Source organism: Hymenobacter tibetensis, from assembly GCF_022827545.1.
GTDB classification, from domain to species: Bacteria; Bacteroidota; Bacteroidia; order Cytophagales; family Hymenobacteraceae; genus Hymenobacter; species Hymenobacter tibetensis.
Map to the genome: position 1 here is coordinate 1690415 of NZ_CP094669.1, position 230686 is coordinate 1921100.

General features: G+C 56.4%; 164 protein-coding genes, 1 tRNA gene and 1 riboswitch (1 of these 166 only partly in view). Of the genes, 84 read left to right on the top strand and 81 right to left on the bottom strand.

Annotated features, from left to right (window positions below; translation table 11 throughout):
• The 9 genes from MTX78_RS06815 to MTX78_RS06855 form a co-directional block, all read left to right on the top strand.
• Positions 1 to 276, top strand: the 3' portion of a protein-coding gene (locus MTX78_RS06815) for a sterol desaturase family protein (protein ID WP_243801099.1). 246 nt of this gene lie to the left of the window's left edge; the window shows 276 of its 522 coding nt (coding positions 247-522); its start codon lies off the left edge, out of view; it ends in the stop codon at positions 274 to 276.
• Positions 277 to 278: 2 nt separating this feature from the next.
• Positions 279 to 1184: a MerR family transcriptional regulator gene (locus MTX78_RS06820; RefSeq protein ID WP_243801101.1), complete on the top strand. Its 906-nt coding sequence runs from the start codon at positions 279 to 281 to the stop codon at positions 1182 to 1184.
• A gap of 300 nt (positions 1185 to 1484) precedes the next feature.
• Positions 1485 to 2000 carry a sigma-70 family RNA polymerase sigma factor gene (locus tag MTX78_RS06825; protein WP_243801102.1) on the top strand — a complete coding sequence of 172 codons (516 nt, stop codon included), beginning with the start codon at positions 1485 to 1487 and terminating at the stop codon, positions 1998 to 2000.
• 278 nt (positions 2001 to 2278) lie between these two features.
• Complete coding sequence (locus tag MTX78_RS06830) at positions 2279 to 3787, top strand: phytoene desaturase family protein (RefSeq protein WP_243801104.1); 1509 nt, start codon at positions 2279 to 2281, stop codon at positions 3785 to 3787.
• Positions 3788 to 3870: 83 nt separating this feature from the next.
• Positions 3871 to 4713, top strand: coding sequence for a phytoene/squalene synthase family protein (locus MTX78_RS06835; protein ID WP_243801105.1), 843 nt, complete (start codon positions 3871 to 3873; stop codon positions 4711 to 4713).
• A gap of 191 nt (positions 4714 to 4904) precedes the next feature.
• The gene (locus tag MTX78_RS06840) at positions 4905 to 5363 is read left to right on the top strand and encodes a hypothetical protein (protein ID WP_243801106.1); all 459 of its coding nucleotides are present in this window, start codon (positions 4905 to 4907) and stop codon (positions 5361 to 5363) included.
• A gap of 166 nt (positions 5364 to 5529) precedes the next feature.
• The gene (locus tag MTX78_RS06845; protein WP_243801107.1) at positions 5530 to 6729 is read left to right on the top strand and encodes a carboxypeptidase-like regulatory domain-containing protein; all 1200 of its coding nucleotides are present in this window, start codon (positions 5530 to 5532) and stop codon (positions 6727 to 6729) included.
• 108 nt (positions 6730 to 6837) lie between these two features.
• Positions 6838 to 7686 carry a 4-hydroxy-3-methylbut-2-enyl diphosphate reductase gene (locus MTX78_RS06850; RefSeq protein WP_243801108.1) on the top strand — a complete coding sequence of 283 codons (849 nt, stop codon included), beginning with the start codon at positions 6838 to 6840 and terminating at the stop codon, positions 7684 to 7686.
• A 127-nt stretch (positions 7687 to 7813) separates the two neighbouring features.
• A complete protein-coding gene (locus MTX78_RS06855; RefSeq protein WP_394805607.1) occupies positions 7814 to 8554 on the top strand; it encodes a fatty acid desaturase in 741 nt (246 codons plus the stop codon).
• 112 nt (positions 8555 to 8666) lie between these two features.
• On the opposite strand, the gene MTX78_RS06860 is transcribed toward MTX78_RS06855, so the two are convergent.
• The 3 genes from MTX78_RS06860 to MTX78_RS06870 form a co-directional block, all read right to left on the bottom strand.
• Complete coding sequence (locus MTX78_RS06860; RefSeq protein ID WP_243801109.1) at positions 8667 to 9059, bottom strand: heavy-metal-associated domain-containing protein; 393 nt, start codon at positions 9057 to 9059, stop codon at positions 8667 to 8669.
• 102 nt (positions 9060 to 9161) lie between these two features.
• Entirely contained in the window at positions 9162 to 11492 is a 2331-nt protein-coding gene (locus MTX78_RS06865) for a TonB-dependent receptor (RefSeq protein WP_243801113.1), read from the bottom strand.
• A gap of 98 nt (positions 11493 to 11590) precedes the next feature.
• Entirely contained in the window at positions 11591 to 12040 is a 450-nt protein-coding gene (locus tag MTX78_RS06870) for an HYC_CC_PP family protein (protein ID WP_243801115.1), read from the bottom strand.
• 455 nt (positions 12041 to 12495) lie between these two features.
• Here MTX78_RS06870 and mraZ point away from each other — a divergent pair, with 455 nt between their 5' ends.
• The 13 genes from mraZ (at position 12496) to ftsZ (ending at position 29147) form a co-directional block, all read left to right on the top strand.
• Positions 12496 to 12969, top strand: a complete 474-nt coding sequence (mraZ, locus tag MTX78_RS06875) for a division/cell wall cluster transcriptional repressor MraZ (RefSeq protein WP_243801121.1) — start codon at positions 12496 to 12498, stop codon at positions 12967 to 12969.
• Positions 12966 to 13904 carry a 16S rRNA (cytosine(1402)-N(4))-methyltransferase RsmH gene (gene rsmH / locus MTX78_RS06880; RefSeq protein WP_243801123.1) on the top strand — a complete coding sequence of 313 codons (939 nt, stop codon included), beginning with the start codon at positions 12966 to 12968 and terminating at the stop codon, positions 13902 to 13904. The genes mraZ and rsmH overlap by 4 nt, the downstream gene beginning before the upstream one ends.
• A 54-nt stretch (positions 13905 to 13958) precedes the next feature.
• On the top strand, positions 13959 to 14717 hold the full coding sequence (locus MTX78_RS06885; protein ID WP_243801125.1) for an FtsL-like putative cell division protein: 759 nt from the start codon (positions 13959 to 13961) through the stop codon (positions 14715 to 14717).
• On the top strand, positions 14701 to 17124 hold the full coding sequence (locus tag MTX78_RS06890) for a penicillin-binding protein (protein ID WP_243801126.1): 2424 nt from the start codon (positions 14701 to 14703) through the stop codon (positions 17122 to 17124). Before MTX78_RS06885 ends, MTX78_RS06890 begins: the two co-directional genes overlap by 17 nt.
• Before the next feature lie 55 nt (positions 17125 to 17179).
• Complete coding sequence (locus tag MTX78_RS06895; protein WP_394805608.1) at positions 17180 to 18667, top strand: UDP-N-acetylmuramoyl-L-alanyl-D-glutamate--2,6-diaminopimelate ligase; 1488 nt, start codon at positions 17180 to 17182, stop codon at positions 18665 to 18667.
• Between the two features lie 108 nt (positions 18668 to 18775).
• Positions 18776 to 19996 carry a phospho-N-acetylmuramoyl-pentapeptide-transferase gene (gene mraY / locus MTX78_RS06900; RefSeq protein ID WP_243801128.1) on the top strand — a complete coding sequence of 407 codons (1221 nt, stop codon included), beginning with the start codon at positions 18776 to 18778 and terminating at the stop codon, positions 19994 to 19996.
• A 62-nt stretch (positions 19997 to 20058) separates the two neighbouring features.
• The gene (gene murD, locus MTX78_RS06905) at positions 20059 to 21429 is read left to right on the top strand and encodes a UDP-N-acetylmuramoyl-L-alanine--D-glutamate ligase (protein WP_243801129.1); all 1371 of its coding nucleotides are present in this window, start codon (positions 20059 to 20061) and stop codon (positions 21427 to 21429) included.
• A gap of 70 nt (positions 21430 to 21499) precedes the next feature.
• Positions 21500 to 22678, top strand: a complete 1179-nt coding sequence (locus MTX78_RS06910; RefSeq protein ID WP_243801130.1) for an FtsW/RodA/SpoVE family cell cycle protein — start codon at positions 21500 to 21502, stop codon at positions 22676 to 22678.
• A 60-nt stretch (positions 22679 to 22738) separates the two neighbouring features.
• Entirely contained in the window at positions 22739 to 23875 is a 1137-nt protein-coding gene (murG, locus tag MTX78_RS06915; RefSeq protein WP_243801131.1) for an undecaprenyldiphospho-muramoylpentapeptide beta-N-acetylglucosaminyltransferase, read from the top strand.
• Between the two features lie 83 nt (positions 23876 to 23958).
• On the top strand, positions 23959 to 25338 hold the full coding sequence (murC, locus tag MTX78_RS06920) for a UDP-N-acetylmuramate--L-alanine ligase (protein WP_243801133.1): 1380 nt from the start codon (positions 23959 to 23961) through the stop codon (positions 25336 to 25338).
• Complete coding sequence (locus tag MTX78_RS06925) at positions 25322 to 26086, top strand: cell division protein FtsQ/DivIB (RefSeq protein ID WP_243801135.1); 765 nt, start codon at positions 25322 to 25324, stop codon at positions 26084 to 26086. Before murC ends, MTX78_RS06925 begins: the two co-directional genes overlap by 17 nt.
• A gap of 94 nt (positions 26087 to 26180) precedes the next feature.
• Positions 26181 to 27575 (top strand): cell division protein FtsA, encoded by a 1395-nt coding sequence (gene ftsA / locus MTX78_RS06930; protein ID WP_243801136.1) that lies wholly within the window; start codon positions 26181 to 26183, stop codon positions 27573 to 27575.
• A gap of 81 nt (positions 27576 to 27656) precedes the next feature.
• Positions 27657 to 29147 (top strand): cell division protein FtsZ, encoded by a 1491-nt coding sequence (ftsZ, locus tag MTX78_RS06935; RefSeq protein WP_243801138.1) that lies wholly within the window; start codon positions 27657 to 27659, stop codon positions 29145 to 29147.
• Between the two features lie 324 nt (positions 29148 to 29471).
• Here ftsZ and MTX78_RS06940 read toward each other — a convergent pair whose 3' ends face one another.
• The 7 genes from MTX78_RS06940 to MTX78_RS06970 form a co-directional block, all read right to left on the bottom strand.
• A complete protein-coding gene (locus MTX78_RS06940; RefSeq protein WP_243801140.1) occupies positions 29472 to 30632 on the bottom strand; it encodes a cytochrome-c peroxidase in 1161 nt (386 codons plus the stop codon).
• A gap of 209 nt (positions 30633 to 30841) precedes the next feature.
• On the bottom strand, positions 30842 to 31906 hold the full coding sequence (locus tag MTX78_RS06945) for a cytochrome-c peroxidase (protein ID WP_243801142.1): 1065 nt from the start codon (positions 31904 to 31906) through the stop codon (positions 30842 to 30844).
• Between the two features lie 17 nt (positions 31907 to 31923).
• Entirely contained in the window at positions 31924 to 32769 is an 846-nt protein-coding gene (locus MTX78_RS06950) for an MbnP family protein (protein ID WP_243801143.1), read from the bottom strand.
• Positions 32770 to 33041: 272 nt separating this feature from the next.
• Complete coding sequence (locus tag MTX78_RS06955; RefSeq protein WP_243801144.1) at positions 33042 to 33569, bottom strand: NADPH-dependent FMN reductase; 528 nt, start codon at positions 33567 to 33569, stop codon at positions 33042 to 33044.
• Between the two features lie 171 nt (positions 33570 to 33740).
• The gene (locus MTX78_RS06960; RefSeq protein ID WP_243801145.1) at positions 33741 to 34496 is read right to left on the bottom strand and encodes a succinate dehydrogenase/fumarate reductase iron-sulfur subunit; all 756 of its coding nucleotides are present in this window, start codon (positions 34494 to 34496) and stop codon (positions 33741 to 33743) included.
• Positions 34497 to 34623: 127 nt separating this feature from the next.
• Positions 34624 to 36558 carry a fumarate reductase/succinate dehydrogenase flavoprotein subunit gene (locus tag MTX78_RS06965; RefSeq protein WP_243801147.1) on the bottom strand — a complete coding sequence of 645 codons (1935 nt, stop codon included), beginning with the start codon at positions 36556 to 36558 and terminating at the stop codon, positions 34624 to 34626.
• Between the two features lie 12 nt (positions 36559 to 36570).
• Entirely contained in the window at positions 36571 to 37248 is a 678-nt protein-coding gene (locus MTX78_RS06970; protein WP_243801149.1) for a succinate dehydrogenase cytochrome b subunit, read from the bottom strand.
• Positions 37249 to 37503: 255 nt separating this feature from the next.
• On the opposite strand from MTX78_RS06970, the gene MTX78_RS06975 reads away from it, so the two are divergent.
• The 3 genes from MTX78_RS06975 (at position 37504) to MTX78_RS06985 (ending at position 42600) form a co-directional block, all read left to right on the top strand.
• On the top strand, positions 37504 to 40392 hold the full coding sequence (locus tag MTX78_RS06975; protein ID WP_243801151.1) for a T9SS type B sorting domain-containing protein: 2889 nt from the start codon (positions 37504 to 37506) through the stop codon (positions 40390 to 40392).
• A 115-nt stretch (positions 40393 to 40507) separates the two neighbouring features.
• Positions 40508 to 41398: an ACP S-malonyltransferase gene (fabD, locus tag MTX78_RS06980; RefSeq protein WP_243801153.1), complete on the top strand. Its 891-nt coding sequence runs from the start codon at positions 40508 to 40510 to the stop codon at positions 41396 to 41398.
• Positions 41395 to 42600 carry a hypothetical protein gene (locus MTX78_RS06985; protein ID WP_243801154.1) on the top strand — a complete coding sequence of 402 codons (1206 nt, stop codon included), beginning with the start codon at positions 41395 to 41397 and terminating at the stop codon, positions 42598 to 42600. The genes fabD and MTX78_RS06985 overlap by 4 nt, the downstream gene beginning before the upstream one ends.
• Before the next feature lie 190 nt (positions 42601 to 42790).
• Here MTX78_RS06985 and folK read toward each other — a convergent pair whose 3' ends face one another.
• On the bottom strand, positions 42791 to 43276 hold the full coding sequence (gene folK / locus MTX78_RS06990) for a 2-amino-4-hydroxy-6-hydroxymethyldihydropteridine diphosphokinase (protein WP_243801155.1): 486 nt from the start codon (positions 43274 to 43276) through the stop codon (positions 42791 to 42793).
• An 82-nt stretch (positions 43277 to 43358) separates the two neighbouring features.
• Positions 43359 to 44231 carry an alpha/beta hydrolase family protein gene (locus MTX78_RS06995; RefSeq protein WP_243801158.1) on the bottom strand — a complete coding sequence of 291 codons (873 nt, stop codon included), beginning with the start codon at positions 44229 to 44231 and terminating at the stop codon, positions 43359 to 43361.
• 205 nt (positions 44232 to 44436) lie between these two features.
• Between MTX78_RS06995 and MTX78_RS07000 the strand changes: the two genes are divergently transcribed.
• Positions 44437 to 45417 carry a polyprenyl synthetase family protein gene (locus tag MTX78_RS07000; protein ID WP_243801160.1) on the top strand — a complete coding sequence of 327 codons (981 nt, stop codon included), beginning with the start codon at positions 44437 to 44439 and terminating at the stop codon, positions 45415 to 45417.
• A gap of 158 nt (positions 45418 to 45575) precedes the next feature.
• Here MTX78_RS07000 and MTX78_RS07005 read toward each other — a convergent pair whose 3' ends face one another.
• Entirely contained in the window at positions 45576 to 45875 is a 300-nt protein-coding gene (locus tag MTX78_RS07005) for a hypothetical protein (RefSeq protein ID WP_243801162.1), read from the bottom strand.
• A gap of 202 nt (positions 45876 to 46077) precedes the next feature.
• Between MTX78_RS07005 and MTX78_RS07010 the strand changes: the two genes are divergently transcribed.
• Positions 46078 to 47481, top strand: a complete 1404-nt coding sequence (locus MTX78_RS07010; RefSeq protein ID WP_243801164.1) for a cytochrome P450 — start codon at positions 46078 to 46080, stop codon at positions 47479 to 47481.
• Positions 47482 to 47584: 103 nt separating this feature from the next.
• Here MTX78_RS07010 and MTX78_RS07015 read toward each other — a convergent pair whose 3' ends face one another.
• Positions 47585 to 48940 (bottom strand): TlpA family protein disulfide reductase, encoded by a 1356-nt coding sequence (locus MTX78_RS07015; protein ID WP_243801165.1) that lies wholly within the window; start codon positions 48938 to 48940, stop codon positions 47585 to 47587.
• Between the two features lie 277 nt (positions 48941 to 49217).
• On the opposite strand from MTX78_RS07015, the gene MTX78_RS07020 reads away from it, so the two are divergent.
• The 6 genes from MTX78_RS07020 to MTX78_RS07045 all read left to right on the top strand — a co-directional run bounded on the left by MTX78_RS07020 (position 49218) and on the right by MTX78_RS07045 (position 57360).
• Positions 49218 to 51512: an aconitate hydratase gene (locus MTX78_RS07020; protein WP_243801168.1), complete on the top strand. Its 2295-nt coding sequence runs from the start codon at positions 49218 to 49220 to the stop codon at positions 51510 to 51512.
• Between the two features lie 81 nt (positions 51513 to 51593).
• Positions 51594 to 52541, top strand: coding sequence for a DMT family transporter (locus tag MTX78_RS07025; RefSeq protein ID WP_243801170.1), 948 nt, complete (start codon positions 51594 to 51596; stop codon positions 52539 to 52541).
• Between the two features lie 191 nt (positions 52542 to 52732).
• Positions 52733 to 54739 (top strand): TonB-dependent receptor, encoded by a 2007-nt coding sequence (locus MTX78_RS07030; RefSeq protein WP_243801172.1) that lies wholly within the window; start codon positions 52733 to 52735, stop codon positions 54737 to 54739.
• Positions 54740 to 54818: 79 nt separating this feature from the next.
• The gene (locus tag MTX78_RS07035) at positions 54819 to 55778 is read left to right on the top strand and encodes an AAA family ATPase (protein WP_243801173.1); all 960 of its coding nucleotides are present in this window, start codon (positions 54819 to 54821) and stop codon (positions 55776 to 55778) included.
• Positions 55779 to 55925: 147 nt separating this feature from the next.
• Positions 55926 to 56612 (top strand): TIGR02117 family protein, encoded by a 687-nt coding sequence (locus MTX78_RS07040; RefSeq protein WP_243801178.1) that lies wholly within the window; start codon positions 55926 to 55928, stop codon positions 56610 to 56612.
• Between the two features lie 49 nt (positions 56613 to 56661).
• Positions 56662 to 57360, top strand: coding sequence for a carbonic anhydrase (locus MTX78_RS07045; protein WP_243801179.1), 699 nt, complete (start codon positions 56662 to 56664; stop codon positions 57358 to 57360).
• A 137-nt stretch (positions 57361 to 57497) separates the two neighbouring features.
• Here MTX78_RS07045 and MTX78_RS07050 read toward each other — a convergent pair whose 3' ends face one another.
• The 11 genes from MTX78_RS07050 to MTX78_RS07100 all read right to left on the bottom strand — a co-directional run bounded on the left by MTX78_RS07050 (position 57498) and on the right by MTX78_RS07100 (position 69468).
• Positions 57498 to 57746: a hypothetical protein gene (locus MTX78_RS07050; RefSeq protein ID WP_243801180.1), complete on the bottom strand. Its 249-nt coding sequence runs from the start codon at positions 57744 to 57746 to the stop codon at positions 57498 to 57500.
• 218 nt (positions 57747 to 57964) lie between these two features.
• Positions 57965 to 58231: an acyl carrier protein gene (locus MTX78_RS07055; protein WP_243801182.1), complete on the bottom strand. Its 267-nt coding sequence runs from the start codon at positions 58229 to 58231 to the stop codon at positions 57965 to 57967.
• Between the two features lie 453 nt (positions 58232 to 58684).
• Positions 58685 to 61414: a S8 family peptidase gene (locus MTX78_RS07060; protein WP_243801183.1), complete on the bottom strand. Its 2730-nt coding sequence runs from the start codon at positions 61412 to 61414 to the stop codon at positions 58685 to 58687.
• Between the two features lie 806 nt (positions 61415 to 62220).
• Positions 62221 to 62967, bottom strand: a complete 747-nt coding sequence (locus MTX78_RS07065) for a LytR/AlgR family response regulator transcription factor (protein WP_243801185.1) — start codon at positions 62965 to 62967, stop codon at positions 62221 to 62223.
• A 94-nt stretch (positions 62968 to 63061) separates the two neighbouring features.
• Entirely contained in the window at positions 63062 to 64153 is a 1092-nt protein-coding gene (locus MTX78_RS07070; RefSeq protein ID WP_243801186.1) for a sensor histidine kinase, read from the bottom strand.
• Between the two features lie 23 nt (positions 64154 to 64176).
• Positions 64177 to 64773, bottom strand: coding sequence for a DUF7010 family protein (locus MTX78_RS07075; RefSeq protein ID WP_243801188.1), 597 nt, complete (start codon positions 64771 to 64773; stop codon positions 64177 to 64179).
• A 110-nt stretch (positions 64774 to 64883) separates the two neighbouring features.
• Positions 64884 to 65846, bottom strand: coding sequence for an alpha/beta fold hydrolase (locus MTX78_RS07080; RefSeq protein WP_243801189.1), 963 nt, complete (start codon positions 65844 to 65846; stop codon positions 64884 to 64886).
• Positions 65847 to 66169: 323 nt separating this feature from the next.
• Entirely contained in the window at positions 66170 to 66484 is a 315-nt protein-coding gene (locus tag MTX78_RS07085; protein WP_243801190.1) for a hypothetical protein, read from the bottom strand.
• Between the two features lie 307 nt (positions 66485 to 66791).
• Positions 66792 to 67343 (bottom strand): hypothetical protein, encoded by a 552-nt coding sequence (locus MTX78_RS07090; protein WP_243801191.1) that lies wholly within the window; start codon positions 67341 to 67343, stop codon positions 66792 to 66794.
• Between the two features lie 105 nt (positions 67344 to 67448).
• Entirely contained in the window at positions 67449 to 68666 is a 1218-nt protein-coding gene (locus MTX78_RS07095) for a PQQ-dependent sugar dehydrogenase (protein WP_243801193.1), read from the bottom strand.
• A gap of 133 nt (positions 68667 to 68799) precedes the next feature.
• Positions 68800 to 69468, bottom strand: coding sequence for a hypothetical protein (locus MTX78_RS07100; RefSeq protein ID WP_243801195.1), 669 nt, complete (start codon positions 69466 to 69468; stop codon positions 68800 to 68802).
• A 128-nt stretch (positions 69469 to 69596) separates the two neighbouring features.
• Between MTX78_RS07100 and MTX78_RS07105 the strand changes: the two genes are divergently transcribed.
• A complete protein-coding gene (locus tag MTX78_RS07105; RefSeq protein WP_243801196.1) occupies positions 69597 to 71741 on the top strand; it encodes a TonB-dependent receptor family protein in 2145 nt (714 codons plus the stop codon).
• 87 nt (positions 71742 to 71828) lie between these two features.
• On the opposite strand, the gene MTX78_RS07110 is transcribed toward MTX78_RS07105, so the two are convergent.
• The 4 genes from MTX78_RS07110 to MTX78_RS07125 all read right to left on the bottom strand — a co-directional run bounded on the left by MTX78_RS07110 (position 71829) and on the right by MTX78_RS07125 (position 74757).
• Positions 71829 to 72989 carry a Gfo/Idh/MocA family protein gene (locus MTX78_RS07110; protein WP_243801198.1) on the bottom strand — a complete coding sequence of 387 codons (1161 nt, stop codon included), beginning with the start codon at positions 72987 to 72989 and terminating at the stop codon, positions 71829 to 71831.
• A gap of 143 nt (positions 72990 to 73132) precedes the next feature.
• Positions 73133 to 73666: a GNAT family N-acetyltransferase gene (locus MTX78_RS07115; RefSeq protein ID WP_243801199.1), complete on the bottom strand. Its 534-nt coding sequence runs from the start codon at positions 73664 to 73666 to the stop codon at positions 73133 to 73135.
• Between the two features lie 198 nt (positions 73667 to 73864).
• Positions 73865 to 74155 (bottom strand): hypothetical protein, encoded by a 291-nt coding sequence (locus tag MTX78_RS07120; protein ID WP_243801200.1) that lies wholly within the window; start codon positions 74153 to 74155, stop codon positions 73865 to 73867.
• A gap of 53 nt (positions 74156 to 74208) precedes the next feature.
• Positions 74209 to 74757 (bottom strand): hypothetical protein, encoded by a 549-nt coding sequence (locus MTX78_RS07125; protein ID WP_243801201.1) that lies wholly within the window; start codon positions 74755 to 74757, stop codon positions 74209 to 74211.
• A gap of 166 nt (positions 74758 to 74923) precedes the next feature.
• Here MTX78_RS07125 and MTX78_RS07130 point away from each other — a divergent pair, with 166 nt between their 5' ends.
• Positions 74924 to 75205 (top strand): GNAT family N-acetyltransferase, encoded by a 282-nt coding sequence (locus tag MTX78_RS07130; protein ID WP_243801202.1) that lies wholly within the window; start codon positions 74924 to 74926, stop codon positions 75203 to 75205.
• Between the two features lie 108 nt (positions 75206 to 75313).
• Here MTX78_RS07130 and MTX78_RS07135 read toward each other — a convergent pair whose 3' ends face one another.
• Both MTX78_RS07135 and MTX78_RS07140 read right to left on the bottom strand, forming a co-directional pair.
• Complete coding sequence (locus tag MTX78_RS07135) at positions 75314 to 77635, bottom strand: endonuclease (protein ID WP_243801203.1); 2322 nt, start codon at positions 77633 to 77635, stop codon at positions 75314 to 75316.
• A 210-nt stretch (positions 77636 to 77845) separates the two neighbouring features.
• Entirely contained in the window at positions 77846 to 78364 is a 519-nt protein-coding gene (locus MTX78_RS07140; protein WP_243802832.1) for a fasciclin domain-containing protein, read from the bottom strand.
• A 516-nt stretch (positions 78365 to 78880) separates the two neighbouring features.
• On the opposite strand from MTX78_RS07140, the gene MTX78_RS07145 reads away from it, so the two are divergent.
• The 8 genes from MTX78_RS07145 (at position 78881) to MTX78_RS07175 (ending at position 90055) form a co-directional block, all read left to right on the top strand.
• The gene (locus tag MTX78_RS07145) at positions 78881 to 80233 is read left to right on the top strand and encodes a sigma-54-dependent transcriptional regulator (RefSeq protein WP_243801223.1); all 1353 of its coding nucleotides are present in this window, start codon (positions 78881 to 78883) and stop codon (positions 80231 to 80233) included.
• Positions 80234 to 80585: 352 nt separating this feature from the next.
• A complete protein-coding gene (gene kdpF, locus MTX78_RS25425) occupies positions 80586 to 80663 on the top strand; it encodes a K(+)-transporting ATPase subunit F (protein ID WP_375379485.1) in 78 nt (25 codons plus the stop codon).
• Between the two features lie 82 nt (positions 80664 to 80745).
• Positions 80746 to 82446: a potassium-transporting ATPase subunit KdpA gene (gene kdpA, locus MTX78_RS07150; protein WP_243801225.1), complete on the top strand. Its 1701-nt coding sequence runs from the start codon at positions 80746 to 80748 to the stop codon at positions 82444 to 82446.
• A 161-nt stretch (positions 82447 to 82607) separates the two neighbouring features.
• On the top strand, positions 82608 to 84653 hold the full coding sequence (gene kdpB, locus MTX78_RS07155) for a potassium-transporting ATPase subunit KdpB (RefSeq protein ID WP_243801227.1): 2046 nt from the start codon (positions 82608 to 82610) through the stop codon (positions 84651 to 84653).
• A 296-nt stretch (positions 84654 to 84949) separates the two neighbouring features.
• On the top strand, positions 84950 to 85525 hold the full coding sequence (gene kdpC, locus MTX78_RS07160) for a potassium-transporting ATPase subunit KdpC (protein ID WP_243801228.1): 576 nt from the start codon (positions 84950 to 84952) through the stop codon (positions 85523 to 85525).
• Positions 85526 to 85649: 124 nt separating this feature from the next.
• A complete protein-coding gene (locus MTX78_RS07165; RefSeq protein WP_243801230.1) occupies positions 85650 to 86795 on the top strand; it encodes a porin in 1146 nt (381 codons plus the stop codon).
• 130 nt (positions 86796 to 86925) lie between these two features.
• Positions 86926 to 88098, top strand: coding sequence for a sensor protein KdpD (locus MTX78_RS07170; protein ID WP_243801232.1), 1173 nt, complete (start codon positions 86926 to 86928; stop codon positions 88096 to 88098).
• Positions 88099 to 88258: 160 nt separating this feature from the next.
• Entirely contained in the window at positions 88259 to 90055 is a 1797-nt protein-coding gene (locus MTX78_RS07175; RefSeq protein ID WP_243801234.1) for a HAMP domain-containing sensor histidine kinase, read from the top strand.
• A 191-nt stretch (positions 90056 to 90246) separates the two neighbouring features.
• Here the strand turns inward: MTX78_RS07175 and MTX78_RS07180 are convergent, their stop codons facing one another.
• The 7 genes from MTX78_RS07180 to MTX78_RS07210 form a co-directional block, all read right to left on the bottom strand.
• The gene (locus MTX78_RS07180; RefSeq protein WP_243801236.1) at positions 90247 to 91878 is read right to left on the bottom strand and encodes a glycoside hydrolase family 32 protein; all 1632 of its coding nucleotides are present in this window, start codon (positions 91876 to 91878) and stop codon (positions 90247 to 90249) included.
• A gap of 66 nt (positions 91879 to 91944) precedes the next feature.
• The gene (locus MTX78_RS07185; protein ID WP_394805613.1) at positions 91945 to 93465 is read right to left on the bottom strand and encodes a glycoside hydrolase family 32 protein; all 1521 of its coding nucleotides are present in this window, start codon (positions 93463 to 93465) and stop codon (positions 91945 to 91947) included.
• 179 nt (positions 93466 to 93644) lie between these two features.
• Positions 93645 to 94535, bottom strand: coding sequence for a carbohydrate kinase family protein (locus MTX78_RS07190; protein ID WP_243801239.1), 891 nt, complete (start codon positions 94533 to 94535; stop codon positions 93645 to 93647).
• A gap of 142 nt (positions 94536 to 94677) precedes the next feature.
• Positions 94678 to 96012, bottom strand: coding sequence for a sugar porter family MFS transporter (locus MTX78_RS07195; protein ID WP_243801241.1), 1335 nt, complete (start codon positions 96010 to 96012; stop codon positions 94678 to 94680).
• A 167-nt stretch (positions 96013 to 96179) separates the two neighbouring features.
• On the bottom strand, positions 96180 to 97904 hold the full coding sequence (locus tag MTX78_RS07200) for a RagB/SusD family nutrient uptake outer membrane protein (RefSeq protein WP_243801243.1): 1725 nt from the start codon (positions 97902 to 97904) through the stop codon (positions 96180 to 96182).
• Between the two features lie 156 nt (positions 97905 to 98060).
• Positions 98061 to 101222 carry a SusC/RagA family TonB-linked outer membrane protein gene (locus MTX78_RS07205; protein ID WP_243801244.1) on the bottom strand — a complete coding sequence of 1054 codons (3162 nt, stop codon included), beginning with the start codon at positions 101220 to 101222 and terminating at the stop codon, positions 98061 to 98063.
• 346 nt (positions 101223 to 101568) lie between these two features.
• Positions 101569 to 104379: a substrate-binding domain-containing protein gene (locus tag MTX78_RS07210; RefSeq protein WP_243801246.1), complete on the bottom strand. Its 2811-nt coding sequence runs from the start codon at positions 104377 to 104379 to the stop codon at positions 101569 to 101571.
• Positions 104380 to 104987: 608 nt separating this feature from the next.
• Between MTX78_RS07210 and MTX78_RS07215 the strand changes: the two genes are divergently transcribed.
• Complete coding sequence (locus MTX78_RS07215; protein ID WP_243801248.1) at positions 104988 to 107564, top strand: beta-mannosidase; 2577 nt, start codon at positions 104988 to 104990, stop codon at positions 107562 to 107564.
• A gap of 381 nt (positions 107565 to 107945) precedes the next feature.
• Positions 107946 to 109118, top strand: a complete 1173-nt coding sequence (locus MTX78_RS07220; RefSeq protein ID WP_243801249.1) for a hypothetical protein — start codon at positions 107946 to 107948, stop codon at positions 109116 to 109118.
• A 178-nt stretch (positions 109119 to 109296) separates the two neighbouring features.
• On the opposite strand, the gene MTX78_RS07225 is transcribed toward MTX78_RS07220, so the two are convergent.
• Entirely contained in the window at positions 109297 to 109782 is a 486-nt protein-coding gene (locus MTX78_RS07225; protein WP_243801251.1) for a hypothetical protein, read from the bottom strand.
• A gap of 226 nt (positions 109783 to 110008) precedes the next feature.
• Here MTX78_RS07225 and MTX78_RS07230 point away from each other — a divergent pair, with 226 nt between their 5' ends.
• Complete coding sequence (locus MTX78_RS07230; RefSeq protein WP_243801253.1) at positions 110009 to 110734, top strand: DUF92 domain-containing protein; 726 nt, start codon at positions 110009 to 110011, stop codon at positions 110732 to 110734.
• A gap of 57 nt (positions 110735 to 110791) precedes the next feature.
• Here MTX78_RS07230 and MTX78_RS07235 read toward each other — a convergent pair whose 3' ends face one another.
• The 3 genes from MTX78_RS07235 to MTX78_RS07245 form a co-directional block, all read right to left on the bottom strand.
• Positions 110792 to 113233: a mechanosensitive ion channel domain-containing protein gene (locus tag MTX78_RS07235; RefSeq protein ID WP_243801255.1), complete on the bottom strand. Its 2442-nt coding sequence runs from the start codon at positions 113231 to 113233 to the stop codon at positions 110792 to 110794.
• A 72-nt stretch (positions 113234 to 113305) separates the two neighbouring features.
• On the bottom strand, positions 113306 to 115816 hold the full coding sequence (locus tag MTX78_RS07240) for a TonB-dependent receptor plug domain-containing protein (RefSeq protein WP_243801257.1): 2511 nt from the start codon (positions 115814 to 115816) through the stop codon (positions 113306 to 113308).
• A 623-nt stretch (positions 115817 to 116439) separates the two neighbouring features.
• Positions 116440 to 116682 (bottom strand): hypothetical protein, encoded by a 243-nt coding sequence (locus MTX78_RS07245; RefSeq protein ID WP_243801258.1) that lies wholly within the window; start codon positions 116680 to 116682, stop codon positions 116440 to 116442.
• Positions 116683 to 117445: 763 nt separating this feature from the next.
• Here MTX78_RS07245 and MTX78_RS07250 point away from each other — a divergent pair.
• Positions 117446 to 118549: a serine hydrolase domain-containing protein gene (locus MTX78_RS07250; RefSeq protein ID WP_243801260.1), complete on the top strand. Its 1104-nt coding sequence runs from the start codon at positions 117446 to 117448 to the stop codon at positions 118547 to 118549.
• A 191-nt stretch (positions 118550 to 118740) separates the two neighbouring features.
• On the opposite strand, the gene MTX78_RS07255 is transcribed toward MTX78_RS07250, so the two are convergent.
• Positions 118741 to 119811, bottom strand: a complete 1071-nt coding sequence (locus MTX78_RS07255; protein ID WP_243801262.1) for a 3-oxoacyl-ACP synthase III family protein — start codon at positions 119809 to 119811, stop codon at positions 118741 to 118743.
• A gap of 679 nt (positions 119812 to 120490) precedes the next feature.
• Between MTX78_RS07255 and MTX78_RS07260 the strand changes: the two genes are divergently transcribed.
• The 7 genes from MTX78_RS07260 (at position 120491) to thiH (ending at position 129615) form a co-directional block, all read left to right on the top strand.
• Positions 120491 to 123799 (top strand): PAS domain-containing sensor histidine kinase, encoded by a 3309-nt coding sequence (locus MTX78_RS07260; RefSeq protein ID WP_243801263.1) that lies wholly within the window; start codon positions 120491 to 120493, stop codon positions 123797 to 123799.
• Between the two features lie 234 nt (positions 123800 to 124033).
• A riboswitch (TPP riboswitch) is annotated at positions 124034 to 124131 on the top strand.
• Positions 124132 to 124208: 77 nt separating this feature from the next.
• Positions 124209 to 124412, top strand: a complete 204-nt coding sequence (thiS, locus tag MTX78_RS07265) for a sulfur carrier protein ThiS (RefSeq protein ID WP_243801265.1) — start codon at positions 124209 to 124211, stop codon at positions 124410 to 124412.
• A 29-nt stretch (positions 124413 to 124441) separates the two neighbouring features.
• Positions 124442 to 126313: a phosphomethylpyrimidine synthase ThiC gene (gene thiC, locus MTX78_RS07270; RefSeq protein ID WP_243801267.1), complete on the top strand. Its 1872-nt coding sequence runs from the start codon at positions 124442 to 124444 to the stop codon at positions 126311 to 126313.
• 9 nt (positions 126314 to 126322) lie between these two features.
• Complete coding sequence (locus MTX78_RS07275; RefSeq protein ID WP_243801269.1) at positions 126323 to 127099, top strand: hydroxymethylpyrimidine/phosphomethylpyrimidine kinase; 777 nt, start codon at positions 126323 to 126325, stop codon at positions 127097 to 127099.
• The gene (locus MTX78_RS07280; protein ID WP_243801271.1) at positions 127086 to 127712 is read left to right on the top strand and encodes a thiamine phosphate synthase; all 627 of its coding nucleotides are present in this window, start codon (positions 127086 to 127088) and stop codon (positions 127710 to 127712) included. Before MTX78_RS07275 ends, MTX78_RS07280 begins: the two co-directional genes overlap by 14 nt.
• Positions 127712 to 128488, top strand: coding sequence for a thiazole synthase (locus MTX78_RS07285; RefSeq protein ID WP_317258946.1), 777 nt, complete (start codon positions 127712 to 127714; stop codon positions 128486 to 128488). The genes MTX78_RS07280 and MTX78_RS07285 overlap by 1 nt, the downstream gene beginning before the upstream one ends.
• On the top strand, positions 128485 to 129615 hold the full coding sequence (gene thiH, locus MTX78_RS07290; RefSeq protein WP_243801274.1) for a 2-iminoacetate synthase ThiH: 1131 nt from the start codon (positions 128485 to 128487) through the stop codon (positions 129613 to 129615). The genes MTX78_RS07285 and thiH overlap by 4 nt, the downstream gene beginning before the upstream one ends.
• Here the strand turns inward: thiH and MTX78_RS07295 are convergent.
• Positions 129608 to 130231, bottom strand: a complete 624-nt coding sequence (locus MTX78_RS07295) for a thiamine phosphate synthase (protein ID WP_243801276.1) — start codon at positions 130229 to 130231, stop codon at positions 129608 to 129610. The two genes, thiH and MTX78_RS07295, sit on opposite strands and share 8 nt — an antisense overlap.
• A 240-nt stretch (positions 130232 to 130471) precedes the next feature.
• On the opposite strand from MTX78_RS07295, the gene MTX78_RS07300 reads away from it, so the two are divergent.
• The 3 genes from MTX78_RS07300 (at position 130472) to MTX78_RS07310 (ending at position 132073) form a co-directional block, all read left to right on the top strand.
• Complete coding sequence (locus MTX78_RS07300; RefSeq protein ID WP_243801277.1) at positions 130472 to 130786, top strand: ArsR/SmtB family transcription factor; 315 nt, start codon at positions 130472 to 130474, stop codon at positions 130784 to 130786.
• A 69-nt stretch (positions 130787 to 130855) separates the two neighbouring features.
• Positions 130856 to 131671, top strand: a complete 816-nt coding sequence (locus tag MTX78_RS07305; RefSeq protein ID WP_243801279.1) for a sulfite exporter TauE/SafE family protein — start codon at positions 130856 to 130858, stop codon at positions 131669 to 131671.
• 69 nt (positions 131672 to 131740) lie between these two features.
• Positions 131741 to 132073, top strand: a complete 333-nt coding sequence (locus MTX78_RS07310; RefSeq protein WP_243801281.1) for a rhodanese-like domain-containing protein — start codon at positions 131741 to 131743, stop codon at positions 132071 to 132073.
• A 121-nt stretch (positions 132074 to 132194) separates the two neighbouring features.
• Here MTX78_RS07310 and MTX78_RS07315 read toward each other — a convergent pair whose 3' ends face one another.
• The 3 genes from MTX78_RS07315 to MTX78_RS07325 all read right to left on the bottom strand — a co-directional run bounded on the left by MTX78_RS07315 (position 132195) and on the right by MTX78_RS07325 (position 135690).
• Positions 132195 to 133340: a PKD domain-containing protein gene (locus MTX78_RS07315; RefSeq protein WP_243801283.1), complete on the bottom strand. Its 1146-nt coding sequence runs from the start codon at positions 133338 to 133340 to the stop codon at positions 132195 to 132197.
• A 274-nt stretch (positions 133341 to 133614) separates the two neighbouring features.
• Complete coding sequence (locus tag MTX78_RS07320; protein ID WP_243801284.1) at positions 133615 to 134292, bottom strand: response regulator transcription factor; 678 nt, start codon at positions 134290 to 134292, stop codon at positions 133615 to 133617.
• A gap of 9 nt (positions 134293 to 134301) precedes the next feature.
• On the bottom strand, positions 134302 to 135690 hold the full coding sequence (locus tag MTX78_RS07325; protein WP_243801286.1) for a sensor histidine kinase: 1389 nt from the start codon (positions 135688 to 135690) through the stop codon (positions 134302 to 134304).
• 165 nt (positions 135691 to 135855) lie between these two features.
• On the opposite strand from MTX78_RS07325, the gene MTX78_RS07330 reads away from it, so the two are divergent.
• Positions 135856 to 138849: a glycosyltransferase family 117 protein gene (locus MTX78_RS07330; protein WP_243801288.1), complete on the top strand. Its 2994-nt coding sequence runs from the start codon at positions 135856 to 135858 to the stop codon at positions 138847 to 138849.
• Between the two features lie 306 nt (positions 138850 to 139155).
• A complete protein-coding gene (locus MTX78_RS07335; RefSeq protein ID WP_243801289.1) occupies positions 139156 to 140046 on the top strand; it encodes an alpha/beta fold hydrolase in 891 nt (296 codons plus the stop codon).
• 140 nt (positions 140047 to 140186) lie between these two features.
• Here the strand turns inward: MTX78_RS07335 and MTX78_RS07340 are convergent, their stop codons facing one another.
• Positions 140187 to 141257, bottom strand: a complete 1071-nt coding sequence (locus MTX78_RS07340) for a UDP-glucose--hexose-1-phosphate uridylyltransferase (RefSeq protein WP_243801291.1) — start codon at positions 141255 to 141257, stop codon at positions 140187 to 140189.
• A 123-nt stretch (positions 141258 to 141380) separates the two neighbouring features.
• Positions 141381 to 142547, bottom strand: a complete 1167-nt coding sequence (locus MTX78_RS07345; RefSeq protein WP_243801293.1) for a galactokinase — start codon at positions 142545 to 142547, stop codon at positions 141381 to 141383.
• Positions 142548 to 143463: 916 nt separating this feature from the next.
• Between MTX78_RS07345 and MTX78_RS07350 the strand changes: the two genes are divergently transcribed.
• From MTX78_RS07350 to glpK, 13 genes are all read left to right on the top strand, one after another.
• Positions 143464 to 146646 carry a SusC/RagA family TonB-linked outer membrane protein gene (locus tag MTX78_RS07350; RefSeq protein WP_243801295.1) on the top strand — a complete coding sequence of 1061 codons (3183 nt, stop codon included), beginning with the start codon at positions 143464 to 143466 and terminating at the stop codon, positions 146644 to 146646.
• Positions 146647 to 146918: 272 nt separating this feature from the next.
• The gene (locus MTX78_RS07355; protein WP_243801297.1) at positions 146919 to 148283 is read left to right on the top strand and encodes a RagB/SusD family nutrient uptake outer membrane protein; all 1365 of its coding nucleotides are present in this window, start codon (positions 146919 to 146921) and stop codon (positions 148281 to 148283) included.
• Positions 148284 to 148486: 203 nt separating this feature from the next.
• A complete protein-coding gene (locus MTX78_RS07360; protein WP_243801299.1) occupies positions 148487 to 150205 on the top strand; it encodes a family 43 glycosylhydrolase in 1719 nt (572 codons plus the stop codon).
• A 549-nt stretch (positions 150206 to 150754) separates the two neighbouring features.
• Complete coding sequence (locus MTX78_RS07365) at positions 150755 to 151807, top strand: aldose epimerase family protein (RefSeq protein WP_243802834.1); 1053 nt, start codon at positions 150755 to 150757, stop codon at positions 151805 to 151807.
• A gap of 154 nt (positions 151808 to 151961) precedes the next feature.
• Positions 151962 to 153698 (top strand): ribulokinase, encoded by a 1737-nt coding sequence (locus MTX78_RS07370; RefSeq protein ID WP_243801300.1) that lies wholly within the window; start codon positions 151962 to 151964, stop codon positions 153696 to 153698.
• Complete coding sequence (locus tag MTX78_RS07375; RefSeq protein WP_243801302.1) at positions 153695 to 154396, top strand: L-ribulose-5-phosphate 4-epimerase; 702 nt, start codon at positions 153695 to 153697, stop codon at positions 154394 to 154396. The genes MTX78_RS07370 and MTX78_RS07375 overlap by 4 nt, the downstream gene beginning before the upstream one ends.
• Before the next feature lie 123 nt (positions 154397 to 154519).
• Complete coding sequence (araA, locus tag MTX78_RS07380) at positions 154520 to 156010, top strand: L-arabinose isomerase (protein WP_243801304.1); 1491 nt, start codon at positions 154520 to 154522, stop codon at positions 156008 to 156010.
• A 156-nt stretch (positions 156011 to 156166) separates the two neighbouring features.
• Positions 156167 to 157867, top strand: coding sequence for a sodium:solute symporter family transporter (locus MTX78_RS07385; protein ID WP_243801305.1), 1701 nt, complete (start codon positions 156167 to 156169; stop codon positions 157865 to 157867).
• A 219-nt stretch (positions 157868 to 158086) separates the two neighbouring features.
• Positions 158087 to 160132, top strand: a complete 2046-nt coding sequence (locus MTX78_RS07390; protein WP_243801307.1) for an alpha-L-arabinofuranosidase C-terminal domain-containing protein — start codon at positions 158087 to 158089, stop codon at positions 160130 to 160132.
• Positions 160133 to 160290: 158 nt separating this feature from the next.
• Entirely contained in the window at positions 160291 to 162135 is a 1845-nt protein-coding gene (locus MTX78_RS07395) for an NPCBM/NEW2 domain-containing protein (RefSeq protein WP_243801309.1), read from the top strand.
• A gap of 144 nt (positions 162136 to 162279) precedes the next feature.
• Positions 162280 to 164322: a glycoside hydrolase family 127 protein gene (locus MTX78_RS07400; RefSeq protein WP_243801311.1), complete on the top strand. Its 2043-nt coding sequence runs from the start codon at positions 162280 to 162282 to the stop codon at positions 164320 to 164322.
• A 256-nt stretch (positions 164323 to 164578) separates the two neighbouring features.
• Positions 164579 to 166195 (top strand): glycerol-3-phosphate dehydrogenase/oxidase, encoded by a 1617-nt coding sequence (locus MTX78_RS07405; RefSeq protein WP_243801312.1) that lies wholly within the window; start codon positions 164579 to 164581, stop codon positions 166193 to 166195.
• Between the two features lie 271 nt (positions 166196 to 166466).
• A complete protein-coding gene (gene glpK / locus MTX78_RS07410) occupies positions 166467 to 167993 on the top strand; it encodes a glycerol kinase GlpK (protein WP_243802836.1) in 1527 nt (508 codons plus the stop codon).
• Between the two features lie 121 nt (positions 167994 to 168114).
• Here glpK and MTX78_RS07415 read toward each other — a convergent pair whose 3' ends face one another.
• From MTX78_RS07415 to MTX78_RS07440, 6 genes are all read right to left on the bottom strand, one after another.
• The gene (locus MTX78_RS07415; RefSeq protein WP_243801314.1) at positions 168115 to 168540 is read right to left on the bottom strand and encodes a VOC family protein; all 426 of its coding nucleotides are present in this window, start codon (positions 168538 to 168540) and stop codon (positions 168115 to 168117) included.
• Positions 168541 to 168697: 157 nt separating this feature from the next.
• Entirely contained in the window at positions 168698 to 169747 is a 1050-nt protein-coding gene (locus MTX78_RS07420) for a DUF6807 domain-containing protein (RefSeq protein ID WP_243801316.1), read from the bottom strand.
• A 19-nt stretch (positions 169748 to 169766) separates the two neighbouring features.
• Positions 169767 to 171122, bottom strand: a complete 1356-nt coding sequence (locus MTX78_RS07425) for a Gfo/Idh/MocA family protein (RefSeq protein WP_243801318.1) — start codon at positions 171120 to 171122, stop codon at positions 169767 to 169769.
• 39 nt (positions 171123 to 171161) lie between these two features.
• Complete coding sequence (locus MTX78_RS07430) at positions 171162 to 172559, bottom strand: 3-keto-disaccharide hydrolase (RefSeq protein ID WP_243801320.1); 1398 nt, start codon at positions 172557 to 172559, stop codon at positions 171162 to 171164.
• Positions 172560 to 172618: 59 nt separating this feature from the next.
• A complete protein-coding gene (locus MTX78_RS07435; RefSeq protein ID WP_243801321.1) occupies positions 172619 to 174277 on the bottom strand; it encodes a RagB/SusD family nutrient uptake outer membrane protein in 1659 nt (552 codons plus the stop codon).
• A 33-nt stretch (positions 174278 to 174310) separates the two neighbouring features.
• On the bottom strand, positions 174311 to 177394 hold the full coding sequence (locus tag MTX78_RS07440) for a SusC/RagA family TonB-linked outer membrane protein (protein ID WP_243801323.1): 3084 nt from the start codon (positions 177392 to 177394) through the stop codon (positions 174311 to 174313).
• A 623-nt stretch (positions 177395 to 178017) separates the two neighbouring features.
• On the opposite strand from MTX78_RS07440, the gene MTX78_RS07445 reads away from it, so the two are divergent.
• From MTX78_RS07445 to MTX78_RS07455, 3 genes are all read left to right on the top strand, one after another.
• Positions 178018 to 179058, top strand: coding sequence for an FAD:protein FMN transferase (locus MTX78_RS07445; protein ID WP_243801325.1), 1041 nt, complete (start codon positions 178018 to 178020; stop codon positions 179056 to 179058).
• Positions 179018 to 180235, top strand: a complete 1218-nt coding sequence (locus MTX78_RS07450) for a Gfo/Idh/MocA family protein (RefSeq protein ID WP_243801326.1) — start codon at positions 179018 to 179020, stop codon at positions 180233 to 180235. Before MTX78_RS07445 ends, MTX78_RS07450 begins: the two co-directional genes overlap by 41 nt.
• A gap of 118 nt (positions 180236 to 180353) precedes the next feature.
• Entirely contained in the window at positions 180354 to 181397 is a 1044-nt protein-coding gene (locus tag MTX78_RS07455) for a LacI family DNA-binding transcriptional regulator (RefSeq protein ID WP_243801328.1), read from the top strand.
• 53 nt (positions 181398 to 181450) lie between these two features.
• On the opposite strand, the gene MTX78_RS07460 is transcribed toward MTX78_RS07455, so the two are convergent.
• Complete coding sequence (locus MTX78_RS07460; RefSeq protein ID WP_243801330.1) at positions 181451 to 182611, bottom strand: MFS transporter; 1161 nt, start codon at positions 182609 to 182611, stop codon at positions 181451 to 181453.
• 109 nt (positions 182612 to 182720) lie between these two features.
• On the opposite strand from MTX78_RS07460, the gene MTX78_RS07465 reads away from it, so the two are divergent.
• The gene (locus tag MTX78_RS07465; RefSeq protein ID WP_317258935.1) at positions 182721 to 184436 is read left to right on the top strand and encodes a GH39 family glycosyl hydrolase; all 1716 of its coding nucleotides are present in this window, start codon (positions 182721 to 182723) and stop codon (positions 184434 to 184436) included.
• 119 nt (positions 184437 to 184555) lie between these two features.
• On the opposite strand, the gene MTX78_RS07470 is transcribed toward MTX78_RS07465, so the two are convergent.
• From MTX78_RS07470 to MTX78_RS07490, 5 genes are all read right to left on the bottom strand, one after another.
• Entirely contained in the window at positions 184556 to 185563 is a 1008-nt protein-coding gene (locus tag MTX78_RS07470; RefSeq protein WP_243801332.1) for a glycoside hydrolase family 43 protein, read from the bottom strand.
• 103 nt (positions 185564 to 185666) lie between these two features.
• The gene (locus MTX78_RS07475; RefSeq protein ID WP_243801333.1) at positions 185667 to 188504 is read right to left on the bottom strand and encodes a bifunctional transaldolase/phosoglucose isomerase; all 2838 of its coding nucleotides are present in this window, start codon (positions 188502 to 188504) and stop codon (positions 185667 to 185669) included.
• A gap of 103 nt (positions 188505 to 188607) precedes the next feature.
• Positions 188608 to 190662 carry a transketolase gene (tkt, locus tag MTX78_RS07480; RefSeq protein ID WP_243801335.1) on the bottom strand — a complete coding sequence of 685 codons (2055 nt, stop codon included), beginning with the start codon at positions 190660 to 190662 and terminating at the stop codon, positions 188608 to 188610.
• 221 nt (positions 190663 to 190883) lie between these two features.
• The gene (locus tag MTX78_RS07485; RefSeq protein WP_243801337.1) at positions 190884 to 191795 is read right to left on the bottom strand and encodes an ABC transporter substrate-binding protein; all 912 of its coding nucleotides are present in this window, start codon (positions 191793 to 191795) and stop codon (positions 190884 to 190886) included.
• A 128-nt stretch (positions 191796 to 191923) separates the two neighbouring features.
• A complete protein-coding gene (locus MTX78_RS07490; RefSeq protein ID WP_243801339.1) occupies positions 191924 to 192904 on the bottom strand; it encodes an arabinan endo-1,5-alpha-L-arabinosidase in 981 nt (326 codons plus the stop codon).
• 898 nt (positions 192905 to 193802) lie between these two features.
• On the opposite strand from MTX78_RS07490, the gene MTX78_RS07495 reads away from it, so the two are divergent.
• The 3 genes from MTX78_RS07495 to MTX78_RS07505 are packed head-to-tail and all read left to right on the top strand — an operon-like array spanning position 193803 to position 197438.
• Positions 193803 to 194777, top strand: a complete 975-nt coding sequence (locus MTX78_RS07495) for a LacI family DNA-binding transcriptional regulator (RefSeq protein ID WP_243801340.1) — start codon at positions 193803 to 193805, stop codon at positions 194775 to 194777.
• A 53-nt stretch (positions 194778 to 194830) separates the two neighbouring features.
• On the top strand, positions 194831 to 195544 hold the full coding sequence (locus MTX78_RS07500; protein WP_243801342.1) for a 3'-5' exonuclease: 714 nt from the start codon (positions 194831 to 194833) through the stop codon (positions 195542 to 195544).
• Positions 195537 to 197438, top strand: coding sequence for a DUF294 nucleotidyltransferase-like domain-containing protein (locus tag MTX78_RS07505; RefSeq protein WP_243801344.1), 1902 nt, complete (start codon positions 195537 to 195539; stop codon positions 197436 to 197438). Before MTX78_RS07500 ends, MTX78_RS07505 begins: the two co-directional genes overlap by 8 nt.
• 68 nt (positions 197439 to 197506) lie before the next feature.
• Here MTX78_RS07505 and MTX78_RS07510 read toward each other — a convergent pair whose 3' ends face one another.
• The 3 genes from MTX78_RS07510 to MTX78_RS07520 all read right to left on the bottom strand — a co-directional run bounded on the left by MTX78_RS07510 (position 197507) and on the right by MTX78_RS07520 (position 203259).
• Positions 197507 to 198796, bottom strand: coding sequence for an OmpA family protein (locus MTX78_RS07510; RefSeq protein ID WP_243801346.1), 1290 nt, complete (start codon positions 198794 to 198796; stop codon positions 197507 to 197509).
• Between the two features lie 176 nt (positions 198797 to 198972).
• Positions 198973 to 201870: a beta-galactosidase GalA gene (gene galA, locus MTX78_RS07515; RefSeq protein ID WP_243801348.1), complete on the bottom strand. Its 2898-nt coding sequence runs from the start codon at positions 201868 to 201870 to the stop codon at positions 198973 to 198975.
• Between the two features lie 360 nt (positions 201871 to 202230).
• Positions 202231 to 203259, bottom strand: coding sequence for a LacI family DNA-binding transcriptional regulator (locus MTX78_RS07520; RefSeq protein ID WP_243801349.1), 1029 nt, complete (start codon positions 203257 to 203259; stop codon positions 202231 to 202233).
• Between the two features lie 1030 nt (positions 203260 to 204289).
• Here MTX78_RS07520 and MTX78_RS07525 point away from each other — a divergent pair.
• Entirely contained in the window at positions 204290 to 207151 is a 2862-nt protein-coding gene (locus MTX78_RS07525; RefSeq protein WP_243801351.1) for a TIM-barrel domain-containing protein, read from the top strand.
• Between the two features lie 141 nt (positions 207152 to 207292).
• Here the strand turns inward: MTX78_RS07525 and MTX78_RS07530 are convergent, their stop codons facing one another.
• From MTX78_RS07530 to MTX78_RS07595, 14 genes are all read right to left on the bottom strand, one after another.
• Positions 207293 to 208273: a Gfo/Idh/MocA family protein gene (locus MTX78_RS07530; protein WP_243801353.1), complete on the bottom strand. Its 981-nt coding sequence runs from the start codon at positions 208271 to 208273 to the stop codon at positions 207293 to 207295.
• Between the two features lie 59 nt (positions 208274 to 208332).
• Complete coding sequence (locus MTX78_RS07535) at positions 208333 to 208947, bottom strand: DNA-3-methyladenine glycosylase I (protein ID WP_243801355.1); 615 nt, start codon at positions 208945 to 208947, stop codon at positions 208333 to 208335.
• A gap of 309 nt (positions 208948 to 209256) precedes the next feature.
• Entirely contained in the window at positions 209257 to 210021 is a 765-nt protein-coding gene (gene map, locus MTX78_RS07540; RefSeq protein ID WP_243801357.1) for a type I methionyl aminopeptidase, read from the bottom strand.
• 460 nt (positions 210022 to 210481) lie between these two features.
• A complete protein-coding gene (locus MTX78_RS07545) occupies positions 210482 to 211126 on the bottom strand; it encodes an FISUMP domain-containing protein (protein ID WP_243801358.1) in 645 nt (214 codons plus the stop codon).
• A 76-nt stretch (positions 211127 to 211202) separates the two neighbouring features.
• A complete protein-coding gene (locus MTX78_RS07550) occupies positions 211203 to 211706 on the bottom strand; it encodes a hypothetical protein (protein ID WP_243801361.1) in 504 nt (167 codons plus the stop codon).
• Between the two features lie 164 nt (positions 211707 to 211870).
• Entirely contained in the window at positions 211871 to 212269 is a 399-nt protein-coding gene (locus MTX78_RS07555; protein WP_243801363.1) for a hypothetical protein, read from the bottom strand.
• Positions 212270 to 212547: 278 nt separating this feature from the next.
• On the bottom strand, positions 212548 to 212880 hold the full coding sequence (locus tag MTX78_RS07560; protein ID WP_243801365.1) for a hypothetical protein: 333 nt from the start codon (positions 212878 to 212880) through the stop codon (positions 212548 to 212550).
• 32 nt (positions 212881 to 212912) lie between these two features.
• A complete protein-coding gene (locus MTX78_RS07565; RefSeq protein WP_243801367.1) occupies positions 212913 to 214877 on the bottom strand; it encodes a PKD domain-containing protein in 1965 nt (654 codons plus the stop codon).
• Positions 214878 to 215006: 129 nt separating this feature from the next.
• Positions 215007 to 215918 (bottom strand): T9SS type A sorting domain-containing protein, encoded by a 912-nt coding sequence (locus MTX78_RS07570; protein ID WP_243801369.1) that lies wholly within the window; start codon positions 215916 to 215918, stop codon positions 215007 to 215009.
• Between the two features lie 168 nt (positions 215919 to 216086).
• Positions 216087 to 217418, bottom strand: a complete 1332-nt coding sequence (locus tag MTX78_RS07575; RefSeq protein WP_243801372.1) for an alpha/beta fold hydrolase — start codon at positions 217416 to 217418, stop codon at positions 216087 to 216089.
• 73 nt (positions 217419 to 217491) lie between these two features.
• Positions 217492 to 217842 (bottom strand): hypothetical protein, encoded by a 351-nt coding sequence (locus MTX78_RS07580; RefSeq protein WP_243801374.1) that lies wholly within the window; start codon positions 217840 to 217842, stop codon positions 217492 to 217494.
• Between the two features lie 69 nt (positions 217843 to 217911).
• A complete protein-coding gene (locus MTX78_RS07585) occupies positions 217912 to 220386 on the bottom strand; it encodes a TonB-dependent receptor domain-containing protein (RefSeq protein ID WP_243801376.1) in 2475 nt (824 codons plus the stop codon).
• A 359-nt stretch (positions 220387 to 220745) separates the two neighbouring features.
• Positions 220746 to 221522, bottom strand: coding sequence for a LytR/AlgR family response regulator transcription factor (locus MTX78_RS07590; protein ID WP_243801379.1), 777 nt, complete (start codon positions 221520 to 221522; stop codon positions 220746 to 220748).
• Between the two features lie 37 nt (positions 221523 to 221559).
• Entirely contained in the window at positions 221560 to 222597 is a 1038-nt protein-coding gene (locus MTX78_RS07595) for a sensor histidine kinase (RefSeq protein ID WP_243801381.1), read from the bottom strand.
• Between the two features lie 414 nt (positions 222598 to 223011).
• On the opposite strand from MTX78_RS07595, the gene MTX78_RS07600 reads away from it, so the two are divergent.
• Both MTX78_RS07600 and MTX78_RS07605 read left to right on the top strand, forming a co-directional pair.
• The gene (locus MTX78_RS07600) at positions 223012 to 223890 is read left to right on the top strand and encodes a nuclear transport factor 2 family protein (RefSeq protein ID WP_243801384.1); all 879 of its coding nucleotides are present in this window, start codon (positions 223012 to 223014) and stop codon (positions 223888 to 223890) included.
• Between the two features lie 1436 nt (positions 223891 to 225326).
• Positions 225327 to 225872 (top strand): carbohydrate binding domain-containing protein, encoded by a 546-nt coding sequence (locus MTX78_RS07605; protein ID WP_243801386.1) that lies wholly within the window; start codon positions 225327 to 225329, stop codon positions 225870 to 225872.
• Between the two features lie 616 nt (positions 225873 to 226488).
• Here the strand turns inward: MTX78_RS07605 and MTX78_RS07610 are convergent.
• A tRNA-Arg gene (locus MTX78_RS07610) sits at positions 226489 to 226560 on the bottom strand.
• A gap of 144 nt (positions 226561 to 226704) precedes the next feature.
• Between MTX78_RS07610 and MTX78_RS07615 the strand changes: the two genes are divergently transcribed.
• The gene (locus MTX78_RS07615; protein WP_243801388.1) at positions 226705 to 227190 is read left to right on the top strand and encodes an organic hydroperoxide resistance protein; all 486 of its coding nucleotides are present in this window, start codon (positions 226705 to 226707) and stop codon (positions 227188 to 227190) included.
• Positions 227191 to 227266: 76 nt separating this feature from the next.
• On the opposite strand, the gene sucC is transcribed toward MTX78_RS07615, so the two are convergent.
• Positions 227267 to 228460 (bottom strand): ADP-forming succinate--CoA ligase subunit beta, encoded by a 1194-nt coding sequence (gene sucC, locus MTX78_RS07620; RefSeq protein WP_243801390.1) that lies wholly within the window; start codon positions 228458 to 228460, stop codon positions 227267 to 227269.
• Between the two features lie 195 nt (positions 228461 to 228655).
• On the bottom strand, positions 228656 to 229792 hold the full coding sequence (locus MTX78_RS07625) for a glycoside hydrolase family 113 (RefSeq protein ID WP_243801392.1): 1137 nt from the start codon (positions 229790 to 229792) through the stop codon (positions 228656 to 228658).
• 178 nt (positions 229793 to 229970) lie between these two features.
• Between MTX78_RS07625 and MTX78_RS07630 the strand changes: the two genes are divergently transcribed.
• Positions 229971 to 230633, top strand: coding sequence for an ABC transporter ATP-binding protein (locus tag MTX78_RS07630; RefSeq protein ID WP_243801393.1), 663 nt, complete (start codon positions 229971 to 229973; stop codon positions 230631 to 230633).
• Positions 230634 to 230686 lie beyond the last annotated feature (53 nt).

Consider the following 230686-nt stretch of genomic DNA (forward strand, 5'->3'; position numbering starts at 1 on the left):
ATTGCCGCCTATGGCACGCTGTACTTTTTCGTGCACGACGTGCTGATTCATGGGCGGATGCGCTTTTGGCGCAAATCACGCAATACGTACTTGCGGGCGTTGAATATGGCCCACAAGATGCACCACAAGGCTACCGGGCGCGACAACTCCGAGGAATTTGGGTTGCTATGGGTATCACCGCGCTACTTTACGCTGGCTATGCGCAAGCCAGCTCCCACGCGTAAGCTGCGGCAGCCAGCCATGAGCGGCAAGCAGTTAGAAGGAGAGGAGAAATAGACGTGGGACAATTTTCAATTAGTGACTTAGAGCAGCTTAGTGGCATCAAAGCCCACACTATTCGGATGTGGGAGCTGCGCTATGGCATTCTTCGGCCCGTGCGTACCGCCACCAACATCCGGACCTATTGCGACGATGATCTGCGCCGGCTTTTGAACGTGGCTACTCTGTGCAGCCAAGGGCACCGCATATCCAAAGTGGCGCAGCTGAGCGAGCAAGAGTTGAGCCAAGCGGTTATTGCCTGTAATGATGCGGCCCACGGGTATTGTCAGCAAGTGAACAGCTTGCTAGCGGCCATGCTGGAGATGAATGAGCCGCAGCTCAACTTCGTCTTAAACCAGACAATCCATCAGCAAGGCTTCGAAAATGCTGTCATGCACGTCGTGTATCCGTTTTTGCAGCGTATCGGCGTGATGTGGCAAGCTGGCAGCGTGAATCCGGCGCAGGAGCACTTGGTAACCAACTTGGTGCGCCAAAAGATGATGGCTGCCATTGACCTGCTGGCGCCGGTAAAGCCCAGTGCTGCGCATCGGTGGGTGTTGTTTCTGCCGGAAGGCGAAATGCACGAGTTGGCCCTGCTGTTCATGAACTACGTGTTACGGTTTCGGGGCCATCATGTGCTGTATCTAGGCCAGAACTTGCCCGTTACGGAGCTAAAAGCGGTGTGCGCTGCTTACGAACCGCATGTGGTGTGCACCGTCATGACCGCCGTGCCGGAGCGCGACCGTGTGCAGGAGTTCGTTGACAAAATTGTGCAACTGTGCCCCAACAAGAAGATATGCTTATATGGCCCGTTGGCTATGATAGAAGGGCTGGAATTGCCGGTCGGCGCAGTTCGTTTTCGGTTGATTACCGAGTTTATTTCCCTGGCAAATGAGCTTCGCAAGAGCGAAAAAGCCTTGGCTTAACAAAAAAATAACCCGGAAAATAAGCATTTCTGTTTTAGGCTTTGTCTTCCAAAAACGGTTGTTTGTCTAGGATAATCGAAGGTTTAACGGGCATTTTAAAGGGTTCATCTTACGAGCAAAAATTAGAGCTCAATCGATTTTTTCAGCGGTTTTTCAGCCTGATTATCAGTGGCTTCGTACTTTGCTTGACGCTATACAAGCAGTTGAGAGAAGGGTAGAAAAATAGTTGACCGAGCGTCACCCGACTTCAAATTTGGCTCGTATATTTGTTTAACCTTTTGCCACGAAAAGCTAAACAGTATGACCTCTTTGGAATTCACCAGTCAAGTACAGAAGATTTCCTACTCTCTAAAGCCCGTGGCGATGAACCTGACCCGCGACGCTGATGATGCGAAGGATCTGGTGCAAGAGACTTTGTTGAAAGCGTTATTAAATAAAGACAAGTTTAAAGCTGGTACCAACCTTAAGGCCTGGTTGTATACCATCATGCGCAATACGTTTATCAACAATTACAATAAGATAACGAAGCGCAACAGTAACATCGACAGCACGGAGTACTTCCAGTACTTCAACACCGACGAAAACTACATTACACACAACGGCGCTAGTTCCGACTTCGTAGTAACTGATATCAACCAAGCTATTGCTGGGTTGTCGGCCGACTATCGGACGCCGTTTATGATGTACTACATAGGCTACAAGTACCTGGAAATTGCGGAGAAGCTGCAAATTCCGATTGGCACCGTCAAGAACCGCATCCACATTGCTCGCAAGGAGCTGAAAGATGCGTTAAAGACATACGCCCCCGGCGAGTAGGGAATAGGGAGAGAGTATACCCCGCCCCGGGCGTATCACGGGCCGCGAACGACGCTGATTTGGCGCTGTTCGCGGCCCGGTTTGTTGTAGGCTATTCCAGAGGCGTTTCCAGCAAGTGCACAGGCTTAGATGCCAGCTTATTTAAAACCTCTGTCGGGCTTGGCGGTATGCATATAGGAGGCCAACAAAGCGCGTGCTGCACGATGCGTTGTAAACTTTCATCTTTGCATTCGCTCACTTCAGCGAAATCTGCTTTCAATCTGCGTAATCTGTGCTTTGTGAGTAAACATGTGATTGTTATCGGCTCCGGTTTTGCGGGCCTTGCGGCGGCTACTTCGCTGGCGCAGCGAGGCTACCGCGTGACGGTGCTTGAAAAGAACGAGGGTCCCGGCGGCCGGGCACGAGTATTCAAGGCCGAGGGCTTCACGTTCGATATGGGCCCGAGCTGGTACTGGATGCCCGATATATTCGAGCAGTACTTTGCCCGGTTCGGTAAGAAAGTGGCCGATTATTACAACTTGGTGCGGCTGGATCCTTCCTATCAAGTGGTGTTCAAAGGACTAGAGGCGGTTGACATACCGGCTGCTATGGACGAGCTGCGGGCGTTGTTTGAGCGGTACGAGCCCGGTAGCGCCGCGCGCCTCGATGAGTTTTTGCGGCAGGCAGCCTATAAATATGAGGTCGGCATCGGCAAATTCGTACACATGCCGGGCCGCTCTTTACTGGAATTCGCTGATCCGCGGCTGCTAGTTGATGCCGTGCGCCTCGACTTGCTGCAAAGCATGCACAAGCATGTGCGTAAGTTTTTCAAAGACTCGCGGCTGCTAGAACTAGTGGAATTCCCCATTCTGTTTCTTGGTGCTACCTCGGAAAACACCCCGGCCCTGTACTCGCTAATGAACTACGCCGACCTGGCGCTGGGCACGTGGTACCCGATGGGCGGTATGCACAAGATTGTGGAGGGAATGGTGCGGTTGGCGCAGGAGCAAGGCGTGACGCTGAAATATAACCAAGAAGTGCAGCAGATAGTGGTGGAAAAAGGCCACGCCACCGGCGTGCAAACCACCACCGGCTTTTATGCGGCCGATATAGTAGTGGCCGGTGCCGACTACCACCACGCCGAGCAGCAGTTGCTGGCCCCTGAATGGCGCAACTACACGGAAAGCTACTGGGACAAGCGTACCATGGCGCCCTCGTCGTTGCTGTTTTATCTGGGTGTCAACAAGCGGCTCGATAAGCTACGCCACCACAATCTGTTCTTTGATGAGGACTTTGCGTTGCATGCCGAGGAAATCTATGAGCAGCCGAAATGGCCGAGCCGCCCGCTGTTCTACGCTTCCACGCCAAGCGTAACGGACTCCAGCGTGGCACCTCCCGGCTGCGAAAACCTGTTTCTGCTGATTCCGGTGGCGCCCAACCTGCCCGACCCGGAGCAAACCCGGGAGCATTATTACCACTTGATCATGGACCGGCTAGAGCGGCATTGTGGCCACAGCATCCGCGACGCGGTGGTGTTTAAGCGCAGCTATGCCCACCAAGATTTCATGCAGGATTACCACAGCTACAAAGGCAACGCCTACGGCCTAGCCAACACGCTCCGCCAGACCGCCATCTTGAAACCCTCGCTGAAAAGCAAAAAGGTACACAACCTGTATTTCACGGGGCAACTCACCGTACCTGGGCCAGGCGTGCCGCCTTCGCTCATATCTGGGCAGGTAGTGGCAGGGGAGGTGGAGAAAGAATTTCCGGTGCTGAAAACGCCTGTTGTTCCGGAGCTAGCTCGCTGAGGAAGTGGTTTTTACTGCTTCCACCCTTACGCAATCAGACTTCTATTTATCTTCACCCGGCCACCCCGTTACCCATTCGCTCCTTGGACCACGTTGCCCTATTCACTGAAACCAGCCGCGCGTGCAGCAAGCTTATCACGCAACGCTACAGCACGTCCTTTACACTAGGCATCCGTACACTCGATGTGCGGTTTCACTTGCCAGTGTATGCCGTGTATGGCTTCGTGCGGTGGGCCGATGAGATTGTGGACACCTTCCACGACCACGACAAGGCTGCGCTGTTCACTGATTTCAAGCGCCAAACCGACGAAGCCCTAGCCCGCCGAATCAGCTTGAACCCGGTGCTACATGCGTTTCAGGATGTGGTGCACGCGTACCATATCGACCGGGAATTTATCGATGCCTTTCTGTACAGCATGGAAATGGACCTCGATGACCGCAGCTACAACCAGTCGTTGTACGAGAAGTACATCTACGGCTCGGCCGAAGTGGTGGGGCTGATGTGTTTGCGAATTTTTTGCGAAGGCGACGAAGCCATGTTTCAGCGGCTGCGGGAGCCCGCGCGGCGGCTCGGCTCGGCGTTTCAGAAGGTGAACTTTCTGCGCGATATCCGCTCCGACTACGATGAACGGGGCCGCGTATACTTCCCAGGCGTAACGTACGAGCGGTTCGACGACAAGGTGAAGCGCGAAATAGAAGCCGATATCCGAGCCGATTTCGACGCGGCCTACGTGGGCATTATGCAGTTGCCACGTTCAGCCAAGCTCGGCGTGTACTTGGCATACGTGTACTATCTCAAGCTATTCCATAAGATTAAACAGCTGCCAGCGGCACGAATTTTGGGAGAGCGGGTGCGCGTCCCAGATAACACCAAGCTGCTTTTGTTGATGGGTTCGTATTTTCGCTATCGCCTACGGGCTATTTGAACCGTTGTCTTGCCTTATACAGTATAAGGGAACGACAGCCTATTCAACCACGAATCCTTTGCCGAGTGAAGCTTTCCTTCCGTCGTTGCCTTTGCGCTTTCGCTTGTCTTGTCCCTTTGTCTGAATTAAAAATCACGCCGGCGCCGGCGCACCAACTACAGATTTTTAATTCTCAACTCTTATTAGATCGAATGCCTTATTCCGTTTCCAACCTGCGCCGTCAGTATCAAGAGGCTGCCACCAGCAAAGAAGCTGGCGAGAAGTTCTATCAGCTCATGGCGGCTTACCATGAGCAGGATGCCGTGGTGTTGGCCTATAAAGCAGCAGCCGAAGCTATTCGGGCCCGCGACGCTTCTATGTTCAACAAGCTGACCTACGTGCAGAACGCCGCCAAGCAGTTTGATGAAGCAGTGAAGCTGAACAGCCACAACGCCGAAATCCGGTTCCTGCGTTTGAGTGTGGAAAGCAACCTGCCTTCCTTCTTGGGCCTTAGCCAGCACGTAGAAGAAGACCGGCAGTTCTTACTGACTACTTTACTACAGCACCCTAAATCTGGCCTCGATGCCGAATCTTTCGGCTTGGTGCGAAACTTTATGGTCGACCGTGGCCACGTATCGGAGTCCGATGCGCAGAAACTCACGCAACTGTAGGATTAACCTCCCCGGCTATGCAACAAAAGAAGCTCCCAATCGGGAGCTTCTTTTGTTTGGTACGAGAAGACGTTTCGCTGTTCATACAACCTAATGGAGTCTGCTGTGCCCTATTGGGTGGGAGTGGCTTCTACAAGCTTTCTAGTGCTTTTTCGTTTCTGATTTTATGAAAGCCTTACTGGTATTCGGGGGCCTGTTCCTGACAGGGAGCGGGGTGGTAGCGCAAGGTATTACCGTCACGGGGCAGGTGCTGGACGGCTTGCAGCGTCCAGTGCCCTATGCCAGCGTGGGCGTGAAAGGCAGCCAGCAAGGCACTGCCACCAACGAGGTAGGAGAATTTAGTTTGCGGGTGGCCACGTTGCCGCAACGAATAGAAGTGCTTAGCATTGGGTATGCGCCCAAGTTGGTGTCGGTTGGTGCCGCCGACGTGCCTCTAGTGGTGGTGCTACAGGCCAGTGCCGTAGCGCTGCCCGAAGTGCGGGTCCGTAACCCTGAGTTGGAAGTGCGGGAGCTTATTCAGCGGGCTTCCGCCAAACTGCTACGGCACGAAAAGCAGACGTACTACGGGAAAGCCTTTTACCGCCAGAAAACCAAGCAAAACGGCACGTACTGCGAATTCTTCGATGCGTTTTACGACGTGAAGTTCAATGACCGGCACATTACCGGGTGGGACTTAGGCGAAAGTCGTTCTGCTGTGCGGCCAGGCGGTTTCACGTTCACCAATCTCTCGGCTATCATTCGAGTGACATTGCCAACGTTCATCAAGAATTCAAGGCGAGCTAAGCTGTTGACGCCCCTTGGGCCGCAAGCCTTGACGCAATTCGATTTTACACTCAAGGAAATTCAAACCAGCCAAGGGCGCGAGTTGGCCGTGATTCACTTTCAGCCCAAGCCTACTATAACCAAACCGGCACCCAGCGGCTTGCTCTACATCGATAGGCAAACGGCCGCGCTGCATCGGCGTGAAATGACGTTTTCGGCCAGTAGCTTATTGAGCTTGAACGGCGTAGCGGACACCAAAATTTTATCTGACGCGTTTCAGGTGGTATCAGACTACACGCCAGTGGCTGACTCTCTTACGCGCCTCGCTGGCACCCGGGCGCAGTGCCGCCTTGTGCTGCAGCAGGGCAATGGCAAGGTGGATAGCACGCACGTAGCAGGAAATTTCTTTTTTTACCAATATACCCCGCGCTTGGCCGGGCATGCTTATGCTGATGTGCCACGCAAAAGCAAAGATTTACAGCAGATTATGGCTCGTCCTTACAATCCGGCTTTCTGGCTGGATAACGCCGTACTCAAGAATAGCCCGCTCGATGAGAAGCTAATTCAAGACTTGGAAGGCCAGCGCGTATTTCGGCGGATGTAGCTGAACTATTAGCTTAACATCCGGTTTCAAGACAGATTCCGTATTTTTTATAGCCAGCTGAACGGCACCTCGTAACCTTCCGACCCTTTCCGCGGTTATTCCTGCGTTATGCCGCAACACCTAAGCGTCCGTATTGACCCCAATTCCGGCTTTTGCTTCGGCGTTATCTATGCCATTCAAATGGCTGAAGACATCCTCGACGAGCAAGGCTACCTATACTGCCTAGGCGACATCGTGCACAACGATGAAGAAGTGCAGCGACTGGAAAAGCGCGGTCTACGCATCATCGACTACGAGCAGTTCGAGCAGCTCCGCAACGAGGCCGTCCTTATTCGGGCCCACGGCGAGCCACCGAGTACCTACCAAATGGCGTTGGAAAACAACCTGACGCTTATTGACGCCTCGTGCCCCGTGGTGCTCAAACTCCAAAACCGCATCAAAACCAGCTACGACAAGCAGGAAAAGATATTTATCTATGGCAAGCACGGCCACGCCGAGGTTCGGGGACTTCTGGGCCAGACCAGCGGCAACGCCGTCGTGTTCGAGAACCTAGACGAGTTGTTGCTCCACGAACTGCCGTCCAACATCACGCTCTACAGCCAGACCACCAAAAGCACCGACTCCTTTTACCGCATCAAAGGAGAGCTAGAGCAGCGCGGTTACCACATCAACGCAAACGATACCATTTGCCGGCAGGTAAGTAACCGCGACAAAGACCTGCGCAAATTCTCCGAGCAGTACGACCAGATTGTATTCGTATCCGGTACAAAAAGCTCTAATGGCAAGGTGCTCTACCAGGTCTGCAAGGAAACTAATCCGGCCACCCACTTCATTTCGAAAGTGGAAGAAATATGCCCAACTTGGTTTCAGCCGGGGCAGTCGGTAGGCATTTGTGGCGCCACCAGCACGCCTATGTGGCTGATGGAGCAAGTGCGTGATGCGTTGCTAGCCCTCTAGCAAGAACATAGGCTTCAGCTACTTGCTCCCGTATTTTTGTGCGTTGCCTCTGAACGTATGTTGCGGCTGCGGCGTAGTGAAGCGGCTACAAGAAGACGATTTCGCTAGTTCACTTGGCTTATACCTTATGGTTCCTGCTACTCAGTTACTTCATCACTCAGCTACTACCCAACGGGTAAAGCCCGCGCCTCTTGGCTACAAGGGTGTGGTAGTAGCGCTGTTGATTATGGGAGCATGGGCAGGCTTGCTAACCTATTTGTTGGCCGCTTACCAGCCCAACTGGACAACTCCCTGGCCTTACTTGTTGCTCTTGCTGCAAACGCACCTCTACACGGGGCTCTTCATCACGGCACACGATGCGATGCACGGTGTAGTAAGCTCCAATAAGCGCCTAAACAACGTGCTGGGCACCATAGCCGCCGGCTTGTTTGCCTTCAACTGGTTTCCCCGGATGCTTCCCAAGCACCACCAGCATCATCGCCACGTAGGCACCGACGACGACCCCGACTTCCACGACGGCCACCACCCCGGCTTCCTGCCATGGTTTGTGCGCTTCGCTTGGAACTACGTGACGGTGTGGCAAGTGCTATTGATGGCGGCTACCTACAATATCTTGAAGCTATATTTTCCGCAAGCCAACGTCATTGCTTTCTGGATGATACCGGCCGTGTTGGCTACGCTGCAACTATTCTTTTTTGGTACGTACCTGCCCCATCGGGGTGAACACGAACCCGACAACCTGCATAAGTCGCGCAGTCAGTTTCGGCACCACCTATGGGCCTTTGTGAGTTGCTACTTTTTCGGTTATCACTATGAGCACCACGACCAGCCGTATCTGCCCTGGTGGCGCCTGTGGGAAACCAAGTAGGCAACGTATTTATGACACAACAAAAAGCCCTTCCTACTACAGGAGGGGCTTTTTGTTGCAAATGCCAATACACAGTTCAGGTGTTCCAATGGCATTCAAGCCAATGGTACGCCTATCTGCTACCTTCCTTGGTGTGGACGGCGTTGGTTTTCTTGCAGCAGTCGGGTAGTTTGTTATAGGCACGCTCGTCGGCAGGTTGGGCGTCGGCGTCGTAGCCGGTCTTCTGCACGGCGGTGCGCAACGCTTCGGGCGTAGTCTTCTCGGGGCGGTACGTGACAGTTAGTACCTGCGTGGGCACATCAAGAACGGCGGCTTGCACGCCTTTTTCATAAGCCATGGCTTTTTCGAGGCGGGTTTTGCACATGTCGCACACCGCAGATGTCTTGAGTTGTACCTGCTCGGTACCGGCCGCTTGGCTTTTCGCTTTGGAGGCCGTTTGCGCTTGGGCCACTTGGGCAGTCAGGAGTGTGAGCAGAGCTAGCAGGAAGATTTTGACGGATTTCATATGAAGAGAGTCTGGCGCCAATGCGCGTAAAAGCAAAAGAAATGCACTGAAAAGTAAGACGAAAATTGTGCCGTTTCAGGGCTGCAACTGATTCACTGCCCCTTACTCTATCCGGAAGCGTAAGCCAGCATACGTCAGGCGTCCATAAGTGGGGCCGTACACCATGGCTGCATCGAAGTTTTGGTCGAAGGGCATAGACGCGCTTTGAATCGGGTTTGCTTGGCGGTAGTTGGTCAGGTTTTCCACGCCGGCATATACTTCGAAGCGCTTAAAGGATCTGGTAAGCTGCGTGTTAAGCAACGCAAAGCGCGGCGAGTAAGGCAGCATTGTTTCGGCGGCGCCGTGCTGATGGCCCTCCTCGCCAGGGTGGGGCGCCAACGGCCGCTGCCCGAAGGCTTGCACAGTCAGATCGGCCCGCCACTTGTCGTAGGCGGTGGCGTATCCCACGTTGAAGAATACTCGGTGGGGCACCGTCATCGGTCGGCGGAGCAGCTGCCCGCTGTAGCTGGTTTTCACGTCCAGGTATTTGTAGGCGGCTTTTGCCGTGAGGCCTTTCACGGGCTCCACCTGTACTTCGGCCTGAAAGCTACGCGAGAAAGAACGGCCGCCAGGCTCCAGGTTGCTCACCAGTAGCAAGCTCGGGGCGGTATACATGTCGGCAATTACCTGGTTCTGAAACTCAGTGTGGTAGTAGTCCACTACGAAGGTGGCATTGCGGCCAGCCAGCGTGAAATACTGTGTGACACTGCCGCCCGCGTTCCAGGCCTTTTCGGGGCGCAGGTTGGGTGCAATTACAAATTCACGGGCACTCAACAAGGAGCCAATGTTGTCGGCAATGGGGTTGGCTATCCGGAAGCCTGTGCCAGCTGCCAATCGTAGCACCGAGTTTTTGGCGGCATCATATTTCAAATTGAAGCGCGGCGTGAGCTGCCAGCCGTAGAGGTTGTGCCGGTCGAGGCGCAGGCCGCCCACCAGCGTGAGATTCCGCAAGTTTTGGTAGGTGTATTCCGCAAAACCACCCGGCACGTTCTCCAGACGGGTGCGGTGCTCCCGCGCGTAGCGCACCTCGGGTGTCTCGTTGAGGTAGCTGATGCCGTTGCGAAACAGCTCCTGATAGTCGTCGTGCAAATAGCTCAGGCCTACGCGGTAGGTATGGGCGGTAGTGCCCAGCACGCTTTGGAACAACAAGGTAGCAAGGCCCGTGCGCTGCGTGCCATCATACTGCCGTGGTTCATACGGGGCCTGCTTATAGGAATAGGTGGAGTTGAAGTCGTGGTGAGTTCCACTGAGCAGCAAGCCCAAGCTTTGGTACGGGCGGCCCGGCCAGGTGTAAGATGTCTTGGCGAAACCCGTGTAGCGGTTGGTGGAGCTAGTGAAGCCGTAGTTCTGCTGGTACGCATCGGCGGCTCCGGTCCGGAAACCAAGCTGGCCGCCTTCCCGGGTTTCGCGTAGCGCGCCCAGCCCTATTTCACTTACTATCCCATTGCCCGACTGGTATTTCCACTTGTTGAACACGTTGTATTGCGTGGCCAGTGGCAGGTCCATAAACCCATCCTTGTTCCGGTCAACGCGGCGGCCCAGATGGTCGGAGTGCAGCAACAGGGCCGTGGATACCTTCTTGCTTAAGGGCGTGGCTAGGTTCAGGTTAAGATCGAATTTGCCGAGGTCGTTGCCGTAAGCGTTGAAAAGCAACCGCTCCGCCTTTTCGGGCTCCTTGAGGCGCACGTTCACCTGGCCCGAAATACTTTCGTAGCCATTCACCACCGAGCCCATGCCCTTGATGATGTCGATGCTCTCAATCCAGGTGCCGGAGAGGTAGTTGAGGCGGTAGGGAGTCGATAGGCCGCGCAGGGCCGGCAGGTTGTCCACGGTCAGCAAAGAATAAGCACCATCGAGCCCGAGCAGTTGAATCTGCTTGGCGCCGGACACCGCATCGGTGGTGGAAACTTCTACGGCCGCATTGGTTTCAAAGCTTTCCGCTAGGTTGCAGCAGGCTGACTTGGTTAGGTCGCGGCTGGTAATCACCTGCGTGTTGGCAGGCGTAAGAGACGAGTAGGAGGGGGCGCGGTCTTCCACGCGTACCTCTCCCAGTTCGGCGCCCGGCCGCAGCGCCACCCGCACATACGGGCTGCCGGTGGTGGCTACGGCAATAGTATCGGGGCGGTAGCCAAGGGCGTTGATGATGAGGCGGCTGGCTTCGGCACGAGCAGGCCGCGGCAGCGCAAAACCACCAGCATTGTCGGTGGTAGCCACATCGGTAGTGCCGAGCCAGCGCACCACGGCGCCTGGTAGTGGCTTGGCTGCCGTAGCGTCCGTTACCTGCCCCCGAACTGGAGCCAGAATATCGGCCGAGGATTGGGCCAGCGCAGCAGGTGAGCTACTCAGCACGAGGCCAAGCGCGGCCGCAAAGCGGGGCCCGAAAGGAAATTCCATAGTGTCAGCAAGTTAGTATTCATTCCGAAGAGAAATAGCCGGACCCTATAGTTCGCGGCGTTTCCAACGCCAGCCGTTCAGACTGGCACGGAACCATACTACACCACCAAGACACCAATAAACGAAAGCAACAGCCGCCCCGCTCGTAAGGGTGGCGAACTGTCGGCGGCGTGCCAAGCTTCGGCCTGCGCAACCAGCAGGGTAGGGGACACCAACGGCCAAGTGGAAGCGGGCCACCACGTAGTCAACAAAGGCGTCGGTAGCAGCTTCGCCCAAGTTATTTCCGGCGTTGGAATATCCAGCTTGTGTAAGTGCGCACTGAACTCGCAACACGCGGCTTTAAGCTGAGCTTGGCTGGAATAAGCTTGCTGTTCGGAGCGAGGCTCCTGAGCTGGACAGCGGTGCTGGGGAGTTGTGAAGACGACCGATGTTGTACGACTCCCGCTTTGGTGGCACGTATGCCGCAGCACGGTCATTCCCACCGAAGCAGTAAGAACCAGCAATGCCAGCAATGCGCTGAAAAACCGATGGGAGATAGGACGCTTCATATGCTACAAAGGTATAAACCCCAGCGCTAGGCAAAAGGTGCAAGAGCCGGCAGGGTACAGCAAACGTTCAGACAAAGACACTACAGTCGTGAATCCAACACTGGATAATTATCTAGTTTGGTTGGCTTTTTAGGTGCTTTGGAAGCAAGCTGCCGCCCTCTCAACCACAGGCATCACTAATACAGCTGCTAGCCTAGTTGGAGAAAGAAAGCACTGGGTAACACAGCTTTTGAGCTGATGCATAGCAGCGGATTTGTTGTACTGACATTCTGTCAAAGCACCTCTTTGAGCTATCAGAATGCTTGGCTAAAATCTTTAGTTATGTGGAAAAAACGGCGTTTGGGAGCTGGAAACCCAGTTTTCTTTAAGTGGTAGAAAATGGTAAATCGTGGTTGCCTTTTCTAAGGCATTGTGTACTTTTGCTAGCATCCCTACCCACTGCCCTGCCTCAACCCATGAACCTGCTCTCCGGCGAATACGAATGCAAGCTGGACCCGAAAGGGCGGCTGGTGCTGCCGGCCAAGGTGAAAGGCAACTTGCCGGAAGCCTCGGGCAACCAACTCGTGTTGGTGCGTGGGTTCGAGCCCTGCTTGGTGTTGTACCCCCGCGAGTCGTGGCGCATCATCCACGACAAGGTGATGGCGCTCGACGAGTTCAACGAAGAGTATCGCCAGTTTCAGCGCAACTTCTTCCGGGGCATGACGGAAGTGGAGCTGGACACCATCGGGCGGTTTATGCTGCCCCGGACCATGGTGCGCTACTCGGGCATCGAGAAGGAGGCCATTATTGTGGGACTTGGCAACCGATGTGAAATCTGGGACCCTACCCGCTATGATGAGTACCTGATTAAAGACCAGCAAAGCTTCTCGAAGCTGGCGCAAAAGTTTCTTACCACCGAAAACGGCCCTGGCGGCCCCCTGGCCGCATGAGCACAAGCAACAACGAGTACGGCAACGATGCCGCCTACCACCGCCCGGTGATGTTGCGCGAGTGCCTGGAAGCACTCCACCTGCAACCCGACGGCCGCTACGTGGACGTAACCTTCGGTGGCGGTGGCCACTCGGCCCGCATCCTGGAGCATCTCACCACGGGCCACCTCTACAGCTTCGACCAGGACGCCGATGCCGAGCAGGAAGCCGCGAAGCTGGCTTGCCCGCAGTTCACCTTCATCCGGGCCAACTTCCGAGACTTGCACACCGAGCTAAAAGCGCGGGGCGTGTTGCCGGTAGATGGGGTGCTGGCTGATTTGGGGGTGTCGTCGCACCAGTTCGATACGCCGGAGCGCGGCTTCAGCACCCGCTTCGATGGGCCATTGGATATGCGCATGAATGCCGAAGACGGCCCCACTGCCGCCGACATCATCAACGAGTATCCGGAAGCAGACTTGCACCGCATTTTCGGGATGTACGGGGAAGTTACCAATGCCCGTACGCTAGCTCAAACGGTGGCCTCAGCCCGGCGCGGGCAAACCATCAGCACCATCGCCGAGCTGAAAAAAGCTATTGCCAGCTGCACCCCGCGCGGCAAAGAAAACAAGTATCTGGCGCAGGTGTTCCAAGCCTTGCGCATCGAGGCCAACGACGAAATGAAGGCCTTACAAGAAATGTTGTCAGCGACGGCGCAGGTGCTGCGGCCCGGTGGCCGATTGGTGGTGATGAGCTACCATTCCTTGGAAGATCGGCTGGTCAAGAATTTCATAGCCAAAGGCAAATTCTTTGGCGAAGCGGAAAAAGACCTGTTCGGCAATACCAACCAGCCTTTCGACGTACTAACCCGCAAACCAGTGGAAGCTTCTGCCGAGGAAGTAGCTGCCAACAGCCGTGCCCGTTCGGCGAAGCTGCGGGTGGCCGTCCGCAAAGACTAACGAACAACTCTACAAACACTCTGCGCTTCTCGCAGCAACCAACCTCGAAACCTAGTGGCAACTAATACAATAAAACCCGTCGCTAAGCAACCCCGCACCAACGCGCCTCGTGCCGTGGTGCCGGAGTTTGTGGTTGCGCCTGAGCCTGTGGTAGCAGCACCGGCTCCCGCACCAGCACCAGCACCAGCACCCAAACCGGAGCCCGAGCAGAAAGCACCCCGGCCAACGCGCCCAGTGGGGCCGCGAAGTTCTTGGAGCGTATTCACGCTGTTGGAGCGCGTTACGCGGATGGATGGCTTGTTCCGGGAAGGGCTGCCCGTGCGCTACCTGCCGCACGTGCTGTTCGTGATGTTTCTGATTCTGGTGTACATCGGCAACACGCACTACGCCACCCGAATGAATCGTGCCATCCAGAAGCTGAAGCTGGAAACCGAAGATTTGCGCGCCGACTACACCACCCTGAAATCCGACTACATGGAGGCCAGCAAGCAAAGTGAGGTAGCCCGCAAGGTGGCCGCCTACGGCTTGGTGGAAAGCTCCTCGCCCCCGTTCCGAATCGAAGTGCCTTCTGGCCGTCTCGATGAAGCGGCGCTGGACTTGGTGCCGATACTCACTGCCGACTCGCTGGCGGCCCGCGCCCTGCGCGACTCGCTACGTCGGGCCGGGCCGGTGGCCCCCCTCGACTCGGTGAACCTAGAGGTGGGGGCGCCGCCCGTACCCATCGGAACTGATGCTACCGGCCAGCCTGCGCTAGAGCAGCCCGCGGCTTCCAAACCTGCTAACAGCACTCGTCGCAATGAAAGGAAGCGTTAAAAAATCCATCGTCACCCGGGTACGGCTGGCGTTCTTGGGCGTGTGCTTGTTCTGTGCGGCTATCATCTGGAAGGTCGGCAACATCCAGTTCAAGGAAGGAGAGAAGTGGCGTGCCTTGGAACAGGAGCGGCGCGTGGTATACCAGCCCGTATTTGCCACGCGGGGTTCTATCATTGCCGATGATGGTAAAAGCATCATGGCGACTTCGCTGCCCTTCTTCCGGGTGGCTTGGGACCCTAGCGTAGTTGATAAACAACTTTTCTACAGCAAAGCTGATTCGCTTGGACTACTACTATCACGCTTTTTCAGTGATAAGAGTCCACAAGAATACAGTCGGAAGCTGAAAAACGCTTACAGCTCGCATGTGCGCTATCTGCGGCTGAACTCGCGGCAAATTAACTTTCAGGAAAAGAAAGAAATTGCCACGTGGCCCATCTTCCGAGCAGGCAAAAACAAAGGCGGCGTCATTTTCGAGAAGGTGGACAAGCGCTTCCGTCCCTTCGGTGGGCTAGCTCAGCGTACGGTCGGCTTCATCAACGAAGACAAAAACGGAGCAGGGCTGGAGTTCACGTTCAACCGCCACTTGGCTGGCAAAGACGGGGAAGCCCTGTTTGAGCGCCTGCCCGGCGGTAATAAGCCTATCTACGACGGCACTGAAATTAAGCCCATCGACGGCTACGACGTGAAGACCACGCTGGATATCAACCTCCAGGACGTGGCCGAAAACGCGCTGTACAAGTCGTTGGTGGATAACAATGCGCAGTATGGCTGCGTGATTTTGATGGAGGTGCAGACCGGCGCCATCAAAGCGGTGGCAAACCTGGGCAAAGTGGCCGAGGGCATCTACCGCGAAGACTACAACTACGCCATTGCCGACCAGGGCCGCACCGAGCCAGGCTCTACGTTCAAGCTAGCTTCCTTGATGGCGGTGCTGGAAGACAACCCCGACATGACGCTGGAAGACATGGTGGACACCGGCAACGGGCGCATGTACATCGGGGGGGCCGTGAAAACCGACTCACACGGCTACGGCAAGATTTCGGTGAAGCAGGTGTTCGAGAAGTCCAGCAACATTGGGGTGGCAGTACTCGTGGACCGGCAGTTCAGCAAAAATCCCAGCAAATACACCGATTATCTGAAGCGCTTTGGGCTGCACAAGCCTCTGGGCTTCCAGATGGCCGGCGAGGCGCGGCCCTACGTGAAAGACCCACTGGACCGTTCCTGGAGCCGGACGTCCCTCACCACCATGAGCATCGGCTACGAGCTGAAATTAGCGCCCCTACAGACCTTGGCGTTCTATAACGCCGTGGCTAACGGCGGCGTGAAGGTGCAGCCGATGATTGTTAAGGAAATCAAGCAGGTAGACAAAGTGCTGGAGCGCTACGAGACGGTGGTGCTCAATCCTAAAATCTGCTCCGACGAAACGCTGGCCAAAGTGAAAGCCATGATGGAAGGCGTAGTGACGGAAGGAACCGCCCGCGGCATCCGCTCCGAAGACTACTCCATTGCTGGCAAAACCGGTACGGCCTGGAAATTCAAAAACGGCGCCTATACCCGCACCTACTCCACCAGCTTCTGTGGCTATTTCCCCGCCGATAAGCCGAAGTACTCGTGCATCGTGGTAGTGGATTCGCCGAAGAAGGGCCGGATCTATGGGGCCGACGTGGCCGCTCCAGTATTCAAGGAAGTGGCCGACAAAGCCATGGCGCGGGATGCCGCTAGCCAGCGCCCAGTGCTGGCGCGCACGCCTACCAACCGGGCCAAAACGCCGGTGGTGCAGGCTGGTATGCAAGACGAATTGCGGCTGGTATTCGAGAAGATCGGTGTCAAGAACGAAACTGTAACGCCTGAGGAAGACTGGGTGCGGGTGCCCGCTGCGTCCGATAGTGGCATTGATGCGCTGGAGCTGCAGCCCCTGGCTGTTCGCCCCGGCCGGGTGCCCGATGTCCGGGGCCTGACCCTGCGCGACGCCCTGTTCTTGCTGGAAAACCGAGGTATACGGGTGCAAACCATGGGAACGGGCCGCGTGAAAGCGCAATCGGTGGACGCCGGAGCCGCCGTGCGGCGCGGCATGGTGGTGGCATTGGCACTGGAACCCATTGGGCAGCGCTCCTCGTCTGCGCCAGTGCCGTTGGCGGCTCCCGCTCCCAGCCAGCTAGCTGAAAACAAGCTCCTGACGCCTGTAGACACTGATTTGGCGGCCAAAACCCGCGAGTTGGCGGCCAAGGCAAAAGCCCGGTTGGCCGCCAAAAACGGCAACACCCCGGCGGTAGAAGCTAAAAAAGCAGAGAAGAAGCCCGAGCAGACCGTAACTCCTGCCAAACCCAAGCAGCCTGAGCGCAAGCAACCCAAAAGACCTACGCAAATAACGCAGCAGTCTGCCCCTGGCAAGCCCAAAAAAGCTTAAGGAATAGCCTCCGGCTTTCTGTAGGCCAACACCCCCAGCACAACCACGAGAAACCTTGTCGACCGATAAAGAAATAACGCCCCCACTCTTTGCCCTGCTGGCCGATGTAACCGTGCAAAATCAGCACGGCCCAACCGATGTGCCGGTGCAGGCCCTCACGCTCGATTCGCGGCAGGCTGCTCCTGGTGTTGTGTTCTTTGCCCTACGCGGCGCGGCCACCGATGGTCACCATTTCATTTCCAACGCAGTGGCCCAAGGCACGTCGGTGGTTGTCTGTGAAGACCTGCCCGCCGTTATGGAGCCCGGCACGGCCTACGTGCAAGTACCCGATTCGGCGGAGGCTATGGCGCACATGGCGGCGGCGTTTTATGGGCATCCGTCGCGCAGCTTGCAGCTGATTGGGGTTACGGGTACCAACGGCAAAACCACGTGCGCCACGCTGCTGCACAAGCTGCTGCGGGAGCTAGGCTACCATGCCGGTCTGCTAAGCACGGTGCAAAACCAAATCGACGAACAAGTAATTCCGGCTACCCACACCACGCCCGATGCTATTCGGCTAAACGAGCTGCTGGCCCGCATGGTGGCGGCAGGCTGCACCCATGCTTGCATGGAGGTTAGCTCGCACGCGGTGGTGCAGCACCGGACCACGGCCTTGCGCTTCGTTGGCGGCATCTTTACCAATCTCACCCACGACCACCTCGATTACCACGGTACCTTCGATAACTATCTGAAAGCTAAGAAGGGCTTTTTCGATAGTCTGCCGAAAACGGCTTTTGCGCTCACCAACGCCGACGACAAGCGCGGCATCGTGATGCTGCAAAACACCGCTGCCCGCCGCGAAACCTACTCGCTACGCGGCGCAGCCACCTTCCGGGGCAAGCTGATTGAAAATGCGGTGCACGGCTTGCACCTCGAAGTGGATGGACGAGAAGTGCAGTTTCGGTTGATTGGCGTGTTCAATGCCTACAACCTGCTAGCCGTGTACGGCGCGGCCGTGCTGCTGGGTGAAGACTCGTCGGAGGTGCTGACGGTGCTTTCGGGGCTGTTGTCGGCGCCGGGCCGTTTCGAGCCGATTGTATCCGAGAAAACCCACGTCACCGGTATCATCGACTATGCGCACACGCCGGACGCGTTGGAGAATGTGCTGGACACCATCGCCGATATTCGCCAGCCAAGCCAGCAAGTCATTACGGTGGTGGGCTGCGGTGGCAACCGCGATGGCGCCAAACGCCCCATCATGGCCAACCTCGCCTGCCAGGGTTCAGACAAGGTGGTGCTCACCGCCGACAATCCGCGCTTTGAAGATCCGCTGGCTATCCTCTCGGAAATGCAAGCCGGTGTAAAGCCGCAGGACCTAGCTAAAGTGGCTACCATCCCCGACCGGCGCGAAGCCATCCGGGCCGCTGTGCTCTTGGCCGGCCCCGGCGACATTGTGCTGGTAGCGGGTAAAGGCCACGAAACCTACCAAGAAGTGAGAGGCGTCCGCGCCGAATTCGATGATAAAAAAGTGCTACAGGAGATGTTTGAACTGCTTGGAAAATAAAGAGCCGTTAATGAAAATCTGCAAAAACACAACGCTTGCCTGACCTGAAAAAACTGGAACCTTTGCAGCTTGCTCCTTCACTGACTGCAACCTGCTAACCCTGCGCTCATGCTGTATTACCTCTTCAACTACCTCTACAAAGTGCATCATATACCCGGAACGGGGGTGTTTCAGTACATCACGTTTCGGGCAGCTATGGCGGTAGTTACTTCTCTCATTATTGCGCAATTCTTCGGCAAGCCGTTGATTCGGGTGCTGCAGCGGGCGCAAATTGGTGAGACAGTGCGCGACTTGGGGTTGCAGGGTCAGTTGGAGAAGAAAGGCACGCCCACCATGGGCGGGCTGATTATTCTGCTGGCTATTCTGGTGCCGGTGCTGCTGTTTGCTAAGCTCGACAACATCTACATTGTGCTGATGCTGCTCAGCACCGTGTGGCTCGGGTTGATTGGCTTTGTCGACGACTATATCAAGGTAGTAAAGAAGGACAAGGAAGGGCTAGCGGGCCGGTTCAAGATTTTAGGTCAGGTAGGACTTGGCTTGACGGTAGGGTGGGTGCTATTCTTCTCCAACGAGGTAACCGTGCGCCAGTACCTGCTGCCCGATGGCCAACTCTCGGCGGTAGATGCCAGCAAGGTGTACCAGGACGTGAAGCTGATGATTACTACAGTGCCCTTCCTTAAGAACAACGAGCTGAACTACGGCGACCTGTTCGCCACGGCCGGCGACTTCTTCAACGAGTATTACGCTTTCTTCTACATCCCCATCGTCATCCTCATCATCACGGCGGTTAGCAACGGTGCCAACCTCACGGACGGCCTCGACGGATTAGCAGCAGGTACTTCGGCCATCATCGGGACCACGCTGGCGGTGTTCTGCTTCGTGAGTGGTAACGCCTTCCTGGCTGATTATCTCGACATCATGTTCATTCCGAACTCCGGCGAGCTGGTTATTTTCTGTACTGCTTTCGTGGGAGCATGCGTGGGGTTCTTGTGGTACAACTCGTATCCGGCGCAGGTGTTCATGGGTGATACCGGCTCGTTGGCCATTGGGGGCATCATTGCGGTGCTGGCCCTGATTGTGCGCAAAGAGTTGCTGATTCCGGTGCTGTGTGGGGTGTTTTTGGTGGAAAGCTTGTCGGTGATGTTGCAGGTGAGCTACTTCAAATACACGCGCAAGAAGTACGGTGAAGGCAAGCGGCTGCTGCGCATGTCGCCGCTACACCACCACTACCAGAAACTCGGTTACCACGAATCCAAAATCGTGTCGCGCTTCTGGATTGTAGGCATCATGCTGGCTGTCCTAACCTTGGTTACTCTGAAACTGCGCTAACCCCTTTCTCGCAAGCCCATATCTAATAAGGTCCGACGAGACATTTCATACGAACATCAACTATGCACATTGTAGTATTAGGAGCGGCCGAAAGTGGAGTAGGGGCTGCGCTGTTAGCGCAGGCCAAAGGCCACTCCGTGTTCGTGTCCGACAAGAGCCCCATTCAGCCTATATATAAGGAGAAGCTGGCCCAAGCCGGTATTCCTTTCGAGGAAAACCAGCACACGCTAGAAGAAATACTCAGGGCCGATGAGGTAGTGAAGAGTCCTGGTATTCCCGAAAAGGCGCCTGTCATTCAGGCTTTGCGTGAGAAAGGAACACCCATTATTTCGGAAATCGAGTTGGCGGGACGCCATACCACGGCCAAATGCATTTGCATCACCGGTACCAATGGTAAGACTACTACCACGCTGCTCACTTATCATTTGCTGAAAGAAGCCGGGTATAGCGTTGGGCTAGCCGGCAATGTGGGGTTCAGCCTTGCCGAGCAGGTGATAGCAGACCAGTTTGAATACTACGTGGTGGAGCTGAGCAGCTTCCAACTCGACGATACCTACCATTTCCGGCCCTGGATTTCGGTGCTGCTCAACATCACCCCCGACCACCTCGACCGGTACAACTACTCCATGGCCAGCTACGCCGAAGCCAAGTTGCGCATCATGCGCAACCAGGACAGCAACGGCCACTTCATCTACAACGCCGACGACGAGAATATCCAGCGGTACTTCCAAGCCGCCTTGCGCTCGGTCCAGCAGTTGCCCTTCAGCCTGCACCACCACCCCGACTACCAGTTGGGTGCATACTACTTGGATGAGGAAAACATTTGCGTGGATTTGCAGCCCGGCTATTTCAGTGAAACCGAAAAAATAAACACCGCCAGTTCGCCGCTCATCGGGCAGCACAACCGCCAGAACATGATGGCTGCCGTATTGTGTGCTCGGCTGGCCGGCATAGAGAAGCCACAGATTGAGGCCGGCCTGGCCACGTTCCACAACGCCGACCACCGCCTGCAACTTGTAGGCGAAAGCAACGGCGTGCGTTTCATCAACGACAGCAAAGCCACCAACGTGGAAGCTGCCTGGTATGCTCTCGACGGTATCAAGGGCCCTATTGTGTGGATTGCAGGCGGTACCGATAAGGGCAACGACTATGCTACGCTCGTGCCGCTAGCGGAGGCCAAGGTGAAAGCCCTGATTTGCCTCGGCGTCGACAACGAAAAGCTGCGCACTGTTTTCAATTCCGTGGTGCCGCAGTTGGAAGAAACGCAAAGCGTGGAAACCGCCGTGCGCCGTGCCGCCGAACTGGCACCGCCTGGCGGCGTGGTGCTGCTGTCGCCAGCCTGTGCCTCGTTCGATTTATTTAAGAACTATGAAGACCGGGGCCGTCAGTTTGCGGCCGCGGTGAAGAAAGTAACCGAGGAGTCGAGCAGGTAAGGCCACCGTTCGGTCGCTCATTGCATGTTTCCATCAGTTTTTACAGTCACTCAGTCATTCAACTACTCTCATGGACATCATCAAAAACTGGCTGCGGCAGAACTTGAAAGGTGACCCGGTGCTGTGGGGCATTGTGATTCTGTTTTCCCTGATCAGTATTGCCGTAGTGTATTCGGCCACCGGCACGCTGGCGTACAAGCAGCGGGCAGGCAACACTGAATACTTCCTGCTCAAGCACACCGGCCTGATCTTCGTGGGGCTAGCCTTCATGTGGCTGGCGCACCGCATCGACTACCGCTACTACTCGCGGCTGTCGTTGTACGCGCTGCTGCTGTCAGTGCCGCTGCTCATGTTCACCTATTTCATGGGTTCGAACATCAACGAAGCCTCTCGCTGGCTGACCATCCCAGTTATCAACCAAACCTTTCAGCCCTCTGACTTAGCCAAGTTGGCATTGATTGCGCACTTGGCGTCCATGCTGAGCCGCCGCCAACAACAGGTGCAAGACTTCAAAACCACGCTGCTCCCCGTCATGCTATGGGTGGGGTTGATTTGCGGTATCATCATTCTAAGTAACGCCTCTACGGCCTTGTTGCTGTTTGCCACTTGCCTGTTGCTGATGTTTATCGGGCGGGTGCCGCTCAAGCAAATGGCCGTGATGGTAGCTATTGGGCTGGTCGTGGGAGGCATTGGTCTTTCCTCGGGTCAGCGCTATAAAACGGTGCTAAGCCGGGTCGAGAACTTCACTGACAAAAGCAAGCCAGTACCATTCCAGCTGGAGCACAGCTACATTGCCATTGCTACGGGCGGTGTAACCGGCAAGGGCCCTGGCAACAGCACGGAGCGCAATATCCTGCCGCACCCGTACTCCGACTTCATTTTTGCCATCATCATCGAAGAGTATGGAATGGTCGGTGGGGCCTTTGTGGTCTTCCTCTACATTGCCTTCCTCTATCGTGGGCTGCTGACGGTAGTGAACAGTTACGGCGCTTTCGGAGGGCTGCTTTCAGCAGGCCTCACCTTTAGTTTGGTGCTGCAAGCTATGGTGAACATGGGCGTAGCGGTGGGCTTAGGCCCGATTACGGGGTTGCCGTTGCCGCTGCTAAGTATGGGTGGTACTTCACTCATCTTTACGGGTATTAGCATCGGCATTATCCTGGCGGTAAGCCGGGGCGAGCGGGAAATCCGCCCAGTAGCCGGCGAACCCGCCGATACGGCCCGCATTCCGAAAGTCTCTTCCTACGCGTAAGCAGCGCAACCCTATACTACCCTGCGGTTTCACGCCGCCCCAACTTGCCAGAAAACAGAAATGCCCGATAAGAAGCCCCACCCTACCTCACATGCACTACGCGTCATCATCAGTGGTGGCGGCACGGGCGGGCATATCTTCCCGGCGGTAGCTATTGCCAACGAAGTGCGCCGCCGCCAACCGGACGCTGAAATCTTGTTTGTGGGTGCCAATGGCCGGATGGAAATGACGCGGGTACCCGAAGCCGGCTACGAAATCGTGGGGCTCGACATTGCGGGCCTACAGCGCCGACTAACGCCGCAGAACCTGCTTTTCCCCATCAAGGTGATGCGGGCGGTACGCAAGGCGGGCAAGCTCATCGAAAAATTCCGGCCCGATGTGGTGGTAGGGGTGGGGGGCTACGCGTCGGCACCGGTGTTGCTAGCGGCTACCTCGCGCGGTATTCCTAGCCTTATTCAAGAGCAGAATTCTTACGCGGGGCTCGTGAACAAGCTGCTGAGCCGCCGGGTCAACAAAATTTGCGTGGCCTATGATGGGATGGAGAAGTTTTTTCCGGAGGAGAAGCTCGTACTGACCGGGAATCCTGTTCGTACCGAAATAGCCAGCGGCAACCGCGCCGAAGCCTTGCAGTTCTTCGGCCTTGCGCCGGATCGGCCCGTGTTGCTCGTCATAGGCGGCAGCCTGGGTGCTCGCACCCTCAACCACGCCACGGCGGCTGCGCTGCCGCGCCTGCAAGCGGCTGGGGTGCAGCTGTTGTGGCAAACGGGTAAGCTCTACTATCCGGAAGCTGCGCAGCAAGCGGCCCCTTTCGCCACCGATAACCTGAAGGCACTGGAATTTGTGCAACGCATGGATCTAGCCTACGCCGCCGCCAACGTGGTGGTGAGCCGCGCCGGGGCATTGTCGGTGTCGGAGTTGTGTTTGACCGGTAAACCCAGCATCCTGGTGCCTTCGCCGAACGTGGCAGAAGACCACCAAACCAAAAACGCCATGGCCTTGGTTCGGAAAAATGCTGCTCTATTGGTAGCCGACAACGAAGCGCCTGCCAAGCTCTACGATACAGCGCTTGCCCTACTACAAGACTCCACGCAGCAACAGCAACTGACAACCCAGGTATTGCAGTTGGCTCGGCCAGCCGCTACCACCACCATCGTCAATGAACTGCTGAAACTGGTGAGCAACAGTTCTAAGTCATAATTCAACATCTAGACTCAAATCTTCCCTTGAACCCTGTCGCAGCATTTCCTTACGTCTACTTCCTTGGCATTGGAGGCATTGGCATGTCCGCACTGGCACGCTGGTTTCAAGCCAATGGCCACACCGTAGCGGGCTACGACAAAACCAGCACGCCCCTTACGGAGGCGCTGGCGGCGGAAGGTATTGCCGTGCACTACGATGATGCAGTAGCCAGTATCCCGGCTGCCGTGCGCGAGAATCCAGCCCAAACCCTCGTTGTGCTGACGCCTGCTATCCCGAAAGACCATCAAGAGTGGGCTTGGCTACGTGAAAAGGGCTATGATATTCGCAAGCGTAGCCAGGTGCTTGGGGTGCTCACGCAGGGCCACCGCACTATTGCCGTGGCCGGCACCCACGGCAAAACCACTACCAGTAGCATGGTAGCGCATTTGCTGCATCATGCAGGCGTACCGTGCGCCGCCTTCTTGGGCGGTATCTCCGTGAACCTGGGCTCAAATCTGCTGTTGCCTCCAATTGGTAACTCTGACGTGCCCATTGTGGTGGAAGCTGATGAGTATGACCGGAGCTTCCTGACGCTACACCCCACCATTGCCATTGTTACGAGCACCGATGCCGACCACCTCGATATCTATGGTAACAAAGAGGCGCTAGTAGAGTCGTTCCGGCAGTTTGTAGGGCAGATTCAACCCGGTGGTACCCTTATCATCAACCACACAGCCGATGCCAGCGTAGCGGCCGCCGTGCCAGCAGGCGTCCGGGTAATTCGCTATGGGCTCAACCCCGAGCAAGGCCCGGAACTGTCTGCTTCTAATATTACGGCCCAGGGCCACCAGTTCCATTTTGCGCTGCATGGCCCTCAGGGTTCAGTGGATGCATTGACGTTGGCGGTGCCCGGCTACCACAATGTGGAAAACATGTTGGCCGCCGCTTGCGTAGCGCAACTAGAGGGCGTGAGCCCCGAGCATCTGCAAGCTGCTGTAGCCGCCTATAAAGGAGTAAAGCGCCGGTTCGAGTTCATCGTAACGGCCGGTACGCCCGAGCAGCCAAAAGTATATGTGGATGATTATGCCCATCATCCACGCGAAATAGAAGCTTTTTTACGTTCTGTGCGGGCGTTGTATCCCGGGCGTCAGCTACGTGTGGTATTCCAACCCCACTTGTTCACCCGCACCCGCGACTTTGCTGCAGGCTTTGCTGAAAGCCTTAGCCTGGCCGATGAGGTTGTCTTGATGGATATTTACCCGGCTCGGGAATTACCCTTGGAAGGCGTCACTTCAGAATTGATTTTGTCCCAAATAACTGCCCCTCAAAAGTCGCTGCAGACCAGTGACAAAATTTTGGCAAATGCGGGTGCTGACTCGAATTTCGACGTACTCGCAACAGTCGGAGCCGGGGATATCGATAAGTTAGTACCTGATTTAAAGAATATTTTAGATATTCGCTGGAATGAAGCTCAAGCGTAAGGTCCACAACATTCTCTTTGCTACTAGCTGCTTGCTGCTGCTAGGGGGCTTGGCTGTGTTTGCCGGTGTTCGGCAAGCTCACCGGCCGGTGGGTCAAGTGATAGTCACGATAAGCAACGAGTTCAACAACTTCTTCATCAGCGAACAGGAAGTAACCAGCCTGCTCACGCGTGGAGGAGAGCAACGCCTAGAGGGCACCACCCCCGATGACCTAGACTTGCCCGCCTTGGAGGCCCGCCTAAAGGCCCATTCCTTTGTTAAGGATGCCCAAGTGTACCGCGACCTATCTGGCAACTTGCACGCCGATGTGCGCCAGAACCGTCCCATAGCCCGCCTTATTCACTCCAACACGCGCCTCGATTCCTACCTGGATGCTGACGGCCACAAGCTGCCACTCTCGTCGTTGTTCACGGCTCGGGTAGTGCCGGTGGCGCGGCAGGGAGGAGCTCCATTGGCTGCTTCCTTCTTCCAAGATTCCACCGGCCAACGCTACCTCGAATTATTGCGCTATATTGATGAAAAACCCTTTTGGCGCGCTCAGATAGCTGAAGTATTCATTGCTCCCAACGGCAAGGTTTCCTTCACGCAACAGGTAGGCGACCAACGGGTAGAATTTGGCTTTCCGGAGAATATTTCGGAAAAATTCGCGAAACTGATGGTATTTTACCGTCAAATTCCGCCGGCGCTTGGTTGGAATACGTACCACCGCGTCAACGTAGAGTTCAAAGATCAAATCATCTGCGAGTAGTTTTTTCTGCTCTCAAGGCCTGAAAAGGCTATTTTTGCCAAGTCACACCGCATCCAATTGCTATTCCCTCGCCAGCTTTACCCGACCCTTCCACATGCAACACGATAAGATTGTAGTCGGCCTCGACATCGGAACCACAAAAATCTGTGCCCTTGTAGGCCGCAAAAACGAGTTTGGCAAACTCGAAATACTGGGCATGGGCAAGGCTGTGTCGGAAGGCGTGGTGCGCGGTATTGTGTCCAACATCGACAAGACGGTAGACGCTATCCGGCGGGCCATTCGGCAAGCCGAAGAAATGTCAGGCATTAATATCGGCGTAGTGAACGTAGGTATTGCCGGGCAGCATATTAAGAGCTTGCAACACAACGGCAGCATCACGCGCGCTTCCGCTGACAGCGAAATCACGCAGGAAGATGTAGAGCGCCTCACCGGCGACATGTACCGCCTCGTAACCCCGCCCGGTTCACAGATCATCCACGTAATGCCCCAAGACTACAAGGTGGATTACGAGGAAGGCATCATGGACCCTGTGGGCATGTCGGGCGTGCGTTTGGAGGGCAACTTCCACATCATCACGGCGCAAAGCACGGCCATCAACAACATCAACAAGTGCGTTACCAAGGCTGGCCTGGAAATCGACAATCTGATTCTGGAGCCGCTGTCTTCTTCTATGTCCGTATTGTCGGACGAGGAGAAGGAGGCGGGTGTAGCACTCATTGACATTGGGGGTGGTACCACCGATTTGGCCATCTTCAAAGACGGTATCATCCGCCACGCGGCAGTATTGCCTTTCGGGGGCAACATCGTAACCTCCGACATCAAGTTGGGCTGCCAGGTGATGCAGAACCAAGCCGAGCAACTGAAGGTGAAGTTCGGTAAAGCCATTGCCGAGGAAGCTTCCGATTATGAAATTGTAAGCATCCCTGGTCTGCGCGACCGGGCACCAAAGGAAATTTCTCTCAAAAACCTGGCCTACATCATCGAGGCCCGGATGGAGGAAATCATCGAGTTGGTATATGCCGAAATCCAGCGCACCGGCCACGCCGACAAGCTGGCCGCCGGCATCGTGCTGACGGGTGGCGGGTCGCAGCTCCAGAACTTGGTGCAGCTTACCGAATACGTAACCGGCCTCGATACCCGTATCGGCTACCCGAACGAGCACTTAGGCAAGAGCAAGATTGAGGCTGTGAAGTCGCCGATGTTTGCCACCACGGTTGGTCTTGTGTTGGCTGGTTACCGTTCGCTCGACGAGCGTCTGAACCGCAATTACGAGCAGGAGCAACAGCACATTCCGCAGCCAGCGCCGTATTACCAAGCACCAGCGCCCGCGCCGACCCCGGCACCCGTGCCGGCCGCTAAGCCTGTAGCGCAAAAGCCAACTGAACCAAAAGAGCCGAAGAAGCCATCTGGCGCTGGTAAGTTTTTCCAGGACATTATCAGCCGTACCAAAGGACTGCTAATTGACGACTTCGACGACACCAAGTACTAATCTGTTAAATGGTTGAATTGCTAAATGGTTGTCGTTGAACGACCAACAATTTAACCACACAACCATTTAGCCACTCACCTCATGAATTATAAATTCGACATCCCGGCGCAATCCAAGTCCATCATCAAGGTGATTGGCGTGGGTGGGGGCGGCTCCAACGCCGTCAACCACATGTTTGGCCAGGGCATAAAGGACGTAGAGTTCGTCATCTGTAACACCGACAAGCAAGCGTTGGCCTCTTCTACGGTGCCCAACCGGTTGCAAATTGGTATGGATTTGACCGAAGGCCTTGGAGCCGGAGCCAATCCGGAACGCGGTAAGCAAGCGGCCATTGAGAGCCGGGAGCAAATCAGGGAGCTGCTTAGCAATGGCACCAAGATGGTATTCATCACGGCTGGTATGGGTGGTGGTACCGGCACGGGTGCGGCACCGGTTATCGCCAAAGTTGCCAAAGAGCTAGGCATTCTTACGGTAGGTATCGTGACGGCGCCCTTCATGTTTGAAGGCAAGAAAAAGCGCCAACAAGCTGAGCTAGGAATCAAAGAGCTGAGCGAGAACTGCGACACCGTACTGGTAATTCTTAACGATAAGCTCCGCGAGATTTACGGTAACCTGCCTATCCGCTCGGCTTTCGCCAAGGCCGACAACGTATTGAGCACCGCCGCCAAGTCTATTGCCGAAATCATAACGGTAACAGCCGATGTGAACGTCGACTTTGAAGACGTTAAAACGGTGATGAAAGACAGTGGTGCGGCCGTAATGGGAAGCAGCATCACGGACGGCGAAAACCGCGCCCGCCGTGCTGCCGAAGAGGCATTGGCCTCGCCGTTGCTCAACAACACCGACATCCACGGGGCCCAGCGCATTCTGCTCAGCATCATGTCCGGCGACCAGGCTGAACTGGAGATGGACGAGTTGACGGAAATCACCGAGTGCATTCAAGACAAAGCCGGTCAAAACGCCGAGGTTATCTTCGGTCACGGTATCGACTCCACCTTGGGACAGAGCATTCGCGTGACGGTAATTGCTACGGGCTTTGCTCGCGAAGCGCACACAATTACAGTCACACCTTCCACGCGCGAGCCGGAGCCTGAGGCACCCCAGCCAGACCCCCAAATCAACATTTTTGATCGGGAGCGTCAGGAGTCAACCCCGGTAATGCCTGTAGTGCCGACCTTCACCAGCACGCCGCCCCCGGCTCCAGAGCCTCAGCCAGTGAAGTTTGACTTGGAAACGTCGCCCTACAATGCGCCGGTACCGCCCGTGGCTGCCCCCTCTTCACCCGCTCCCGATCCAGTGGTGTATCAAGCGCCACAACCTGCGCCACCATTACCCGGTCGGCCGGCTCTTGATGCTCGTGCCGAAGAGCGCCGCCGCCGCTTGCAGGAACTCAGCAACGGTATTTCCAACGAAACGATAAAGGATCAATTGGAGACGCCAGCCTATCTCCGTCGGCAAGTGAAGCTGGAAAATGTGACGCCTTCTTCCGAGCGAAACATTAGCCGCTTCAATCTTTCGGACGATAACGAATTGCTCGGAGACAACCGTTTCCTTCACGACAACGTGGACTAAGCTTCGATTTTACGTAAGAAACAAAGAGGCCCTTGACAGTTCAAGGGCCTCTTTGTTTGTAATAATTCAGTTAAGCTAAAGATTCTGTGAGGAATCTTCGGATAAGGCAGTTGAATCGGAGAGGAGCCTGCCGGGCTCTCGGTCGGGGCTAAGCTGGCGCGTAGAAGACATAGAAGAGCAGGAGGTAGCCATTATCACGCCGATAACGAATACTAGGAGGCGGAGACGATGCCACATAACGCTTGAAATAAAGTGGCTTGGCTTGCGCATGACACTGGTTACAGCTGATTCTATATCCTTAGTGGCTGATATGCCACCACAAGATTAAGGCTTGAACGGGTCGGAGAAGCGTGGATCCTGAATGAAAGTGGAATCGGTAAGCGTTTTCAGAAATGCAACCAACTGTCGTTTTTCGGTGGCTGTGAGGTCGAGTTTCGAGCCGTTGCGGGTGTTGGAAAGCAGTAAAATAGGATCGGCAGTGTTGGTGTCAATGTGCTCGTTGTAGTGGTCAACCACTTCTTCCAGCGTTTGGAAGCGGCCGTCATGCATGTAAGGAGCGGTAAGAGCAATGTTGCGCAACGTCGGGACTCGAAACTTACCCCGGTCGGCAGTTGCACCGGTTACGCCAAACCGGCCTAGGTCAGATGCTACTGTCAGCCCGTTGTTGAAATACTGTGTATTGCCACCAGGGGAAGTGAAGCTGCTAGCAGTAAACAAGTAGTTGTTGCCGTTGTGGCAATGGTCGCAGGAGCCACCCCGTGCCAGTATGTTCCCCCCTTCACCTGGGTGGTTGAAAAACAAGACCCGTCCAGCGCGCTCGTCGGGGCTAAGCCGGGCGCCACCGGGCAGCAGTGACTTTTCGTACCGCGTGTTCGAGGAAATTAGCGTCCGCTCAAATTGCGCTAGTGCCTTCAGCGTGTTCTCTTCGGTGATGGTAGATGAACCGAAAGCTGCCGCAAACAAAGGCGGGTACAAAGTAGTCTGCTGCAGCTTCCGGACGCCATCGGCTAAGCTTTGGTGCAACTCAACGGGATTCTCAATAGGGGTGCGAGCCTGCGTTTCCAGCGCATTAGCCGAGCCGTCCCAGTTCAGGTTCGGTTCCCATAGCAAGTTCACCAACGACATAGCGTTGCGTGAGTGCGGTTTTCCATCGACACCAACGGCCAGCGTCCGGCCATCAGTAAACGCCTTACTCTGTTGATGGCAACTACCACACGACATAGAGTTGTCGCGCGAGAGCCGTACTTCATAGAATAGCTTGCGGCCGAGGTCCACGCCCTCCACTGTCAGCGGATTGTTGGCTGGTAGCACCACCGTCTGAGGGAGTTGCGTTGGTAGCGTCAGATTGTAGGGAGTGGCCGGAACAGTGGGAGTAGGCTCCGGCTCTGGGTCTTTGCCCTCTTTGTCACCACAGCCTGCAACGAATAGCAATACCATTGCTGGTAGCAATAGTGTAACGCGTTGACGGATGAGGTTTGAAATCATATGGAATACAGCGAATAAGCTCTCAAGTTACTGATTTAGTGGTGCCTTCATTCAGGATAAGGCTGTCTTTCCTGCTCTTTGCTGTAACAGTAGCGGAGGACTTTGTGCCTGAGTTTGTAGCTACCTCAAGTGGTGAGTCATCTAGCAAAACACCGATCCTAGCTTGGTATAGATTCAATGCAGCATTCTTCGATTAAAGACAAGTAATGCTAGTGTTTGGCTAGCCTTGGGTCATGCAGGAAGGTTGTGTCGGTGAGGGTTTCCAAGAAGGCCAGTAAATCTTGGCGTTCTTGAGTGGAAAGGGCAACCCCTGGGCCCAAGCCATGGCGCCGGAACTGTGGGTCAAGTGAGGCTGATTCCACCATGCCACGGCTGTAGTGGTCGAGTACGTCGGGGAGCGTAGCGAAGCGGCCGTCGTGCATGTAGGGAGCCGTCAGGGCGACGTTGCGCAGGCTCGGCACTTTGAATCGCCCGGCGTCTTGTCTGCTTCTGGTAATATGGGCTCGGCCTGAGTCCGATGGGAAGGTTCGGTCAAGGCCGTTGTTGCGAAACGACTCGTCGGTGAATAACTCGCCAGCATGACAGTTTCCGCACTTCTGGCGTACTACGGCTAAGCCCCGCAGCTCGCTTGTGCGAAGTGTAGCGCCGGGTTCGTGCCGGGAGTACTGGTCGTACCGAGAGTTGTTGGAAGTGAGAGCCGCTGTGAATTGTGCCATGGCACGCAAAAACTGATACGAGTCGATGGGCCCGGTGCCTCCAAAAACCTGCGCAAACTGGCGTTGATAGCTGGAATCAGCATTAAGCTTGCGTAGTACGTTTTCTATCGTTTCACCCATCTCCAGCGGATGCGTAATAGGAGCGAGTGGCACCGTTTCGATGTGCTTGGGTCCTCCGTCCCAGAAGAAGTTTTTTTTCCAGCGTAGGTTCTGCAGAGCTGGCGCGTTCCGAACGCCCAACTTATCGTTGATTCCCTTGCTTAAACGGTGTCCGGTGTTAGCGAAGGCAGTAGTTTGCTGATGGCAACTGCTACACGATATGTCACCGGTACGAGAGAGCTGCGGATCATAGAATAGTGTGCGGCCCAACTCGAATCCAGCGCGGCTGGGTGGGTTCATTTCGGCGCTATACACCGGCGCAGGAAAGTTGGCTGGTATCGAGATACCAGGTATCTCATCAGTTGATACTACTTGAGTACCAGGTTGGCAACCAGCGAAAAACAGCCCCAGCAAGCTCCATAAAAGCCACACATATACTGGCGGGTTGGGTGTTTTCACTTTGAAGAAAGTTTCACTTAGTTGCTACGTACCCGGTCAACTGTGAACATGCCATCTGCCTGGTTCTTGGCTATCTGGGCCGCCTCTTCGCCGCCCATCACGTTGTTAGTATTTTGAAAAAGGATTGTAGTAGCTCCCGTAAACATTCTAAGCAAGTCTGCACGCAGAAATACCTCAGGCGTTCTGTTTTCGCGTACCTGAATGATTTTTCCATTCATAGCCGGTGAAACAGTCTTGATGTTGTTGTTGCCCCCAATATGGAACACCAGGGCCTTGGTAGGCGACTGATCGGAACGGCCTTCCATCTTTGTAAAGATATATCCAGTGTCCCACACCCAAAACATGTCGCTGACTGCTAAGGCGCCTGTTTGGGCACCTCCCGAGTTACGAGCAGCATCTACGCCAATCGTAAACTCAATGTCGCTGTACTCGCCAGCAGGTACATTTTCGATGGTAAATCTGCGCGAACCTTCCAGCGCCTGGTCTATTAGGTAATAGCTTTCCGGCTGAACGAAATCAGATTCCTGCGGTTTGGTTTGCTGGATAAACTCAGCGGACTTAGTTAGCTTGATATTGGAGATATAGTAGCGAAAGGTAGAGACTGAGAACTGGTCGCCAGAAGGAGTAGCATACAAGCTGCGTCTATTTAATTCGAGCGGGCTGCCACCTACTACATTCTCAAATTCTATGGTCACTTTTCCCACTTTATCGGTGGGTACTGGCGCATCAGTGTCTTTGGTGCATGCGGTTATACATGCCGCAGACGTGGCTAATAAGCTAAGGACACAGGCGGTATATTTTAGGATGTTCATCGTCGAAAACTTTTCACTTGTGAAAGGTAACTGGCGTGGTAAAAGTGCCATTCCAGTTGAAGTATAAGCTACACGCTGGAAAGGCGTGTGCTGCCAAGTAATAGCTCGAGTGAGCTATAGGCAACAACAAGCTGGACAACAAACAAACGTCGGAGGTTGCTAGCAAAGTATAGGAAGGCTTTTAGCCAACACCATAAATCTAGCATATAGATTCTTCAAGCAGCTGACCTTGCCATTGCGCTTTCTTATAAAGCTAACTAGACATCGTTGCGGCAAACCAACCTCGTGCCTGGACTATGTAACAGAACACGAAGTCGTGTCCGTTAAAAGGCTATCAATTGTTCGACTTGCTCTTGCAATAGTTGCATGTATAAGGGGTGGCTCAAATTGCCCTCGGCGTTTAAGTGCTTATCAATAAAAGGCAGCCGTACTCGAGCTGGTAGCACAGCAGTGCCAAGGTACATGAGTACATCGGTGAGGTGGCTCAGAGCGAGTAGGCCACCTTGCCCACCCGACGACAAGCCAATCAGTGCCGCCTTTTTGCCTCGAATCCCACCTGGGTAGGGGAGACCGTCAATGAAGGTTTTGAGTACGCCCGGATACGAGCAGTTGTATTCGGGCACCACCATCACCAATTTATCGGCCGTACTGGCTAGGGCCGCTAGGTCATTGAAGCCATCGTGGTTGCCCACATTGTGGTAGAGGGCTGATACGCTTACGTCATCAGGCAGTAATGCCAGATCCAACAACTGACACTCTACGTTGTGCTGCTGCAACAGGCTGATGTACAGATTCGCAATATGTCGGGCACGGGATGTAGGACGATTGGTACCAGCAATGACAGTTATCATGCAACGAAGAAAGTGAAAGATGGAAAGCGGCATCCGCGGCGAAGCCAGCAACTGAACAAAGAAAACAGCAATCTGGCTTACAGAGAAAGGCGAAAAGCAAGTGAAACAAAAAAGCGAAACGGCTAGCCGTTTCGCTTTTCAAGTTTACCTAGGACAGATAACTAGTACCAACTACACTAGGTTATTGGAAGTAGCTTTAGCTGACAGGAACTCACGGTTCAGGATGGCAATGTTTTCCAGCGAAATACCAACTGGGCATTCTGCTGCGCACGAGCCGATGTTGCTGCACGCTCCAAAGCCTTCTTTGTCCATCTGTGCTACCATGTTCTCAACGCGGGTTTTGCGCTCAACGTGGCCTTGTGGCAACAAGGCAAGCTGGCTAACCTTAGCACTTACAAACAGCATAGCCGACGAGTTCTTGCACGAGGCCACGCAGGCGCCGCAGGCAATGCAAGTAGCTGCCTCGAAGGCCCGGTCCGCAATTTCTTTCGGAATTGGAATCTCGTTGCCATCGGGAGCACCACCGGTGTTTACGCTCACATAGCCACCAGCCTGAATGATTCGGTCGAAGGCTGAGCGGTCTACGCTTAGGTCTTTGTTGATCGGGAACGACTTGGAACGCCAGGGCTCGATGGTGATGGTGTCACCATCCGAGAACTTGCGCATGTGCAACTGACACGTGGTAGTGCCGGCTTCCGGGCCGTGGGCCCGGCCATTGATAAAGAGGTTACACGAACCACAAATACCCTCGCGGCAGTCGTGGTCGAATGCTACTGGCTCATCGCCTTTACGTAGCAAATCCTCGTTTAGCACGTCAAGCATTTCCAGGAACGACATTTCGGGAGAAATATCGCGCACTTGATAATCCACAATATTGCCGGTTGTGTTGCGGTTTTTCTGCCGCCACACTCTCAGCGTGAGGTTCATTGGTTTGGCGTTAGGGTTACTTCCGGCCATTGTATTTCGAGGGTATTGAGTAATGAGTATGGTGTAGTGACCTAGAGCAGGAGAAGAGTTGGGCACCAAGGTCGGTTACCCAACTCCTCAGCCGTCACTACTTATAGCTGCGCTGCGTGAGCTTCACGTTTTCGAACTGTAGCTCTTCCTTGTTCAGGATTTCCGGCTTGTCTTCGCCGGCATACTGCCAAGCAGCTACATAAGCAAAGTTCTCATCGTCGCGCAGGGCTTCACCTTCCGGAGTCTGATATTCCTCGCGGAAGTGGCCACCGCAGCTTTCGTTGCGGTGCAGAGCGTCGTCAACCATCAACTCTCCGAGCTCGATGAAATCTGCTACCCGGCCTGCGCTTTCCAGCATCTGGTTCAACTCTTGGTCGGTGCCAACAAGTTTCAAGTCGCTCCAAAATTCACGACGCAACTTTTGAATCTCTTTCTTGGCGTGCTGCAAGCCTTCGGCGTTGCGCGCCATGCCGCAATACTCCCACATAATGTGGCCTAACGCCTTATGGAACTCACCAGGGCTACGCGTACCATTGATGCTTAGCAGCTTGTTGATACGCTCCCGCACGGCACCTTCTGCCTCAGCAAACGCTGGGTGGTCGGTGGTAACGGGGGTAGGAGGCGTCTGGGCTAGCTGGTCGCCAATAGTGTAAGGAATTACGAAGTACCCATCGGCCAAACCCTGCATGAGGGCCGAAGCTCCCAAGCGGTTAGCACCGTGGTCAGAGAAGTTACACTCCCCAGTGGCATAAAGGCCTGGGATGGTAGTTTGCAGGTTGTAGTCAACCCACAAGCCGCCCATGGTGTAGTGCACCGCTGGATAGATGCGCATCGGCTGCTTGTAGGGGTCTTCGCCGGTAATCTTCTCATACATAGCGAAGAGGTTACCGTACTTCTGGCTTACCGAGTTGGCTCCGGTCCGCTTGATGATATCGGCGAAGTCCAAGTATACAGCTAGGCCCGAAGATCCAACGCCACGACCTTCGTCGCACATTTGCTTGGCGTTGCGAGAAGCTACGTCGCGGGGCACTAAGTTGCCGAAGGCTGGATACTTGCGCTCCAAGAAGTAGTCCCGGTCGTCCTCGGAAATATCACTGACCTTTATTTCGCCTTTGCGCAAACGCTCGGCTATTTCCACCGTCTTAGGTACCCACACCCGACCATCGTTACGCAACGACTCCGACATCAACGTCAGCTTCGACTGGTAGTCGCCCGATACGGGGATACAAGTAGGGTGAATCTGCGTGAAGCAAGGGTTAGCGAAGTATGCTCCTTTCTTGTGCGCACGCCAAGCCGCAGTAGCATTGCAATATTTGGCGTTGGTGCTCAAGTAGAATACGTTGCCGTAACCACCAGTTGCCAATACCACTGCGTGTGCTGCGTGCTGCTCGATTTCGCCGGTAATCAGGTTGCGCGTAATGATACCACGTGCTTGTCCGTCTACCGTCACCAGGTCCAACATCTCGGAGCGGGTGTACATTTTCACTTTGCCGTAAGCAATCTGGCGCGAAAGGGCCGAGTAGGCACCTAGCAACAACTGCTGTCCGGTTTGGCCGCGGGCGTAGAACGTACGGCTTACCTGAGCACCCCCAAACGAACGGTTGGCCAGCAGTCCCCCGTATTCGCGGGCAAACGGTACTCCTTGCGCTACGCACTGGTCGATGATATTCACCGATACCTGAGCTAGCCGGTACACGTTGGCTTCACGGGCCCGATAGTCACCGCCTTTTACCGTATCATAGAATAGGCGGAAGATCGAGTCCCCGTCGTTCTGGTAGTTTTTGGCGGCGTTGATACCTCCCTGCGCAGCAATAGAGTGCGCACGGCGTGGGGAGTCATGATAGGTGAAGGCTTTTACGTTATAGCCTAATTCCGCCAGTGAAGCTGCTGCTGCACCGCCAGCAAGGCCCGTACCCACCACAATGATGTCGTACTTACGCTTGTTGGCTGGGTTAACGAGCTTAACGTTGAACTTGTGCTTCTCCCATTTTTCGGCCAAAGGGCCTTCTGGAATTTTAGAGTCCTGAAACATCAGCTGGGCGGATTAGGATTTGAAGATGAAAAAGTACAGCGGCATAGCAGCGAATCCAGCACAAACGATGATGGAGAATGCATAGCCAACCAGCTTAATAACCGGCGTGTACTTGCGGTGGTTTAAACCAAGCGTTTGAAAACCGCTGGCAAAGCCGTGTAGAAGGTGGTAGCACAGCGCTATTTGAGCCAACACGTAGAGAAGTACATACCACCACGTCTGGAAAGAGTTCATTACCACGCCGTATAGGTTCTTGTTGCCGGCAGAGTCCATGGGAAGAGGCTCGTAGTGGAAGCGGTAGTAAAAGTTGTAAAGGTGCACGATCAGGAACACCAAAATCACGGAGCCAAGCAGGCCCATGTTGCGCGACTTCCAGTCGCTGTTCTGGCCTATGTTGTCAACTACGTAGCTCTGACCACCGCGGGCCGCCTGGTTGCGGCGGGTAAGCATAATCGACTCGTAGATGTGGAAGCCAAATCCTGCCACCAAGATGATTTCCGCCACCCGAATCAGGGGGTTGGTGCTCATGAAGTGGGAGTAAGCATTGAAAGCAAGGCCTCCGTCAGCGCTGAAAAGCTGAAAGTTGCCAATCAGGTGTATAACCAAAAAAGAGCAAAGAAAAAGACCAGTAACAGACATGACGATCTTGCGACCAATGCTACTGGAAACAGTGTTGCTAATCCAACTCATAGAAGCGGCTAAAGGAGTTTGTGGGGGTCATTTAGAGCAGCCAAAGGTACATGCCAACCCACTAGGAAACAATCCAAATAAACTTCATGGTTCACTCGTTGATACTCATGAATCAATCTTCGCGCTGCTCCGTTAGATAAAGCTGGCGTTCTTTCCTTATTACTAACCTATGGGTCTAATTTTTGTTAGATTGTTCCTAGGTTTAATTGACTGGTCTTGCTTCTGAACACACCTCTCTCCTCAAGCTCCCGCTCTATGTTGCGTACGTTACTCTTTCGTTTGGCTCGACGCGGGCCTTTGCTGCTACTGGTAGGGCTCCTTAGCTTGGCATCCCAGGCAAAGGCCACGCACATTCGAGCTGGCGACATTCAGTCCAAAGTTGATACCACGGCAAACTACAACCCACGCCGGATCTTCTTCCGGCTAACCCTCTATTGCCGGGACCCTGTTAACAATGCCGTTCCCGATCAAAATAATGCGCAGATCTACTTTGGAGATGGTAGCTGTGCGGTAGTGAACCGAACTAGTAACGTGCTGGTACAGCCAGATATACGGCGCTACATTTACGACTTCGAGCACACGTATAACGCTGCTAGTACCAGTCCTTACGTTGTTAGCTTTATTGGCGAGAACCGAAATCGGGGAATTCTGAACATGGAAAACTCCGTGAATCAGTCTTTTTATATCTCTACTACAGTCACTATTGACCCTTCTTTATTGCAAAACAGCTCGCCGGTGCTCACAAAACCGGCCATCGACAATGCAACGGTTGCTCAGGTTTTCCGGCATAACCCAGCGGCGTACGACGCCGATGGCGATTCTCTCGCGTACGAACTATTCTACAGCCAACAGGCGGGCCTCGCGTCAGCAGTAATGGGTTGCCGGCCCTCACCTGCCACGGTGCCCGGCTATGTAGCTCCCAACAACCTGACCCCAGCTAGCTTGAATGGCGCCCAGGTGCCTTACAGTGGCCCACCAGTGGGCGTGCCTGGAAGCCAGTCTATTTTCGTGATGGACCCTATTACGGGTGATATCACTTGGAATTCACCTGGCACAGTAGGAGAGTACAATTTTGCTTTCAAGGTAAAAGAGTTTCGACGGATTCCTGGTGGTTTCTACCGCCAGATAAGTGAGGTAATCCGGGATATGCAGGTGACGGTACGCCCGACCACCAACCGGTTGCCCAACCTGATTATCCCGCCTGACTTGTGCGTAGTAGCGGGTACGCCTGTGGTAGGAAACGTAACGGCCACCGACCCCGATGCCAACCGGATCCGGCTGTATGCCAACAGCGGAATTATCCCACCGGCCACCTTCATTCAGAACCTAACGGGGCCACCTACTGCAACCGGCACTTTCCGCTGGACTCCGGATTGCAATGACATTCGGGCTACTCCCATTCAAGTGGTGTTCAACGCCGAAGACCAGCCAACGGGCCTTAACTCGTTGCCTTTAACGGACATCAAAACCTGGAACATTACGGTTATTGGGCCAGCCCCCCAAAACCTACGGGTGGAGCCACTGGGAGCGCCGGTGCGCTCGGCAAGGCTAACCTGGAACAGCTATATCTGCCGTAAACCCGGAGCCCGCATTCTGATCTATCGCCGGGAGGGCTCAAATGGAGGAGACTTCGGCCCCTGCGTGACGGGCATTCCTGCCTCCGCAGGCTACACCCAAATCGGGACGCTCACGTACGCCGGCACCAACGACCTAGTGCAGTTTGTGGACGACCGTGGCGGCCAGGGCTTAGAGCGGGGCAAAACGTATTGCTACCGAATTTATGTGGAGTTCCCATTGCCTGGCCGTGGAGCAAGCTTGGCTTCGGCTGAGGCCTGTGTTGACTTCCCTGGTCGGCCGCTGGTGATGCGCAACGTGACCGTGGATCAGACGGCTACTAGTAGTGGCCGCATCACAGTTCGCTGGACCAAACCTACTAGCACTCCTGCCTTCCCCAACCCCCAGCAGTATCGCTTGCTGCGGGCCACTGGGCAGACCGACGTGGCTGCTTCTTTCACGCAGATAGCGCTTATCAACAACGTCAACGACACCACGTACGTGGACAACGACCCTTCGCTGGACACGCAGAACCGCTCTTACAGCTATAAGGTGGAATTCCTTAGTGCCAATGCCGTAACCGAAACCGCTGTTCGGGCATCTAGCGTGCGGGTTGATGGCACGGCAATTCCGGCAACCACTGCGGGGACGCTAAACGCTATTGCGCTGCGCTGGACCTATGCTGTGCCGTGGGACAATACGCGGCGCCCTACTACCATCTACCGCAAGGGACCCAATCAGCAGGATCCTTTCGTAGCAATTGCTACCGTTACAAGCACCGCAACCGGCGGAACATACCGGGATGAAGGCACAGCCACGCAACGCTTAGTGCGTGGGCAGACCTATTGCTACTATGTGGAAACCAACGGTACCTACAACGCCCCGCGGCTGCCCGACCAGCTAATTAACCTGAGCCAGCAACAGTGCATTGTCTTGCGCAACGTGCCGTGTGCTCCCGTCCTGACTTTGCAGCGGCCTAACTGTGATAGTCTGGCTAGTCGGTTGTTTGATTTGCCGGCAACGCCCATCACTGGTCCCGTGTACACCAACAATCTGAGTTGGACGCTGAGCAACAATCCTACTGACTGCAGCCGCAGCATTGTTTCGTACGACATTTATTATTCGCCGAACAGCGAAGATTCCTTGCGCTTCCTGACCTCGGTGCCGGGCACGCAGCTGTCGTATCAGCATCGGAACCTACAGTCGGAGGTGGGATGCTACGCGGTGCAGGCTGTGGATTCGAGCGGGATTCGCAGTGTGCGTAGCAACCGCGAGTGCAAAGAAGATTGCCAGCTGTTTTTGCTGCCTAACATCTTCACGCCCAACGGCGACGGCAAAAACGACACCTTCCGACCCAAGGTGTTCACGCCTATTCGCCGGACGCATTTCATGGCCTTCAACCGCTGGGGCGTCAAGATCTACGACAGCAGCTCCGACCCGCTCATCAACTGGACTGGCGGTAGTCGTGCTGAAGGTGGCAGCGCATCTTCTGTAGTGGAAGGCATGTACTACTACCAGGCCGAGGTGGAGTTCAACAACGTCAGTCAAACCAAACGCACTTACAAAGGCTGGGTGCAAATCACGCGCTAAGAGAGTAGGACTGCGTTGCGTTTTACCTTCAAGAAGCCCGCTACCCATTGGTAGCGGGCTTTTTTATTCCTGCTATCTTGCCACCCCATCCTCTTTTTCCTCCGACTTCCTCTTTATGAAAGCAGTTGTTTTTCCCGGCCAAGGTAGCCAGTTCAGCGGCATGGGCCGAGACTTATACGAGCATCATCCCGCCGCAAAAACCTTGATGGACCAAGCCAACGATATTCTCGGGTTTTCGCTCACGGATATCATGTTCACAGGCACTGAGGACGACCTGCGCCGCACTGACGTAACGCAGCCAGCTATCTTCCTGCACTCTGTAGCTCTGGCCGCGGTGTTGCCCGATCTGGCGCCCGACATGGTGGCTGGTCATTCGTTAGGTGAGTTTTCGGCGCTGGTGGCCGCTAAGGTGCTACGTTTCGAAGATGCCCTTCGGCTAGTAGCTCAGCGGGCCCAAGCCATGCAGGCCGCCTGCCAAGAACAACCCGGTACCATGGCTGCTATCCTGGCCCTCGATGATGATACCACGGCCCGCATCTGCCAGGAAATAACCGATGGTGGCAACGTGGTAGTAGCGGCCAATTACAACTGTCCCGGTCAGCTGGTGGTATCAGGTTCGCAGCGCGGTATCGAGCTTGCCTGCGAGCAGTTGAAAGCGGCTGGTGCCAAGCGCGCCCTGCCGCTGCCCGTAGGAGGCGCGTTTCATTCGCCCCTCATGCAGTCAGCAGAAGCCGCTTTGGCAGCTGCTATTGCTGAAACCACCTTCTCGGTAGGCATCTGCCCGGTGTATCAGAACGTGGACGCTGCGCCGCACACCGACCCGGAGGAGATTCGCGCCAACTTGGTGCGCCAGCTTACGGCTCCTGTGCGTTGGACCCAAAGCGTGCAGCGTATGGTGCAGGATGGTGCTACCGAGTTTGTGGAATGTGGTCCAGGCAAAGTGTTGCAAGGCTTGGTGAAGAAGATTGCGCCCGAAATAACAGTTAGCTCGGCCTCGGTTGCATGACTAACCGACGCTTCGCGTGGGTAAGCAAAGCGGCTTGGTTGGACCGCCAGGGCCTCGAGATGGCCTTGGCGGCTATTGTGTTGTTGAGCCTGTACACTTACGCTTGGGGCACCGGCCCAGCTACCACGCCTGATTCGTGGCACTACTTGGAGGCAGCTCGTAGCTGGGAAGCAGCCGGCAAGTTGGTGAGCCCAACGGGGACACCGTACGTGTTCTGGGGGCCGCTTTACCCAGTGTTGCTTGCTTGGTTTGGAGCAGCGCAGTATCCAGCACAGGCCGTAGCGTGGCTCCACACTCTGGGGCTGTTAGGAAGCTGGCTAAGCTGGACCTGGCTTGGTGCACAGGTTCTGGGTTCAGAAACAACCTGGAAGCGGCTGTATCCTTGGGTGTTAGCGCTGAGTACTCCGTGGTTGGTTACTGCTAAGTTTGTGTGGTCGGAAACAGTATTTCTACTGCTGTTTTCGATATACATAATTGCCCTGTATCAGTACCTGATATCTAGCCGATTGAAGTGGTTGTTCACAGCTACTGGGGTTGGTATGTTGCTGCCTTTGCAGCGTACAGCGGGCTTGTTTTTGCTGGCTGGAGTAGCAATAGGGTTGGTAGCCGGATACGGCCGGTTGCTATGGGCATACGGCTGGTGGCTACCATTGCATCTGGCGTTAAGTGTAGCAGGCGGCGTAGTATGGCAACTGCACGTGCAGCGCACGGGCCTCGACGATCCACTCATTGTCTACAGCAAGGCTGCCTGGGGAATTCAGCCGCTCAGTGACTTTAGCTTTGTGCTGTTGCGGTGGGTGCTCCCGTTACCGTTCCCGGTAGGAGCTGTGTCGTGGCTGTACTTGGTAGGCGGCGCGTTGCTGGTAGTGGTGCTGACTGCAGGAGCCACTGAGTTGGGTCGGTTTAGTAGGATGCTGTCCGTAGTAATTGCTGTGTACATCGGCTGGCACGTGCTAAGCCATATACTAAGCCGAGGAGCGGCTGGACCTCATGATAGTGAGCGGTATGCTGCCGTATTGTTTGGGCCCGTTGCGCTGCTCCTGTTTGGGGCATTGCGCCGTGGTTTGGCAAAAAGGCCGCGAGTAGTGTATGGAATAGTAGCACTAGTACTTATCTATTCCGCTGTACGGGTGTGGCATAATGCAGTATTCTGTCACCAACTGCAAACACCGGTACTTACTGTGCAGCATGTGATTCACTAATTGGTTACGGTTGCTAGAGTATCTGTCATCTTAGGGTAATAGCTGAATAAAGCGTTAACACACCTGCTATTCACTAATTTGTAAGATCATTTAGTGCTGTTATACAAAACATAGGGGTGAGACAATAAACGAGTTTGTTTTAATAGCGGGAGTATGCAGTATACTCGCTGACCCTCAGTCGGGAGGTTTCTTATTGATTTATCCTCTTAACTTCTAGCTCGTCTGGGCAAGTTGCCAGCACCTCGGCCAAAGTACGGCCCAAACTCGGATGCACTACATCAGCGGCAATTTCGGCTAGTGGTACCAAAGCGAAACGACGTTCTGGCAAGCGGGGGTGGGGCACGGTAAGGCGAGGCGTGTCAAGCACGAGGGTATCGTACAAGAGAATATCCACGTCCAGGGTGCGGGCGCCCCACCGAACACGTCGTTGCCGGCCAGCTAACTGCTCGGTTTGCAAGCAGGCGTCCAGCAACGCTTCCGGTAGGAGAGAGGTATGCACGCGCACTGCCTGGTTCAGAAAAGCAGGCTGATCCTTTAGCCCCCAGGCCGCCGTCTCGTACGTGCCCGATACAGCCTCTACGGTGCCAGCGGTAGCTGCTAGCTGCTGCACCGCTTCGCGCAAAAGAACGGCCCGGTCGCCGAGGTTAGAGCCGAGCAAGAGATAAGCAACAGGCATAATAGACTAGATTCTGGAAGGGGGGGGCTGGGCAGCAACGCCGGTGTACGAGCTAGCAAGCGGCATCTGGTTGGTGAACTGCTTATTTCAAGGTGCGGCGCAAAAAATCAAGTGTAGCCGCGGCAGCTTGCTGCGCCTCAGCTGGCAAGTGCTTGGACTGCCACGGATGGCTCCCACCGAAGTTATGCGTGACGGCGGGGAGAAGTAGCAGTTCTGCGTCGGGTTTCCAGTCCTTCAATTCATGGGCACGCTGTACGGGCACGGTTTCATCTTGGTCGCCGTGGAGTATTAGCAGCGGTTGGTGCAGCTTGCGCCGTACGATATGCGGAATGTCGAGGCGGAGGCGGTTGGCGTGGTAGTCCTCTACAATCTGATAGTAGAGCGGAAGCTGCTGCTTGGTGCGGCTGTTCTCCACGTAATATACACCTTGCTGCTCCCACTGCTGCATGAGTTCCTGCGGCCAGTTGGGGTTGATGTTGTTGACGGCAGCCCACGTAACCACTGCCTGTATGCGCGGATCTTCAGCCGCTTTGAGCAGCACCAAGCCCCCACCGCGGCTATGCCCAATCAGGGCTAAGCGGGTCAGGTCGGTTTCAGCGGCCGGAATGCCAGTAGCAGTTGGTTGTTCCAGGCAATCAAGCAACGTACCGATATCGTCGAGCTCCAAGGAGAAGTTGTTTTGCCCGAAAGCTTCCAGGTCTTCTAAGTCGCCGGTGCCGCCTACCACCAAGCCGTTGTGCGACAAGTTGAGCTTCACGAAGACAACGGCTTGCTGCGCAAAATAATCGGCCAGTAAGTTGAAGTGTCCCCAGTCTTTGAAGCCCTTGAAGCCGTGCACAAACACCACTACGGGCTTGGGTTGGCCATCGGGCACGTAGCGGGCATCAGCCGCGAAAGACCGACTGTGGCGGGTACTGGACAGGTGAAAATCGAGGCGAATAGGTGCTACAGGCATGCGACGAAGATACGTAGTGGTGAGTAGTGCAATAGTGAACTGGTGAGTTGATGAGTTTAACGTTCCAGCAGCGCGTGTTTGCGCAAGTGACGCAAATTGAACATCAAACTCACCCGTTCACCCGTTCACTATCGCACTACTTACCATCTCGCCACTCACTATTTCACCACTTTCCCCGTATCATTGCAGCGCTCAAAGCCGCTGCATGAACGTTACGCTGGACCAGATACAGGCACCTATTGCCACCGAAATGGCGGAATTCGAACAGAAATTCCGGGCGTCCATGCAAACCAAGGTGTTGCTCCTCGATAAAATCATGGGCTACATCGTGAAGCGCAAGGGCAAGCAGATACGGCCCATGTTCGTGTTTTTTACGGCCAAAATCAGCGGCGGCGACCCGCTGCCCGAAGCCACCTACCGCGGGGCGGCCCTCATCGAACTGCTGCATACGGCCACGCTCGTGCACGACGATGTGGTAGATGAAAGTAATTACCGGCGGGGCTTCTTTTCCATCAACGCCCTCTGGAAAAACAAGATTGCCGTACTCGTAGGCGACTATCTGCTAAGCAAAGGGTTGCTGCTGAGCCTCGAGAACGACGATTACGCGCTGCTCAAACTTGTAAGCAATGCCGTGCGCGAACTAAGCGAAGGCGAGCTGCTACAAATCGAAAAAGCCCGCCGCCTCGACATCACCGAGGACGTATACTTCGACATCATTCGCCAGAAAACGGCTTCCCTAATTGCCTCTTGCTGCGCCGTTGGGGCGGCGTCCGCCGGTGCCGACGCCGAAACCATTGAGCGGGCCCGGCTCTTCGGCGAGAAAGTAGGCATGGCCTTTCAAATCAAGGACGACTTGTTTGACTTCGGTACTGCCGAAATCGGCAAGCCAGTGGGTATCGACATCAAAGAAAAGAAGATGACGCTGCCCCTAATTTACTCGTTGCAGCAAACCGACTGGCTCACCAAGCGCCGAGTTATCTACAACGTGAAAAACAACGACGGCCGCAAAGACCGGGTGCAGTCCGTTATCGAGTTTGTGAAGAAGACCGGCGGGCTGGAGTACGCCATTGGTGTGATGGAGAAATACCGCAACGAAGCTCTGAATATCCTGCGCACCTTCCCGGCTTCGCCATCTCGTGATTCTTTGGAACAACTGATCAATTATACCATCGAGCGGAGCCATTAAGGGCTGTAGTACGGTGTTGCTTTGCTAATACTGCCTCGAAAGTCAACAACTGTTATACACCAAAACGGCTTGCTATGAGGCAAGCCGTTTTGGTTTTGCTGGCTAACATCTATGTGGAGCCGGCTTCAAATTTCGTGTGCTCAAGAAAGCGCAGTATGCTACTGGGCTATCTGGTATTCCACGCTTTCAGGCTTCACTTCCGATACTTCGAACGTGACACCATCGAAGGTGCTTTTTACGGTGATTTCGTGGATCATTTCGCAGCCGGGGCACTTAATTTCTTCTGTTTCAAACTGCCCGTCGTCTTCGGTGGAGTTGGCCAAGTGGTCGGGGGCGGGTACGCCTAAGAGGTCGGTGAAGACTTCTGTATGGCAGTGGTTGCACTCGAACTTCAAGCCCACGGTGCGGCCCTGTAACTCATCGAGGGGGGCGGGGGTGTTTTTCTGCTGAATCCACATAAGGACGATGATTTGGTTTTGGAAAGGAAGAGTAGACCGGGACACTAGCAACACCTCGTTGCAGCAGCCCGTTGGGTGTGTACGCACTACTCGGTCGTTTGTGTTGTGTTGGACGCAGATATATACGGGGGCGTGCTGGTCGTATGCAGGCTAGCTGCTACACTTGCTGTTACTTCCCACTTCCCTTTCAGCCTGTTTCTATATGCCTGCTTCTCTGCCCGAATTTGCCGCAAAACCGATTGTCGCGCCAGTACCGTGGGTGCCGCGCTGGCGGACGCTACTGGGCTCCGTAGCCTTCACCCGCGACCCTATTGGTCGGCTCAACAACATTCTGACGGAATACGGCGACACGGTAGGGGTACACCTCGGTGGTATCCGGCCCGGCATGGTCACGCGCGACCCCGCCTTGGTGCAACACATCCTGCAGAAAAACCACCGGCGCTACCTAAAGTCCGACCTCACGCATGGTCTGATTCGCTACCTCGGCCGGGGGCTGCTCACCAACGAAGGCGCCGACTGGTTGCGGCAGCGGCGCCTGATTCAGCCGGGCTTTCATCGGCAGCGGCTGGCCGGCCTAACGCGCCTGATGCAAACGGCCGCTGCCGAGTGGACCACTGAACTAACGGCCCGCACCACTGACGGCGCAGCCATAGTAGACACCCACGAAGCCATGACTCGAGTAGCATTCCGAATTGTGGCGCGGGCCACGTTTAGCGCCAGCCTTTCCGAGGCGGAAGGAGAACGGCTGGCCGCTATCCTGACCGAGATTCAGGCGTTCTACGTGCGCACCATTCGGCAGCCCTACCTGCGGCCGTGGTTTCGGGCGCGGGGCACCTACCGCCGCAACGACCTCCTTAGCCAGGAGCTGCGCGAGCTGGTGCGGGGCTACATCCGGCAGCGCCGCCAGCACCCGCCCGCCACCCCCGCCGAAGCTCCCGACGATCTGTTACAAATGCTGCTCGACACGCGCTACGAGGATACGGGCGAGCCCATGCAAGAAGAACAACTCCTTGATGAGGTAAACATCCTGCTGGTAGCCGGCCACGAAACGTCTGCCAATGCCTTGAGCTGGTTGTTTTATCTGCTAGCCCAGAACCCGGCTGTAGCCGATAAGGTGCGAGCTGAAATGGAAGCTGTGCTAGCTGGCCGCACGCCCGAGTTCAACGACCTGCCGCAGCTACCGTACTCGCTACAAGTGGTGCAAGAAGCCCTCCGCCTGTACCCACCGGCCTGGATTCTGGACCGCGTAGCACTGGAAGACGACGAGTTTCAGGGGCAGCGCATCCCGAAAGGCACGCTTTTTTCACTTTACCTTTATGGCGTACACCACCATCCGGCCCTGTGGCCCGATGCCGAAGTATTCCGACCCGAGCGGTTTGCGCCCGGCGCCGTTCCCGCACCGCCACCCTACGGCTACTTGCCCTTCGGAGGCGGTCCACGCTTGTGCGTCGGTAGCCATTTTGCCCTCACCGAGATTCAACTAGTGCTGCTCGAAACGCTGCGCTACTTCAGTGTTGAGCCCGCCCAAGAGTCGCCGCCAGTCCTCATGCCCCTCGTGACGCTACGGCCACAAGGAGAGTTGCTCCTACGGTTTCGGCGGCTTTAGTTTTACGTAGCTAACTATGCTACAGCTACAAAGCCAGTGTTCCTTGCCTGAGGAGCACTGGCTTTGTAGTTCTGTCTATCAGAAGGCAAGCAGGAAAATAGGTTTACTCCGCTAGCAATCCAGCAACGGTTTTCTCGAACTCGTCGACTTCCTGCTGGTAGTACTTGCCGGTGCCGGGACCCGAGAAGCCGGTGTGAATCTTCCGCACTTCGCCTTTCTTATCCAGGAAGATGGTGGTGGGAAAAGCCAGCACCTTGGCCAACTGTGGTAGAGAAGAACTAGCCGAATCCTTATTGGCCACGCCGGCCACGGCCAAGTCGTACCCCACGTTGAGGCGCTGTTTCATCTTAAGCAGCTTCTGCGAGGCTAGAGCTTGGTCGGGTGTGCGCTCGTAGCCCAGCCCAATGATTTCGACGCCGCGCTGCTTGTTCTTCTCGTACCAGGGCGCGAGGAAGTTGGTCTCATCCATGCAGTTGGGGCACCACGAGCCCAGAATTTGCAGCACTACTACTTTGCCCTTGTACTTGGGGTCGGTGGGGGAGATGCTGGCACCTTCATAAATGCTCGGAAACTTGAAGTCGAGACGTTTTTGACCAGCCTTCATGCCGGTGAGAGCATTAGCATCGGGCAGTTTAGCATTGGCGTCGAGCGTGGCCGTCCAGGTTTCGTGGCCGCTCTTACCACTGTAGAAGTCGCCACTAATGGCGTTTATATTTCCTGGCTTTGCTAGTTTGCCATCAAAGAGAAATCCATGACTACCGTCGAAGGTGGAGAGCATCATGTGTTCAGCGCCATCTTTAGTCACTAAGTTGCCAGCCAAGTAGCGGTAGTCTCCGGTGGTAGTTAAGAACGTGCCGGTGAGAAGTGCACTGTTCTTTTCGTCTTGCTTAATAATACCGACAGCGGGGTATGTTTTGCCTTCATCGTCGCGAAATTCTACGCTGAATGTCGCCCCTTTGACCAAGTCGCCATACACGGCGGGCTTCTGCGTGTCTCCAGCAAAGAGGGTGGTGGCAGAGGTTGCTCGGCCGGCGGTAAACGGTACCCGATAAGGCTCTTTGCCATCATACTTCACCCAGGAGCCTTTCACCTTGTCAGCGCCATCAGCCCGAACTACCAGTGCGGCATCAAACACGCCTAAGCGAATAGTGGTAGAGTCGCCGGCGGTGGTAATTTCGTCGAGCTTTAGGCGCTCCTCACCGTTGCGTAGCGTGATGGTGGGTTTTTGGCCGTTGTCGGCGGTGCTTACGTCAAACAGAAACGGGATTTCCTGGCCTTGGGCGGAAAGTACGCCGCGCCACGTGCCAGGCTTTAAGCCTGCTGGCAGGCCGCTGGCATCGGCTTCGGGTACGCTACTGCCGTCTTGGGTGGTACTAGAAGAGTCGGAGGAGCAGGCCGCCATAAGCAGCGTGAAGCTGGCGCCGAGAAGCACTTTTTGGAAAAGCGAAGGAAGATACATCGTGCTAGAAGAGACAATACGTTCGGCGCTAAACTACAAAGCGCGGAAATTGGTTTGATAAGCAAGAATGCCAAGGTAGCACGAAGCATCGGGTTAGCGGCCGTCTACCTTTGTTGGACGAGCACGTATCAACCATTGCGCTCAACAAAGTAAGAGGCGCAAATTTCGTGGGAAAGCGCACACCAGAAATTTTGGGACGCGCCCTACCAGGCGCCTATATTTGCGTACCTGCTCTTACAAGTAGGTCCGTTCCCTCCACATTTTTCCTTTTCGCATTATGGCGTTTGACTTAGAAATGATAAAGGCGGTGTACGCCGGCATGGGCTCACGCATCGAGGCTGCTCGTACTGCCGTTGGCCGTCCGCTTACCCTGACCGAAAAAATCCTGTACGCTCACCTGTACGGCGGCTCTGTTTCTCAGGCGTTTAAGCGCGGTGTTTCCTACGTCGATTTCGCCCCCGACCGTGTGGCCATGCAGGATGCTACGGCCCAAATGGCTTTGCTTCAATTCATGCAGGCTGGTAAAGCCAAAGTAGCTGTACCGAGCACCGTGCACTGCGACCACCTGATTCAGGCGAAAGTAGGAGCCGACGAGGATTTGGCTATTGCCAACTCCGAAAACAAAGAAGTATACGATTTTCTGGCTTCGGTCTCCAATAAATATGGCATCGGCTTCTGGAAGCCCGGTGCTGGTATCATTCACCAAGTGGTACTTGAAAACTACGCTTTCCCAGGTGGTATGATGATCGGTACCGACTCCCACACGCCCAACGCGGGTGGTTTGGGCATGATTGCCATTGGGGTAGGCGGTGCCGACGCCGTCGACGTAATGGCTGGCATGGCTTGGGAATTGAAGTTCCCCAAAGTTATCGGGGTAAAGCTCACTGGTAAGCTTTCGGGCTGGACAGCTCCCAAAGACGTAATCCTGAAAGTAGCCGGTATCCTGACCGTGAAGGGCGGTACGGGCGCTATCGTAGAGTACTTCGGCGAAGGTGCCGAAAACATGTCGTGCACTGGTAAGGCTACCATTTGCAACATGGGTGCTGAAATTGGCGCTACCACGTCGGTGTTTGCCTACGATGAAAGCATGGCCAATTACTTGCGCGGCACCAGCCGGGCTGAAATTGCCGATCTGGCTTCTGGCGTAGCCGAGCACCTACGGGCCGACGACGAAGTGTTTGCTAACCCTTCCGAGTACTACGACGAACTCATTGAAATCAACCTCTCCGAGTTGGAGCCACACGTAAACGGCCCGTTCACGCCGGATGCTGCATGGCCAATTTCGCAGTTTGCTGCCGCAGTGCGGGAGCATGGCTGGCCTGAGAAGCTGGAAGTAGGCTTGATTGGTTCTTGCACGAACTCGTCGTACGAGGATATCACCCGTGCGGCTTCTATTGCCAGCCAGGCAGTAAGCAAGGGCCTAACTGTGAATGCCGAATTCACCGTAACGCCCGGCTCGGAGCTGGTGCGCTACACCGTGGAACGCGACGGTTTGCTGGATACGTTCGCCCAGATGGGTGGAGTCGTACTCGCCAACGCTTGCGGTCCGTGCATCGGGCAGTGGGCCCGCCACACCGACGACCCGAAGCGCAAAAACTCCATCATCACGAGCTTTAACCGCAACTTCGCCAAGCGTAACGATGGTAACCCAAACACCCACGCTTTCGTGGCCTCGCCCGAAATCGTAACGGCTTTCGCCATTGCCGGTGACTTGACCTTCAACCCGCTCGTGGACACCCTGACCACCAAAGACGGTCAGCAAGTGAAGCTCGACGCGCCGCACGGCCTCGAGATGCCGCCACAAGGTTACGCTGTGGAAGATGCCGGTTACCAGGCTCCCGCCGTTGATAGCTCTGCCGTACAAGTTATCGTGGACCCCGGTTCCGACCGTTTGGAGTTGCTCGACCCCTTCAAGCCATGGGAAAATACCGACCTAATGGGCTTGCGTCTGCTCATCAAAGCGCAAGGTAAGTGCACCACTGACCACATTTCGATGGCTGGCCCGTGGTTGAAATACCGTGGCCACCTCGACAACATCTCCAATAACATGCTCATCGGGGCCACCAACGCCTTCAACGGCGAAGCAAACTCGGTGAAAGATGCGTTGACCTCGGGCATGCCTTACTCGCCGGTGCCGGCCGTAGCGCGTAACTACAAAGCCCAAGGCATTGGCTCTGTGGTAGTAGGCGACGAGAACTACGGAGAAGGCTCCAGCCGGGAGCATGCCGCCATGGAACCCCGCCATTTGGGTGTACGCGCCATCATCGTGAAGAGCTTCGCGCGGATTCACGAAACCAACCTGAAAAAGCAGGGGATGTTGGCCCTTACCTTCGCCAACAAGGCCGACTACGACCTGATTGAGGAGAATGATGTAATCGACATCCTTGGGTTGACCAACTTCCAGCCTGGTCAGCCGCTGCAAGCTCGGTTGCACCACCCCGACGGTGATACCGACCTCATCACCCTTAACCATACCTACAACGAAGGTCAGATCGAGTGGTTTAAGGCCGGCTCAGCTCTGAACCTGATTCGTTTGAAGGAATCGGGTGAAGCTCAGTTGTCGCAGAAGTAGTAGTATCTGCCAAAAACAAAAAGCTGCCCTATGTAGGGCAGCTTTTTGTTTTTATAGGCCAGTGGTTAATGTAAATAAAGTATGAGCAGTAGTACCAAACACTCCATTCCTGTTGCTGGCTTTGTGGTCACTTTGGTGGGAGCAATTTTATTTTCCACGAAAGCAATTATTGTGAAGCTAGCATTTGCTGGCACGCATACAGATGCTCTGACATTGCTGACTTTACGGATGCTGTTTGCGCTGCCGTTTTATGTAGTTGCTGCCTTTGCCGTAAGCAGCCGGAGTAGTAACGTGAAATTGAAAGGAAAAGAATGGGCGTTTGTGTTAGCGCTAGGAATGCTTGGTTATTATCTAAGCAGCTTATTTGATTTTATAGGACTACAATATATTTCGGCGGGCCTCGAACGATTGATATTATTTCTGTACCCAACGTTTGCCGTCTTTATCAACGCTTATTTTTTCAAGCAGAAAATAGCAGGCGTTCAGCGGGTGGCGTTGCTGTTAACCTATGCAGGTATTGCGCTTGCTTACTTCGGGGAGCTTGCTATTGATTCCAGCAACCCTAATTTCTATTTCGGAAGCTTTATGGTGTTTTTGTGCGCCACTACCTATGCCATGTATATAGTAGGCAGTGGAAGAGTAATTCCGCATATTGGCTCCACCAAATTCACGGCTTATGCCATGCTCGCCGCTACGGCCGGAATATTCGTGCATTTTGCAATAGCCGGTGATACCACCAAATTCCAGGCTGAACACGGACTGTGGTTGTATGGATTGCTGTTGGCGGTGGTTGCCACCGTTATTCCATCCTTTATGTTGTCATACGGCTTAAAAAGTGTCGGCTCAAATAACGTGGCCATCATAAGTGGTATCGGGCCGGTTTCGACTATTATACAAGCGTATTTTATTTTAGGCGAGAAAATAGTTATTGAGCAAATAATTGGAACCGCATTAGTTATAGCAGGTGTGATTTTAATTGGCTGGAAAAGAAAGCCTGCCGCAATAGTAGAAGAGGTTACTGCTGCTTAATATATTAGCTACAGTAGTTTCGCAATTTGTTTACACGCTGTGTATAGAGGGAGGAAACTCTAGATAATGCTTTGCGGCTAGTCGAGCTTCGCTAAAACTTTACTGTTTGGATAGCAGATGACAAGGGGTAGCACAGCTACGAGGCTATTACCTTCGTGGCGTCGTGAAGCGCGGCAGTAGCTATCAAAACAATGAAACTAGGAACATTGGTAGTAGGAGGATTTCTACTGCATGCCGTTGTCGGACACGCACAGACGCAACCTGGTATCGCAACTCCCGATACCACGCGCGCCCTGCCCGAAGTGCCAGTAGTCTATCAAGCCGATAGACTGACGCCGGTAACCTTCCTTGACCTTGATGGCCGGGCGCTGGCTCGGAAGAGTGTCGGGCAGGAGCCTTCTTTCCTGCTTTCCGAGACGCCGGCCATTACTGCTTACTCTGATGCGGGCAGCACGCAGGGTTACGCGTATTTTCGCTTGCGTGGTATCGACCAAACCCGCGTCAACACCACATTAAATGGGGTGCCGCTGAACGAGCCCGAAGACCAAGGAGCCTATTTCTCTAATTTCCCCGATATTCTCAATTCTGTAAGTGCCATCCAGATTCAGCGGGGCGTCGGGACCACGCAGAACGGTACGGCCAGTTACGGAGGGAGCATTCAACTATTTTCACCCACGTTGCGAGATTCGGCGCATACCACCCTTGGGGCGGGGTATGGGTCGTACAACAGCTACCGGATTTTTGGGGAGTATGCCAGCGGGCTGCGCAACCAAAAGGCGCTGTACGTGCGGGCGTCGGAGCTGCATTCGGATGGGTACAAGGACCGGTCGGCCAATACCTCGCGCTCGGTGTTTGTGAGCAGCGGCTTGTTTCGGGATAAAACGAGTTGGAAGCTCAACTTACTGGCCGGGCACCAGCAAAACCAACTAGCCTGGCTCGGAGTGGCCGATTCGGTGTTGCAGCGGAACCGCCGGGCTAACGCCAACAGCTCTGCCGAAAACGACCGTTTCACACAGGGCCTAGTGCAGCTACAAAACGACTGGCAACTCAGTGCTACGTCGCTGCTCAGCACCAGCGTGTATTACTCGGCGCTCCGTGGCAACTACGATTTCGACCTCAATAACTTCCTTGACCTGCCGAGCACTGCTGAACTGTACAAGTACGCGTTTCAGTCGGGATGGGGAGGGGCCTTCAGTACGTATACCCGCCGCACCCGGCACCTGACCTGGACCAGTGGCCTGCACGCCAATACCTACCAGCGGCAGCACACAGGAACGGAGCGGGCGTTGGGCCAACTCTACCGCAATACGGGCCGCAAGCAGGAACTGAGTGTCTTCAGCAAGCTGGAAGCGCAGCTACAGCGGTTCACGCTGTTTGCCGATGCGCAGTTCCGAACTACCTCGTTTCGCTATGAAGGTGGCGTGCCCCTGCCGGCCATCGACTGGCAGTTTTTCAACCCGAAAGTAGGAGTGAGCTTCGCGGCATCTGACCGTACTACGCTTTACTACAGTCTCGGCCGCACCAGCCGCGAACCAACCCGCAACGACCTGTTCGGGGGCAACGACGACTTGGTGGCGGACAGCACTGGGCTAGCCTTGGTAACCAGCTCAACACCAGAATCAGTGGTAGACCAGGAGCTAGGCATGCGGCACGCAACCGACAAGTGGCAGCTGAATCTGAACGCTTACTACATGGATTTTCGCAACGAAATTGTGCTGAATGGGCAGTTCGGGCCGAATGGCTTAGCGCTAACCAACAAGGTAGAAAGCAGCCTGCGAACCGGGCTGGAAGCTTCCGTACGCTACCAGCTTACCAATCGGTTCGCGTTGATCAATAACTCGGCTTTCAGCTACAGCCGTATTCGGGAGCAGCGCGAGGCGTTCGAGCCGGTGCTCACGCCGCCGCTCATCGTCAACCAGGAAGCCGTTTACCAAGCTGGCCGTTGGACTGCTGCGCTGCTTGGTCGCTACCAGAGCCGCTCCTATATCGACTTCGCCAATTCCGCTACCGTCGACGACTATGTATTGCTGAACGCGCGCCTTCAGTACGCCCGTAATGGGTACCAGGTGTCTTTGTTCGCTAACAATCTCACCAATGCCAAGTACTTCAATAACGGCTACGTGGAAGCCGATGGCACCCGCAAATACTTCGTGCAGGCGCCCGTGAACTTCTACCTGAACGCGCAGTACAGCTTCTAGTTTTTGGCACTCCGACCACCGGGAGGAATGACAATATGCCTTTATGAGCGTTATCAAAGCTTTCGTATTCGGAAAGTTCATGCCCTTTCACAAGGGCCACGCCGAGCTTATCAACTTTGCGCGCCTACACTGCGACCACCTGACCGTGCTGGTGTGCAGCAGCGACCAAGAGCAATTGCCTGGCCCCGTGCGGCAAGCGTGGCTGCAAGAGACGTACGCAGGCAGCGAAGCCGTGCATGTGCAGCTGCTGGAATACCTGGAAAGCGAATTGCCCAACACTTCGGAAACGTCTGTAGCGGTGTCAAATGTGTGGGCTGACAGGTTTCTAGAAGTAGTACCAGAATGTTCGCTTGTCGTGACGTCGGAGCCATATGGCGAACTGGTAGCGGCGCGCATGGGTATTCGGCATTTGCCGTTCGATGTGGCGCGGGGAGCAGTACCCATAGCAGCGTCGATTATTCGGCAGAATCCGGCGGCTTATTGGCACTTTCTACCCGACTCGGTTAAGCCTTACTATGTGCGCAAAGTGGTGCTGCTCGGTACCGAATCCACCGGCAAAACCACGCTGGCTACCCAATTGGCTGCGCATTTTCGGGCGTCGTTGGTAGAGGAAGCCGGCCGCGACCTGATTACCGATTCTACTAATTTCAGCTTGACGGATTTGCACCGCGTGGCAGAAGAGCACGCGTGCCGCATCGAGCGGGCTCAAATTGGCCCTAGCGCGCTTGTTATAATCGATACAGACATTCATATCACTCAATCGTATGCCAAGCTGATGTTCGGGCAGGACCTGGCAGTGCCGCCCGAAGTATACGCCCTCAACCGTGCCGACTTGTATCTGTACTTAACAGCTGATGTGCCCTACGTGCAAGACGGCGGCCGGCTTCCTAATGCCGACCGGCTTCGCTTAGATGTTTCGCACCGTCAAACCCTACTACACTACGGCATCAAGGCGGTAGAAATCAGCGGAACTTGGCCCCAACGTTTCAAGCAAGCGGTTCAGTTGATTGAAACACTGCTTGCTCATAACTACAACTAAACAAGTGCCGCTGTCGGGTGTCGCCTAATAACTAAATCATCCTCGGTAGTTTGCGCTGAATAGGGGTATTTAGGTCGGCCGGGTGACTTTTTCGTACTGTCGGGATAAAGCCTGTCTTCCCTACATACCAATACCAAGCCTTTATCCATGGCCGGATTCATCAAGAAAATAGTAAAAGTTGCGAAGTACACGGGCATAGGGCTGTTGGGAATAGTGGCAGTGTATGGGGTAGGGGCAGTGGTGCTATCCGTGATACCAGTAGGTACGCGCAGTACGCCCGAACCCGGCGACATCGAAGCATATGTATTGTCGAATGGCGTGCATACGGATATTGTAGTGCCAGTGCGAACCAGCCAAATAGATTGGAGCGCCACCATCAACTACGCCGATACCCCGGCTGCTGACACTACGCGGCGGTACATTGGCTTCGGATGGGGCGACAAAGGCTTCTACCTTGAAACACCCACTTGGGCCGAACTCAAGCCTAGCACCGCTTTCCGGGCTATGTTTTGGCTGGGCAGTGCTGCCATGCACACTACGTTTCATCACCAGCCAGTAGAAGGGCCACATTGCGTGAAAATCTACCTAAGCGCAGTGGAATACAGCCGCCTGGTTGGCTTTATTCAGAAGAGCTTTAAACTGAATGCACAAGGCCAGGTTCAGCACATCAGTGGCCACAGTTACGGCCGCTACGATTCTTTCTACGAAGCCCACCGAGTCTACAATCTTTTCTATACTTGCAACACCTGGGCCAACGAAGCGTTGAAAATCAGTGGCCAAAAGGCCAGCCTTTGGACTCCGGCCGACGGTGGTATCTTCTGGCATTACAGATAGCTTTATCTTGCCGGCTGATCAATTCCTTTTCACTTAACCGCTAATTCCCATGACGACGTACGAAGAGATATTCGAGAACAACCGAAAGTGGATTGAAACGCACAACGCTACAGGCCCCGAGTTTCTAGCTCGCTTGGCCGGTGACCAGCGCCCCGACTACCTGTATATCGGCTGCAGCGATTCGCGCGTGACAGCCGAAGAGCTGATGGGCGTGGCACCCGGTGAAGTGTTTGTGCACCGCAACATTGCCAACTTGGTCAACAACATTGACCTCAATGCCATGTCAGTCATTGAGTATGCTGTGCAACATCTGGGCGTCAAGCACATTGTGGTTTGTGGGCACTACGGCTGCGGTGGCGTGAAGGCGGCCATGCAGGCCCAGGACTTAGGCATTATGAACCCATGGCTGCGCAACATCCGTGACGTATATCGGCTGCACTACAAGGAACTGGACGCCATTGAAGATACCACCGCGCGCTACGACCGGCTGGTGGAATTGAATGTGCAGGAACAGTGCGTAAACGTCATTAAAACGGCCGTCGTGCAGCAGCGTTACCTACAGGACGGTTATCCTACCGTGCACGGTTGGGTGTTTGATTTGAAGACAGGGCTCTTGAAGGACTTAAAACTGTCTTTCGAGGATATCCTGCATGGCATTCAGCAGATATATAATCTCGGCGACAAATCCATGTTCAACACCAAGGAAACGCCAGCTCAGGAAATAGGGAGTAAGGCCATTGCTGAATAAGCAGCTTTAAGAAGGCCAACTAGCTTTCAACAGAATGAATCGTTCCTCTTAAACAGGTAAAAAGAAACCCGGCTGCTTCTGTCTAGTAAGACGGAAGCAGCCGGGAAAGAGGATGGCGAGGAAATGGGTGGCAGCTACTAGTTGAGCCACACCTGCGCTACCGTTTCAAAGCGGTGGCGGGCGAAGGCTCCGTAGGGCTGCTCAGCATAGAAACCCAATACATGGATTTGCGGCAATCCGGTGCGCGCGTTGCGGCGCACCTGGATAGGATACACTTGGCCGGCTTTAGGCCAGTCACCAATGTGGTCGGAGGGTCGGCGGCTGTCATCTACACAGCGCGCATATTGCTGTACAGGCGGCGGAACGGGAAGCTTTACTTTCGACATATCCAAAGATACGGATATTAACCGGTTCTAAAAAAATTAGCCCGTATTATTTAGTATTAAAAACGGCTTAAAATGCCTTTAATCAAATATTAATAACTATATGTTCTGCGTAATATATTGCTGTTCGCATAGGTAAGCGTAAAGCAGTATTCAGCGAATTGCTAATTTTATTAGTATAAAAAACTTAGCTTTTATTAGTTTGTCGCGCAGCAGGTTTGCTATAGGAAAAGCGAGCGTATCCAGGGCCTGCTGCTAGCAACGTGGCGGTCCACACAAGCCACGAAATCCTGCACAGTCTGTACTGCGGTCAACTCTTGGTCTGGAATGTGAATGTGGTAATGGTTTTCCAAGCTGAGCACTAGCTCTACGAAGTCTAGGGAGTCCATGCCCAAATCTTCGTTGAAGCGCAGGACGGAAACGTTGTTCGTAGAAGGGGTGTAATGGGAAAGCAAGCGTTGCACTTGCAGTAGAGTTTCGGAGGACATAACGGGTAGGTGTGGTAAGAGCGTAAGCGTGCGGAAGAACAGTAAGCCAGGAAGGGAGTTGCCACTAAGCTGTGAAGCCGCTGGATAGTAGCCTGAGGTATTTCATTAGGAAGGTTCTGTGGTGGCGCTTTGCTTTGTGCATCATCAAACAAAAGCAAAGCCGAATGACAAGTGACTGAAAAAAGTATTGGAGGAATCAGGGTTTCACGGCTGTTACAGAGTCGAGTACTAGGCTTCCGATTAAGATGACAGCGGACCTGTGCTCTGTGCATAGAGACGTAGGAGTTGCAGTTTTCTTGCAGCTCTTTGGAGCATATTCGTCCAATTCGGATTTATCACCGATGAACTCCCGAATTTCATCTATGCAGTGCCAGTTAGCGCCTGTAGCATAGCAAAGCGCCCTGGTAGCATACACAGTGTATGCTACCAGGGCGCTTTACTATGCTACAGGCGCTAGCGCGTAAGTAGTACGCGGCGGCTTACGTCGCCGGTGGTGCCATGAATGCGTACTACGTAGAGCCCAGCCGGTAGACCTTGCAGCTCTAGAACAGCAGTGGCACCCGCCAAGGCTTGCTGCTTGACCATTTGGCCTAAAGAGTTCAGTACTTCAATCTGACGTCCGCCGAAGCTGGTTGGAATCTCCACCCGAACCTGTCCTGATGTAGGGTTCGGATAGAGCTGCCAGGTAGGCGCTATAGTTGCTGACCGCACGGGCAGCAGCTGGGCTTGTGTGTAACGGGCTATAGCGGCATCTGCGGCAGCCCGCAGCTGCGTTAGAGTAGGGGCCGCCACTACGGCGAAGGTTACTGTAACCGAGTCAGCAGGGGCGAGGTACGGCAGGTTAGCACCAACTACCTGCGCCACGTCAGTACCGTTAGTGCTAGTAAGGCCAGCGGTACGCTGACGAGTGCCGTTGCTTAACGTACGTAGCTTCTCAGCGCGGCTGAAACCGTTGGATAGAGCCACCGAACTAGTAGATGGCGCATTTACATCAATTGCGTAGCTACTTGGTGTGCCACCTCTCAGCCACTGAATCCCTACATAACCGGCCGATGGCGTGTTGACATTGTACACGTAGCTCAAATGGCGGACGGAATCCCATACTACAGCATTGCGGTTGTAGTCGCTCACGTCCCAGTCGGCGAATATGCCAGCATAGAGCGGCTTCAGCGTGTCAGCTGTCACGTTTTTGATGTCGTACTCCAGCGTCACGTAGTCGCGGTGCGGGCCTTGCGCCCACGAGTAGCCCCGCTGCCGTACACGGGCTCCCACGGTGCGGTTGCGCGTGGCAGTGGGTAACGAATCCCGCAGTAAGCCAGTAACTTCCTGATCGGCCAATAGGGTTTGGCGCCGCATGGTAGTTTGCGCTTCACTGAAGAAGTCGGCATCAACGCCGTTGCGGTCGTTGCGGAGGCGGCTGGAAACGCGCGTTGTAGTGCCTGTGCCTAGCATCAGACCACCTTCATAAATCAGAGACGTGCCGCCTTGATAGCGTATGCCTTCGCCTTTATCCGAGCCTAACCCATCGGTGCCGAGGCTGCCGCGGTGAGTGAGGGTGAGGGCCAGGTTTCCTGCATTCAATACCACGTACTCTGGGTTGATGCGTATTGTGGTGTACTGGTCTTCCTGATAGCCGCTGGCCGGGTTGGTGAGGCGGTAGCGCAGCGTCACAGAGGTGTTGATAGGAGCTGCTGCTGCTACTTGGAGCCGGAAAGGAGCGTTTGCGTTCGAAACCTGGGCCATTGTGCCCATGGCGGTTATGTTGAACGTGCCTTGTTGCACTGTTACGTAAGGCGAAAGCGACGTAACAGTAACCGTTAGGTTGGCTATAGGCTGGAGCAAATTCTGCATCCGAACGGTCAGCCGGATGGTGTCTCCTAGCTGATAAATCGGTTTGTTGGGGCTGAGGGTGCGCTGGGTGAGGCGAACGGCGTACTGGTTGTTGGCTTGCACAGCCCGAAATACGTTCAATCGGCCAGTGCCCAGCTTGCCCACATAGGCGGCATTGCCTGGCAGCTGATACACGTTATCGGTGGTAGCGCGCAACTGCGCAATAACTTGTTCGGCAGAGAATTGTGGGAAACGAGCCCGTACCAGAGCGGCGGCGCCTGCTACCAACGGTGCTGCAAAGGAGGAGCCACCGGCCCGAACGTAATCAGAATCGGTGTCGCCCCAGGTGGTATATACACTTTCACCGGGTGCAATCAAGTCAATACGACGGCTGTACGTGGCGTTGGTCGACCGTATATCGGTAGCGCCGCACCAGCCCACTGATAACACATGGTCGTAGCTGGCGGGGTAGAAGTCTAGCTCTGCATTGGTGTTGCCGGCCGCTGCTACTAGCACTACGTCTCGGGTGAGGGCGGCGTACGATATGGCGTCCTGCTCGTACTGCGAGCGGCCACCTGCTCCACCCCACGACATGTTGATTACTTTGCAGCCGTGGTCAGCGGCGTACACAATGGCCTCGTAGCCCGCAAAGCGGCCGGTAGCGGTGCCCGGATAAATTTTCAACGGTAAAAACCGGCACTTGAACCCTACGCCAGCAATACCAACCCCATTGTCGGCGCGACCGGCCGCCGCCCCGCTGGTGTGCACGCCATGCAGTGGCTGCACCATGCCGTTGGCAGCTGGGTTGTTGTCGTTGTCGGCGAAGTCCCAGCCACGGTAATTATCGATGTAGCCGTCGTTGTCGTTGTCGATGCCGTCGGGTGGATCTTGGTAGTTGCGTTGCCACTGACCCGCTAGGTCCTGGTGGGAAAGGCGGAAACCAGTATCGGTGACGCCGATGAGCACGGTAGTGTCACCTTGGGTTACATCCCAAGCTTGGTAGGCGCGAATCGCTTTTAGGTGGTATTGTCCGGCTGCCGCCGTAGAATCAGCCAGCGGATCGTTAGGTTGATACAGGGGGGCACGGTAATAGAGTGGCTCTGCGTATTCCAGCATGCCAGTACGTAGCAACGCCGCCTGCGCTTTTTCCACCAAAGCGTCTTTCTCAAACCACACCTGGTACACCAAGGTCAGGTCGACGGTGCCTGGCTTTTCATGGTTTGGCAGCAGGGTATGCGGGAATTTTTGCTGTACCTGGGTGGCCCCCAAACGGTGAAGCAACGCATCCAGCGCTGGTACGGCCACATGAGAGACGTTTTGCGGACGAAACTCCGGCTTCAACTTGAAAACCAACGTGCCGGGTATAGTAGTCGGTTGCGTTGCAGCATCAACTGTAAGCTGTTCAACTCCTGTTGAGTGTTCGCCACTAAGCCGCTGGGCGAATCCAGTAAAAGGAATCCAACCAAAAAGTAAGAATAATGATAATTTAGAAAGAGGTATTAGTTTGTTCATAGTACGAGTGGAAGCAGATAATACTTGACCGAATCGTTGAAGAGAGCAGTGTCACTATTTGCACTAAGTTGATAAGAGTGCAAATAGTGTTATGTAAACATACTGGGTTTATACGGCTAAATCAGTATAAAATAAGGTAAAATTCAAGATTACTTTATATAGTGCTATGTCTTCTGGCTTTGTTTATTTTATACATAAACCATAAAGATATTAACTGATGTACTGCACTTTGTTGATATGTCGAACTATTGGTCGTGTTTTAGTTTGTGGAATACTTTCACTGAAAAGTTATTTTGTAAACCAAAAGTATGGGAGGCTTTATCTAGTCGAAGGAAGTGTTGATATGGGACGTATAGCCGAGCTTTGAGCAAGCTGTATCAAGTGGCCAGACTCGTGGGGCGCAAGTGCTAACCTGAGTTGAGCTTCAATCCCGTTAAGTGCCGGGCGCTTCGTATCTCAAGTCAACTTGTGGCGTGGCTTATGGGGGTGGACGCCATCAGATACAAAACACCCGTGCCCCATTGCCGCTAGGGCAATGGGGCACGGGTAATGTCTGTTCCCGGTTTAAGATTTGTTGGTTGGGCAGCGCAAACAACTATAGCTTTGCAAGCAGGGAAGGGTACTGCTTTAAACTGGTGTCAGCAGCTTTATAAGCTCAGCAATTCTCTGAATCGCACGGACTGCTGGCGCGAAACTTCCACTTCGGGGCCTCCGCGAAGCTGTATTTTCAGTGAGTTGCTAAACCAAGGTTGAATATTCTCCACCCATTTCAGGTTGATGATTTGCTGGCGGTTCACCCGGAAAAATACTCGTGGGTCGAGGCGCTGCTCTAGGTGCTGCAAGGTCCGCGGTATCAGAGGACGATGCTGGTTGAAGTAAATCTGTGTGTAGCTGCCATTAATCTCGAAAAGGCGGATATCGGATAGGCGCACAAACCAGCATTCGTCGCCATCTTTCACAAATACCTGGTCGTGTTCGGTGAGAGGGGTGGACGCCACTTCCTCGGGTGGGGACGAAGGGGGGCTTGCGGATGGGGCAGCAGGTTGCAGCTTAGCGCGTGCTCTGGTTAGGGCAGCGGCCAGCCGGTGGGCTTCAATGGGCTTGAGCAGATAATCGAGGGCATTTACTTCAAATGCCCGCAAGGCAAACTCATCATAGGCGGTAGTAAACACCACGTGCGGGGCCACATCCAAGGAAGCCAGCAATTCAAAGCCGGTTTCGCCGGGCATGTGAATATCAAGGAGGAGCAGGTCTGGCCGCAACTCCCGGACCTGAGTGCGGGCCTCGGCGGCGTGCTTGGCTTCGCCCACTATCTGAACGTCGGGGAAAGCTTGTAGTAAGTGCCGTAGCTCGTTGCGCGCCAGTCGGGAGTCGTCAACCAACAGAACGTTCATAGGGAATTGATTATCAGTGCGTACTTGGCGTCTCGCAGCGGGTAGCGGCGCCGCGGTGCTTCTACGGGTTTAGGTGGGAGGCAGCCTCGACCATTCAGGGCGTTGCAGCGGCCACGAGTATGGGAAGTTGGAGCTGCGCCACCACTGTGCCGGATTCGGAGGGCGCGTCCTGAATATCGAGGGTGGCGGTGTTGCCAAACAGCAGCGTGAGCCGTTCACGGGCGTTGCGCAACCCTACGCCGTCGTGGTTGGGGCGCGGCTGGTAGCGGCCGGTGTTCCGCACTACTATGTGCAGGTGATTGCCAGTAGCAGCAGTGCCGGGCTGCGCCCTGACATGCACAAAGCCGCCTTCGGGGCGAGGCGCAATACCATGCTTGATGGCATTTTCTACCAGCAGTTGGAGCGTCATCGGCGGAATCAGGGCCGACAAGGCAGCCGGGTCTATGTCGAGGCAATAGGTAAGGCGCTCCTCTAGCTGCATGGCTTCCAGCTCCAAGTAATGTTCCACTATTTCCAACTCCCGGCTGAGCGGCACCCGTTCGGTACTGTTGAGTTGGATGGAGTAGCGCAACAAGTCAGAGAGGTGGGTAATCATGGTGCGGGCGCGAGCGGGGTTTTCCATCACCAGGGCCCGAATGTTGTTGAGGCCGTTGAACATGAAATGCGGATTGATTTGCGCCTTCAGAGTATGCATTTCCGCTTCTCGCACGGCGGCCGCCAGCTTCCATTTATCTACCTCGGCTTGCTTGTAGCTGCGCAGGTAATACCACCCGAAGTAAAACCCGACCCAGAGCCAAAGCACAAAGTTCACGTTGAAAGCGTAGCCAATGAATTGCGCCCAGCCGTGCGGCTGCCCATCATTGGATGGCCGCACCACTGAAATCAGCATCACCCAAATAATGGCTTGGCTGAGAACCGATAGCAGCGCATTCACAACCAGCAACCGGCCCAGCAAAGGCAATGGAGCCAGCTGCTGCCAATTGTTGGCCAGAATATGGTAGCGCAACCCATGCGACAAAACGGCCAGCGTGCTCACAATAACCAGCAGAATGAGAGCGGTTTCAGACGTGAATCGTCCGAAGGCTGCAAAGACTATGGCACTGAATACCGAGTACAAACTCCAGCCAATAAGTTGCCAGCGCCAATACAGACGGCTAGGAGCGGGAACGGAAGCGTAGGAAAACATGGCGCTGAGCTAAGGACGTAGGGCTATGCCGAAGTGTATTCGGGTGGTACTGCCACCGACAGGTAGGCCTTTTGGTTTTGGCGGTAGGAAATGAATAGCAGCCCGCCTAACACACCCAGCGAACAAGCCACAAACGCCGGAATCAAATATAGATTCGCTTCTGCTGTGTGCAAACCAACAACCAGGCAACCCACTGAAATGACGCCCGCCATGAGGGCGTATGGCTTGGCACGATAAAACCAGGCATACGGAAAGAAGTGAGCCCCCGTAATGATGCCGTACGTCATGACAAAATACGCTGGGTACTTGCTGTATATGAACATAAGGAAGGGAAAATAGAAGAGCTGCGCGAAGTTCAACCACAATCCCAAGGGCTGAAGCGGGTTGTGCGCAATAGCCCAGGTGGTGCGAAACAGCTTGGAAAAAAGCCACGCCAGAGGCAAGGTAGCAGCGCCCACAAAAAATGTGATAAACCCGTTCTTGGTGGGAGAGTTGGGTAGGGTCCAGATGAAGGCTATTGCCGTCCAGACGATGCTTGCCGCGGCAATAAAGTCGAGCCCGTTCTTTGCTTTCACTGACAGCTCGAGTTGTAGCGCCGTGAATTCTTTTTCAAGTAACATAAAGGTGTTGCAGAGCGTGATGCTTTAAAGAAGTGTCCGGCCAATATCGTAGGTTCTCACGTTTCGGGGGCTTTAAAGGCTGGAAAAGCACCCGAAACGCCGGTAGTTGCCTACTTCTTGGCAATAGTGTTCTGCTTCAGAAAGGCATCGGTCTGGGCGAAAAACCAATTCGTGTCGTCGTACATCAGAAAGTGCTTGCCGGCCTCCGACATTTCGATGCGATGCTGCGGAAGCTTGGCGTACTGCTGCGCGAAAACGGCGCGCGTGCTTTCCTTGGTGCTGCCGTACTGCTGGTAGGCGGCCCAGGCACCGAGCACTAGCGTAGGCTGCTGAATGCGGGCAATGTCGGCGCGCAGGTCAGTGGTGTAAAGGTCGTACATGGCTTGGGCCACGATGGCGGGGGCGGAGGCCGTACCCCAACGGGCTAGCTGCGCTTGCCGGGTTGTATCCGTGACCATGCCCGCCACCATTTGGCGCTGGGCGGCAGCTGTCATTCCGCCTTTGGCCATCTGCTGGCGCATGCCTTCAGCCATGGGTTTGGCAGCCTCTGCCGTAAGGGTTGGGTTTTGTACGGCCGCCAAAAACGGCAGAGAATCTACCACAACCAACGGCCCAATTGCCTCGGGAGCAGTTGCGCTCAACCACAGCCCCATAAAGCCGCCCAGACTATGTCCTACAATAACAGGTTTGTTGAGCTTTTGGGTTTTGATGTACGTCAGCAACTGGTCGCGCACGTTCAGCAAGAGCTGGTTAGGGCTAGCGGGAGCCGCCGTGCCACCAAACCCCGCCAACGATACCACGTGACACTGGTACTGCTTCTGGTAGCGCGCCACCGTTTCGTCCCACACCGCTCCGGGGCAAGTCAGGCCCGGGATTAGGAGCATCGGCTGGCCTTTGCCCACTACTCGCACCGTGAAGTTAGGGTGGGCTGCGGGGCTGTCAGCAGTGGTGACCGAAGCGGAAGGAGAGAAGCTTGCGCCAGCGGCTACGGTTGGAGCGGCGAGCAAGGACGCCCCGGCCAAAAGCAATGATGCGCAAAACGAAACAGGACGGAGGGTAGCAGGGAAGTTCATGGTCAGTGGAAAGGGTTAGTTGATTGATGACCCAAACCTAAGGTGTGTTGAACCCGGCTGAAACAGGATTTCAGCGAACGGTAAATTCACCTTCTGAACTGCAAGAAACGCGGGTTGAAAGGATACGGGCTGATCCCTCTGATTCACTGCTATCAGCCACCAACCAAGCACAAACTGCTGAAGCCACATCAAAAAAGGGCGCTCGTGTAGGAGCGCCCTTTCAACTCGGCTGTACAGGCAGTAGCGCGGAACGAATTTCCTGTGGCTTCTGCGCTACTATCCTACTGCTTCGTGCAAGTATGAAAACCGAATGTAGCTGCTGCTTAAATGATGTTGCGTAGGTCGTTGCGCAGGTTCTCGATGCCGTGCCAGATTTCGCTCCAGGTGCTGTGGTCTTGGTCGGTCGGTTTGGCGTCAGAGGCTGGCGCAGGGCCCAGCTGCTCGGCCAGCTTGTTGCGCTTGGCTTCCAGCATAGCTATGTGCTCGTGGTAGGTATGAGGCGCGCCTTCGGTGGTAGCGTGAGCCCGGTTGCGCAAGGTTTTGATTTTGGAATCTAGGTCGTCGAGGGCCTGGCGTATATCGTTGTCGGAGAGGTGCTGAGGCACGCGTACGTGCTCGGGAGAAGGAATAGAGGACATGGCAGGGGGATGCTAGGGTTTGGAATGCTGATAGAATAAGATACAGCTTTTACCGCGCAAAGGATGCGCTATGTTCCCAACACGAGCGTTAGCCGCAACATAACTGCCTCACAGTACGCCTTGTCTGACAGCGAATCCAGCCTAATTTTCCCTCTCTGCCAGCACTGGCTAAAACCAGGTGTTTGTAGCAAGCACGCTCCGATAAGGTAGCTGTACGCCACTTCCCACAAGACACCTATAAAATGCAATGGGGTTCCACGGCACGGAGAGAACTAGCACCAGCTTAAAACCGAAGCGGAATGCGTTGTCAATGGAAGGTAGCTGGGATGCCTAGCTCGCGGGCCAACGGGGCTGCGGCCGAGGCGTACAGCAACGGCAATAGCTCGTTGAGCGCCGGCGCTAGCTCCACGTGGTAGTCTTCATGCAGCTTGCTGATTTGCTTCAGGGTATCGTGGGTGCGGCGCGCTAGGTGCTGAAGCAACGGCTGGGTAGGACCGTGCAGTTGCGCTACGGCGGCCGGCTGGTGGCGAAATATATTGGTGAGCAGCCGCAGGGTTAGTTCCACCTCGCCAAGCGTGTCACCAGTGATGCGGGCGTGGTAGGCGAGCCGGGCTTGCAATTGCCGCACAATATGGAGCAGGTCGTTGGGGGTTTGATGGTAGCCGCGCACGGGGTCATCTACCTGGGTGCGCAGCCGCTCACGCCGAATTTCCAGCGCATCCTCGCCCTCCAGCAGCCGAAACGTCAGTTGCTCTGTCAGCACAGAATCCTGCGCCACGAGGCGTGCCAGGAGCTGGTCTTTTTCGCGCTGGGGAAGGTTGAATAAGGCTTTGCGTAAGTCGGGGGAAAGGGCAGGCATAAAGCAGTAAAGGCAGCTGGGCTCTAAAACAAAGCTAGAACTTAAAAGCTCCCCTGCCTTTTCGAGGAGGGGAGCTTTTAAGTTCTAGGATCTACTTACTGGCTTCTAACTCTTCTTCTTGGGCTTGGCGGCAGCTTTGGTGGTGCCCGCATACGCCACCCGGTATATCACGCCGTTGTCGTCGTCTGATACCAACAAGGCTCCGTCAGCGGCCTGCACAATGGCGCAGGGGCGGCCGAACTCTGCCTTACCGCCTTCCACCAGCCAGCCAGTTACAAAATCCTCGAACTGTTGGGGCTGGCCTTGCTCGTTGAAGTGCACCCGCACGATTTTGTAGCCCGACGGCTGCGCACGGTTCCAAGAACCGTGCATGGTCACGAAAGCATCGTTCTTGTACTCGGCCGGAAACTGTTGGCTGCGGTTGAACACCAAGCCCAAGGGCGCAGAATGGGCTTTGTAGAGCAGCAACGGCCGCACGGCTTTGGCGTCGAACTGCTCGTAGGTTTCGCCGCTCTTGGGCTTGTTGGCGGGGTAGGGCTTGCCATCGGCAATGATGGATGGCCAGCCGTAGTTAGCCCCTTCCTTTATCTGGTTGAACTCTTCCTGCTGGTCTTCGTCACCGAGCCAATCAATGCCGTGGTCCATGCCGAAAAGCACCTTGGTGGTGGGGTGCCAGTCGAAGCCGATGGTGTTGCGAAGGCCGGTGGCGTACACGCGGCGGCCCGACCCATCGGTGTTTATCTGAAGCAGGGTGGCGTTTTCGGGGTTGTCTTCGTCGCAGGCGTTGCAGGTGCTGCCTACCGAGAGGTAGAGCTTGCCGTCGGGGCCGAAATTGAGGGTACGGTTGGCGTGCTGGCCGGCATCGGGCAAGTCTTTGTACAGCGTCTTGAGCTCGCCCAAGCTGCCATCAGCTTTCACATCGGCCACGTATAATTCGCGCACGGCGGCTATGTAGAGCTTGCCGTCTTTCAAGGCGAGACCGTGCAGGTGCGGCTTTTGCGCCACTTGCTGCATCACTTCCACTTTGCCGTCCTTGTTGGCGTCGCGCAGTAGAGTTACGGTTCCTTTTACGCGGTTGGAGACGTACATGTCGCCATTGGGTGCTTGCGCCAGCATCCGGGGCATGTCCAGGCCCTCCGCGTATTTCGTGACGGTGAAGCCAGCCGGAACGGTCAGGGCCTTTACGCGTTCTTCGGTAACGGGCAGTTTCTTGGGCAGGTAGATGTTGCCCGTCATCTTGAACGGGGTGCCTTCCGGCGGCACGTTCTGTGCAATAGTAGTGAAGCCGGCCAGGCAAGCGGCGGCAAGTAAAGTCGTTTTCATAAGTTGAGAGAAGCGAGACAGTAGCTTATTCAACTGCTTTTGTCGAGCTTAAGTTACGGACGAGCTTGTGCCTGGTGCAGTACTAGCGCCATAAGCGCAAGGTGCAGTCATCGGGCAAAAGCAGACAAGCGCTTTATTCATGTTGTAGCCACCACCGACCAAGCGCCACTGCCAACCAAACGCTCAACCCCGTTAACAGACTGGTGCCCCAAGCCGGCTTCGCTAAGTGGCTACTGATACGGTCGAGCCAGCGTGTCACGCCAGTGGTGGTTGCGGATTCAATTGGTACAGGTTCTTTGGGTTCAGGGCTACTAGTAAAGTCTGTTGTGCGGCGACTTGGAAGCACATACAGCGTTGTAATGGGAGAGTATAGATCAAGAAAATACTTGGTTAGGCTGGCCTGGTTTACATCGTCCAGCACATCTAGTAAGCTGCCGTAGCGCGCTTGGGTGTGAAAGCGGATTTGTAAGCCACTAGTAGTTGAGTGATGGTGCATAGCGCGGAGGTGACGCTGAGCTAAACGCAAATTGCTGCTGTCGGCCGTTGCGTTGCCTGTGAAGTCGGCGGTTTGCCAAAGGCCCTTTTTCACAGCTTCTCTGGCAAAGTCTACACATAACCCGTACGGCTCCTTCTGCTCGTCACAAATACGAGGCACAGTCAGCTGCATCACCGAATAGCGGTGGAGCCGGGGCTGATCAATCAGCCCTATACAGCCTATTAATAACAGAAAGGCAAGTGCTACCAAGCCACGGGGCAACAGCAAAGGCCGGCGGTGGCGGCGGGGCAGGTAGAGCGTAGTCATACTAGTAGCAGAGCAGTATGTGTGGTGGCGCGGTTGAAATACAGCGTATTAGATACCAATTTGTCTGGAAATCCAACCCTGGATACCAATTAACGGTTAAGCAGCAACGAATCTTGTTGTTGTTTACTATGCCTTACCGCTACGCCGCGCCCTTGCTGCTGCTGCCCGTTTCCCTTTTCGCCCAAACGCCTGCTCCCGATACCACCAGCGCCGTGCGCCTGCCCGAAGCCACGGTGACTGGCTACGGCCAGCAGTTGCCGTTGCGCCGCACGGCGGCGGCAGTAGGCGTGGTCGATGCTGCCACCTTCGAGCGGTTTCCGCAAAATGCCCTCACGCAGGCCGTTAACACGCTGCCTGGTGTGCGGTTGGAGGAGCGAGCTACAGCCAGCTACCGCCTCAGCGTGCGAGGCAGTACGCTCCGCTCGCCGTTCGGGGTGCGCAACGTGAAGGTGTACTACGAAGGCATTCCCTTCACCGAAGCCAGCGGCAGCACTGCCCTCAACCTGCTCGACCCCAGCCAGATTGGTCGGCTGGAAGTGATAAAGGGCCCGACCGCCAGCGTGTACGGTGCCGGTACGGGAGGCGCGGTCTTGCTTGAAAACCGCCGTCCTGTAGCCGGCCAAACCCGGGTGCAAGCAGGCTTTACGGCGGGCTCGTATGGGTTGCGCCGCAGCACTGTAGCAGTAGAAAGTGGTACTGCCACCGGCTACTTCCGCGCCCAGTATGCCCGCCAAACCCTCGATGGCTACCGCGAGCAAAGCAGCCTGCGCCGCGACGTGCTGGTACTGGATGGCGAACTGCGGCCCACCGAGAAAAGCACGTTGTCGGTGCACGCCCTGTACACCGACCTCGACTACGACATACCCGGCAGCCTTACCCGCGCCCAGTTCGAGGCCAACCCACGACAGGCCCGGCCCGGTACGGCCACGGCGCCTGGAACAGTGGAGCAGCAAGCAGGCTATGCCACCCGCACCGCCTTGCTCGGGGCCACCTACGAGTACCGCTTCACCGACCAGCTTTCCAGCCGAACCACCGTGTATGGCACCGGCAGCAACATTGCCACGCCGTTTTTGGTGGACTTGGAACGCAACACGTTGCTCGGTGGTGGCGGCCGCACGGTGCTGAATTACCGCACCACGTTGGCGGGCCGTACACTGCGTTTACAGGGCGGCGCGGAACTGCAAAACGGCTTCGAAAGCTCCCGCAACTACCAAAACCGTGGCGGCACTCCCGGCACGTTGCGCTACGACGATGAAATCCGGGCCGTCACGGGCTTTGGGTTTGCGCAGGCAGATTACGAGCTGCCAGCCGGTTTTCTGCTCACGGCGGGGGCCAGCTACAACCGGCTGCGCTACCGCATCAACCGGCTCACCGACGCCGTAACGCCGTCGGCGGGCTTTCAGTACGAGCGGACCTTTCAGCCCGAAGTGTCGCCGCGGGTGGCGCTGCTTAAAGAGCTAACGCCGCAGATTTCGGCGTATGCCAACGTAAGCAGTGGTTTCTCGCCGCCCACCGAAGAAGAAATTCGGACTTCGGATGCTTCCCTCAACCGCGACCTGCAAGCCGAGCGTGGCACCAGCTACGAGGTAGGCACGCGGGGCAAGCTGCTGAACAACCAAGTGACCTTCGACGTGGCCGCGTATGACTTTCGGTTGCGCGAAACCATTGTGTCGCGTACTGATGCGCAAGGCACCCAGTTATTCGCCAACTCCGGTACCACGCGCCAGCGCGGGATAGAAGCGGCCTTGAGTGGCTGGCTCTGGCAAACTGCTTCCGATGCCGCTGCCGTAGCTTCAGCCAACACGGCGGGCCCGGCGCCTACCGCTGCCGGTCCGTACGGGCTGCGCCTCTGGGCGAGCTACGCTTACAACCACTACCGTTTCGGGCGCTACGAGTCGGGCGGCAACGACTTCAGCGGCAACCGCCTCACCGGCACCGCACCCCACACACTCAGCGCCGGATTCGACTTCAGCGAACGGCTCGGGTTCTACCTCAGCCCCACCCTCAACCACCAGGCACGTTTGCCCCTCAACGATGCTAACACCGTGGAAGCTGCGGGCTACTGGACCTTCGCAGCCCGTGGCGGCTGGCGGCGCACCGCCGCGGCTGTTGGCCTAGACCGCCTGGAGTTGGATATTTTCGCCGGCGTTGAGAATGCTACCGACCGTCGCTATTCCCTCGGCAACGACCTCAATGCGTTCGGCAACCGCTACTTCCAGCCCGCTCCTGGCCGCAACTATTACGGCGGCGTGCAAGCAGGCTGGCGTTTGTAGCGCACCAAGTATTATACACCAACACAAGGGCCGTCGGGTAGGAGCAAGCTCCCGCCCGACGGCCCTTGTGTTGGTATGCGGGTGTCTTTACACTTTCACCTTCTTGCCCGTCCGGGCGGCCTCATAAATGGCCATGATGATGCGGACGTCTTTGAGGCCTTCTTCGCCGGGTGTTTTAGGCGTTTTGTTTTCCAGCACGCACTCAGCCATGTGGTCTAGCTCGGCGGCGAATTGGTTGCCTTCCTTGAGGCTAGCTTTCATTTCGCCCTCCTTGGTCCCGATGGTCATGTTGTGCTTGTAGTAGTCGGTAGCCGGGTCAAGGTCGAGGTAGGCTTTATCGCCAAACACGCGGTAGCGCTTCACTTCCTGGATGCTGTATGCGCTGGTGCAGGAGGCCAGCACGCCACTCGGAAAACGCAGCGTGAAGTGAATCACGTCTTCCACTTCCTTGAACCGCGGGTCCGACTTGTCGGTGTATTCTTGAGCCGTTACTTCCACGGGCTCCTCGCCGGTGAGGTAGCGGGCGGCGTTTAGGGAGTAGATGCCGATGTCCATGAGTGACCCGCCGCCGGCCGTTTTCTTCACCACGCGCCAGGCTTCTGCCTTCTCTTCGGTGGGCTTCACAATGCGGCCGTGGTCGGCCGTAATCTGGCGGAGCTTGCCTAGCTCGCCTTTCTTGATGCGCGCAATAGCATCCAGGTTGAACGGCTCGAACTGCGCGCGGTAGGCTACCATCAGCTTTTTACCCGCCTTGTTGCAGGCGTCAATCATTTTTTGGCAATCTGCTACCGAAGTGGCCATGGGCTTCTCGCTGAGCACGTGCTTGCCCGCTTTGGCGGCCCGCACCGTGTACTCCATGTGCAGGGAAGGCGGCAGCACGATGTACACCACATCAACGGCCGGATTGTCCTTGATGGAATCGAAGTTGTCGTAGCTATAGACGCTCTTGGGGTCTACGCCGTACTCGGCGGCCAGTTGCTTGGCTTTGTCTGGCGAGCCGCTGACCAAAGCCGTGATTTTGGCGTGCTTGCAGTCTTTGAAAGCTGGCATCATCTGCTGGGTGGCAAACTTGCCGAGGCCCACGATGGCGAAGCCGAGCTTGCGTTGGGTTTCGTCTTTGGTAGTAGCGCTTGCCGCAGCAAGGGGCAGCGCGGCGGCTGGCCCGGCCATGGCAGCTACGGCGGCCGTTAAGCTGGCTTGCCGCACAAACTGCCGGCGCGATGCAAGGTGATTGGGTGTAACAGGCATAGGTGGAAAAACGGATAGATACCAACAAGCTGAACGGGTAAACAGGCCCGGGCGTTATCTCTATCTAGCAGTGCCCGTAGCCTATACCACATCCGTCCTGACTGGGCTTTACTAAACGCCAGGGCCGGAGTAGGGGGCTTTGGCTACGAGCCGCAGGTCGGCGCTGCGTCGGCTCCTACCGAGGCGCTCCGGCGTTCGAGCAGTAGCGTGTCGCGCCAGATACCGTGTAACTTCCCAATTCGCTCACGCCGGCCTACTTCCCGAAAGCCCGCTTGCAGGTGAATAGTGATGCTTGCAACGTTTTCAGGAAAAACGCCAGCCTGTAGCGTCCAGATACCATTGGCTTCAGATTCCGTAATTAATGCGGCCAACAGCTGCCGGCCCAGGCCGCGCCCTCTCGCTTCCTGCGCCACGTACACGCTCACTTCAGCTACCCCACCGTACACGCAGCGCCCCGAAACCGGGGATAGTGCAGCCCAGCCCAACACGTTGTGCTTCAATCCACCCTGGTCGGCCTCCACTGCCACAAGGCGGCTGTGTGGTAGGTGGCTGCTGTCCCATTCTTCCCAGGATGGAGCCGTTGTCGTGAACGTAGCATTGCCGGTGGCAATACCTTCCTCGTAAATGTTTCGCACTTCAAGCCAGTGCGTAGCCGTCAGAGGGTGTAATATTATCATGATAGACAGAGCTTTATCACCTAAAGGTAGTTAGGCGTACAGGCGGTGCCGCGCCAACCTGCGCAAGGTAGACGCTATAACTGTGTTAGCCACACGAATCAGGCTAGGCACCTTGTGAGCCTGTTACACTCACTGCCCCAACGAAAAAAGCCTCCCGCGCAATGCGGGAGGCTTTTCAGCTAGGTGTGTTTACACAGCTTAGCGGTTGTTATCGTCGATGGGGTTGTTGAAGCCCGGGTCCGAGAATTCACCTTCGTGGTTCATGCGGTTGGAAGCGTCAGGGCCATGGTTGGTGTCTTCCGGAATGCCCGTGGTTTCAGCTTCCAGCCGGTCAGAGGTATCGAGGGTGCCTTCCTCGTCTTTTTTGTAGCCATACAGCTCCTCGCGGTGCTTGCGCTGTTCGTCGGTCAGGTTGGCACCCGACTGCGGATCGAGTGCAGCGGCCGCATCTTGCGATTCTTGCGGCTGCTGGTTGTTTTTATCTGCCATGATGGTGGAGAGTAAGATGGAAATACGAAAGAGAGTTCAGGCGCAAGAGGCGTTTACTTGCCCGGGATTCCCAAGCCGCCATCCTTGCGCAAAGCGCTGAACTCGTCGGGGTTGTCGTTGCTGCCGTCGTTGGGGTTGGTACGCTCCGAATCAGCCGTTTCCGGCTCGGCGCCCGTGCTATGGTTGGCTGGCTCGTTGGTAGCCCAGTTGCGGGTGCCTCCACCGTAGCGCGGATCGTCTTTGGCCCAGCCTTCGCGCTGGTCTTCGTAGCTGTCGTCCTTGGTTAGGTCAGCGGCTTGCGGGTCCAGGTTTTGCGGTACGCTGCCCCGCTGCAAGGGGTCAACGGTGCTGGGGGCCGCTTGGCCATCAGGGTTGGCGCCTGCGCGGCGGTCGGGCTGCTGGTTGTTGGAAGCAGTTGGTGACTCTGGATGCCCGAAGTCGCCGTACTGGGGCGTGCCACTGGTGCTGGGATTGGAAATGTGGCTATGGTCGTTCGGATCGTTGACGCCGCGCTCCAGATTATCAGGATACTTGTTGGGTGCGTTGTTGAAATCGTCCGCGTTGTCAGAAGTATTGTCGCTGGAAGAAGGGTTCGTTTGCATCAGTGAAAAAACTGGAGGTGGGAACAAGGAAGACTGTAGGGCAGTGGCCCTGGCTAGCATACGCAGGCTGGGCGGTATGTGGTTAGGATACGGCCAAAATAATCCGGGCTACGTACTCCCTGCGGATTCTTTGTTTCACTTTCCGACCCTCATTTTCCTCTGCTTTATGTCGTTCCCTATTCAGCACCAGCCTCAAGACCAAGAATTCACTGCCACCGTTGATGGGCACTCGGCCGAACTAGCCTACAGCCAGCCCAACCCCGAAACCATTGATTTCGCCCACACCTTCGTCGATGAAGAGTTGCGCGGCAAAGGGGTAGGCGAGGCGCTGGCCCAGGAAGGACTCAACTACGCCCGTGAGCAAGGCTTGCGCGTGCTTACCAGCTGCAAATTCATGGCCGCTTACGTCAAGCGCCACCCCGAGTACCAGGATTTGCTGGCGAAGTAGGCCGAAATTCTCCCGAATAACATTAACGCACCAAAAAGCCGCGGCTCCGTATTGGAACCGCGGCTTTTTCGGGTAAAGAGTGTTGTAAAGGTTGCTCGTAGCACCACGCTACGGCTTCACGGCCACGCGGCTGGTGTACCGTGTTCCATCAACCGTCACCCGGACAGAGTAGAGGCCGGCTGGGAGCTTCTGGACGTCTAGGGTGGCCGTTTCGGCGCCGGTTAGGGGCTGGGTTTGGGCTAGTACCAACTGGCCCAGCGCGTTGTAGAGGTTAATACTCGCCGAATGGCGGCCGCGCAAGCCGGATACTTGCACCTGCACGGTGGTTGCGGCCGGGTTGGGGTACACCGCCAAGCCAGTATTCAGCGGCGCGTTTTTGGTAGTGGAGCTAACTACACAAGCCGCGCTGGTGTGGCTACCGACGTTGGTGTACACATCGGTGCCCAGCGCCTGCCAAGTGGCGGCGGCTACGCTCCAGCGGCCTTCGCCGCGAGCCACATTGGGCCGGCGCACAAGCGTATTGTTGGTGGTTGAGCCGCCGGGAATAGTCCAGGTGGAGCCTGGGTCTACGCCTACTACGCCAATTATATCAAGCGTGTCGGAGCCTTCCATCAAGGCAATGGCGTCATTGCCGTTGAAGAACCCAACCGCCGACTGCAAGTCAGTTTGGGCTAAAACTACCGGCGATACCACGCCTGTGTTAGCTACCACATACACGTCGCCGGGCGCAATGGTACCGGTGAGCAATTGCGTGGCAGTGGGCGTATTCGAGCCATTGGCATACAAATCGATGCGGTAAGCAGCTAGGTTGATGGGGGATGAGGTAGGGTTGAAAATCTCCAGCGCCTTAGTGTTTGTCGCCGATCCTTCCACATATTCCGAGAAGTACGGGTCGGTGCAAGGCGAGCCTGCTGGGGCCTGGTCGTCGTTGAGGATGGTAAGCGTATGAGCGGTGGGCGCAAGCAAGAGCACGGCCGCGTTGGTTGGCGTACCGAGGCGCAAACGCACTGTCTCGTTGGGTTCGGGAGTGGCGTCGCCGGTTACCGTTACTGTCACGGCTTGCGTTTGGGTGGCCGTGCCTGCTGCGAAGGTCAACGAATTGGTATTCAGAAGGAAATCAGCGGCCGTGGCCGTAGTAGTGGCAGCATCCACTGCAACCGGCACCGTCACGCCACCTGCCGGAATATTCTCGGCCGTTACGTTCACGGTGTAAGTGGTGGTGTCAGCGTTGCCCTCCGTAACAGAGCCCGTAGCGGCCGCAAAACGCACTGAAGGCGGCGTGCCGTCGTCGTTAGTAATCGTTAGCTCGTGCGTGGCTGGTGCCCCAACCGCTCCTCCAAGGGTCGTTGGTAGAAGCCGCAGCACTACGGTTTCGTCGGCTTCGGGTGTGGTGTCGCCGTTCACCGTTAGTGTTACCGTCTGGCGGGTCATGCCAGGTGTGAATATCAGAATTTGAGGCCAGATGAATGTGAAATCGGAACCTTCAAGGGCGGTGGAAGTAACGGGGTTGAGAAGCACATTTGCAATAATCGTCGAAGTAGGTGCGGGCGTCAGCGTTACGGTGGTGGTGTAGGTGGTGGTGCCGGTGTTGCCCTCACTTACACTGCCGGTAGCTGTTGCGAAGCTAAACGTGGGAACCACTTGAAAGCCGTAGGCGCGGGCTACCAAATCAGGGTAAGCAATGTAAGGGTTGAAGTTGCCTTGGCTTTTGGCCGTGCGCCGGTTCCGTTCCCGCTCCCGAGCGTCTACCGGGTCGGCGAGGTGCCACTGATACAGCGTGTTCAGATCGGCCAAAGCGGTGATGGTATCCTTGCCGGCATCGAATGCCTGGCCCTGGTGCATGGTGTAGAAGTAGAACGCTGCCCGGGCCAAGTTGCCTTTGTGATCTTCGCGCGGCTCGAATTGCGTGTTAGTGTCCTCGCTCCACTCGTTGATGTTGGTGGTAGGAATGGTGTTTTGGCTTTGCGTGCCCCGTACCCATTTCAGCGTTTGGGCATCCGGAATTTCAGCAAATGGGTCCGAGCCCCGATCGGAGTTCCACGTGTCGTAGGTAGGGAAAAGGTGGTGAATGTCGGAGCGCATCCGCACGGTTTCATTGAACCACGACTGCGGAATGGAATGCTCGCAGTTGATCCGGGTCACCACGCCGGGGTTGGTGCTGACGGAGTCGAGCGGCGTGTTTTCGGTGTAGCCCGAGTAGACGCACACCACGCTGCCGTTCTGGTTGTCGATGTAATTGTACATTTTGCCACGGGCCGCGCTGTAGCTAAGCACGGTGCGCTGGCCGTCGTACCAGTTTTGGCGCAGCCAACGTTTCAACGGCTGCCCCTGAAGCGTAACGGGTGGGGGAGGAGGCATTACTTGAGCCGAAGTGGCCAGGCTAGTGAAAGCCAATACTGCCCCTAGTATGCGAGAGAAGAGGTGTTTCATTGAAAAGAGAAGTCTGAGTGAGGAACAACCATTTCAAAGGTCGTAATTCCGGGTGTAGGTTGGATTGTCTATTTGTTAAATCCTTGGTTACAACTGGATAATTCACAGGCACCTTTCTCTGCCCTAAACGAAAAAAGACCCGCCTTACTAAGGCGGGTCTTTTCGTAAGTTGCTGATTGCGTGACAGGTTTGCTGTCAGCAGCCTGATGCTTACTTAGTAGGCATCAATACGGCGTCAATGACGTGAGTGATACCGTTGCTGGATACCACATTTGGCGTTGTTACGGTGGCCGTGCCGCCTTTAGCGTCGCGCAGCATTACCGAGCCTCCTTTGGCTGATACGGTTAGCGTTTCACCTTCCACGGTGGTTAGTGTTTGGCCATCTTTGAGGTCGGCGGCCATCAGGCGGCCGGGTACTACGTGGTAGGTTAGGATGGTGGTCAGTTTCTGCTTGTTCTCGGGCATCACCAGTGTGTTGACGGTGCCAGCCGGCAACTTTTCAAACGCCGCATTGGTGGGGGCAAATACCGTGAAAGGACCAGCGCCCTTCAGGGTTTCCACCAAACCACCCGCTTTCACAGCGGCTACCAAGGTGGTGTGCTCTGAAGAACCTACCGCATTATCAACGATGTCTTTATCGGGCGTCATCATGGCGCCGCCCACCATCACACCGCCGGAGGTGCTCATGTTGGTTGCCGCACCCGTGCTGCTCATTTGCATGTCCTTCATGTCCTTGCCTTCGCGGGGCTTGGTGGTAGCCTTCATTTTGCTGCCGTCCTTGGCTTTGCCCTTCAGCTTTAATTTGCCATCATCGGCAACTTTGGTTTTAGTAACCATGTCGCCGTCCTTCATCTTGGTCTTTTCGTCGTCCGACTTGGTCTTAACATCGCTTTGAGCTAGTGAAACCGTAGCGGTGCCAACAGAGAGGACTAATGTTAAAGCGCTGAGAGACAGAATATTCTTAAACATGTGAGAGAAGTTTAGTGAGAGTGGTTGACATATCGTTGGGAGACTATACGCACCAAGCACAACAACGGATGTGGTAGGAATGTGTATTACAGCAAGCAGCTGGGCTGTTCTGTTTCGGTTGAGCCTGCAACGCAGCTAGTTAGTTCAGCTCCTAAAAACACCAAAGAGCTTTCCTGTTCTAAATCGACCCAAGTGCCAATCTTCAAGTTGTGCGTCCGTTCTGCGGCACTAATGAATTCTTGCTCCTGAACTATTGCTGTTACTTTTGCCACCTATATGTCCAAGGGAACCCTGCTGTTAATAGACGACGAAGCAAGCCTGCGCCAGTTGCTGCAGCGCGTGCTAGAATTAGAAGAATACAAAGTAGTAGCGGCTCCAGACAGCCGGCGTGGCCTTGAGCTACTGCAGCAATACGCTTCCGAAATCTTAGTAGTGCTGTCGGACGTGAAGCTGCCCGACGGCCACGGCCTGAGCTTGCTGCCGCGCTACAAAGCCGTGGCGCCGCTGGCCGAGGTCATCCTGATGACAGCCTTTGGCACTATTGCCGATGGCGTCCAGGCCATGAAGCAAGGCGCTTTCGACTACCTAACTAAAGGCGACTCCGACGACCAGCTCGTGGTGGTCGTGGAGCGTGCCGCCGACAAAGCCCGCCTGCAGCGCCGCGTAGCCGAACTGGAAAAGCAACTCACCTCGCCGTTTACCTTCGATTCAATGATCGGACATTCGGCCCCACTTGCGCAGGCCAAAGCGCTGGCCTTGCGCGTGGCACCAACTGATAGCACGGTGCTGCTGGAAGGCCCTACGGGTTCGGGCAAGGAGCTGTTTGCGCAGGCTATCCACACGGCCAGTGCGCGCCGCAGTAAGCCGTTCGTGGCCGTCAATTGCAGTGCCTTTCCCAAGGACTTGTTGGAGTCCGAGCTATTTGGTTACCGCAAAGGCGCTTTCACCGGGGCCCTGGCTGATAAGCGGGGGCTGATGGAGGAGGCCAATAGCGGTACGTTGTTTCTCGATGAAATCGGGGAGCTGCCGCTCGAGCTGCAAGCTAAGATGCTGCGCGTGCTCGAGACCCAGAGCTTCACCAAGCTTGGCGACACCAAGCCCCTATCCGTGAACGTGCGCATTGTGGCCGCCACCAACCGCAACCTGCGCCAAGAAGCCGAAGAAGGCCATTTCCGCCCCGACCTCTACTACCGCCTGGCCGTGTTCACCGTGGCCGTGCCCCCGCTCAATGCCCGCCGCGAAGACATCGAGCCCCTGGCCACGCACTTCCTGCACTTCTACGCCGCCAAGCTGCGCAAGCGCCTGCGCGGCATGGAGCCACAAGTACTGACGCAGCTTCAGCGCCACGACTGGCGCGGCAATGTGCGGGAACTGAAAAACGTGCTGGAGCGCGCCGCCATCCTCGCCGACACCGACACGCTAACTGTAGATGACCTGCCTACCGAGTTTCAATATTTCGCCGCGGAGCCAGTAGCCGATGAAGCCTCCGATAAAACCCTGCGTACCCTAGAAAAGCGCCAGATCCGAGCGGTGCTGCAAGAAACCGGCGGCAACAAAATGGAAGCCGCCCGACAACTCGGTATTGGCACCAAAACCCTTTACCGTAAGATTCAAGAGTACGGGCTGTAGGATCAGCACGATGTAGAGATGGGGCACTTCGCGTCTCTGCAACTCCACTAAACCGGGTTATTCTGACCGACGCACCGGGTCAGAATGACCCGGTTTTTTTGTGCCCGCATGTTTTTGCAGCCATTGCAATGAAAAATTAATCGTTGATAATCAGCTTGATACAAGGGGGAGAGTAGGGGAGAAAGCAAACCGGGTCGGGATTGGCAAGTGGGACTGCGCACGTCAACAATCTGGCACTTATGGCACCTGCTCTTATGATTCCCTTGCTCACCGCGGCCGGCTGCGCTGGCTTCTGGCTCTTCTTTAAATCCGTCGAGTTTTTCGACCACATCTAGCCCCGGCTCTCCCCATGATGATTGCCCTCTTTGTCTTGTCGCTGGCCGTGTTTGGCTACCTGATTTACGTGCTGCTCAAGCCCGAACGATTCTAACCTTTTTGGTTGCCCACGAAGAAGCGCCTTGGCCACTACCACCTCGCTGAAACCGGCAACCAGCCCCGCATTTTCAACTGATATGAATTCTGAACTACTAGGCATCATCGGCATCTACTTGCTGACGTTGGTGCTAGCCATTCCGCTGGGCCGTTATCTGGCGCGCGTGTTCAAAGGCGAAAAGAACGCCCTGGATTTTCTGGCTCCTCTCGAACGGGGAGTGTTTCGCCTTTCCGGCATTGATGCCAAGCGCGACATGACCTGGCAGCAGCACATGGTGGCGCTACTGACCATCAACCTAGTGTGGTTCCTGCTGGCCATGGTGGTGCTGTGTACGCAAGGCGCCTTGCCACTCAACCCCGACGGCAACCCCTCCATGACGCCCGATCTGGCATTCAATACGGCCATTTCGTTTCTGGTGAACTGCAACCTCCAGCACTACTCCGGCGAATCGGGGCTGAGCTACCTCTCGCAGCTAGTGGTTATCACCTTCCTGCAATTCGTGTCGGCGGCTACGGGTATTGCCGCTGCCGTAGTGGTCATCAACGCCTTGCAAACCCGCACCACCGACAAGCTGGGCAACTTCTACGACTACTTCGTGAAGAGTATCACGCGGTTGCTGCTGCCGGGTTCCCTCGTGGTGGCCCTGATTCTCGTGTTCAACGGCACCCCCATGACCCTGCAAGGCAAGCAGCAACTCGTAACTGTGCAGGGCGATTCGGTGGCCGTGTCGCGCGGGCCGGTGGCGGCCATGGTGGCCATCAAGGAGCTGGGTACCAACGGGGGCGGCTTCTTCGGAGCCAACTCAGCCCACCCGCTCGAAAACCCCAACTACCTCACCAACGCCACCGAAAACATTGCCCTCACCATCATCCCGATGGCCATGATTTTCGCGCTGGGGTTCTACCTAAAGCGCCGCCGCTTGTCATTGATGATTTTCGGAGTGATGACCATCGGCTTTGTGGCCCTGCTAGCTCCCACGGTGTACTATGAACTGCAAGGCAACCCCGCCATCAGCCACATGGGCGTCGACCAAAGCTTGGGCGCGCTGGAAGGCAAAGAAATGCGCTTCGGTGCGGCGGCTTCTGCCTACTGGTCTATCACCAACACGGTTATCAGCTGCGGCTCCATCAACTCCATGCACGATTCGTTCATGCCGATTTCGGGGATGAGCCAGCTGCTGGGCATGATGACCAACGCCTTTTACGGGGGCTGCGGCGTGGGCTTGCTCAACTTCTTCGCCTACCTCATCATTGCCGTGTTTGTGGCCGGGCTGATGGTGGGCCGCACGCCCGAGTTCCTGGGCAAGAAAATCGAAGCCCGCGAAATGAAAATTGCTGTCATCGTAACGCTGCTGCACCCGCTGCTGATTCTGGCGGGCACGGCCTTAGCCGCGCACACCTACGTGGGCAACCCCACCGAATACGCCGGCTGGCTGGCCAACCCTAGCTACCATGGTTTCTCGGAAATGCTCTACGAATACACCTCCTCGGCTGCCAACAACGGTTCGGGCTTCGAGGGCCTCGGCGACAACACACCATTCTGGAACATCACCACCGGCGTGGTGCTGCTTTTGTCGCGGTACCTGCCCATCATCGGGCCGGTAGCCATTGCCGGCCTGTTGGCCCGCAAGAAATACACCCCCGAAGGCGTCGGCACCCTGCCCGCCGACACGGCCACTTTCGGGGTGATGGTGCTGGCTGTCATCGTCATCATTGCCGCCCTGGCTTTCTTCCCCGCCCTGGCGCTAGGCCCGCTGGCCGAGCATTTCTCGCTGTACTAACCCCACCCCAACCCCTCCCCTCCGGGAGAGGGGCATTGGATAGTCTCTAACATCATTATTCACAGTTGTGCAGCAAGAATGCGCAACACATTTACCCATGACATCGTCGTCAGGCTCCCCCTCTCCCGGAGGGGAGGGGGCCGGGGGGTGGGGTATTCAAAATGGCTTCCAAATCTCAATCCTTATTTCAACCCGAGCTGCTATCCGAAGCTGTGAAACAGGCTTTCGTGAAGCTCGACCCGCGCATCATGTTTCGCAATCCGGTGATGTTCACCGTGGAAGTCGGGACGGTGGTGATGCTGCTCGTGACGCTCGGGCTGCTGGTGCAGCCTGATGCCGCGCAAGGCAGCTTCGGCTACAATTTCACCGTGTTTCTGGTGCTGTTCCTGACCTTGCTGTTCGCCAATTTCGCCGAAGCCATTGCCGAAGCCCGCGGCAAAGCCCAAGCCGAAACCCTGCGCAAAACCCGCGAAGAAACCCCCGCCCGCGTTATCGACGCCAACGGCAACATCACCTCGGTTAGCTCCTCGCAGCTCCAGAAAGGGCAGGAGTTCATTGTGGAAGCCGGCGAGATCATTCCGACCGATGGCGAGATTATCGAGGGGCTAGCCACCATTGATGAGTCGGCTATTACTGGCGAATCGGCCCCGGTGATTCGGGAAGCGGGTGGCGACAAATCCTCGGTGACGGGCGGTACCAAGGTGCTGTCGGACCGGATTCGGGTGGTGGTGACGACGGCGCCCGGCGAATCGTTTCTGGACAAGATGATTGCGCTGGTGGAAGGCGCTTCGCGGCAGAAAACGCCCAACGAAATTGCCCTCACCATTCTGCTGGCGGGCTTCACGCTGGTGTTCGTGATTGTGTGCGTGACCTTGGCGCCATTTGCCGATTACTCGAAAACGCCCATTGCCATTTCCGCCTTCATTGCGCTGTTTGTGTGTTTGATTCCGACCACCATTGGCGGTTTGCTCTCGGCCATTGGTATTGCGGGCATGGACCGGGCGTTGCGCGCCAACGTCATCACCAAGAGCGGCAAAGCTGTGGAAACGGCCGGCGACATCGACGTGCTGCTGCTCGACAAAACCGGCACCATCACCATCGGCAACCGCAAAGCCACCCACTTCTGGCCCGCGCCGGGTGTCGATGAGCGGCAGTTCATTGAGTTTGCCACCGTGTCGTCGCTCTCCGACGATACGCCCGAAGGCAAATCCATTGTGGAGTTGGCCCGCGAAAAACAAGTGGACCCGCAAGCCCTGCGTAGCCGCTTGGAGGGTGCCGAACTTATCAAGTTCACGGCCGAAACCCGCAGCAGCGGCGTGACGCTCGCCAATGGGACCCGCATCCGCAAGGGCGCCTCCGATGCCATCCGCCAGCTCGCCGTGAAAGCCAACCAGCCCTTCCCGCAGGAAGTCACGCAACGCACCGACGCCGTGGCCAGCAACGGTGGTACGCCGCTGGTAGTCAGTGAAAACGACCGGGTGCTCGGGGTGGTGGAGCTGCAAGACATCATTAAGCCCGGCATTCAGGAACGGTTTGAGCGCCTGCGCAAAATGGGTATCAAGACCGTGATGGTCACCGGCGACAACCCGCTCACGGCCAAGTTCATTGCAGAAAAATCGGGAGTTGACGACTTCATTGCCGAAGCCAAGCCTGAGGATAAAATGACCTACATCCGCAACGAGCAGCAGCAAGGCAAGCTGGTAGCCATGATGGGCGACGGCACCAACGACGCCCCCGCCCTGGCCCAAGCCGACGTGGGAGTGGCCATGAACTCCGGTACCCAAGCCGCCAAGGAAGCCGGCAACATGGTCGACCTCGACAACGACCCCACCAAGCTCATCGAGGTAGTGGAAATCGGCAAGCAGCTGCTCATGACCCGCGGCACGCTCACCACCTTTAGCATCGCCAACGACGTGGCCAAGTACTTCGCCATCGTGCCAGCCTTGTTTATGGTCGCCATTCCGGCCCTTGGCGCCTTGAATATTATGGGCCTGAAGTCGCCGCAGTCGGCCATCCTGAGCGCCGTGATTTTCAACGCCATCATCATCCCGGCTTTGGTGCCGCTGGCCCTGCGCGGCGTGGCTTACAAACCCATTGGCGCTTCCGCTTTGCTGCGCCGCAACCTGCTCATCTATGGCCTCGGTGGCGTCATCGTCCCCTTCATCGGCATCAAGCTGATTGACTTGGTGGTAGGCGTGTTCCTGTAGCTGATAGGACATTAGACTTCCTCCTCATCTGACGAGGAGACGCGGCGGCGCAGTCGCCCCAGGAGTGGTTGACATCGTTGCGGAGGGTGTTTGTAATGAACGACCCGGCAGCGCGATTCAACCGTCAAATGAAACAACAATCCAGTTTTCCACCGATTCAGTCGCAAGTCGTTCAAACGGCTTCACCACCCCGCCCTCCGGGCACCCCTCCTTGAAAGAAGGAGGGGAACTAGCTTCTAGTCTTAGCTCATCGGGCTAACCGATTCTAGCTCCAAACTCCTTGCTTCTACCTTCTCATGAAAAATAACCTGCTTCCTGCATTCCGTCTTTCTCTTGCCATGCTCGTGCTGTGCTGCGTGGTGTACCCCGCTATTGTGTGGGGCGCGGCGCAACTCTCGCCGGGTAAAGGAGAGGGCGTACAAGTGAGTCATAAAGGCCGCGTGGTGGGCTTCGCCAACGTCGGCCAGAAATTCGACCGGCCCGAGTACTTCAACACCCGCCCGTCCGCCGTGGACTACAACGCTAGCGGCTCGGCCGGCTCCAACAAAGGCCCGAGCAACCCCGAATACCTGAAAGAAGTGCAGACCCGGGCGGGGGCTTTCTTGCAGCAAAACCCAACGGTAACGCGTAACCAAGTGCCGGCCGAACTAGTTACGGCCAGCGGTTCGGGCCTCGATCCGCACTTGTCGCCAGCCGGGGCGTACGCGCAGGTGGAGCGGATTGCTCGTCTGCGGAACGTGCCGGTGGAGCGGGTTCGGGAGCTGGTGAAAAGCCACATCGACGAGCCTATCATTGTGTTCTTTGGCCCGGCTACTGTGAACGTATTGCGTCTGAACTTGGCCCTGGATGAATTGGCGCCGATTCGCCACTAATCAGGGGCAGGCCGCCGCAGTCTAGGCCACTTCCTCGAAGCTTTACTTGAAAGAACTAGTTTGCCTGTCAGTCGGCAGAAAAACCGCTAATCCTACTTCGCCTCGCAACAGCAGGCGCTCCTTCATGAACCACGTATTGACCTTGGGCCTCGCCCTTACTGCCACTGCCGCCGCTACTAGCAATGCACTGGCGCAAACCACTCCCGTAACCGATACCACGCAAGTAGTGCCGCCGCAAGTTGCGCCCGCCGAAGCCACCCCCAACCCGCTGACTTTCTACGGCTTTGTGGATGGCTACTACGGTTACGATTTCAAGCACGCCGACACCCAAGACCGGCCAGGCTTCCTGTACTCGCACGACCGGCAAAACGAGTTTACCGTCAACAACGCCATCATCGGGATGCGCTACGACAACGGGCAAGTGCGCGGTGCTTTGGGGCTGCACGCCGGCACCTACGTAGCCGCCAACTACGCCGCCGAAGACCAGGTGTTCAAGCACATCTACGAAGCCTACGCCGGTTTCCGACCGTTCGAGAAGGCGTGGCTGGATGCCGGTATTTTCGGTTCGCACATCGGCTTCGAGTCGGCCATCAGTAAAGACAACTGGACGTTGACCCGCTCCCTGATGGCTGAAAACTCGCCGTACTACGAAGCCGGGGTGCGCTTCACCTACGAGGTTGACCCCAAGCTGACCCTGACCGGCCTGGTACTGAACGGCTGGCAAAATATCCGCGAGAACAATCAGAAAAAGGCCATTGGCACCCAAATTCAGTGGAAGCCCACCGATAAGCTGCTTATCAACAGCAGCACGTTCTACGGCAACGAGCAACCCCAAGACCTGGCCCGGCGCCGCCGCTACTTCCACGATTTCTATGCTTCCTACGCCGCCACCGACCGGCTGAGCTTGGCTGTGGTATTCGACGTGGGCAAGCAAGAAAGAGCCGAACGTGGCGGCAAAGACGACACCTGGCACACCGGGGCCGCCTTCGTGCGCTACAAGCTAGCCGACAAGTGGAGCACCACCCTGCGCGGCGAGTACTACAACGCCAACCGGGGCGTCATCATCAACTCGATTTCGCCGGTAGCTTCCGACCAAGATTTGAAAATACGGGCCGCCTCTCTCAACCTCGATTACGCGCCCATCAGCAACGTGGTAGTGCGGATAGAAGGCCGCGGCTTCCGCTCCCCTCAGCCCTTCCTAACCGACCGAAACGACCAACCCACCGACAACTACGGCAACATCACATCGAGCATTGCCATTTCGTTTTAACCGATATAAGTAATTACATAGAACGTCATTCCGAGCTTGTCGAGGAATCTCGCGTGCTGATGTTAGAATAGTAGTCCTGACGTCAGCACGCGGGATGATTCGCATGACCGTTGAAAACGAAACCCGCCTTATGTCCTCCACCACTGACGACCAACAACGCGACCAATCTGCCGAGCGGTTTCTGCGGCTGGTGCAGGAGCGGCGGCGCGGGCGGCTGAAAATATACATTGGGCTGGCGGCAGGGGTGGGCAAAACCTACCGCATGCTGCAAGAAGCCCATGACTTGCTACAGCACGGCGTTGATGTGGTGTTGGGGTACGTCGTGACGCACGGGCGGGCGGGCACCGAGGCGCAGCAGCAAGGCCTGCCGACGCTGCCGCGCAAACAGATTTTCTACAAGGGCCGGATGCTCGAAGAAATGGACGTGCAAGCCATTTTGCAGCGCCGGCCCTCGGTAGTAGTAGTCGATGAGCTGGCCCACACCAACGTGCCGGGCTCCCTCAACGAGAAGCGCTGGCAAGACGTGGAGCAGCTTGTAAAGGCCGGTATTTCGGTGATTTCGGCCGTTAACGTGCAGCACCTGGAAAGCCTGCACGACCAAGTGCAGAAGATAACCGGCACCGACGTGCAGGAACGGGTGCCCGACCAAGTGCTGAAGCTAGCCGATGAGGTGGTAAATGTGGACCTGACTGTGCCCGAGCTGCGCACCCGCTTGGAGGAAGGCAAAATCTACGATTTGCAGAAAGTACCCTCGGCGCTGAAGAACTTCTTCCAGCCCGAAAACCTGTTGCAGTTGCGCGAACTGGCCCTACGGGAAGTAGCCAACCAACTCGGCCGCCAGATTGAAACCGATGCCGCTGGTGCCCCCGCCGTAGCTCCTCAACGCCGCAACGCCGACCGGCTGCTGGCCTGCATCAATACCAACGCGCGGGCCGCCAAGGAAATCATCCGCAAAACCTCCCGCCTCGCCGACCGCCTCGGCGGAGCCAAGTGGTACGTGCTCTACGTCCAAACCCCCGCCGAATCGGCTGATAGGGTAGGACTGGCGGCTCAGCGCCACCTCATCAATAACTTGCAGCTGGCTACCGAGCTAGGCGGCCAGATTCTGCGGGTGAAAGCCGACCATGTTGTAACGGAAGTAAGGCGCGTAGCCGCCGAAAAAAACGTGTCGTTGCTAATCTGCGGCGTGACGGGCAGCAAAAATTGGTGGGCCCGCCTCACCCGTCGCGGCGTCACCAACGACCTTATTCGGCAAGTTGCCCGCCACACCCAAGACCTAGATATTTACTTGGTAACGTACTGATGACTGTCAGTAGGATAGAACGTCAACCGTCATGCAGAGCGCAGCGAAGCATCTCGCGTGCGGATGTGAGAGTAGTAGCCCTGACGTCAGCACGCGAGATGCTTCGCTGCGCTCTGCATGACGGTCAATCAAGTAGCAGAATTTATAGTTAAAGCAACTCATGACCCTGAAAACCAAAATCACGCTGGCTTTTGCAACCATGCTGTTGCTGCTGATGGGAGTGAGTGCCTTCATGCTCTACTCGCTGAACCAGCTGGACCGCACCGCCCGCAACGTGCTCAAAGACAACCTGTACTCGGTGGAGTTGGGCCAGCAAATGCTGAGCGCCCTGGACCAGATGGAGTACGGCGCAAACATAAGAGCCCCCCAAGCCCAACCGCTTTTCGAGAAACTGTTGGCACGGGAAGCTGGCAACGTAACGGAGCCTGGCGAGCAGCAGGCGGTAGACAATCTGTTTCAAGATGTAGGGAATTTCAATCAGCTGCTAGCTTCCGATACCACCTCAGCCCAGCTTTGGAACCAGGCCGTTGGGCGCTTACGGCGCGATACCTATGCCATGATGAACCTGAACACCCAGGCCCTCACGCGCAAAAACGAAGTCGCCAACCGCACCGCCCTGCGGCAGCGGCGCTACGTGCTGGCCCTGCTCACCTTCGCCGTTCTCACCTCGCTGTTGTTTGTGCTGAGTGTGCCCGAGGCGGCCGTTGTGCCCCTGCGCCGGCTCTCAGCCAGCATCGACCACGCTGCTAACCAAGATTTCACCGCTTCGATTCCGGTGGAAGGGCACGACGAATTGGCTACCGTAGGCCGAAGCTTCAACCGAATGCTGGTGCAATTGCAAAGCTACCGCACCTCCACGCTGGCTGAACTCATGGCCGAACGCAACCGGGTAGCCAGCATCGTCAATACCCTGGATGAAGGCCTGCTACTAGTCGACCAAAATCGGCGCCTCATTGTGGTCAACCCGGTAGCCAGCGCCTTGCTTGCCGTGCCCGCTGCCCAGCTGCTAGGCCGGCGAGTAGATGAAGTAGCCAACGAAAATGACTTGTTTCGGGAAATGCTGCGCCATCTAGATGTGCCGCCGCCCAAGCGCGAGCAAGAAACGCCACTGCTTACCATCGCGCAGCAAGGCGAAGAAGCGTACTACCGCCTGAGTGTGCACGATGTGGTCGGGTTCAACCAAGCCCTCGACAAAAACGAATTTGTCGGCTCCATTCTGACCTTGCGCAACATCTCCGAGTTCAAGAAACTAGACCAAGCCAAGTCCAACTTCCTGGCCACCGTGTCGCACGAGCTAAAAACGCCGCTTTCCAGTATCAACTTCAGCTTAAAGCTGTTGCAAAACGGCAAAGTCGGTCCGCTCAACCCCGAGCAGCAAAACATAGTGCTGACCCTCAAGCAAGAAAACCAGCGCCTGTTGAAGTTGGTAGGGGAGCTGATTGACGTATCGCGCCTGGAATCAGGCAACATTCAGCTCAACTTCCAGCCCAGCCACGTGCACGACATCGTGCAGTTCGCTGCCGATACCATTCAACTCCAGCTCAAGCCCAAGCAGCTCCGCCTCGCCCTGGAAGTACCCGACAACCTGCCGCCCGTCCGCGCCGACATCGAGAAAACCACTTGGGTGCTGCTCAATCTGCTGGCCAACGCCATCCGCTATTCACCCGAGCAGGAGCAAATCCGCATTTCCGCCACCCTCGCCCCCGACGGCCAGCAAGTGCAAGTGAACGTGCAAGACAATGGCCCCGGCATCGCGCCGCAGTACCAGGAAAAAATCTTCCAGCGCTTCGTGCAGATACCCGACAAGAACGGCTACAAAGGCGGTTCGGGCCTGGGCCTCAGCATCGCCCGCGAATTCATTGCCAGCCAAGGCGGCCAACTCTGGGTGAGCAGCGAGCTAGGCGCCGGCAGCACCTTCCTCTTCACGCTACCAGTGGCCGGTAAAGCGGACGTTTAACCAAAAGGGTATGCCTACCGGTGTAGAGACGCGACACTTCGCGTCTCCTCGTCTGCGCCGTTTGGTCCGTTCAGGTAAACAACGTTAGCAACGAGGAGACGCGAAGTGTCGCGTCAACCTAAGCCTACGAGATGCTTCGTCTCTGCTTGATGCGCAGAATGCTCAGCATGAGGATATTAGTAGGTCGGGCGTCAAGGTTTGGTGACGGTGATGTTCTTGAAGGTGGCAGTGCTGTTGTCTACGAAGATGCCCCAGGAGGTGCCGGCGGCGCGGTAGATGCGGGAGCTGAGCGCCACCTCGTTGTTGAGGTACACCACTACCATCGAGTTTTCGAACACGATATCCACGTTGTACTCGGTGTTGGGCGAGAGCGGAAATGGCACGTCGTTGGTGGCAATGGTGGTTGTGGTGAGGGCCGAGCGGCGCGTTTTGTCTAGGCTGAACCGTTGCTGGCCGGGCACGAAGCGCAGGCTGTACACATCGTCGTACCCGTCGCAGGCGCCCAGGAAGAAGCCGAAATCCTTGTTGGCGCTGCTGTACGACACGGTAGCGTGCAGCTTGTAGCGCGTGGGGACCACGGGGTTGAATAGCACGTTAGCTACGTCCTGGTTGGCGGAGCTGCTGAGCGTGTAGGAGTGCGTGTTCGGGTTACTATTCGTGACGTTGCCCCACTGGCTGTCCTTGGTAAGTGGTTCGGATTGGGCTTCCAGGTGGTTCTTGAGGGTGTGCGGGATGGTTACGGCCAGGTCCTTGTTGGCTTTCTGGTAGAGCTTGTGGGCCACCAGGTTGCCGCCCCACTGCCAGTTGCCGCCGTCGGTGCTGCCGCTCAGGCGGTTGGTCCACCCAAATAGATACCGGTCGTAGTTGTCGGCGGCGGTTTTGGCGGCGTAGATGCCGTTGCCCTCGAACCGGTCGGGGCCGGTGGGCAAGCTCCAGGGGCCGGTGGCGCTGGGGCCTTTGCGGTAATACACGTGCTTGGTATCGATGTCGGAAAACAGCAAATAGTACGTGTCGCCTAGCTTGAAAACCTCGGGCGTTTCCAGCATGAAATAGTTGGTGGCCCCGCCGTCGTAGAGGATGCCGGCGTAAGTCCAGCTTTTCAGATTGGGCGAGGTGTAGCGGGCAATGATGCCGCGCCAGGTGCCGTTCACGTTCTTGCGCGCCGAAACCAGCATATGGTAGCGGTTGCTGGCATCATCCCGAAACACAAACGGGTCCCGGAAGTTGTCCTGCTCATCGAAGCCCTGCCCGGTGGGCGCGTAAATGGTGGCAAAGCTGGGGTCCTTCACAAATTTCTGCCCTAGTCCGCGCGAAGTAGCCAGCATCACGCCCTCCTTGCGGCTCACACACGCCGACGGGTAGTTGGGATTGTGGCCGGTGTAGAACGCATAATACGTGCTGCCTTTCTTGGTGATGCTGCCCGTGCCCAGGGCATAATCCTGCTCGCAGCCCTGGGTGCTACAGCTCAGCGCCTCGCCCACCGGCAGCCCGGCATAACTCACGAAGTTGCTGGTGCTGAGGCCCCACCACCGGTGCCGCTGGTGCGTGGCGTCGTTCCAGATGTCTTTGAGGTAATACACCTTGAAGGCATTGGCCGCCGAATCGAAATAGGGCATCACGTCGCCGATGGGGGCTAGTTGGTCGCCAAGCGGGTAAAGCTGGTAGTCCGACGATTCGGGCCGCGGGCCGCAGACGAGGGCGCTGCTGGTGGGCGCCGCCGTGGGCGCAGTGGCAGGAACGGCCGTTTCCTTGGCGCAGCTACCTAACAGTAGCGACACGCCGAGGAGCCCGGCCTTTCCCAGCGGGGAAAAGCAGGTGTTCATTGTGGTGGAATTGGAAGGTTGGAAAGAAAAAGCCCAGACCGTAGGGTCTGGGCTTCCGTGGAAAGGCTATTTCACTTCCTGGCTCAACTTGGTGTATGTCAGGGCATCTATGGTAAGGCCGCTGCTCGATTTCAGCTTGAGCGTGGTGTAGGACTGCGTGGGGAAGAACAGTTCGGTCATGGTGGTGAGGCCGCCGTCGGCAAATACCTCTACCGAGGTGGCATCGAAGAGCAGCGTGAGGTCGGCGGCGGGGCCGGTGGCTAGGCGCGGCGCTGGGTGGCGGCCAGCGAACTTGTCGCTGAAGGTCATTTGGCCGGCTTTGCTCCGGTCTACGTAGTATTGATTGGCTTGCTTATCGTAGCCGATAACCAGTTCCTCACCTTTGGCATTGCCGAGCACCAGCGCGAAATCCTGGAGTTGCTTGGTGCTCATCTTCAACTGAAACTGCGGCGCTAGATTCGGAATCTTGTCGGCTAGGCTCAGTTCCGACTTCACCGTCAGGTTGCTCAGGGTTTGGCTGGGCTGCACCAGCTTGGCCATTTCCTTGACCGGCGTGGAGGTTAGGTAGATTTCCGGGCCGACTTGCTTGAGGGCTAGGTCGCGCGGTACGGTCATGGCGTTGCGCCAGGGCGAGGTGGGCACTTGGTTAGCATACTCCCAGTTGCTCATCCAGCCGAGGAAGATTTTGCGGGCGCCCGTGTTGCCCCAGGTTATGCCGGCGTAGTCGTCTTTGCCCCAATCCACCCACTTCTGGGTGGTTGTTGTGGGCGTGAAGGTCTTACCATCAAATTGACCTACAAAGTATTGCGTGGCCGAGCCGCCGTTTGGGCCGCCGGGGTTGATGCTTACTAGCAGCACCCAATAGGTTTTGCCATTCAGCGTTAGCGGAAACAAATCGGGGCACTCCCACACGCCGCCGTGGGCGCCCAGCTTCTCGCCAAACTCGCTCAGCTTGGTCCAGTCCTTCAGGTTAGCCGATGAGTAAAACGTAATCCGGTCTTTGGTGGCGAGGGTCATCACCCACTTCTTGGCCACCTCGTTCCAACTCACTTTTGGGTCGCGGAAGTCTTGGATGCCAGGGTTGGGCAGCACCGGGTTGCCGTCGTACTTCTTCCAGGTTTTGCCTTCGTCGAGGCTGTAGGCTAGGCTTTGGTACTGGTGCTTATTGGTTTTCTTCTTTTCCTCGGGGTCGTTGTGGTGGGTGAAGATGGCCACCATGGCGTTCTTGCCGAAGCCGGCAGTGTTGTCTTCGTCAATGACGGCGCTGCCCGAGAAAATCCAGCCTAGCTTATCGGGGTACAGGGCAATGGGCTGCTCCTGCCAACTCACTAGGTCCTTGCTGGTGGCGTGGCCCCAGTGCATCGGGCCCCATTCCATGCCATCGGGGTAGTGCTGGAAGAACAGGTGGTAGGTGCCGTTGTAGTACACCATGCCGTTGGGGTCGTTCATCCACATCTTGGCCGGGCTAAAATGGTAGGCCGGGCGGTACTGCGGCGTGGCGGGCGGAATGGGCTTGGCAGGAGTTTGCGCCTGGCTGATGGTAGTCAGGCCGCACAGGGAAAGCGCCAGGAGGAACGTGTTTTTCATGGGGTGGGAGAGAGGGAAGTTCGGGAAGAGAATAATGCCAAGGCCGTCATGCAGAGGCATAGCCGAAGCATCTCGCGTGCTGACGTTGAATTAATAAGCAGATGTTGGCACGCGAGATTCCTCGCTGCGCTCGGAATGACGGCCTTTTAGATATCGTAAAGCAAGCTGTGATAAAGAACCTACACCGCCTGGGTAGCCAGCAGTTCTTGCACGTCGGTTTCAGTGAAGGCGGGGGTAGCGCCTTGGTGCGTGGCAACCAGCGCGCCGGTGGCGCAGGCGAAACGCAGCATTTCGCTGGGTTCCTGGCCGGCCAGCCAGCCTTTGAGCAGCGCCGCCAGAAACGAGTCGCCGCTGCCGATGGTGTCTTTCACTTCCACCCACACGCCGGAGGCGCGGTAGAGCTGGTCGTTGGTCCAGAGTAAAGCACCGTCGGCGCCGCAGGTTACGCACACGGCTTGCAGATCGAAGCGGGTGGCGAGCCAGCGCATGGCGGTGGGCCGGTCGGTTTCCTCGCCAAACCAGGCCATGATTTCAGCTAGCTCGTGGTGATTCATCTTCACCAGGTTGGCTTTTTCGAGCAAGTATTTCACCACTTCCTTGTGGTAGTGTGGCGGGCGCATGTTCACGTCGAACACCTTAAACTTGGCGTGTTCTAGCAGGCGGTACAGCGTTTCGCGGGTGCCGGCCTGGCGGGCGGCAAGGCTACCGAATACAAACACCTCAGCCTGTTCCACCAGCTTTTCTAGCTCGGCATCATATTGGATGTAGTCCCAGGCCACGGGCTGTACAATCTTGTACGTCACCTCGTTGGCGTCGTCTACGTTGGCTTTCACCACGCCGGTGAGGTGGGTTTTGCCGAGCTGCACGTAGTCGGTGCGCAGGCCTTTCGACGCTACAAAATCAAGGAGTTCCGAACCCAGGTCGTCGTCGCCGACGCGGCTGATGAGGTCCACGGACTGGCCGAGCTGGTGCAGGTGCACGGCTACATTGAAGGGCGCGCCGCCGGGCTGCTTGCCAGTTGGCAGCACGTCCCACAGGATTTCGCCGAAGCAGGCTATCTTATTAGACATGAGATGCTAGGATTTAGAGCTTAGAAGTCAAATAGGAACGTCATGCAGAGGCGTAGCCGAAGCACCTCGCTCGAATCGTTGTATTTAGTCTGGCAACGTCAGCAGGCGAGATGCTTCGGCTACGCCTCTGCATGACCTTCTGTTAATGGATAACGAGCGTTTTTTCCAACTGTTCGAGGCTGGTGCCTTTGGTTTCGGGCATCATGCGCCACACGAACAGCAGTTGCAGCACCATCATGCCGCAGAAGAAGGCGAAGGTGTGGCCGCCGCCTAGCTTTTCGGCCAGCGGCGGGAAGGCGAAGGCAATAATGGCGGCCATCACCCAGTGCGTGCTGGAACCCAGCGCCTGCCCTTTGGCCCGCACCGTGTTGGGGAAGATTTCCGAGATGAACACCCAGATAACTGCACCTTGCGAGAAGGCGAAAAACGCAATGTATACGAACAACAGCACCGGCACCAGCATGCCATTCAAGGCGCTGAAGCTCTGCGTGTAAAACGCCCACGATACTAGCCCTAACGTGGCAATCAGCCCAAACGAGCCAATCAGCATCAGCTTGCGGCGCCCGAACTGGTCGATGACTTGGCGGGCCAGCAGCGTGAAGGCAAAGTTCACCAGCCCAATTCCCGCCGACGAGAGCAGCGCAGCACCCTGACCCAAGCCCGTCATTTCGAAAATACGTGGGGCGAAGTAGATGATGGCGTTGATGCCCGACACCTGGTTGAACACGGCAAACAGCACGGCCAGTATGACAGGGGTGCGGTACTGCGGCGAAAACAAGGAGCGGCCACCCACCATAGCGTCGTCAGAAGCGTTGGAAGTCAGTACGTTGGCTACTTCTTGGTCGGCGGTGGCGGGGTTGATAAGTTGGAACACGTGGCGGCCTTCTTCTACGCGGCCCCGGCCCAGCAGCCAGCGAGGACTTTCAGGAACGCGGAACAGCAGCAGGAAAAACGCGGCGGCCGGTACTACCTGCACGCCCAGCATCCAGCGCCAGTCGTTTTCGCCCACGCCGGTCAGCAGGTAATTGGAGAGGTAGGCGGCCAGGATGCCGAACACGATGTTGAACTGGAACATAGCCACCATCTGCCCCCGCTTCTCGGCCGGCGAAACCTCGGAAATGTAAAGCGGCGCCGTTACCGACGAAGCACCCACGCCCAGCCCGCCCAGGAACCGGAAGATCATGAAAGCCACCCAACTAGAGGTGACAGCTGCGCCCAGCGCCGACACGAAGTAGAGCACCGCAATCCAAATCAGGGTCTGGCGGCGCCCTAACTTATCGGATGGAATACCGCCAAAGATGGCCCCGAACACGGTGCCAATCAGAGCAATAGCAATAGTGAAGCCGTGCTCCACGGAGGTCAGCCCCCAGAGCTGCTGAATGGCTTTCTCGGCTCCGGAAATAACGGCGGTGTCGAAGCCGAACAAGAAGCCGCCCAGCGCCACTACCAGGGACCAAAAGAATACGTTGTTTTTCATTGGGAATTTGATTCGTTGCCAGGCGCCTCACCCCCAGCCCCTCTCCGAAAAGGAGGGGAACTAGCTCTGGTTGTTTAGAAGCTAGTTCAAGAAGTGGGCAATGAAATAAAATCTAAAATCTAGTTATCCTCTCCTTTCGGAAAGGGGCTAGGGGTGAGGCCACTATGCTAGTTCCAACCGGGGTTCTGCTGGTATAGGCCTTTGCTGAAGTTGATCTGGTTGAGCGGAATGGGCAGGTATTCGTCGCGGCCGGCAGTGAAGCGGGCGGTTTGCAGGTACTGGCGCTTGGTTTTCTCTACGGTGAAGTACGTGTTCAAGGTGTTAGCCGCGATGCCCCAGCGTGTTAGGTCGAAGAAGCGGTAGCCCTCCATGGCAAACTCCAGGCGACGCTCGTAGCGCAGGGCTTCGCGGGCGTAAGCTTGGGTCCAGCCGGTGCTCGGGTACTGTCCGATGCGGTAGTTGGAGGTGTTGCCGCCGGCCGCGTTTTTCAGGCGGGCGATGCTGGCGGCGGCGCGCTGCCGGATCTGGTTGATGATGGGCAGCGCCTCCGCTTGGCGGCCTAGTTCAATCAGGGCTTCGGCCTTCCACAGCAGCACATCGGCGTAGCGGATGATGGTCCAGTTCTTCGAGGTGGTCATGAACGGCGGGGTTTTCTGGAAGCTCGGGTCAGTGGGTAACACATTCTCCTTCATCGACATGTATACGCCGTAGGTGTTCCGGTCGCGCAGCCACGAATTTTCGAACACGAACGTGGGGAGGTACTTGTAGGGGTGGCTCGGAATAGCCACGGTGTGGTCGAGGCGCGGGTCGACGGTGTTGAGCTGGAAGTCAGCGGGGGTGCTGAGGTCCGAGTTGTTGAAGGTGGTGAACAGCGGCAAACCCTGGGCATCGGTCTTGTAGGCATTCACCAGGTTCTGGCTGGGCTGGTGGAACCCGCAGCAGCCGTAGTCGGGGTTCATGGGATAGTTCAGGCTGTTGCCCCGGGCGGTACGGCCCTTAGGCGTGCCGTCGTTGCGCGAAAACTGGATGGCAAACACTGATTCCACGCCATTGTCGCCCACGGTCAGGAAGTTGGTGGCGTAGTCGGGGTGCAAGGAGTACTTGCCCGACGAGGTAATCTGGTTGGTTAGCGTTACTACCTCGTTGAGCTTGGCCTGGTCTACACTGGTCACGGCGTGGTTGTCGCTCTGCACGTAGGCTTGGTAGAGCAGCGTTTTGGCCAGGTAGGCCTGCGCCGCCGACTTATTAGCCCTGCCGATTTCCGGCTGGGTATCCGGCAGGTTGGCTACCGCAAAGCGGAAGTCATCGGCAATCTTGGTCCATAGCTCGTCGTTGCTCAACGCCACGTTCGAGATGGTGCCGTACTGGTCGGTCGGGATGGTTTGGTCGATGTAGGGCACCCGCTTGAACAGCTCTTTCAGCAGAAAGTAGTAGTGCCCGCGCAGGAAGCGCACTTCGCCCTGGCGCACGGCCTTGGTGGGCATGGCGGCGGCATCCACCGCATCAAGGCGGCGCAACGCATCGTTGCAGCGCGACACGCCAATGTAAATCAGGAACCACAGCTCGTCGGTGTTGCCTACGTCCACACGGTTGAAGCTGAAGGTTTCGTAGAAGTGAAACGCGTCCACGTCGGCGGTGCCGTTGCCGCCTTTGTAGGCGTCGCCGGCGCGCACGTTGCCGTAGGGCCACATGCTGGTGTAGGGGGCGCGGTACACGTCGTTGCCGAGTTGGGAGTAGGCCGCAATAACCTGCTTTTCAATGTTGGCTGGGGTGTTCAGCTGCTCGTCGCTCAAGGCGCCAATGGGCTGCACATCCAGGAATTTTTCGTCGTTGCAGCTGGAAGCAAAAGCCAGCAGCGACAAGGCAAGTATGGTAGGCTTAAAGAATTTCATGGGGAGGTGGGATTAAATGGATGACTCTCTGGGTAGGTCGGTCATGCTGAGCTTGTCGAAGCATCTCTACCGCTTCGTTGTAGAGCTATTCAGACGAAGCGGTAGAGATGCTTCGACAAGCTCAGCATGACCGCCTAAAGAGTGCAGCCAAATATTTTAGAAAGAAACATTCAGGCCGGTGGAGAAAATGCGCGGCACCGGGTACTGGTAGTTGGTTACTTCGGGGTCGGCGCCGGTGAACTCCTTGCTCTTCACGGTGAACAGGTTCTGGCCCTGCACATAGATGCGGACGCCCTGCACTTTCACCTTGCTGAACAAACTGTTCGGCAGCGAGTAGCCGAGCTGGAAGTTGCGCAGCTTCAGGTAAGAAGCGTTTTCGATGAAGTAGGTGGAAGCCCGGCCCTCATTATTGGTGTTGATGAGCGTGGCTGCTGGAATGGTGGAGCCGGTGTTGGTCGGCGTCCAAGCATTCAGCAGCCGCTCACCCCAGTTCTCGCCGGAAGCCAACGAGGCGAAGTCGGTGCGGAATTTGGCGTTGTTGAAGGATTGCAGGCCTTGCACGCCCTGGAAGAAAATCTGCACGTCAAAGCCTTTGAAGCCGGCGCCCAGGTTGAGGCCGTAGTTGAAATCGGGCACGCCTTCCGTAATCCAGGTTTGGTCGAAGTTGTCCACGCGGCCGTCGCCGTTCAGGTCTTTGTAGCGCAGGCGGCCGGGCGCAGCCCCGATTTGCGTGGCGTGGCCGGTTACTTCGCCTTCGTTCTGGAAAATACCGCCGGCCACGTAGCCGTACACCGCGTTGATGGAGTGGCCCAGGCGCGTGACGTCCTGGCCGTTGCCGCCGTAGGCGTTTATCACCTCGTCGGGCAAGTAGGTGAGCTTGTTGCGGTACGTAGAAAGGTTGCCCGAGATGTTGTAGGTCAGGCCGTTAGATAGCTCGTTTTGGTAGCCGAGCACAAATTCCCAGCCCTTATTCTGGATGGACGCGCCGTTCACGAACTGGTCGCCGCCTTCGCCCACCACGGCCAGAAACGGCAGGTTCACTAGAATGTCCTTGCTGTTCTTGACGAAGTAATCAACCGAGCCGGAGAGCTTGTTTTGCATCAGCCCGAAGTCCACGCCCACGTTGGTTTGGGTGGTGGTTTCCCACTTCAGAGCCGGGTTGGCGCGCTGGAAGCGGCGGTAGCCCGACGGCAGGTTGATGTCGTTGCCGTAGATGTCGTAGGCAGTACCCCGGTCGTACTCGAAGTTGGGGTCGATGGTGCCCAGCAACGACTGGTACAAGCCCCGCGAAGCGAAGTTGGCAATGTCCTGGTTGCCGGTCTGGCCCCAGCCGGCGCGCAGCTTCAAGTCAGTGAAAATCGGCGTGTTGTCTTTCACAAACGCCTCCTCGCTCAAACGCCAGCCGCCCGATACGGCCGGAAACACCCCAAACTTGTTGTCTTCCCCGAACCGCGACGACCCATCCCGGCGCAGCGTACCCGACAGCAAATACCGGTCGGCGAAGGAGTAGTTGACTTTGGCGAACGTGGACGCCAGCCGGTAGGCCGTGGCCCCGCCGCCGTTGTCTTTGTTGGCCGCGCCCGCATCGAGGTAGGCGTAGTTGAGGTCTTCGCTAGCGAAATTGGTGCGCGAAGCGTACGAGCTTTCGTCGTAGTAGCTGATGCGCTCAGCCCCGGCCAGCACGCCCAGTTGGTGCTTGCCGCCCAGCAGAATATCGTAGTTAATGGTGTTCTGCCACACCCAGTTACCCCAGAACCGGTCGTTGTTGGTGACGCGGTTATTAGCTTCGGACAGGAAGCCGGCCTGGTAGGTTTTGTAGATCTGGCGGAACTTGTAGATGCTGTAGTCGATGCCGAAGCTGCTGCGCACGTGCAGGCCCTTCAGGATTTCAGCGTCGGCGAAGAAGTTGCCGAACGCCCGGCCCGTGTTCGAGCGGTTCTGCTTGTTGTCGGTGAGCAAACGCAGCGGGTTGTCCCGGTCGCTCATGCCCGCCACGGGGCCGCCCCAACCCACGCCATCCTCGGTGCGCACCGGCACAATAGAGGGCAGCTGCGTGGTCCGGTCGCGCACTAAGTTCAAGTCGAACTCGGCCCGCTGCGACTTCACGATGGTTAGGTTTTCCCCGATTTTCAGGCGGCCATTCAGGAAGTTATAGTCGGTGTTGAGGCGCGCCGTGTACCGGTCGAAGCCCGAGTATTTCAGCGTGCCCGAGTTGTCGTAGTAGTTCACCGAGAACAAGGCACTGCCCCGCTCACCGCCGCTGCTCACGCTCAGGTTGTAGCTCTGAATCAGAGCGTTCTGCTGCGTTTCCTTGAACCAGTCGGTATCGGAAGCGCGCTGGGTACGGTTGGCGTCAATGAACTCGGGTACGGTCACGCCATTGAGCACCGGCCGGCCGTTGGCGCCGATGCTGGTTTGGAAGTTGTAGTACGGCAGGCTGGGCGTGGTGCCGTCGTTGATGGCGGCTTGGCCATACACCCGGCCGTAGTCCAGCGTGTTGAGCAGTTTGATGTGCGGGCCCGGCGTCTGGAGCGTGAAGAAGGTCGAGAAATCAACCTTGGTGGCGCCCAGCTTGCCGCGCTTGGTGGTGATGATAATTACGCCGTTGGAAGCGCGCGAGCCGTAGATGCTGGCCGCTGAGGCGTCTTTGAGCACCTGAATGCTCTCGATGTCGTTCTGGTTGATTTGGTTGATGCCTTCCCGCGTCGGAATGCCGTCGATAACGTAGAGCGGGTCGTTGTTGCCGAGCGTGCCAATGCCGCGGATGCGCACCGTGGCCGAACTGCCTGGTGCCCCGTCGGAGTTGATTTGCACGCCGGCCACCCGGCCTTGCAAGTTGCGGGTCACGTCGTTGGAGGCCATGTCCCGGATTTCCTCGGTTTTCACCACCGCCACTGCCCCGGTCAGGTCGGCTTTGCGCTGGGTTTGGTAGCCGGTTACTACCACCTCGTCGAGCGCCGCCGCGTCGGTAACCAACGCAATGGTGAACGTGGTCTGGCCGGTTACGGGTACCTCTTGGGGTTTGTAGCCGATGTAGGAAACGAGCAGGGTCGCGCCTTCGGGAACGGTGAGTTTGAAGTCGCCCTCGGGGCCAGTACTGGTGCCAATGGTAGTGCCTTTCACCACCACCGTAACGCCCGGCAGCGCGCCGCCTTTGTCGTCGGTTACGCGGCCACTGATGGTTACGTCGGCCAGCGCGCCGGCCTCAACAGCGGCGGTAAGTGCGGCAGCTTGGGCGGGGGCGGCAACGGCCAGCGGCAGGGCGGAAAGCAGCGTCAGCCCGACGGCTTGCCGCAGCAATGGTATTGGTTGTTTCATGGGAATTTGAGGGATGTGGAAGACAGTGGAAAGTATGGTTCGGAAAGCAGCCGGCGCCCCTATACAGCACCGCCGCGCCACCCGCCGCCTGCCCCACGTAAGCGGGGAGAGGCAGCAAGCGGCGCGGCGGTGGAAGCAGGAGGGTAGGTAGTTTTCATAGCTGAATCGATACCCAAAGGTCACCGTAAACCCAGCCCTCGTCTTGCTTTAATCACTCAAAGTCTTTCAATAATTACACACTATTTAATTGAAGTGTAATGGACTGTTATAGAGTGTTATAAAAGAAAAAAGCGGCACCCGATTTTGGCGCCGCTTTCGATAATGATACCTGATTTCAACTTTTGATTCACACGCTGGGCGTGGTGTGCAGGGCCCGGAACTCGGAGGGCGACACCTGGTATCGCGCCTTGAAGCTAGTGGAGAAGTAAGACGGCGACGAGAAGCCCAATTGGTAGGCCACTTCGGCAATAGTTTGCTCGTCGTCGAGCAGGAGCTGGCGGGCCTTGGTGAGCCGGATGCCTTGGATGAAATCGGTGACGCCAGTGCCCAGTACGGCCTTTACTTTGCGGTACAGCTGCACCCTGGAAATGCCCAGGCTGCGGGCCACATCTTCCACGCTCAAATCGGAGCGGCCGAGGTTGGCTTCCACAATGGCGGTGAGGTCGGCCAGGAATTTTTGGTCCACCCGCTGGGGCGCCACCGTCACCGTATCCACGCTCAACTCGCGCCGGAAATGCTCGCGCATTTTGTCGCGGTTGGCCAGCAGGGTGCGCAAGCTTTCGAGCAGGAAAGTGGGGTTGAACGGCTTGGTTAAATACAGGTCGGCGCCGGCTTGCACACCTTCCACTTGCTGCTCGGGCGCGTTGCGGGCCGTGAGCAGCACCACCGGAATGTGCGAGGTGCGCCAGTCGCCTTTCAGCTGGGCCACCACGTCGAGTCCACTGATTTCGGGCAGCATCACGTCGCACACAATCAGGTCGGGAATGGATTCGGCAGCGAGGCGCAACCCCGTGGCTCCATCGAAAGCCGAGCTCACCTGGAAATGCGGTTGCAGCTTCTGCGTGAGGAAGGCGTTGACGTCGGGGTTGTCTTCAATCACCAGCACCAGCGCCTCGCTGCTGGCCAGCGTTGGCAACTCGCCCACGGTGGCGGGCGCGGCGGAAATGCCTTCTTCCAGGGCAAAGGCCGGCGTAACCTGTGGCGCAGCATCCAGCTGCTTCAGCGCTGGCGGCAGTTCCAGCGGCAAGGTCACGACGAACGTACTGCCCTGGCCCGGCTGGCTGGTGAAGGTGAGCTGCCCGAGGTGCAGGCGGGTGAGGCCCAGCGCCAAGGCCAGCCCCATGCCCGAGCCCCGTGCCGCCGACTGCTGCCCCTGATAAAACCACTCGAAAATGTGCGCCCGGTCCTGCTCCGAGATACCCCGGCCGGTGTCTTCCACGCTCACCCGTACGCTGTTCTCGGCGGGCACCAGCTGCAAGCTCACCGTAATCTGGCCCCGGTCGGGCGTGAATTTCAGGGCGTTGCTGAGTAGGTTGAAGAACACCTTGTCGAGAATATTAACGTCGAACCACAGCCGAATAACCGGCTCGGCGGGCAGGAAGCGGAGGGTGATACCGCGCTGCCGGGCTGGCTTCTCGAACACGTCCATGATTTCGCGCACGAAAGCCACGAGGTTGCCCTCAGTGGCGCGCACTGGCATCTTGCCCACGTCAATCTTACGGAAGTCCATGAGCTGATTCACCAGCTGCAACAGCCGCTGGGCGTTGCGCCGGATCAGCCCCAGGTCGTGGCGGTGGGTGGCGGGCAGGTCGGTGTGGCCGGTCAGCATTTCCTCCACGGGCCCCAGAATCAGGGTGAGCGGGGTGCGCAGCTCGTGCGAGAAGTTGGTGAAGAAGCGCAGCTTGGCCTCGGTTTCCACCTTGGCCCGCTCAGCAAATTCCTGCAACTGGTTGCGCTGCGACCTGATTTCCTGGTTCTGCTTGCCCAGCGTTTGGTTGATGCGGCGGTTCACGCGGAACGCCCGGAAGGCCAGCAGCCCCAGCACCGCCGCTCCGAGCAGCGCCGCGGCCAGCACGTACAGTACGGTTTGCTGGCTGGCGTAGGTGTCGCGCTGCTGCCGCAGGAGCTGCTGCTGCCGCTGAATATCCTGCTGCTGGCTGGCAAGCTTCTCGGTCTGTAGCTTCATGATCAGTACGTTGGTCGAGTCGATGACCAGCGTGCCGAGGGTGTTTTCTTTATCGTAGGGCTGCTTGCGCAGGATGCGCATGGCGGTGCGGATGGCTTCCTCGCCGCCCGGTGCGTAAAGCAGGGTGGCGTTAATCACGCCGTCCTGCACCAATTGGATCCCGCCATGGATGCCCGGTAGCCCGTCCACGCCCACAATCTTCACCCGTTGGCTTAAGCCCAGCTGCTTGCACACCTGGTAGGCGCCCAGGGCCAGCCGGTCGTTGTGCGCGAAAATCAAATCCACGTCGGGGTGCTGGCGCAGGACGGCGGGCAGGCGGGCCAGCACCGAGGGCCGCTCCCAGTTGCTGTTGACTTCGCCCACCAACTGCACGTCGGGGTGCGTGGCCAGAGCTTTCGTGAAGCCCCGGTGTCGGTCTACGGCGGGAGAAGTACCGGGCGCGCCCAGCACTTCCAGCACCTTCCCGCGCTGGCCCAGCAGGTTGGCCACGTAGTTGCCGGCCATGCGGCCCACTTCCTCGTTGTTGCCGCCCACGTAGGCCGTGTAGAGTTTGGAGGTGGTGCGCCTATCGAGGATAACCACCGGAATACCGCGGTTGTACACCTCTTCAATAATAGGCGTAACCGGCTCGGTTTCGTTGGCCGAAACAATCAGCAGATCAATGCCTTCCTTGAGAAATTCCTTGATCTGCTGTTCTTGTAAGGCGCTGTTGTACTTGGCGTCCTTCATGCGGAAGCTGACCTCAGGATAGAAGCTCAGTTCCTTGTTCATGCCCGCTAGCATGGCCTGCCGCCAAGCGTCGCCGTTGGTGCACTGCGAAAACCCGATGCGGTACGTGGGCATGGGCTTCTGCTGCGTGCAGCTTGCCAGTGCGCCCAATAAGCTGAACAGCATCAGCCAGTAAGCATAAAAATCCCGGCGCAGTTGATTTCTCGGGGAGAAGGGGCGCAGAGGACCAAGCGTTGCTTTCATAATAGACGCTCTTGTGCTGCCAAGAGTATCTCAAAGCTAAACAAGTTTTCAGGCCGATGCGAGCATGCCACTTGCGAAGCAACTCAAGCTCAACGCTATTATCCGTTCTGTGTCTACTCGCAGTGCAGGGTGGTAAGCTTAAATAGCAGGCAATGTGGTGCACCAGCGAAATAGCCCTTCAACTTCTTATTGCCTTGGCTACTATATACTATGTGTCTTGCTGGGCGCTTATTTAAAATTATATAGATTGCCAAGATAATGCTAAAAGGATTTAGCATTATCTTGGCAATCCGTAGTCTGCTGTTCGCTCATGCTCGGTTGTTGCCTGGTGTGGGAGCAGGGTAGTTGCCACACCTTATGTGTTCCGCAACAGCAACCACTCTATGCTTCACTCAAAAAACTGCCTTATTCATGTCCTCGTAGCTCCGACTTAACTGTTCGTTTTCAGCTTACTAGCTTCGCCGCAGACGCTGCTCGCTTGGCACCGCTTCAAGGGGGTGTAACCCCAGCCGTGGTAGGTGCTCCCGCTAAGCTGAACGCTTATTGCTTTCTAAAACCCGCTCACCTTTAGTTTACTTATGTTCCGCACTCACCATCGAAAAAGTCCCATGCCCGCGTTGAAAAAGTTATGTTGGTTGCTGATTTGCGGTCTGTTTTATAGCAGCGCCAACGCGCAACAAGCCCTGCCCCTTAGCGGCAAGTGGGAGTTCCGCAAAGCCAACGACAGCAAATGGGGTGCGGCCACCGTGCCCGGCACCGTGCACACCGATTTGCTGGCCACCAAGCAAATCCAAGACCCGTTCTACCGCGTCAACGAGAAAGACCAGCAATGGATTGGCAAAACCGATTGGGAATACAAAACCACGTTTGCCGTCGATGCCAACCAACTCAAGAGCGACAAACTGTACTTGGTGTTTGAGGGCTTGGACACCTACGCCGATGTATATGTGAACGACGTGAAGGTGCTGGTGGCCGACAACATGTTTCGGCAGTGGAAAAAAGACGTCAAGCCGCAACTCAAAGCCGGCAATAACGCCTTGCGGGTGTATTTCCATGCTCCCATGGTGAAGGGCGACGAGCTATTTAAGAGCCTGCCGTTTCAGGTGCCCGCCAGCGACAACGACCAGGCTGGCCCCGGCGAAAACAGAGTGAGCGTGTTCACGCGCAAGGCCGGCTACCACTACGGCTGGGACTGGGGTCCGCGCCTAGTTACCTCTGGTATCTGGCGCCCCGTGTACTTGGTGCCTATGAGCGTAGCGCACATTCAGGACCTGTTCATCAAGCAGAAAAAACTAACCACCGAGCAGGCCGATTTAGAGGCCCGCTTGGAAGTGGAAAGCCTAACGGCCGGCGCCAAACAGCTGGAAGTAACCGTGGATGGCGCGTCGGCGCCCGTTTATTCGCAGCCGGTATTCCTGGATAAAGGCATCAACCACTTGGTGTGCAGCTTCGTGCTGCCCAAGCCCGAGCTGTGGTGGCCCAATGGCTACGGCGCGCAAAAGCTCTACACGTTCCGGGCGGTGTTGAAAGACGGAGCCAAGGCCTTGACCGAGAAGCAGGTCCGCCGCGGTATGCGGACGGTGGAAGTGGTGCAGGAGACGGGCCCGAAAGCCAACTCGTTCTACTTCCTGGTGAACGGAGTGAAGATGTTCATGAAGGGGGCCAACTACATTCCGCAAGACAACTTCCTGCCCCGCGTGAATAAGGCCCGCTACGAGCACGTCATCAATACGGCCGTGGCCAGCAACATGAACATGCTGCGGGTATGGGGCGGGGGCATCTACGAAAACGACCTGTTCTACGACCTCTGCGACGAGAAAGGCATTATGATTTGGCAGGACTTTATGTTTGCCTGTGCCATGGTGCCCCCGCTGGAAAACCACAAGCAGAACATCTACGAGGAAGCCGTGGAAAACGTGAAGCGCCTGCGCAATCACCCGGCCATTGCCATGTGGTGCGGCAACAACGAAATAGCGGCTTACATGGGCTCCAACTACTGGGGGACGGCCAAGAACGCCTTCCGCAACCGCCAAGATTCCATGACCATTGTCAACACCTATAAGGAGGTGTTCCACAGTATTTTGCCCGCCGTGGTGAAAGGTTACGACGACGAGAAATTTTACTGGTCGACGTCGCCGCAGCCTACCAACTGGTCGCACACCAACCGCGATAGCCGCACCTCTGGCGACGTGCACTACTGGGAAGTGTGGGGCGGCAAGAAGCCTATCGAGCTGTACTTAAAGAACGTTGGACCGTTCATGAGCGAGTACGGCTTCCAGTCGTTCCCGGACATGCAAACCATCAAGGGCTTTGCAACACCCCAGGACTATGATATCAACTCCGAGATTATGAAGTCGCACCAGCGCTCCTACGTGGGCAATGGTGCTATTCTGCAGTACATGGAAGCTTGGTACAAGGTCCCTAAGGCTTTTCCTAACTTCCTGTACACTGGCCAAGTGCTGCAGGCCGAGGCTATTAAGCTAGCCATTGAAGCCCACCGTCGGGCCAAGCCGTATTGCATGGGCTCGTTGTACTGGCAAATCGACGACTGCTGGCCCGCTGCCTCGTGGTCGAGCATGGACTATAACGGCTATTGGAAGGCGCAGCAGTACGAGTCGAAGCGGGCCTTCGAGGCCATGCTAGTTTCCCCAATTGTCACCAACGACTCTGTGCAGATATATGTAGTATCCGACAAGCTGCAACCTGTAAGTGGGCAGCTGCACATCCGGCTGCTGGATTTCGCTGGCAAGGTGCTCAACGAAAGCAAGACGAACCTCACGGTGCCAGCCAACACTAGTACCAACGTGTACCGGGTGCCAGTGAAGGACGTGCTGAAAGGCGCCGCCCCGACCAACGTGGTGCTAGACATCCGGCTGACAAGTCAAAACCAAGAGGTAGCTCAGAATTGCTTGTACTTTGAGCTGCCTAAAAACTTGAAGCTTAACAAAGCGCCCATCAGCTACACGCTGGCCAAAGGCAAGGAGAAGGGTGCCTACGTGCTGAAGGTTTCGGCAGCGCAGTTAGCAAAGAACCTGCGGGTTTCGGCCGGCGACGATGCCATCATCTTCTCCGATAACTATTTCGATCTGTTGCCTGGTCAAGCTCGGGAAATCACGTTCACCTCAAGTAAGGCGTTGAAGAAAAGCGACATTACCTTCCTTTCCATCAACGAGTCGGCCCAGTAAAGAAGTTCGGCTAACCTGCCGCCAGATAGCAAGCAAAAGCCCCTCACTAGAGGGGCTTTTGTTTTTGCTGGTTTGCTTCAACCCAATGAAAACGAAGAGAGAACAGCAATTAAAAGAAGCTATATGCTATAGATAAAACATTGATTGTGAGATGAAAGCAAGTAAATTCAAGAATTATTATTTTATATTATACCAGGAAACGATAAATAAAATTTATTAGGCTATTTCAAGATATGATTATACATTAGGGCGAGCATGCTTATGTACGCCATTTTGCACAATGGCATTATATTATTTGCTATATCCTATATTGTGCTAGTATAGAGTATAGCGAATTACGTTTTGATCCCTTTTACTGTCTCCAAAACCATCCTCGCTTCTATGAAAAACCTCAAACTTCTGTCGGCAGCAGTTGCCTGTTCTTTTATCCTTTTAACAGGTTGTCAGAAAGAAGCTGACAGCACAGTAGCTCCAACTGCCGCGCAGTCGTCAACTCAACTTTCCACAATTACTCCAGAGCGAATTCAGCAGTTGCGGGCCTCGTTGCCGGCTGGCTTGGAACAACGCCTTCGAGAGCGTTCGGCCCTGTTGCTGAAGACCGATCCTCAGTACCGCGACTTGGTTCGCCGAGCCATAGCCGCCGACCCAACTTGTGATGACGACACGCGCGTAAATCAGTGGTTGGATCAGCAACTTGCAGACTGGAACAACGAAGTAATCACGTATGTGTTGGACTTCGCCATGCTGGATTTGCCTACCTACGATGCGTTGGTATTTGAAAACAGTTCGCAGGGGCAGCGCTTTGGCGTGAACGGCGAGTACACGCAGCAACTCACTAAGTCCTTCAAGGATTTGCAGCGCTTCTGGAACATCCCATCCGATGACATCGTGTTGGCGGCCATGCATGGCAACATGCTGCTGGACCGCGACAAGGTTATGCGTACGTACATCGCAGTGTTCGAGGTAGATCCGGCCACTGCGGCGGCCCTCGCCGATATAGTGGTGGAGCTAGCCGACGTGATTCCGCAGTACCGAGACGGTAACCACCCCATCTTCACGTTCAACGCTTTTGCGCTGGAAGGATTCAACTTCCCGCCCTACGGCAACATCCCGGATAAGATCATTATGGGGGACGGCATCATGGAGGCGTTTACCAGCATCGGGTACGGTGATGTAGCTCCTCAGGCCATTCTGGCCCATGAGTTCGGGCATCAGATTCAATTCAACCTCAACCTGTTCGGTACCGAAACCAGCCCAGAGGCCACCCGCCGCACCGAATTGATGGCTGATGCTTACTCGGCGTACTACCTCTCGCACGCTCGGGGTGCTGCTATGCAGTGGAGAAGAGTGCAGCAGTTCCTGCAGGTGTTCTTCAACATCGGGGACTGTGGCTTCACCAACCCAGGCCACCACGGCACGCCTACGCAACGGATGGCCGCCGCAGAATGGGGGTACAGCGTTGCCAACGACGCCCAAAAGCAAGGGCACATCCTAACCAGCCAGGAATTCACTCGTCTTTTCGAGCGGCAACTGCCCCAACTGCTCAACCGCTAAGTGTAGCGCAGTACACAACCGAAAAGGGCTGAAGTAGTGTTCACCCCTTTTGTATGGAGCCCACTACAACGCTGCCCAGGGTACCAGGCGGCGTTGTAGTGGGCTCTTGGCTGTTGATTGAGTTTGGTTTGACTGCGTTTCCGCGCCCAGTTGAGGGACCGTAGCGGCTGGTGCAGGGTCACTTTTGGGTCAGCAGCCAGTTGAAGCTAATGCCCTTCGCTTGGTCGGTTCTTAAGTCGAATTTCTTGCCTTGGACTTGTGCTTGCGTGGGCGGCTGGTAGAGCTGCGCTACGCCGTTGGCAGTTACCATAACTACATGCTGATAAGGTATAAAAATGTGAATTCGGTCGCCTGGCTCGTACACCTGCATCCAAGCCGTAAAGTCCACTTGGGGTTGATGGGCGCGTATAGCCGGCAGGAGGGGCCGCCCACGACGCACCAACGTTAGTTCGGCGCTCCTAAACTGGTAGCGGACGGCATTGGGGCACGCCGCATCCGGCGTTACCTGTAGCGTCACGCGAGGCAGTAGGGCGCTGCCCGTGGCGGGAATCTCTAGGTTGCCGTGCAACACCCGTACAACAGGAGTACAAGCAGGCTGAGCAACCGCCTCGCCTAGACTGGCCGACAAAGCTACCAGCACTAGTATTTTCGCCGATAGGAGCATGGTAGATAGTGCCGTAGAGGGGTGAAAAGGCTAGCAGTTGCGCAAAGGCAGCGCTGTTGCTCGTTAACGCAGCAGGTTGGCCAAGATTGCGTAAGTGAAATATAGCCACCACCACAGGTGTTCCGTTACCAAGCGGGGTAAGCCTGATTCGAGCAGGGGAGCGGCAGCACCTGTGCTGGCACTTTATACCTTGCAGCCTTTCTTGTTCTTGTCGATATGGGATTCGATGTCTGACCTCTACTCCTGGTGTGTTGTGCTGTTGGTGCTGGGTGCAGGCATGGTGTATAGCGTGCGCGCCAAAAAACTTACCGTGGCGGGTTCTGGTACGGGCGGCGTGCTGGGCGTACTGCTGTTTTTGGGCGCAGGCTTCACGGGGCTGCTGCTGCTGAGTTTGTTTTTTCTGCTCGGAACGGCGGCGTCTGGCTGGAAACGGGCCGACAAACAGCGGTTGGGTTTGGCAGAGGCCAATCAGGGGCGGCGTACGGCCTGGCAGGCTCTGGCCAATGCGGGAGTGGCTGGTGCAGCGGCTTTGCTAAGTTGGCTATTGCCGGCCCATGCGCCTTTCTTTCAGTTGCTGCTGGCGGGTAGCCTGGCTGCTGCCACCGCCGACACGCTGGCCTCGGAGCTGGGTAATGTGTACGGGCGGCGATTCTACCACGTGCTTACCCTACAGCCCGACACTCGCGGCCGCGACGGTGTGATTAGTATGGAAGGCACGCTAGCCGGTTTGGCGGGTAGCGCCCTCATGGCAAGTGTGTACAGCGCCGGGTTTGGCTGGCACCGCGGGTTCGGGTGGGTGCTGCTGGCTGGCGCAGTCGGCAACCTCATCGATTCGGTGCTAGGGGCCACTTTAGAGCGACGGGGCACGCTTTCCAACAATGCTGTGAATCTGCTCAACACCCTGGTGGGCGCAATAGTAACGGCTCTTTGTTATGTGCTCTGGGGCCTATAGACAAATTGTTGGGTGCTTGTTTGCAGTTTGGGTGGGCGCTTCAGCCGCCGAGGTGGGCTAGTTCAGGTTGATGCCTTCCTGCGTGAAACGGCGGTGAATACCGGCTAGAATCTCGCTTTTCAACGCTTCCTCCTGTCGGATATTACTGATCCAGAACAGCACTTTCAAATCGTACTGCTGGCCGTTCACGCCATTCAATAGAATCTCGGGAGCCAGCTTGTGGAGCGTATTGGGGTTGGTCAGAATCTCTTGGCTGATAAGCTGTTTGGCGTGGTCGAGGTCCGTATCGAGGCCCACTTTCAACCCCAGTTCCACCCGGATGTGGTTGTTGCTCATCGTCCAGTTGATGACGTGCCCCGAGAGTAGGTCGCCGTTGGGCACAATGATTTCCGAGCCGGCCAGCGAAATCAGCTTGCTGGCGCGAATACCGATGTCCTTCACGCGGCCGGTTTTACCGGTCACTTCAATGAAGTCGCCGACTTGGAAAGGGCGCTCGAAAACCAGAATAATGCCGGAAACCAGGTTGTTGATGATGTTCTGCAAGCCCAGTCCCACACCCACGCCCAACGCCCCAACCACAATAGTGATTTTGTCGAGCGGTAATCCGGAGGCCATGGTGGCCAGCAGGAAGCCAGCTGCTAGCAGTACCAACCGGATAGCCACCAACCACGAGCCCTTGCGGTCTGGATCTTTGTTGAACTCGTCGTCGGTTTCCCCGAAAAAGTAGCCTACAAACCGCTGCAGCAGCACCGAAATGTAGATGATGGCAAAGAACAGCGCAATATTGCCCAAGGTGAACGTGATGCTGCCAATGTAATGGGGAGTGGTGAACACCAACTCGAGGAAATGATAAAGTGGCCGGAACACGTTGAGGTTGCTGGTGAAGTTCATCAGCCACAGTCCGCACACCACCACCGAGAGTACCAGGCGTAAAGCTCGCTCGATCTTCTGGAAATTAAACCGGGCAGTAGCGCCGCTGGCCAGTCGGCTGCGCTGCATTTGCAAGTGAAAAGCTTCGGTGAGGAGGCGCACAAAAACCGACAGGGCAATGATTTCGGTTAGCCCCAGAATGGCGCTACTGCTCAGTAGTTTGGCCATGCTCAGGCGCCCCGTCATGTTGCACAGCGCCGCCAGGCCGTTCAGCACCACAAACAGCACCACCACCGGCAACACAAAGGCCGCCAAGCGGGGCCCCCGTTGCAGCTGCCGCCTAAACTTGAGGCCCACGCCTATAGCGGCTAGATTTAACAGCAGCATCGCCCAGCGTACCCCAGGGCCGGGCGTGGTAGAGGCATATACAAAGGTCAGCCCCAAAAACAGCCCCACCATGCTCAGCCACGACCAGAACTGGTTGCGGGGCCAGCTCCGGCCGAGCAGCACACTAAGCGACACCAGCAACAGCAGTTCCAGCAAGTCGGTGTAAGCGGCCGGCGGATTTAAGTCGAAGAAGGGCGCAACACTGAACACCACTACCAACGTGCCGGCTATGGGTACGGGCCGCAGGTAGCGAAACGGCTGCTGCTCAGGGGAGGGGGCGGCCGCCGCCGTATTCACCGCTCGGAAGTTGGCAAACACCCACCAGAAGAAGACGGCGCCTAGCACCACCATCCAGGCTCCATACTCCCAGTTGTGGCCGAAATAATAGCGCAACAAGCCGTTTTGGCTGGCGTAAGATTCGCGCACGAGCTGGCCGGTGGCCTCGCGCTGGTTGGAGTTGGTGGCGGTGGCTTGCCACAGGGGCGGATTGTTGGGCGCTAAGGTGCGGCGGTTGAACCGGCGAGACTGTTCTTTCACCTCGTCCTGCAGTTCCAGCGCCTGGATGTAGGCATCCGAAACGCGGGTTTGCAGTTGCGTAACTGTCTGTTGGTTGCGGTTCAGTAGTTGGCTGGCCCGTTGCTGCTTGCGTTGCAGCCGCGCCGTGGAGCGGCCCAAGGCTGTGCTCGTGTCGGGCTGGCCGGGCAAGGCGTGGCGGGTGAGCGAATCGAGCTGGAACTGCATGCGGCTGAGGCGCTTGCCTTGAGTGGCCAGCTTCAGGCGCCAGTCGCCTAACTGCTCTTGCATATCCGTGAGCAAAATCTCGAACATGCGCACCTGCTTGAGGTTGATGACGCTGCTGTACTGGGTCAGGTTTTGCCGGATGGTTTTCAGGTTGGTTTCCACGTCGGGCAGCTCCGAAGCCAGCTCTTCTGTATTGGCGCCCCGGCGCGCCCCACCGCTAATGCGGCCCAGCACCAAGTACGCCTGCTCGACGCGTTGCGCCGCATCTTGCTCGGCAATTGGTGGGGTGGCGGGCGGCGCAGTTGTGGCGGAATCCTGTGCCTGAACTAGAACAGGCAGCAGGGCTAGCAAGCATACCAGCCACGAGTAACCGATAGGGCTGCGCATCATCCAAGCGAAACGGATAGTTCTGGAAGGAAGGGTTGACGGCATAAGGAAGAACACGGAACGGCCAGCCAAGGACAGCAGGGTAAGTGGCGCGGCTTGATCTAAAGGGGGCACAGCCTCAAAGCTACTGCATGAAAAGCCATGGGCGAAAAGCGGATGGAGTGGTCTGCCGCTACCGGTGGCCGTTTATTGCACTACCACCGTGCCGCTGCCCTGGGCTGGCTCGCCTTCTTGACTTAGCCCCTCTGCTACTGCCTGGAAGGTGCCGCTGCCATCGGCGGTGAAGAAGTGAAGCTCGGCTTCGCCTTTTGCGTTGGTGCGGATTTCCGGGTTCCAATAAAGCGTGCTGGTGCGCGGGTCGGCGGGTGGGTTGGTAAGCAGCGCGTTGTAGCGTGGCTGGTAGAATTCGCGGGCTACGTAAAAGCCAGGCACTTTTACGGAAGCAATACCCGGAGCCGGACCAGTTTCAGGCCCTTTGTAGTTGGGGTCGGCGCGCTTGGTATAGATGGCAATGGCGCCCCCGCTACCCCCAAAAATTGCCGCTTCCACTCCCTTGAACACCTCCACCGACTCCACCTCGGAGGCCGGAATAGTGCTGATCATGCCAATATCGGTTCTCTGACCGTCGAGGATGAAGAGTGGGGCACCGCTCCCACGGATTTGGGCCGTCATGTTGGGTGGATTGCCGCTGATGGTGAGTCCGGCCACCCGTCCCTGCAACACCTGTAGCAGGTTGGTGGCCGACTGCGCGGAGGGAATGTCAGCGAAATTCACCACGGTGCCGCCAGTGGCCCCGTAGAGGCGGCGCGGGTCGTTGGCCGGCACTTTCTCGCGCTGGGCCGTAACCGTTACGTTGCTCAGGCTGATGTTACGAATGCCTTTTTCAGGGTGCAGCTGCAAATCGGCCGTCTGCGCCTGGCGGCTTCGGCGCACAAAGGCGGCCACCTCGGGCGGCGCCGCCTTCAGGGAAGGTAGTGCCGGCAAGACTTCGGGGCGAGGCAGCGGCCCGTTATCCGGACGGATACGAACATTGGCCCCGCCTTGCGCCCGTCGTGCTTGCAGCGTCACAAGAGCGGTATCGCGCACTGGGAAGCCCGTGAAGGCAAAACGACCATCGGGACCGGTGGTAGTGGTCAGGATATTTTGAACGGGCCGCGTCTGTAAAAAAGTTAGTTGGCTGTTGACGATGGGTTGGTTGCCGAATTCGCTAACCACCTGCCCGACAAGCGAGATGCCTTGCTCTGGCTGAAAACGCACCACCGGTTGCTGCCCCGCCAGCATTTCCTTCCAGACAAAGCGGCGCCACCCCTGCGTTAGCAGCAAGTCGTCGAGGGCAGCCGCTTTTGCCGCCGAAGGCTCCCGGAAATAATAGCCGGGATTTTCGATGTACCCTACCAGGTCAGAGGTCAGGAGCAGGTTCGAGGCAATGGTTTCAGCATCGGGGTCGAGGGTGCTGAGGGCTGCGTCGCTAACACCGAGCGAGAAGCTGGTGGCTACGGGCTGGCCGGCCGCATCGGTTACGCGCACGTTCAGTTGCACCAAAGCGTGAGGTGCGTAGCTGGCTTGGTGGGGCGTGATGCTGATACGCAGGCTGGCTGGACCGTTCTCGGCAAAGGCCAACCTCTCGCACCGGGGAGTGCCCTCAGAGTCGAACAAGGTGAAGTGCACAATGCCGTTGCGGTAGTTCTTTTTGGGCATGCGCCACGTAGCGGGGGCGTTGCCGGTGAGCGTGCGTGGGCCAGGGTACGCCACCAAGCCACGCATCTCGGTCATGAGCTGCACGGGGCCAGGGGCGGGGGCACCGCCGACGCCTCGGTAGCGGGCCACCACCAGAAAATCTGCTCCACCATCAGTTACTTGCAACGTGTAGCCACTGGGCTGCACGGCAGGCAGCGGATAGTCAGTGGCTGTGCCATCGGGCAGGGTAAGGCGCGCGTGGTACCGCTGACCCGCGCTGGGGGTAAAGGTAAACCGCCCCATTCCGGCGTGGCGGCTGCTGAAATTAGCTACTGCTACCACGTTCTGGGCATTCAGAATCTGGCCACGTATGGCTACGCCTCGGCCGCTGGCATCGGTGGCTTTGCAGGCCACCACCGTTGAGAGGCCATCCACTAGGTAGCCGCCTTCCGGGAAAAACTGTACGTCGGGGCGGGCGGCCCGGGCCCGAGCCGCCGCGGTGGGTGCCGATGGGGTAAAGAAATTGGCTGTTTCCTGCGGCCCCAGCGGCGAAGCAAGCCAAACACTTAGGCGCCGGCTGTATACAAATTCGTCGCCGGCGTTGCGCATCCAGTTGGTGTAGGCACGCAGCACGTAGGTGCCCGCTGCCAGCGAATCGGCCAAATCAAGGTCGCCGTGTGCCCGGCCGCCTTGCAAGCGCAGGGTGCGGCGCGCCACCACCTTGTTTTCCGGCGAAAGCAAATCGACGTGCAACACTTGGCTCAACGAGTCGAACTGGTGCCGGGTGGCGTCGACCACGTATGCGCTGAACCAGATGGTTTCCCCAGTGGCATACACCGGGCGGTCGAGGTGGAGGTAAGCTTTTTCGTGGCGGGCAGCCGAGAAATACGCGTCGAGCTGGCGCACAATGCGCGGCAGCAGTCCCTCCTCAGGAGGAGGCAGGCGGAAAGCGAGCGGTAGGATGGTGCCCACCAGGAGCAAGGGCAGCAATTGTTTGGGCACTCGCGCTGCTTTTTTCATGTAGGCATCAAGTGAAATATAACTGGCCCACGCGTTTGGCTGCCACTTATGGTGTGGCGCAAAGATGGTGAAGCTGCGGAGGTTACGCTTCAAGTGAAGTCAGTCAAGCTGAAACTTCTCCTTCCAAACCTCACTCACGCCCACTAATAGCACTTGGAGGCGGGCATATCACGTCGTGAAAAGTCAGGTCGGCTTGCTTTTGTTGCAGAGTAGGGCTGCTGGTAGGTTGCTGCTCGCTTGGCTGCCATAGCACCAGGGAGCCACCGAATCAAAGTGGTGCTGGTTTTCTGGTGCCTGAAAAACTAATCGTCCACTGCTCCCACGTCTCATCTGCCATCCTCTGAATCTATTGGTCTTGGCCAGCACTTGCGAACCACAGAGCCTATAGTGTCAGCGCCTAAAGCTGCTGGCTGCTTTTCCCGACGGGGACTGTTTCTCTGTCTGGCTTCGGTCGTAACCTGGGCAGGTTGGGCTTTTCCAGAAACAGCGTAGCCCTACCCCAAGCAGCATGCTGCTTGGGGTAGGGCTACGCTAAGTAACTACAACAACGGTTGCTGCCGGTCGGGTCAGGTACGTTTCAGTGGTCTTCGCTTACGCTGTGGAGTGGATGGTCTGGTGGAACGCTATTTGATTTTTTCTGCACACAACGCGGTGAATGTGGCGCAGCAGTCGTTTAGCAAGTCGACGGAGTAGCCACCTGGCTCCTGAATCAGTTTGATTTCAGGGATGCTTCCATGCAGAGGACAGTATACGTCTTTCAGCTTTTCCTGGAAATAAGCCATGAACTGGCTTTCTGTGTTTTTTGCAATAAGCTGCCTAACAACATCGGCATTAACATCACTCTGCTGAACAGTAGATTTGCGCATAGGTACGAGAAGGGGGATGAAGTGGAATCAAAGAGTGGCCTGGCTAGAAACCAATTTTTTCCTGGCTTCTTATAACAAAGTCTTGAAATTGTAAGAGTTTAATGGAATATACTCGCTCTTGGCCGATATAGGCGGCTTAAGATGCATAAATATATGACTAATCTGCGATAATCGTCTGTCTGTTTCTTGCGAAATATTTGATGCCTTCCAAACAAAAGGTGGGGTTTAGTGCCCACAAGTAGCTCCTAGTTCAAGGAGTGTTTCTGACTTCAGAGCACAGAAAGCCACTGTATGGGGTTCCTATGCTGGCCCCAATGTAAGGGTCTCTCTTCGTGCTTGTGTATGAAGTAGTGCAATGATATTGCTGTAAAAATTATATAAATACTTGGGTGAAGAGAAGTGCCAACGGCCAGCATACTTTACTTCCTTCTTACCAAGAAGCAATCATTCAGAGAGGCAGTACCGCTGGGCCAGTAGCCTAGAAGAACTGAACACACAGGGAACTGCGACACCAAACAGGGGGTATCGGTACGAGAGCCTATCGTTGGCGCGACTGGATATAGGGCACGTTGGCTTCTGCTGCGGCCCAGGATACAGGATGGGCTGGAGCGGTGCTGACAGGAACCCACAAAATTTTGCTGAGCTTCTGTAACAGATGACCAGTGGGCTCGGTACTCTTGCCGCTACCCATAACGCCACCCCAGCACGGGAATGGCCACTGGTGTCAGCACGAATTTCCTACATCAATCTATTGATATTGAACATGCTTAAGAGCTTCCTAACGCTGGTGGTACTTGCCTTTCTGCATCTCGCCAGCCTCGCCAATTCCCCACAAGCAATAAGCCGTTCAGTAGACGAATTCGTTGCGGAACAAATGAAAAAGCTGGGTATTCCTGGTTTGGCGGTGGCAGTAATCAAGAAAGGCGAGGTCATTAAAGTAAGCACGTATGGCCTGGCTAATGTGGAGTGGAAACAAGACGTAACTGCCCACACAAACTTCCAAATAGCGTCTTGCACCAAGCTGCTTACATCTACGCTGGTGCTGAAAACGATATATGCCGGGAAGCTGCGTCTAGACGATCCAATTGGGAAATACATCGACTCTATTCCAACCAGTTGGCAGACTATACGGGTCAAGCATTTGCTTGAGCATTCGAGCGGAATCCGGGAGTTTCGTGGCGACCCGTATGTGTCAACTGCAACGGTCGTAAGGGCCCTGATGGACTCCACGCTGGAATACGTTCCGGGTACCCAGCAGCACTATGCTCAGGCAGACTTTATGCTGGCTGGCTATATTCTGGAGAAGATCTACGGCAAGCCCTTCCCACAGATTTTGCGAGACGAAGTGACCCAGCCCTTGCACATGAACGACGGGGCCTTCGACATGGAGCAACGGGTAGGCTCGTTTATGCGCACGGACCTGATTGCCCAAAAAGCCACCACCTACTACGACCTAGAGGGGCAGTTACGAGCCTATAAGTACATTTATCCGGCGTACACCTACACTGCTGGCGGCTATTTTGCGTCTATCAGTGATATGGTGAACTGGGCCATTGGGCTAGACAAAGAAGTGCTGTTTCCGGAGGCTTTTGCTGCCCCGCTGCTATACGGGGCAGATAGTGTGGGCCGCAAATTATCGGAGTTCACCAGAGTTGGCTGGGCATTGGGGCAAGAGCCGGGGGTACTATGTGCCGGGCACAGCGGCGGACCCGGCTTGGGGGATGTGTGGCGCTTCCCCGAGGAAGGGTACACGGTTGTGGTCCTCTCCAATGATGGTGAACTGCTTCCCGATGTTGCGCGTGCTGTTGCATCCTTTTACATAAAGGGTTTGGAGCGCAAAACCACCATCAAGAAGTTTGAACGATAGGGGAGGGCAGCGGCCCCGCCAAGGCGGCCTGTAGCATAAGGCTATGTAACGCACGCCAGTGGCTTGTCTGGCTGATGCCGTGCCAGCCACAGCAATACGCCGCACGAGCAACTTGCCCGTGCGGCGTACCTGTTAAGCCCGCTTTTTCGCCGGTTGGTTGTACCTGCTGAAAGCCTATCTAAGCGTGCAGATTAGCATTGATATACTACCGCGTTGATGTTCATGCCGGCTCCTACCGAGGCCAGCACCACATAGTCGCCGGCGGCCAGGGGGGCGCTTTCTAGTTCCCCTTTCCGCAACAGGTCTACCAGAGTGGGCAGTGTGGCCACTGAACTGTTGCCAAGCCACCCGATGGTCATGGGCATCACATCCAGGTTGGGCGACTCTTCACCGTAGAGCTTGAACAGGCGCTGCAGAATGGCCACGTCCATCTTCTCGTTGGCTTGGTGCAGCAACACCTTCTTGACTTGGTTCAGGGGTACTCCGGCTTTATCGAGGGCTACTTGTACCACGTGCGGCACATGCTGCAACGCAAACTCATAGAGCTTACGGCCCTGCATTTTCATGAACTGGTCGGCCGTGTGCTCGTAGTCGGGAGCATACGACTTGCCCATGCCCAGCAGGCCCGCATACTCATGGGCGTGCGTCTGGGTATGGTGGGCCTTGATACCGGCCGCGCCATCTGGGCGAGCTTCCAGAATAATGGCTCCGCTACCGTCGCTGAAAAGCATGGTGTCCCGGTCGTGCGGATCAATAACGCGCGACAACGTCTCGGTGCCAATGACGAGGCAGCGCTGCGCATCGCCTGAACGCAGATAGTAGTTGGCTTGAATAACCGCTTCCAGCCAGCCCGGGCAGCCAAACGCCAAGTCATACGCCACGCAATTGGGGTTGCGAATTTCCAGCCGGGCTTTAATGCGCGAAGCCAAGGACGGCACCAGATCCACCCGGTTGCTACCGGCGGTTACGTCGCCGAAATTGTGCGCCACAATGATGTAATCCAGGCTTTCTGGATCAATGCCAGAACTTGTTAGGGCCTCGCTGGCCGCCAGCCAGCCCAAATCCGACGCACGTTGTTCGGGCCGCGCGTAGCGCCTCTCTCGGATGCCGGTGATAGAGCGAAACTGCTCTAATATCACAGCAGACTCTTGTTCTATACGTGCACCGCCCGCCGTAAAGAAACGGGCCGCGGAAAAGTCTTGATTAGCAACAATCAGGTCGGGGATACAGCTACCTGTAGCTATCAGCACAGAATTAATCATACAAACAACAAAGGAAAATCAATACGAAAGTAGGCTGTGAAGCTGACATACTTTCTCGAAGGGGCACTTGTTCAGGCAAAAAATACTCGACCGTACGCTTTTTTCAAAGCACTACCCATCCAGCTTTAGGGCTTGCTTTGCGCCTGCCCGTGCTCTGGAAAGTACATACAGCGCGTATCGGCGGCTTCTAATGCACCGTGCAGCAGCTGCGCCGCCTTGCATAACGTGTTAGAAACGTACGCGGGCAACTCTTGGTCTGTTGGAAGGTGGCATTCGAGGTTAGGCGGCTTTTGGGTGACCGAGGTGCTGGTGAAATGTCACGTAGGGCCTTAAAATAAATGCCGTGGGCTTGTAGGAGGGCTGTGGTGGGAACTGACTTGGCTGGTAGTGCCCTCAGCCGCCAGGCCTGGTTTTCGGCTGCCTTGCTTTAGTGCGGCCTTTACAACAAGGCCAGGTAGAGAAGGCGCAGTGGGGGAATTAAAGTGATAGGAATATAAGTAACTGATATAAAGTACCTTATATTGATGATAAGCTAAACCATAGCCATAAAAAAGCGGCTGCTAGTGTCTTCGAAAGGTGGCTCTCGGAGGGATTTTCGCGTAAACCCCGACAGTTAATTTTCTCTTAAGGCTGATGCCGAAGCCACTGGCTTCTTTTATTCTACTCTTATCAGCTTGCTATGTCACATCTTCCACCATTGTTAGCCACTGTTTCTCCGCCCGAAGAACTGCTCTACGATCTGCTGGCAGTTTCACTAACCGGCATTATAGTTTATACTCCCCTCTACAGTGCTGCCGGCGAGCTGGCAGATTTCAGTTTCGGGTACCTTAATCCTGCCGCGCAGCAGATGTTGCATCTGCCTGAGCAGCCAACGGCCACGTACAACGAGTGGTGGCCGGACAACTTGATACCCAACGCCTTTGCCTTGCATGCCGAGGCCTTTGTATCCGGAACGCCGCGGCAATTTGAAGTCAGTACGCACACCAGCGGCTACGACACCACCTACTGCGCCGCCGCTCGCCGCTCGGGGGAAAGCCTGTTGGTGAGTTTCACTGAGGTAGCCAATCGGCCTCGCGGCCTTGATAAGCAGGCCCCGCGCGCAACCCAATCCCACCAACAGGTTGCTCAGGCCGAGGGCAAGCAGCCATGGGAGGAAATGCAACGCCTTTTCGAGCAGGCTCCCGTTGCCATCTGCATCTTTCGAGGACCCGAGTTTGTGGTGGAGCTAGCTAACCCTACGTTGGCGGCTATGTGGGGCTATTCGGCACCTAGCGTCGGCAAGTCTTACCTTGCCACGATACCCGAGGCAACTGCCCAAAGCCTGGCGCCTATACTGACAAGCGTGCTGGAAACTGGGCAGATGCGCTTCCTGCGTGATGAGTCGCTTACGGTGCTCCGCCAGCAGGAGGGTCCGCCGGATCAAGTCTACTTCGACTTCGTTTTTCAGCCCTTTCATGATGCCCAAGGACAAACCACCGGGGTGTTTATGGTGGGTACCGATGTGACCGAGCAGGTACAGGCACGGCAGCAAGTGGAGCGGCTCAACCAAGAGCTGGAAACGCGGGTAGTGGAACGCACCCAGCAGTTGGAAGCGGCCTTCACCGAGGCTCAGCGGCAAGGGCTGTTGCTGGTGCAGCAGCAAAATATGCTTCAGCAGATTTTGGGGCAGGTGCCCGCCGCCATTGCCACGTTGGAGGGCCCGGAGCACCGCTACACGTTCTTCAACGCCACCTATCAGGCCCTGACAAGCGGGCGGGTGCAGCTAGGCGAAAAAGTAGAAGACATCCTGCCGGAGATGGTACCCCAGGGAGTTATCAAACGGCTGGAAAAAGTGTACGCCACTGGGGAGCCATTCCGAGGGCAGGCCATGCCCATTGAACTGCTTGACAGCACAACCAGCCAACTCAAGCAACGGTACCTGGACTTTATCTACCAGCCGCTGCTTGACAAACATGGCCGAACCCAGGGTATACTGGTGTTCCTGGTGGATGTGACGGGGCAGGTGGAAGCCCGCCAGCAGGCTGATGCGCTGCAAGCAACGGTGCAGGAAGCCACCCAGCGCCACATGCAGGAGCGCGAAAACTTCTACCAAGTTTTTGCCAAAACGCCGGCTGCTATCAGCATTCAACGGGGCCCGCAGCACCACTACGAGTACGTTAATGAAGCCTACCAGCAGTTCTTCGCGGGCCGGCAGTTGCTGGGGCGCCCAATAGTTGAGGCCCTGCCCGAAGCCGTGGATAGTGGTATCGTAGCCCTGCTTGACCAGGTGTATCAAACCGGCGAAACCTACTTCGGCTACGAGGTGCCGCTGCTTGTCGAACAGCCCAACGGCCAGCCGCCCACGCAAATGTATTTCACGTTTACGTACCAAGCCTACCGCGAAAACGGGCAGATAGTGGGTATCTCCACCTTTGCGCATGATGTGGCCGAGCAGGTGGTGGCGCGCCAACAACACGAAGCGCAGCAGCAGCAGCTACACGACCTGTTTATGCAGGCCCCAACACCTATTTGCATCCTTACGGGGCCGGAGCTGCGGTACGAGTTGGCTAACCCAGCCTATCAGCAGTTGTTTGCGGGCCGCGAAATGTTAGGCAAACCGCTGCTAGAAGCCATACCAGAGCTAGCCAACGAGCCCGTATACAAGGAACTGCAACGCGTGTACCACACCGGGGAAACTTTTGTGGCGCAGGAAATGCCCTTGCTATTAATTCGGCGGGAAGGCGGGCCCTTGGAAGAGAACTACTGGACTTTCACGTACCAGGCCCACCGTGACGCCTCTGGAAACATAACTGGCGTGTTGGTTTTCACCCACGAAGTAACCAACCAGGTACGGGCGCGGCACGTGGTGGAAGAAAGCGAGCGGCGCCTCCGGCTGCTTACCGATGCGCTGCCCGTACTCATCGGCTATCTTGACCGGGACGAGAAGTATCGGTTTGCCAACCAAGCTTACGAAGACTGGTTCCACCAACCCCCCGCGGCGCTGATAGGGCAGCGCCTGCGCGATGTGGTGGGAGAGAAGGCCTACGCTCGGGTGCAGGAATACGTCCAGCGGGCACTGGCCGGAGAACGGCTGGATTTCAACGTCGAAATGCCATACCGCGTCGGATTCACGCGTTATATCCGCACAAGCTACGTGCCCGACTGGCAGGACGGCCAGGTGGCCGGTTTCTACACGCTGGTGGTGGACACCACGGCGCAGGTGGAAGCCCGGCGCAACGTAGAGCAAAGCCAGCAAAAGGCCCTGGCACTGGCCGGAGAACTAACCGTGACCAACGAGCAGCTGACGCGTACCAACATAGACCTAGACAACTTCATTTACACGGCCTCGCACGATCTGAAGGCCCCTATTTCCAACATTGAGGGCCTGCTGTACTTGCTGCGCGAAGAACTGCCCGCCACTACCAGTCAGCAACAGAATATACAGGCTATCCTAGGGTTCATGTTTGATGCGGTGGAACGCTTCAAACGCACCATCGACCACCTGACCGACGTATCCAAGCTGCAAAAAGAGTACACCCCGGCTACCACTTCCGTGAACCTGGCCGCGGTGGTAGAAGATGTGCGGCAAGACTTGGCGCCCCTGATTCAGGAAGCCGATGCCCGCCTCCAAGTCGACCTCACCAACTTTCCGCCCGTTCAATTTTCCAAAAAAAATCTGCGCTCGGTGGTCTACAACCTGCTCAGCAACGCCCTCAAGTACCGTTGCACTGACCGCACCACCCACATTGATGTGCGAGCCCATGTACGAGCGGGTTACACGGTACTGGAAGTGCACGACAACGGACTCGGTATCAATGCTATTCATTTGCCCAAGCTTTTCACCATGTTTCAGCGCTTCCACACCCACGTTGAAGGCTCAGGGGTTGGTTTGTTTATGGTGAAGCGCATGGTGGAAAATGCTGGGGGCCACGTGGAGGTCCACAGCCAACCCGGCGCTGGTACCACGTTTTTCGTGTTTCTGCCCCATGCCGCTAGCGCCGAAGCGTAGCAGCTTACCGCTTGCCCAGCCAACGGTTGGAAAGAGGGGGCGGAAGTGGTTTGATGCGGCACAGAGGCTGTTAGAGCGAGATAGAAGCGGATACTGGCGCTTTACCGTAGGGCGAAGTTCAACCGGGCGGCGCAGTTGTAAACGCGCCGCTAGGCCGCTCAATACGGGCACCGTGCCAGGGGAAAGCCCGAATTATATTTTTGGTGCTTCGCTTTTGATGCGCTAGGTTAGCGGCGTAAACTTTAGGGGTGTCCTGCTAGCCAGGACTGAGATAATACCCTTTGAACCTGATCAGGCTGATACCTGCGCAAGGGAAAAGTAACGGAAGCACCAAGGCCCCCGCGTGGGCTTGTCGTGCGCACTCCCTATTGTTTATAGTCGGATTCTCACTCAACTACCCCTTAGTTGCATGGTCTACTATGTAAACAATACGCCACAGGAAGCTCCCGTGGCCCGCACCTTGGCCGAAGCGCTGACCGAGCTAAACTTGCCAAGCCAGCGCGGTATAGCCGTAGCCGTCAACGATACCGTGGTGCCTCGCCCAGAATGGGCCGCCTACGCGCTGCAAACCAACGACCGCCTCACCATTATCCGTGCTACGCAGGGCGGTTAGCCTGGGCGTTCCTTCCTTCCTTCCTTCCGATGAAAAAAGACCAAGCTCCCCAGCAGACGCTGGTGGAACGCGCGCCGCTAACCGGCTCGCGCAAAATCTACGTGCCCGGCCAACTCTACGACATCCGAGTGGCGATGCGCGAAATAGTGCTGGCGGATACGCAGCGTAAGTTCGACTTCGCTAACCCCACCGAGCACAACCCGCCCGTAACGGTGTACGACACCAGCGGCCCCTACACCGACCCCAACGTGGTAATCGACCTGAAAAAAGGGTTGCCCCGGCTGCGTGAAGAGTGGATTACCAACCGCGGCGACGTGGAAGAACTGCCGGGCATCTCGTCGGAATACGGGCGGTTGCGGGCCAATGATACCAGCCTGGATGCGCTGCGCTTCGAGCACATTCGGCAGCCGTACCGGGCCAAGGCTGGCCGCAACGTCACGCAGATGCATTATGCGCGGCAGGGCATCATCACGCCGGAAATGGAGTATATCGCCATTCGTGAAAACCAGCGCATCGACCAGCTAGCGGCTGATGATGCCTTGCGGGCGCAGCACCAGGGGCACAGCTTCGGGGCCAACACGCCGCAGGGCTACATCACGCCGGAGTTTGTGCGCGACGAGGTGGCTGCGGGGCGGGCCGTTATTCCATCCAACATCAACCACCCGGAAAGTGAGCCCATGATTATCGGGCGCAACTTTCTGGTGAAAATCAACACCAATATCGGCAACTCGGCCGTGACGTCCAGCATCGAGGAAGAGGTAGACAAAGCCGTGTGGAGCTGCCGCTGGGGTGGCGATACGCTCATGGATTTGAGCACGGGTAAGAACATTCACGAAACCCGCGAGTGGATTATCCGCAACTGCCCGGTGCCGGTGGGCACCGTGCCTATTTATCAGGCGCTGGAAAAAGTGAATGGTAAAGCCGAGGATCTAACCTGGGAGCTGTTCCGGGATACGCTCATCGAGCAGGCCGAGCAGGGCGTAGACTACTTCACGATTCATGCTGGCGTGCGCCTTCCGTACATCCCCATGACGGCCAAACGGGTGACGGGCATTGTGTCGCGCGGCGGCTCGATTATGGCGAAATGGTGTCTGGCCCACCACCAGGAGAGCTTCCTGTACACCCACTTCGAGGAAATCTGCGAAATCATGAAGGCGTATGACGTAGCCTTCTCGCTGGGCGACGGGTTGCGGCCCGGCTCCATTGCCGACGCCAACGATGCCGCCCAGTTTGCCGAGTTGGAAACCTTGGGCGAACTCACCAAAATTGCCTGGGCCCACGATGTGCAGGTGATGATAGAAGGCCCCGGCCACGTGCCCATGCACCTGATCAAGGCCAACATGGACAAGCAGCTCAAGGAGTGCCACGAGGCGCCGTTCTACACGCTCGGGCCCCTCACCACCGATATTGCGCCCGGCTACGACCACATTACCTCAGCCATTGGGGCGGCCATGATTGGCTGGTTCGGAACGGCCATGTTGTGCTACGTGACGCCCAAGGAGCACCTGGGTTTGCCCAACAAAAAGGACGTGAAAGACGGCGTCATTGCCTACAAAATAGCGGCCCACGCTGCCGACTTAGCCAAAGGCCACCCCGGCGCTCAATACCGCGACAACGCGCTAAGCAAAGCCCGCTTCGAATTCCGATGGGAAGACCAGTTCAACTTGTCGCTCGACCCCGACACGGCCCGCGAGTACCACGACGAAACCCTGCCTGCCGATGGCGCCAAAGTGGCGCACTTCTGCTCGATGTGCGGCCCGCATTTCTGCTCGATGAAAATCACGCAGGAAGTCCGCGACTTTGCTGCCCAGCAGGAGGTAGCCCCCGACCAGGCCCTAACCAAAGGCTTAGCCGAAAAAGCGCGGGAATTCGTGGAGAAAGGCAGCGAAATCTATCTGTAACCCCTGCCCGTGACGTTTTCGCGCCCTTATGCCCTCAGTATTGCCGGCTTCGACCCTAGCGGCGGAGCCGGCTTGCTGGCCGACTGCAAAACGCTGGAAAGCAATGCCGTGTATGGCCTGGGCGTGTGCGCGGCCCTAACGGTTCAGAACGATGTGCAATTTCAGCGGGTAAGCTGGGTTTCTCCCACCGATATACTGGACCAGGCCCAACTGCTATTCGCCCGTTTTCCGATTGGCTGCGTGAAGATTGGGCTGGTGGAGAGCCTGCCGCAGCTACCTGAACTGCTGGGGTGGCTGCGGGCGCAAAACTCTCACATCCGCATCATCTGGGACCCGGTGCTAAAGGCCAGTGCCGGCTATGAGTTTCACGGCGGCCCGCCTAGCACGTTGGTGGAGACTATCTGTTCTTTTTTGACGCTGCTAACGCCCAACCGGCCCGAAATGATGCGCCTGTGGCCCGCTGCCACGCCCGAGCAGGCGGCTCTCGAAGTCAGTGCCTTTTGTCCGGTGCTGCTGAAAGGCGGCCACGACCGAGGACCGTTGGCAACAGACATCTTGCTTCTGGAAGGCAAGGAGCACCGTTTTGCTACACCCCGGCTGCCCCAAGGCGAGAAGCACGGCAGCGGCTGCGTGCTGTCGGCGGCGGTGCTGGCGCACTTGGCAAAAGGCGCCACATTGGTGGAAGCGTGCCGGGCGGGGAAAGCCTACACGGCCACGGTATTGGCGAGCAATCCGACGCTATTAGGTTACCATTTTGGAAGCACACAACCCCATGCATATCAGTAAACTACACTTTATTGCCGCCACTGCCCAGCAAGCGGAGCAGGCCTGTGCGGGCGGCGTTCGGTGGGTACAGCTCCGCGTGAAAAACACGCCGGCCGCAGAGTGGGAAGCACTGGCCCGCGCTACGCAGCAAGTATGCCAGCGCTACGGGGCCACCCTCATTATCAACGATAACCCTGCGCTGGCCCAGACTATCGGCGCCGATGGTGTGCACCTGGGCAAAGAGGATATGGACCCCACTGCAGCCCGGGTTTTGCTGGGTGCAGCACCTATCATTGGGGGCACGGCCAACACCTTCGCCGACATCGAACGGCTTGCTGCGGCGGGGGTGAACTATATCGGCTTGGGGCCCTTACGCTTCACCACTACCAAGCAAAACCTGAGTCCTATCCTAGGATTAGGGGGCTACGAAACCTTGCTTGGCCAATGCTGGGCGGCCGGCCTAACGGTGCCTGTTGTGGCTATTGGGGGCATTCTGCTCTCCGATGTGGCCGCGCTGCTAGGCGTGGGCCTCCACGGCGTGGCTTTGTCGGGCGCCATCTCGCACGCTCCCGACCCTGCTGCCGAAGCTGCCCTTTTTCTTGACCAGTTGCACCCGCACGCTATCAACTCATGATGTCTTCTCCACTTGTAGTTGCCGACCGGCAGTTTTCCTCCCGCCTCTTCACCGGCACCGGCAAGTTCAGCTCGGTGGCCTTGATGGAAGAAGCCTTGCTAGCCTCGGGCTCGGAACTGGTAACGGTGGCGTTGAAGCGCGTTGATGTAGCTGATGCCGACGATGACCTGTTGCGCCACCTAGGGCACGACCAGTTTCAGTTGCTGCCCAATACGTCTGGCGTGCGCACGGCTAAGGAAGCGGTTTTCGCCGCTCAACTCGCCCGCGAAGCGCTGGAAACCAACTGGCTGAAGCTGGAAATTCATCCCGACCCCAAATACTTGCTGCCCGACCCGGTGGAAACGCTGAAAGCCGCCGAGGAACTAGTGAAGCTGGGTTTTGTGGTGTTGCCTTACATCCACGCCGACCCCGTGCTGTGCAAGCGGCTGGAAGAGGTAGGGGTGGCCGCCGTTATGCCCTTGGGAGCACCCATCGGCAGCAACAAAGGGTTGTTGACCAAGGAGTTCTTGGAAATTATTATCAGCCAAAGCCGGGTGCCGGTGATAGTGGATGCGGGAATTGGAGCGCCTTCGCACGCGGCAGCGGCCATGGAACTGGGCGCCGATGCAGTGCTGGTGAATACGGCTATTGCCGTGGCGGGCCAGCCCGTAGCCATGGCCCACGCCTTCCGGCTGGCGGTGGAAGCCGGCCGCCTGGCCTACGAAGCCCGGCTAGCGGCTCCGGTGGCGCACGCCGCGGCCAGCAGCCCCCTCACTGCTTTTCTGGATTACCTATGAGCTTTCGCCCTGTCTTTGAAGCCCACTGCTGGGACGATGTCAAGCAGAGTATCTACGCCAAAACGCCCGCTGATGTGGCGCAGGCCCTGCGCGCACCTCGGCGGACATTGGAAGATTTCAAAGCTCTGATTTCGCCGGCCGCCGCCCCGTATTTGGAGCAAATGGCGCAGCTAAGCAACCAGCTGACATTGAAGCGGTTCGGCAACACCGTGCAGCTGTACGTGCCCCTCTACCTGTCCAATGAGTGCCAGAACATCTGCACCTACTGCGGCTTCAGCCTCGACAACAAAATCCGGCGACGGACGCTCAGCAGCGTGGAAATACTGCAGGAAGCGGCCGTGCTCAAAGCCTGGGGCTACGAGCACGTGCTGCTAGTAACAGGCGAAGCCAACCAAACTGTGGGCGTGGACTATCTGCGCAAGGCCCTACGCACGCTGCGGCCGCACTTCGCCCATTTATCCATGGAAGTGCAGCCCCTCGACCAAGCAGAGTACGAGCAGCTTATTCCGGAGGGGCTGAATACGGTGCTAGTTTACCAGGAAACCTATCATCAGGAAGACTACCGCAAGCACCACCCCAAGGGCAAGAAGTCGAACTTTCACTACCGCCTCGATACGCCCGACCGGCTGGGCCGGGCTGGTATCCACAAGATGGGCCTAGGCGTGCTGTTCGGCTTGGAAGACTGGCGCACCGACAGCTTCTATACCGCCTTGCACCTCGACTACCTGGAAAAAACCTACTGGCAAACCAAGTACAGCTTGTCGTTTCCGCGCTTGCGTCCGGCCGAGGGCTTGTTGCAGCCGAAAGTGGAAATGTCGGACCGGGAGCTGGTGCAGTTGATTTGTGCGTACCGGCTGCTGAACCAGGAAGTGGAACTCTCGATTTCCACCCGCGAAACGCCCGCCTTCCGCGACCATATCATCCGGCTCGGCATCACCTCCATCAGTGCGGGCTCTAAAACCAACCCTGGCGGGTACATTGTGGAGCCGGAGTCGTTGGAGCAGTTTGAAATTTCCGACGAGCGTAGCCCCGCCGACATAGCCGCTATGCTTCGGCGCCAGGGCTACGAGCCGGTCTGGAAAGACTGGGACCATGCCCTGACCCCCGCCCATCAACAGCCTAGCTGATTTCGGCCTGCAAGTGTCGGAAAGCGGCTACTGGGTCGGGCTGCTGCCAGATACCGCCTAGTACGGCCGCTCCGGCAAAGCCCGCTTTCTGCACTTGCCCGATGTTGTCGGGCGCAATGCCCCCAAGCGCTACCACTTGTGGCACGTACGCATCCCGATGTTGCCAACCAGCCATAGCACGTTGCACTTCCCTTAGCTGAAACCCACTACGGTAGTTGGCTTTGCTGGTGCTGTCGAAGATGGGGCTCAGAAACACGTAGTGGTAGCGGCGTCGATGGTGGGCCACTTCCGCTAGGCTGTGAAAAGATGTGGAAACGGTTCGGCCGGGCAGTTTGCGCAGCAAGGCTGGCGTTTCGGGGGCCAGGCGGCTTCTCTCCGTGAGGTGAATGCCCTTGAGCTGGTAACGTAAGGCCAACGCATGGTGCGAATGCAGCACCAAGTGCTTGTGATACGCCTCCGGAATCAGCTGCACGTAGCGCTCTAGTTGCTCGGTGGTCCAGGTGGGTTTGCGGATATGCGCCGTAACTAAGCCTTCTTCGAACATTGCAAGCAGTAGTGCCTGCTCTTTCTCCGCTTGCTCCGGTGGCGTAACAACCAAGACAATAAAAGGCGACAACGGAAAGCGGAGTAAGGTAAAAGGTGTAGCGGGTAACCTAAGTGAAGTGCCTCGGCAACAAAATTGTAGGCTTTCCTTGCCAAAGTAGTGCTTGGCATTGAAAGTAAACAAGACAACGTTCGAGGTCCGACCTAGCAGTGGCTTAGCTGGCTTCAGCTAAGGGGTAAGCTACCACTTGCGGCGGCAAGAAGGGAAGAAGGTGTTGTACATCAACAAATGGACATACATTCGTATTGCTATATGGCCTCCTCCTCTTCTGCCCACCTCAACCTCCCCACCGAGAAAATGGGACGGGTGGCCTTCGTCTTGAATACCACCGCCCACCCACCGCGCATTGCCATTGTACAGCTGCTAGTGTCTCAGGAAAGCATGTCGGTGAATGACATCAGCGAAAAGCTCGGCGTCGAGCAGAGTCTGCTTTCCCACCACCTGGCTGGTATGAAGCTCGAAGGAATCTTGAGCAGCCACCACGACGGCAAAAGCATGCTGTATTCGCTGAAAATGCGGGAAGTGGTGGACGTGATACAATGCTTGACTAGTTGTACGTTTCTGTAGCTAGCGCCACCTTCCTCGCTGAAACACAGCTCCCCGTCGTCCTAAAACCACCTGTTCTCCCACTCCTAGATGCTGCCTGTTTTCGGATACGTTGCCGCCATTTTCATTGGCCTTTCCCTAGGTCTGTTGGGCGGGGGCGGGTCTATCCTGACAGTGCCGGTGCTGGTGTATCTGATGGGCGTAAGTCCGGTGCTGAGCACAGCGTACTCGCTCTTCGTGGTGGGCACTACGTCGGTGGTAGGAGCTTCTCGCTACTTCCGCAAAGGGCTGGTGTCCATGAAAACGGCCATTGTGTTTCTGCTGCCTTCAGTAGCGGCTGTGTTTGTGGTTCGCAAACTATTGATGCCAGTTATTCCCCTGGAGCTATTTACGGTAGGGGGCGTGCTTTTCACCAAAGACCTGCTGGTGCTCGTTGCGTTTGCCGTGCTGATGGTAGCGGCGGCTACTTCCATGATTCGGAGCCCGCAGCCCTTGGAGGGCTTGTGCGGAGACGCAACGCCGGCGCCCACCTTTAGCTACCCCCTGATTCTGGGCATTGGCCTGGGAGTGGGGCTGCTAACGGGGTTTGTGGGAGCTGGGGGCGGTTTTCTGATTATTCCGGCGCTGGTGTTGGGCGCCCGCCTGCCCATGAAGCTGGCTGTGGGTACTTCCCTGGCCATTATTGCCCTGAACTCCCTGATTGGCTTCGGCGGCGACCTGAGTGCAGGAACGCTCATTGATTGGTCGTTTTTGCTAGGCTTCCTGGTTTTTGCGCTGGCTGGTATTGTGTTGGGTACCTACCTGGCCCGTTTTGTTCCGGGTGCCAAGCTCAAGCCCGCTTTCGGCTGGTTTACGCTGGCTATGGGCTCGTTCATCTTGCTGCGTGAGTTGGTGTTCACGCACTAAGGTCGAGGCGTGCAAGCCGATTGTGGGCCTTTTCACTTCCACGTTTTTCTTTCACTGTTATCTGTTATCATGTCGAATCCTTTGCCGTCTGCCGCTTTCCAAAACCTAACACCAGCTCAGTTTGCTGAAGGTATGCGCCAGCCTGGGGCCGTGCTCCTGGACGTGCGCCGTCCCGATGAGTTCGCCGGCGGCCACTTACCGGGTGCTATCAACATGGAAGTAACCAGCCCCGACTTTGCCCAGCGTGTAGCCACCCTCGACCCATCCCAGCCCATCTACGTGTACTGCCGCAGCGGGGCCCGCTCGGCCAACGCCGCCGGCCAGCTCAACGCGGCCGGTTTCGGACAAGTCCACAACCTGCTGGGCGGCGTGCTCGATTGGCCCGAGCAATTGGTTAAGTAGCCGCTGTCGTTTCCTTTTTCCTAAGCTCAACTTTCTGTGTTGGTCTGGTGCACGGCCGGGTTCCTCATTGGCCTGACTAGGTTGAAATTGCAGCTGTGCTAGTCGATTGGCGGTTGGTGCCTCAAGGAAGCACTACCTCCCATACCTTCGACATGCGCGACTCACCGGCTGGGCCCGTCGCGTACAGAACCACGACGTAGTTGCCGGCTTCGCGGTACGTGTGCACTGGGTTCTGCTCTTTGGATGTGGTGTTGTCGCCAAAGTCCCAGCGCCAGCGAGTAACGGTACCCTGGCTTTCGTCGCGAAATGCTACCTGCCGCTTGGTTGGGTCAGTAATCCGGAACGACCATTGTGCTTGTAGGCGCGGCTGTTCGGCCGGAGCCAGTGGCATCAGGGTGAACACGGTGCCGAGGCTGGAGTTGCCGTACATCTTGTGCTGCCGAGACAAATTCCAGAAGCCTTTCTTGACTTCGTTCTGCACGTCGTCATAATCGATTACCGCCCAGGTCAGCCCGATTTTCTTGTTGTCTGTCAGCACTGATTCGATGGCCCGCGCCGGCCCTTCGGCCCCGGCATAGTCGAAGGGCGTAATCCAGAACTCGGCAACCAACTTGCCTGCCCCTCCCGGCTTGAACTGGTAGGAGTAGGCAATGTTGGCGTAGGGCAAGCGCTTGATCCAGGGCTGGCTGCCCCAGGCCAGGGCCCAGTCTTTGCCCACGGCCGGCGTGAAGATGTGGTAGTTTTGGGCCTGCACGCCGTGAAAAGACTTGAATCTGTCGTAGAGGGGCAGGGCGGGGTAGGGGTGCTGCTCGGCAATGAGTGGTCCGCCGGAAAGGTCGCCATCCACTACCACTTCAAACGTGTCGTTGTGCAGGCCAGGCAAGGAGAAGTCCCAGTAGTCGTCGTAGGCTTCGTAGAGGAAGTAGAGGCGGTTCAGGCCCTTCACCCACGCCACTTTTACATGTACGTCGAGGTTGGTTGGATCTGGGGCGGGGTAGCGTTTGGAGTCGTCTTGCAATTGGTCGGTGCCCACCACATACTCGTTGGGGAAGCTGGCCCAGTCTTCGGTTTGCCCATCAATGCGCGGAATCTTATCGGCCGGAAACTGATACACTTTGTAGCCCCGGTCTTCCTGCGCTACGGCTGCCGGGCCCAGGCCACTCACCCCCAGTATCACCAGCAAGCAGCAGGTGGTAGTGCGCCAGCGCCAGTTGCGGGCGGGCGCACATAGGCGGTAGGAAAGGGGAGGGGGGCAGGGTGTTTTCATACCTGAATGCAGCTGGTTGAGGAGTGAACCTACTAAAACCTAGCAACTCCACGCTGCCTTCCCGACGCAGCAGGAACCGAAATGGTACCGTTGAAGGGCTCGACTTGGATGCCTCCTGCATTGGAAGGGCAGCGTAATTCGCCCGTTTGGCTAGGCGGTAAGGCAACCTGCAGTAGTGTAGCTAAGGTAGGCGGACCCTGTTCGGTTGCGCAAGCCGGGCTGTTGGATATACTGCTGGCTTTGGTTGAGACTCTGCAACGAGGCGGCCAGCGCCTCAAAAAATCAGCTTATAGCCGATGCTGCGCACATTGAGAATCTGTACCTGTGGGTCGTCGCGGAGGTAGCGGCGCAGGCGCGTGACGAACACGTCGAGGCTGCGGCCGTTGAAAAAATGGTCGTGGCCCCACAGGTCCAGCAGTACGGTGGAGCGTTCGAGCACCTGGTTGCGGTGGTCGTAGAGGCGTTTGAGCAGTTCGGCCTCGCGGTTGGTGAGCTGGATTTCACTGTCTCCAAGCCGTAGCTTCTGCTGGGTGTAGGCAAACACGTACCGGCCAATGCGCAGGGCTTCCGAAGGCGCGGAGGTGGCAGCGGCAGTGCGCTGGAGCAGGGCCTGCATGCGCACCACCAGCTCGTCCATGCTGAAGGGCTTTTTCAGGTAGTCGTTGCCGCCCAGCTCGAAGCCACGCACCACGTCGGCAGGTTGCGAACGGGCCGTAAGAAAAATCAGGGGCACCGTCTTGTTGTCGCGCCTGAGCTGTTCGCCCAAGGAAAAGCCGTCGAGCCGGGGCAGCATGATGTCGGCCACTACGATGTCGGGCGTTTGCTGCCGGAACAGGCGCAAGCCTTGCTCACCATCGGCGGCGTGCTGCACCGTGAAGCCTCTCATTTCCAGGCTGTCTTTGATGATCAGGGCCAGGGCGGCTTCGTCTTCTACCAGCAGAACAGTTGCCATGGATAAGGCCTAGAGTGAAGGAAGCCAGAAGGAAAACGCACTGCCGCTGCCCGGCTCGCTCTGCACCTGCAACCGCCCGCCGTGTCGCTCTATCACCTGCCGCACGTAATACAGCCCCAGCCCAAAGCCTTTAACCAAGTGCAGATTGCCGGTTGGCACCCGGAAGAAACGGTCGAACACCGCCGGCTGGTAGCTCTTCGGAATCCCAATACCGTCGTCGGTGACGGTCAGGCGCCAGCCTACGTTTTCAGGCTGCCCCTGAATGGTAATCGTGACTTGCTCGCGGGAATATTTAATGGCGTTGTCGATGAGGTTGCTGATGACGTTGCGCAAGTGCAGCGGGTCGCAGTGAATGGCATCGGGGGCTACGTGAACCGCAAAGCGCACCGCTTTGGCCGTAGTAAGCTGGTGTTGTTCCACTAGCTCGGCAATCAGCTCGGCGGGCTGCACGGTTTCGGGCTGCAGGCGTAAGGGCTGCCGCTCGGCCACGGCCATGTGCAGCACATGATCCACGAGGCCCGATAGCCGTTGCAGCTCGTGCTGCGAAATAGCTAGGTAGGTCTGGGTTTTCTCGGGGTTCTGCAAGGCTCCGAAGTGCTGCAACGCTTCCACTGCCGCCGCTACGGTAGCCAGCGGCGTTTTCAGCTCGTGGGTCATGTTGTTGACGAAGTCTTCCCGGATTTCCGAAAGCTTTTTCTGCCGCAGAATAGTAGACAGCATCAGTGCAAAGCAAGCCGTGGTCAAGCACAACAAGCCAAAGGAACCGGCCAACAGCCCACCCATGTGGCGCAGGGCATAGGGCCACGGCGGCTGAAACGAAGCGCGCACCGCCACTCGGGGCAAGGCCGGCAACGCAACCGGCGGCGTTTGCACGGAATAGCCGGCTGGTGGCACGGGCTGCTGGCGCAGGTCGGCGGCAGTGGCCACTGTATCGAAGAGAAAGGCGGCTTCGGCGCCCCGCTGCCGCAACTCGGCTTTGTAGGCCGTGGCCAAGCGGGCTAGGTTGAGCGTGGGAGGGGTGCCCGCCGTGCGCAGGAGGAACTTGGCCCACGCCTGCGCCACGCTGTCTTCCTGCCGACGAGCGGCGGGGCTGTTGGCTGGGTACCGGCTGCCAACGCGCAGCAACTGCCGCAATTCGGCGCGGCCTGCTTCGGTTACTGGCTGGGTTGGCAGCGCAACGTGTGCGTAAGCCTGGTTGGAAACTGCGGGTTGGAGCAGGGCCTGCAATTCGGCTAGCTGCTGTTGCTGCAGCACGGTCAGCAGGGCCTCGTGCGCCGTACGCGCAAACTGCGCCTTGGTGAGCTGGTAGGTGCTGTGGAGCCAATACGCCTGGAAGCCGTTGATGCCCAGCATACACAAACTCATCAGCCAGAAGATGATACGCAGACGGCTTTTCATGGGCATCGGAAGTTGAAAACGGCAGGTAGCCGAAGGTACGGGGGGCAGCCGCGCTCCACCAAGCCGTTAACAATCATTAACACAAAATAACAGTCGTTTACATGCCGATGGCGGTCCTTTGCCCAGCAGCATTCTTCCTGCTTTGCGTTGTTTCTGCCCTTGTATATGCGTTCCTTTCAAAAGCTGAATACGGTAGTCGGTTGGTTGGTATTTGGGGTAGCTATTGGCGTGTATGGTAGCACGCTGGAGCCAACTGCCTCGTTCTGGGATTGTGGCGAGTTCATTGCCTGCTCCTACAAGCTGCTGGTGCCGCACCCGCCCGGCGCTCCGCTCTTTCTGCTGCTTGGCCGCCTGTTCTCGCTGCTCAGCTTCGGCGACACCAGCAAAGTCGCGCCCCTCATCAATATGCTGTCGGCGCTGAGCAGCGCCTTCACGGTGTTGTTTCTGTTCTGGAGCATTACCCTGCTGGCCCGCAAGCTGGTGCTGGGTGGTGCCCGTCAACCCAACCAGGGCCTGCCGGACCCTACGCAGGGACAATCCGCGCTGATACTGGGGGCGGGCACGGTAGGGGCCCTGGCCTTTGCTTTCTCTGATTCCTTTTGGTTTAACGCCGTAGAGGCCGAGGTGTATGCGCTTTCCGCTTTGTGCACGGCCACGGTGGTGTGGCTGATGCTGAAGTGGGAAAACCGCGCCGACCAACCAGACAGCGACAAATGGCTGGTGCTGATTGCCTACGTTATGGGCTTGAGTATTGGGGTGCACCTGTTGAATCTGGTGGCTATTCCAGCACTGGGGCTGCTCTACTACTTTCGGCGGCAGGCCACGCCTACGTTGTGGGGCGGAGTCCGGACGCTGCTGGTGAGCAGTGTAGTGGTAGGAACCATCTTGGTGGGCATCATTCCGGGGCTGCCTTCGTTGGCGGGGCATTTCGAGGTGTTCGTGGTTAATTCGTTTGGGCTGCCTTTCAATTCGGGGGTAATCCTGTTTGTACTGCTGGGGGTGGGGTTGCTCTATGGCGGATTCCGGCAGTCCTTCCGGCGCCGTTCGCGCCTGCTCAACACGGGCTTGCTGTGCTTGGTGTTTATGCTGATTGGCTACTCGTCTTACCTGATAGTGCCTATTCGCAGCTCTTATTTGCCCACCATCAACCAGAACGCGCCTAAGGATGTGCTCAACTTTGTAAGCTACCTCAAGCGGGAGCAGTACGGCTCCCGGCCCTTGCTCTACGGGCCACACGTATTTGCCCAGCCCATTGCGCAAGAAGATGCTGGCCCGCGCTACATCCGCCGCGGCGACCAATACGTGGTAGCTGAACGGCGGCAAGAACTCATATATCAGGAAGAAGACAAGATGCTGCTGCCCCGCATCTACCCCGATGGGGGCGGCGCGGCGCGTACTCCCTACTACCAGCAATGGGTGGACTTGCAGGAAGGCGTGAAACCTACGATGGGGCAAAATCTGTCGTTTTTGCTGCGCTACCAGATGGGGCACATGTTCTGGCGCTACTTCCTCTGGAACTACGTAGGCCGCGAAAGCGACGTGCAGCAAGCCGGCGTGCTGTGGCCCACCACCGACAGCCACAGCCTGCCCGAGCGCCTCGCCGACAGCAAAGCCCGCAACAATTTCCTGGCGCTGCCGCTGCTGCTGGGGCTGTTGGGCTTGTTTTACCACGTGCGCCGCGACTCCAAGAACGCGCTAGTGGTGGCCCTGTTGTTTCTGTTTACGGGCCTGGCCATTGTGGTGTATCTCAACCAGCCGCCCATCGAGCCGCGCGAGCGGGATTACACCTTCACCGGGGCCACGTATGCTTTTGCCATCTGGATTGGACTAGGTGTGCTGGCGGTGGCTGATCTGCTACGGCCGCTATTGAAGGCCAATACTGCCCGCGCTGGCGTGGCTACGTTGCTGGGGCTGGTGGTGCCGGGCATCATGGCTATGCAAGGCTGGGACGACCACAACCGCTCGGGCCGCTACACGTCCGTGGATTCCGCGAAAAACCTGCTCAACTCCTGTGCGCCCAATGCCATCCTAATCACCAACGGCGACAACGACACGTTCCCGCTGTGGTACGCGCAGGAAGTGGAAGGCATCCGGACTGATGTGCGGGTGGCCGTGCTGCCGTATCTGAACACCGATTGGTACGTTGATCAGATGAAAAACCGCTCGTACACGTCGCAGCCGCTGCCTATTTCTCTGCCAGCTGACCGCTACACGCAAGGCACCAACGACTATCTGCCTTTCGTTGAGAACCCTAACGTGCCGGAGGTCAACCTCAAGGATTTCCTACAACTAGTCAAGCAAGACAGCGACTTGCTGAAGGTGAGCTACGGCGGCGGCTCTGGTACCCTGCTTTCTTTCCCTTCTCCCAAGTTCTTCTTGCCCGTAGACACCGCCGCCGTGTTGAAACTTGGTATTGTTCCGCCAGAGCGGCGGCAGCACCTGGTGTCCAAGATGGAGTTCAACCTGGGCAAGGCGGCTATCGAGAAGAACAGCCTGATTATTCTGGATATCCTGGCCACCAACAACTGGAAGCGTCCCGTCTACTTTGCTACCAGCGTTGCTCAATCAGAAAACCATCTGGGATTAGAGCCCTACTTTCAGCTGGAAGGGCTGGCGTGGCGCATCCTCCCCCTGAAAGACCCCACCTACGACCCGCGCGGGGAAGTGGGGTACGTGGCGAAAGATATTCTCTACCCCAAGCTGATGCAGCAATTCTCTTATCGAGGCCTAAACAACCCCAGCCTATTTCATGACGAAACCAGCCTGATGTTTCCAGCCAACTACCGCGAAAAGTTTGCCCGGCTAGCCACCGCCTACCTGGCCGCTGGCGACACGGCCAAGGCCCGCGAAGTAGCCGACAAATGCCTGACTCTCATACCCGACCGCGCCATTGCCTACGACTTCTACACGCCCCAGCTGATACCCGCCCTAGTGGCGGGCGGGGAAAAGCAACGCGCCGAACAGTTGCAGGATGTCTTGTTGGATAGAACCAAACGGGCGCTGCTTTATTATACCAGTCAGCCCAGCCCGCTCATGGACCGGGAAATCGGCCAGTATATTGCCACCGTGCAGCAACTATACCTAGCAGCCCAGCAGGTAGGAGATACCCAACGAGCTACTCAAGCCTTCGAACTGCTCCGGCCTTACCTACGGCAGTAGCTCTTGCTGGACAACAGCTACCTCTTGGGTGCGGGTGGGGCAGCGTGCTTACTGGCGAAACTAGCGGCCCAACACGCACAGGGGTAGAGCTTGATGGCTAGCTGACTATGAGCTTGCTGCTGAAAGGCAAAGGGAAACGAGAAGGGCTATGTATGTGGCGTGATATATACGTAGATACCCATAATGTCGTGCGGTAAAGTACTATAGTATAGCATTAATTTTATTTTATAAATAGTATTACAGTATATTTCGAGTCTTAAGTGGCTATGCCACTACTCGAGTTTTACTATATTCTCTTCTATTTTTATGTCCTCTTCAATGAAGGTGCCCCGGCACCTTGCGGACACCTCTTCGCTCAATGACACGGGCAATCAGCAGCGCCACGCGGTGTTGAAGCGGCACAATGTACAGATCATCGGGGCTGACAAACCACCCATGATTTTATGCAACGGCTTTGGTTGCAACCAACACATCTGGCGCCATATGCTGCCAGCCTTGGCTGCAGACTATCAGCTGATTGTGTTCGACCATGTAGGATCGGGCGATTCGGATATATCGGCCTACAAACCTGACAAGTATGCTACACTGAACGGCTACGCGCAGGACGTGGTGGAAATATGCGAGGTTCTTGGTCTGCAACAAGCCGTTATCGTTGGGCATTCCGTGGGCTCTATGATTGCGCTGTTGGCCGCTAGCCAAGCTCCCACTCACTTTTCCAAGCTGGTGCTAGTCGCTCCCTCGCCGTGCTACGTCAACGACGGCGACTACTACGGAGGTTTTGAGCGCGAAGACGTAGAACAGCTGTTGGCCCTGATGGAAACAGACTACGACAGCTGGGCCAACCTCTTCGCCCAATTGCTGATGGGCCCCTGCAATATGGCGTCGCTAAGCCAGGAGATGGCCGGCTATTTCTGCCAAACCAACACGACTGTTGCCAAGCAGTTCGCGCGCGTAGCCTTCCTAGCCGACAACCGGGCCGAGGTGCCGCATCTGCAGCTGCCAACCCTGCTACTCCAATGCTCGCAGGATGTGGCGGCGCCGGCAGAAGTAGGAGCGTATCTGCATCAGCAACTGCCTCAGTCCACGTTGGTCACCTTGCAAGCCATGGGCCACTGTCCGCATCTGAGCGCGCCGCTGGAAACCCTGGAAGCCATGCAGCACTACCTGCAACAACCAACTTCTGCCCTTGCCAACTAACACCCAGGGAACTAGTATGATTCTGGTTTTTCAGTGGGAGGTTGTACTGGAAAATACCTGCTTTCAACGCACAAAAAAGCCTTGCTGTACGTACAGCAAGGCTTTTTTGTGAAGAACAGATATACTACCAGAACACCTTGTTAGGCACCTGCTGGCGCTTGCTGAGTGGCTTGCTTGTAGTGCACACCGGACAAGCTACGCAGCCGTTCGGCAGCAAATTCCGGCGTTACGTCGCGCTGCGGGTTGCCGAGCATCTCGTAGCCAACCATGAACTTGCGTACCGTCGCCGAACGGAGCAGCGGAGGGTAGAAGTGCATGTGAAAGTGCCAGCTCTCATGCGCTTGCCCATCGGTGGGGCGCTGGTGCAGGCCCGCCGAATACGGGAAGGAAATTTCAAACAGGTTGTCGTAGCGGATAGTGAGCTGGCGCAGAATATCGGCAAAGTCGTCTTTTTCAGCGGCGGTGAGCTGGGTGATATCCTGCACGTGCCGCCGTGGCACTACCAGCGTCTCGTAAGGCCACACGGCCCAGTACGGCACCACCACCACAAACGACTCGTTTTCAAGTACCACCCGGGTTTGCTCTTTCACCTCGATGGCCACGTAATCGGTGAGCAGACTACGGCCGTGTTCGGCGAAGTAGGCAGCTTGCTGAACGGTTTCCTTGGCGGGTTCTACGGGCACGGTGCGCTGGGCCCAGATCTGGCCGTGGGGGTGCGGATTGCTGGCCCCCATGGCCTGGCCTTTGTTCTCGAAAATCTGAACGTAGTTGATATCGGGGTTGGCGCCTAGCGTGCGGTACTCTTCCACCCATACGTCTACCACTCGCCGGATGTCCGTGGTTTCCATTTCAGGCAGGGTCAAGTCGTGGCGGGGCGAAAAGCAAATCACCCGTCCTACACCCGACTCGGATTCGGCCCGCAACAAGCCGCCGATGTTCACGCTACCCGCGGGCACATCGGCCACTAGCGCGGCAAAGTCGTTGTCGAACACGAAGGTGCCTTCATATGCGGGGTTCACCGCACCATTAGCGCGGGTATTGCCAGGGCAGAGGTAGCACGTGGGGTCGTAGGTGGGGCGCTGCTCGGCGGCCGTTTTCTCTTGCTGGCCCTGCCAAGGTCGCTTGGAGCGGTGTGGCGACACCAGGATCCACTCGCCCGAAAGGGGGTTGTAGCGGCGGTGAGGGTGTTCAGCGCTATCAAATTCAGCCATTGTTTTCAGTTGTGTATGTGCAGTTGTCAGGTATGAGTTACTAGTACGAGTTGGTGGCTGCTAATAGTCGGGTGGTGTAGCTCTGTGTAGCTCTCCGCTTTCTAACAACGGGCAACGCTTACCTCAGCTTACCACTTCGGGCTCCATAATTGCCACACCGCCCGTGATGGTGGTTTGATACGTTTCGAGCGCAACGCCCAGGTAACGCTGGTATTCTTCGGTGGCATGCTGCACAAAGCTTTCGATGTGCTCTACTGCTACCAAGTTGATAGTGCAGCCCCCAAATCCGCCGCCCATCATCCGCGAACCATATACGCCTGGTTGCGCTTTGGCAATCTGGACCAATACATCCAACTCCCGGCAACTAACTTCATAATCGTCGCGCAGACCTGCGTGCGAGGCGTACATCTCCCGGCCGAAGGCAGTTAAGTCACCGTCGTTGAGGTGTTGCCGAGCAGCCTCCACGCGGAAGTTTTCCTGCACCACGTACAGGCAGCGCCGGTACACCACGTCGCCTAACTCCTCCCGATGGGCGTTCAATTGTTGCAGTGTCGCGTCGCGCAAAGAGGCAACCTCTGGGTGGTATTTCTGCAGAATAGCCACTCCTTGCTCGCACTCCTGCCGGCGTACGTTGTATTCCGAGCTGGCCAGGGAATGTTTCACGCCTGTATTGCACAGCACGATTCCGCACGCCGAGGTGTCGAAGGGCAGATACTCATACTCCAGGGAGCGGCAGTCGAGCAGCATCACGTGGCCAGGCTGGCCGAACAAGCTAGCAAACTGATCCATCAGCCCCGATTTCACCCCTGCAAACTCGTGCTCCGCCTTTTGGGCCATGTGCGCCAGCTCCATCCGGTCAAGGTTGGTGCCCATCAAATGATCGAGCGCAAAAGCTAACCCACATTCTACCGCCGCTGACGACGACAAACCGGCCCCGATAGGCACATTGCCACCAAATACGCAGTCGAAACCTGGTACCGTTAGGCCGCGCTTTTGAAACTGCGCCACCACCCCTTTCAGGTAGTTGGCCCACATGGTTTTGTCGCGAGTGACTTCAGCCAACTCGGTCTCATAACTTTGATTCAAGTCGTACGAGTACAGCCGCGCTGTAGTGGTCCCATTCAACCCCACCGCAAAGTAGATTTCTTTATCGATGGCCGCTGGCATCACAAATCCTCCGTTGTAATCAGTGTGCTCGCCAATAAGATTGACGCGTCCCGGGGCCCTTACCAGAAGGGGAGTATGGTTGAATCGGTCTTGGAAAGACTTCGCTACTGATTGGTGAAGCATAGTGGAAGGAAAGCAGGTGGAAATGAAATTGAACGGAGGACCGTGCTAGAAAGAGTGGCTAAAGTAAAAGAAATAAATACCCAGGCTCTAAAGACGAGGTTGTAAAAAGAGTATGCTGTGCAGGAATAGCCAACCATTTTGTGCTGCTACTGCTAGGCTTCATGTGATGATTGCCTGTTGATAGAGAGGGTTCTACGCAAAGCCTTAGCAAGGCAACCATCTACATGCGAATTCAACCCCGACGCGGATGCTGTTGGGTGCGCAAAAGACTATCTGCTTGGGTTGCTAAGCAGGTACCCTGCAGCAAACTGTCACCAAGATGCTCCTAGCTGGCTTCGATGCCTATAGCCATAGGTAGAGTTCGTGCAAGCATTAAGCAGTGCAATGGACCCTCGGTAGCTCAAGTTCACGCAACTGCTTAGACAGCACATAGAGTAGCTAGCAACAACTGGAAGTTTTTGTGAACAGATGTAGTAAGCAAGAGGGTGGAGAGGAGCAAACAAGCAGGTTATTTCACGCAGTGTAAATAACGTTGAACACGCTTGGTAGTGCTATTGAAATTCAGTGTTTATGATGCATCAACACAATCGTTACACTTTGTCGTCACAAGGTGAATTTGACGTTCAAATGCACCAGCGTAACTAGGTGAAGAAGACAATTTGTTGAAATTATTGTAGAGGTTAGATCAGGACGATTGTTGCTAATTTGTCCGTATTTAGTTATTCTTACTACCCCAACGGCAATAATTGTGCTTTTCCGCTTCTGGTTTTCTTAGTAGAAGGATTTTACTTAGAAATATTAGTTGCGCAAGGTGGACTTCTCACAAAAACACTTTTACTTTACTATCACAAAGGTTTGCGTTGCTACTATCGCACAATCGTTTGTGTTAGACCCACTAACTCCCACATTCCCTTACATGAAAAAGACAGTACCCAAAGTAAGCCGGGCTGCCATTCCAGCATTGCTCTGCTGCTTGCCGCTTCAGCCCCTCGTGGCGCATGCAGCTACTTCGGCAACCTCAGCGCTCAACTCTGTTGCCAATCCTTCCAAAACCGCCGATGTCACCATTTCTGGGAAAGTGACGGGCGCCAATGGTGACCCACTGCCGGGCGTAACAGTGTTGGTGAAGGGCACTACTAATGGCACGTCGACCGGGGGAGATGGTAGTTTCACCATTACAGCCGCCGAAGGCAGTGTGCTAACCTTCAGCTTTGTCGGTTACACCACCAAAGAAGTGCCTGTAACCACTGCTTCCACTAACCTAGCAGTTACTCTAGCAGAAGATGTTAAGGCGCTGAGCGAAGTAGTGGTAGTAGGCTACCTAACAGAAGATCGGCAGAACGTAACCAGTTCGGTGAGCAGCCTCGACGTAAGAGAGGCGACGAAAGCACCAGTAGCCACTGCCACTCAGGCGTTGCAAGGACGGGTGTCAGGAGTGCAGATATCTGGTTCGGGCGGACCCGGAGACGCGCCCGTTGTCAACATCCGAGGCATTGGTACGCTGGGAAATGCTGGTAGTGGCCCGCTATACGTTATTGATGGTCTGTGGACAGACAACATCCGCGACCTGAACCCCAATGATATCGAGAGCTTAAACGTGCTCAAGGATGCTTCCTCTACGGCCGTATACGGTTCTAGAGGTGCTAACGGGGTAGTTCAGATTACCACTAAAAAAGGCCGCGCTGGCGCACCAGCTATCGGTTTCAGTGCTTACCGGGGTGTTGACCAAATATCAAAGCAGTACAACTTAACCAACGCCAGCGAGTGGGCTGATCGGGCTGTTATTGCCTACCGGAACGCCGGACTCGATCCATTGAATAACGGGCAAAATAGCTTGACTGGTGCTGTAAAAGGTCCAGGTGGTGCATTCAACCCTGACGTAGATACCGATTGGCAGAAGGAGTTTTTCCAAACCGGTACGCTTGAAGACTATAACCTGTCGTTTTCGGGCGGTACAGCAGGGGAAAAGAGCGCTACTAACTTCTTGGTTTCCGGCGAATACTTCCACCAGGAGGGCATTGTAAAAGGTCCGGATTTCAAGCGTTACAGCTTGCGTCTTAACTCGGGCCTAACGCGTGGTCGGTTCAAGTTCCAGGAGAATGCTCAGATTACGCACCTAGACAGAACGTTGCTTAATGGCAGCCCATTTATCGATGTGCTGACTATGCTGCCGAGCATTCCGGTGTACAACTCGGCTAACTCGGGTGGCTTCGGTACTGGTTCGCCCATTCTAAATACCTTCGCAACAAACCCAATAGGAGCGCAACAATTGCTGCGCCGCACGCAGTCCGACAACCGATTGGCTGGTAATGTTAGCGCCGAGTATTCGTTTTTTGACTTCCTTACCTACCGGCTGAATGTGGCCATGGATGGGCATACGTACAGCAATGCGGATGCACAACAGGCTGGTGTTCTGCGGCAGAATACTCCTATCGTAACGGCTTCGCTCAACGAGTATTTGGGCTATGACCTGTTTTTGCTTGGCGAAAACACCTTGAACTTCAACAAGCGTTTAGGCGACCACAGCGTAAACGCGCTGGTCGGCTACTCGGAGCAAAGCTTCCGTCAACATGGTGTGCAAGCAGGCGGACAAGGCTATACCCAAGCAGGGGGGCAATACTTCTTTGAGCTGAGCGCAGCCCCCAAAGTTGGGGTTGTGCAGGGTAGCTCCTATGAATACACGAAACGCTCTTTCTTCGCTCAGGCTACCTACGACTTCAAGAACCGCTACCTGCTTTCTATTAGTGGTCGCCGTGACGGTTCCTCTCGCTTCACAGCGGCAAACCGCTGGGGCAACTTTGGGGCCGCTTCGATTGGCTGGCGTCTTAGTGAGGAAGACTTCTTCAAGGGTGCCTTACCACAAGTCAACAACCTGAAATTACGCGCCAGCTACGGCGCCAACGGTAACGATGCTGTAGAAGGTACTTACGGTGGTAGTTATCTGACGCAAGCCATTGTGGGCCAAAACGTCAACTACGTAATAGGCACCGGTCAGAACATTGTAAACGGTTCGTCGCAGCTAGCGCTGCCTAGCCCCGACATTCGCTGGGAAGAGCGCTACACCACCAACTTTGGTCTGGATCTGGGCTTGCTGGAAGACCGCATAACACTCTCGACTGATTATTACGTTTCTAAAACCCGCAACGCACTGGCGCCAGTGCAAGTGTTGACCTATCTAGGGCACTTCGGCCAGACCTTGTTCCAGAATGCGGGTGATATTGAGAACCGTGGCTTTGAGCTAGCTCTAGGCTATCATCAGAACAAAGGTGACTTCACCTACGGCGCTGATTTCACGCTTACAACCGTTAAAAATCAGGTTACGGCATTGCCCGTTGTAGGCCAAGTACTAGAAGGTACCGAGCTCTTGACTCGTTCGCAGGTGGGCCGCTCGCTCGGAGAATTCTACCTGATTCCATTCGATGGCATTTTCCAATCAGCAGATGAGGTAGCTACCTACCAGAGTTCTAATGGTACGGTTATTCAGCCTTACGCTTCGGCAGGCGACGTACGCTACCGGGATACCAATGATGATGGACAGATCAACAACAGGGACGCTGTCTATTCAGGCCAATCCATTCCTAACCTGCTGATGGGATTAAATCTGAACGCAGCGTATAAAGGCTTTGATCTGTCGGTATTCTTCAACTCGTCTAGCGGCAACAAAATCTATAATCAAGCGCGTCGCGACCTGGAAAGCTACTCTGGTCCGAACAACTACAATGCTGACGTGACGCCTTGGTCACCCGAAAATCCTTCTACCACTACGCCGCGTCTCTTGCAGGGTGGTGGTGTTGGCAACTTGGGCCTAGCTGCTGCATCTAACTCCTTGTTCAACACCACGCGCTGGCTGGAAGACGGATCATACATCCGGTTGCGGAACGTGCAGGTTGGCTACACCCTCCCTACATCAGTAACGAGCAAAGTGCCAAGCTTGGGCAGTGTCCGCGTGTACGTGACTGGCCGCAACATATTCACCATCACAGACTATACTGGCTTTGACCCTGAGATTTTGGGCGCCGGTTTCTATAGCCGCGGTGTCGACATCAGCTCTTACCCGAACGTGCGCAGCTTCACGGGAGGTATACAGGTCAACTTCTAAATCATGATGGGACGGTGGATAATTGCCCGCTGACCCAACCAAATCGTTTTTCTCTTACTTCGATGAAAGTAAATAAAATAACTACTCTTCTGCTCGCGGGTGGTCTGCTCTTAAGCACGACAGCCTGTGATAAGGACTTGCTAGACCAGAGCAATCCAAATGCTCCTACCAAAGAAAATTTCTGGCAAAATGAAAGCGATGCTGTTAAGGGGGTGTATGCTAGCTACGCTGGTTTGCAGCAGTTCGCTTGCTACTACCGCAGCTGGCACTTCATGGCCCATCGCTCCGATGAGTCTTTCAGCCAGAGCCCTTTCGTGGAACTCGCAAACTTCACGCGCTTCATTCAGCCTGACGTGGATTTCTTTATCTCGTCTTTTGCGTGGAATGACTACTACCGCACTATCTATCGGACCAATCAGGTAATTAACCGGGTACCCGGCATTACCATGAACGAGACGCTAAAAAAGCAGTTAGTTGCCGAAGCTAGATTCGTACGGGCTCTGTCCTACTTCGATCTGGCCTATTTCTTTGGCAGTGTGCCTTTAATCCTAGACGAGCCTAATGATGTCAATGCACGGGCGCCTCAGGTTAAGCAGCCAGAGTTGGAAGTACAGATTATTGCCGATTTGCAAGCTGCTATTCCCGACCTCCCGGCTTCGTATAGCGATTCTGAGAAAGGCCGTGCAACAAAAGGCTCAGCGCAGGCACTACTCGCTAAAGTATATATGCAGCAGCGTAAATGGGCGGAAGCATCGGCTTTGTTCACTCAGCTTATTAGCTCTGGCCAATATAGTCTAGCCCCAAATTACATCGACAACTTCACGGGTTCCAATGAGAACAATCGTGAATCAGTATTTGAAGTGCAGTTTTCGGGCGCTGTGCTAGAGGTAGGACAAGGCCAAGACAACGGCTCTTCTTCGGAAAGCCACGACCGTCCTAATTTCTTCGGTCCTCCCGGTGCTACGTTTGCCGACGTGCAGCCCCGCCGCTGGTTGCTTGATGCGTACACCGATTCTACGGTTTCATTGGTCCCTGGTAGCACTAATAAACATAGAATCGACCCTCGGCGTGATGCGAACATCATTCATGTGGGCAATCCAGACCGGTTTTACGGTGTGACTTTTGCCGAAGCGCAGAACATCCGCAAGTTCGGTTGGAGACCAGATCAACAGTATTGGCGCAAGTATCTCAGCGACCGTGAGATATCTTATGATCCTGCCAATCCTGATAAGCCACTTGAGAATTTCTCATCGGGCTACAACTTTCGCGTTATTCGCTACGCTGATATTCTGCTTATGCAAGCCGAGGCTCTCACCGAACTAGGGCAAGTAGGGGCGGCCGCACCTTTCGTGAATCAAGTGCGTGCCCGGGTGGATTTGAGCCCGGTGGGTGCATTGTCGCGGGAAGGAATGCGTCAGTTCATACGTGTTGAGCGTGCTAGAGAATTGGCAGGCGAAGGAACACGCTGGTTCGATATTTTACGCTGGGGCCTAATGGACAACCAAGCTGGTATTGATGAGTTGAAGTCTCGTGACCCCGACTTCACCAATTTCCGCCTAAACACCTCGAAACTGCTGCCTATTCCGCGTCGTGACCTCGGTATCGATCCAAATCTTCAGCAAAACCCTGGCTACTAATACTACACTTGCTTAGTTGCCTGTAAACAGCCGTTCCGGGTCAAAATCTGGAACGGCTGTTTTTGTAAACAACCGACTGTGTTTATTATCCAGAGTCCGGTTGCGGACAGTGTAATTGCTTAATCATCTGTCGCTTACAAGCACAGGCGTGCTATAGTATTTGCTTGCTCAACCCAACATCCCACCCTCAAACTGTATGCGTCATGATAGTAACACTTACGAATTGGGTCAATAAAGTCACGCAGCCTGCGCATTTGCGCTGGCCATTCAGCTACATCATGCTGTTGCTGCTCATAGGTTGGCCAAGCGCCAACGTGATAGCCCAGCAGGGAGACCAACGGGCGCATGATCCGGCCAACATCATCAAGGAAGGTAACAAGTACTGGGTGTTCACCACCGGTCAAGGTATTCCTAGCAAATACTCCACCGACCTAATTACTTGGGCGTTCAGCTCTCGGCCTGTTTTCACGCCAGCCACCCGTCCTAGTTGGATTACCACCCGGGTTCCTACTTTCCAGAACGACTACTGGGCGCCCGAGTGCATCTTCATGAACGGGAAGTACTATCTCTACTACTCCTGTTCTACATTCGGCTCTAGAGTTTCAGGAATTGGCTTGGCTACCAACGTCACGCTGGACCCTGACAGCCCCAACTACAACTGGGTAGATGAGGGTGAGGTCATTTCCTCGAACAACAACAGCGCAGCCAATGCCATTGACCCAGCCGTGTACCGTGACGCCAGTAATAACCTGTGGTTTATATACGGCTCATTTTTCGGTGGCATTCGGGTGTTGCAACTGAACCCGACGACCGGTAAGCCAATAAACGGGAGCGGCACGCAGCAGTTTGCAGTGGCTAACGGAGACGTAGAAGCCGCATATGTAAAGCAGCGCGGCAACTATTATTACTTATTTATCAACCGGGGTAGTTGCTGCCAAGGTTCTAACAGCACCTATTACATTCAGGTTGGGCGTTCTACTTCTCCAACAGGCCCATTTCTGGATAAAAACGGAGTGGACCTCAACAGCAATGGTGGAACAGTATTAATGAACCGGTCGGGACGCTACGTAGGACCAGGACACGCCGGGATTTTCGAAGAGAATGGCGTCAGCATGTTTTCGTATCACTATTACGACTCAAACGACAATGGTACACCGAAGCTAGGTATTGCCAAACTCACCTGGGATGCCACCGACTGGCCAGTAGTTAGCCGCGACTGGGTCGCCCCAGGCCGCTATGAAATTACCGGGCAGAATAGCGGCCAGTTGTGGCAGGCCGGTTGTGCTGGTGCTGCAGGACAAGCAGTTTCGCAAGGCAACCGAACGGGCCAGGCCTGCCAGCAGTGGGATTTTGTAGCAGCTGGCAACGGGGAGTACACGATTACCAATGTGCAAAGCGGTCTAACAGTAGGAACTGCTAGTTGCTCAGCAGCCAACAATGCCGCTCTGCAAGTAGGTGCGAATACTGGCGCAACGTGTCAGCTGTTTCGGCTCGACCGGGCCAGTGACGGTACGTTGGTCTTTGCTTCCGCGAATGGCAACCGGGTGGCGGAAGTGCCTTTTGCTTCTATGGTGCCCGGTACCCAGTTAGGGTTATTTGACTACAATGGCTGCTCTTGCCAACGCTGGACTATTACTCCGGTAGGAACGCTCGCCACTGCTCGCAGTCAGAAGCTATCCGATGTCACCGTTTATCCAGTGCCGGCCGTGCAAGGAAATTTTACGGTGGAACTGGGTACTCAACGAGCTACGGAGGCCGCAACGGTGGTTGTTTTCGACCTGCAAGGGCAAGTGGTGTATCAAGAATCCTTTCGTTCGCAGCGAAACAAGCTTGCGGTAAAAGCAGGATTAAAACCAGGTATGTACCAGGTGCAGGTCAGGAGTGGAGGAGCGTCATCCACACACAGAATGAGTGTTCTGTAAGAAGAAGAGCACATTATTTTACCAACAAAATTATACAGCGCCTCACTTGCTGCTAATTCGGTACGTTGTTTTGTAAAGTGCTGATTGGCACGAATCAGCCAGTGTCACTCTCCCGACGGTAACTACAAAAAAGAGGCGGATGGAAGCTCTACTATAGGTATTAAATAACACAAACGATTGTGTGATGAAGGAAGAATTTCTACTTTACATACCGAATTGATGAAGTAGCAGCACTTAGCCCATTTAATTTATTTGATACATAATTGCATAATGCGTCTATGCTCTAGAAAAGGCGCTTAATTTGGCGGCTATCTGCGAATAGCTATTGGCAATCCAGATTCAATCCACTTCAAGTTCCTTTACTTCTTCCTTTTCAAACTCCCGCTTTCCATCCATCTGTTCATGACAAACTTCAACCGTGTCGGTATGCTTGCCGGCAGTATCGCGGCTGGTATAGCGCTAGCCGCTTGCAACCAGCAGCCCGCCTCTCAAACTGAAGGTAGCAATGCAGCCACAGCCGCTACCGATTCCACCCAAACCACTGCCGCTATGCCCACTGCCACTGCTTTTGGCAAAACCAACGCTGGCGCTGAAGCGCAGCTCTACACGCTCACCAACGCTCACGGCGTGAAAGCTACCATCACCAACTTCGGTGGCACGCTCACCAGCCTGATGGTGCCTGACAAGGCCGGCAAGATGGGCGATGTTATTCTCGGCTTCGACGATGTGAGCGGCTACCAGAGCCCGGAGTTTTTGAAGTCGGGTCCGTACTTTGGGGCGTTGATTGGGCGCTACGGCAACCGCATTAAAGGCGGCAAGTTCACGCTGGATGGCAAGGAGTATACGCTTGCTCAAAACAACGGACCAAACACGCTGCACGGCGGCAAAGTAGGATTTGATAAGGTGATGTGGGAGGCCAAGCCCGGCACCTCAGCCGACGGCCAGACACTAACGCTGACCTATAACAGCAAAGACGGCGAAGAAGGTTACCCCGGTAACTTGGCCGTAACGGTGGTTTACACCCTCACCAACGACGACGCCCTGCGCCTCGACTACACGGCAACCACCGACAAGGCCACGCCCGTCAACCTGACCAACCACGCCTACTTCAACCTCAACCACGGCGTAGGCAAAGATATTCTGGGCCACGAAGTAACCCTGCCGGCTGACCGCTACACCGTAGTGGACGCTACCCTGATTCCGACCGGCGAGCTGAAGCCCGTGAAAGGCACGCCTTTCGACTTCACGGCCCCGCACACCATTGGCGAGCGGATCGGGCAGGTGCCCGGTGGCTACGACCACAACTGGGTGCTAAACAACCCGAGCGGCATGCACGCCGCCGCTACGGTTTATGATGCTGCCTCGGGCCGCACCATGGAAGTAACCACCACCGAGCCCGGTATTCAGTTCTACACCGGCAACTTCCTCGATGGTACCCTGAAAGGCAAAGGCGGCACGGTGTACGGCAAAAACTCTGGCTTCTGCCTGGAAACGCAACACTTCCCCGATTCGCCGAACCAGCCCAAGTTCCCGAGCACTATCCTCAAGCCCGGCGACACCCTCAAATCAACCACGATCTACAAGTTCGGCGTCCGCAAGTAGGGAGCCGGTACTTTATAGTTAGGCTGCTTGCTGAAGCATGGTGCGTGCCAATACTAGGATGGCAACTCCATCCAAACACGCACAGTGCTTCAGCAAGCGAAGCTTGATGTTCTGCTAGCACCTCACATTTCTTAATCTCCCAATTTCCTCACTCGTGCAAACTCCTCAAACAGCAACATCCGATCCGCAGGCGGCTTACGTCATCGGGGTCGATTATGGCACCGATTCGGTGCGCGCCTTGCTGGTAGATGCCCGCACCGGAGCCGAAGTAGCGCAGGCCGTGCACTACTACGCGCGCTGGAAAAAGCTGGAATTCTGCAACCCCGCCCGCAACCAATTTCGCCAACACCCTCTCGACCATATCGAAGGCCTGGAAGCCACCGTCCGGAAGGTAGTGGCGCACGTGCCCGCTGTGCAAGTGGTCGGTATTGCCGTGGACACCACCGGCTCAACGCCCGGCCCCGTCAACGAGAAAGGGGTTTCGCTGGCTCTTACGCCCGGTTTTGAAAACAACCCGAACGCCATGTTCGTGTTGTGGAAAGACCACACGGCCCTCGAAGAAGCCGCCGAAATCAACCTGAAGGCGCGTACGTGGGGCGGCGAAGATTTCACCAAGTTTGAAGGCGGTATCTACTCATCGGAGTGGTTCTGGGCGAAGATTATGCACGTGGTGCGCGAAGACGAGGCTGTACTGAAAGCCGCGCACTCTTGGCTAGAGCACTGCGACTGGCTGACCTTGCTGCTCACCGGCGGCGACTTGGCCACCTTCAAGCACAGCCGTTGCGCGGCCGGCCACAAAGCCATGTGGCACGAAAGCTGGGGCGGATTGCCTTCCGAGGAGTTCCTAACGCACCTCGAGCCCAAGCTGGCCGGCCTGCGGAGCCGTTTGTTCGAAGAAACCTTTACCGCCGACCAAGTGGCCGGCAACCTCTCCGCCGAATGGGCCGAGCGCCTCGGCTTGACCACCGACACGGTAGTAGCCGTGGGTAGTTTCGATGCGCACGCTGGTGCCGTTGCCGGCGAGATTGAAGCGTACTCGATGGTGAAAGTAATGGGTACTTCCACCTGTGATATTGTGGTAGCACCCACGGCCGAAGTAGGCAGCCACCTCGTGGCCGGTATTTGCGGCCAAGTGGATGGCTCCGTGATTCCGGGTATGCTCGGCCTGGAAGCGGGTCAGTCAGCTTTCGGGGACTTGCTGGCGTGGTTCCGGCAGATTGTGGAGTGGCCATTGCACAACGTGCTGCCTCACTCCAAAGTGCTGAATGCCGAGCAGCAAGCCGCCCTGCGCGACGAGATGAGCGACATACTGTTGGTAGAGCTAAGCAAAGCAGCCGCCGCGGTAGACCCCGAAGAGTCGGCAGTGCTGGCTCTGGATTGGGTGAACGGCCGCCGCACGCCCGATGCCAACCAAGGGCTGAAAGGTGCTATGATGAACCTCACGATGGGGACCAACGCGCCGCAAATCTTCCGGGCGCTGGTAGAAGCCATCTGCTACGGTTCCAAGCAAATCGTGGAGCGTTTCGAGCAGGAAGGCATTCCGGTAAAGCAAGTAATTGGCATTGGCGGCGTGGCGAAAAAGTCGCAGTTCGTGATGCAGACCTTGGCCGACGTGCTGAATCGCCCGATCAAGATTGCCGTTTCCGAGCAGGCTCCCGCCTTGGGCGCAGCCATCTACGCCGCAGTAGCGGCCGGTATCCATGAGGATGTGCTAGCGGCGCAACGCGCCATGGGCAGCGGTTTCGCGGAAACCTATGAGCCCAATCCGGCTCGCGTGGCCGACTATCAGGCGCGCTACGAACAGTACCAGGCCTTCGGCAAATTCGTGGAAACCGTCACGCTCAAGGAAGGCGAAACCACTTCTGAAACCACTTTAGTTGACCACGCATGAGCAGCCAGTATAAGGACCTGAAGCAATATTGCTACGAAGCCAACATGCAGTTGCCTAAGCTCGGGCTGGTGCTGTTTACCTTCGGCAATGCCAGCGTGGTGGACCGCGACAAGGGCGTTTTCGCTATCAAGCCGAGCGGCGTACCCTACGAGAAGCTGAAGCCCGAGGACATTGTCATTGTGGATTACGACAACAACATTGTGGAAGGGGAGAAGCGCCCGTCGTCGGATACCAAGACGCACGCGCTGCTCTTCAAGCAATGGGAAAGCATTGGCGGCATTGTGCATACGCATTCCACCTACGCCACCGCTTGGGCCCAAACCCAAACCGATATTCCGATCCTCGGCACCACCCACGCCGACCACCTCACCACCGACGTGCCGTGCGCGCCGCCCATGGCCGACGAACTGATTCAGGGCGACTACGAGCACCAAACCGGCTGGCAAATCATTCAGGAATTCGAGCGGCGCGGCATTTCGCCCACCGAAGTGGAAATGATTTTGGTTGGCAACCACGCGCCCTTCACCTGGGGCAGCACTGTGGAAAAAGCGGTTTACAACAGCGCCGTGCTCGAAGAAATTGCCCGTTTGGCGTATCTGAGCTGCACGTTGCGCCCCGAAGTACCCCGCTTGAAAGACGCCCTCATTCGCAAGCACTACGAGCGCAAGCACGGAGCAAACTCTTATTACGGTCAGTAGCACCGCCTCCTGGCAGCGGTGCATGCCGCAGCCTGTCTCACCTTAATTCTACCTTCCAAACCCTGCACCAGCTACCCGTTGGTGTTCCATTCTAATCCGTCAACTGCACTTGGCGCCACAAGCATGATCGACATTTCGCAATACGAAGCCTGGTTTATCACGGGCAGCCAGCACCTCTACGGTCCCGAAACCCTGGAACAGGTTGCTGCCCACTCGCAGGAAATTGCTGCTGAACTAGGTACCAAACTGCCCATCAAGATTGTATACAAGCCCGTGCTAACTGGCCCGGAGGAGATTTACAAGCTGGTGCAGGAAGCAAACACCACCGAAAACTGCGTGGGTCTGATTGCCTGGATGCACACCTTCTCGCCCGCCAAAATGTGGATCAACGGCCTGAAGATTCTGCAAAAGCCGCTGGCGCACTTGCACACCCAATTCAACCGCGACATTCCGTGGGCGGATATCAACATGGACTTCATGAACACCAACCAATCGGCGCACGGCGACCGGGAGTTTGGCTTCATCGGCGCCCGCATGGGTATCAAGCGCAAAGTGATTGTGGGCCACTGGCAGGACAGCGCCGTGCACCAGAGCCTGAATGTATGGTCGCGCGTGGCCTCGGCCTGGGCCGACTGGCAGGGTGCCCGCTTCGTGCGCTTCGGCGACAACATGCGCTACGTAGCCGTAACCGAAGGCGACAAAGTGGAAGCTGAAATTAAGTTTGGATACTCCGTGAACACCTACGGTATTGGCGACTTGGTGGCCGTTATCAACGAAGTAAGCGACGCCCAAATCGATGAGCTGCTAACCATCTACGAGCAAGAATACGAACTAGCCGACACGCTGAAGGACGGTGGCAGCCAGCGCGAGTCACTGCGCGACGCGGCCCGTATCGAGGCCGGTATGCGCAAGTTCTTGCAAGACACCAAAGCCAAAGGCTTCACCGATACGTTCGAGGATTTGCACGGCATGGCGCAGCTGCCCGGCATTGCCACGCAGCGCCTAATGGCCGAGGGCTACGGCTTCGGCGGCGAAGGCGACTGGAAAACGTCGGCGCTGGTGCGGGCCATGAAGGTGATGGGAGCGGGGCTACCCGGCGGCAACTCGTTTATGGAAGACTACACCTATCATTTCGCGCCGAACAACAACCAAGTGCTGGGTTCGCACATGCTGGAAATCTGCCCCACTATTGCAGAAGGCAAGGTGCGCGCCGAAATCCATCCGTTGGGCATTGGCGGCAAAGCCGATCCGGTGCGCTTGGTGTTCAACTGCCCGGCTGGCGAAGGCCTCAACGCCACCATCGTGGACATGGGCAACCGGTTCCGCATGATTGTGAATGAAGTGGTAGCCGTGGCACCCGAGCAAGATTTGCCGAACCTGCCGGTAGCCCGCGTACTCTGGAAAGTGAAGCCCGACCTGGCAACGGGTGCCGCCGCCTGGATTTTGGCCGGCGGTGCTCACCACACTGGCTTCAGCCAGAACCTGACGGCCGAGTACTTGGAGGACTTCGCAGAAATGGCTGGCATCGAGTACGTTCTTATCGACGACGACACCAAGTTGCGCACTTTCAAGAACGAACTGCGCTACAACGAGGTAGCCTTCGGTGGCCGCTAATTGAGGGCAATTATAGCCGAGTAAAGACTGAAAAATTCAAAAGAATATCCTTCCCTTGGGGTCCCTAACGGGAAGGATATTCATTTTGTCTTAGAAATTCTCACTAAAATTAAGCTCTCAATAACTCCAACCTCCCACGTTCCCTTCAATTAACTCATGAGTAACAATCTTACCACGCTTGACATTCTTGTCTTTCTGTTCTACCTGATCGGGGTTTCCGGCTACGGGTATTACGTCTACAAGAGCAAGCAAAAAGCCGAACAGAGCACCAAAGACTACTTCTTGGCGGAAGGCTCTTTGACTTGGTGGGCTATCGGAGCCTCCATGATTGCCTCCAACATTTCGGCCGAGCAGTTTATCGGCATGTCGGGGTCCGGCTTTAGTGTGGGCGTGGCCGTGGCGGCCTATGAGTGGGTAGCTGCCATTGTGCTCATTATTGTAGCGGTGTTCTTCATGCCGATTTACTTGAAAGAGAAAATCTTCACAATGCCGCAGTTTCTGGAGCAGCGCTACAACACTACGCTGAGCCTGATTATGAGTATCTTCTGGCTGTTCCTCTACATTCTGGTTAACCTGACGTCCATCCTCTACCTCGGGGCCCTGGCTATCAGCAACCTGATTGGGGGCGGTAGCTTCCACCTGATTATGGTGGCGCTGGCTGTGTTTGCGTTGCTCATCTCGCTGGGCGGTATGAAAGTGGTAGGCTACACCGACGTAATTCAGGTGGTAGTGCTCGTGGTGGGCGGTCTGGTGACCACCTATATTGCACTGGACGTGGTAAGCACCAAGTTTGGCCTCGGCGGCGGTGCTATTTCGGGCTTCAAAGCCCTGATGACTAACGCCGACGACCACTTCAAGATGATCTTCCCGAAACCGGGACCTAACACACCGCAAGAAGACATCAATAAATACATAGCGCTGCCCGGCATTGCCATGTACTTTGCTGGTCAGTGGATTGTAAACCTGAACTACTGGGGTTGCAACCAGTACATTACGCAGCGTGCCCTTGGTGCCGACCTGCACACGGCCCGCACCGGTATCCTGTTCGCGGGTATGCTGAAACTGATGATGCCGGTGATTGTGATGCTGCCCGGTATTGCTGCGTACGTGCTGTACAAGAACGGTGAGCTGCAGCAGGAAATGTCCTCTACGGGCGCTTTCAACTCCGACAACGCCTACTCGGCCGTACTGACCTTTTTGCCGAACGGCTTGAAAGGCCTCTCAATGGCGGCCCTGACGGCAGCCATTGTGGCCTCGCTGGCTGGTAAAGTCAACTCGATTTCCACCATCTTCACCCTCGACATCTACAAGCGCTACCTCAACCCCAATGCCACTGAAAAGAAGCAGGTGTGGGTTGGCCGCTTGGCTATTCTGGCGTCTGTGGTTTTGGGCGTGGCCCTTACCTGGGAAGACTTGCTCGGCATTGGGGGCGAAGGTGGATTCCAGTTCATTCAGAAATACACGGGCTTCATTTCGCCCGGTATCTTGGCTATTTTCCTGTTGGGCATGTTCTGGAAGCGCACCACGGCTACGGCGGGTATTGTAGGCATTCTGGCGGGCTTTGTGCTGTCGGTGTTCTTCAACAACTACGCTGTGGGAGTGCTCGGCACCGAAACTGTCCTCTACACGGCTTTCCCGAACGGGCATGGCGGCTACGAAATTCCGTTCCTGATTTGCATGGGCTTGTCGTTTGCATTCACCGTGCTCCTGATGGTGGTTATCAGCTTGGCTGGTCCTGCCATCAACCCGGGCGCTATCAGCCTCACGCCGGGTATATTCAAGGTCAGCACACAAACCATGTCGCTGATTGTTATTACGCTGTTGATGATTACGGCGCTGTATGCTAAATTCTGGTAACTAAATCAGTGGTCTAGCGAGTGGTCCTGCGAGCTGCCCAGTGGGCTTCGTGGGGCCACTACTCGGCTAACGACTGGCGACCAGACCTAGCACTTACGAGTAGTGGTTCCGCAAATTCCCAGGCGGAACAGACATAGTACCTTTCACCAAATCACCCTCAAAGTCCCACACATGGCTTCAAAATTCAGCTTTCTAAATTCACAATCGATTGTGTCCAGTATGGTGCTTTTAAGCACCTTGGCTGGTCACAACGCCGTAGCGCAGGGCGCTGCCGCGCCAGGTACCATCACGGTACAAGTAAACAAGCCGGGCGCACCCATCGCCAAAACCATGTATGGCTTGTTTTTCGAGGATATCAACTTTGCCGCCGACGGTGGATTGTATCCGGAACTGGTGAAAAACAAGTCGTTTGAAACCGACGAAAACCTCGTGGGCTGGCGCGCAATCAATGGCGCTGCGGCCTTGTCGACTTATCTGGTTTCCAGCCAGCAGCCGATCAGCGCTACCAACAACCACTTCCTACGGATGACGGCCGCCACGGCTAGCCCCAATGCCGGCTTCCTCAATGAAGGCTTCCGGGGCATGGGAGTAAAGCAGGATGCAGAATACACCTTCTCGGTGTACTTACGGAAAGGGCCGGGCAGCGTAAGCGGCCTGAACGTGACCATCGAAGAACCAGGCCGCACCGGAAACGGGCCGGAAGCTGCTGCCTCCGGAAAGGTGCTGGCAGAAGCCAAAATTACGGGCCTAACGAACGAGTGGAAAAAGTACACCGCTGTGCTGAAGTCCTCGGGTACGGTAGCTAAAGCCCGCCTCAAAATAACGATGGAAGGTGCGGGTACCATCGACCTGGATGTGGTATCGTTGTTTCCGAAAGACACCTGGGAGAAGCGCGAGAATGGCCTGCGTCCCGACTTAGTGCAGCTCCTCAAGGACATGAAGCCTGGTTTCCTGCGCTTCCCCGGTGGCTGCATTGTGGAAGGCCGGACCTTGGACGAGCGGTATCAGTGGAAGGAGACCATTGGCGAGGTAGCTGCCCGCAAACCTTTGATTAACCGCTGGAACACCGAGTTCAAGCACAAGTTCACGCCCGACTACTACCAGTCATTCGGCTTGGGCTTCTTCGAGTACTTCCAGCTTTCCGAGGACATTGGAGCTGAGCCGCTTCCTATCCTCAACGTAGGCATGGCCTGCCAGTTCAACTCCGCCGAGCTAGCTCCCATCAGCGCCTCGGGCCCGAATCCGGGCAATACAGACGCTCATACAGACCCAACGCTGGATACGTTCATCCAGGATGCCCTGGACCTAGTCGAGTTTGCCAACGGACCTACGTCCAGCCCGTGGGGTGCCAAGCGGGCCGCTATGGGCCATCCGGCGCCGTTTAACCTGAAGTATATCGGTATCGGCAACGAGCAGTGGGGGCCGCAGTACCTGGAGCGCTACGAGCCGTTTGCCAAAGCCATCAAAGCCAAGTACCCAAACATGCAAATTGTGTCGAGTGCGGGCCCAAGCCCCGACGGACCACTGTTTGAGGCGGCTTCCAAGCGCCTGGGGGTGCTGAAAGCCGAGTTTGTGGACGAGCACTACTACGCCAAGCCCGAGTGGTTCCGCCAAAACGTTGGCCGCTACGACAACTACCCCCGCACGGGTCCGAAAATCTTCGCCGGTGAGTACGCCGCGCAAAGTGTCGCCATTGGTAGCCCCGACAACAAGAACAGCTGGGACTGTGCTATTTCGGAAGCAGCCTTCATGACGGGCCTGGAGCGCAACGCCGACATCGTGAACATGGCCTCCTACGCCCCGCTGTTTGCGCACGTAGATGCGTGGCAGTGGACGCCCGACATGATTTGGTTCGACAACCTGAAGGCCTACGGCACGCCGAATTACTACGTGCAGAAGATGTACAGCACCAACGCGGGCACCACTATGCTGCCCGTGCAAATGCCAAACAACGCCAAAAACGGCACCGATAACCTCTTCGCCAGCGCTGTCGCCGACGATAAGGCCGGCGACATCGTGGTGAAACTGGTGAACTACTCCAACGAAGCCCGCCCCGTGAAGCTGAACCTGGCCGGTGCGAAGAAAATGGGTAAGTCGGGCAAAGCCATTGTGCTTGCCAGCAACGACCTGCAGGCCGTGAACAGCTTGCAGGAGCCCACCAAGCTCGCCCCGAAAGAAGAGCAGTTTAAAGTATCGTCCTCGACGGTGAGCTACACGCTGGCTCCCAACTCGTTCACGGTGCTCCGGATTCCGGGCAAACGTTAATCGAAGCGCATAGAAAAGCGGAGTGGTTGTAGAAGCCACTCCGCTTTTTCGTTTAATTCCAAGGGTGCCGCCCATGTCCGAGCCCGTGACAAGCGTAGCAGCCGACGAACTCCTGTTCTCCATTGCCTAGGTATGTAGGCATCTACCATTTCCCCTCTATGAAACTCTCGCATAAGTCGGTACTGGCGGCTGCGCTGCTGGGCAGTTTAGCTGCTCCTGCCGTGGCCCAGACCAAAGCCACGGCCAAAACTAACTTCCACCAGTGGGCCGCTACGCCGCCGATGGGCTGGAACAGCTGGGACTGCTACGGCCCTACCGTGGTAGAAGCCGAGGTGAAAGCCAACGCCGACTACATGGCGCAGAACCTGAAAAGCAGCGGCTGGGACTATGTGGTGGTGGATATCCGGTGGTACGTGGGCAACGATACGGCGCACGGCTACAACGAAAAGGACCCGGACTTCAACATCGACCAGTACGGGCGCTTCATCCCGGCCCCGAATCGGTTCCCGTCGGCGGCGGGCGGCAAGGGCTTCAAGCCGCTGGCCGACTACATGCACGCCAAGGGCCTGAAGTTTGGCATTCACATCATGCGCGGCGTGCCGGTGGTGGCCGTGAACCGCAAGCTGCCGATTCTGGACAGTAAGGCCACGGCCGCCGACATCTACACCAAGGAAGGGCAGGGGACCTGGCTGCGCGACATGTACACGGTGGTGGCCGGAAAGGCTGGCGCGCAGGAGTACTACAACTCTATTTTTAAGCTGTACGCATCGTGGGGTGTAGATTTCGTGAAAGTCGATGACTTGTCGTCGCCGTATCATGCGCCGGAAGTGGAGATGATTCGGAAGGCCATTGACCTAACGGGCCGCAAGATCGTACTCAGCACGTCGCCGGGCGAAACGCCGATTGCCAACGCCAAGCACGTACAAGCCAACGCCAATATGTGGCGCACCGTCGGCGACTTCTGGGACAGCTGGGAGCAGCTCAAAGAACACTTCGAGGTCTGCGAGCGGTGGGCGCCGTATACCATGACGGGGGCTTGGCCCGATGCCGATATGCTACCGCTGGGCCGCTTGGGCATCCGGGCCGAGCGCGGCGACGACCGGATGACGCGCTTTACCCACGACGAGCAATACACGCTGATGTCGTTGTGGTCGATATTCCGCTCACCGCTGATGTTTGGCGGCGACTTGCCGAGTAATGACGCTTTCACCCTTTCATTGCTCACCAACAAAGAGGTGCTGGCCATGCACAGCAACAGCCGCAACAACCGCCAGCTGTTCCGCAAAAACGACCTAGTGGCCTGGACAGCCGACGACCCCAAAACCGGTGACAAGTATCTGGCCGTGTTCAATGCCCAAGACCAGGACTTGCTGCCCGAAACTGCCGCTGCGTGGTCGAGTGGGCTGATTACCCGCCAAACACCCAACCAAAGCAAAACGGCCGACATCGACATTACCGGCGCCACCAAGCTCTACCTGAACGTGCGCAACGGCGGCGACGACACCGGTTGGGACCATGCCAACTGGCTGACGCCGACGCTCTCCAACGGCAGCAAAACCGTATCCTTGACCACGCTCCCCTGGAAGCAAGCCACGGCGGGCTGGGGCAAATCGACGGTCAATAAAAGCGTGTCTGGCGGAGAGCTGATTGTAGATGGCAAAACCTATCCGGACGGCATTGGCACGCACTCCAACTCTATTATCGAGTACGACCTGCCGGCTGGTTACACCCGGCTAAAAACCACGGCCGGCCTCGACAAAGCGGCCGTCAGCCAAAACACCGGCGGCACCATCAACTGCCTGATTTTCACCAAGAGTCCGTACACGCCCGCACCCACAGATTCGGCACGGGTGGTGGTGCCGTTGCAGCAGCTTGGCTTCTCGTCGGCGTGCACCGTGCGCAATCTATGGACCGGCAAAACGGTAGGAGACTTCACCGGGGAGTTTGCGCCCTTCATTCGGCGGCACGGAGCGGGTTTATACCGGATTTCGGCCAAGAAATAGAGAGAATGCGCCCCGTCAGGTAACTCAGGAACTTAACAGAACCCTGCGTACCTCTGCCTGAACTGCTCCGCACTTCGCCGGACCCACCAGCAAAACAGCCCACTGCACAAGCCTAGGCTCGTGCATCATTCATTGCCCATCCCTATGTCGAAGTTACTTCTTACGGCGCTGGCGCTTGGTGTAGCGGCTACCGCTACTGCCCAACAGCGCACCGATTATCCGATTCAGGCCGTGGCTTTCACCAAGGTGAAGCTGGCCGACAACTTCTGGCTGCCTCGCCTGAAGACCAACACGGAAGTAACCATCCCGGCCTCGTTTGAGCGCTGCGAAGCCACCAACCGGGTGAAGAACTTCGAGATGGCCGCGGCGAAATCCGGCAAGTTTGCCACCACCTTTCCCTTCGATGATACCGACATCTATAAAACCATCGAGGGAGCCTCGTACTCGCTGAGCTTGTACCCGGATAAGAAGTTGGAAAGCTACGTGGACGAGCTGATTGCCAAGGTAGGCAAGGCGCAGGAACCCGACGGCTACCTCTACACAGCCCGCACCATCGACCCGGCGCATCCGCACGCCTGGGCCGGTAAGGAGCGCTGGGAAAAAGAGCGGGAGTTAAGCCACGAACTCTACAACTCCGGTCACCTCTACGAGTCGGCGGTGGCGCACTACGAGGCTACCGGCCGGAAAAATTTGCTCGACATCGCCCTCAAAAATGCCGACTTGGTGTGCGCCACTTTCGGGCCCGGCAAGCGCGCCGTAGCCCCCGGCCACGAGATTGTGGAAATGGGCCTCGTGAAGCTATACCGCGTGACGGGCAAGCCAGAATACCTGAGCACAGCCAAGTTCTTTATCGAGCAGCGCGGCCACTACCAAGGCTACGACCCTAAGAGCCCCGATGTGTGGAAAAACGGTTCGTATTGGCAAGACCATAAGCCGGTGTACGACCAACGAGAAGCCATTGGGCACGCCGTGCGCGCCGAATACCTGTATTCAGCCATGGCCGACGTAGCGGCTCTCACCGGCGACAAAAAGATGTTAGCTTCCGTGGATAGCATCTGGAACAACATGGTGAGCAAGAAGCTCTACGTGACGGGCGGCACGGGCGCGGTGCCCGGCGGGGAACGGTTTGGTGGCAACTACGAACTTCCCAACACCACCGCCTACAACGAAACCTGCGCCTCGGTAGCCAACGTGTACTGGAACCAGCGCATGTTTCAGCTCCACGGCGACTCGAAGTACATTGATGTGATGGAGAAGGTGCTCTACAACGGCCTGATTTCGGGCGTGGGCCTCGATGGCAAGTCGTTCTTTTACTCCAACGCCATGCAAATCAAGAACAGTGCGGTGTTCAAGGAGAGCGAGCCGGCGCGGGCGGGCTGGTTTGAGTGCTCATGTTGCCCTACCAACCTGGCGCGGCTGTTCCCGTCGTTGCCGGGCTACGTGTATGCGCAGAAAGACAACGATGTGTACGTTAATCTGTTCATCAATGGCAGCACCGATTTAAGTGTGAAAAAGCAGCCGGTGCGCCTCACGCAGCAGAACAACTACCCCTGGAACGGCGACCTGAAATTCACGGTGGCGCCTACTTCCACCGCCGAGTTCAACCTGTTGGTGCGTATCCCCGGCTGGTCGCGCAACGAGGCTATTCCTTCAGATTTGTACAGCTTCGCCTCGCCAATCACCCAGCAGGTAAGCATTAAAGTGAATGGCAAACCCCTGACCTACACCGTGCGCAACGGCTATGCCGTACTAGCCCGCAAGTGGCGCAAAAACGACGTGGTAGAAGTGGCGCTGCCGATGGAAGTGCGCAAAGTAGTGGCCAACCCCAACGTGCGCGATGACGCCGGCAAGGTGGCCCTGCAACGTGGCCCCATTGTGTACTGTGCCGAGTGGAAAGACAACGGCGGCAAAACCAGCAACATCATCGTGCCGGCCGCTACTACTTTCACCGCCGCCTTCAAACCCGACGTGCTCAACGGCATTACCGAGCTAACGGCTACCGTGCCCGTGGTGAAAGTGGACGCCGCCAACAATTCCATCAGCACGGTGCAGCAAATCCTGACGGCCATTCCATACTATGCTTGGGCCAACCGGGGCAAAGGCGAAATGACCGTGTGGTTCCCCGCCAAAATCACCGATGTTGACTTGGTCACGCAGAAAGTGGAAGAGAAAATAGTGGCTAAGTAGCAGAGCCCAGCCCGCCACTTTGGTTGCTGCGCATTTAGCCAAAGGGCGCAAGGCTTGCACGCATAGTGGGTATTTTAGAAAGGCTTATCGGTGAGGCATTCCTCTCATTGATAAGCCTTTCTGCTTTTATTGTTGTTTAGCTAGTGCGTTTCGCCTGGCATGCTTGCAGCATCTTAGGTGAAAATGCGTTAGTCAGGAACAAGAAGGCAAATGCCAGAGCCTTCCTCGGCCATACGTCAGCTCCATGCAAGAAAACGTGATACATACCCGCCTCCACGCCGCACCAATTCGCCGCGAAGTGCTCCTGCAACAGGTGAAAGAACAGCCTGTGTGGGACCTGCTAGTGATTGGGGGCGGCGCAACCGGGTTGGGGGTAGCGCTGGACGGCATCAGCCGGGGCTACAAAACGTTACTGCTCGAACAAGTGGATTACGCCAAGGGCACGAGCAGCCGCAGCACCAAGCTGGTGCACGGCGGGGTGAGGTACCTAGCCCAAGGCGACGTGGCACTGGTGCGCGAAGCGTTGTACGAGCGTGGGTTGCTGTTGAAAAATGCGCCGCATCTGGTCAAAAACCAGGATTTCATTATTCCGAACTACGAATGGTGGGGCGGCCCATTTTATACCATTGGCTTGAAAATGTATGACCTGCTGGCGGGCAAGCTTAGTTTGGGCGCATCGGTGCACCTCAGCAAAGAAGAAACGTTGCGGCGCCTGCCCAACCTCAACCCCGGAGGGCTGAAAGGGGGCGTGCTGTATCATGACGGGCAGTTCGACGATTCCCGCTTGGCCGTCAACTTGGCGCAAACGGCCATCGAGCAAGGCGGGACGCTGCTCAACCATTGCGAGGTCCGCGGCCTGCTCAAAGATGCCACCGGCCAGACAACCGGCGTAGTAGCCGCCGACCAAGAAACGGGAGCCACCTATGAAGTGCGTGCCAGCGCCGTAGTGAATGCTACTGGCATCTTCGTGGACGATATTCTGCAACTGGACAAGCCCGGCGGCAAGAAGTTGGTTCGCCCCAGCCAAGGCGTCCACATCGTGCTTGACAAGTCGTTCCTGCCTGGCGAAGATGCCCTGATGATTCCGAAAACCGACGATGGCCGCGTGCTTTTCGCCGTGCCATGGCACAACCGCGTGGTAGTAGGCACGACCGACACGCCCCTCACCGAGTACAGCCAGGAGCCGCAGGCGTTGGAAGAGGAAATCGAGTTTATTCTGCGTACTGCGGGCCGCTACTTAGCCCGGGCGCCCAAGCGCCACGATGCGCTAAGTGTATTTGCGGGGCTCCGGCCTCTGGCCGCTACGGAAGGCGGCGGGGAAAAGACGCAGGAAATTTCGCGCAGCCACAAGATTCTGGTATCCCAGTCCGGCTTGATTACTATTACCGGCGGCAAATGGACCACCTACCGCCGCATGGGCCAAGACACCGTAGACAAGGCCATTGCGCTTGGCAAGCTGCCTGCGGCCGAAAGCCACACTGCCCGCTTGCCTATCCACGGCGCCCAAGCCACCCCCGACCGGAGCAACCACCTCTACGTGTATGGCACCGACCAACCCGCCTTGCAGCAGCTTATTACCGAGTACCCTGCGCTGGGCGAAAAGCTAAACAACACCCTGGAATTTCTGAAGGTGGAAGTGGTATGGGCGGCTCGCTACGAAATGGCCCGCACCGTGGAAGATGTGCTGGCCCGGCGGGTGCGGGTGCTGTTTCTTGATGCCCGCGCTGCCATCAGAGTAGCCCCGGAAGTGGCGGCCTTGCTGGCGCATGAGCTTGGCCATGACGCCGCCTGGCAGCAAGAGCAGGTAGAGGCCTTTCAACAAGTAGCCCAACAGTATTTGCTGGAAAGCCAGACAGTGCCTTTGCAAGCGTGAAAACGGCTTCCTCAATTGCGCAATTGTTACGTAGCAGCTGAGGCTGAGGAGCAAGCCAATTGTCATTGACGCAGGAGGAATCTGGGTTAATCTGCACAATGAGTTGACCCAGATTCCTCCTGCGTCAATGACAGCTGTTCTGATGGGTGGGTTGTCAGCAGTTACTCATACCCCCCACGCTGCCATTTTGCACCAAGGCATTGCCATGCCGAATGCTTTGCGCTTCTTCACCTACTCGTACCTTCCCTCCCTGGATAACGCCCCGCCCACTATGCAGCAGTTCATCCTCGCCCTCGACCAGGGCACTACCAGTTCTCGCGCCATCCTTTTCGACAAGAAAGGCCACATCGTGTCAGAGGCGCAAAAGGAGTTCACGCAGATCTTTCCCAAACCCGGTTGGGTGGAGCACGATCCGCTGGAAATTTGGTCGACGCAGGCGGGAGTGGCGGCCGAAGCCACGGTGAAAGCCGGCGGCAACGGAAAGAGTATTGCCGCCATTGGCATCACCAACCAGCGCGAAACGGTGGTGGTGTGGAACCGCAAAACGGGCAAGCCGGTCTACAATGCCATTGTGTGGCAGGACCGCCGCACGGCCGAATACTGCGACCAGCTGCGTGCAGAAGGGCAAGAGGAGCTGATCCGCAACAAAACCGGCTTGGTGCTCGACGCCTACTTTTCGGCCAGCAAAGTGCGCTGGATTCTCGACCACGTACAAGGCGCCCGCCAACAAGCCGAAGCCGGCCAACTGGCCTTCGGGACCGTGGATAGCTGGCTGATCTGGAATTTCACGCAAGGCGAGTTGCACGTCACCGACGTAACCAACGCCTCGCGCACCATGCTCTTCAACATCCACTCCCTCACCTGGGACGACGAACTGCTGGCGCTGTTTGCGGTGCCGCGCAGTATGTTGCCGGACGTGCGACAGTCGAGTGAAATATACGGCCACACCAAAACCACCATTTTCGCTTCCAAAATCCCGATTGCGGGCATTGCCGGCGACCAGCAAGCGGCCTTATTTGGGCAGCAGTGCGTGCGCTCGGGTATGGTAAAGAGCACGTACGGCACGGGCTGTTTTATGCTGATGAACATTGGCACCGAAGCCCGGCTTTCTGAAAACAAGCTGCTTACTACCGTAGCCTGGAAGATAAACGGGCAGGTGCACTACGCGCTGGAAGGCAGCATTTTCATTGCCGGCGCCGTGGTGCAATGGCTGCGCGACAACCTGGGCATCATCAAAACCTCGGCCGAGGTAGAGCAGCTGGCCAAGCAAGTCAGCAGCAGCGGAGGCGTGTGCTTTGTGCCGGCGTTTGCCGGGCTTGGAGCGCCGCACTGGGACCAATACGCGCGAGGCGTTATTTTCGGTATGTCGAGGGCCACGACGGCGGCCCACATTGCGCGGGCGGCTGTGGAAGCCATTGCCTACCAAACCATGGATGTGCTTGAAGCCATGCAAGCCGATGCAGGCCTGACCATTGCCGAACTACGAGTGGATGGAGGCGCAACGGTCAACGAAACCCTGATGCAGTTTCTTGCCGATGTACTGCACACCAACGTAGTGCGGCCCCATATGGCCGAAACCACTGCGTTAGGCGCAGCTTACCTAGCCGGGCTGGCAGTCGGGTACTGGAAAAACGTAGAAGAAATTCAGGCGCTCAGCCAAGCGGAAACGCAATACAGCCCAAAAGCTGAGCAACCTCAGATTCAGGAGGGCATTGCCAACTGGAACCGTGCAGTGCAGGCGTTACAGGTGTGGTCGGGAGCATCTCAAATCACCCAGGCGGAACCTGCTAAGGCGTAGCCAAGGCTTTCGGCTGCTTTGTCTGTTTGGGCTGTTATTCTTGGGAAACAGGTAACAGCCACCCTAATGTCACTGAGACGAAGGGCCTGCGCAGAAGAGCTACTGCGCAGGCCCCAACACCCTACTTGGCGTCGTTGATTTCAATCCAGTAGCCATCCGGGTCTTGCAGGTAGATCTGCTTGACACCGTCGGCTCGAACGGTAGCGGCTTGGGCGTCGCCTTTGAGGTTGGTGTAGCGCACCTTTAGCTTTTCCAGGCGGCCGGTCAAGGTGGTGAGGGAAGGCACGCTGAAGCAGAGGTGCACGTTCTTTTCCGGCGTTACCGTGCAGGTGCCCTGAATGATGTGCATCTGCAAGCCCGAACCTATCTTCAGCCAGGTATGGCGGCCGTCGTTGAAAGGGTTGGGCGTTTCCTCTAGCTCCAAAACTGACTTGTAGAAACTGTTGCTAGCAGCAAGGTCGCGCACGCAAATAGCGGAATGGTTGAAGGTTAGCGCATTTTTCGACTGCGCAAAAGAGGATTGCAGCCCTAGAAAGCTGAAAAGCAAAAGCGTAAGAGAAGCACATTTCATTTTGTTGATCTGCTTGGGTGAACTGTCAATCTGCCTTCAATATAAACAGGATGGCGAAAGAAGGACCTACCCATCTTTCACCATCCTGTTTCTGGTAGCAATCAGCCAGTAGTGTACCTCGGAACGCCAGGGCTTACTTCACGGCCACGTTCTTCTTGGCGAAGTCGGCGGCGGCTTGGTTGAGCTGCTTGGCGGAGGGGGTGTTGCGGCCTCCATCAATCAGCACGCGGTAGCGGAACGTCACCGATTCGCCTTTCTTGAGTTGCAGGTTTTTGGCGGTTGCGCCGTTAGTAAAGATTTTCTCGCCGAGGGGGTTAGCTGCAAACAAGCCGTAGCCGCGGGCGTGCCAGAACGTGGGATAGTTCAGGTTTTTGGGGTGGTCGAGGATGGTGATGCTCACCGAATCCTGCCCCATCTTGCCGTACATCTTGCACCACGCGGCGCGGGTGCTCCAGGCGTCGTTGCCGCGCTTGCCGGTGCTGGTGAGGAAGGTGCCGTTCGGAACTTTGTCGGTACCGGCTTTCACCACCGTCACGATGCCTTTGCTGTCGGTGAACTTCTCGTCTTTGTCGCTCGGGATTTGCAGCTCATGCGCCACGCGCAAGCCAAGCAGGCCATCCTTGGCATCGGTAAACGTGACTTCCGTATTGGCCTTGAGCGTCGTGACCCGGTCGATGGTCCGTTCCCGGTCGGTGCCGCTGAATTCGAAGCGGGTGTTTTCTTCCAGCAGTACCTCGTTTTTCTGGTTGGTCCAGTTGGCGTGGTAGGCTAGCGTGCCGGTGGGGCCGCTGGTGGTTTCCAAGATCTTGTCGGTCTTGATCCAGCCGTAGGAGCCTTTCTTCTCGGTGGGAATGGCATAGGAGTTGTTCCAGAAGTCGAGGCCGTTGACGTTCTCGAAGTTCAACCACAACCCAAGGTGGTGGGGATGGTCGTTGGGGTCGCCGGGCTTGGGCGCCACCGGGAAGCCGCGCGTCACGACGGTGCCATTGGCGGCGTGCAATGGGTAGAGAACAGGCTTTTCCAGCGTATCGGGGTACAGAAAACTGGTGAACAGCCGCTTGCCCACGAACACATCAATTTTCTTGGCTTTCGGATCTTTAGTGATGCGCACCGCCTCCTTTTGCTGCGCCTGCACCCCCGACCAGCAAGTTACCGTCAAGAGCAAGCAAAGAACTTTCCTCATAGTGCGTGTCTGAAACAGATTAAGAAGTAAACGCTTTGCCCCCGACCATCACTTCCTGCGTTTTCTCATCAAACGTAGCCTTCAGGCCGGTATGCGCGGCGGCCGTGGTCATGATGTTGGCAATGGAGTGGTAGTAGCCGGCTTCCACCGGCGCGTTGGGCTGCTTGCGGCTACGGATGCATTCCATCCAGTTGCGCACGTGGTTGGACGTAAGCATATCACCGCCCGTATTGGCTGATGCCGCCACGGCCGTAACTTCCGACAAGCTGAACTCGGTCAGCAAGTTGGCCTGCATCTGCATTTCGTCGGCGTGTCGTTTGGTTAGGCCGCCCCTGGGTATCACCTTGTTGGTGTTCAGGTTCAGCTCGCCGCCGTTGGAATAGTAGATTTCGGTGGGGCGCTCGTCGCCGTTGTGCATGCGGGAGCCAAACGTCACCTGGAAGCCACTAGACGGGTCGTTGGTAGGGCCGTAGTCGAACACGGCCGTGATGGTGTCCCAGTTGCGGCGGCCGTCTTTCCACATATAAATGCCGCCATTGGCTACCACGCTGCGCGGGTGTTGCAGGCCCGTAAACCAGTGCACCGTATCAATTTGGTGGCTCATCCACTGGCCTGGCAAACCCGAGGAGTAGGGCCAGAACAGGCGGTACTCCAAATACTTGCGCGGGTCGAAGGGTTCGGAGGGGCGGTTCATCAAAAACCGTTTCCAGTCGGTGTCGGATTCCTTGAGCTGGCTGAGCAGCGCGGGGCGGCGCCACCGGCCCGGCTGGTTCACGTTCCAGGTGAGCTCCACCATCGTAATCGGGCCGAACTTACCGGACTTGATGAAGGCATCAGCGGCGTGATAGTTGGAGCCGCTACGGCGCTGCGAGCCAATCTGTACGATTTGCTTGGACGCCTTCACAGCTTTCAGGGCCGCCCGGTTGTCTTCCATGGTTTCGGCAAAGGGCTTTTCCACGTAAGCGTCGCAGCCGGCCTTCACGGCCTCAATGGCGTGCAGTGCGTGCTGAAAGTCGGCGGTGCCCACAAACACGGCATCCACGCCTTTCTTGGCGTACATCTCCTCGTTGTTGCGATAGGCCACCACGTCGTGCCCCATCTTCTCCTTCCACATGGCGGCACCTTCGTCCCGGCGCTGTTTCCAGATGTCAGACACGGCCACCACGTCGAAGTTCAGTTCTTTGTAGTGGTTCATAAAACAGGGCATGTGCGAATTGCGGTGGCGGTCAGAGAAGCCAACCACGCCAACCCGCACCCGGTCGTTGGCCCCGATGATGCGTTTGTAGCTGCTAGCCGACCAGGAAACCTGCGAAAACATCACCCCAGCGCTGGCCAGGGCAGTGGTTTTAAGAAAATCGCGACGTTGATATGACATAAAAAACGGGAAGTTGAGGGTGGTGGAGAAGGCGAGTAATTACTTCAACTCTTTGATTTTGATGCTCCGAAACGAGACGTTGTCGCCGTGGTCTTGCAGCAGGATGTGGCCGGCCGGTGCCTCGCCGAAGTTCGGCCATACCTTGTACTTGCTGATGGCCACCAAATCTTTGAACTCCTTGGAGCCGCGCGTGTATTCCAGCACTTTGGAGCCGTTCAGGTAGTGCTCCACCCGGTTGTCGGGGTGGACTACCACGCGGCCCACGTTCCACTCGCCAATCTTGTGAATGAAGCGCGGGTTCTTGTCGGCTTTCTTGAGGTCGTAAAGTGAGGACAGCGTGCGGTTGCCGTCGCGCCCGAGCTTGGCATCGGGGTGCAGCTCGTCGTCGAGCACTTGATATTCCAGACCAATGGCTGAGCCTTGGCTTTTCTCGGCTAGCGTCACGAAGTATTTCACGCCGCTGTTAGCGCCCGGCGTCAGCTTGAACTCGAACGACAAGTCAAACGCCTTATACTGGGCATTGGTAACGATGTCGCCGCCGTTGGTTGATTCTTTGCCTTCGGCGGGCAGCACGCTCATGGTGCCATCGTTCACCTGCCAGCCTTTGGCGGGGAAGGCGGTGCCTTTGGCGCTGCGCCACCCCGCCGAGGATTTACCGTCAAACAACAGCTTCCAGCCGTGCTCTTTCTCGTAGGGCGTCAGCATGTTGGGCATGAAGTTCACCACGTAAATGTCGGTGGGGAAGGCGCTGGGCTTGAGGTTGGTGGTATTAATCTTGATGTTCTTGAAATACACCTTTTTGCCTTCCTGCTCTTTGGTGGTGATGCCGTGCACTTGCAAGCCAATAAAGCCATTAGCATCCACAGGGTCCACCACGTAGGCCACGGGCGTGCCGTTCAGCCAGGTTTTCATTTCGTTGCCGATGCACTCAATTTTCACGTGGTTGTACTGCCCCACCTTGAAAAGCGGCTTGGCCTTGGGGTTCAAATCCAGCGGGTACAGCCACTGCCGGCGCGCCTCGTCGTACACGCCCCCCGACCAACTCCGCTCGGAGGGGTCGATTTCCACTTGCCGGCCGTACACCTTGTTCTCGAAACCGGGCGTGTTGAAGTGGCTGCGCGTCTGCACGCCCGAGTTGCTGACGTTGCTTTCCAGCATGATATCCAGCTCTAGCTGGAAGTCGCCGTATTCCTTCTCGGTGACCAGAAACGTGTTGCCAGAGTTCATGACCGTCGTCCCGACGATGGCGCCGTTTTCCACTTTGTAGTCGGCGGTGCCGGCCAGGCGTTTCCAGCCGGTCAGGGTTTTGCCATCAAACAAATTCTGCCACGTATCGGCTGCCTTGGTGGGGGTGAGAACCGGGGCCGGGCCGGGCGCAACGAATGACAAGGCCGTCCAGGCGGCTCCGAGGGTTACAGCTGTGACTTTTTCTAACATGGTGACTTTTGGAAGGTGAAATCTAAACGAGAGGCGCTGCCAGCGGCAGCGCCTCTATACTAGTAGCCAGGGTTTTGTGGAAAGGCCGCCACCCCACCCGCCGTGCGGTCAATCTGGTCCTGTGGAATAGGACGCAACTCGTGCTTGCCCGCTCTGATGTTGGCGGCGGCGTCGGGGTTGTAGAGTTTTACTCGCTCCACCAATAAGCCCCAGCGCTTCAAGTCAAACCAACGGAACATCTCGCCCTGTAGCTCCCGCTCCCGCTCTTCCATGATGAACTCCATGGTCAACTGATTGGCGGTGATTTGCATGGCGGTTTCTTTGCCGGGGAAAGCAGCCCGCCGACGTACGGCGTTGATGAACGGTAGCGCGTCAGCAGCTTTGCCGCTTTTCAGCAAGGCCTCCGCGGCAATCAGATGGGTTTCCGCCAGGCGGAACATCAGGAAGTCGCGGCTGCCAGGCTGGTACTGCAAATCGGGGCGGAGCGGGTCCAGAAACTTGGTTAGGGTGGGGAACAGGTTAGGACGATACAAGCTGGGAACCATCACTTGATAAGGCTTTTTGGCCCGTTGTGCCAGCGGCATTTCGTAGCCAGGCAGATAGATAGCCGTGTCGCCCAATTTAAAGGTTACGGATGGTTTCGACGTGTCGAAGAGGTTGGTGAACGTGCCGGGGTTGTTGCAATAATACACCGTCCGGTAGCTTTTCTGGTAACGCGAGTCGTTGACCCGGTCCTTGAAGACCGTTTCCAGCATGTAGGTCGTGGGCCGGAAGCGGCGGAAGGGCCGGCCGATTGTCACGTCGCGCTTCATCCCGGCCTGGACGTCGTATTCCATCACGTAGTACAGGTGGGTCTCGTTGCCCACGCCGTTGGTGGTAGGGTCGGAGGTGTACTGCGTGGCGAAAATTACTTCCTCGTTGATTTCCCCGGCGCCCTGCTGGAATACGCTCGCGTAGTCGGGCAGCAGCCGGTACGAGTAGTTTTTGATGACGTTTTGGGCGTACGTAGCCGCCTTCGTGTAGTCGTCGGAAGCGGCGGCTACCGAGGTAGCCTTGGTTAGGTACACCCGGGCCAGCAGGTGCTCACAGGCACCTTTCGTTACCCGACCATACTCCGGCGTGGTGGCCGTCAGATCGGGCAGCGCCGATTCCAGGTCCTGTACAATGGCCGCGTACACGTCTTTGGCAGGCGTTCGGGTGGCTTCTTTGTTAGCGGTTATGCTCTGGTTCAAGACCAACGGAACATCACCGTATTGCTGCACCAACACAAAGTAGTGGTGCGCCCGGAGCACTTTCACTTCCGCTACCCGCCGCTTCTTTACGGCTTCATCCAGGCCCGTCACGTTCGGCGCCTGGTCGATAACGGCGTTGGCTGTATTGATGCCCACGTAAAAGGCATTCCACACATCGATAATGGGCTGCGTGCGGCTATCCAGCTGGGTGGTATACTGGTTCATGTACTTGTAGGTGCCATCCGAGCCGAACGTGTAGGTGTCGGTGCCAAATACGGTCAAGTTCATGCCGTTTTCCCGGCCGTAAAAGTCGCGCAACGACGAGTATACGGCGCGCACGCCGGCTTCAAAACCAGCCGGCGTAGTGATGTAGTCGGCGCCGACTTGGGATACCACTTCCTCTTCCAATAAGTCTTTGCAACCTGTGGAGGCTAGTGAGAGCAGAACGGCTGCTACAATAGATTTGCTGTATGCGAAGGTCTTCATGTCGTTCTAATTGAGAGTGCGGGCCTGAGAACCTTAGAATTTAGCGTTGAGGCCGAACGTGATTTGCCGAACCGAAGGAATCTGGTTGTTATTGACCACATCCGACGTTTCGGGGTCGATGCCTTTGTACTTCGAGCGGAATTCGGCAAAGATGAACGGCTGCTGAATGCTGGTGTACAGGCGCAAACCGCTGAGCTTCAAACGCTGCACAATGGCGGGGCCAACATTGTAGCCGAAGTTGATGTTGCGCACCTTCACAAACGAGCCGTCGAAATATTGCAGCGTAGTGTTGTAGATCGGGAACTCCTGGTCTTTGTTGGGGCGCGGGAAATCGTTGGTGGGGTTGTTCGGCGTCCAGTAGTTGATGTCCAGGTTGTTGTAGCGGCCCGCCAGGTAGTTGGTGGTGTTGTGGAAGTCGCTGCGGATCATGTTGCCGATGCGGGCGTAGATGAAGAACGACAAGTCGAATCCCTTGAACTCGAAGCGGTTGGTAACGCCGCCTGCCCACTTCGGTATGGTAGAGCCCAGAATAACCCGGTCGTTGACGGCGTCGATTTTGCCGTCGCCGTTCTGGTCTTTCACCTTGATCTGCCCAATGCGCTGGCCAAACGCAGCCGCTTCCGACTCCTCGCCCAGCTGCCAAATCCCAACCTTCTCGTAGTCGTAATACACCTGCAGCGGCTGGCCAATAAAGCGCTGGTTACCGATGTCGTTGCTTTTGCCATTGAACAGCTCGATGATGGCCTCGCGGTTGCGCGTAAACTGCAAATCCGTCGACCACCGGAAGCCGTTAGCTGTGTTCATATTGACCGTGGTGAGCGTCACCTCAACGCCACGGTTGCGGGTGTGGCCTACGTTTTGAAGCACCCGATCAAAGCCGTTGGAAATCGGCAGTTGGTTGTACAGCAACAAGTTGCGCGTATCAGCCTGGTACGCTTCTACCGAACCAGAAAGGCGGCCGTTCCACAAGATGAAGTCGATGCCAATGTTGCCGGTACTCGTGGTTTCCCACTTCAGGTCGTTGTTGGCAATGGTACCCACCCGGTAGCCGTAGCCCGGCGACGTGCCAAACGCGTAACTGGTGCGGGTCAGCAAGCTCTGGGTTTGGTAAGGCGAGATGCCCGTGTTGCCGATAGAGCCGTAGCTGGCGCGCAGTTTCAGCTGATCCAGGAAGGAAATATTGTCCAGAAATGCCTCGTCGCTCATGTTCCAGCCCACGGCCACGGAGGGGAAGAAACCGTATTTGTTGTTGGAGCCGAAGCGCGAAGAACCGTCGTAGCGGCCCGTCAAGGTCAGCAGATACTTCTCTTTGAAGTCGTAGTTCACCCGGCCCATAAACGACTGCAACGTCCAGGTCTGCAAGTCGGTGCCAGGCGCGTTGAACGAGCCAGCCTGCCCGAGGTTGTAGAACTCCTGTGACTCCGCCGACACGGCATTTACATCAATAAAGCTGGTTTCGTAGTTATCGCGCTGAACGGAATGCAGGGCCGTGATGCCTAGGTTGTGCACCGTGTTGAAGATCTTGTTGTACGTCAAGATGTTCTCGATGGTGTAGTTGAAGCGCTGGCCGTTCTCGACGCGGGCCGTGGGGGCGCCATTGCGCCGCGCGTTGGTAAGAGCACCGGTGAAACGACCAAAGCGCTGGTTGGTGAAGTCAGGACCGAAATTGACGCGGTACTTCAGCCCATCCACGATTTTCCACTCGCCGTACACGCTGTTGAAAATGCGGACCGTTTTGGTTTCCGCAATGTTGGCACCCTTCACCACCTCCGACGCCGGATTGGAGCGCAAGCCATCAGGAGTAGGCAGGAAGATGATGTTGCCTTGGTCGTCGAAGGGCCGGCCGAGCGGGTTTTCCGATAGCGCCCCGCCGAAGGGGTGGAAGCCCCGAATCACGTAGTTGGGGTTCGGGAAGCCATCAAACGCCGGGTTGTTGATCGGGCTGTCGGCGCCGTTGTTGAGGCTGTACACCCCGAACGTGGAAGTGCCTATTTTAATCCGGTCGTTGATTTGGTGGTCGAGGTTGACGCGGAACGTGTAGCGGGTGAAGTCAGTGCGTTTCAGGATGCCTTTCTCTTGAAAGAAGTTGCCGGAAACGGAAAACTGCGTTTTCTCGCTGCCGCCCTGCACGCCCACCTGGTGACTCTGGATAGAGCCGGTGCGCAACAGCAGTTTCTGATAGTCGGTGCTGCGGCCTTGGGCAATGCCCTCTAGCTCCACGGCGGTGAAGGTTTTTTGGTCGGAAACAGTTGGGTCGTTGTCGAGGTAGATGCCGGCTGTGCGGTACGCTTCCCGCTTGTATTCCGCAAATTCGGGGCCGTTCATTACGTCCACTTGGCCTAGCGCTTTCGAGAAACCCGCGTAAGCATCGTAGCTCACCACGGTTTTACCAGCTTTGCCGCGCTTGGTCGTTACCAGTACCACGCCATTGGCCCCGCGCGAGCCGTAGATGCCGGTAGCCGAAGCGTCTTTGAGTACTTCCAGCGAGGCAATATCCTGCGGGTTGATGTCGTCGATGCCGCCCGCCACAGGTATCCCGTCCACCACATACAGTGGGTCGTTGGACGCGTTGATGGAACGGCGGCCCCGGATACGGACCGTCACGCCACCGCCCGGCTCGCTGCCCGACTGGATAACATCGACACCCGCGGCACGGCCCTGCAAAGCTTGGCGGGCGTTGGTTACGGGTAATTCCGCTATTTCCTTGGAAGTAACCGAGGAGATGGCGCCGGTGGTCTGGCTTTTCTTTTGGGTGCCATAGCCTACTACTACCACATCGGCCAAGGCCTGCGAATCTTCTTTCAGCGTGACGTTGATTTGCTTGCGGCCGTCGATGTTGACGGTTTGGGCAACCAAGCCCACCGAAGAAATAACAAGTGCGGTGCCACTAGCCGGTGCTTGCAACGTGAATTTGCCGTCTGGGTCGGTGCTGGCACCCACCGTAGTGCCCTTCACCTGTACCGTCACGCCGGGTAGGCCGGCTCCTTTTTCATCAACTACGCGGCCGCTTATTTCGGTGGTGCCTTGCTGAGCCCACGCCCCGGAGGCGAAGCAAAGCAGGAGCAACAGCAACAAGAGCGGCATCTTGCGGGTGGGGGGAGAGTAGCGTGCAGTCATACAGTGACGGGAGTGTGGAAGGGTGAGGAAAAATTGAAACAGGTCTGCAATGGTCAAGTCGTACTTCCAGCCAGTGCTTGCTATCTGGCGCCTACGGCCCTAATGCACGTCGCTAAGCTAGAAGCAAACAGCATCAGATAGTTAAGCAAATAGGGTGTTTAGTTACGCAAACGTTTTCGGAAAACGCAATCGATAGCACAAGCGTACTTGGATATTTACTTCAAATGAGGTAAGCAGCAAAAAGAGTAGGCGGCAAGCAGACTCCGGCCGAAAGCGCCGAGAGCAAAGCAGTAGCGGACAGCGCGTACTGCGAGGGAGCAAAGCGAAATAATTGCTATTGGGACTCATATTAAAGATACCCTTTTCGGTAACTCTCCTGTACTCTCCCGAATGGTAGTTTCCCCTCGACCTGAGTAGAAGCACGGAAATAGTCGAGTGGAAGTGCTACTTAGACTTGCAATAGTGAAATGAGTGGTAGTACCTAGCAGTGACAAGCACCGGTATCTACAGGATACACACCGCCGGTTAACTGGCGAACTTTAGTATGATTACCCACAGGCTTGTATTTATAGCAAAGCCCTGATCCAACGGCTACGCGTGCATCTGACTAGTTACTTTAAATCATGAATTGCGGTGTTGTTCTTGCCTTTGTGCTGTGGCTGTTTCCGGGTGGCAACGCGCCGCTTCGGCCGTTTCAACTCCAGGGTTATGCGCAAGGAACCACCTATACCATCACATACTACGCCCCAGATAGCGTGGTGGCAACTGCGGAAGTCCGTCAGCAGCTCGCCGAAATAGATGCTTCGCTCTCGCTGTATCAGCCCAACTCGTTGATCAATCAATTCAATCAGTCGCGGAGGGGAGTGGTGGCCGACCGCCACTTGCGGGTGGTAGTGGGCAAGGCGCTGGAAGTTTATCAGCAAACGGACGGGCTGTTTGATGCAACCGTGCAACCACTGGTGCAGGCCTGGGGCTTTGGTACCCGCCCCACCGAAACGGCCCCTTCGCCCGCCGCCATCCAAGCCATTCTGCCGGCCATCGGCTCCGACAAACTTCAGTGGCGTGGCGATTCTCTGGTGAAGCGTGTGGCGGCGGTGCACCTAGATTTGAACGGTATTGCGCAGGGCTACACCGTGGATGAGTTGGCGGCCCTATTGGAGCGCAAGCACATTCGGAACTACTTGGTGGAGTTGGGCGGCGAAATCCGAGTGCGGGGGCGCAAGTGGCCGAGTGGGCAGCGGCTGCGCATTGGCATTGAGCGGCCTGATACCAGCAGCTGGCAACTGACAGCAATGCAGCAAATCATAGAACTTGACGCCGGCGGTGTTACCACTTCCGGCAACTATCGTAAATTCAAACGAGAAGGAGCAGTGCGAAACGCGCACCTCATCGACCCAAAAAGCGGCTACCCCTTCCAAAATGAAATGATCAGCGTGACGGTAGTGGCCCCAGACGCCATGACTGCCGACGCCTACGACAATGCCCTGATGGGAATGGGCGTGGTAAAAGCGCTAACTTTTTTGCAAAAGCACCGCCGCCTTCACGCCTACCTTATCTACCGGCGCCCCAACGGTACCGTTGCCGACACAACCTCTCCGAAATTCCCCCAGCTACTTTCTCCTCATGATCCACCTTCCCAGACGCGACTTTCTCAAGAAAACTAGCCTGCTCACGGGCGGCCTACTGGTTGGCACCCAGCTAGGAGAAGCTTTTGCCGCACCACCCGCCGCTGGTAAACTGAAAATTGGTGTTATCGGGTGCGGTGACCGGGGCACCGGGCTGCTCAAGATTTTGCAAGAACTACCCGACCAGTACGAGGTAGTGGCCCTGTGCGACGAGCTGCCGTTTCGCTTGCGCGATGCCCAGAAAATCGGTTCGGCCAGTAAGGCCAAAACCTACGCCGACTACCACGCCCTGCTCGATTCGCGCAACGTGGATGCCGTCATTATCTCGGTGCCGCTGAACCTGCACTTCGCGGTAGCTAAAGCTGCCTTGCTGGCCGGCAAGCAAGTGTACCTCGAGAAAACGATGACCCACAACATCGAGCAGGCCACGGAACTGGTGACGCTAGCGCAGCAGCGTCCCAACCAGATTCTGCAAGTCGGGCACCAGTACCGCTACTCACCGCTGTACTACCGCGTTAAGGAGATGATAGACCAGGGGTACCTGGGAAAAGTAACGCAGATCGACTGCCGCTGGGACCGGAACGGCAGTTGGCGCCGCCCCGTGCCAGACCCGAGCTTGGAGCGCAAAATCAACTGGCGCATGTACCGGGAGTACTCGGGGGGGCTAGCCGCCGAGCTACTTTCTCACCAGCTCGATTTCATCCACTGGGCCTTTAACACCTACCCCGATGAGATATTCGGGACCGGCGGCATCGACTATTACAAGGACGGCCGGGAAACATACGACAACGTGCAGGTGATGGTGCGGTACGCTCGTGAGGGCATGGTCGGCAACTTCGGGGCCACCTGCGGCAATGCCCGCGACGGGTATCTATTCAAACTAAAAGGCACCAAAGGCACTATCTCGCTGCTCATCGACCAAGGCATTTATTACCCCGAGAAGGAAACGCTGAAGCAGTATGGCACCGTGGATGGCGTGACGGGAGCCACCAAAATTACGTGGGACAAGAACGGCGGTATTCCCATCACCACCGAGCCCCTGAAAGATGGGTCTTGGTATGCGTTGCGGGACTTCTACAAGGCCGTAAGCGACAAAAAAATGCCCGATTCCAACGTATTTACGGGGGCGCGCGTGGCCTGCGCGGTATACATGGCCAACCAGGCTATTTATAATCATACCATTGAGAAGTGGCGGCCCGAGTTCAACTTCAGCTAGGCAAGCCAACAGACTACCAGCCGAGTAGCTCTGATTTGTTGTGCGCGTTGTTTCTGTAGCGGCATTGCACTCTGCAACCGGGTTTCTGATAGATAAGTTGTTATCTATAACTTGAACTATGAAACCAGTAAACCTGAAAAGACTAGCGGAAGAACTCAACCTCTCTGTTGCCACCGTTTCAAGAGCCCTCAACGACCGGTACGATATATCGCAGGCCACCAAAGACCGGGTGCGCGAACTAGCAAGCAAGCTGAACTACGAGCCCAATCCATACGCCAGTGGCTTGCGCCGCCAGAAGAGCAAGACCATTGGCGTCGTGGTTCCGGAGGTGGCCAATCATTTCTTTTCGCTGGCTATCAACGGTATAGAAGCGGTAGCAAGAGCAAACAATTACCATGTGCTCATCTACCTGACCCACGAAGACTACGAGCGCGAGCTGGCGGTGACTCGGCTGCTGGCCAACGGCCGGGTGGAGGGCGTATTGGTATCGGTGGTGAACAACGGGGAGGATTTCAGCCACTTGGCCTCCTTGCAGGAAAGAGGTGTTCCGTTGGTCTTTTTCGATCGGGTGCACGAGAAAATGACCACGGCCAGCGTCACTACCAACGACTACGAAAGCAGCTACCAGGCCACCCGACACCTACTCGACAACGGCTGCCGTTGCATAGCGCACCTGACGGTTTCCGAGCGCCTCTCCATCGGCAAGCGCCGGATGCAGGGCTACATAGATGCCCTGAAAGCCAACGGTATTGCGTACGACGAGGAGTTGGTGGTGCACACGCAATCCAACAAAGAGCAAGACACCCAAACAATTCAGGCGCTACTGCTGAAACGGCCCGATATAGACGGGTTTTTTGCGTCGGTTGAAAGCCTGGCTATGTGTAGCTACGAGGCCTGCCGCAACCTGGGCCTCACCATTCCCGACGACGTAAAGGTCATTGGGTTTTCCAACCTGGATATTGCCTCGTTGCTGGAACCGCCGCTCACCACCATCACGCAGCCAGCCTATGCCATTGGGCAGGAAGCCGCTAAAATTCTGTTTAAGTCCATCATCAAAAACATGGCTGCAACTTCCGCACAGAACCTGGAATTGAAATCCGAACTGATTATCAGGGGCTCGACGGGACCTACGGTGAAACAGGTTTCGGCGAAAATGCACTAACAACCCTTCAGGCCATTCAGCTTATACCTACGGCGAGGGTGCTCAGCTAACCGCTACGCGGGAGTGCGCACTTTGGCGGATTTGGAGGTGATGCCGGCGGCCAATACGCCAACCACGGCTCCCATCATGGCCACTAGCGCAAAAGAGACACGCAGGCTGAACACTTCCCCTAGCAAGCCAATCAGCGGCGGGCCAAGCAGAAACCCGAAATACCCGATGGTTGAAACCAGTGCCAGCGCCACCCCCGGCGACACGGTGCGCGCCTGCCCGGCCGCCGAGTAGGAGAGGGGCGTAACCGAGGCAATACCAAAACCTACCAGCAGAAACCCGATAATAGCGGGCACCAAGTATGGAAGCAGCACGGCCAGCAGCAGCCCCGACGCTATGAGGGCGCTGCTGACTTGCAGCATCCGAGTGGCCCCGAAACGGTGGGTGAAGTAGTCGGCGAGGAAGCGGCCGAGGGCCATGGTGCTCATGCAGGCCACGTAGCCGCTAGTCACCAGCGCAGCATCGGGCCGCACCACCCGCTGGAAGTACACGCCGCTCCAATCAAACATACAGCCCTCGCAGAGCATACCGCAGAACGCAATAAGGCCAATGCGCAACAGGTAAGGCTCGGGGCGGCGCAAGCTCAGGCCGCCGGCCTCGCTGCCTTCGTCTTGGCGCAACGTGAACTGATGGGCCACCGCAATAAGGATTACCCCCAGCACTGCTACCAGCAGGAAGTGGAAAAGGGGCGTCTGCTGCCAACCAATGAGCAGCGTTCCGAGGGCGCCACCTAGGAAGCCCGCCAAGCTCCAGAGCCCATGAAACGAGCCCATAATGGGTTTGCCGTAGTGCGCCTGCACATTAATGGCCTGGGTGTTGACGGACACGTTCAGCAGATTGCCGGCAAAGCCAAACAAGGCCAGCGCCGGGGCTAGCGTCCAGAAGCTTTCCACCCACCCAAGCAGCGGCAGAAACACCGCGTATAGCGTTGCCGAGAGCAGTACCACCGTCCGGCTGCCCCAGGTGTGCACCAGCCAGCCAGCCAAGGGCAGCGCAAAGAGGGAGCCGACAGGCATGGCAAGCAGGAGTTGCCCGATGTCTCCCTCACTTAAACCGAGCTTCGAGCTGATATCCGGAATGCGAGAAGCCCAACTGGCAAAGCAGATGCCTGCTTGAAAGAAAACGGCCGCAACGGCAATTCGGCTCTTGGTAGTAGATGGCAGCATGGTAGACAATAGTCGCGCAAAGGTACGAGCAGTTACACAATCGGTTGTGTTTACCACGTAGGATTGGTAGATTGTCCCGCGCCTCTTTCCACCCGTACTTCTCTGCTGCATGAAAAAATTTGCCTCGCCTCCGCCTCCGCTGCCTCGTCACTTGCTTGGTTTGATGACCCTGGTAAGCGTATTGGCCGGTGCTTCCACCGTGCAGGCGCAAGCACCCGCAGCGCCGGTTTCCATTCAGGTGGATTTGGCGAAGCCAAAAGGCCCCATGTACCCGATGTGGGCGTATTTCGGGTACGACGAGCCCAACTACACCTATATGAAGGATGGGCAGAAGCTGCTCACCGAGCTAGCGGCCTTGAGCCCGACCACCGTGTACGTGCGGACCCACAATCTGCTCACCACCGGCGACGGTACGCCCGCCCTCAAATGGGGCTCGACCAACGCCTACACCGAAGACAAAAAAGGCCGGCCCATCTACAACTGGAAAATAGCCGACCAGATTTTTGATACGTATCTGGCGCGGGGCATGAAGCCTATTGCGCAAATCGGGTTTATGCCGGAAGCCTTGTCGTCGCACCCGGTGCCGTATCGCCACCACTGGAAGCCCGGCGACAACTACAACGACATCTATACCGGGTGGGCTTATCCGCCCAAGGATTACAAGAAATGGTCGGAGCTGGTATATCAGTGGGTGAAGCACTGCGTGGCGCGCTACGGCGAGGCCGAGGTGAAAAGTTGGCCGTGGGAACTGTGGAATGAGCCCAACATCGGCTACTGGAAAGGCACGCCCGAAGAGTACAGCAAGCTGTTCGACTATACCGAAGACGCCGTGCACCGCGCCTGCCCCGGCATCCAGCTCGGCGGCCCCGAAACCACCGGCCCTGGCTGGGACAAAGCCGCCAACTTCCTGAAAGACTTCTTGCAGCACTGTGCCACCGGCACCAACTACGCCACCGGCAAAACCGGCACCCGCCTCGACTTCATCACGTTCCACGCCAAAGGCGGACCCAAAGTGGTGGACGGCCACGTACGGATGAACATGGGTACGCAGTTCAAGGACCTCACCGAAGGCTTCAAAATCGTGGCCTCGTTTCCGCAGTACAAGAACTTGCCCATCATCATCGGAGAAAACGACCCCGAAGGCTGCGCCGCCTGCTCTGTGGACCTGAGCCCAGAAAATGCTTACCGCAACGGCACCATGTATTCCAGTTACACGGCCTCCGCGTATTCTCATCTATATGAGTTGGCCGATGAGTATAAAGTAAACCTGTTAGGCGCGGTCAGTTGGTCGTTTGAATTTGAGAACCAGCCCTGGTTTGCTGGCTTCCGCGACCTGGCCACCAACGGCGTCGATAAGCCCGTGCTCAACGTGTTTCGAATGATGGGCCTCATGGGTGGGCAGCGGGTAGCCGTCAGCAACGCCAGCGCCCTCACGTTGCCTGAACTGCGTGAAGGCGCACAAAGCCAGCGCGCCGACATCAGCGCCTTAGCGTCCACCAACGGCCGCTCCGCCAATGTACTCGTCTGGAATTACCACAACGACGACCTGCCCGCCGCTGCCTCCGAAGTGGAAATCGAGTTGCAGGGCCTAACCGCGCCGCAAGCCCTGGTGCAGCACTATCGCATTGATGGCGAGCATAGCAACTCCTACACCAGGTGGCAGAAAATGGGCTCCCCGCAAAACGTATCCGCTGCTCAACGCACCGAACTCGAACAAGCCGGCCAACTCGCCCTGCTTAATTCGCCTACGTGGGTGAAATTAAAGACAACAAAACCACCCTTCGTTTCAAACTCCCTCGCCAAGGCGTGTCACTGCTGCACCTGACGTGGTAAGGCTGTAAACAGGTATAAGACATAAACCCAGTTATGAAAAGGGCCGTCCTGCTTAGCAGAACGGCCCTTTTCACTTATGCTAGCTGCGCGCAGCAGCGACAACGGATGTTTTTACTTCGCTGGCTTTACGCCTTCGGTGGTCATTACCACGCGCTTGAGCGTGCCGTCTTTATTGTAATACAGGTAGTCAATGCAGACGGAGCGGCGGAAGCTGCCGCCGTCGGTGTTGATGGCGCCGTTGTGATAGATGAAATACGACTGGCCTTTGAAGTCAATGATGGACTGGTGGTTGGTGTTGGAGTTGCCAGCTATTTCGTTCAAGATGCCTTTGTACTCCCAAGGGCCCTCAATCTTGCGGCTCATGGCGTATACTATCTTTTCGGGGAAGCCCGAAGCATACGAGAGGTAGTACCAGTCGCCGCGCTTGTGCACCCAAGGCGCTTCCGTGAAATTGGGTAAGGCTACTTTGTTGATTGGGCCATCTAGCTCAGTCATGTTCGGCTTGAGCTTAGCGTAGTAGCACGTGGTGTTGCCCCAAAACAGATAGGCCTGGCCTTTTTCGTCGATCCAAACTGAGGGGTCAATGTCGGCCCAGCTGATTTTGTCGTCGGGCGTCATGTCGCTTGAAATCAACGCCGAACCGCGGGCATCTTTGAAAGGGCCAGTCGGGCTATCAGATACGGCTACACCAATGGCTTTGCCATTGACGGTGGCGTGCTCTACGGCGGCGTACCAGTAGAACTTGCCGTTGCGCTCAATCACCTGCGAGGCCCACGCATCATCTTTGGCCCACGTGAAATCTTTCACGGCGAGGGGCGAGGGGTGCTCGGTCCAGTTCACCATGTCGGTCGAGGAAAAGACCAGCCAGTCGTGCATCACGTAGCGCTCCTGCCGGGCAGGGGCTTCATCATGGCCAGTATAGAGGTACACAGTGCCCTTGTGCACGAAGGCAGCCGGGTCGGCGGTGTACTTTTGCTTGATGATGGGGTTGCCAGCCGGGGCCGTAGAAGCCGGGTTTTGGGCCGTAGCCGTGAAGGGCAAGGCCATCGTTCCCAAAATGCCAGCTAAGACAGCATAGCGGAACAAGGAAACAGCTTTTTTGTGGGAGTTCAGGGGCATTCTGAAAAGGTAAAGAGTTACACAATCGATTGTTAAAATTAAGCAAAAAAACCGGCTTGGCACTAGCAGCACCAAACCGGCTTTAGCCTAGTAGGTTACTCGATTACTTGGCCTGCAACGTAGCCGCTTGCAAGGCTGTCAGTACGGTTTGCAGACCCTGCTCGGCATCGGCGCCCAGGTGGATGTGCAGCGTACGACGGTCGTAGTCGTGCAAGGCTTTCAGGTCGCCGGCGGCTTGCGCGTTCTGGAACGTACCGAACGTGTAGGAGCGGCCGGGCAGTTGCAGATCCTGCGGGTGGTCTTTGGTGAACTGCACGAATAGGCCATTGTTCGGCCCACCCTTGTGGTACTGACCCGTGGAGTGCAAGAAGCGCGGACCGTAGCCCGAAGCCGTAGCAATGTGCAACTGCTCCTGCACCTGCGCCCGGAACTGGTCGAGGCTCTGGTTTAGGCTTGGCGTTTCGGTCAGGTAGGCTTGCAAGCACAGGAAGTCGCCGGCCTTGGCCTGGTCGAAGAAGGCTTGGAGCACCCCGGCGGCATCAGAGCCCGACACGGCGGTGTAGTACGCTACGCCGTTTTCAGTTACTACAGGCGCGTCGCCCTCGGGCAAACTGCCATCCTGTTCCACCACTTTCATCAACGCATCGGTAGCCGTTTTGGCGGCTTGCACGTTGGGCTGGTCGAAGGGGTTGATCTCCAGCACGGCGCTGGCTACAGCAATGGCTACTTCCCAACGGAAGAACTCCTGGCCGAAGTCATAGGCATCTTCGAGCGTAATCCGCACCACGGGGTGGCCGGCTTGCTCCAAGGCTTGCAACGCCTGCTTGTTGGCGTCGTCTGCTTCGTTCTGGTAGCCCACGTACACAAACACCCGGTCATTACCGTACTGCGCTGGCTCGCGCACCGGCTCGCCGGCAATCGGCATGATGCCGGTGCCTTGCTTGCCCGTGCTTTCCGCCGTCAGCTGCTCTAGCCACAGCCCGAAGCTGCTCAACGACTCGGGTACAATCAACGTCAGCTTGTCGCGGCCTTGCTTGGCTAGCACGCCCAGTGCCACACCCAACTCCACGCCGGGGTTTTGCTCTACGTTGCCATAAGCGCCGCAGGCACGCATCATCAGTACGGCACGCCCCAGAATCTCGCCGGTGCTCAAGCCGTACATGGCGGCAGGCACCAGACCGAAATAGGTGAGGGCGGAGAACCGGCCGCCTACTTCCGCAAAATTCAGGAAGATGTGGCGGTAGCCCTGCGCCGTAGCCGAGGCCACGAACTTCGAGCCGGGGTCGGTAATAGCCACGAAGTTTTCGCCGGCTTTGTCGCCTTTAATCTGCTTGACCTTGTCGTAGAAATAGTCGCCAAACGCCAGCGGCTCGGCCGTCGTGCCCGATTTGCTGGCCACAATGAACAGCGTATCGGCCAGCGGCACCGACTCTTCAATCTGATGTACCGTGGTGGGGTCGGTGGTATCGAGCACGGAGATAGGCAAGCCGCTCTCGTCCTGCTTGAAGCTCTCCTTGAACACAATCGGCGCCATCGTGCTGCCGCCCATGCCCATCACTACTACGTGCTTGAAGCCGGCATCTTTCACCTCCTGCGCGAATTGCTCAATGGCGGGCACTGCCGCTACCATCGTTTCGGCCACGCGCAACCAGCCCATGAAGCTGCGGATGCTTTCCTGCCCTTCGGCGTCCTGCACCCACAGATCAGCCTGCTTGTTCCAGAAGCCTTCGGTGAAGTTCTTATTGTTGAACTCCTTCACTTTGGCATCTACATCGGCCTGGTACTGACCCAGCGCCAGTTCTGCCGGAGCCGTGGTTAGCTCCAGCGCTGCCAGGCGCTTCTTCTCAATTGAGTCCATCAGCTTGGCGAAGGGCTCCTTGAATTTTTTGGCGCCATCCTCTTCCAGTGCGTTGGCTTGCTCTTCCAGGTTGATACCCAACTCGGGCAACCGGCGCAGTACGTCGGCAGCTTTGTCGAGGCCTTCTTCCAAGCGGTTGGCGGGCTGGCCTTTCTCGCGGAAAATGTCCAGCGTTTCGGTGGGTACGGTGTTCACCGTTTTCGGGCCAACCAGGTTTTCGATGTACTTCAGGTCGTCGTACTTCGGGTTTTTGTTGCCGGTGCTGGCCCACAACAGGCGCTGCGTATCGGCACCTTTGGCTTGCAGTGCCTCCCAGCGCGGACCCTGGAATATCTCCTTATAGATTTGGTAGGCTTGCTTGGCGCTCGATAAGGCCACTTCGCCCACCATGCTTTCGGCCAACGCACCTTTCTCACCACCTTCGGCAGCAATTTTCTCCAGCATCGGGTCAATCAGCACATCAATGCGGCTGAGGAAGAAGCTGGCTACTGAGTCGATGTTGTCGAGGGGCAGGCCGGCTTTCACCCGGTCTTCGAGGCCGGCAATGTAGGCTTCGGCCACCAAGCGGTAACGCTCCAATCCGAAAATCAGAGTCACATTGACGTTGATGCCTTCGGCGATGAGCCGGCGGATGGCGGGCAAACCTTCCAGCGTGGCCGGTACCTTAATCATCACGTTCGGGCGGTCCACCGTTTTCCAGAAGCGGATGCCTTCCTCGATGGTGCCTTCGGTGTCGTTAACCAGCGTAGGCGACACTTCCAGGCTCACGTAGCCGTCGGACGAGTTGTCGTGGCTGTCGTAGAGCGGGCGGAACAGGTCGCAGGCGTGCTGAATGTCTGCAATAACCATCTCCGTGTAGATTTCGTCGGTGGTTTTGTTTTGCAGGGCCAGGCTCTTAATGGCTCCGTCGTAGTCGTCGGAACCGCCAATAGCCTTTTCGAAAATGGCCGGGTTGGAGGTTACGCCGCGCAAGGCCTCGTTGTCGATGCGGCGCTTCAATTCGCCGTTGATCAGAATTTTGCGACGGATGAAGTCAAGCCAGATGCTTTGGTCAAACTCGCGGATGGCAATTAATGGATTCATGACAGGGGAATAGTGTGGAAAGCGAATGTAGGAAGTGGAAGCTAGCCTACTTGTAGCGCGGAAATCCGTTCCGAGCTACAGGTAGGCTACCTGCTCGCGCCGCTTACGAAACCACTTGCTTTTTGTCTTCTTCTTCGGGCTGACCGTTCAGTACATTATGCGCGACTTTCACGACGTTCTGCACCGTGAAGCCAAACTCCTCGAAGAGATGTTCCGCCGGAGCCGACTCGCCGAAACGGTTCATGCTGATGCTGGTACCTTCGTCGGTGGCGTACTTGGCCCAGCCGATTGGCGAACCCGCCTCAATGGTCACGCGCTTGCGTACCGACGGTGGCAATACCTGCTGGCGGTAAGCCTTGTCCTGCTTCTCGAACAGCTCCCACGACGGCATGCTCACCACGCGGGTTGCGGTGCCTTCGCCTTGCAGCACCTTCTGCGCTTCTAGGGCCAAGCTCACTTCCGAGCCCGTAGCCACCAAAATGAGCTGTGGCGTGCCGCCTTCGGCCTCGCTCAAAATGTAGGCACCTTTAGCCACACCTTCGCGGGCTGAGCCCAATACGGTCTGGTCGAAAATCGGCAGTTTCTGACGCGACAAAATCAGGCAGACCGGCGACTTGGGCGTGGTCATGGCAATGCGCCAGGCTTCGGTGGTTTCGTTGGCGTCGCCGGGGCGCAGCACTACGATGTTCGGAATGGTGCGCAACGATACCACTTGCTCAATCGGCTGGTGCGTCGGGCCGTCTTCGCCCAAGCCAATGCTGTCGTGGGTGAAAACGAACGTGGCAGCCGATTCAGCGAGAGCCGTGAGGCGGATGGCGCCGCGCATATAATCGGAGAAAGTAAGGAAGGTGCCGCCATAAGTGCGCACGCCCGCGTGGTGGGCCATGCCATTCATGATGCCGCCCATGGCGTGCTCTCGCACGCCAAACCAGATGTTGCTGCGCTCGTAGTGGCCGGGCTGGAAGCTGTCGTCGCCCGACTTATCCATTTCGTTGGAGGAAGCCAAGTCAGCCGAGCCGCCGAACATGAAGGGCACTGCTTTCTTGATGGCCGTTAGGGCTTTGCCGGAGGCCTGGCGGGTAGCTAGCTCGCCATCAGCCGGCGTGTACACGGGGAGGTCTTTGTCCCAGCCGTCGGGCAAGTCGCCGTTAAAGGAAACGTGGAACTGCTGGGCTTCGGCCTGGAATTCCTGCTCGTACTTCTTGAACTGGGCGTCCCACTCTTTTTGCAGCTCGGCGCCTTGCTGGCCGGGCTTGCGCAGGTGCTCGTACACTTCCTCGGGCACTACAAAACTGGCTTCCGGATTCCAGCCGAAGAATTCCTTGGCTTTCTTCACATTGTCGGGGCCGAGGGGGCTGCCGTGGGCCTTGCTGGTGCCAGCCAGCGGCGAGCCGAATCCGATAACGGTCTTCACCGAAATAATTGAAGGCTTCTCCGTCTCTTCCTGCGCGGCTTTGATGGCAGCCTCAATTTCGTCGAGGTTGTTGCCATCGGCTACGCGCTGGGTGTGCCAGCCGTAGGCGTCGAAGCGCTTCATAGCGTCTTCGGTGTACGCCAGGCTCGTAGGGCCGTCGAGCGAGATGTCGTTGTCGTCGTAAAGGAAGATGAGCTTGCCCAACTTCAGGTGGCCTGCCAGGGAGGCCGCCTCTGAAGCAACACCTTCCATCAGATCACCGTCGCTGACAATGGCGTAGGTGTAATGGTCCTGCACCGTGTGGCCGGGCTTGTTGTACGTGGCCGCCAAGTGCGCCTCGGCCATCGCCATGCCCACTCCGTTGGCGAAGCCTTGGCCCAAGGGGCCGGTTGTTACTTCCACACCGGGCGTCACGTTGGACTCGGGGTGACCAGGGGTGCGCGCGCCAGGCTGGCGGAATTGCTTCAACTCATCCATTGGCAAGTCGTAGCCATACAGATGGAGCAGGCTGTAGATCAGGGCCGAGCCATGGCCTGCCGACAGCACGAACCGGTCCCGATTCGGCCACTTGGGGTCTTGGGGGTTGAAGCGCAAAAACCGCGAGAACAACACGTACGCCATCGGCGCCGCACCGAGTGGCAAGCCTGGGTGCCCAGAATTGGCCGCCTGCACCATGTCTACAGACAGCAGGCGGATGGTGGTTACACTTTGCTCGTCAATGGAGGCAGTGCTAGGGTTGGTCATAGGAGGTTGAAAAAAGATGTATAATCTTGATGGGGAGAAAGCAAAAAAGCGGCACGGCTGGCCCACGGGCGCGAGTAGGAGCGAGGACTACCAGAAGTCACGCGGCCAGTATCGGGTTTGGTCAGGCCGTTTGCCTGCGTGCTTGGGCGGTCAAGCAATGCGCCACGTCAGGCACTAGTACGTAGCGGATGGAAGGCTGAAGGGGATTTATTCAGATTAAGTTAAGTGAGCAACTCGTTGCTACAAAAACTGGCTGCTTCAATGGAGCTGGTTTCTGAGCTGTGCGTTTTCAGCCACGCCACAAAAATTTCCACCAGCGACAAATTCATTCTGCCCCAGGTGGTTTCGTCGCCGTAGTGGCGGCCGGTGTAGAGTTGGCTCTTCAACAAGTCAATGTTGTGCCGGTCTTTTTCGGGCACAAACTCCGACAGTATAGTGGTGCTGTGCTCGAGGTTTTCCTTGGCGTACAAGTAGCCTTTCTTGGTGGCGCGCAGAAAATCCTGATACAGCTGCCGCTTCTGCTCGATGGCATCGGCCCGGGCAATCAGCACCGGCGAATAACTGTAAGGTATAGCGTAGTCGGAAAGCTTGAAGTAGTTCAAGGCAATGCCCTGCGTTTCCGCTTCTATGCCTTCCCAGTTCATGAATATCCAAGTGGCGTCGGCTTGGCCGGCCAGCAGGGTATCCCAGATGCCCAGTTTATCGGGGTAGGTGATGCTGATGCTGCCCGTACCGCCGTCGTTGGCAATCATTTTCCGCACGATATCGTCTTCGTAGCGGGCTTTGTAGGAGGCATACGTTTTGCCGTCCAGTTGCCTAGGGGCTTGAATACCGCTGCGTTCCAGCACCGCAATAGCACTCAGGTCGTCTTGCAGCAAAGCGGCAATGGCCTTGACAGCCACGGGTTGTAGCTTGGTATTGAGGCTGATGGCGCTTTCTATGGGAGCAACGGCAAAGTCCACTTCTTGTAGCTCTAGTCTCTTGGCGGGCGTCAGGAGGTAGTGGTCCGTGGAGGGCGTTACAAGCTCGATTTCGAGGTTGTTTTCGGTATAATACCCCAATGCCTGGGCAACAAAAAAGCCAGTGTGATTGGTGTTTGGCGTCCAGTCCAGTGCTACTCTTAGTTTTTCCATGCGAGGGCCACCAAGCTGCTTTGCCAAGCTCAGTGAGTTGAATTCACCTGCGCAAGTAAGCCTAATTAATCTATTTTTATGAATAAATAGACCAGTCAAAGTACCGCGTGCTGGCCAGTACTGAGTATTTAGGGCTTCACGGTTGGCCAGCCATCAGCGTCCCAACTCAACTTCTCGATCCGGAGCTTGGAATGTCCTTTGTCGGCGGCATCGTAGCCATGAAATACGATGTAGTCGGTATTGTCGAAATTGTACACCGAGTTGTGCCCGACGCCAAACCAGTTTTTGTCGCCTTCCAGTACCATCGTTCCGCCGCCCTGCTCTAGTCCCGTGCCCGCGTTATCTACATAAGGACCAGCCACCGTTTTTGAGCGGCCCACCATCATCTTGTAGGTGCTTTGTGGGCCACGGCAGCAGTAGTCGAAGGAAGTAAAGAGATAGTAATAGCCGTTTTTCTTGAAGATGAAAGGTGCCTCAATAGCCGCGTCGCCTGGCAAAGAGTCGGTGAGCTTCGGGTCGCGGGGGCGGCTAGCCACGGTACGCCACTGTTCTGGCTGGGCGGGGGCCGTTAAATCGGGGCGGAGCTTCACCAGTTTCATGCCGCTCCAAAACGACCCGAAGGTCAGCCACGGCGTGCCGGCCTCGTCGCGCACCAAGTTCGGGTCGATGGCGTTCCACATGTCCCGCCCTGGCACCGATTGGATAACCTTGCCTTTATCAACCCATTTGTATTCGGGGGAGGCGGGGTCCAGCGTTTTGTTGGTGGCCAGTCCGATGCAGGACGTGTTCTTGCCGAACGCCGAAACCGAGTAAAACAGGTAGTACACGCCATTGTGGAATGAAATATCAGGTGCCCAGATGTGGCCTTTAAAGCCCGGCACTGCCTTTACGGCCCACGCTGGCGGAGCGGCAAACACCGGTTTTTCCTCTTTCCAAGTTTTCATGTCTTTCGATGACCAATTCGCAATGCCGCGGCCCGTGCAGAACATATAGTACGTGCCGTTTTGCCGGATCATAACGGGGTCGTGGGCTGGAATGCGAGGGGGGGTATTTTGCGCCGCAGCCCGCAGCCCAACGAGTGCTATTAGTAAGGTGAAAAGGAATTTCATAGGTGGGAAGAAGAGAATTAACGATTGTGTAAGTAGTGCATAGTTACTGAAAATTGAAGCGGATACGAAGACCTACTTTGTAATTGTAGCTACCTGCAACGCGCTTTGTGTTTCAATACCCTGCAAATCAGGACAGCTTACGTTCTACGGTTTGTGATTCCGATATAGATGCAGCGCACAAGTACATATTGCTGCACACGCTGTTTGGGCTGCCGCTTAAGCTGCTAAGAGTGAATTAGGTGATAATGGCGGGGATGAGTTGCTATACACTCTCAAGGGAGAAATCTGCCGCGACTACGTGAAGCATAAGCACAATCGTTTGTGTTTTCGCGGTGTGTTTCGATAAATTTGTGCTACATTTCTAACTGGAAGTAGAAGCAGAACAACCGGTATACAAAGAGTGCCAAAAAGCACCGGTCTTTCGTCTGTTACTGCACCGCATACCTCTTAAGCTGAAACCAGCCTCTTAGGCATTGTGGCCACGCTATACGGTGAGGTGCAAGTAGCCCGTTATACCACTTGCTGAGTGCATACAAGCAACGTTTGCTGCTAGCATCCTTCATTAGTTTGGTTGTGCTATACTGCCGCAGCAGCATCCTGGAGTCCTTGTCTGCATCAGAGCAAGCAAAACAGTGAATCTGGACGCTTCACGTTGGGTTTAGCGGTGTTTTGTGGCCTTTTTGATGGAAAAGTTGAAGCTGCGCACTGAATGGATGCAACTTGGAATCAATTTAGGTCAAAAATCCAGTTTATAGTCTCTGAAACGGCCGTAGCTTTACGCAAAGTAATAATAGAGTGAAATATTATGGCCCCACGTGGTAAGAAGGATACCGACTCAGTGCATGTGCCCAACAGTCCGGTGTCCATGTCCGATTTAGCGCGTGAACTGGGGGTTTCTATGACCACCATTTCCCGGGCACTGAGCGACCATCACAGTATCGGTCCGGCTACCAAGCAGAAAGTGCTTAAGCTAGCTAAGAAACTTAATTATCAACCCAACCACTTGGCGGCAGCGCTGCGCAAAGGCAAGAGCAAGTTGTTGGGTGTAGTGGTGCCCTACATTGAGGGCCGCTTCTTTCCGTCGGTTGTTCACGGTATCGAGAGTGCAGCCAGCAAAGCCGGATATAGCGTCATTATCTGCCAGTCCAATGAGGACGTGGCGCACGAGCGCAAAAACATCGAAACCTTGCTGAGTGCACAGGTAGCGGGTATTTTGGTATCGCTTTCGCGCACAACGCTCGATTTCAAGCATTTTGACAAGGTGCGTAAGCGCGGTATTCCACTGGTCTTTTTCGACCGTACCATGGAAGGCGACAACGTAAACGCGGTGGTCCTCAACGACCGGGACGGGGGCTTTCAGTCCACCAAGCATCTGTTGCAGCAGGGCTGCACGCGCATTGCGCATTTCGCCGGCTTGCAGCACCTAAACATCTACAAAAACCGCCGCCAGGGCTATCTGGATGCGTTGCAGCTCTACGGACTGCCCCACGACGAGGAGCTGATCGTATACTGCGACATGACGCTGGAGGAAGGGATGGCCGGTATGCGCCGTTTGCTGGAGTTGCCCAACCCGCCCGACGCCGTATTTTCGGCCGGCGACTCGTCGCTGCTGGGCGCGCTGCAACTACTCAAGCAGCGCAATATTCGGGTACCCCAGGACGTGGCGCTAGCTGGCTTCAGCAACGAAGGCTTCACGGCCATTACCGAGCCTATGCTTACCTCCGTAGACCAGCGCTGCGAAGAAATGGGCCAGGCAGCGGTCCGGCTGTTTCTGGAGCTGGTGGAAGCGAAAGGCAGCACCTTTTCGCACCGCCAAGTGGTGTTGCAACCCGAATTATTCATTCGCGACTCTTCATTGCACCAGAATAAATAAGACGGCCGGTGGTTGGGATGAACGGAACAGAGGCAGGCATATAACAACAACCAGTGCAACAATTTTTACTTTTTGTAGACACCGAAACCACGGGACTGCCTACGAGCTGGAACAAGCCGTACGCGGCAGAACGTAACTGGCCTTGCATAGCGCAACTGGCCTGGGTGATTTACACCCTAGAGGGAGAGTTGGTGAAAGCCGAAAATCATTACTTGCGCGTACCCGCCGGCCGGATGCGGCCCACGGCCCTGGCCATTCACGGCCTGACTCCCGCTTTTCTAGAGCAGCACGGCGAAGCGCCCCTCACGGTAATGCAGCGCTTCCACAACGACTTGCGCACCTACCACCCGTTGGTGGTCGGGCACTACATGCGTCTGGATTTTCACATGATAGGGGCAGAGTTTCACCGGGCCGGCCTTTCCAACCTGCTGGCCGAACTGCCTACGCTCTGCACCATGCAAACCAGCCAGCGGCAGGCCCAGACGTTTCAGCGCAACTTTTTGCGCTTAGGTGAACTGCACGAGCACCTGTTTCAGGAGCCCATGGCCCGCCAGCACGATGCTCAGGTGGATGCCCAAGCAACGGCCCGCTGCTTCTTTGAACTGCGCCGGCTTGGTGACTTAGACGACAACGTTATTTCCGAACAGCCGCAACTGGTGGTACCGGTTGCCGAAGCCGGTATGTTTCAGCGCTACCGGTCGTTGTGGTTGCTGTTTTCACTGGTAGGCGGGGTTCTTTTCTTGCTCTTATGTTGGCTCTATGGATAACCGTTTAGCATTCCTGAAAACCGTAAGCCCATTTGATCTGCTGCCCGAGGATGTGCTGCTGGGCGTGGTCGACTTATTGCAAGAAGTGCGTTATACCAAAGAGTCACTGATCTATCAGCAAGACTCTTCCAAGCTGCGTAGCCTCGACATTATCGTGGCGGGTGCGTACGAAGCATTTTTCTACGACAGCGAACAAAACAAGCGCCTGCCCGAGTCGTTGGGCGCGGGAGCTTGCTACGGGGGCCAGTCCATTCTGCTTAACAAGAAACGCTCGATTCGGACGGTAATAGCCCAGAAGGGCACCGTGGTATATGCGCTGCCCCGCCGCGACTTTCGGGCCTTGTGCTTAGCGTACCCGGCCTTTTTCCACTTCTTCACAGCGCGCTACGGCGAGCGGATGCTCAACGAGGAGTACGCGCATTTTGTGAAGCCTATTTCGGCGCCGGAAGAAAACTTCATTGCCGCCGACCAGATGTACTCCCGCCGCATCGAGACGCTGGAAGTGCGCGAAATAGTGGCCGTACCGCACGACACACCCATTTATCAGGCCGCCCAGCAAATGGCAGCGGCTAAAGTGAGCTGTGCCTTCGTGACCAACGAGCACCAGGAAATTGTAGGTTACCTGACCGACATCACCCTCCGCGACAATGTCATAGCGGTGCAGCTGGATGCAACCCGCCCGGTGTCCGAGGTGCTGGATACGCCCATCGTGGCCATCAACAATGAAGCTTTTGTGTATGAGGCCATTCTGTTGATGTTCCAAACCAAAACCCGCTACCTGTTGGTGGAGAAAGGCGGACATTACCTTGGGTTTCTGAGCCGCAACAAGCTGCTGAGCGACTTGGCCCAGTCGCCGTTCATGTTCATACAGGCGGTGAAGTCGGCGCAGAGCATGCAGGAGCTGAAGCGCCGCTGGGAAACCGTGCCCGAAATTGTCAATCAGCTGTTGAGTCGGGGCGTGAAGCCGGAAATCGTAAACCAGGTGATTACCACCGTGGCCGATACCATTGCCCTGAAGGTGATTGAGGCGGTGCTGGCCGAGCACGGGCCGGCGCCCGCCAAGTTTGTGTTTATGGTGTTGGGCAGCGAAGGCCGTAAAGAGCAAACCCTGCTCACCGACCAAGACAACGCCATCATCTACGAAGATAAAGCCAACGAACAGCGCGAATTGGTGCGCACGTATTTCTTGCGCTTTGCCGCTGCCGTTTCCGATCAGCTCAACCACATTGGCCTTAGCTTCTGCACCGGCGGCTTCATGGCCAAAAACCACAAGTGGACGCATTCCCTTTCGCACTGGAAGCGCAACTACCATACCTGGATGAGCGAGTCGAATGCCGAAACGGTGATGAAGTTCTCGACGTTTTTCGACTGCCGCTACCTCTACGGCGAGGCCAGCATCATGGACGAGCTGCAAGCGTTTATGGGCGAAGAGTTGCGGGGACCAGTGGAGCGGTTTTTCTATTACATGGCCAACAATGCCTTGCAATACGAGCCCCCACTCACGTTTTTTCGCAACTTCCGCACCTTCACTCAAGGCACCCAGCAGGTGTTCGACATGAAGAAAACCATGACGCCCATCGTGGATTTAGTGCGGGTGTACGCCCTCAAGCACCAGATTTTCAAGACCAACACCGGCGAGCGGCTGCACGAGCTACGCGAAAAAGGCGTGTTCACCGAAAAAGAGTACCAAGAGCTGTTTCAGGCCTACTACTACCTGATGGGCATGCGCCTGAAGAAACAGGCCCGCCAGCTCATCAACGACCGAATTCCGCCTACCAACTACCTCGACCCCAAGATTCTGACGCAGGTAGAGCAAGTCACACTCAAGGAGATATTCAAGGTAATAGCCGACTTCCAGCTGCGAATCAAAGTGGTTTTCACTAAAACGCTGTAACGCAAGAGGGGCCACTCGCCAACCGTTGAACGGTGTGCTAGTGGCCCCTTGGTACAGATACCAGTACCCTATTTCTCCATGACCCGGATGCTGACGCGCCGGTTCAATGAGCGGCCATCGGGCGTGTCGTTGCTGGCAATGTTGTCGAGGGAGCCGTAGCCAATGGCCTCTACGCTGCTGGGGTCCACTCCGAATTTCAGCAAGGTGGCTTTGGCAGCTTCGGCCCGTTCTCGGCTGAGCTTCAAGTTGGAAAGCGGATTGCCCGAGCTGTCGGTGTAGCCCCCGATGCGCACTTTGGCGTTAGGAAACGTTTGGAGAATGCTGGCCACGTTGGAGAGCTGCCACATCGACTCGTTGGTCAGCACGGCTTTGTTGGACTCGAAGTAGATTCGGTCGAAGCCAATCCAGCCTCGGGTGGGGCTCACCTCGTCTACTTCGGTGCCTGGGTCCGACAGAAACTGATACAGCTTGTTTTCCGTGGAATTGGAGCCGATAATCTGCCGTAGTCCGCCTTTGAGTTTCAGCACAGCAGGTACGCCCGCGTCTCCGTACACGTAGCCGCCGCCGGTCCGGTCGAAGTTGCCGTTGGCGGTCAGAGCAGCTGGGTTGTTGGGGTCCCACACGCCGTCGTCGTTGCCAACGGTGGAGGCGAGGGTGGTGTAGGCTTCCGTGTTGGGCCTAACCTGCGTATCGGGGGTGTTGAGTTCGTGCGATTTAGTGCCGATGATGTAGCCCAATTCGGCCGTGGCCACAACCAGCGCCGCAATCAGCCACTTGTTGCTTGATTTGGGCTTGGCTACCACCGGGGCAGTGGCTGGCATCCATCGTTCGTGGAGAGCCGGAGTGAGCAGTTCCGGGATGGTAGCTACTTCCTGTTGGCTGAACTGCGTGCGCAGCGCCTGGGCCATGGTATCGGCTGTCCAGTTGTTTTCGCGGGCTTGCTTGCCAAGCACACCCAAGGCCACCGGCATCACCAAATTAATCAAGCTCACCACCGTTTTCTGCTGAATGCCAGTGGAAGTGACAATCCCGTTGATGGTTCCGAAGTAGCGGTCTTTGAGCACCGATTTCATAAGGTCGGCGCCGCGGTCGGGCGTTACGGCCAACTCTTGCTTCACGTGCTCTACGTGGAGCGCCTCGGCTTTGCTGTTGGCCTCCTGGGCCATGGCGTATACTGCATCCCGGCCGCCCACTTGCTCGCTCAGCTCCGATAGATTGCTCATTACCAGCGTGATAATGTGCGGCAGCGCCAGCTTTGTACTTACTTCCTGCTCTACTCCAACCCCGTTTGCTTTGGTCAGATCATTGCGTAGGATAAAGCGTTTGATTTCTTCCGCTAGATTTTGGCTTGTAACCATACAGGAGGGCTCGTAGTGAAATACAAGATAATCCAATTAAATACCGAATTATCATTAATCCGTACATACGTGCTTCAGCCGGAACCAGATTGATCTGCAACCATACGACCTGGTTTTTTGGTCAGTAACGAGGCAGTGTTTCGGGGCGCCACCCACCGACGAACCCGGCTGGTCGCCTAGTCGCGGAGGGCTGGCCGCAGGGGAGCCGCCACCGACTTTATTTTGAGCGTTCCGGTCTTCAATCCAGGGGCTGAAGCTGTGAGCGTAAGGTCGCCGGGCGCTTGGGTTGACTGCACCAGCACCTGCACCAAACCATTGAATGCCTTGCGTTTCCAGGTGGGAGCAGGCGTAAACACTTGGATGGTACCTGGGTTCGTGTTGGTGACATCCCAGGGCCGTTTCTTGACCAAGGGCGTGGCCGCAATGGCAACCGTATTTTTGCCGGGCTTGAGGATAGCCTTGTCAAGTTTGAAGACGTTGCCAACCACCTCTTCTTTGATGTTTTCGGCAACAGCTTTTCCGTTGACATAGATGGACTGCTCGCGCCCAATGCTGCGGTAGTAGAACGTGACTTCCGAGTTAGCCAGGTCGGCAGGCAACTCGAACGTGCCCCTTGAAACATACGCTTTGGCAATGGGAGCCAAGGCCGAAGCGTCCATCTGGCGCGCCTTGAAAGCCGGTTTCCAGCTAGAATCATCGAAGGTGATGCTTACCTCCGGGCCGTTCACCAAGGTTTCTACGGCTATTTCCCGCAAGTCCTTAATAGGCACGGGCAGCACGGTTTCCAGATACTTGTCGGCCTCCAGGGAAGTAGGGTCGCCGTTGCCTACACCAATAATTTTGCCGGGGCCGCTCAGGCTGAACGTTATTTCTTGGCCTGCTGTGGGCACGGGCAGCCGGTTTTTGTCTTGCACCTGCACCGTAATCACCGAAACGTCTTCGCGGTTGGCTTGCAAGGTGGGCTTGTGCGAGGCCAACTGAATAGCTGCCGCAGTACCCGTGGTTTTCACTACGTCCGTTGCCACCTTCTTGCCATTGCGGTAGCCTACTGCGTGTAGGGTGCCGGGCGTGTAAGGTACTTTCCACTCTAGGTGCGAATTCTTGCTCATCGTTTTCCTGCCCAAGCTCTTCTTATTCAGGAAAAGCTCTACCTCGTCGCAGTTGCTGTGCGCCCACACCTCAATGGGTTCTCCTTCGCGGCCGGGCCAGTTCCAATGGGGAAGTAAGTGCAGCACGGTCTCGTTGGTCCACCAGGATTTCAGGTAGTATACGTTGTCTTTCGGGAAGCCACACAAGTCCATCATGCCGAAGTAGGAAGTGATGGACGGCCACCCGAACGGCGTCGGTTCGCCCCGGTAGTCGAAACCCGTCCAGATGAACATCCCGGCCAGGTACGGACGCTCCGCGTAATGCTTCCAGCCCCCCTCGATACTATAGAATTTGGGGTTTGGCTTGGCATCATAGGCAGCAATGTACTGCTTGTCTTTGTCGGTCACGTAAATGCCACGGGTGGCGTGGGTGGAACCTTCTTCGGTCCCCCAGCTTGGTTGGTTGGGAAACTTAGCGTGCTGAGCATCGGTGTCGCCCTGCCCGATGTAGTTGAAGCCCATGACATCAATGGTGGTCGAAGAGCCCTGGCCCCAGCCGCCGCTAACAGCCACGGTAATAGCCCGCGTCGAGTCGATGCTTTTGGCGTACGCTTGCATGGTTGAGGTGATGCGGGCGCCCAACACGTTGCTTTCAATAGCCCATTCTTCGTTGCCCACCGACCAGCTGATGACGCTGGGGTGGTTTCGGTCCCGGACAATCAGGCGCTTCAGGTCGCCCATTGTCTCCGGCGTAGTGCCCATCATCCGGGTTTCATCAATAACCAGCATGCCCAGCCGGTCGCAGGCGTCAAGCAATTCGGGGGTAGGCGGGTTGTGGGAGCAGCGGTAGGCGTTGGAGCCAAACGATTTCAAGGTGGCAATTCGGAAATCCTGCATGGCATCGGGCAGGGCGGCCCCGATGCCCGCGTGGTCCTGGTGGTTGTTGGTGCCTTTGATTTTCACGTGCTGGCCGTTCAGGAAAAAGCCCTGATTCGGGTCGAAACGAATGGTGCGCACGCCAAAACGCGTTTCGTACTGATCAACGGCGGCGCCAGCTTGCTGCACCCGGGTTACCAGCTTATAGAGATACGGCGACTCCAACGACCACTGCTTGGCATTCGGCAGCGGGATGCGGCACGACACTTCTTGCTCTTTGTGCGGCTGCAAGCGCACCTGCCTCACTTGCCCGCTCGCCACAGTTTTGCCGGCGGCATCTACCACCTCTTGCACCACGTCAAACGTGGTAGCCGTGCTGGCCTTGTTGACGACCGTTGCCTGCGCCGTGAGGGTGGCCGTGGTACCCGTCAGCTGGCTGGTTACGAAGGTACCGTTGGGCACGACGTGCAGCGGAGCCGTTTTGGTGAGCCACACGTGCCGATAAATGCCGGCTCCTTCATAGAACCAGCCTTCTTCCATAGTGGCATCTACCCGCACCGCCACCACGTTGGTGCCTCCGTAGTTGAGGTAGTCGCTGATGTCGTACTGGAAGCCGTTGTAGCCGCTGGGTTCTGTACCCAGGTAATGCCCGTTCACCCACACAATAGAGTTGCGAAACACGCCGTCGAACTCCAGGCTGATACGGCGTCCTAAGTCGGCCTGCGGTATTATAAACGACTTCCGATACCAGCCCACGCTGGCATCGGGAAACGCCCGCCCGATGGCCTTGAACCCGTGGCTGAAGCTAGCTTTGCTGTCGAAGGGCTGCTCCACTGCCCAGTCATGGGGGAGGTCGAGTGTGCGCCAGGCGCGGTCATCGAATTTCTCGGCCGCTGCCCCGTCGCCGTAGCCGGTTTTCGCTAGGTAAGAGAAATAACCGATACCGTTGTCGAAGTCCTTGCTCGGGTCGGAAGGATGGCCGTAGGCGAAACGCCAGTTGAAGTCCATCAGCAAATGTTCGCGGGCCGCCGGAAGGGATTGAGCCTCACAGCGGATGCCCAAGGTTAAAGCGGCTACAAGTGCAAGCACCATGTACAAGCTTCTTTGCATATACATTTCAATTCAAAGTAGAAGATCAACTAGCTCCGCATTCGGCATACCCACTCAGGAGCTATGAATGGGCACGTCTGTTGGGGCGCAAGCAAGTTACACGTGTTGGCTGAAGTAGTTGCTAAAAGGTTTTAGGAGACAACAAAAAAGCTGACGCGTAGTGCCTGGTAATACAGAGAGGGTAGTGGGTAGGCAGCTAGGCGGCGGCCAAGCACTTGGCTATCCTGCTCGCGCTGCTTATGCAGCCGGAAAGAAGAGGAACGGCACTACAGCGCAGGTGCTATCCTAGCGGCGCAAACGACGTGACACAACCGGGCGCTTCTACAGCCCGTGCCAATGCCCCTGAAAATCAACTTTTCCTTAGGGTTGCTTGCGCAATGATGAGCCCCGAATTTCAATCTGAGGCTTAAGCATAATCCGCTGGGGCGAATAGTTGTCGGTGCGCTTGTGCATTTGCAGAAACAAGCGCACTGCTGCTTCTCCCATCAGTTCGCCGCGTTGCTCCACTGAGGTCAGGCGCGGCGAGATAAGAGTGGTGAAGGGCTCATTGCTGAAGCCCGAGAGGGCAATGTCCTGGGGCACGCGGATGTTGCGTTCCTGCAACACCTCAAGCGCGCCTACGGCCGGTAAGTCATAGGACGAAAAAACGGCGTCAGGAGGGGAGGCTAGTTGCAGGAACGTTTCTATGCCGGCCACGCCTGCTGCTTTGGTAAGGTTGGGTAGTTCAAACACCAGTTCCGGGTCGAAGGGTAGCCCGTACGCTTCCAGCGCGTCAGCGTAGCCTTTGAAACGGTTGCTGTTGATGTTCAGGTGCTGCGGACCCGAGAAGAACGCAATGCGTTTGCAGCCCTGCTCCACCAGATGCTTCACCACGCTAAAAGCGCCCTGGTGGTCGTCGAGGACTACCGCGCTGGTGGCCGCCATGTCAGGCATCCGGTCGAAGAACACCAGCGGTACACCTTGGCTTTGTACCTTCTCGAAATGGTGAAAGTCGCGGGTGGTGCTCGACATGGAAATCAGGATACCTTCCACCTGCGCGTTGAGCAGCATCTTCAGGTTGGCGCGTTCCTGCTTCACGTCCTCGTTGGATTGGCAGAGCATCACGTGGAAGCCGGCTTTGGAAGCCATTTTCTCGATGCCATGCATCACGGTTGGGAAAAAATAGCCGCTGATGTGGGGCACAACCACGCCCAGGATGCCGCTGCGCCCTTTGCGCAACCCGGCCGCCAGGTGGTTGGGCTGATAGTTGAGCTCGAGAGCCATTTGCCGCACCCGCTCCTTGGTATCTTCCCGGATATTGGCATGGTCGCTTAGCGCCCTCGATACGGTTGATACCGCCAGGCCTAAGTTTGTTGCAATCGTTGTAATGGAAGCTTGCTTGTTAGCCAATATGCTACGTTATTATCAGTGAAATAAGCCAAGGTCTGTCTGTGAGGTCTAGCCTAGCCAAGGTACGCAGCTTACCGGCTGCGCCGTTGAGTTGCTGCGGTTATCTTTCAACCCCGGCACGCCACCCAAAGCCCAGTTAAGTTGGTAGCAGGAGCAAGGTGAAACTCATGCAAAGCCATGATGCTCGAAGATAAAAGACAACCTGAATTTGCCTACGCCCGGTAAGGCAGTGTCCGCAAGAAGGCTGTTCTCAAAGTATAAAAAAGCCAGTGGTAGGTTGGTTTTAGGCCTTTTAACTGGCAAAGGCGCGGAAGGTAAGCAGAGGTTGCAGGGCGTTGGTTTCTGAAAGTGTGGCCGTTAAAAAAGTAAGTAGCATGGAAGGCAACGCAGCAAGCAACTCGTTACTCGTATTGACTGCTGCCTGCGCGCTAGAGGTTCGTTCAAATTCACAAGCCGGTGCGCTCCTACGCTTCATAACGGCAGTCCTACTGCTTTTCCCCACGAAAAACTGGTGTATACTTTATACCTTAGAATAGGGGTGGAGGTCTTATTTAAATCCAATACACAACGTTTGCAGTGAATTTGATAAAGGCTATATCCATTCTGTATTTTCAATGGGAGGTGGTGCAAATTTGGGGCGAAAAGGAGAGTAAACAAAACGTATTGCCTGATCTGAAACACCTGAAGCAAACTGTGATACAACATTCAACATAAGAACAGAGTATGGTATTAAACTTGTATTATATGTTTTGCTAAAACGATTGAGTATGACAAGTTTTGCGAGTATTGTGTATTATTACGCGGCCATGTAGCATTCTTGCCTGAGCGTAATGCCCGGGTGCAAATGTAGGAATCTGCGTGTGACACAGGAAAACAAGTGGTAGGTAAGCCCGACTGTAGCTTGCGTATTAGCTGCCTTCTCTACTTCACAACATAGTATCCTAACGACTCTCTGTTCTATAGTCTGTCCTATATGAAGGCAGGGACACTCTAGCTTCTTCGTACTCTTAGCCAGCAAACGTTTGCATTTATGATCAGACCTTACATCATCTGTAGTGTTCCACTTCTTGGGTTTATTCTCTTATTACCGGCTGCTGATGCAACTGCGCAGAAAGCCAGCGTTCAGCAGCTAAAGGATGGCATAGTAGTGCAACTACCCAAAGCCAACGACAACGCGGTGCGTACCGTCCGGCTGCAAGTGGTATCCGACAAGATCATTCACGTGCGCGCTAGCCCGCTCGATTCGGTTTCTTCGCAGAAAAGCTTGATGGCCGTTGACCCTGCTGGGGTAGCACCGAAGTGGCAGTTCAAGCAGAAGAAAAACCAAGGGGTGCTTTCAACCCCCGCGCTGAACGCAACGGTTTCGCTTACCACTGGGGAAGTGGTATTCACGGACTCGAAGGGCAAGCTTATCCTGCAGGAGCGCAAAAACGGTGGCAAAACCTTCACGCCCATTGTGGTGGAGGGGCAGCGCCTGTACCAAGTACAGCAGGTGTTTGACTCTCCCGACGATGAAGGGATTTACGGCCTGGGGCAGCACCAGAACGGAGTAATGAACTACAAGGGGCAGCAGGTGGAACTGGCGCAAAACAACACCGACGTAGCGGTGCCCTTCTTGGTGTCCAACAAAAACTACGGCATCCTCTGGGACAACTACTCTGTCACCAAAATAGGCGATACCCGCGACTATGAGCCGTTACATGCGCTGAGGCTATACTCGAAAGAAGGCAATGAGGGCTGGCTGACGGCCACCTACGCCAAAAAAAGCAACCCGAAAGAAGTGGTAGTGCAGCGGCCGGAAGCGTCGTTGCCTTACGAGTTCATCGAGGACATGAAGAACTTCCCGGCGCAGGTGAAGCTTGGGGAGACGGTGGCTACCTGGGAAGGCGCGGTAGCTTCGAATAGTACGGGGCTGCACCATCTCCTGCTCAAAAATGCGGGGTACGTGAAGCTCTATATTGATGGCAAGCTGATGGTGGAGAAGTGGCGCCAAGCCTGGAACCCTGGCACGGCAGTGGTGCCCTTTAACATGGAGAAGGGCAAGAAATACCCGATTCGGCTGGAGTGGGACCCTGACGGCGGCGAGTCATACCTGGGGCTGAAGTGCCTGAGTCCGCTGGAAGGCCAGTCGCAGCATGAGTACGGCTTTAAGTCGGAGGCGGCCCGCGACATCAACTACTACTTTGTGCAGGGAAATTCGCTGGATGAAGTGGTGAGTGGTTACCGCCAAATTACCGGGCCCGCGCCCATTATGCCGAAGTGGGCCATGGGATTCTGGCAGAGCCGGGAACGGTACAAAACGCAAGACGAACTAGTAGGGGCGGTGGCAGAATTCCGCAAACGGCAGATTCCGCTAGACAATATCGTGTTGGACTGGTCGTACTGGAAGCTAGACCAGTGGGGTAGCCAGGAGTTTGACGAGGCGCGCTTCCCGGACCCGAACGGCATGATTAACACGCTGCACGACAAGTACAACACGCACTTCATGATATCGGTGTGGGGCAAGTTCTACACCAACACGGCCGCCTACAAAGCCCTGGACGCCAAGGGCTACGTGTACCGCCGCAACGCCGCCGACGGCACCAAGGACTGGTTGGGCTTCACCTCGTCGTTCTATGATGCCTTCAACCCTAAAGCCCGCGAAGACTTCTGGCAGCTGCTGAACACCAAACTCTTCAACCGAAACATCGACGCGTGGTGGATGGACGCTTCCGAGCCGGACATCTACTCGAACACCAACATCGAAACCCGGAAGCGCCTTATGACGCCTACGGCCGTGGGTTCGGGCACCGAGTTTTTCAACGGCTACCCGCTGCAAAATGCCAAAGGCATCTACGAAGGCCAGCGCAAAACCGACCCCAACAAGCGCGTATTTCTCTTAACCCGCTCGGCCTATGCTGGTTCGCAGCGGTACGCGGCGGCCATCTGGAGCGGCGACATAGGCTCACGCTGGGAAGACTACAAAAACCAGATTTCGGCGGGCCTCAACTTCTCGCTTTCCGGTATTCCGTACTGGACCTCCGACATCGGGGGCTTTGCCGTGGAGCGCCGCTACGAGAAACCCAACGCCACCGACCTGGAAGAGTGGCGGGAGCTGAATGCCCGCTGGTATCAGTATGGCGCGTTTTGCCCTCTATTCCGGGTGCACGGTCAGTTTCCGTTCCGCGAGATTTACAACATCGCGCCCGAAACGCATCCGGCCTACCAGAGTATGCTCTACTACAACAAGTTGCGCTACCGCCTGATGCCTTACATCTATTCGCTGGCTGGCCAGGCCCACCACCAGAACTCCACCATCATGCGCGGACTGGTGATGGACTTCGGCAACGACCCGGCCGTGAAAAACATTGGGGAGCAGTTCATGTTCGGTCCGAGTTTGCTGATAACGCCCGTTACTGAGTACAAGGCGCGCTCGAAGAAGGTGTATCTGCCAGCTGGTTCGGGCTGGTTCAACTTCTACAGTGGCAAGTATCAGACGGGCGGGCAGGAAATCACGGAAGAGGCCCCCATGGAGCGGATGCCGCTGTTCGTGAAAGAAGGCTCTATACTTCCTTTCGGGCCGGAAATCCAGTACACCGCCGAAAAGCCCACCGACCCCGTTACGCTTTACGTGTACACCGGCAAGGATGCCAGCTTCTCGCTGTACGAAGACGAAGGCGTGAACTACAACTACGAGAAGGGAGCCTTTGCTAACATCCCTTTCACCTACGATGAGAAGTCGAAAACGCTGACTATTGGCGAGCGAAAAGGCACCTTCACGGGCATGCAAGCCCAGCGCACGTTCAACGTGGTGTGGGTAAGCAAAGACAAACCTACCCCCGTGAACTTCACCGCCGCCCCCGCCAAAACGGTGACGTACTCCGGTAGCGCCGTAACGGTGAAAATGGACTAGCCCTCAACTACTTTTCTGGTTGCTGTGACTAAAAAGAGCCCTGCTACTTCAGCAGGGCTCTTTTTGTTGAGACGCCTTGGGGTGAAGCTCTAACGGTGCCTCTGGATGGCGTTGTTAAGTACATGTCGCCTGAGTGGTCGTTTATTCGCCTGGGTAGCGGAGCCCGATTTGCTGGCGAATGGTGTCGAGCTGTTTCATTAGCTCCTCGCTGAACTGCAGGGGCAACAGGGGGCTTTCGGTGAGGCCTTGTTCCAGGCATTGCTGCACGTGTTCGGCTTCGTACTGATACCCGTAGCCCTGCTTTTCGCAAGGAATGGCCTGGGGCTCCTGGCCCGTTAGGTGTAAGGTGATGCCGTTGGCCGCGTGGAACCGCCCCGTTAGGTGCAATTGCCCTTTGGTGCCGTACAGAACACACTGGTTGTTGGTTTGGGCGGCCAGGGTGGAAAACAAGCTAGCCGTTGCGCCGCTATCGTACGCCAACACCATGGCACAGTTCTTATCGACGCCGGTGCCGGCAAGCGTGGCTACTGCTCTTATCTCCTGGGGCTCACCCAGGAACAGCTTGCTGATAAAAAGCGGGTACACCCCAATATCCAAGAGGGAGCCCCCGGCCAAGGCCGGGTTGAAGAGGCGAGCTTCGGGCTGATAGGTAGCTACAAAGCCAAAATCGGCAGTTAGGTGCTTTACTTCCCCAATGGTGCCAGCGGCAACCAGCTCCAAGGCCTTGTTGATGGCGGGGAAGAACCGCGTCCAGAAGGCTTCCATCAGAAATACTCCCTCCGTCTGCGCTACGCTGCGCATTTCGTGGACCTGCGCGGCGTTCAGGGCAAAGGCCTTCTCGCAGAGTACGGGCAGCCCGCCCCGCAGGCACAGCAAGGTATGGGCGTGATGCTCAGAATGGGGGGTGGCAATGTACACCACATCAAGGTTGGGTACGGCGAGCAATTCTTCGTAGCTGCCCACGGCATGGGGCGCCCCAAACTTGGCGGCAAACTCCTCGGCTTTGGCCACGCTCCGGGAAGCCACCGCGTGCAGGCGGGCGTTGGGCAGGAGTGTTAAGCTTTCAGCAAACTTGTGGGCGATGTTGCCCAGGCCCAGGATGGCCCAGTTGAATGTGCGCATAGGATCAGGATAAGGCGGCAGATGTAGCTAAAGGTAGGGGCTCTCAGGTGTACGGGTTGTTATTCTGCCAGCGAAGCGCACTCGGCGTGCCGCGGACAGCTTACCAAGTGGTCGTTGACGAGGCCAGCGGTTTGCAGAATGTTGTAGCAGGTTACAGGGCCAGTCATCACGAAGCCGCGTTTCTTGAGGTCCTTGCTCATGGCTTCACTTTGGGGCGTGGAAAGCGGGACGGGGTTGGTGGCGCTGCGTTGGTTGTCGAGGGTGTGGCCGCCTACGTACTGGTAGAAGAAAGCAAGCAAAGCATCGTCGCCGCCTACTTGCTGGCGCAGCCGCAGCCACGCTTGCGCGTTTACTACGGTGGCCTCTAGTTTGCGCCGGTTGCGTAGGATTCGAGGGTTGAGCAGCAGTTCGGCTATGTCGTCTTCTGTGAAACGAGCCAGCTGCACCGGGTCGAAATTCGCTAGCAGCTCCCGGAATCCTTCGCGCCGCTTCAGCACCACCGGAAAGTCGAAGCCAAGCTGAAAGGTGTGCAGCACGAGGTATTCGAACAAGATGCCCGCTTCGGCCACTGGCTCGCCCCATTCGTGGTCATGAAAGTCGCGTAGCAGGTTGTTGTGGTCGGCCCAGGGGCAGCGCCCGTCGGAACCGGTGGGTGGGAGGTTGGGTAGCATCATAAGTAGGCGGAGGCCAGCGAAACAATATTCCCTGCTACGACTACTGCCGCGTCTGCGGTTGCTTGCTGCCATTGCCGCCACCCGCAACCAGCAGGCAACGACCCCGCAGTAGGCTTGCTGTGCAAGCCGAGCTTAAAGCAGCCTCCAGCTCATCTCGTGTCTTGGTTAGTACACCCGCTTCACTGCGGTAGGAGGCTGTGAAGGGAGCTTTGCTCGTGCGCTGAACACCAACCGGGCCTGCTACGGCTGCTGGAGTAGCAACTGTAGCAGGCCCGGTTGTAGGTTCTGGAATAGTGAAGTGCCGAAGCTCTACTCCCAAATGCTGTTCGCCTCCGTCAAAATAAGTGGCTGGCCGTCGGTGATAACAATGGTGTGCTCGTGCTGGGCTACGAAGCTGCCGTCTTTGGTAGCCAGCGTCCACCCGTCGCTGAGCTGATGGGCCAGCGTGGCACGGGTGGAAATGAACGTTTCTACCGCTACCACCGAGTTTTTCTTGAAGCGTTTCAGGTTGTAGCGGTCGTAGTAGCAGGGTATCTCCTTGGGGTCTTCATGCAGGCTGCGTCCAATGCCGTGCCCCACCAAATTCTTGATAACCCGATACCCCGCTTTACGGGCTTCACCTTCAATCAGCCCGCCGATATCGGCAATGCGTACGCCGCCGCGTATGCGGCTGAGGGCGGTGCGCAAAATCTGCCGGGACGCATCGACCAGCGGCTGGTGCTGGTGAATATCGGCCCCGAGCACGAAGGAGCCGCCGTTGTCGGCCCAATAGCCGTCCAACTCCGCTGATACGTCGATGTTCACCAGGTCGCCGTCTTGAAGCACTTTGTGGGCCGATGGGATGCCGTGCGCTACTTCGTTGTTTACGCTGATGCACGTCCAGCCGGGAAAGCCATAGGTAAGCCGCGGCGCCGATTTGGCACCCAAGGCTGCTAGGATACGGCCGCCATATTCGTCTATTTCCTTGGTCGTCATACCCGGCTGGGCATACTCCCGCATGTGTTTGAGGGTGGTGCCTACGGCTTCGCTGATGCGCTGAAGGCCGATTAAGTCTGCTTGAGAGGTGATGGACATGGGGCGGAGGGGTTAGGCTCTCTGCTATGATACAGCTTCAAATAGCTAACACAGAAAAAGCGGCGCCAGTTTTAGGGTAGCAGGTGGTGTAAGCCCGTTCAGCTAGGCTCACTTCTTACATCCTGTCCCCGACGGCCTGTAACCGGAGCCCAAATAACTGAAGCTGCGGATTGGCGTAGGAACCGGAACGCCTGTTCTGTTAGGGAGCGAGTAAGGTGAAGTATTTACTCCGTCACTTTACTCGCTCCCTAACAGAACAGACCGTGGCAATGTACTGCTTCCCGGATGACTTTAGGCGCAACTTGCTGTTCCAACTCCTCGAAAAGAGCGTCGAAACTATCAGCTGCCAGACAACGGAGCGCTTCCTTAGCCCCTCGGCACCGTTGCCGCGCCAGAGCTTTCACCTGTTGCTGCGCACCGCATACGCTCGCCGAACCCAGGTGCTTGGTTGCGCTGCGGCTTACTTGTCTTTCACAAACCGAACGGGGAGGTGCGGAGGGTAGTAGCCGACCGGGTAGGTGCCGAATCTGGCGTAAGTATCACTCGGCAGCTGAATGAGCTTGAAGGCCACCGGATTGTCGCGTTCGTCTTTTTCCGAAGTCCAGAGCAGGCAGTTGGCTCCTTCCCCGTGCGCGGTGCCCTCTAGCACGAGCAGGTTGGCGGGCACCGCATTGAAGCCCGACTGGTTGTTGGCGTACCCATCCCGTTTGATCCAGTCGGTGGTAGCCATCAGCTGGCCAAGTAGGCGCTTTGACTGCACATCGTCGCCGTCGGTGCTTTCCAGGTACTCATCAAAAACGATGCCTTGGGAACGAATCAGTTTGACATAGTCCTGCTTGGTAGGAAGCCGCCAGCCCGTGGGAATCTGAATGCTCGGCAGGTCAGCAAATTTCATGAACGTGCCGTAGTACGGTTTCGAGCTATTGTTCATGCCACCGGGTCCCGCGTAGTTCACCGACATCCACTCCTGGTCTCCGATGGTAACGGTGGGGTAGTATAGGTTCCCGATTCTGACGTGCGTGCCCGACGCGGGCGGGGCCGTGTATAAGCCGCCGGAGTTGCCGTTGCCGGGGGGCGGGGTGCTGCCTACTTTGCGGTATTTCACGGAGTACTGGTTGCCGCCGTCGGTGCGTTTGGCTTCCAGGTAGTTGGTGGCTGAGGTGAACGTAGTAGCCTGCGGATCAACCAGGACGCTGAAGTACGAGCGTAGATCCTTCCACCCGAATAGGCGACTCCCGGTAGCCCGAATACTTGTTGCTAAACACCCGCATCTTGCCCGATTGGGCGTAGAAGCGCATCGAGCGAGGAGTGGATTTGTATTCCAGGCTGCCCACTATCCGGTAGAAGTAGCGCTTCACTTCATCACCGGAGTTCATGACCTCCGTGGTGTATTCCACGGCGTTCTTGCCGTCGTTGGTGAACACCATCGTCCGGAATTCCTTGAAACCCTGTTCGCCCTGAAAAGTGCCGGCATCCCAGTTGGCGGTGAGTGGGCCGTCGTTGCTGTCGGCAAACCAGGTGCCGTTCATTTCTTCAGGAATAAAGGTGGAGGGAGTATTGGGTATGACCGGCTCTTCTTCGCCGGGAGGCGGTGTAACGGCAGGTTCTGGGTCGTCTTCGCGGCAGGCGCCGAGCAAAGAGGTGCAGGTTGCGAATAGTATTAGTGATTTTTGGAGACGTAGCATGGCGGAAAGGAAGTAGGGTGCTTACCGAGAAAATGTGGAAGGGATGGGTAAATTCGCCGACTCTGCATCAGCGTTTGTTGCTGCGTTGGAAGAGCGCAGCCGTACTGCCAGCGCCCACGCCCAAGCGGTTTTTGAAGGCGTTGGGAGCTGGCGCTGGCAGCTGCTTAGTGGCGCTTGTCTTTCGGGGAGGGAGCAGCAGGCGGGGCAGGCGCTACGGTGGCAGTAGGTGCCACCGGCGCAGTTGGGGCCGTGGCGGTGGGCGCAACAGGCGCGCTTGGAGCAGTGGGGGCTACTGCGGCGGTAGGAGCTGCCGGAGCTGCCGCACGTGGCTGAGGCTTGTAGATGGCACTGGTAGCGAAATCAACGGCTAGGCTAGGCCAGAACAGCAGCAAGTCGGCAACGAGGGCGCCCACGCGTATTTCACGGGAAGGCTGGCCAGGAGCGGGAGTGGTTTTTTGATAAGCCGTCACGCGGCCGCCAAACAAGGTGGCACAGCTGGAAAGCGAGCTGGTTAGCACGCTGGCCGCAGCAACGGAAAGCACCAGTTTCTTGAAGGTTTTCATAGGTAACAAGAGGTAAGAAGGTTGGAAAAACAAGGCAAAAGCTTCCCTGAGCGACTCTCAAGTCACTTTTTCAGAATCCGGAAAATGGGTGCCAGTAAAGCCCTAGCCGTGCACTCTTGCGGCACTGGCCAAGGGGCCGAAAACGGCGTGCGGTGCGTGGCCGCTGCTTACTGTTCCAAAGATAAATAAGCCCTCAGCGGCTGGAAATGGCTACTTCACTGAATTGAGGAAAGTGGCAGCTGAAGTGCCAAATCACCTGCTTTAGGTGTTGTGTCCTTTCAATAGCCCCTGTTCCTCAAGTGGTTGGAGTGGTTTTTGATTTGTGCGGTCCGCAACGGGCAGAGCTTGCGCGGCGCTGTAGGTGAAGCCGTGGCCGCCGAGGCTGGCCGCGCTTCGGCTGCGTATCGTAGCCAGTCACAGAGCCTGCCTCGGCGCACCTTGGCCCAGGGCGGAGTTGTTGATGTCGGCTGGATGAAGGCGGTGGCTTGCGCGGGGTAAAGCCCTTGCTTATCAAGGCGAGACAAGGCGTGGTCGGGGCGCAGATAACCGACGGCAGCAAAGACCAGTACGCACAGCACGGAGGGGCCAAACCCGAGCGAAGAGTGCGCCATAGCCCGAGCCGGTAAAGCCAGCCGCAAAGTCCTTAGTGGCTGTCGTAGCTGATGTTGCTCCATTGCATCCAGCGGCCGGGCGAGGTGTTGACGTAAATGCCCTGCCAGTCGCCGGTGGCTGGGGCGTTGGCTGTGCCATTGCCGTTGGAGTCGCCACCTACGGCATCATCCTTCACCGACGTAAACTGGATGCCCGCGCCCATCGGGTTGAGCAGCTGGTCGCCACTTTCGCGCATAATCAGCTGCTTGCCGGGCAGAAACTTGAGTGTCACGTTGTTGCCTAGCTCCAAGGTTTTGCCGGCGCCCAGCGCAACGTCGTAGAGGTTGACATACGCTAGCTCGGTTTCGCGCCACACCACGTTGGGCTTCTGCTTGTTCACGTCCCAGTTCACCACAATGCCTTGGTAGGTGTTTTTCTGACCTACTTGCTGCGGGTTATGAAACACGTTCGAGTCGTCTAGGTCGATGCTGGGGGCAATGGAAAGGGGCCGGACGTTGTCGTAGAAAGTGTTCTGGCGGATAACCGTGCCGGCGTTGGTGCTATAAGCATTCAGGGCCGCATGCGTGGTCGTCGACACATCCTCGCCGTTATGGGCAAAGGTGGAGTTGGTCACGGAAGCGGAAGCGGCAAACAAATCGAGGGTAGTGCCGTCCTGGCCACCGTAGCTGAACTGGCAGTGCTCCAGCTCCGAGTTTGCGGTGCCCGTGAGCGTGACCATCGCCCAGTCGCCTTTGGCGGGCGTGGTAGCGGCATGGTCGTGGTTGGTGTCGCCGCCTACGGCATCGTTGAGGTAGGAGGTGAAGACAATGGGTTGGCTGGCTGTGCCTTTTGCTACCAAGCGTCCGGTGCCGCTGAACTGCATCTTGCCGGCTTGTAAAAACTTCACTTTCACACCCGGTCCCAACACCAGGGGAGCCGCAAACCCAATATTGCCAAGCACATACGGTACTTCGGTTTCCGCCCATTGCAAGGCCGGAGAGCCGGTGGTGCCAGCCTGCACCCAAATGCCGTTGTAGTCGTTCGTTTCGGTGGGCGTAGTGGGGTTGTGGAAGGTGTTGGAATCGTCGAGGTCGAAGAAGTTGTTGACACTTAGCGGCACCTCATTGCGGTAGAAGACATTGGCCGCAAGCACAGTGCCGGCCGCGGCCCGGCGAGCTTCCAGCACCCCCGCATTGGCACTGCTGGCGCCGGCGTTGTACGCAAAAGTGCAGTGCCGCACAGTACCCGTACCGGTGCTAATACTCAGCGTAATGGCGTAGGCGTTGTTGCCGCCGTATTGGAAGCGGCAGTGCTCGAATTGGGAGCCTACTTGGCCGTTCAGCGTTATCTGATTCCAGTCTTTCTTGGCGGGCCGGGTGGCGTTGCCGTCGCCGTTGGTATCACCGCCGTGCGTGTCGTCGCGGAAGGAAGTGAAGACGATGGGGGAGGTGGCGCTGCCCACCGCCTCGATGCGCCCGTTGGAGTTCAACGTCAAGCCGCTGGCAGCTGACTTGAATTTGACGATGGCGCCCAGTTGAATCGTGAGGACGTTGGCAACGCGCACGTCGTCGTTCACGACGTACACCTTGCATGCCTCCCAGGTGGTGGGCTGCGTGATGGGGCCGGTAATCTGCACTACCGCTGGGTTTGCGCAGCTAGGCGCCGGACTGCCCACTACCACCACATGGCTGACGGTATCGGTGCCGCCCGCGCCCTGGGCCGTGAGCTTGATGCGGTAAGTGCCGGGCTGCGCAAAGTGGTGCGTAAACTGCGTTTCTGCTTGCGTGCCCTGGGTACCGTCGCCAAAATTCCAGGTGTAGGAGGTGGCCCGCTGAGAAGAGTTGAGCACCGTAACCGGGCAGTTGCTTTGGCAGGCTGCACTGGCGTGGGTGAAGGCTGCCACCGGGCGGGGCTCTGGTTCTGTGGCCGGGTCATCGGGGCGGCAGGCACTGAACAGAACGCTGGAAGCGGGCACAAGCAGCCACACCACTCGTTGAAAAAAAGCTACAGGTTGCATAAGAAGTGGAAAAGGAAGGACGAGAATACCAGTAGGAAAAGGCAAAGCAGAGCCGTCCGAAGCAGGTTTCGGGGTAGGGGTGGCCGTACGGCCTCAGCAATGGCTCTAAGTGGTGGCTTGGTGCCGGCGCTATGATTTCACTAAGCGTTGCACCACAATTCCCTGGGGCGTATCGAGGCGCAGCACGTAGAAGCCGGCCGGCTGGTGCTGCAGGTCCAGAGTGTGGCGGGCACCCACGAAGGGTTGGCGCACCACCGTGCGGCCTTGCGCGTCAGTTACGGTAAGGGTAGCGCCGGCTAGCGTGGCCGCTGGGCCGGGGGCAGTAAGCGTGAACAGGCCGGTGGCGCTCGGGTTCGGGTACACCTGCACAACCTCAGCGAGCCGCGCGTTGCGGGTGGCGGCCACCCTGCTAGTGAAAGCCACCCCATCGAGGTAGAGGGCATTGCCAACAGTGAAGGTTTCGGCCGTAGCTGACTGGAAAAGGATGAGTACCGAATCGGGCGTTAGGCCGGACTGGTATTGGAGGGGCAAGCTCATCAGCGTGTAGGTGCTAGGCGCGGCATTCAACAACGAAATAGCGCCGGCTATAACTTCCCGTTCGCCGTTTACATACTTGGTCAGAGCTACTATCACCCGGGCCGAATCATCGGCAATGTTGGTGCCCGTTTGTTTGTAGTGAAACTCCAGATGGGTGGGCCGGTCCGTGAACGGAACGCCTAAGAAGTCCTCGTCGTCGGAGCTGGGCAGCGTGCCGAGTGCCAGGAAAGCGGAAGTTTCCAAGACCCCGAACGACTTATTTTCCAGTTTCGCGGCGAAGCTGCCGCTTTGCTTGTCGGGCGTTTTGCTTACTGCGTCGGTCGCCAATGGCACCCCGATGGCGTTGAGCAGGTCGTCGGTGGTCGACCAGTTGACGGGGCGCTCTGAACCGTTGCGTTGTTGCCAGCTTTCGAAGTTGCCGTTCGGCACCGCTTGCCCGAACGCCGATGTAGCAGCACACAGGCTCCATATAGCCACCGCAAGTTTGTACAAGGTCTTTTTCATAAGAAGGAAAGAGGAAAGGTTGATGGAAGGACAAGGGGGAGAAAGCGCGCTCAAGCCACTTAAAAAGGCGCTGAGGTAGGGCCATGCGGGGCCCTTTAGCTGCGGAAGGGCCGCACTTCGCAGGTGCTATTCAGAAGGATGGGAGTGTAGTCGGGACCTTGTCTGGTACTACACTTGTCGCTGGCTGTCCAGCCAGCGCAGAATCACGGTCATGAACTCGAAATTGCGCTCTGGGTCAGGCGCATCGGCTAGCCGCATGCTCTCCTGCTGAGTTTTTACTTTCGCGAATCCATGATCCACGTTCGGCAGGAGTTGGAAGGTGGCCCAGCCTGGGTGTTGCTGGTTCACGACGTCCACCAGAAGCTGATGGTCTTCGTTGTAGGAAATGTAGTCGGCCTCGCCGCGCAGCGCCAGCACGTGGGTATTCAGTTTCTGCCAGGCCGCCGCCAGGTTCACGTCTTGCCACTGCTGGATGTAGGAGTAGTGCTGCGGAAACGAAATCAGTTGCTTGGCATTGGGGTAACGGGCTAGCACCTGCGCGGGTGCCTGCTTTTCCGTGAGCAGCAGGTGCAGCGCAGCAGTATAGGTGCGCATCAGGTTGTTGATCGAGTCGTAGGGCAATTGCCGGAGCTGACTCTGGTTGCGCTTGTTTTGCAGCGCATACTCGATAAAGCTGCGGCTGGCCGTGCCATACACCACCACGCCTCGCACGGGCTCCCCCTCGGCTACCACCGGCGCCATGATGCCACCGATGCTGAACCCGGTAATGAAAATATTGCGCTGATCAACGAACGGTAGCTGCTTGATGGCGGCCAAGCCAGCTTTGTAGCCACTGGCCTCGGTCCGGAAGTCCGACTCCGAGCAGGGGATGCCTTTGCTGTCGCCCATGCCCGTTTTGTCGACGCGCATCGTGGCGTACCCGTGTCGGGAAAGCGAGTCGATAATGCGGTTGGTCACGTCGCCTTGGGCTAGCGGATTGTCTACCGAAAAGCACCCCACGCCCTGGATGAACAGCACCATCGGTACCTGTTGCGGCTGCTTGCCTTTGGGCCGGGTTATGATGGTGCGCAATTGGTTGCCACCCGCCTGCACCGACGAGTAGCTGGTTTCGTACCACGGACTAACCTCGGTTGGGAAAGGCTTGAGCGTAACTAGCTTGCGAAGCCTCTTCCCGTTGCGCAGCACCGTGAAGGTGGCGTTGTCGCCAGTTCGGTATTGTTTCAGCAAGCTTACAAAAGGTCCCACTTCCGGCCCGAGCACGGTGCTGCCCACTTGCAAGATGATGTCGTTGGCTTGCAAGCCCGCCGCCAGCGCCGACGACTGCGCCCGCACGCCTTGCACGAAAATGCCGTTTTTGGTGGGCAGCGCATACCGCCGCTGCAAACTGTCGGTGATGCCTTGCAGATTGATGCCCAAGTAGGGCCGTCGGGGCAGTTCCTGCGCGAAGGTCAAGCGAACAACAGCCGTCAACAAAAGGAAGAGAGCAACCGAATTTTTCATGATCAGAGGAGGAAGTAGGTAGGCTATGTAACGAGGCCAAAACACACCCGCGCCGGAGCTGCGTAGTTGCTTGCTAAGAGCGGCGGGCCGGTTGCTGTGGCCGCGCCAGTACCGTGGCGCCAGCCACCAGTTGAGGCTCCCGCAGCACGTGTTGCAACGCCACATTCAACTCGTTGATTGTGCGTAGTTGAATGCGGTTGCGGCGCATTACAAACCGCCGACCAACCGCTTGTTCTGCGTGTAAAAGCTGATGCTGCCCGTTGTAGAAGCGCACGGTAACGCGAGCCGGGCAGGCCAGGTTGGATTCAATGTTCCAGTAGCCAACTCCCACCGGAACCACCGGGCGTAATTGGGCGGGAGCTAGCAGCGGGAAGGAGAGCAAGCCAAGACAGAGGCTCAGGCGAAAAGCGGCAGTTGTTTTCATGGCTGACAGTGGTATGGAAGCAAAAAAAGCAAGAAGTAGGAGGCAGAGACAAGCAAGAGAGAAGAGGCCCTATTGCCCCGCGCGGTTCTTCTCTTCCTCGGCCCCACCGGCGCGGCGGCGCGTGGGTGCCACCTTGTCGTTGCCGAAACGGTAGCTGAAGGAAAGAGTGGCCACGCGCGAGTCGTTGCGCTGGTAGATGCGCTCGGCGTAATTGTCATAGGTGGAGGTAGCCCGTATTTTGCGGGTGTACAGTAGGTCAGCCACGTTCAGTTTGATGGTGCCTTTCCGGTCCCACACCGATTTCTGAATACCCAGGGTTAGCTGTCCGTAGGGTTTCACCAGAAAGAAGCCGTACCGGTCCTTGGCTTGGTAGCGGGCGTTCAGCTCGGCACTCCAGGTTTTGCTTAGCGTGAAGCTGCTGTTGCTCGTGAAGTTGAAGCTGCTACGCCCGGCATCCAGGGAGGTGCCCGCAATGCTGCCTACAAACTGGTTATGGTAAAACACCCCGGTGTTGTGCATGCTCCACCACGTAGCCAGCTCCACCGGAATTGTCAGCGTAACGCCCATATGCTGCTGCCGGCCCAGGTTCACGGGCTTGGCCACCACCGTGCTATCCGATTCTGGCTGCACCACGTTGATGATGGGCTGGTCGGTGGTGCTGTAGCGCAGGCTGGCGCTGAACTTTTGCTTGTAGGTGTGGCCGGCCTCGAAGTTGTAGCTGGTTTGCGGGCGCAAGTTGGGGTTGCCCGCCCCCGACGTAGTGGCGTCGATGATGACGCGGAACGGATTCAACTGCCCGTACGAAGGCCGGTCGATACGCCGACTTACGGAAAGCGACACCTCATGCCGGTCGTTGAGGGTTTGCTTGAGGCCCGCGCTTGGAAAGAGCTGGGTGTAGCTGCGCCGGAAGCTACCGTTGTCGCCGGTAGCCATCAGTTGCTGACCCGTCGCCTTGGTTTGTTCGCCCCGCAGGCCAGCTTGCACGTTCAGTTTGCCCCTGGTTTGGTTGAAGCTCAGGTAAGCAGCTGTAATGTGCTCGTCGTATTGGAAGTGGTTGGTGCGGCCCAAATCCAGCGTCGTTTCCCCGTTCACGGTTTCAGTGAACCGCACATCATTATCGGAGTACACCTGGCTGATCTTGGCCCCCGCCTCCAGGCGCGTCGTTTTCGATAGGGGATGAGTGTAGTCCACTTTCGCCGACTGGATGGTTAGCTCCCCGCGCTGGTCGCCGCTCAGCAGCACCGGAGGCCGGCCCGACAGCTCGAAAAACGTGGTCAGGTTCTGTGGCCGGCGTGAGGTGTAGCGCGCATAATCGGCATCGGCCGTCAGCTCGCGGCTACCGCTGGAATCTGGCAGGAAGGTGTGCTTGAAGTTCAGGTTAGCTGCCACATTGGGCGAGTTGAATCCACGAACGGAAACAGCCCGGTAGGCCTCCGTAAGGCTACTTTTCTCATTGAACAACGACGTGCGGGTGGTGCTTTCCCGCAAAGGAGCCTGGTTGTCTAAGCCGCTTGCCACGGCGCCCAACACCGTCCTTTCACTTAGGGTGTAGTCGGCGCCCGCTTTCCAAGTGTGCGAGTGGTTGCTGAAGTCCTGCACGCTGGCCTGCGTGATGCGGCTAGCAAGCGTACGTTCCTGGCCCTCACCCTGGTAAAAGTTTCGGTTGATGTTTAGCTTTTCCACTCCATTGCGGTTGGCGTAGGCATAGGAGCCAAACAGATTCAGGTTTTTGTGCCGATGATTCAGCGTGAGCCCGGACGTGAATTTGCCGTACTGGCTGCGGCCGTAGCTGGTATTCACAGTGCCGTTGGTGCCTTGGCGCTGGTCCTTCCGGAGGTTGATGGCAATAATGCCCGCGCTGCCTTGGGCCTCGTATTTGGCCGGCGGATTACTAATTAGCTCGATGTTTTTGAGCTGCTCGGATGGTAGGGCCCGCAGGTAGTCGGCCAGTTCGGTGCCCGTCATGGGCTGGCGTTTGCCATCAATGAGCACTAGCACGCCCTGCTTGCCTCCCAACGACAAGTTGTTATTGCTGTCCACGGTCACGCCAGGCGCACGGGTCAGCACATCCAGTGAGCTGTTGCCCGCGGCCAGCGTGCTGCCCTCCACGTTCACCACGGTGCGGTCGGCGAGGCGCTCGAACAGTGGCCGTTGTCCTACCACCGTCACTTCTTTCAGGGCCGTAGCGCCGCTGGCGGGCAGGGTTAGGGTAGGCAGTAGCACTGGCTGGGCTGCTACTTCAAACGGCTTGCTCCACTGCCTCACAAACCCCACCTGCGCCGCCGACACCACGTAGCGTCCGGCAGCGGTTTGTGCTAGTTCGAACGCTCCTTTGTCGTTGCTGAACCCGGTTCTTACCACCGCAGAGTCGGCGGCGTGGTGCAGGGTGATGGTTGTGAATTCGAGGGGGGCACCCGCGGCCGTGCGCACACTACCCGAGATAGTGAGTACGCTTTGGGCATGCGCCCCCGGGCCACTCCCTGCCACAAGCAGCAAGAGTAAGCCCGACTGTAAGGAGAAGTGCGGAAGTAGCTGAGGTTTCATTGCAGACAAGAAGCGGTTGAGGAGGAGTGGAAGAGGCATGGCCATCAGCTGGCAGCTGTCCTATTGGCTCTTTCAGAGGCCGTTACCGCTGTATTCGCTGCTGACTGATGTAAAAGTATTAGCGCCCTTCGCGGCCGGAAATCACTTCCTGCATGAATTGAGAAAAGTGCTGCTTGAACTGTGTAATCTTCCCTTTTAGAATATAGTGTGAAATATATAAAAGCGTTGAGAGCCACCTTTCCCGCATCTACTCGGCGCTACTGGCATAGGAAGCGCCAACAAAAAAGTCCGCTGGCGCGGACTTGCTTGAGACTATGAGAAAGGAAGAGAGGCGTTGTTCCGGATCGTAGAAGCGAAACTTACTTGCCCATCCAGGTTTTAAAGGGAGTCAGCTTTTCCCGGCTCACTATCACTTCTTTGTCGATACCTGGTTTGAGCTGCAACGCCAGCCGATTGCCGAAGTAGGGCTGAATCTGCTCCACACTGTCGATGGCTACTAGGAAAGACCGGCTGATGCGGAAGAAACGAGTGGGGTCTAGCATGGCCTCCAATTCGTCGAGGGTGTAATCCACGGCCATCTTTTTGCCGTCGAAGGTCTTAAACAAGTTGAGACGCTCGTCGCTGTAGAAGTATGCAATATGCGGCGTCTCAACGGAAACCAGCTTCTGGGCATACTGCACCAAAAACCGCTGCCGATACTCCTTGGGCTGCAACTGCTGCAACTCCCGAATCAGGCTGCTCACGTTTATGGCCGGCTCGGTGGCGGGGCCTTGGTACAGAGCTTTCACCTGAGAATACTTGTCGAGTGCAGCCCGCAGATCCTCTTTCTGAATAGGTTTGAGCAGGTAGTCGATGCTGTTCACCTTGAAGGCTTTGATGGCGTACTCGTCGTAGCTGGTCGTGAACACGACGGTGCTTTTCACCTCGGTTTCCTCGAAAATCTGGAAGCTCTGCCCATCCGCCAGCTCAATATCCATCAGAATCAACTCCGGGGCTGGGTGGGCATTCAGCCAGTTCACCGTTTCGCGGATGCTGCCGGCCACGCCCACTACTTCGGCCGTGGGCTCCACGGAAGCCAAGGTCCGGGTGAGCTTCTTGACGGCCATTTCTTCGTCCTCAACAATCAGGATTTTCATAGGAAGGAACTCCAGAAAAGGAGCGGCAAAATAGAGGTTAGTGGCTCGGCTGGATAAGGGGAATCGTAACCAGAAACTCGGTTTCGGTCTGCTGCACTTTGATAGCGGGCTGCTTAAGCAAACTGAACTTGCTGGCAATGTTGCTAAGCCCAACTTGGTTGGAGGCCACTTTCTGAACCTTCTTTTGTAAGTTGTTCTTCACCGTCAGCTGCCCATCGGCCCGCGTGCTGATGTGGACCGTCAGCGGATGGTCTTTGTGAATAACGTTGTGCTTGACGGCATTTTCCACCAGCAGCTGCAAGGTCAGAGAGGGGAGCAGACGTTGCTCATCGCTTGGTTCCACCGCTAAGTTTAGGTGCAGACTGTCGCCGTAGCGGGTTTTGAGCAAGTGGAAATACGAGCGGATAAACTGCAGCTCCGTGCCCAGGTTGGTGAGCTCGTTTTCGTTGTTGCGCAGCAGGTAGCGGTACACCTTGCACATCTCATCCAAGAACTCCTCGGCCTTCTCGGCATCCTCGCTGATAAGGTAGGAGAGGGTATTGAGGCTATTGAAAAGGAAGTGCGGATTAACTTGCTGTTTGAGGCTGTCGAGCTGGGTTTGCAGGTTTTCCTTCTTGAGCTGCTCGGTTTCTCGTTCGGCCTGTAGCAGCCGCGAGAAGTAGTACACCGCCTCCTGAATGCCCGTAATCAAGAAAGCAAGAATCAAGCTCCCCTGAATAGCACCCAGAAACGCTGCCTTTGGGTAATGCTTGCGAAACTCAATGGCATTGTTGAGCAGCATTCCCCCGCAGTCTATTGTAACATTGACCAGCCAGCAAAGTGGAATAACCCAACATAAGCGGGTGCGAACTTGGTGTAGGAGGGGATACTTATGCCGAAAGCGAATAATAATCCAACGGTCCAACTCCCAGGTAAGCGACGAAATTATGATGGATTCCAGCAGTAGCTTGCCGGTTTCCAGACTGAACAGATTCTCATAAGCTTTATAGGCATAGATGGCCAGAAGCACGAGAAACGTGATGCCACTGATCCGGATCCACCGATCATTTAACTGTTCCGTAGGCTGAGCTGGCATATGCAAGAGAACTTGTTCACCAAATATAAACTTCCGTCTAAGGCAAGGCAAAGCCGATTCCGCCTGATTTGGAGGAACAAAGGGTTGAATTGAGGAAAAGCGGGAATCAAGCGTGGGCGGCTTCTGGTGCGTGCGCAGTTAGTGGCACCTTTCTCAGGCGGAAGCTCAGGTAAAACATCTTTTCCAAGTGCTCCTGCCTTTCGTGATACGTGCTGGGCTTGGGGCTCTTGCAGTTGAAACGCCAAAAACTAGGGTTGAAGCAGTGCTTCGCTCAACTCGTCGTTTTTCCTTTTCCGCGGGTGTGCCCAGCGAAGATCTTGCGCCCAAACTGGCCTCTCATGTAGCTGGTGTGCTACGGCATAGGCGGTCCAGCACTTGCTTGAGGTCAAGGCGCCAACTTCACTTTTCTGTTTTATGTACAAAGCTGTTCTGTTGCTTTTAGCTGCAACAGGTTTTCTGTGTTACTCCGCATCTCTGACTTCTGCCACCCACGGCAACCAGTCAGATTACCAAGCCCTACTATCGGCGGAGCGCGCCTTTGCCGCGTTTACGGGCAAGCACGGCATCAAAGCCGGATTCACCCGGTATTTAGCCGAGGAGGCGTTGGTTGTGGTGAAGGGGCGTTATCAACTTGGCAAACCTATCTATGAGAAGATGCCCGAACAGGCCACCCTGCTGTCTTGGTGGCCCGTGTACGCCGACCTATCTGCCTCCGGTGACTTCGGCTACACCACTGGTCCTTTCGAGGTTCGGCCCCAAGCTGCCACGGATACCCCTGTCGGCTTCGGCCACTTCACCAGCGTGTGGCGCAAAACCAGCACTGGCGAATGGAAGGTAGTGGCTGATGTGGGTATAACGCATGGGGCACCAGTTCACGAAGCTGCTTCGGCTCCAAGTGTACCGGCCGGAATAGTCAAGAAACCGGTGGCTGTGGTTGACAGCGCCCTTAGCCGAAAACAACTATTGGTAGCGGAAGCCAGTATGGCGCAAGTGGCTGGCACAGAGTCGTTGCAAGCGGCGTACAACCGAGTATTGGCAACCACCGAAGAGGTGCGGTTGTACCGGACTGGTAGTATGCCGCACATAGGCTTAGCTGCCGCTGCTTTCGCCAACACGCAAACCGAACGAGCCACTTACACTACGGTACGGGCGGTAGTGGCCCCCTCCGGCGACCTTGGATTCACGTACGGTTACAGCCACTACAACCAGAAGAGCGGCCCCTTTCTTCGCATTTGGAAACGTGGGGCCAAGCTCTCCTGGCAGCTAGTGCATGAAGTAGTTGATCTGCGTTAACTGTCACTACGCACGCAAACCTGCACTAGTAGTAGCGAGTCAATTGTTGGTTAAGGCGGAAAATGGGTAACCGCATCGTGCCAGGGCTTCTCTATCAAGCTGCAGATTGGTCGGCGCAAACACAACACGCCACCCCCTGTAGTTGGTTGGCGAAACAGTAAGACTGCGCCAGGAAGTATGTACGGGGGTATTATTTGACCTAGGCCACGTGTACATTAAGCGAAAGAAAAGAGGATCAGGCAATTTCATTGGATGTGGTAGTATGACGGTGAAGTGCTTTAAAAAACACGTTGGTAGCTTGGTTTAGGTAAGCAGAAGGAGTGTCCGTCGGTTTTTGTTCGTGTCTCAGCCATGGGCGGGCGTATACCTGTTCGTGTATACTTGGTAGCATGCCTACCAAAAACGGCTTAGCAGTAAACCAGCGTTATACTGCGCACGCAGTAAAGCCGCGCCAACGTACTAGGCGTTACACAAGCACAGCATGGGGTAAAACCTTCCATTTAGAAGGCGTTTCCAGACAGTAAAAGCCAAATAGGTATGCTCCTAGTGCAACTCGCAATCCTCAACACACGAAACGGTACTCCTGAAGAGAATGCTAAGTCTCAGCTTGGGGCTGAGGGGTAAGTGCACATTCATGCATGCAGTGCTGCAAGGACACAGCCCGAGAATCCCGATGCACAACGTGCATCGGCCGAGGTAGTTCGGCTAAAAAGATTTCGTGGCAATAGGCCCGTGCAGCGCGATTCACATTGGAGTAGCTTCGTTAGATTGTGGCTAATATAGAATACGCATATGTATAGCACAAGTTGTATGTGCTTTTTATGGAGTTGTATTGCATTTATCAGTCACTAGCACACTCATCCGCAGGCTGTGTTGCGGATAGCACTTACTTGGCTAGTATTTCATACTGCTTTGCTTAGCGCTGCTTGGTGTCATTGTATCGCTTGTAGTTAGGTTAATGCTATTGCAGCCAGAGTTCGTCCTCAATAATAGGTAGACTGAGAAAGGGGGTAGCACTCACCAGATGATACCACTGGGGGCATAGATGCCAAGGAAAACGCAACTGCCTCAACACAGCAACACCCGTCAATTCCTCACAGTCGATAAAAGTGTGCGGAATCTGGATCGATATATACAAGCAGCTAGACCCGAAGCGGGCGGGTGAAAAAAAGTGTGCCACTATGGTTACAAGACTACTTATGCGTGCACATATAAGCAGCATCAAAGAGGATGCTCTCTTCAAGTAGCTGAAAGTCTAATTATTGCGCTGACTGTACCGTCTTGGCCGCTAGGTAGTTTAATAAATTGAGTGAATCACGCAATTTACACTAGCTAAATTCAGCTACTCTAGAATGTGCTTAACTGGTTTAATTTCTCTGTGCTGGATATTGAAAATACTTTATACATTGGATTGGACACCGATTACATAAATAAAAATGCTGAAGAAAAAGTTAGTTTTTGTGTTGCTAGCAATAGGTCTGGCTTCTTGTAGCGATACAAAAACAGATGTACAGAGTACTCACCTTGCGGCAAATGATTTTGAATCAGTAGACGGCTGGACAGAGAATGTCCCGGTCTCTTCTCTTACCAAGGAAAACGCGCATTCTGGGCAGTATTCTGTGAAAGTGAGTCCCGGCCTAGAATACAGCAGAGGCTACCATAATACCTTAAGTAAACTTAGTAGCAGTGAATTAAAGAAGATCAAAGTTCGAGCATGGGTAAACCTCTCATTTGGTGCTACTTCAACTCTGCTAGTAACAGCCATTGAAGATCCGTCCAACCCAGGGGCCAAACCTGTCTTATGGGAAGGCATGAAACTGACAGACGAAGTCAAAACGCCTGGGAAATGGACTGAGGTAGAGAAAGTAGTTACTCTCCCAGAAAATGTTTCCTCATCGTACAGATTCAACGTGTATCTGTGGAGCACTGGAGCAAAAGAAACGGTATTTCTCGACGACCTGACAATTGATAAAGCGGAGTAGCGCTGAGTACAGACAGTCAGTCCGGGAAGCTAACCAATACAAAGAATTCGCAGCTTCTACTGCAGATTCGAAGTGCTTGTTTTCTTCGCTCTTTCTTGAATAAATATAGGTCTGTAAATCTAGTGCTATAGCAGAAAGCGTAGGTAGTTCGATAAATGCTATCTGCTATGTCCAGCCCTAGTCACAAGAGAGTGCGTGTTCGCAGACGCCGCCGCAAGTACAATCCGCTTACTATACTGGGCTGGGTTTTAGTGGTATTTGTTTTCTCGTTTCTAACCGTGGCAGTCTGGCGTCATGGTTGGTAGATAGCACCCACTAGCAGAAGCGGTAGTCGTATGCGCTGTTCTAGCTCGGTAGCATTGAATGGTGTGCTCGAGGATGCTAGCTGTTTACTGAGCTAGCCTGTTGTGTTGCTCACATGCCAAATATAACAAGCGGTACGGCGGCATTCTTTGTAGCTGAGTAAACAAAGAGCAATTATCCACCGCTACGTATCTCCCTCGTAGTAAGACCCTTCGAATCCTCTCTACCTTGTGGGCTTGCCCAGAAACACTGGCCTGCGAGATCTTTCAAAACAATAAAAAAGCCTGTTCCTAGCTTAGGAACAGGCTTTTTGTGGTCACGCTAGGAATCGAACCTAGATCAAGAGCTTCGGAAACTCTCATACTATCCGTTGTACGACGTGACCGATAAGGAGCCGCAAAACTAGCTACAAATAGCGTTGCAGCCAAACCTAGCGCTGCATTTTCTGTAAAAACCTATGTGGGTCTACCACAACCTTACGAGCGTCAATTCAGTTAACTATCCTTGAACTCGACCAACCAAACTCCATATGGCTACCACTGAAAAGAAAACTCTCTACACTGCTGAAGCTGCAGCTGTTGGCGGCCGTAGCGGCCACGTACGTTCTACTACTGGCATTATCGACTTGGATATGTCGGTGCCTGAAGGACTTGGCGGAAAGAAAGGCGCTACCAATCCTGAAGAGCTATTCGCCGCTGGCTACGCTTCTTGCTTTCAGCAAGCTCTACTAGTTATTGCTCAGCGCGCCAACGACAAACTTGATGCGGATACTACAGTGAACTGCTCGGTATCATTGTTTCAGGAAGGCGAAGGCTATGGCCTGAGCGCCGTTCTAGATATCGACTTAAAGAAATTCGACGAAGCCAAAACCATTGAGATGGTACGGCAAGCACACAAGATTTGCCCCTACTCAGTTGGTACGCGCGGCAACATGGAAGTGGAACTACGCGTGAAGGGCCAAGCCATTCCGGTGCAAGCAGAAGAAAACGCTGGTGTAGCTGAGAAAGGCAACTAGTTTTCACTAGGTCACAACAAAGAAAGGCCGCTTGGAATATTCCAAGCGGCCTTTCTTTGTTGTGACCTAGTGAAAACTACATAGCCAGCACTTCTTTAACGCGCTCGGCAGCGTCTTTCAGAAGCACCGCTGAATACACCTTCAGGCCGGACTCATCGATGATGCGAGCACCTTCCTCGGCATTGGTGCCTTGCAGGCGCACAATGATCGGCACTTTGATGTCGCCGATGTTTTTGTAGGCTTCTACCACACCATTCGCTACCCGGTCGCAACGTACGATGCCTCCGAAGATGTTGATGAGGATAGCTTTTACATTCGGGTCTTTCAAGATGATGCGGAAACCGGCTTCTACGGTTTGGGCATTGGCTCCACCTCCTACGTCGAGGAAGTTGGCCGGCTCGCCGCCGCTCAGCTTGATGATGTCCATGGTCGCCATAGCGAGACCGGCACCGTTTACCATGCAGCCTACGTTGCCGTCCAGCTTCACATAGTTCAGGTTCGAGGCAGAGGCTTCCACTTCCAAAGGATCTTCCTCGTTGGTGTCGCGGAGGGCTGCGAAATCTGGGTGACGATAGAGGGCGTTTTCGTCGAGGGTCACTTTGGCGTCAACAGCCAAAATCTTGTTGTCCGACGTTTTGAGCACCGGGTTGATTTCGAACATAGCCGAATCGGTGTCGTCGTAGGCTTTGTAGAGCGCCGTCACGAACTTTACCATTTCCTTTTGCGCCGGGCCAGTCAAGCCGAGGTTGAAGGCGATTTTAGCGGCTTGGAAGGGACGCAGGCCCACCCGTGGGTCAACATGCTCGCGGTGGATTTTCTCGGGGTGCGCTTCCGCTACCTCCTCGATGTCCATGCCGCCTTCCGTGGTATAGATAATGACGTTCTTGCCAGTGCCACGGTCCAGGAGTACGCTCATGTAGTACTCCTTGGTTTCCGATTCGCCAGGATAGTACACGTCCTGTGCTATCAGCACCTTGTGCACTTTGCGGCCTTCAGCACCGGTCTGCTTGGTCACCAACTGCATGCCGATGATCTGGCCTGCAATTTCTTTTACCTGGTCCAAGTTCTTGGCCAGCTTCACGCCGCCCCCTTTACCGCGCCCGCCGGCATGAATCTGGGCTTTGATTACGTACCAGCTGGTGCCAGTGTCAGCGTTCAGCTTCTTGGCGGCTTCTACTGCTTCTTCAGCGGTGTCGGCTACTATGCCTTCCTGCACGCGTACACCGTAGCGTTTCAGAATGTCTTTGCCCTGATACTCGTGAATGTTCATGGAGGTCAGTTATGGAGGTGGTTCGATATGTGCACGAAAGTAGGTAGAAACAAGTGGATTGTTGATTGCTAGTGGTTGATTGTTGGATTAGTGGCTGTTAGGTGATTGGCTGGTAGGAGGCCACAAGTACTATCGTTTCGAGCATTTTTACCTCCTAACAAGCACCAGTTCAACCAGCAACGAGCAGCAACAAGCTCACTTGCCATACCATTGCGCCATCACCTGCTCGGCCGGTTTGTGCTGGGGCGTAAAATCCAAGTGGCGATGCGCAGGACCATCGGCCTGCAAGCCAGGATACCACTTCCAGATGAACGTACCACGAAACCAGGGCTGCCCCCAAAACGTCTCGAACATAGCCTCGTAGCACGTGCGTTGCGTTTGCTCGTCTAGTTCAGTGAACACCGCTGTGCGGTCGGGCCAGGCCCATGGCTCAATAGCAGCGTCTGGAGTGGTTTTGTAGCCAACTTCCGTGAACAGTACCGGCTTTTTGTAGCGCTTCTGTACCGCTTCAATCCGGCGCAGAGGTTGTTTCCAGGAAGCAAGCAGCGTGGCCTTGGTGGGGCGAGTGGTGGTGCTCAGAGGGAAATAGGCTTGAATGCCGATGTAGTCCAGGGCGTCCCAGAAGCGAATTTCTTCGAATTCTCCGCTCCAATTAGCAGCGTAAGTGAGAGGGCCATGGTATACGCTGCGCACCTTCCTAATCAAGGACCGCCACTCCGCTTCATGCCCTACCGTGGCATGTTGCAATTCAGTGCCGATACAGAGAGCATCCATGTGGGTTCGTTCAGCCAGTTCAGCATAATGCAACAAAAAGATGGAATAGCTTGCAAACCAGGCTTGCCAGTCGGCAGCGGTAGTCATATTGATGTCGCCGGGCCAGGAGCCATTGCCGCCGCGCAACCATAGATGAGGCTTGAGCATGGTACGGATGCCACGCAGCCGAGCTTGCTGGGTGGTATGAGCCAGGCCTTGGTCACTTTCGCCCCAATGGCCCCGAAAAGCGCCTCCTGTGTGCAACCGCACCTCCGGGGTGGCCGCACCCGCTTGCCAGCCAAAGGGCGTTTGGGCTATCCACGTCACGCCGCTACGCACCAAAGGCTCCATATTCGAACTGGAAACCGAGTCGGCGGCCACCCAGTTTACGCCTCGCAACCGGTTACCGGTAGGGCGGCCAGAGACACTACTGGCACTGTTCGCCGATGATGAGGGCAGGGCTACCACCTGCCGCGGCCAGTGCCACCACACTACCAGCAGTGCCACGGGTACCGCCATAAGCAGCACCGGAACCCACCAAAATCGGCGTACGAATGCAAAAGAAAAGGTAGTTGGCATAATACCGCTTACAAACAGGCCACTCAAGTAGCAGAAAACCACTATCAACTGCAATATTCTAGCCTACCAATCGTCGGGAGGCATCCCCGGACGGCGAAATCGAGTTCAACCACATAATCTGCGGGGCAAACCGTAGATTTGTTTTCTATACCCTCGGCTCACTTTACCTGGTTCCGTTTTGCTGCAAGCCATCAACGTTCGTAAGAAATATAACACGCTAGAAGTCCTGAAGGGCATCGATTTGACGATTGAAAAATCCGAGATAGTATCCATTGTAGGATCGTCAGGCGCGGGCAAAAGCACCCTGTTGCACATTCTAGGAACCCTCGACAACCCCGATTCGGGGGAGGTGCTCTTCGATGGGGAATCGGTTAGCTCACTGAAACGCTCGGAGTTGGCGCGGTTTCGCAACCGGCATATCGGCTTCATTTTTCAGTTCCATAATCTGCTGCCAGAGTTTACGGCTCTTGAAAACGTGTGCTTGCCCGCATACTTGGCCGGTCGTTCCGAAACCGAAACCCGAGTTCGGGCCCGCGAGCTGTTGGGCATGCTGAACCTAGAGCGCCGCGCCGACCATAAGCCTAGCGAAATGAGTGGCGGTGAACAGCAGCGCACGGCGGTGGCGCGTGCCCTCATCAATTCTCCCGAAATCATCTTTGCGGATGAACCCAGCGGAAACCTTGACTCACAGAACGCACAGGAGCTACATCAAATCTTTTTTCTGCTGCGCAAAGAGCTAGGTCAAACTTTCGTCATTGTGACGCACAACGACCAACTAGCTGAAATGGCTGACCGGAAGATTACGATGAAAGACGGACTGATCTGGGAGGGGGGGAGCTAGCTTATAACCTGCCGTTCAGCTTGGCCGTATATAAGGCATCTGGAAGCCATTTT

Bases quoted from the DNA above. Each gene is read 5' to 3' on its own strand.
- MTX78_RS07595 (WP_243801381.1), bottom strand. From the start codon at position 222,597: ATGCCAGCTCAGCCTACGGAACAGTTAAATGATCGGTGGATCCGGATC.
- MTX78_RS07050 (WP_243801180.1), bottom strand. From the start codon at position 57,746: ATGTCGAAAGTAAAGCTTCCCGTTCCGCCGCCTGTACAGCAATATGCG.
- MTX78_RS07555 (WP_243801363.1), bottom strand. From the start codon at position 212,269: ATGAAAACCTTCAAGAAACTGGTGCTTTCCGTTGCTGCGGCCAGCGTG.
- kdpA (WP_243801225.1), top strand. From the start codon at position 80,746: ATGAATTCTGAACTACTAGGCATCATCGGCATCTACTTGCTGACGTTG.
- MTX78_RS07575 (WP_243801372.1), bottom strand. From the start codon at position 217,418: ATGAAAAATTCGGTTGCTCTCTTCCTTTTGTTGACGGCTGTTGTTCGC.
- MTX78_RS07490 (WP_243801339.1), bottom strand. From the start codon at position 192,904: ATGAAATTCCTTTTCACCTTACTAATAGCACTCGTTGGGCTGCGGGCT.
- MTX78_RS07125 (WP_243801201.1), bottom strand. From the start codon at position 74,757: ATGCAAACGAACCCTTCTTCCAGCGACAATACTTCTGACAACGCGGAC.
- MTX78_RS07080 (WP_243801189.1), bottom strand. From the start codon at position 65,846: ATGAACTTCCCTGCTACCCTCCGTCCTGTTTCGTTTTGCGCATCATTG.
- MTX78_RS07560 (WP_243801365.1), bottom strand. From the start codon at position 212,880: ATGGCGCACTCTTCGCTCGGGTTTGGCCCCTCCGTGCTGTGCGTACTG.
- murD (WP_243801129.1), top strand. From the start codon at position 20,059: ATGCACATTGTAGTATTAGGAGCGGCCGAAAGTGGAGTAGGGGCTGCG.
- MTX78_RS07185 (WP_394805613.1), bottom strand. From the start codon at position 93,465: ATGAAAAACACGTTCCTCCTGGCGCTTTCCCTGTGCGGCCTGACTACC.
- MTX78_RS06985 (WP_243801154.1), top strand. From the start codon at position 41,395: ATGACTAACCGACGCTTCGCGTGGGTAAGCAAAGCGGCTTGGTTGGAC.
- MTX78_RS07040 (WP_243801178.1), top strand. From the start codon at position 55,926: ATGGCCGGATTCATCAAGAAAATAGTAAAAGTTGCGAAGTACACGGGC.
- rsmH (WP_243801123.1), top strand. From the start codon at position 12,966: ATGAGCACAAGCAACAACGAGTACGGCAACGATGCCGCCTACCACCGC.
- thiH (WP_243801274.1), top strand. From the start codon at position 128,485: ATGAGCTTTCGCCCTGTCTTTGAAGCCCACTGCTGGGACGATGTCAAG.
- MTX78_RS07535 (WP_243801355.1), bottom strand. From the start codon at position 208,947: ATGATGCTACCCAACCTCCCACCCACCGGTTCCGACGGGCGCTGCCCC.
- MTX78_RS07435 (WP_243801321.1), bottom strand. From the start codon at position 174,277: ATGAAGACCTTCGCATACAGCAAATCTATTGTAGCAGCCGTTCTGCTC.
- MTX78_RS07210 (WP_243801246.1), bottom strand. From the start codon at position 104,379: ATGAAAGCAACGCTTGGTCCTCTGCGCCCCTTCTCCCCGAGAAATCAA.
- thiS (WP_243801265.1), top strand. From the start codon at position 124,209: ATGGTCTACTATGTAAACAATACGCCACAGGAAGCTCCCGTGGCCCGC.
- MTX78_RS07365 (WP_243802834.1), top strand. From the start codon at position 150,755: ATGCCCACTGCCACTGCTTTTGGCAAAACCAACGCTGGCGCTGAAGCG.
- MTX78_RS07450 (WP_243801326.1), top strand. From the start codon at position 179,018: ATGATCCACCTTCCCAGACGCGACTTTCTCAAGAAAACTAGCCTGCTC.
- MTX78_RS06975 (WP_243801151.1), top strand. From the start codon at position 37,504: ATGTTGCGTACGTTACTCTTTCGTTTGGCTCGACGCGGGCCTTTGCTG.
- MTX78_RS06865 (WP_243801113.1), bottom strand. From the start codon at position 11,492: ATGGAATTTCCTTTCGGGCCCCGCTTTGCGGCCGCGCTTGGCCTCGTG.
- MTX78_RS07035 (WP_243801173.1), top strand. From the start codon at position 54,819: ATGCCCTTTCACAAGGGCCACGCCGAGCTTATCAACTTTGCGCGCCTA.
- MTX78_RS06890 (WP_243801126.1), top strand. From the start codon at position 14,701: ATGAAAGGAAGCGTTAAAAAATCCATCGTCACCCGGGTACGGCTGGCG.
- MTX78_RS07280 (WP_243801271.1), top strand. From the start codon at position 127,086: ATGCATATCAGTAAACTACACTTTATTGCCGCCACTGCCCAGCAAGCG.
- MTX78_RS07130 (WP_243801202.1), top strand. From the start codon at position 74,924: ATGTCGTTCCCTATTCAGCACCAGCCTCAAGACCAAGAATTCACTGCC.
- MTX78_RS07055 (WP_243801182.1), bottom strand. From the start codon at position 58,231: ATGTCCTCCGAAACTCTACTGCAAGTGCAACGCTTGCTTTCCCATTAC.
- MTX78_RS07225 (WP_243801251.1), bottom strand. From the start codon at position 109,782: ATGCTCCTATCGGCGAAAATACTAGTGCTGGTAGCTTTGTCGGCCAGT.
- araA (WP_243801304.1), top strand. From the start codon at position 154,520: ATGATCGACATTTCGCAATACGAAGCCTGGTTTATCACGGGCAGCCAG.
- MTX78_RS07345 (WP_243801293.1), bottom strand. From the start codon at position 142,547: ATGCTTCACCAATCAGTAGCGAAGTCTTTCCAAGACCGATTCAACCAT.
- MTX78_RS06970 (WP_243801149.1), bottom strand. From the start codon at position 37,248: ATGAGTTGGATTAGCAACACTGTTTCCAGTAGCATTGGTCGCAAGATC.
- MTX78_RS07015 (WP_243801165.1), bottom strand. From the start codon at position 48,940: ATGTATCTTCCTTCGCTTTTCCAAAAAGTGCTTCTCGGCGCCAGCTTC.
- MTX78_RS07005 (WP_243801162.1), bottom strand. From the start codon at position 45,875: ATGTGGATTCAGCAGAAAAACACCCCCGCCCCCCTCGATGAGTTACAG.
- MTX78_RS06925 (WP_243801135.1), top strand. From the start codon at position 25,322: ATGAAGCTCAAGCGTAAGGTCCACAACATTCTCTTTGCTACTAGCTGC.
- ftsA (WP_243801136.1), top strand. From the start codon at position 26,181: ATGCAACACGATAAGATTGTAGTCGGCCTCGACATCGGAACCACAAAA.
- MTX78_RS07170 (WP_243801232.1), top strand. From the start codon at position 86,926: ATGTCCTCCACCACTGACGACCAACAACGCGACCAATCTGCCGAGCGG.
- MTX78_RS07475 (WP_243801333.1), bottom strand. From the start codon at position 188,504: ATGAATCCATTAATTGCCATCCGCGAGTTTGACCAAAGCATCTGGCTT.
- MTX78_RS07485 (WP_243801337.1), bottom strand. From the start codon at position 191,795: ATGGAAAAACTAAGAGTAGCACTGGACTGGACGCCAAACACCAATCAC.
- MTX78_RS07615 (WP_243801388.1), top strand. From the start codon at position 226,705: ATGGCTACCACTGAAAAGAAAACTCTCTACACTGCTGAAGCTGCAGCT.
- MTX78_RS07465 (WP_317258935.1), top strand. From the start codon at position 182,721: ATGAAAAAATTTGCCTCGCCTCCGCCTCCGCTGCCTCGTCACTTGCTT.
- MTX78_RS07255 (WP_243801262.1), bottom strand. From the start codon at position 119,811: ATGATTAATTCTGTGCTGATAGCTACAGGTAGCTGTATCCCCGACCTG.
- MTX78_RS07200 (WP_243801243.1), bottom strand. From the start codon at position 97,904: ATGAAATTCTTTAAGCCTACCATACTTGCCTTGTCGCTGCTGGCTTTT.
- MTX78_RS07375 (WP_243801302.1), top strand. From the start codon at position 153,695: ATGAGCAGCCAGTATAAGGACCTGAAGCAATATTGCTACGAAGCCAAC.
- MTX78_RS07605 (WP_243801386.1), top strand. From the start codon at position 225,327: ATGCTGAAGAAAAAGTTAGTTTTTGTGTTGCTAGCAATAGGTCTGGCT.
- MTX78_RS06860 (WP_243801109.1), bottom strand. From the start codon at position 9,059: ATGAAATCCGTCAAAATCTTCCTGCTAGCTCTGCTCACACTCCTGACT.
- murG (WP_243801131.1), top strand. From the start codon at position 22,739: ATGCCCGATAAGAAGCCCCACCCTACCTCACATGCACTACGCGTCATC.
- sucC (WP_243801390.1), bottom strand. From the start codon at position 228,460: ATGAACATTCACGAGTATCAGGGCAAAGACATTCTGAAACGCTACGGT.
- MTX78_RS07420 (WP_243801316.1), bottom strand. From the start codon at position 169,747: ATGAGGAAAGTTCTTTGCTTGCTCTTGACGGTAACTTGCTGGTCGGGG.
- MTX78_RS07355 (WP_243801297.1), top strand. From the start codon at position 146,919: ATGGCCCATCGCTCCGATGAGTCTTTCAGCCAGAGCCCTTTCGTGGAA.
- murC (WP_243801133.1), top strand. From the start codon at position 23,959: ATGTCCGCACTGGCACGCTGGTTTCAAGCCAATGGCCACACCGTAGCG.
- mraZ (WP_243801121.1), top strand. From the start codon at position 12,496: ATGAACCTGCTCTCCGGCGAATACGAATGCAAGCTGGACCCGAAAGGG.
- MTX78_RS07335 (WP_243801289.1), top strand. From the start codon at position 139,156: ATGTCCTCTTCAATGAAGGTGCCCCGGCACCTTGCGGACACCTCTTCG.
- MTX78_RS07165 (WP_243801230.1), top strand. From the start codon at position 85,650: ATGAACCACGTATTGACCTTGGGCCTCGCCCTTACTGCCACTGCCGCC.
- MTX78_RS07530 (WP_243801353.1), bottom strand. From the start codon at position 208,273: ATGCGCACATTCAACTGGGCCATCCTGGGCCTGGGCAACATCGCCCAC.
- MTX78_RS07030 (WP_243801172.1), top strand. From the start codon at position 52,733: ATGAAACTAGGAACATTGGTAGTAGGAGGATTTCTACTGCATGCCGTT.
- MTX78_RS07110 (WP_243801198.1), bottom strand. From the start codon at position 72,989: ATGCCTGTTACACCCAATCACCTTGCATCGCGCCGGCAGTTTGTGCGG.
- MTX78_RS06965 (WP_243801147.1), bottom strand. From the start codon at position 36,558: ATGTTTCAGGACTCTAAAATTCCAGAAGGCCCTTTGGCCGAAAAATGG.
- folK (WP_243801155.1), bottom strand. From the start codon at position 43,276: ATGCCTGTTGCTTATCTCTTGCTCGGCTCTAACCTCGGCGACCGGGCC.
- kdpF (WP_375379485.1), top strand. From the start codon at position 80,586: ATGATTGCCCTCTTTGTCTTGTCGCTGGCCGTGTTTGGCTACCTGATT.
- MTX78_RS07010 (WP_243801164.1), top strand. From the start codon at position 46,078: ATGCCTGCTTCTCTGCCCGAATTTGCCGCAAAACCGATTGTCGCGCCA.
- MTX78_RS07400 (WP_243801311.1), top strand. From the start codon at position 162,280: ATGTCGAAGTTACTTCTTACGGCGCTGGCGCTTGGTGTAGCGGCTACC.
- MTX78_RS07190 (WP_243801239.1), bottom strand. From the start codon at position 94,535: ATGTCTAATAAGATAGCCTGCTTCGGCGAAATCCTGTGGGACGTGCTG.
- MTX78_RS07045 (WP_243801179.1), top strand. From the start codon at position 56,662: ATGACGACGTACGAAGAGATATTCGAGAACAACCGAAAGTGGATTGAA.
- MTX78_RS07000 (WP_243801160.1), top strand. From the start codon at position 44,437: ATGAACGTTACGCTGGACCAGATACAGGCACCTATTGCCACCGAAATG.
- MTX78_RS06825 (WP_243801102.1), top strand. From the start codon at position 1,485: ATGACCTCTTTGGAATTCACCAGTCAAGTACAGAAGATTTCCTACTCT.
- MTX78_RS07320 (WP_243801284.1), bottom strand. From the start codon at position 134,292: ATGGCAACTGTTCTGCTGGTAGAAGACGAAGCCGCCCTGGCCCTGATC.
- MTX78_RS07460 (WP_243801330.1), bottom strand. From the start codon at position 182,611: ATGCTGCCATCTACTACCAAGAGCCGAATTGCCGTTGCGGCCGTTTTC.
- MTX78_RS07180 (WP_243801236.1), bottom strand. From the start codon at position 91,878: ATGAACACCTGCTTTTCCCCGCTGGGAAAGGCCGGGCTCCTCGGCGTG.
- MTX78_RS07590 (WP_243801379.1), bottom strand. From the start codon at position 221,522: ATGAAAATCCTGATTGTTGAGGACGAAGAAATGGCCGTCAAGAAGCTC.
- MTX78_RS07085 (WP_243801190.1), bottom strand. From the start codon at position 66,484: ATGTCCTCTATTCCTTCTCCCGAGCACGTACGCGTGCCTCAGCACCTC.
- MTX78_RS07140 (WP_243802832.1), bottom strand. From the start codon at position 78,364: ATGAAGGACATGCAAATGAGCAGCACGGGTGCGGCAACCAACATGAGC.
- MTX78_RS06870 (WP_243801115.1), bottom strand. From the start codon at position 12,040: ATGAAGCGTCCTATCTCCCATCGGTTTTTCAGCGCATTGCTGGCATTG.
- kdpC (WP_243801228.1), top strand. From the start codon at position 84,950: ATGAAAAATAACCTGCTTCCTGCATTCCGTCTTTCTCTTGCCATGCTC.
- MTX78_RS07315 (WP_243801283.1), bottom strand. From the start codon at position 133,340: ATGAAAACACCCTGCCCCCCTCCCCTTTCCTACCGCCTATGTGCGCCC.
- MTX78_RS07300 (WP_243801277.1), top strand. From the start codon at position 130,472: ATGGCCTCCTCCTCTTCTGCCCACCTCAACCTCCCCACCGAGAAAATG.
- MTX78_RS07135 (WP_243801203.1), bottom strand. From the start codon at position 77,635: ATGAAACACCTCTTCTCTCGCATACTAGGGGCAGTATTGGCTTTCACT.
- MTX78_RS07240 (WP_243801257.1), bottom strand. From the start codon at position 115,816: ATGAAAAAAGCAGCGCGAGTGCCCAAACAATTGCTGCCCTTGCTCCTG.
- MTX78_RS07120 (WP_243801200.1), bottom strand. From the start codon at position 74,155: ATGGCAGATAAAAACAACCAGCAGCCGCAAGAATCGCAAGATGCGGCC.
- MTX78_RS07330 (WP_243801288.1), top strand. From the start codon at position 135,856: ATGCGTTCCTTTCAAAAGCTGAATACGGTAGTCGGTTGGTTGGTATTT.
- MTX78_RS07390 (WP_243801307.1), top strand. From the start codon at position 158,087: ATGGTGCTTTTAAGCACCTTGGCTGGTCACAACGCCGTAGCGCAGGGC.
- fabD (WP_243801153.1), top strand. From the start codon at position 40,508: ATGAAAGCAGTTGTTTTTCCCGGCCAAGGTAGCCAGTTCAGCGGCATG.
- MTX78_RS07175 (WP_243801234.1), top strand. From the start codon at position 88,259: ATGACCCTGAAAACCAAAATCACGCTGGCTTTTGCAACCATGCTGTTG.
- MTX78_RS07525 (WP_243801351.1), top strand. From the start codon at position 204,290: ATGATCAGACCTTACATCATCTGTAGTGTTCCACTTCTTGGGTTTATT.
- MTX78_RS06845 (WP_243801107.1), top strand. From the start codon at position 5,530: ATGAAAGCCTTACTGGTATTCGGGGGCCTGTTCCTGACAGGGAGCGGG.
- MTX78_RS06855 (WP_394805607.1), top strand. From the start codon at position 7,814: ATGGTTCCTGCTACTCAGTTACTTCATCACTCAGCTACTACCCAACGG.
- MTX78_RS07325 (WP_243801286.1), bottom strand. From the start codon at position 135,690: ATGAAAAGCCGTCTGCGTATCATCTTCTGGCTGATGAGTTTGTGTATG.
- MTX78_RS07245 (WP_243801258.1), bottom strand. From the start codon at position 116,682: ATGCGCAAATCTACTGTTCAGCAGAGTGATGTTAATGCCGATGTTGTT.
- MTX78_RS07220 (WP_243801249.1), top strand. From the start codon at position 107,946: ATGAAAAACCTCAAACTTCTGTCGGCAGCAGTTGCCTGTTCTTTTATC.
- MTX78_RS07215 (WP_243801248.1), top strand. From the start codon at position 104,988: ATGCCCGCGTTGAAAAAGTTATGTTGGTTGCTGATTTGCGGTCTGTTT.
- MTX78_RS07195 (WP_243801241.1), bottom strand. From the start codon at position 96,012: ATGAAAAACAACGTATTCTTTTGGTCCCTGGTAGTGGCGCTGGGCGGC.
- MTX78_RS07070 (WP_243801186.1), bottom strand. From the start codon at position 64,153: ATGTTTTCCTACGCTTCCGTTCCCGCTCCTAGCCGTCTGTATTGGCGC.
- MTX78_RS07145 (WP_243801223.1), top strand. From the start codon at position 78,881: ATGTCCAAGGGAACCCTGCTGTTAATAGACGACGAAGCAAGCCTGCGC.
- MTX78_RS07395 (WP_243801309.1), top strand. From the start codon at position 160,291: ATGAAACTCTCGCATAAGTCGGTACTGGCGGCTGCGCTGCTGGGCAGT.
- MTX78_RS07285 (WP_317258946.1), top strand. From the start codon at position 127,712: ATGTCTTCTCCACTTGTAGTTGCCGACCGGCAGTTTTCCTCCCGCCTC.
- MTX78_RS06850 (WP_243801108.1), top strand. From the start codon at position 6,838: ATGCCGCAACACCTAAGCGTCCGTATTGACCCCAATTCCGGCTTTTGC.
- kdpB (WP_243801227.1), top strand. From the start codon at position 82,608: ATGGCTTCCAAATCTCAATCCTTATTTCAACCCGAGCTGCTATCCGAA.
- MTX78_RS07100 (WP_243801195.1), bottom strand. From the start codon at position 69,468: ATGACTACGCTCTACCTGCCCCGCCGCCACCGCCGGCCTTTGCTGTTG.
- MTX78_RS07025 (WP_243801170.1), top strand. From the start codon at position 51,594: ATGAGCAGTAGTACCAAACACTCCATTCCTGTTGCTGGCTTTGTGGTC.
- MTX78_RS07350 (WP_243801295.1), top strand. From the start codon at position 143,464: ATGAAAAAGACAGTACCCAAAGTAAGCCGGGCTGCCATTCCAGCATTG.
- MTX78_RS07495 (WP_243801340.1), top strand. From the start codon at position 193,803: ATGACCACCATTTCCCGGGCACTGAGCGACCATCACAGTATCGGTCCG.
- MTX78_RS07425 (WP_243801318.1), bottom strand. From the start codon at position 171,122: ATGTCATATCAACGTCGCGATTTTCTTAAAACCACTGCCCTGGCCAGC.
- MTX78_RS06960 (WP_243801145.1), bottom strand. From the start codon at position 34,496: ATGAACCTCACGCTGAGAGTGTGGCGGCAGAAAAACCGCAACACAACC.
- MTX78_RS07445 (WP_243801325.1), top strand. From the start codon at position 178,018: ATGAATTGCGGTGTTGTTCTTGCCTTTGTGCTGTGGCTGTTTCCGGGT.
- MTX78_RS07230 (WP_243801253.1), top strand. From the start codon at position 110,009: ATGTCTGACCTCTACTCCTGGTGTGTTGTGCTGTTGGTGCTGGGTGCA.
- galA (WP_243801348.1), bottom strand. From the start codon at position 201,870: ATGCAAAGAAGCTTGTACATGGTGCTTGCACTTGTAGCCGCTTTAACC.
- MTX78_RS07075 (WP_243801188.1), bottom strand. From the start codon at position 64,773: ATGTTACTTGAAAAAGAATTCACGGCGCTACAACTCGAGCTGTCAGTG.
- MTX78_RS06840 (WP_243801106.1), top strand. From the start codon at position 4,905: ATGCCTTATTCCGTTTCCAACCTGCGCCGTCAGTATCAAGAGGCTGCC.
- MTX78_RS07340 (WP_243801291.1), bottom strand. From the start codon at position 141,257: ATGGCTGAATTTGATAGCGCTGAACACCCTCACCGCCGCTACAACCCC.
- MTX78_RS06940 (WP_243801140.1), bottom strand. From the start codon at position 30,632: ATGATTTCAAACCTCATCCGTCAACGCGTTACACTATTGCTACCAGCA.
- MTX78_RS07250 (WP_243801260.1), top strand. From the start codon at position 117,446: ATGCTTAAGAGCTTCCTAACGCTGGTGGTACTTGCCTTTCTGCATCTC.
- MTX78_RS06955 (WP_243801144.1), bottom strand. From the start codon at position 33,569: ATGATAACTGTCATTGCTGGTACCAATCGTCCTACATCCCGTGCCCGA.
- MTX78_RS07430 (WP_243801320.1), bottom strand. From the start codon at position 172,559: ATGTTAGAAAAAGTCACAGCTGTAACCCTCGGAGCCGCCTGGACGGCC.
- MTX78_RS07095 (WP_243801193.1), bottom strand. From the start codon at position 68,666: ATGAAAACGACTTTACTTGCCGCCGCTTGCCTGGCCGGCTTCACTACT.
- MTX78_RS07385 (WP_243801305.1), top strand. From the start codon at position 156,167: ATGAGTAACAATCTTACCACGCTTGACATTCTTGTCTTTCTGTTCTAC.
- MTX78_RS07565 (WP_243801367.1), bottom strand. From the start codon at position 214,877: ATGCAACCTGTAGCTTTTTTTCAACGAGTGGTGTGGCTGCTTGTGCCC.
- MTX78_RS07550 (WP_243801361.1), bottom strand. From the start codon at position 211,706: ATGCTACGTCTCCAAAAATCACTAATACTATTCGCAACCTGCACCTCT.
- mraY (WP_243801128.1), top strand. From the start codon at position 18,776: ATGCTGTATTACCTCTTCAACTACCTCTACAAAGTGCATCATATACCC.
- MTX78_RS07020 (WP_243801168.1), top strand. From the start codon at position 49,218: ATGGCGTTTGACTTAGAAATGATAAAGGCGGTGTACGCCGGCATGGGC.
- MTX78_RS07305 (WP_243801279.1), top strand. From the start codon at position 130,856: ATGCTGCCTGTTTTCGGATACGTTGCCGCCATTTTCATTGGCCTTTCC.
- MTX78_RS07065 (WP_243801185.1), bottom strand. From the start codon at position 62,967: ATGAACGTTCTGTTGGTTGACGACTCCCGACTGGCGCGCAACGAGCTA.
- MTX78_RS07580 (WP_243801374.1), bottom strand. From the start codon at position 217,842: ATGAAAACAACTGCCGCTTTTCGCCTGAGCCTCTGTCTTGGCTTGCTC.
- MTX78_RS07510 (WP_243801346.1), bottom strand. From the start codon at position 198,796: ATGGTTACAAGCCAAAATCTAGCGGAAGAAATCAAACGCTTTATCCTA.
- MTX78_RS06995 (WP_243801158.1), bottom strand. From the start codon at position 44,231: ATGCCTGTAGCACCTATTCGCCTCGATTTTCACCTGTCCAGTACCCGC.
- MTX78_RS07570 (WP_243801369.1), bottom strand. From the start codon at position 215,918: ATGAAAAAGACCTTGTACAAACTTGCGGTGGCTATATGGAGCCTGTGT.
- MTX78_RS07600 (WP_243801384.1), top strand. From the start codon at position 223,012: ATGTACAAAGCTGTTCTGTTGCTTTTAGCTGCAACAGGTTTTCTGTGT.
- MTX78_RS07090 (WP_243801191.1), bottom strand. From the start codon at position 67,343: ATGCCTGCCCTTTCCCCCGACTTACGCAAAGCCTTATTCAACCTTCCC.
- MTX78_RS07470 (WP_243801332.1), bottom strand. From the start codon at position 185,563: ATGCCCCTGAACTCCCACAAAAAAGCTGTTTCCTTGTTCCGCTATGCT.
- thiC (WP_243801267.1), top strand. From the start codon at position 124,442: ATGAAAAAAGACCAAGCTCCCCAGCAGACGCTGGTGGAACGCGCGCCG.
- MTX78_RS07105 (WP_243801196.1), top strand. From the start codon at position 69,597: ATGCCTTACCGCTACGCCGCGCCCTTGCTGCTGCTGCCCGTTTCCCTT.
- MTX78_RS07260 (WP_243801263.1), top strand. From the start codon at position 120,491: ATGTCACATCTTCCACCATTGTTAGCCACTGTTTCTCCGCCCGAAGAA.
- MTX78_RS07310 (WP_243801281.1), top strand. From the start codon at position 131,741: ATGTCGAATCCTTTGCCGTCTGCCGCTTTCCAAAACCTAACACCAGCT.
- MTX78_RS06910 (WP_243801130.1), top strand. From the start codon at position 21,500: ATGGACATCATCAAAAACTGGCTGCGGCAGAACTTGAAAGGTGACCCG.
- MTX78_RS07455 (WP_243801328.1), top strand. From the start codon at position 180,354: ATGAAACCAGTAAACCTGAAAAGACTAGCGGAAGAACTCAACCTCTCT.
- MTX78_RS07115 (WP_243801199.1), bottom strand. From the start codon at position 73,666: ATGATAATATTACACCCTCTGACGGCTACGCACTGGCTTGAAGTGCGA.
- MTX78_RS07505 (WP_243801344.1), top strand. From the start codon at position 195,537: ATGGATAACCGTTTAGCATTCCTGAAAACCGTAAGCCCATTTGATCTG.
- ftsZ (WP_243801138.1), top strand. From the start codon at position 27,657: ATGAATTATAAATTCGACATCCCGGCGCAATCCAAGTCCATCATCAAG.
- map (WP_243801357.1), bottom strand. From the start codon at position 210,021: ATGTCCATCACCTCTCAAGCAGACTTAATCGGCCTTCAGCGCATCAGC.
- MTX78_RS06950 (WP_243801143.1), bottom strand. From the start codon at position 32,769: ATGGCACTTTTACCACGCCAGTTACCTTTCACAAGTGAAAAGTTTTCG.
- MTX78_RS07585 (WP_243801376.1), bottom strand. From the start codon at position 220,386: ATGAAACCTCAGCTACTTCCGCACTTCTCCTTACAGTCGGGCTTACTC.
- MTX78_RS07625 (WP_243801392.1), bottom strand. From the start codon at position 229,792: ATGCCAACTACCTTTTCTTTTGCATTCGTACGCCGATTTTGGTGGGTT.
- tkt (WP_243801335.1), bottom strand. From the start codon at position 190,662: ATGACCAACCCTAGCACTGCCTCCATTGACGAGCAAAGTGTAACCACC.
- MTX78_RS07440 (WP_243801323.1), bottom strand. From the start codon at position 177,394: ATGACTGCACGCTACTCTCCCCCCACCCGCAAGATGCCGCTCTTGTTG.
- glpK (WP_243802836.1), top strand. From the start codon at position 166,467: ATGCAGCAGTTCATCCTCGCCCTCGACCAGGGCACTACCAGTTCTCGC.
- MTX78_RS07360 (WP_243801299.1), top strand. From the start codon at position 148,487: ATGATAGTAACACTTACGAATTGGGTCAATAAAGTCACGCAGCCTGCG.
- MTX78_RS07205 (WP_243801244.1), bottom strand. From the start codon at position 101,222: ATGAAACAACCAATACCATTGCTGCGGCAAGCCGTCGGGCTGACGCTG.